At 62.4% G+C, this 227,880-nt stretch carries 224 protein-coding genes, 1 tRNA gene and 1 riboswitch (2 of these 226 cut by a window edge); of the genes, 120 read left to right on the plus strand and 105 right to left on the minus strand.

Annotated elements, in window-relative coordinates; genetic code table 11:
- The 8 genes from tatC to dgt form a co-directional block, all read right to left on the minus strand.
- Positions 1-671: the 5' portion of a twin-arginine translocase subunit TatC gene (gene tatC / locus ABZ728_RS12175; protein ID WP_366656415.1), read on the minus strand. The gene continues 133 nt to the left of window position 1, outside the view; the window shows 671 of its 804 coding nt (coding positions 1-671); it begins with the start codon at positions 669-671; its stop codon lies beyond the left edge, outside the window.
- Between the two features lie 19 nt (positions 672-690).
- On the minus strand, positions 691-1,341 hold the full coding sequence (gene tatB, locus ABZ728_RS12180) for a Sec-independent protein translocase protein TatB (RefSeq protein WP_366656416.1): 651 nt from the start codon (positions 1,339-1,341) through the stop codon (positions 691-693).
- 238 nt (positions 1,342-1,579) lie between these two features.
- A complete protein-coding gene (tatA, locus tag ABZ728_RS12185; protein ID WP_366656417.1) occupies positions 1,580-1,837 on the minus strand; it encodes a twin-arginine translocase TatA/TatE family subunit in 258 nt (85 codons plus the stop codon).
- Between the two features lie 160 nt (positions 1,838-1,997).
- Complete coding sequence (gene scpB, locus ABZ728_RS12190) at positions 1,998-2,699, minus strand: SMC-Scp complex subunit ScpB (RefSeq protein ID WP_366656418.1); 702 nt, start codon at positions 2,697-2,699, stop codon at positions 1,998-2,000.
- A complete protein-coding gene (locus ABZ728_RS12195) occupies positions 2,692-3,546 on the minus strand; it encodes a ScpA family protein (RefSeq protein WP_366656419.1) in 855 nt (284 codons plus the stop codon). The genes scpB and ABZ728_RS12195 overlap by 8 nt, the downstream gene beginning before the upstream one ends.
- Positions 3,543-4,607: a beta-N-acetylhexosaminidase gene (gene nagZ, locus ABZ728_RS12200; protein ID WP_366656420.1), complete on the minus strand. Its 1,065-nt coding sequence runs from the start codon at positions 4,605-4,607 to the stop codon at positions 3,543-3,545. The genes ABZ728_RS12195 and nagZ overlap by 4 nt, the downstream gene beginning before the upstream one ends.
- A gap of 41 nt (positions 4,608-4,648) precedes the next feature.
- Positions 4,649-5,902, minus strand: coding sequence for an SPOR domain-containing protein (locus ABZ728_RS12205; protein ID WP_366656421.1), 1,254 nt, complete (start codon positions 5,900-5,902; stop codon positions 4,649-4,651).
- Between the two features lie 34 nt (positions 5,903-5,936).
- The gene (gene dgt / locus ABZ728_RS12210; RefSeq protein ID WP_366656422.1) at positions 5,937-7,259 is read right to left on the minus strand and encodes a dGTP triphosphohydrolase; all 1,323 of its coding nucleotides are present in this window, start codon (positions 7,257-7,259) and stop codon (positions 5,937-5,939) included.
- Positions 7,260-7,409: 150 nt separating this feature from the next.
- Here dgt and erpA point away from each other — a divergent pair, with 150 nt between their 5' ends.
- The 5 genes from erpA to ABZ728_RS12235 all read left to right on the plus strand — a co-directional run bounded on the left by erpA (position 7,410) and on the right by ABZ728_RS12235 (position 12,808).
- A complete protein-coding gene (gene erpA, locus ABZ728_RS12215; RefSeq protein ID WP_366656423.1) occupies positions 7,410-7,811 on the plus strand; it encodes an iron-sulfur cluster insertion protein ErpA in 402 nt (133 codons plus the stop codon).
- A 98-nt stretch (positions 7,812-7,909) separates the two neighbouring features.
- The gene (gene xth, locus ABZ728_RS12220) at positions 7,910-8,794 is read left to right on the plus strand and encodes an exodeoxyribonuclease III (RefSeq protein ID WP_366656424.1); all 885 of its coding nucleotides are present in this window, start codon (positions 7,910-7,912) and stop codon (positions 8,792-8,794) included.
- Between the two features lie 106 nt (positions 8,795-8,900).
- Positions 8,901-9,923, plus strand: coding sequence for a TAXI family TRAP transporter solute-binding subunit (locus tag ABZ728_RS12225; RefSeq protein WP_366656425.1), 1,023 nt, complete (start codon positions 8,901-8,903; stop codon positions 9,921-9,923).
- A 14-nt stretch (positions 9,924-9,937) separates the two neighbouring features.
- Entirely contained in the window at positions 9,938-11,449 is a 1,512-nt protein-coding gene (locus ABZ728_RS12230) for a HAMP domain-containing sensor histidine kinase (RefSeq protein ID WP_366656426.1), read from the plus strand.
- A 309-nt stretch (positions 11,450-11,758) separates the two neighbouring features.
- Positions 11,759-12,808 carry a rod shape-determining protein gene (locus tag ABZ728_RS12235; RefSeq protein ID WP_366656427.1) on the plus strand — a complete coding sequence of 350 codons (1,050 nt, stop codon included), beginning with the start codon at positions 11,759-11,761 and terminating at the stop codon, positions 12,806-12,808.
- Between the two features lie 215 nt (positions 12,809-13,023).
- Here ABZ728_RS12235 and ABZ728_RS12240 read toward each other — a convergent pair whose 3' ends face one another.
- The 4 genes from ABZ728_RS12240 to ABZ728_RS12255 form a co-directional block, all read right to left on the minus strand.
- Positions 13,024-14,439 (minus strand): aminotransferase, encoded by a 1,416-nt coding sequence (locus ABZ728_RS12240; RefSeq protein ID WP_366656428.1) that lies wholly within the window; start codon positions 14,437-14,439, stop codon positions 13,024-13,026.
- A 30-nt stretch (positions 14,440-14,469) separates the two neighbouring features.
- Positions 14,470-15,978 (minus strand): NAD-dependent succinate-semialdehyde dehydrogenase, encoded by a 1,509-nt coding sequence (locus ABZ728_RS12245; RefSeq protein WP_366656429.1) that lies wholly within the window; start codon positions 15,976-15,978, stop codon positions 14,470-14,472.
- A 187-nt stretch (positions 15,979-16,165) separates the two neighbouring features.
- A complete protein-coding gene (locus ABZ728_RS12250) occupies positions 16,166-16,672 on the minus strand; it encodes an Lrp/AsnC family transcriptional regulator (RefSeq protein ID WP_366656430.1) in 507 nt (168 codons plus the stop codon).
- 71 nt (positions 16,673-16,743) lie between these two features.
- Positions 16,744-17,835: a succinylglutamate desuccinylase/aspartoacylase family protein gene (locus tag ABZ728_RS12255; RefSeq protein WP_366656431.1), complete on the minus strand. Its 1,092-nt coding sequence runs from the start codon at positions 17,833-17,835 to the stop codon at positions 16,744-16,746.
- Positions 17,836-17,967: 132 nt separating this feature from the next.
- Here ABZ728_RS12255 and ABZ728_RS12260 point away from each other — a divergent pair, with 132 nt between their 5' ends.
- The 8 genes from ABZ728_RS12260 (at position 17,968) to ABZ728_RS12295 (ending at position 28,642) form a co-directional block, all read left to right on the plus strand.
- Positions 17,968-19,365: a PLP-dependent aminotransferase family protein gene (locus ABZ728_RS12260; RefSeq protein WP_366656432.1), complete on the plus strand. Its 1,398-nt coding sequence runs from the start codon at positions 17,968-17,970 to the stop codon at positions 19,363-19,365.
- A 156-nt stretch (positions 19,366-19,521) separates the two neighbouring features.
- Positions 19,522-20,601: a hydroxyectoine utilization dehydratase EutB gene (gene eutB, locus ABZ728_RS12265; protein ID WP_366656433.1), complete on the plus strand. Its 1,080-nt coding sequence runs from the start codon at positions 19,522-19,524 to the stop codon at positions 20,599-20,601.
- On the plus strand, positions 20,583-21,596 hold the full coding sequence (locus tag ABZ728_RS12270; RefSeq protein ID WP_366656434.1) for a cyclodeaminase: 1,014 nt from the start codon (positions 20,583-20,585) through the stop codon (positions 21,594-21,596). Before eutB ends, ABZ728_RS12270 begins: the two co-directional genes overlap by 19 nt.
- A 37-nt stretch (positions 21,597-21,633) precedes the next feature.
- Positions 21,634-22,803 (plus strand): M24 family metallopeptidase, encoded by a 1,170-nt coding sequence (locus ABZ728_RS12275; protein ID WP_366656435.1) that lies wholly within the window; start codon positions 21,634-21,636, stop codon positions 22,801-22,803.
- Positions 22,804-22,929: 126 nt separating this feature from the next.
- Positions 22,930-23,247 (plus strand): hypothetical protein, encoded by a 318-nt coding sequence (locus ABZ728_RS12280; RefSeq protein ID WP_366656436.1) that lies wholly within the window; start codon positions 22,930-22,932, stop codon positions 23,245-23,247.
- Between the two features lie 255 nt (positions 23,248-23,502).
- A complete protein-coding gene (locus ABZ728_RS12285; RefSeq protein WP_366656437.1) occupies positions 23,503-24,138 on the plus strand; it encodes a PadR family transcriptional regulator in 636 nt (211 codons plus the stop codon).
- Positions 24,135-25,259 (plus strand): efflux RND transporter periplasmic adaptor subunit, encoded by a 1,125-nt coding sequence (locus tag ABZ728_RS12290; protein WP_366656438.1) that lies wholly within the window; start codon positions 24,135-24,137, stop codon positions 25,257-25,259. The genes ABZ728_RS12285 and ABZ728_RS12290 overlap by 4 nt, the downstream gene beginning before the upstream one ends.
- Entirely contained in the window at positions 25,256-28,642 is a 3,387-nt protein-coding gene (locus tag ABZ728_RS12295) for an efflux RND transporter permease subunit (protein WP_366656439.1), read from the plus strand. The genes ABZ728_RS12290 and ABZ728_RS12295 overlap by 4 nt, the downstream gene beginning before the upstream one ends.
- On the opposite strand, the gene ABZ728_RS12300 is transcribed toward ABZ728_RS12295, so the two are convergent.
- Positions 28,596-29,216 (minus strand): CDP-alcohol phosphatidyltransferase family protein, encoded by a 621-nt coding sequence (locus tag ABZ728_RS12300; protein WP_366656440.1) that lies wholly within the window; start codon positions 29,214-29,216, stop codon positions 28,596-28,598. The two genes, ABZ728_RS12295 and ABZ728_RS12300, sit on opposite strands and share 47 nt — an antisense overlap.
- Positions 29,217-29,396: 180 nt before the next feature.
- Between ABZ728_RS12300 and ABZ728_RS12305 the strand changes: the two genes are divergently transcribed.
- On the plus strand, positions 29,397-29,870 hold the full coding sequence (locus ABZ728_RS12305) for a hypothetical protein (RefSeq protein ID WP_366656441.1): 474 nt from the start codon (positions 29,397-29,399) through the stop codon (positions 29,868-29,870).
- A gap of 49 nt (positions 29,871-29,919) precedes the next feature.
- Here ABZ728_RS12305 and ABZ728_RS12310 read toward each other — a convergent pair whose 3' ends face one another.
- A complete protein-coding gene (locus ABZ728_RS12310; RefSeq protein ID WP_366656442.1) occupies positions 29,920-32,763 on the minus strand; it encodes a LysM peptidoglycan-binding domain-containing protein in 2,844 nt (947 codons plus the stop codon).
- 235 nt (positions 32,764-32,998) lie between these two features.
- On the opposite strand from ABZ728_RS12310, the gene ABZ728_RS12315 reads away from it, so the two are divergent.
- The 3 genes from ABZ728_RS12315 to ABZ728_RS12325 all read left to right on the plus strand — a co-directional run bounded on the left by ABZ728_RS12315 (position 32,999) and on the right by ABZ728_RS12325 (position 35,797).
- Complete coding sequence (locus ABZ728_RS12315) at positions 32,999-33,583, plus strand: TIGR00730 family Rossman fold protein (RefSeq protein ID WP_366656443.1); 585 nt, start codon at positions 32,999-33,001, stop codon at positions 33,581-33,583.
- Complete coding sequence (locus ABZ728_RS12320; RefSeq protein ID WP_366656444.1) at positions 33,574-34,371, plus strand: pyridoxine 5'-phosphate synthase; 798 nt, start codon at positions 33,574-33,576, stop codon at positions 34,369-34,371. The genes ABZ728_RS12315 and ABZ728_RS12320 overlap by 10 nt, the downstream gene beginning before the upstream one ends.
- Positions 34,372-34,576: 205 nt before the next feature.
- Positions 34,577-35,797, plus strand: coding sequence for an NADP-dependent isocitrate dehydrogenase (locus tag ABZ728_RS12325; RefSeq protein WP_366656445.1), 1,221 nt, complete (start codon positions 34,577-34,579; stop codon positions 35,795-35,797).
- A 214-nt stretch (positions 35,798-36,011) separates the two neighbouring features.
- Here ABZ728_RS12325 and ABZ728_RS12330 read toward each other — a convergent pair whose 3' ends face one another.
- The 10 genes from ABZ728_RS12330 to flgB form a co-directional block, all read right to left on the minus strand.
- Positions 36,012-36,449, minus strand: coding sequence for a GcrA family cell cycle regulator (locus ABZ728_RS12330; RefSeq protein WP_366656446.1), 438 nt, complete (start codon positions 36,447-36,449; stop codon positions 36,012-36,014).
- A 170-nt stretch (positions 36,450-36,619) separates the two neighbouring features.
- A complete protein-coding gene (gene alaS, locus ABZ728_RS12335; protein WP_366656447.1) occupies positions 36,620-39,277 on the minus strand; it encodes an alanine--tRNA ligase in 2,658 nt (885 codons plus the stop codon).
- Between the two features lie 230 nt (positions 39,278-39,507).
- The gene (gene recA / locus ABZ728_RS12340) at positions 39,508-40,584 is read right to left on the minus strand and encodes a recombinase RecA (protein WP_366656449.1); all 1,077 of its coding nucleotides are present in this window, start codon (positions 40,582-40,584) and stop codon (positions 39,508-39,510) included.
- Positions 40,585-40,749: 165 nt separating this feature from the next.
- Positions 40,750-43,425 carry an ATP-binding protein gene (locus tag ABZ728_RS12345; RefSeq protein WP_366656450.1) on the minus strand — a complete coding sequence of 892 codons (2,676 nt, stop codon included), beginning with the start codon at positions 43,423-43,425 and terminating at the stop codon, positions 40,750-40,752.
- Positions 43,422-44,516 carry a flagellar biosynthesis protein FlhB gene (flhB, locus tag ABZ728_RS12350; RefSeq protein WP_366656451.1) on the minus strand — a complete coding sequence of 365 codons (1,095 nt, stop codon included), beginning with the start codon at positions 44,514-44,516 and terminating at the stop codon, positions 43,422-43,424. The genes ABZ728_RS12345 and flhB overlap by 4 nt, the downstream gene beginning before the upstream one ends.
- 19 nt (positions 44,517-44,535) lie before the next feature.
- Positions 44,536-45,306 (minus strand): flagellar biosynthetic protein FliR, encoded by a 771-nt coding sequence (fliR, locus tag ABZ728_RS12355; RefSeq protein WP_366656452.1) that lies wholly within the window; start codon positions 45,304-45,306, stop codon positions 44,536-44,538.
- A gap of 67 nt (positions 45,307-45,373) precedes the next feature.
- A complete protein-coding gene (gene fliQ / locus ABZ728_RS12360; RefSeq protein WP_366656453.1) occupies positions 45,374-45,643 on the minus strand; it encodes a flagellar biosynthesis protein FliQ in 270 nt (89 codons plus the stop codon).
- Between the two features lie 198 nt (positions 45,644-45,841).
- The gene (gene fliE / locus ABZ728_RS12365; protein WP_366656455.1) at positions 45,842-46,159 is read right to left on the minus strand and encodes a flagellar hook-basal body complex protein FliE; all 318 of its coding nucleotides are present in this window, start codon (positions 46,157-46,159) and stop codon (positions 45,842-45,844) included.
- 61 nt (positions 46,160-46,220) lie between these two features.
- Entirely contained in the window at positions 46,221-46,637 is a 417-nt protein-coding gene (gene flgC, locus ABZ728_RS12370; protein ID WP_366656457.1) for a flagellar basal body rod protein FlgC, read from the minus strand.
- 101 nt (positions 46,638-46,738) lie between these two features.
- The gene (flgB, locus tag ABZ728_RS12375; protein ID WP_366656458.1) at positions 46,739-47,176 is read right to left on the minus strand and encodes a flagellar basal body rod protein FlgB; all 438 of its coding nucleotides are present in this window, start codon (positions 47,174-47,176) and stop codon (positions 46,739-46,741) included.
- Positions 47,177-47,438: 262 nt separating this feature from the next.
- Between flgB and ABZ728_RS12380 the strand changes: the two genes are divergently transcribed.
- From ABZ728_RS12380 to fliP, 4 genes are read left to right on the plus strand one after another with little or no spacing between them, the layout of a single operon-like run.
- Positions 47,439-47,804, plus strand: coding sequence for an EscU/YscU/HrcU family type III secretion system export apparatus switch protein (locus ABZ728_RS12380; RefSeq protein WP_366656459.1), 366 nt, complete (start codon positions 47,439-47,441; stop codon positions 47,802-47,804).
- Positions 47,794-48,210: a hypothetical protein gene (locus tag ABZ728_RS12385; protein ID WP_366656460.1), complete on the plus strand. Its 417-nt coding sequence runs from the start codon at positions 47,794-47,796 to the stop codon at positions 48,208-48,210. Before ABZ728_RS12380 ends, ABZ728_RS12385 begins: the two co-directional genes overlap by 11 nt.
- Before the next feature lie 3 nt (positions 48,211-48,213).
- Positions 48,214-48,606, plus strand: coding sequence for a flagellar biosynthetic protein FliO (locus tag ABZ728_RS12390; protein WP_366656461.1), 393 nt, complete (start codon positions 48,214-48,216; stop codon positions 48,604-48,606).
- Entirely contained in the window at positions 48,603-49,400 is a 798-nt protein-coding gene (fliP, locus tag ABZ728_RS12395) for a flagellar type III secretion system pore protein FliP (protein ID WP_366656462.1), read from the plus strand. Before ABZ728_RS12390 ends, fliP begins: the two co-directional genes overlap by 4 nt.
- Before the next feature lie 234 nt (positions 49,401-49,634).
- Here the strand turns inward: fliP and ABZ728_RS12400 are convergent, their stop codons facing one another.
- The 7 genes from ABZ728_RS12400 to ABZ728_RS12430 all read right to left on the minus strand — a co-directional run bounded on the left by ABZ728_RS12400 (position 49,635) and on the right by ABZ728_RS12430 (position 58,685).
- Positions 49,635-53,684, minus strand: coding sequence for a hypothetical protein (locus ABZ728_RS12400; protein ID WP_366656463.1), 4,050 nt, complete (start codon positions 53,682-53,684; stop codon positions 49,635-49,637).
- A 247-nt stretch (positions 53,685-53,931) separates the two neighbouring features.
- Positions 53,932-54,603 (minus strand): protein phosphatase CheZ, encoded by a 672-nt coding sequence (locus ABZ728_RS12405; RefSeq protein WP_366656464.1) that lies wholly within the window; start codon positions 54,601-54,603, stop codon positions 53,932-53,934.
- Positions 54,604-54,669: 66 nt separating this feature from the next.
- Positions 54,670-55,056, minus strand: coding sequence for a response regulator (locus tag ABZ728_RS12410; RefSeq protein ID WP_366656465.1), 387 nt, complete (start codon positions 55,054-55,056; stop codon positions 54,670-54,672).
- Positions 55,057-55,225: 169 nt separating this feature from the next.
- Complete coding sequence (locus ABZ728_RS12415) at positions 55,226-56,332, minus strand: hypothetical protein (RefSeq protein ID WP_366656466.1); 1,107 nt, start codon at positions 56,330-56,332, stop codon at positions 55,226-55,228.
- Between the two features lie 5 nt (positions 56,333-56,337).
- Entirely contained in the window at positions 56,338-56,976 is a 639-nt protein-coding gene (locus ABZ728_RS12420; RefSeq protein ID WP_366656467.1) for a DUF6468 domain-containing protein, read from the minus strand.
- A gap of 2 nt (positions 56,977-56,978) precedes the next feature.
- Positions 56,979-58,076 carry a flagellar motor switch protein FliM gene (fliM, locus tag ABZ728_RS12425; RefSeq protein ID WP_366656468.1) on the minus strand — a complete coding sequence of 366 codons (1,098 nt, stop codon included), beginning with the start codon at positions 58,074-58,076 and terminating at the stop codon, positions 56,979-56,981.
- A 78-nt stretch (positions 58,077-58,154) separates the two neighbouring features.
- On the minus strand, positions 58,155-58,685 hold the full coding sequence (locus ABZ728_RS12430) for a flagellar basal body-associated FliL family protein (RefSeq protein ID WP_366656469.1): 531 nt from the start codon (positions 58,683-58,685) through the stop codon (positions 58,155-58,157).
- Positions 58,686-59,179: 494 nt separating this feature from the next.
- Here ABZ728_RS12430 and ABZ728_RS12435 point away from each other — a divergent pair, with 494 nt between their 5' ends.
- The 4 genes from ABZ728_RS12435 (at position 59,180) to flgH (ending at position 62,635) form a co-directional block, all read left to right on the plus strand.
- A complete protein-coding gene (locus ABZ728_RS12435) occupies positions 59,180-59,920 on the plus strand; it encodes a flagellar hook basal-body protein (protein ID WP_366656470.1) in 741 nt (246 codons plus the stop codon).
- A 57-nt stretch (positions 59,921-59,977) separates the two neighbouring features.
- Positions 59,978-60,763, plus strand: coding sequence for a flagellar basal-body rod protein FlgG (gene flgG, locus ABZ728_RS12440; protein WP_366656471.1), 786 nt, complete (start codon positions 59,978-59,980; stop codon positions 60,761-60,763).
- Positions 60,764-60,848: 85 nt separating this feature from the next.
- Positions 60,849-61,829, plus strand: a complete 981-nt coding sequence (flgA, locus tag ABZ728_RS12445; protein WP_366656472.1) for a flagellar basal body P-ring formation chaperone FlgA — start codon at positions 60,849-60,851, stop codon at positions 61,827-61,829.
- A gap of 50 nt (positions 61,830-61,879) precedes the next feature.
- Entirely contained in the window at positions 61,880-62,635 is a 756-nt protein-coding gene (flgH, locus tag ABZ728_RS12450; protein WP_366656473.1) for a flagellar basal body L-ring protein FlgH, read from the plus strand.
- A gap of 387 nt (positions 62,636-63,022) precedes the next feature.
- Here the strand turns inward: flgH and dksA are convergent, their stop codons facing one another.
- Positions 63,023-63,442 (minus strand): RNA polymerase-binding protein DksA, encoded by a 420-nt coding sequence (dksA, locus tag ABZ728_RS12455; protein ID WP_366656474.1) that lies wholly within the window; start codon positions 63,440-63,442, stop codon positions 63,023-63,025.
- 258 nt (positions 63,443-63,700) lie between these two features.
- Entirely contained in the window at positions 63,701-64,141 is a 441-nt protein-coding gene (locus ABZ728_RS12460) for a flagellar assembly protein FliX (protein WP_366656475.1), read from the minus strand.
- 246 nt (positions 64,142-64,387) lie between these two features.
- Here ABZ728_RS12460 and flgI point away from each other — a divergent pair, with 246 nt between their 5' ends.
- The 3 genes from flgI (at position 64,388) to ABZ728_RS12475 (ending at position 66,602) form a co-directional block, all read left to right on the plus strand.
- Positions 64,388-65,530 (plus strand): flagellar basal body P-ring protein FlgI, encoded by a 1,143-nt coding sequence (flgI, locus tag ABZ728_RS12465; RefSeq protein WP_366656476.1) that lies wholly within the window; start codon positions 64,388-64,390, stop codon positions 65,528-65,530.
- 161 nt (positions 65,531-65,691) lie between these two features.
- Positions 65,692-66,039, plus strand: coding sequence for a rod-binding protein (locus tag ABZ728_RS12470; RefSeq protein WP_366656477.1), 348 nt, complete (start codon positions 65,692-65,694; stop codon positions 66,037-66,039).
- Positions 66,036-66,602 carry a hypothetical protein gene (locus ABZ728_RS12475; protein WP_366656479.1) on the plus strand — a complete coding sequence of 189 codons (567 nt, stop codon included), beginning with the start codon at positions 66,036-66,038 and terminating at the stop codon, positions 66,600-66,602. The genes ABZ728_RS12470 and ABZ728_RS12475 overlap by 4 nt, the downstream gene beginning before the upstream one ends.
- Before the next feature lie 36 nt (positions 66,603-66,638).
- Here ABZ728_RS12475 and ABZ728_RS12480 read toward each other — a convergent pair whose 3' ends face one another.
- From ABZ728_RS12480 to mobA, 4 genes are all read right to left on the minus strand, one after another.
- Positions 66,639-67,805, minus strand: a complete 1,167-nt coding sequence (locus tag ABZ728_RS12480; RefSeq protein WP_366656480.1) for an isovaleryl-CoA dehydrogenase — start codon at positions 67,803-67,805, stop codon at positions 66,639-66,641.
- 132 nt (positions 67,806-67,937) lie between these two features.
- Positions 67,938-68,417 carry a PaaI family thioesterase gene (locus ABZ728_RS12485; protein ID WP_366656481.1) on the minus strand — a complete coding sequence of 160 codons (480 nt, stop codon included), beginning with the start codon at positions 68,415-68,417 and terminating at the stop codon, positions 67,938-67,940.
- Positions 68,418-68,419: 2 nt separating this feature from the next.
- On the minus strand, positions 68,420-70,759 hold the full coding sequence (locus ABZ728_RS12490; protein WP_366656483.1) for an NADP-dependent malic enzyme: 2,340 nt from the start codon (positions 70,757-70,759) through the stop codon (positions 68,420-68,422).
- A 104-nt stretch (positions 70,760-70,863) separates the two neighbouring features.
- On the minus strand, positions 70,864-71,583 hold the full coding sequence (gene mobA, locus ABZ728_RS12495) for a molybdenum cofactor guanylyltransferase MobA (protein WP_366656484.1): 720 nt from the start codon (positions 71,581-71,583) through the stop codon (positions 70,864-70,866).
- Positions 71,584-71,689: 106 nt separating this feature from the next.
- Here mobA and ABZ728_RS12500 point away from each other — a divergent pair, with 106 nt between their 5' ends.
- The 6 genes from ABZ728_RS12500 (at position 71,690) to ABZ728_RS12525 (ending at position 78,470) form a co-directional block, all read left to right on the plus strand.
- Positions 71,690-72,493: an NAD kinase gene (locus tag ABZ728_RS12500; RefSeq protein WP_366656485.1), complete on the plus strand. Its 804-nt coding sequence runs from the start codon at positions 71,690-71,692 to the stop codon at positions 72,491-72,493.
- Between the two features lie 67 nt (positions 72,494-72,560).
- Positions 72,561-73,952, plus strand: a complete 1,392-nt coding sequence (locus ABZ728_RS12505) for a deoxyribodipyrimidine photo-lyase (RefSeq protein ID WP_366656486.1) — start codon at positions 72,561-72,563, stop codon at positions 73,950-73,952.
- A 127-nt stretch (positions 73,953-74,079) separates the two neighbouring features.
- The gene (gene apbC / locus ABZ728_RS12510) at positions 74,080-75,246 is read left to right on the plus strand and encodes an iron-sulfur cluster carrier protein ApbC (RefSeq protein ID WP_366656487.1); all 1,167 of its coding nucleotides are present in this window, start codon (positions 74,080-74,082) and stop codon (positions 75,244-75,246) included.
- Positions 75,247-75,373: 127 nt separating this feature from the next.
- Positions 75,374-77,158, plus strand: a complete 1,785-nt coding sequence (locus ABZ728_RS12515; protein ID WP_366656489.1) for an acyl-CoA dehydrogenase — start codon at positions 75,374-75,376, stop codon at positions 77,156-77,158.
- A 300-nt stretch (positions 77,159-77,458) separates the two neighbouring features.
- Entirely contained in the window at positions 77,459-77,734 is a 276-nt protein-coding gene (locus tag ABZ728_RS12520) for a hypothetical protein (protein ID WP_366656490.1), read from the plus strand.
- Between the two features lie 103 nt (positions 77,735-77,837).
- Positions 77,838-78,470: a glutathione S-transferase family protein gene (locus ABZ728_RS12525; protein ID WP_366656491.1), complete on the plus strand. Its 633-nt coding sequence runs from the start codon at positions 77,838-77,840 to the stop codon at positions 78,468-78,470.
- Positions 78,471-78,596: 126 nt separating this feature from the next.
- On the opposite strand, the gene ABZ728_RS12530 is transcribed toward ABZ728_RS12525, so the two are convergent.
- Both ABZ728_RS12530 and ABZ728_RS12535 read right to left on the minus strand, forming a co-directional pair.
- A complete protein-coding gene (locus ABZ728_RS12530; RefSeq protein WP_366656493.1) occupies positions 78,597-79,055 on the minus strand; it encodes a DUF882 domain-containing protein in 459 nt (152 codons plus the stop codon).
- Between the two features lie 262 nt (positions 79,056-79,317).
- Positions 79,318-81,360, minus strand: a complete 2,043-nt coding sequence (locus tag ABZ728_RS12535; protein ID WP_366656494.1) for a L,D-transpeptidase family protein — start codon at positions 81,358-81,360, stop codon at positions 79,318-79,320.
- Positions 81,361-81,614: 254 nt separating this feature from the next.
- On the opposite strand from ABZ728_RS12535, the gene ABZ728_RS12540 reads away from it, so the two are divergent.
- Both ABZ728_RS12540 and ABZ728_RS12545 read left to right on the plus strand, forming a co-directional pair.
- Positions 81,615-82,907, plus strand: a complete 1,293-nt coding sequence (locus tag ABZ728_RS12540; protein WP_366656495.1) for a pentapeptide repeat-containing protein — start codon at positions 81,615-81,617, stop codon at positions 82,905-82,907.
- A gap of 171 nt (positions 82,908-83,078) precedes the next feature.
- Entirely contained in the window at positions 83,079-88,709 is a 5,631-nt protein-coding gene (locus ABZ728_RS12545) for a YDG domain-containing protein (RefSeq protein ID WP_366656496.1), read from the plus strand.
- On the opposite strand, the gene ABZ728_RS12550 is transcribed toward ABZ728_RS12545, so the two are convergent.
- The 5 genes from ABZ728_RS12550 to ABZ728_RS12570 form a co-directional block, all read right to left on the minus strand.
- Complete coding sequence (locus ABZ728_RS12550) at positions 88,706-89,929, minus strand: CobW family GTP-binding protein (protein ID WP_366656497.1); 1,224 nt, start codon at positions 89,927-89,929, stop codon at positions 88,706-88,708. The genes ABZ728_RS12545 and ABZ728_RS12550 overlap by 4 nt on opposite strands.
- A gap of 36 nt (positions 89,930-89,965) precedes the next feature.
- Complete coding sequence (locus ABZ728_RS12555) at positions 89,966-90,550, minus strand: thermonuclease family protein (RefSeq protein WP_366656498.1); 585 nt, start codon at positions 90,548-90,550, stop codon at positions 89,966-89,968.
- Positions 90,551-90,613: 63 nt separating this feature from the next.
- Complete coding sequence (locus tag ABZ728_RS12560; RefSeq protein ID WP_366656499.1) at positions 90,614-91,408, minus strand: SOS response-associated peptidase; 795 nt, start codon at positions 91,406-91,408, stop codon at positions 90,614-90,616.
- A 41-nt stretch (positions 91,409-91,449) separates the two neighbouring features.
- Complete coding sequence (locus tag ABZ728_RS12565; protein ID WP_366656500.1) at positions 91,450-91,929, minus strand: DUF192 domain-containing protein; 480 nt, start codon at positions 91,927-91,929, stop codon at positions 91,450-91,452.
- A gap of 44 nt (positions 91,930-91,973) precedes the next feature.
- Positions 91,974-93,113, minus strand: coding sequence for an acetoin utilization protein AcuC (locus tag ABZ728_RS12570; protein WP_366656501.1), 1,140 nt, complete (start codon positions 93,111-93,113; stop codon positions 91,974-91,976).
- Positions 93,114-93,251: 138 nt separating this feature from the next.
- Positions 93,252-93,352: riboswitch (TPP riboswitch) on the plus strand.
- A 120-nt stretch (positions 93,353-93,472) separates the two neighbouring features.
- On the opposite strand from ABZ728_RS12570, the gene thiB reads away from it, so the two are divergent.
- From thiB to ABZ728_RS12640, 14 genes are all read left to right on the plus strand, one after another.
- Positions 93,473-94,525 (plus strand): thiamine ABC transporter substrate binding subunit, encoded by a 1,053-nt coding sequence (thiB, locus tag ABZ728_RS12575; RefSeq protein ID WP_366656502.1) that lies wholly within the window; start codon positions 93,473-93,475, stop codon positions 94,523-94,525.
- Positions 94,501-96,135, plus strand: a complete 1,635-nt coding sequence (thiP, locus tag ABZ728_RS12580; protein ID WP_366656503.1) for a thiamine/thiamine pyrophosphate ABC transporter permease — start codon at positions 94,501-94,503, stop codon at positions 96,133-96,135. The genes thiB and thiP overlap by 25 nt, the downstream gene beginning before the upstream one ends.
- Positions 96,122-96,844, plus strand: a complete 723-nt coding sequence (gene thiQ, locus ABZ728_RS12585; protein WP_366656504.1) for a thiamine ABC transporter ATP-binding protein — start codon at positions 96,122-96,124, stop codon at positions 96,842-96,844. Before thiP ends, thiQ begins: the two co-directional genes overlap by 14 nt.
- A gap of 104 nt (positions 96,845-96,948) precedes the next feature.
- Positions 96,949-97,749 (plus strand): carbon monoxide dehydrogenase subunit G, encoded by an 801-nt coding sequence (locus ABZ728_RS12590; RefSeq protein WP_366656505.1) that lies wholly within the window; start codon positions 96,949-96,951, stop codon positions 97,747-97,749.
- Positions 97,750-97,976: 227 nt separating this feature from the next.
- On the plus strand, positions 97,977-98,468 hold the full coding sequence (locus tag ABZ728_RS12595) for a (2Fe-2S)-binding protein (protein WP_366656506.1): 492 nt from the start codon (positions 97,977-97,979) through the stop codon (positions 98,466-98,468).
- Positions 98,469-98,485: 17 nt separating this feature from the next.
- Complete coding sequence (locus ABZ728_RS12600) at positions 98,486-100,855, plus strand: xanthine dehydrogenase family protein molybdopterin-binding subunit (protein ID WP_366656507.1); 2,370 nt, start codon at positions 98,486-98,488, stop codon at positions 100,853-100,855.
- A gap of 18 nt (positions 100,856-100,873) precedes the next feature.
- Positions 100,874-101,671 (plus strand): xanthine dehydrogenase family protein subunit M, encoded by a 798-nt coding sequence (locus ABZ728_RS12605; RefSeq protein ID WP_366656508.1) that lies wholly within the window; start codon positions 100,874-100,876, stop codon positions 101,669-101,671.
- 373 nt (positions 101,672-102,044) lie between these two features.
- Positions 102,045-102,245 (plus strand): hypothetical protein, encoded by a 201-nt coding sequence (locus tag ABZ728_RS12610; RefSeq protein ID WP_366656509.1) that lies wholly within the window; start codon positions 102,045-102,047, stop codon positions 102,243-102,245.
- Positions 102,246-102,396: 151 nt separating this feature from the next.
- Positions 102,397-103,368, plus strand: coding sequence for a MoxR family ATPase (locus tag ABZ728_RS12615; RefSeq protein ID WP_366656510.1), 972 nt, complete (start codon positions 102,397-102,399; stop codon positions 103,366-103,368).
- Positions 103,365-104,633: a VWA domain-containing protein gene (locus ABZ728_RS12620; RefSeq protein WP_366656511.1), complete on the plus strand. Its 1,269-nt coding sequence runs from the start codon at positions 103,365-103,367 to the stop codon at positions 104,631-104,633. The genes ABZ728_RS12615 and ABZ728_RS12620 overlap by 4 nt, the downstream gene beginning before the upstream one ends.
- 40 nt (positions 104,634-104,673) lie before the next feature.
- Positions 104,674-104,994 (plus strand): XdhC family protein, encoded by a 321-nt coding sequence (locus ABZ728_RS12625; RefSeq protein ID WP_366656512.1) that lies wholly within the window; start codon positions 104,674-104,676, stop codon positions 104,992-104,994.
- Entirely contained in the window at positions 104,991-105,734 is a 744-nt protein-coding gene (locus ABZ728_RS12630; RefSeq protein ID WP_366656513.1) for an XdhC family protein, read from the plus strand. The genes ABZ728_RS12625 and ABZ728_RS12630 overlap by 4 nt, the downstream gene beginning before the upstream one ends.
- Positions 105,731-107,476, plus strand: a complete 1,746-nt coding sequence (locus tag ABZ728_RS12635) for a molybdopterin-binding/glycosyltransferase family 2 protein (protein ID WP_366656514.1) — start codon at positions 105,731-105,733, stop codon at positions 107,474-107,476. Before ABZ728_RS12630 ends, ABZ728_RS12635 begins: the two co-directional genes overlap by 4 nt.
- Positions 107,473-107,940 carry an iron-sulfur cluster assembly scaffold protein gene (locus ABZ728_RS12640; protein ID WP_366656515.1) on the plus strand — a complete coding sequence of 156 codons (468 nt, stop codon included), beginning with the start codon at positions 107,473-107,475 and terminating at the stop codon, positions 107,938-107,940. Before ABZ728_RS12635 ends, ABZ728_RS12640 begins: the two co-directional genes overlap by 4 nt.
- Before the next feature lie 261 nt (positions 107,941-108,201).
- On the opposite strand, the gene ABZ728_RS12645 is transcribed toward ABZ728_RS12640, so the two are convergent.
- Positions 108,202-108,966 (minus strand): type 1 glutamine amidotransferase, encoded by a 765-nt coding sequence (locus ABZ728_RS12645; protein WP_366656516.1) that lies wholly within the window; start codon positions 108,964-108,966, stop codon positions 108,202-108,204.
- Positions 108,967-109,026: 60 nt separating this feature from the next.
- On the opposite strand from ABZ728_RS12645, the gene ABZ728_RS12650 reads away from it, so the two are divergent.
- On the plus strand, positions 109,027-110,433 hold the full coding sequence (locus ABZ728_RS12650; protein ID WP_366656517.1) for an MATE family efflux transporter: 1,407 nt from the start codon (positions 109,027-109,029) through the stop codon (positions 110,431-110,433).
- Positions 110,430-111,389: a patatin-like phospholipase family protein gene (locus ABZ728_RS12655; RefSeq protein WP_366656518.1), complete on the plus strand. Its 960-nt coding sequence runs from the start codon at positions 110,430-110,432 to the stop codon at positions 111,387-111,389. Before ABZ728_RS12650 ends, ABZ728_RS12655 begins: the two co-directional genes overlap by 4 nt.
- Positions 111,390-111,407: 18 nt before the next feature.
- On the opposite strand, the gene dusA is transcribed toward ABZ728_RS12655, so the two are convergent.
- Complete coding sequence (dusA, locus tag ABZ728_RS12660; RefSeq protein WP_366656519.1) at positions 111,408-112,406, minus strand: tRNA dihydrouridine(20/20a) synthase DusA; 999 nt, start codon at positions 112,404-112,406, stop codon at positions 111,408-111,410.
- Positions 112,407-112,641: 235 nt separating this feature from the next.
- Between dusA and ABZ728_RS12665 the strand changes: the two genes are divergently transcribed.
- The 3 genes from ABZ728_RS12665 to ABZ728_RS12675 are packed head-to-tail and all read left to right on the plus strand — an operon-like array spanning position 112,642 to position 116,064.
- Positions 112,642-113,496 (plus strand): CPBP family intramembrane glutamic endopeptidase, encoded by an 855-nt coding sequence (locus ABZ728_RS12665; RefSeq protein ID WP_366656520.1) that lies wholly within the window; start codon positions 112,642-112,644, stop codon positions 113,494-113,496.
- Between the two features lie 4 nt (positions 113,497-113,500).
- Positions 113,501-114,670 carry a serine hydrolase domain-containing protein gene (locus ABZ728_RS12670; protein ID WP_366656521.1) on the plus strand — a complete coding sequence of 390 codons (1,170 nt, stop codon included), beginning with the start codon at positions 113,501-113,503 and terminating at the stop codon, positions 114,668-114,670.
- Positions 114,667-116,064 carry a serine hydrolase domain-containing protein gene (locus ABZ728_RS12675; RefSeq protein ID WP_366656522.1) on the plus strand — a complete coding sequence of 466 codons (1,398 nt, stop codon included), beginning with the start codon at positions 114,667-114,669 and terminating at the stop codon, positions 116,062-116,064. The genes ABZ728_RS12670 and ABZ728_RS12675 overlap by 4 nt, the downstream gene beginning before the upstream one ends.
- A gap of 18 nt (positions 116,065-116,082) precedes the next feature.
- On the opposite strand, the gene ABZ728_RS12680 is transcribed toward ABZ728_RS12675, so the two are convergent.
- From ABZ728_RS12680 to ABZ728_RS12700, 5 genes are all read right to left on the minus strand, one after another.
- Complete coding sequence (locus ABZ728_RS12680; protein WP_366656523.1) at positions 116,083-117,045, minus strand: M23 family metallopeptidase; 963 nt, start codon at positions 117,043-117,045, stop codon at positions 116,083-116,085.
- Positions 117,042-117,881: a DUF6544 family protein gene (locus ABZ728_RS12685; protein ID WP_366656524.1), complete on the minus strand. Its 840-nt coding sequence runs from the start codon at positions 117,879-117,881 to the stop codon at positions 117,042-117,044. Before ABZ728_RS12685 ends, ABZ728_RS12680 begins: the two co-directional genes overlap by 4 nt.
- Positions 117,882-118,091: 210 nt before the next feature.
- Entirely contained in the window at positions 118,092-119,408 is a 1,317-nt protein-coding gene (locus ABZ728_RS12690) for an outer membrane protein transport protein (RefSeq protein WP_366656525.1), read from the minus strand.
- 148 nt (positions 119,409-119,556) lie between these two features.
- Positions 119,557-120,495, minus strand: coding sequence for a J domain-containing protein (locus tag ABZ728_RS12695; RefSeq protein WP_366656526.1), 939 nt, complete (start codon positions 120,493-120,495; stop codon positions 119,557-119,559).
- Positions 120,492-120,683 (minus strand): hypothetical protein, encoded by a 192-nt coding sequence (locus ABZ728_RS12700; protein WP_366656528.1) that lies wholly within the window; start codon positions 120,681-120,683, stop codon positions 120,492-120,494. The genes ABZ728_RS12695 and ABZ728_RS12700 overlap by 4 nt, the downstream gene beginning before the upstream one ends.
- Here ABZ728_RS12700 and hemN point away from each other — a divergent pair.
- The gene (gene hemN, locus ABZ728_RS12705; protein ID WP_366656529.1) at positions 120,682-122,160 is read left to right on the plus strand and encodes an oxygen-independent coproporphyrinogen III oxidase; all 1,479 of its coding nucleotides are present in this window, start codon (positions 120,682-120,684) and stop codon (positions 122,158-122,160) included. The genes ABZ728_RS12700 and hemN overlap by 2 nt on opposite strands.
- A 4-nt stretch (positions 122,161-122,164) precedes the next feature.
- Here hemN and ABZ728_RS12710 read toward each other — a convergent pair whose 3' ends face one another.
- The 4 genes from ABZ728_RS12710 to fliI all read right to left on the minus strand — a co-directional run bounded on the left by ABZ728_RS12710 (position 122,165) and on the right by fliI (position 125,318).
- Positions 122,165-122,674, minus strand: a complete 510-nt coding sequence (locus tag ABZ728_RS12710; protein ID WP_366656530.1) for an iron-sulfur cluster assembly scaffold protein — start codon at positions 122,672-122,674, stop codon at positions 122,165-122,167.
- 171 nt (positions 122,675-122,845) lie between these two features.
- On the minus strand, positions 122,846-123,076 hold the full coding sequence (locus ABZ728_RS12715; protein WP_366656531.1) for a hypothetical protein: 231 nt from the start codon (positions 123,074-123,076) through the stop codon (positions 122,846-122,848).
- 323 nt (positions 123,077-123,399) lie between these two features.
- Positions 123,400-123,846 carry a flagellar export protein FliJ gene (locus tag ABZ728_RS12720; RefSeq protein WP_366656532.1) on the minus strand — a complete coding sequence of 149 codons (447 nt, stop codon included), beginning with the start codon at positions 123,844-123,846 and terminating at the stop codon, positions 123,400-123,402.
- The gene (gene fliI, locus ABZ728_RS12725; RefSeq protein WP_366656534.1) at positions 123,843-125,318 is read right to left on the minus strand and encodes a flagellar protein export ATPase FliI; all 1,476 of its coding nucleotides are present in this window, start codon (positions 125,316-125,318) and stop codon (positions 123,843-123,845) included. Before fliI ends, ABZ728_RS12720 begins: the two co-directional genes overlap by 4 nt.
- A gap of 331 nt (positions 125,319-125,649) precedes the next feature.
- On the opposite strand from fliI, the gene ctrA reads away from it, so the two are divergent.
- Positions 125,650-126,381 carry a response regulator transcription factor CtrA gene (ctrA, locus tag ABZ728_RS12730; RefSeq protein ID WP_366656535.1) on the plus strand — a complete coding sequence of 244 codons (732 nt, stop codon included), beginning with the start codon at positions 125,650-125,652 and terminating at the stop codon, positions 126,379-126,381.
- A gap of 210 nt (positions 126,382-126,591) precedes the next feature.
- On the opposite strand, the gene ABZ728_RS12735 is transcribed toward ctrA, so the two are convergent.
- From ABZ728_RS12735 to ABZ728_RS12755, 5 genes are all read right to left on the minus strand, one after another.
- A complete protein-coding gene (locus tag ABZ728_RS12735) occupies positions 126,592-127,458 on the minus strand; it encodes a protein-glutamate O-methyltransferase (RefSeq protein WP_366656536.1) in 867 nt (288 codons plus the stop codon).
- Between the two features lie 28 nt (positions 127,459-127,486).
- Positions 127,487-128,668, minus strand: a complete 1,182-nt coding sequence (locus tag ABZ728_RS12740) for a chemotaxis response regulator protein-glutamate methylesterase (protein WP_366656537.1) — start codon at positions 128,666-128,668, stop codon at positions 127,487-127,489.
- Between the two features lie 12 nt (positions 128,669-128,680).
- Complete coding sequence (locus tag ABZ728_RS12745; RefSeq protein WP_366656538.1) at positions 128,681-129,046, minus strand: response regulator; 366 nt, start codon at positions 129,044-129,046, stop codon at positions 128,681-128,683.
- Positions 129,047-129,220: 174 nt separating this feature from the next.
- The gene (locus ABZ728_RS12750; RefSeq protein ID WP_366656539.1) at positions 129,221-132,238 is read right to left on the minus strand and encodes a chemotaxis protein CheW; all 3,018 of its coding nucleotides are present in this window, start codon (positions 132,236-132,238) and stop codon (positions 129,221-129,223) included.
- A 175-nt stretch (positions 132,239-132,413) separates the two neighbouring features.
- Positions 132,414-133,097 (minus strand): histidine phosphotransferase family protein, encoded by a 684-nt coding sequence (locus ABZ728_RS12755; protein ID WP_366656540.1) that lies wholly within the window; start codon positions 133,095-133,097, stop codon positions 132,414-132,416.
- Positions 133,098-133,326: 229 nt separating this feature from the next.
- Between ABZ728_RS12755 and ABZ728_RS12760 the strand changes: the two genes are divergently transcribed.
- Positions 133,327-133,503, plus strand: a complete 177-nt coding sequence (locus ABZ728_RS12760; RefSeq protein ID WP_366656541.1) for a DUF3553 domain-containing protein — start codon at positions 133,327-133,329, stop codon at positions 133,501-133,503.
- Positions 133,504-133,556: 53 nt separating this feature from the next.
- On the opposite strand, the gene ABZ728_RS12765 is transcribed toward ABZ728_RS12760, so the two are convergent.
- From ABZ728_RS12765 to ABZ728_RS12790, 6 genes are all read right to left on the minus strand, one after another.
- A complete protein-coding gene (locus ABZ728_RS12765; RefSeq protein ID WP_366656764.1) occupies positions 133,557-134,069 on the minus strand; it encodes a YcgN family cysteine cluster protein in 513 nt (170 codons plus the stop codon).
- A 7-nt stretch (positions 134,070-134,076) separates the two neighbouring features.
- Entirely contained in the window at positions 134,077-135,018 is a 942-nt protein-coding gene (locus ABZ728_RS12770; protein WP_366656542.1) for a DMT family transporter, read from the minus strand.
- Between the two features lie 73 nt (positions 135,019-135,091).
- Entirely contained in the window at positions 135,092-136,054 is a 963-nt protein-coding gene (locus ABZ728_RS12775) for an ornithine cyclodeaminase family protein (RefSeq protein WP_366656543.1), read from the minus strand.
- Between the two features lie 117 nt (positions 136,055-136,171).
- Positions 136,172-137,362 (minus strand): hypothetical protein, encoded by a 1,191-nt coding sequence (locus ABZ728_RS12780; protein WP_366656544.1) that lies wholly within the window; start codon positions 137,360-137,362, stop codon positions 136,172-136,174.
- Positions 137,363-137,477: 115 nt separating this feature from the next.
- On the minus strand, positions 137,478-138,209 hold the full coding sequence (locus tag ABZ728_RS12785; protein ID WP_366656545.1) for a type II CAAX endopeptidase family protein: 732 nt from the start codon (positions 138,207-138,209) through the stop codon (positions 137,478-137,480).
- The gene (locus tag ABZ728_RS12790; RefSeq protein ID WP_366656546.1) at positions 138,181-139,200 is read right to left on the minus strand and encodes an MBL fold metallo-hydrolase; all 1,020 of its coding nucleotides are present in this window, start codon (positions 139,198-139,200) and stop codon (positions 138,181-138,183) included. Before ABZ728_RS12790 ends, ABZ728_RS12785 begins: the two co-directional genes overlap by 29 nt.
- Positions 139,201-139,340: 140 nt before the next feature.
- On the opposite strand from ABZ728_RS12790, the gene ABZ728_RS12795 reads away from it, so the two are divergent.
- Together ABZ728_RS12795 and ABZ728_RS12800 are read left to right on the plus strand one after the other, a co-directional pair.
- Entirely contained in the window at positions 139,341-139,538 is a 198-nt protein-coding gene (locus ABZ728_RS12795; protein WP_366656547.1) for a hypothetical protein, read from the plus strand.
- Between the two features lie 48 nt (positions 139,539-139,586).
- Positions 139,587-140,111, plus strand: a complete 525-nt coding sequence (locus tag ABZ728_RS12800) for a hypothetical protein (protein ID WP_366656548.1) — start codon at positions 139,587-139,589, stop codon at positions 140,109-140,111.
- A 170-nt stretch (positions 140,112-140,281) separates the two neighbouring features.
- Here ABZ728_RS12800 and ABZ728_RS12805 read toward each other — a convergent pair whose 3' ends face one another.
- The 3 genes from ABZ728_RS12805 to ABZ728_RS12815 are packed head-to-tail and all read right to left on the minus strand — an operon-like array spanning position 140,282 to position 142,245.
- Complete coding sequence (locus ABZ728_RS12805) at positions 140,282-140,521, minus strand: DUF4170 domain-containing protein (RefSeq protein ID WP_366656549.1); 240 nt, start codon at positions 140,519-140,521, stop codon at positions 140,282-140,284.
- 42 nt (positions 140,522-140,563) lie between these two features.
- Positions 140,564-141,601: a hypothetical protein gene (locus ABZ728_RS12810; protein WP_366656550.1), complete on the minus strand. Its 1,038-nt coding sequence runs from the start codon at positions 141,599-141,601 to the stop codon at positions 140,564-140,566.
- Positions 141,601-142,245 (minus strand): DUF1007 family protein, encoded by a 645-nt coding sequence (locus tag ABZ728_RS12815; protein WP_366656551.1) that lies wholly within the window; start codon positions 142,243-142,245, stop codon positions 141,601-141,603. Before ABZ728_RS12815 ends, ABZ728_RS12810 begins: the two co-directional genes overlap by 1 nt.
- A 207-nt stretch (positions 142,246-142,452) precedes the next feature.
- Here ABZ728_RS12815 and ABZ728_RS12820 point away from each other — a divergent pair, with 207 nt between their 5' ends.
- Positions 142,453-142,872 (plus strand): SufE family protein, encoded by a 420-nt coding sequence (locus ABZ728_RS12820; RefSeq protein ID WP_366656552.1) that lies wholly within the window; start codon positions 142,453-142,455, stop codon positions 142,870-142,872.
- A gap of 27 nt (positions 142,873-142,899) precedes the next feature.
- Here ABZ728_RS12820 and moaA read toward each other — a convergent pair whose 3' ends face one another.
- Positions 142,900-143,895, minus strand: coding sequence for a GTP 3',8-cyclase MoaA (moaA, locus tag ABZ728_RS12825; protein WP_366656765.1), 996 nt, complete (start codon positions 143,893-143,895; stop codon positions 142,900-142,902).
- Between the two features lie 437 nt (positions 143,896-144,332).
- Between moaA and ABZ728_RS12830 the strand changes: the two genes are divergently transcribed.
- Together ABZ728_RS12830 and ABZ728_RS12835 are read left to right on the plus strand one after the other, a co-directional pair.
- On the plus strand, positions 144,333-145,475 hold the full coding sequence (locus tag ABZ728_RS12830) for an AbrB family transcriptional regulator (RefSeq protein WP_366656553.1): 1,143 nt from the start codon (positions 144,333-144,335) through the stop codon (positions 145,473-145,475).
- A 170-nt stretch (positions 145,476-145,645) separates the two neighbouring features.
- Complete coding sequence (locus tag ABZ728_RS12835) at positions 145,646-146,287, plus strand: HD family hydrolase (protein ID WP_366656555.1); 642 nt, start codon at positions 145,646-145,648, stop codon at positions 146,285-146,287.
- On the opposite strand, the gene ABZ728_RS12840 is transcribed toward ABZ728_RS12835, so the two are convergent.
- Positions 146,263-146,751 (minus strand): hypothetical protein, encoded by a 489-nt coding sequence (locus tag ABZ728_RS12840; protein WP_366656556.1) that lies wholly within the window; start codon positions 146,749-146,751, stop codon positions 146,263-146,265. The two genes, ABZ728_RS12835 and ABZ728_RS12840, sit on opposite strands and share 25 nt — an antisense overlap.
- Before the next feature lie 94 nt (positions 146,752-146,845).
- Between ABZ728_RS12840 and ABZ728_RS12845 the strand changes: the two genes are divergently transcribed.
- On the plus strand, positions 146,846-147,580 hold the full coding sequence (locus ABZ728_RS12845; protein ID WP_366656558.1) for a DsbA family oxidoreductase: 735 nt from the start codon (positions 146,846-146,848) through the stop codon (positions 147,578-147,580).
- A 262-nt stretch (positions 147,581-147,842) separates the two neighbouring features.
- Here ABZ728_RS12845 and mfd read toward each other — a convergent pair whose 3' ends face one another.
- Both mfd and ABZ728_RS12855 read right to left on the minus strand, forming a co-directional pair.
- A complete protein-coding gene (mfd, locus tag ABZ728_RS12850) occupies positions 147,843-151,148 on the minus strand; it encodes a transcription-repair coupling factor (protein WP_366656767.1) in 3,306 nt (1,101 codons plus the stop codon).
- Between the two features lie 255 nt (positions 151,149-151,403).
- Positions 151,404-151,742 (minus strand): succinate dehydrogenase assembly factor 2, encoded by a 339-nt coding sequence (locus ABZ728_RS12855; protein WP_366656559.1) that lies wholly within the window; start codon positions 151,740-151,742, stop codon positions 151,404-151,406.
- 78 nt (positions 151,743-151,820) lie between these two features.
- Here ABZ728_RS12855 and recG point away from each other — a divergent pair, with 78 nt between their 5' ends.
- From recG to ABZ728_RS12875, 4 genes are all read left to right on the plus strand, one after another.
- On the plus strand, positions 151,821-153,905 hold the full coding sequence (recG, locus tag ABZ728_RS12860) for an ATP-dependent DNA helicase RecG (protein WP_366656561.1): 2,085 nt from the start codon (positions 151,821-151,823) through the stop codon (positions 153,903-153,905).
- A gap of 428 nt (positions 153,906-154,333) precedes the next feature.
- A complete protein-coding gene (locus tag ABZ728_RS12865; RefSeq protein ID WP_366656562.1) occupies positions 154,334-156,721 on the plus strand; it encodes a mechanosensitive ion channel domain-containing protein in 2,388 nt (795 codons plus the stop codon).
- Positions 156,722-156,760: 39 nt separating this feature from the next.
- Positions 156,761-157,330, plus strand: a complete 570-nt coding sequence (locus ABZ728_RS12870; protein ID WP_366656563.1) for a GNAT family N-acetyltransferase — start codon at positions 156,761-156,763, stop codon at positions 157,328-157,330.
- Complete coding sequence (locus ABZ728_RS12875) at positions 157,327-157,755, plus strand: GNAT family N-acetyltransferase (RefSeq protein ID WP_366656564.1); 429 nt, start codon at positions 157,327-157,329, stop codon at positions 157,753-157,755. Before ABZ728_RS12870 ends, ABZ728_RS12875 begins: the two co-directional genes overlap by 4 nt.
- Positions 157,756-157,778: 23 nt before the next feature.
- On the opposite strand, the gene ABZ728_RS12880 is transcribed toward ABZ728_RS12875, so the two are convergent.
- A complete protein-coding gene (locus ABZ728_RS12880; RefSeq protein WP_366656565.1) occupies positions 157,779-158,267 on the minus strand; it encodes a MucR family transcriptional regulator in 489 nt (162 codons plus the stop codon).
- Positions 158,268-158,894: 627 nt separating this feature from the next.
- Here ABZ728_RS12880 and ABZ728_RS12885 point away from each other — a divergent pair.
- Together ABZ728_RS12885 and ABZ728_RS12890 are read left to right on the plus strand one after the other, a co-directional pair.
- Entirely contained in the window at positions 158,895-159,500 is a 606-nt protein-coding gene (locus tag ABZ728_RS12885; protein WP_366656566.1) for a UPF0149 family protein, read from the plus strand.
- A gap of 49 nt (positions 159,501-159,549) precedes the next feature.
- Positions 159,550-160,170: an HAD family phosphatase gene (locus ABZ728_RS12890; RefSeq protein ID WP_366656567.1), complete on the plus strand. Its 621-nt coding sequence runs from the start codon at positions 159,550-159,552 to the stop codon at positions 160,168-160,170.
- 35 nt (positions 160,171-160,205) lie between these two features.
- Here the strand turns inward: ABZ728_RS12890 and ABZ728_RS12895 are convergent, their stop codons facing one another.
- Together ABZ728_RS12895 and ada are read right to left on the minus strand one after the other, a co-directional pair.
- On the minus strand, positions 160,206-161,654 hold the full coding sequence (locus tag ABZ728_RS12895; protein ID WP_366656568.1) for an FAD-dependent oxidoreductase: 1,449 nt from the start codon (positions 161,652-161,654) through the stop codon (positions 160,206-160,208).
- Positions 161,655-161,761: 107 nt separating this feature from the next.
- Positions 161,762-162,874 carry a bifunctional DNA-binding transcriptional regulator/O6-methylguanine-DNA methyltransferase Ada gene (gene ada, locus ABZ728_RS12900; RefSeq protein WP_366656569.1) on the minus strand — a complete coding sequence of 371 codons (1,113 nt, stop codon included), beginning with the start codon at positions 162,872-162,874 and terminating at the stop codon, positions 161,762-161,764.
- 189 nt (positions 162,875-163,063) lie between these two features.
- Here ada and ABZ728_RS12905 point away from each other — a divergent pair, with 189 nt between their 5' ends.
- On the plus strand, positions 163,064-163,351 hold the full coding sequence (locus ABZ728_RS12905) for a hypothetical protein (RefSeq protein ID WP_366656570.1): 288 nt from the start codon (positions 163,064-163,066) through the stop codon (positions 163,349-163,351).
- A gap of 94 nt (positions 163,352-163,445) precedes the next feature.
- On the opposite strand, the gene ABZ728_RS12910 is transcribed toward ABZ728_RS12905, so the two are convergent.
- Positions 163,446-163,916: a hypothetical protein gene (locus tag ABZ728_RS12910; RefSeq protein WP_366656571.1), complete on the minus strand. Its 471-nt coding sequence runs from the start codon at positions 163,914-163,916 to the stop codon at positions 163,446-163,448.
- Positions 163,917-164,084: 168 nt separating this feature from the next.
- The gene (locus tag ABZ728_RS12915; RefSeq protein WP_366656572.1) at positions 164,085-164,432 is read right to left on the minus strand and encodes a hypothetical protein; all 348 of its coding nucleotides are present in this window, start codon (positions 164,430-164,432) and stop codon (positions 164,085-164,087) included.
- On the opposite strand from ABZ728_RS12915, the gene ABZ728_RS12920 reads away from it, so the two are divergent.
- Positions 164,422-164,757: a hypothetical protein gene (locus ABZ728_RS12920; protein ID WP_366656573.1), complete on the plus strand. Its 336-nt coding sequence runs from the start codon at positions 164,422-164,424 to the stop codon at positions 164,755-164,757. The genes ABZ728_RS12915 and ABZ728_RS12920 overlap by 11 nt on opposite strands.
- Before the next feature lie 126 nt (positions 164,758-164,883).
- Here the strand turns inward: ABZ728_RS12920 and ABZ728_RS12925 are convergent, their stop codons facing one another.
- The 3 genes from ABZ728_RS12925 to ABZ728_RS12935 form a co-directional block, all read right to left on the minus strand.
- Positions 164,884-165,270: a DUF302 domain-containing protein gene (locus ABZ728_RS12925; RefSeq protein ID WP_366656574.1), complete on the minus strand. Its 387-nt coding sequence runs from the start codon at positions 165,268-165,270 to the stop codon at positions 164,884-164,886.
- 72 nt (positions 165,271-165,342) lie between these two features.
- A complete protein-coding gene (rsgA, locus tag ABZ728_RS12930) occupies positions 165,343-166,425 on the minus strand; it encodes a ribosome small subunit-dependent GTPase A (protein WP_366656768.1) in 1,083 nt (360 codons plus the stop codon).
- A 333-nt stretch (positions 166,426-166,758) separates the two neighbouring features.
- The gene (locus ABZ728_RS12935) at positions 166,759-167,064 is read right to left on the minus strand and encodes a HigA family addiction module antitoxin (RefSeq protein WP_366656575.1); all 306 of its coding nucleotides are present in this window, start codon (positions 167,062-167,064) and stop codon (positions 166,759-166,761) included.
- Positions 167,065-167,105: 41 nt separating this feature from the next.
- Between ABZ728_RS12935 and ABZ728_RS12940 the strand changes: the two genes are divergently transcribed.
- A complete protein-coding gene (locus ABZ728_RS12940) occupies positions 167,106-167,240 on the plus strand; it encodes a phage tail assembly chaperone (RefSeq protein ID WP_366656769.1) in 135 nt (44 codons plus the stop codon).
- Here the strand turns inward: ABZ728_RS12940 and ABZ728_RS12945 are convergent.
- Together ABZ728_RS12945 and ABZ728_RS12950 are read right to left on the minus strand one after the other, a co-directional pair.
- The gene (locus tag ABZ728_RS12945) at positions 167,237-167,596 is read right to left on the minus strand and encodes a helix-turn-helix transcriptional regulator (protein WP_366656576.1); all 360 of its coding nucleotides are present in this window, start codon (positions 167,594-167,596) and stop codon (positions 167,237-167,239) included. The genes ABZ728_RS12940 and ABZ728_RS12945 overlap by 4 nt on opposite strands.
- A 10-nt stretch (positions 167,597-167,606) precedes the next feature.
- On the minus strand, positions 167,607-167,921 hold the full coding sequence (locus tag ABZ728_RS12950; RefSeq protein ID WP_366656577.1) for a type II toxin-antitoxin system RelE/ParE family toxin: 315 nt from the start codon (positions 167,919-167,921) through the stop codon (positions 167,607-167,609).
- A gap of 167 nt (positions 167,922-168,088) precedes the next feature.
- Between ABZ728_RS12950 and ABZ728_RS12955 the strand changes: the two genes are divergently transcribed.
- The gene (locus ABZ728_RS12955) at positions 168,089-168,523 is read left to right on the plus strand and encodes a hypothetical protein (protein ID WP_366656578.1); all 435 of its coding nucleotides are present in this window, start codon (positions 168,089-168,091) and stop codon (positions 168,521-168,523) included.
- Between the two features lie 280 nt (positions 168,524-168,803).
- Here the strand turns inward: ABZ728_RS12955 and ABZ728_RS12960 are convergent, their stop codons facing one another.
- From ABZ728_RS12960 to ABZ728_RS12990, 7 genes are all read right to left on the minus strand, one after another.
- Positions 168,804-169,043, minus strand: coding sequence for an AlpA family phage regulatory protein (locus tag ABZ728_RS12960; RefSeq protein ID WP_366656579.1), 240 nt, complete (start codon positions 169,041-169,043; stop codon positions 168,804-168,806).
- Complete coding sequence (locus tag ABZ728_RS12965; RefSeq protein ID WP_366656580.1) at positions 169,043-169,501, minus strand: helix-turn-helix transcriptional regulator; 459 nt, start codon at positions 169,499-169,501, stop codon at positions 169,043-169,045. The genes ABZ728_RS12960 and ABZ728_RS12965 overlap by 1 nt, the downstream gene beginning before the upstream one ends.
- Positions 169,502-170,743 (minus strand): dATP/dGTP pyrophosphohydrolase domain-containing protein, encoded by a 1,242-nt coding sequence (locus ABZ728_RS12970; RefSeq protein WP_366656581.1) that lies wholly within the window; start codon positions 170,741-170,743, stop codon positions 169,502-169,504.
- 23 nt (positions 170,744-170,766) lie between these two features.
- Entirely contained in the window at positions 170,767-171,186 is a 420-nt protein-coding gene (locus tag ABZ728_RS12975; protein WP_366656582.1) for a hypothetical protein, read from the minus strand.
- Complete coding sequence (locus ABZ728_RS12980) at positions 171,186-171,887, minus strand: hypothetical protein (RefSeq protein ID WP_366656583.1); 702 nt, start codon at positions 171,885-171,887, stop codon at positions 171,186-171,188. Before ABZ728_RS12980 ends, ABZ728_RS12975 begins: the two co-directional genes overlap by 1 nt.
- Before the next feature lie 137 nt (positions 171,888-172,024).
- Positions 172,025-172,327 carry a hypothetical protein gene (locus ABZ728_RS12985; protein ID WP_366656584.1) on the minus strand — a complete coding sequence of 101 codons (303 nt, stop codon included), beginning with the start codon at positions 172,325-172,327 and terminating at the stop codon, positions 172,025-172,027.
- Between the two features lie 189 nt (positions 172,328-172,516).
- On the minus strand, positions 172,517-173,260 hold the full coding sequence (locus tag ABZ728_RS12990; protein ID WP_366656585.1) for an XRE family transcriptional regulator: 744 nt from the start codon (positions 173,258-173,260) through the stop codon (positions 172,517-172,519).
- 124 nt (positions 173,261-173,384) lie between these two features.
- Here ABZ728_RS12990 and ABZ728_RS12995 point away from each other — a divergent pair, with 124 nt between their 5' ends.
- Both ABZ728_RS12995 and ABZ728_RS13000 read left to right on the plus strand, forming a co-directional pair.
- On the plus strand, positions 173,385-173,627 hold the full coding sequence (locus tag ABZ728_RS12995) for a carph-isopro domain-containing protein (protein WP_366656586.1): 243 nt from the start codon (positions 173,385-173,387) through the stop codon (positions 173,625-173,627).
- A 91-nt stretch (positions 173,628-173,718) separates the two neighbouring features.
- Complete coding sequence (locus tag ABZ728_RS13000; protein WP_366656587.1) at positions 173,719-174,303, plus strand: hypothetical protein; 585 nt, start codon at positions 173,719-173,721, stop codon at positions 174,301-174,303.
- Between the two features lie 84 nt (positions 174,304-174,387).
- Here ABZ728_RS13000 and ABZ728_RS13005 read toward each other — a convergent pair whose 3' ends face one another.
- Positions 174,388-174,690 carry a hypothetical protein gene (locus tag ABZ728_RS13005; RefSeq protein ID WP_366656588.1) on the minus strand — a complete coding sequence of 101 codons (303 nt, stop codon included), beginning with the start codon at positions 174,688-174,690 and terminating at the stop codon, positions 174,388-174,390.
- A 121-nt stretch (positions 174,691-174,811) separates the two neighbouring features.
- Here ABZ728_RS13005 and ABZ728_RS13010 point away from each other — a divergent pair, with 121 nt between their 5' ends.
- From ABZ728_RS13010 to ABZ728_RS13025, 4 genes are read left to right on the plus strand one after another with little or no spacing between them, the layout of a single operon-like run.
- The gene (locus ABZ728_RS13010) at positions 174,812-175,354 is read left to right on the plus strand and encodes a GapR family DNA-binding domain-containing protein (protein WP_366656589.1); all 543 of its coding nucleotides are present in this window, start codon (positions 174,812-174,814) and stop codon (positions 175,352-175,354) included.
- Entirely contained in the window at positions 175,351-175,668 is a 318-nt protein-coding gene (locus ABZ728_RS13015) for a DUF2312 domain-containing protein (RefSeq protein WP_366656590.1), read from the plus strand. The genes ABZ728_RS13010 and ABZ728_RS13015 overlap by 4 nt, the downstream gene beginning before the upstream one ends.
- Entirely contained in the window at positions 175,665-176,051 is a 387-nt protein-coding gene (locus tag ABZ728_RS13020; RefSeq protein WP_366655311.1) for a hypothetical protein, read from the plus strand. Before ABZ728_RS13015 ends, ABZ728_RS13020 begins: the two co-directional genes overlap by 4 nt.
- Entirely contained in the window at positions 176,051-176,488 is a 438-nt protein-coding gene (locus ABZ728_RS13025; RefSeq protein WP_366656591.1) for a VRR-NUC domain-containing protein, read from the plus strand. Before ABZ728_RS13020 ends, ABZ728_RS13025 begins: the two co-directional genes overlap by 1 nt.
- 17 nt (positions 176,489-176,505) lie before the next feature.
- Here ABZ728_RS13025 and ABZ728_RS13030 read toward each other — a convergent pair whose 3' ends face one another.
- Positions 176,506-176,946, minus strand: a complete 441-nt coding sequence (locus ABZ728_RS13030; protein WP_366656592.1) for a type II toxin-antitoxin system HicB family antitoxin — start codon at positions 176,944-176,946, stop codon at positions 176,506-176,508.
- A gap of 378 nt (positions 176,947-177,324) precedes the next feature.
- On the opposite strand from ABZ728_RS13030, the gene ABZ728_RS13035 reads away from it, so the two are divergent.
- From ABZ728_RS13035 to ABZ728_RS13060, 6 genes are all read left to right on the plus strand, one after another.
- Positions 177,325-177,972, plus strand: a complete 648-nt coding sequence (locus tag ABZ728_RS13035; protein WP_366656593.1) for a hypothetical protein — start codon at positions 177,325-177,327, stop codon at positions 177,970-177,972.
- A complete protein-coding gene (gene dcm, locus ABZ728_RS13040; RefSeq protein ID WP_366656594.1) occupies positions 177,969-179,192 on the plus strand; it encodes a DNA (cytosine-5-)-methyltransferase in 1,224 nt (407 codons plus the stop codon). The genes ABZ728_RS13035 and dcm overlap by 4 nt, the downstream gene beginning before the upstream one ends.
- Positions 179,189-179,851 carry an MT-A70 family methyltransferase gene (locus ABZ728_RS13045; protein WP_366656595.1) on the plus strand — a complete coding sequence of 221 codons (663 nt, stop codon included), beginning with the start codon at positions 179,189-179,191 and terminating at the stop codon, positions 179,849-179,851. The genes dcm and ABZ728_RS13045 overlap by 4 nt, the downstream gene beginning before the upstream one ends.
- A gap of 99 nt (positions 179,852-179,950) precedes the next feature.
- Positions 179,951-181,258, plus strand: coding sequence for a DnaA N-terminal domain-containing protein (locus ABZ728_RS13050; protein WP_366656596.1), 1,308 nt, complete (start codon positions 179,951-179,953; stop codon positions 181,256-181,258).
- 22 nt (positions 181,259-181,280) lie between these two features.
- On the plus strand, positions 181,281-181,553 hold the full coding sequence (locus tag ABZ728_RS13055) for a LapA family protein (RefSeq protein WP_366656597.1): 273 nt from the start codon (positions 181,281-181,283) through the stop codon (positions 181,551-181,553).
- A gap of 82 nt (positions 181,554-181,635) precedes the next feature.
- Positions 181,636-182,271: a hypothetical protein gene (locus tag ABZ728_RS13060; protein ID WP_366656598.1), complete on the plus strand. Its 636-nt coding sequence runs from the start codon at positions 181,636-181,638 to the stop codon at positions 182,269-182,271.
- 77 nt (positions 182,272-182,348) lie between these two features.
- Here ABZ728_RS13060 and ABZ728_RS13065 read toward each other — a convergent pair whose 3' ends face one another.
- Entirely contained in the window at positions 182,349-182,741 is a 393-nt protein-coding gene (locus ABZ728_RS13065; protein ID WP_366656599.1) for a hypothetical protein, read from the minus strand.
- A 194-nt stretch (positions 182,742-182,935) separates the two neighbouring features.
- Here ABZ728_RS13065 and ABZ728_RS13070 point away from each other — a divergent pair, with 194 nt between their 5' ends.
- Positions 182,936-183,514 carry a hypothetical protein gene (locus ABZ728_RS13070; protein WP_366656600.1) on the plus strand — a complete coding sequence of 193 codons (579 nt, stop codon included), beginning with the start codon at positions 182,936-182,938 and terminating at the stop codon, positions 183,512-183,514.
- A gap of 26 nt (positions 183,515-183,540) precedes the next feature.
- Here the strand turns inward: ABZ728_RS13070 and brxL are convergent, their stop codons facing one another.
- The 7 genes from brxL to ABZ728_RS13105 are packed head-to-tail and all read right to left on the minus strand — an operon-like array spanning position 183,541 to position 196,278.
- Positions 183,541-185,589 (minus strand): protease Lon-related BREX system protein BrxL, encoded by a 2,049-nt coding sequence (brxL, locus tag ABZ728_RS13075; protein WP_366656601.1) that lies wholly within the window; start codon positions 185,587-185,589, stop codon positions 183,541-183,543.
- 1 nt (position 185,590) lies between these two features.
- The gene (gene pglZ / locus ABZ728_RS13080; protein ID WP_366656603.1) at positions 185,591-187,864 is read right to left on the minus strand and encodes a BREX-1 system phosphatase PglZ type B; all 2,274 of its coding nucleotides are present in this window, start codon (positions 187,862-187,864) and stop codon (positions 185,591-185,593) included.
- On the minus strand, positions 187,861-191,199 hold the full coding sequence (locus ABZ728_RS13085; protein ID WP_366656605.1) for an SAM-dependent methyltransferase: 3,339 nt from the start codon (positions 191,197-191,199) through the stop codon (positions 187,861-187,863). Before ABZ728_RS13085 ends, pglZ begins: the two co-directional genes overlap by 4 nt.
- Positions 191,200-191,202: 3 nt before the next feature.
- Positions 191,203-194,625, minus strand: coding sequence for a BREX system P-loop protein BrxC (brxC, locus tag ABZ728_RS13090; RefSeq protein ID WP_366656606.1), 3,423 nt, complete (start codon positions 194,623-194,625; stop codon positions 191,203-191,205).
- Positions 194,626-194,635: 10 nt separating this feature from the next.
- Complete coding sequence (locus tag ABZ728_RS13095) at positions 194,636-195,181, minus strand: DUF1788 domain-containing protein (RefSeq protein ID WP_366656607.1); 546 nt, start codon at positions 195,179-195,181, stop codon at positions 194,636-194,638.
- A complete protein-coding gene (locus ABZ728_RS13100; RefSeq protein ID WP_366656774.1) occupies positions 195,168-196,052 on the minus strand; it encodes a hypothetical protein in 885 nt (294 codons plus the stop codon). Before ABZ728_RS13100 ends, ABZ728_RS13095 begins: the two co-directional genes overlap by 14 nt.
- A complete protein-coding gene (locus tag ABZ728_RS13105) occupies positions 196,012-196,278 on the minus strand; it encodes a ribbon-helix-helix domain-containing protein (protein WP_366656608.1) in 267 nt (88 codons plus the stop codon). Before ABZ728_RS13105 ends, ABZ728_RS13100 begins: the two co-directional genes overlap by 41 nt.
- A gap of 213 nt (positions 196,279-196,491) precedes the next feature.
- Here ABZ728_RS13105 and ABZ728_RS13110 point away from each other — a divergent pair, with 213 nt between their 5' ends.
- From ABZ728_RS13110 to ABZ728_RS13160, 11 genes are all read left to right on the plus strand, one after another.
- Positions 196,492-197,058, plus strand: a complete 567-nt coding sequence (locus ABZ728_RS13110) for a hypothetical protein (RefSeq protein ID WP_366656609.1) — start codon at positions 196,492-196,494, stop codon at positions 197,056-197,058.
- A gap of 460 nt (positions 197,059-197,518) precedes the next feature.
- Positions 197,519-198,070 (plus strand): Terminase small subunit (DNA packaging protein Nu1), encoded by a 552-nt coding sequence (locus ABZ728_RS13115; protein WP_366656610.1) that lies wholly within the window; start codon positions 197,519-197,521, stop codon positions 198,068-198,070.
- Positions 198,036-200,090, plus strand: a complete 2,055-nt coding sequence (locus tag ABZ728_RS13120; RefSeq protein ID WP_366656611.1) for a terminase gpA endonuclease subunit — start codon at positions 198,036-198,038, stop codon at positions 200,088-200,090. Before ABZ728_RS13115 ends, ABZ728_RS13120 begins: the two co-directional genes overlap by 35 nt.
- 9 nt (positions 200,091-200,099) lie before the next feature.
- On the plus strand, positions 200,100-200,303 hold the full coding sequence (locus tag ABZ728_RS13125) for a phage head-tail joining protein (protein WP_366656612.1): 204 nt from the start codon (positions 200,100-200,102) through the stop codon (positions 200,301-200,303).
- Positions 200,303-201,805: a phage portal protein gene (locus tag ABZ728_RS13130; RefSeq protein WP_366656614.1), complete on the plus strand. Its 1,503-nt coding sequence runs from the start codon at positions 200,303-200,305 to the stop codon at positions 201,803-201,805. The genes ABZ728_RS13125 and ABZ728_RS13130 overlap by 1 nt, the downstream gene beginning before the upstream one ends.
- On the plus strand, positions 201,789-202,886 hold the full coding sequence (locus ABZ728_RS13135) for a head maturation protease, ClpP-related (RefSeq protein WP_366656616.1): 1,098 nt from the start codon (positions 201,789-201,791) through the stop codon (positions 202,884-202,886). Before ABZ728_RS13130 ends, ABZ728_RS13135 begins: the two co-directional genes overlap by 17 nt.
- On the plus strand, positions 202,883-203,248 hold the full coding sequence (locus tag ABZ728_RS13140) for a head decoration protein (RefSeq protein ID WP_366656618.1): 366 nt from the start codon (positions 202,883-202,885) through the stop codon (positions 203,246-203,248). The genes ABZ728_RS13135 and ABZ728_RS13140 overlap by 4 nt, the downstream gene beginning before the upstream one ends.
- A 23-nt stretch (positions 203,249-203,271) precedes the next feature.
- A complete protein-coding gene (locus ABZ728_RS13145) occupies positions 203,272-204,324 on the plus strand; it encodes a major capsid protein (protein ID WP_366656619.1) in 1,053 nt (350 codons plus the stop codon).
- A gap of 29 nt (positions 204,325-204,353) precedes the next feature.
- Positions 204,354-204,653, plus strand: coding sequence for a head-tail joining protein (locus ABZ728_RS13150; protein ID WP_366656621.1), 300 nt, complete (start codon positions 204,354-204,356; stop codon positions 204,651-204,653).
- Complete coding sequence (locus ABZ728_RS13155; RefSeq protein WP_366656623.1) at positions 204,650-205,498, plus strand: hypothetical protein; 849 nt, start codon at positions 204,650-204,652, stop codon at positions 205,496-205,498. The genes ABZ728_RS13150 and ABZ728_RS13155 overlap by 4 nt, the downstream gene beginning before the upstream one ends.
- 4 nt (positions 205,499-205,502) lie before the next feature.
- Positions 205,503-206,000, plus strand: a complete 498-nt coding sequence (locus ABZ728_RS13160) for a phage baseplate assembly protein V (protein ID WP_366656625.1) — start codon at positions 205,503-205,505, stop codon at positions 205,998-206,000.
- Here the strand turns inward: ABZ728_RS13160 and ABZ728_RS13165 are convergent.
- Complete coding sequence (locus ABZ728_RS13165; RefSeq protein WP_366656626.1) at positions 205,993-206,760, minus strand: hypothetical protein; 768 nt, start codon at positions 206,758-206,760, stop codon at positions 205,993-205,995. The two genes, ABZ728_RS13160 and ABZ728_RS13165, sit on opposite strands and share 8 nt — an antisense overlap.
- A gap of 69 nt (positions 206,761-206,829) precedes the next feature.
- Here ABZ728_RS13165 and ABZ728_RS13170 point away from each other — a divergent pair, with 69 nt between their 5' ends.
- The 21 genes from ABZ728_RS13170 to ABZ728_RS13270 all read left to right on the plus strand — a co-directional run bounded on the left by ABZ728_RS13170 (position 206,830) and on the right by ABZ728_RS13270 (position 223,764).
- Complete coding sequence (locus ABZ728_RS13170) at positions 206,830-207,126, plus strand: PAAR domain-containing protein (RefSeq protein ID WP_366656627.1); 297 nt, start codon at positions 206,830-206,832, stop codon at positions 207,124-207,126.
- A 13-nt stretch (positions 207,127-207,139) separates the two neighbouring features.
- Positions 207,140-207,481 (plus strand): GPW/gp25 family protein, encoded by a 342-nt coding sequence (locus ABZ728_RS13175; protein WP_366656628.1) that lies wholly within the window; start codon positions 207,140-207,142, stop codon positions 207,479-207,481.
- Complete coding sequence (locus ABZ728_RS13180) at positions 207,478-208,392, plus strand: baseplate J/gp47 family protein (RefSeq protein WP_366656629.1); 915 nt, start codon at positions 207,478-207,480, stop codon at positions 208,390-208,392. Before ABZ728_RS13175 ends, ABZ728_RS13180 begins: the two co-directional genes overlap by 4 nt.
- A 4-nt stretch (positions 208,393-208,396) precedes the next feature.
- Positions 208,397-208,798, plus strand: a complete 402-nt coding sequence (locus tag ABZ728_RS13185) for a hypothetical protein (RefSeq protein ID WP_366656630.1) — start codon at positions 208,397-208,399, stop codon at positions 208,796-208,798.
- Entirely contained in the window at positions 208,795-209,253 is a 459-nt protein-coding gene (locus ABZ728_RS13190; protein WP_366656631.1) for a hypothetical protein, read from the plus strand. The genes ABZ728_RS13185 and ABZ728_RS13190 overlap by 4 nt, the downstream gene beginning before the upstream one ends.
- Before the next feature lie 31 nt (positions 209,254-209,284).
- Positions 209,285-211,519 carry a phage tail protein I gene (locus ABZ728_RS13195; protein ID WP_366656632.1) on the plus strand — a complete coding sequence of 745 codons (2,235 nt, stop codon included), beginning with the start codon at positions 209,285-209,287 and terminating at the stop codon, positions 211,517-211,519.
- Complete coding sequence (locus ABZ728_RS13200) at positions 211,512-212,816, plus strand: phage tail protein (protein ID WP_366656634.1); 1,305 nt, start codon at positions 211,512-211,514, stop codon at positions 212,814-212,816. The genes ABZ728_RS13195 and ABZ728_RS13200 overlap by 8 nt, the downstream gene beginning before the upstream one ends.
- Positions 212,813-213,160: a tail fiber assembly protein gene (locus ABZ728_RS13205; protein ID WP_366656635.1), complete on the plus strand. Its 348-nt coding sequence runs from the start codon at positions 212,813-212,815 to the stop codon at positions 213,158-213,160. Before ABZ728_RS13200 ends, ABZ728_RS13205 begins: the two co-directional genes overlap by 4 nt.
- An 89-nt stretch (positions 213,161-213,249) precedes the next feature.
- Positions 213,250-214,443, plus strand: coding sequence for a phage tail sheath subtilisin-like domain-containing protein (locus ABZ728_RS13210; protein WP_366656636.1), 1,194 nt, complete (start codon positions 213,250-213,252; stop codon positions 214,441-214,443).
- Positions 214,440-214,937, plus strand: coding sequence for a phage major tail tube protein (locus tag ABZ728_RS13215; RefSeq protein ID WP_366656637.1), 498 nt, complete (start codon positions 214,440-214,442; stop codon positions 214,935-214,937). Before ABZ728_RS13210 ends, ABZ728_RS13215 begins: the two co-directional genes overlap by 4 nt.
- 47 nt (positions 214,938-214,984) lie before the next feature.
- Positions 214,985-215,245, plus strand: a complete 261-nt coding sequence (locus tag ABZ728_RS13220) for a phage tail assembly protein (RefSeq protein WP_366656638.1) — start codon at positions 214,985-214,987, stop codon at positions 215,243-215,245.
- A 29-nt stretch (positions 215,246-215,274) separates the two neighbouring features.
- Positions 215,275-215,415 (plus strand): GpE family phage tail protein, encoded by a 141-nt coding sequence (locus ABZ728_RS13225; protein ID WP_366656639.1) that lies wholly within the window; start codon positions 215,275-215,277, stop codon positions 215,413-215,415.
- Positions 215,408-217,936, plus strand: a complete 2,529-nt coding sequence (locus tag ABZ728_RS13230; protein WP_366656640.1) for a phage tail tape measure protein — start codon at positions 215,408-215,410, stop codon at positions 217,934-217,936. Before ABZ728_RS13225 ends, ABZ728_RS13230 begins: the two co-directional genes overlap by 8 nt.
- Before the next feature lie 94 nt (positions 217,937-218,030).
- Positions 218,031-219,671, plus strand: coding sequence for a pentapeptide repeat-containing protein (locus tag ABZ728_RS13235; protein WP_366656641.1), 1,641 nt, complete (start codon positions 218,031-218,033; stop codon positions 219,669-219,671).
- Between the two features lie 48 nt (positions 219,672-219,719).
- A complete protein-coding gene (locus tag ABZ728_RS13240) occupies positions 219,720-220,109 on the plus strand; it encodes a phage tail protein (RefSeq protein ID WP_366656642.1) in 390 nt (129 codons plus the stop codon).
- The gene (locus ABZ728_RS13245; protein WP_366656643.1) at positions 220,106-220,318 is read left to right on the plus strand and encodes a tail protein X; all 213 of its coding nucleotides are present in this window, start codon (positions 220,106-220,108) and stop codon (positions 220,316-220,318) included. The genes ABZ728_RS13240 and ABZ728_RS13245 overlap by 4 nt, the downstream gene beginning before the upstream one ends.
- 3 nt (positions 220,319-220,321) lie before the next feature.
- Positions 220,322-221,392 carry a contractile injection system protein, VgrG/Pvc8 family gene (locus tag ABZ728_RS13250; protein WP_366656644.1) on the plus strand — a complete coding sequence of 357 codons (1,071 nt, stop codon included), beginning with the start codon at positions 220,322-220,324 and terminating at the stop codon, positions 221,390-221,392.
- Between the two features lie 49 nt (positions 221,393-221,441).
- Entirely contained in the window at positions 221,442-221,822 is a 381-nt protein-coding gene (locus ABZ728_RS13255; protein WP_366656645.1) for a hypothetical protein, read from the plus strand.
- Positions 221,823-221,864: 42 nt separating this feature from the next.
- The gene (locus ABZ728_RS13260; protein WP_366656646.1) at positions 221,865-222,395 is read left to right on the plus strand and encodes a glycosyl hydrolase 108 family protein; all 531 of its coding nucleotides are present in this window, start codon (positions 221,865-221,867) and stop codon (positions 222,393-222,395) included.
- Positions 222,396-222,470: 75 nt separating this feature from the next.
- On the plus strand, positions 222,471-223,304 hold the full coding sequence (locus ABZ728_RS13265; RefSeq protein ID WP_366656647.1) for a DNA adenine methylase: 834 nt from the start codon (positions 222,471-222,473) through the stop codon (positions 223,302-223,304).
- 112 nt (positions 223,305-223,416) lie between these two features.
- A complete protein-coding gene (locus tag ABZ728_RS13270) occupies positions 223,417-223,764 on the plus strand; it encodes a hypothetical protein (RefSeq protein ID WP_366656648.1) in 348 nt (115 codons plus the stop codon).
- Between the two features lies 1 nt (position 223,765).
- On the opposite strand, the gene ABZ728_RS13275 is transcribed toward ABZ728_RS13270, so the two are convergent.
- Positions 223,766-224,434, minus strand: a complete 669-nt coding sequence (locus ABZ728_RS13275; RefSeq protein WP_366656649.1) for a hypothetical protein — start codon at positions 224,432-224,434, stop codon at positions 223,766-223,768.
- Positions 224,435-225,042: 608 nt separating this feature from the next.
- On the opposite strand from ABZ728_RS13275, the gene ABZ728_RS13280 reads away from it, so the two are divergent.
- The gene (locus tag ABZ728_RS13280; protein WP_366656650.1) at positions 225,043-225,540 is read left to right on the plus strand and encodes a DNA-directed RNA polymerase subunit alpha C-terminal domain-containing protein; all 498 of its coding nucleotides are present in this window, start codon (positions 225,043-225,045) and stop codon (positions 225,538-225,540) included.
- A gap of 15 nt (positions 225,541-225,555) precedes the next feature.
- Here the strand turns inward: ABZ728_RS13280 and ABZ728_RS13285 are convergent, their stop codons facing one another.
- The 3 genes from ABZ728_RS13285 to ABZ728_RS13295 form a co-directional block, all read right to left on the minus strand.
- Positions 225,556-226,788, minus strand: a complete 1,233-nt coding sequence (locus ABZ728_RS13285; protein WP_366656651.1) for an integrase arm-type DNA-binding domain-containing protein — start codon at positions 226,786-226,788, stop codon at positions 225,556-225,558.
- A gap of 168 nt (positions 226,789-226,956) precedes the next feature.
- A tRNA-Ser gene (locus ABZ728_RS13290) sits at positions 226,957-227,047 on the minus strand.
- 153 nt (positions 227,048-227,200) lie between these two features.
- Positions 227,201-227,880, minus strand: partial view of a PLP-dependent aspartate aminotransferase family protein gene (locus ABZ728_RS13295; RefSeq protein ID WP_366656652.1) — the 3' portion only. 532 nt of this gene lie beyond the right edge of the window; the window shows 680 of its 1,212 coding nt (coding positions 533-1,212); its start codon lies beyond the right edge, outside the window — the gene reads right to left on this strand; it ends in the stop codon at positions 227,201-227,203.

A 227,880-nucleotide genomic window follows, 5' to 3' on the forward strand; every position in this document is an offset into this window, starting at 1 on the left:
GGCGGCGTCAGAATGGCAGCGACCACGAACACGATGACGATGGCGTATTTTCGTTTTGCAGCCAACGTATCGGACGAGACAATACCGGCGCGAGCCAGCAGGGTGAGCGCAACCGGCAGCTGGAAGGCTATGCCGAACGCGAAAATCAACTTCATTATGAGGCTCAGATACTCCGCAACGCGGGCTTCCAACTGAATAGGCAGCATGCCGTCGCCGCCTGGTGCCTCAAACCCCAGAAAAAACCGCCACGCCAGGGGAATGACCAGATAGTAAACCATCGCAGCGCCGGTGAAGAACAATATCGGCGTTGCAACAAGAAATGGCAAAAACGCATGCCGTTCGTTTTTGTATAAACCCGGAGCAATAAAAAGATAAAACTGCGAAGCAACGACGGGAAACGAGAAGAACGCCGCCGCAAAAAATGCTACTTTAATATAAGTGAAGAAAACTTCAGTCAGCCCGGTATAGATCATCCTCCGATTTTCGCCCTCCAATGCCGACGCCAAAGGCCGGACAAGAAACGCGTAAATATCGTCAGAGAAATAATAGCAGACAAGGAAAGCCGCGAAGAGTGCAGCCGTCGCATACATCAAACGATTGCGCAGCTCGATGAGGTGCTCGATAAGCGGCATCGGCTTATCGTCAATCGTGTTTTCTGTCTTTTCAGCCACGTCAGCGGATCCGTTCGAATCAGGCCTTGTCAGTCGTTACGGATTGATCCGGTTCGACCGACGGTTTTTGCGGGGATGGTCGCGGCGACGTCGCAGGCTGCGACGACGTGCTTGCCGACCGATCAGAAAGACCGGGCGAACGCGACGTTGCGTCGGTCAAGACCTGCGCGGTCGTCGTATGTGTGATGCCGTTGCCGGTCGGCTTCTGCGGTGCGCTGACGCCGCCAGCGAATGCCCCAGTGGACGTGCCGGTGGACGCTGAGCTATTCGTGACAGCAGCCGATCGCGCCCGCGAATCCGGTATCCTGGCGGAACCGGTCGTGTCAGTGCCCGTGTCGGCACTCTCGTCGGCGCGCCAGGATCGGCCCGACCCGGACACTTTTTTCGACCCATTGAATGCCTGAGTGAGTGATCCGTCGGGATCGATCTGCTTTTCAAGCTCACGTTTGATATTGACCGATCGTGCCTTGTCGATGCCCCGCTTCACGTCTTCGAGTTCCGTCTCGCGCACAATGTCGTCCACATGTTTGTGGAACTCGGAACTCATTCGTCTCGCGGCGCCGACCCACTTCCCGAGTTGCCGAAGAGCCTTGGGCAGATCTTTCGGGCCGATGACAATGAGAGCGACGATCATAACGATCATCAACTCCGGCCAACCGATATCGAACATGTCTTCCGTCTTTCCGAACGCCAGTCACCGCGCCCTTCGCCGCCTCGCCCTGCCTCAATCCAGTCCATTGGATTGCGCAGGTACGTTCCGGCACATTAATGTATGAGGCAAACTGGCTTGCCGCGCGCCAGGCTCCTGCCAGGATCACCAAAATCCATCCGGTCGGAATGCAAAGCCCCAAGGCAGGGTCCCGGCCTTCGACCGATACGCCAGGAGCAGCTGGCAACGCGCTGGCCGGTCAGGGTTTCGACACACCGTCTCGCTGCGTGTCGCTGTCCTGGACGGTCGATGAACTGGTCGTCGTCGGCCGCCCGTCTTCATCGAGCTGACGGTTCGGATTCGTTCCGTCATCCGCCTCGTCTTCTTCCTTCAGACCGCTTCTGAAATTTTTCACCCCTTTGGCGACATCGCCCATTACCCGTGGGAGCTTACCGGCTCCGAAGATAATCAGGACGATCACCAGAATCAGAACGACCTGCCAAACACCCAAACCCATAATGATGCTACTCCGGAAGCTGCAGACGGTCGATTTCGACCGTCGTCTTTGTCGGTCGGAATGATGGCAGAAACACTATGTCATAGCAATGGCGGTCACCGGGGGCGGTCACCGGGGCCGTTCACCGGATCGGGGGATGCAGAACCCGGCAGGGTTCGGGTTAAATCTGTCCCTCGCCGTCCCGGTCGTCATGGGGCCGATCCGGCCCCCCTTCGTGGCCATCGTCCGGCCGATCCGATACATTGTCACGATCCAGCATGCCGGCCGCCTTCAGTTCCTCCAGCGCCGGAAGGTCGTCCAGCGATCCGAGGTCGAATTGCGCCAGAAAGCCGTCGGTCGTAGCCCAGGTGAGCGGTCGTCCGGGGCTTCTGCGGCGGCCACCGGGCTTGATCCAGCCGGCATGAATCAGCGCATCCAGAGTCCCCTTGTTGGTCGCAACGCCGCGAAGGTCCTCGATTTCAGCGCGTGTAACGGGTTGGTGATAGGCGATGATCGCCAACGTCTCGATGGCCGCACGCCCCGGCTTCTTAAAGACTTGCCGGGTTGTCCTCAGATGTGGCGTCAGGTCGGGGGCTGTCCGGAAGGCGTATCCGCCGGCCGCTTCAGTCAGAATGACGCCGCGTCCGGCATATCGCTCGGCCAGATCCGACATGATGAGATCCAGATCGGCAGATTCCGGCAGCAAGGCACGCAGATCCCGGGGTGGGACCGGCGACGGCGCCGAGAACAGGACAGCTTCGACCAAGCGTACATGATCCACCGGTCCATTCAAAACACCGGTCATCGAACCTGATAGTGGATCTTCTTCGGCATTTCCGCCGTCCCCCGCGGGGTGGTCGGGATGCTCGGGACTGCTATTCATTCTCGGTGGTCCCGGCGCTCGTCTGCCGAACCCGATCCGGTGACGCCCGGACATATATCGGCGCAAAGGGTTGGTTCTGGCGAAGTTCGACTTTTCCGGATTTGGCCAATTCCAGTGCCGCCACGAAATGGGACGCCAGAGCCGAACGTGAATGAAGCTTGTCGACCAGCGACTTGGGCAGGAAACCTTCCAGTCGATTCCAACCGGGAAACACGCCGAGCAGATGGCTGAATCGCCGGACCGCTTCGTCAACCGACACGAGGTTGAGCCGGGTACGATAGGTTTCGCCAATCACCTCCGACGGCCGCCGGTGTTCAGCGTATGCCTTAAGAAGATCGTAGAGGGATACATCGTAAGCTGTTGTCTTGACGGACTGAAGTTCGGGCGTCCGGCCGCTTGCATACCAATCGCGTCCAACGATCCGGCGCGCCATCAGGGCCTCGCCGGCACGCCGCATGGCGTCAAGCCGCTGCAGGCGCCGGGTGAAGGCAGCTGCCAGTTCCTCGCCGCTCGGCTCATCGTCCTCGGTCTCATCAGCAGGCAACAGCAGCCGGGACTTCAGATAGGCCAGCCACGCGGCCATAACGAGATAGTCAGCGGCCAGTTCGATCCGAAGATTTTCCGCTTGCTCGATGAAATCCAGGTACTGGTTGGCAAGTGCCAGAACCGAAATCTTCGACATGTCGACCTTTTGCGCCCGAGCCTGATCGAGCAGCAGATCGATCGGCCCTTCATAGCTTTCGAGCGCCACGAACAGTTCCCCGGCAGCATCTTTCGCATGATCGCCACCAGCCGGCTTCGCGTCCTCTTGAAACGTTTCGGTCTGCCCAGCTACTGGTCCCGTCATCGATCGGCCACCGGTGTGTCGGCCCGGGTCGATGCCGCGTTGTCCGGGGCCGACGCGGCAGGCGGCGCAAACTCGGCGTACTCGTGCGCCCATTGGCCGGGTCGCGCCTGGCTTGCGGCCATTTGCCAACGCTTCAGGCGGGCCAAACCATCCCGGCTCAAGGGACGGGCGGCTTCCAGCGCGGAGGCCAGACGACGTGGTGACGGATCGCAGTACAGGGCGATATCGCATCCGGCGTCGAGGCACCGCGCCACACGCTCATTCGGGGAACCTGTCAGCGCACCCATAGCCAGATCGTCGGTTGTCAGTAAACCGTCGAAGCCGATCTTGCCGCGGATGATGTCTTGTATGACGGTCGGGGATAGCGTTGCCGGCAGGTCCGGATCGACATCAGCATACACGACGTGAGCCGTCATCCCCCAGGAAAGGTCCGCGAGCGCTGCGAACGGGACGAAATCTGACGCTTCAAGCAGGTCCAGCGGGGCATCGACCCGAGGGAGGCCGTGATGGCTGTCTAGTTTTGCCCGGCCATGCCCCGGCAGGTGTTTCATGACCGGCGCAACACCGGCACTTGAAAGACCGTCGGCCATGGCGCGCCCCAGAACGGCTACCCGGTGCGGGTCCGATCCAAAAGCGCGGTCGCCCACGACGCTGCTGGCACCGTCGAACAGAAGATCGAGAACGGGCGCGGCATCGACCGTGATGCCCAACTCGGCCAGCATGAGACCGATGATCCGCCCGTGGGCGCCGATCTTTGCGGCAGCCAACTGCGGATCGCACCGGTCCAATTCGGCGTAACGTCCCGGCGCCGGTAGATCAGGCCATTCCGGCGGCCGCAACCGCTGCACCCGGCCGCCTTCCTGATCGATCATCACGGGCGCGTCGCACCGACCGACAAGATCACGGAACTCGGCGGTAAGCGCCCGGATCGAGTTTGCATCCGCGCAGTTGCGCCGAAACAGGATCAAGCCCAGGGGATTGGCACGTGCGATCAGCCGTCGCTCTTCGGCGGTAAATGTGGCCCCACTACATCCGATCAGGATTGCCGCTGGATCCGCCATCGCTGGTATCCCTTGTCCTCGAAAGGCTGGCAACCGACGCGCTATCGGCTCACCACGATACAACCGGCGTTCCGGCTCTCCAACTCGCGGCAGACCTGCTCGGCCGCCTCCCGCGTTAATGGGCCGGCCTGAAGCCTGTACCAGCTTCGTCCGGAGATGTCAGCTTCCTGCACCGTCATCGAGAGGCCGCCGAGCAGATCGGAATGGCGCCCCGACAGTCGCGACCATTCGCCGCGCGCAGCATCCGCACTGTCGACCGAACCCAACTGAACACGGAACCCGCCATCGGGTGTCGCTGCGATCGGTTGGCCATTTGCAGAGTCCTGTTCCGGTCCATCATCGGGTCGATCGCCATCGGTATCCGGCGAGACAGGCACCTGACCGGCTTCCGGTTCGGTTTGATCGGCGGGGCCTTCCTGGACCGGCCTCGGGTCCATCCCGGAGGGGGCGTCGTCAAGAATGCCCATCTGTTCGATCAAGGCCGCTATCTGGTCTTCCCGTCCGTCAAAACCCACCGCCGGCTCGCTGGCGGGCTCTTCGGCAGGATCGGCACCGTCTTCAGGCGAGCTCTCAGCCGGCGTCGGTATCGAATTGAAACCAAACGGTTCTACGTCCTGCGTTTCCGGGATAACGGGAGGGTCCGACAGGCCGTCGCGTCCGGCAATGGCAAAGCCTTCGCCCTCAGGCTGTTCGACAGCATCCGGCAATGGGACCGGCTCCTCGGGTCCGGGCAACAGGCTCTCCACCCGATCCGGTGCGTGACGTCCGCCCAAAGTCTGCAGGATCTGACGGTTCTGATGCGGAACTTCGAGCCCGCCGGCATCCACCGGCCGTTCCTTGTATGGACCGTCGATGGCGGCGATAAGCGGCGCATCCTCCGGCAAGCCTCCGATCGACGGATCATCCGAGAACAACCAGAACGCACCGCCACCAACGATCAGGATAACCGCAGCCACACCGGCCAGCAGGCGAAACCGATAACCTGCCGGCCCGTCATCCGGGGGCTCGATCCACGGCCCATTTTCCGAACCGTCATAGTCGTCGTCATCGTCAATGTCGTCGATGAATTCCCCGTGACCGTAAGCTTGTCCATAAGCTTGTCCGGGGCCCCCGCCAGCGTCCTGATCCCGGTGCCGGTTGCCATCATGGTCGAACCCGTCTCCAGCCCCGGATCCGGCATGAGCCTCCGGTTCGTACCAGGAATTCGTACGGGGCGCAGGCTGACGATCGGGAACGCCGTCGGACCCATCGTGCCTTCCATCCATTGTCGGGGATCTTCGCCGATAGTCGGTCATGAAACGTTCCGATTAATTGGTCATAAGCGCACGGTCACGACAGGATCGCCGCCTGCTCAGTCGCTGCCCGGTCGGTCAGTGCGATGATCCGGTCCATCATCGCCCGGATCCAGGCCTCGCGGCGCAACGGGATACGCTCAACATTCGCGATCGTATTGAGCACCGCCTGATTTCGGATCGACACTGCACTTGTGTCCACCATAACTTCACGGTCGTAAAGGGCTGCGGCGAAATTTTCCAGCACCGTGCGCACGACCCGCTCAGCCTTCAGATCGGCGACGACCCGGCTCTGGAAGTCGTAAAGCTTGGGCTTGCTGATCTGGCGGATCCCACCAAGAACGTCGGCCGCCGGGATACACGTCAGCAGCGAATCGTCGAACCGGCCGTCCATAATCGTGTCGTAGTTGTCGAAAAAGGCGTCGACGGACTGGTTGACCAGCGTTTTCACAGCCTTCGCCCGAAGGAATACGATACGCTTTTCATCACTCTCCAGGTCGGCATAGTCCGACCGAGGTGTCCCTGCGAGCGGCTGGAGAAGATCCTCGACCTCTCGATACGACAGCGCACCGACAGCGTAACCATCCTCCAGATCCGTCACGAGATAGCAGTCATCGGCGCATTCCAGGGCGGTCGCCAGCGGATGGCGCATCCAGTGCCCTGGCGCCAGTTCCGGAAGGCCGCAGGCCTCGAACGCCTCCCTGAACAGCGGTAGTTCGCCCTCGAAGCATCCGAATTTCCGCAGCGACGGCCGGGCCTCGCCGGGTATCTCTGGTGCAGTCCACGGATACTTGGTATAGGTGCAAAGCGCCGCGGCGGTAAGCTGCAGGCCGCCGGTCTGCCGCCACCCTTCGATCCGGGTCAGAATTCGAAACCCCTGGGCATTGCCTTCCCAGTGGGTGAGTTCGTGTGACATCCGGGCGCTGAGACCCTGTCTGAGTTCCCGGCCCAGTGGGCTGGATTGCCACCATTCCGACGCGATATCCTCCGAAAGGTGGCCGAAAGGTCCGTGGCCGATATCGTGCCCGGCCGCGGCCGCGGCGAGCAGATGGCCGAATGTCGGCGGATCGACCTCCAGTTCCGGGTGTCTCCGGCAAATACGCTCGCCCACCAGAAATCCGATCGTGCGCGCGACGCGAACGATTTCGGCGGTATGGGTCAGGCGGGACCGCACATAGTCGCTGCCGACGATGCTGCCATGGACCTGGCGCTTGTCCTGCAGCGATCGGAACGCCGCCGACCATGTGATGCGATCCTGATCGATCTCGAACGCCGTCCGGTACCGGTGGTCGGACGGTTGGACCGCCTCCCCGCCAACCCGGTGCTTCGACATCAACTGCGTCCACTCCAGACCACTCATCTCGAACTATTCATCCTCCTCGGACCGGTTCCGCTGGAAAAAGCAGCCCCCTCGTAGCGAGCCGGCATTGCGCAGCGCCAATTGGCTTATACATAATGGATGTGGCAAAATGCGACTGTCACGCAAAGCACCGAATTCAGGATCTGTTCCATGAGCGACGCGATACAATCGGCAACCGCTGAACGAACCGATGTCAGAACCGATGACGGGCCGACAACCGGCGGGCGGGTCATAACGATATCGGACAGCGCCGTTCGGCGTGTGCGGCAAATGATCGAACGGCGCGCCGATGACACGCTCATTCTGCGGGTCTCGGTCAGCGGTGGAGGATGCTCCGGTTTTCAATACGGAATCGGCTTCGACAACGCCGTCCACGAGGACGATCTGGTGTTCGAGCGCGATGGGGTCCGTTTGGCCGTCGACGACGTTTCGCTGGACCTTCTCGACGGGTCAGAGGTCGATTTCGTCGAGGAACTGATTGGGGCCTCGTTCCAGGTCCGCAATCCCAATGCAGCGTCATCGTGCGGATGCGGTACGTCTTTCTCGATCTGATCATAACCCGGTGTATTTGGTGACGCCGTCGCAAACGTCCCTGGTAGAGCGGACGGCAACCGTTTGCGCCCGCAGCCCCAGAATAAGAAGAAAACGCGATGTCCGACACCCGATCCGACAAAACCGCCGAGACCGGAAACTCGACAGGGAACGAGGACTCAACCGCCGGTGAGGCCGTCCTCTCGATCGCTACCTGGAACGTCAATTCGATCAAGGCGCGGCTCGATGGCGTCTGCCGATGGCTGGTGGACGAACGTCCGGATATTGCCTGCTTGCAGGAACTCAAATGCGAAACCGGAAAATTCCCCTACGACGCGTTGGCAGAACTCGGTTACGCGGCTGAGGTGCACGGACAGAAGAGCTACAACGGCGTCGCAATTCTTCACCGTCATACTGCAACGAATGTCGCACGCGGACTGCCCGGCGACGCCAGCGATTCCCACGCTCGGTACATCGAAGCCGATATCGCTGGTGTTCGCGTGGTCTGCCTCTATCTGCCCAACGGCAATCCGGCCATGACAGGCGAAAGCTACAGCGAAAAATATCGATACAAGCTGGCATGGCTGGACCGGTTGCATGATCGCCTCGCGGCGCTGCTTGCCGAAGAAATACCCGTGGTGGCCTGCGGCGACTACAACGTCATTCCCGATGCGATCGACTGTTACGATCCACGGGCCTGGGAGACCGACGCCCTGTTCCTGCCCGACACGCGCCGGGCATTCCGCCGAATCGCAAATATGGGCTATTACGACGCCTTTCGCGCGCTTCATCCGGATGACGCCGGGGCCTACACGTTCTGGGACTATCAGGCAGGCGCGTGGCAGCACAACCACGGCATCCGTATCGACCACGCGCTATTGTCGCCGCAGGCGGTGGATCGTCTTGACGCCGCCCGCATCGACAGCGCGCCGCGCGGCCGCGACAAGGCTTCCGATCACACTCCCCTGGTCATCACGCTGCGTCGGCAACTCGCGGACCAGTAGTCGATTTCTCCGCTTTCCTCTCGCCTACAGATTTTTTTAAACAATTTGCGCGAAGCTGATTTCGCGTAATGGTTGTCGGGATCCCCTTTTTGGCGGGAGGACGTTCATGGCTGGACGGTTTGGCCGTTTTGTCGCGGCAATTGCCGTCATTTGTGCGCCTCTGGCCGGCGCGCTCACTGTTGCCGATTCAGCCGCGAACGATCTGGTCTCTTTCCGGATCGGGACCGGCGGCAGTGGCGGCACCTATTTTCCCATTGGCCGCAGCATGGCCGAGGGAATATCGAGCCTGTCGATGAGCAGCGCCTGCGACGGCCGGGACTGCCCGCCGTCGATCCTCGCAGTTGCACAGACCTCGAACGGTTCTGTTGCCAACATTGAATCCCTGGCCGAAGGCGGGCTGGAAGGAGGATTCGCCCAGGCGAATATCGTCCATTGGGCTCATACCGGAACGGGAATGTTCGATGGCGAACAGCCGCATGGCGATCTGCGGGCGATAGCCAATCTTTATCCCGAAGCCATGCACCTCGTAACAGCGGCTGAAGCGGGGATAACCGGACTCGCCGGTATCGAAGACCACAGAATATCGCTGGATGAACCTGGATCGGGAACGCTGGTCGATGCCCAGTACCTCCTCGCGGCATTCGAGATTACCGACGACATGTTCAATGCCGAATACATGAAAGCCGACCTTGCGCTGGAAAGAATGGCCGCAGATTTGCTGGACGGGTTTTTCGCCGTCGCCGGTCCGCCTTTGCGCAGCCTCATCGCCAGCGATACGCTTCGGCCCGGCGACTACCGCATCGTCCCGATCGATGGTGCGCCGGCACGCCGGCTCCTGGCCGATCACCCCTTCTATACCGCGCTAACCATACCTGGCGGCACATACCCCGATCACCCATCGGTTGAGACCGTAGGGATCGGCGCGCAATTCATCACCCATGCCCGTCTGCCCGACGACATCGTCTACGAGGTCACGCGGCTTTTATGGGCGGAAGAGACGCAAAGGCGCCTGTCAGCCGGGCACCGAATGGGTGGCAACATCAATCTGTCGTCGGCGCTGGAGGGGCTTTCGATACCGCTTCATCCGGGGGCTGCCCGCTTCTATCGCGAACACGGTCTCATCGACTGAGTCTGGGAGTCCTGATGGCACAGATCGAAGCAGAACCCTGCTCGTTCGACGCATCCGATGTCGCGCCCCCGTCAAACGGGGACAGACGAGGCAATACGATCCTGGCCAAACTGTCATGGGGGCATGGGCGCCGGATTCTGCCGCTCCTGTTCGGTGCAATGGTCCTCGTCGTCAATATCGGCATCGGCCTCTATGTCCATTCGATGCTTTCGACCGTCAGCGACAGCCTGCCTGTCGACATGATCAGTCAAGAGCGGGACATGGTCCAGATCGGACAGAATTTTTCCGATCTCATGATCAGAACCGAAGTCGCGCGCAACAACGCTACCGACAGAAACGTCGGATCGATCCTGCAATCGCTCTACGACATTCAGGTATCGACCGAGGAACTCCGCCGATCGCAGTCTTTCGACCGGATTACCGGCGCCGCGGCTCTGCATGCGGCAATCAGCCCCGCAATCAGCGATATGGATAGCTGGCTCACGCACGGGCTTTACGGCCATCCGCCGAAATCGCCTGTCATCCTGGAACTGGTCTACAATCGCGCGCGCGAGACCGGCGAGAAAGTCCGCGACCTGTTGTTGGACAACCACGTAAGCGCCATGGGGCTGCTGTCGATACAACAGGAGCGGCTGAGCACATTTCGCAACAGTCTGATCGCCCTTCTCGTTCTGGTCGGCCTGTTATGCGTTGGCGGTTCGATCGGCTTCATCCGCTACCTGGAGCAACGTCGGCAAACCGAAAGCGCCTTGCGCCACGCCATGGAAGAGGCCGAATTCGCCAATCGGGCAAAGTCTCAGTTCCTCGCCAATATGAGCCACGAACTCCGCACGCCGCTCAACGCAATCATCGGGTTTGCCGAAATCCTGAAGGACCCGATGATCAGTCGGGGCGAAGACGCCAAGGGTGCGGAATATGCCGAGGACATTCACAAGAGCGGCATCCATCTTTTGTCCCTCATCAACGACCTCCTCGATCTTTCGAAGATCGAAGCGGGCCGGGCAACGCTCAGCGACGATACGATTCAGTTGCCCTATACCGTGGCCGCGACACTTCGGTTGGTGGAGACGCGCGCCGAAAAGCACGGCATCACGTTGGTGAAATCGGTAGCGAGTGGCGCGGAGTTAATTCGGGCGGACGAGCGCAAACTGAAACAGATTCTCCTCAACCTACTCAGCAATGCCGTGAAATTCACGCCGGAAGGCGGTCGAATCGAGGTCAGTACGGCCCTCGCGGGCTCCGGTGCGCTCCTCATCAGCGTTTCCGACAACGGCATCGGCATCGCCGAGGCCGATATACCCAAGGTCATGAGTCCGTTCGGACAGGTCGAAAGCTCCCTCAATCGGCGATTTGAAGGCAGTGGTCTTGGATTGCCACTGGTAAAGGCACTCGCCGAATTGCACGGCGGGGATATGGATCTGGACAGCGAGCCGAATGTCGGCACCACCGTCACGGTTATATTGCCGGCAGATCGAATACTCCAACACGAACCGCAATCCCGCCAGCCGGAAGCTGCGGCCCAATAGCCGGAACCAGCAGAGGGGACCAGGTGCCGGGACTCTCACAATTCGGCACTGGCCGGTGACGGCCCTTCGCCCGTCAAGGGAACGCATCCACGTGACGTGCCGTAGAATCGACCTTCGGAAGGTCGATTCTCATTGCCGATTGCGATAGGAAGGGGGCGCTCGGCCGGGGGAAGTGCTACACAGTCGGTTGGGGACGAGCCCCCTGGCGCGTGTGCGCCTCTCCCCGGGACCCAGTATTCGGGGCCATGGATTGGCCGAAGAATGATGCGCGATCGTCGCTCGTCGACCATCAGCGAAGAAAGACATGTCATGCTGTCGCAAATTACCGGCTTCCTGTCGAAGGACATGGCTATCGACCTCGGTACGGCAAATACACTCGTCTACGTGAAGGGACGGGGGATCGTGCTGAACGAGCCATCGGTGGTCGCCATTGGTCCCGATAACCGGTCGGGAGGCAGGACCGAGGTTCTCGCCGTCGGTGACGATGCCAAGATGATGGTCGGCCGCACGCCGGGAAATATCCGGGCCATCAGGCCTCTCAGAGACGGTGTGATCGCGGACTTCGAAGTCGCTCAGGCGATGATCCGCCATTTCATCCGCAAGGTTCATCACAACCGGCGGCTGGCTGCCCCCAAGGTGGTGATCTGCGTGCCGGCCGGATCAACGGCGGTTGAACGGCGCGCCATTCGCGAAGCCGCTGAAAGCGCGGGTGCTCGTCGCGTCTACCTGATCGAAGAACCGATCGGAGCCGCCATCGGCGCCGGGCTGCCGGTGACAGAACCCACCGGTTCGATGGTCGTCGATATCGGCGGCGGCACAACCGATTCGGCAGTGATCTCTCTGGGCGGTATCGTCTATTGCGAATCGATAAAGATTGGCGGCGACAGCCTCGATGATGCAATAATCAATCACATGCGGCGTGTGCATAACTTTCTTATCGGCACCCGTACCGCCGAAGCCATCAAGATCGCCGTCGGAAGCGCGCTCCTCCCGACTGACGGGTATGGACGCACGATGTCCGTGCGTGGACGGGATCTGGTAAGCGGCGTCCCGACCGAAGTCGTCGTCACAGAGGCCGAGATGGTCGAAGCGATCGCGGAGCCGCTGTCGTCCATCGTCGATGCCGTTTCGGCAACGCTGGAAAAGGTCGCCCCGGAGCTTTCCGCCGACATCGTCGAGCGCGGGATCGTACTGACAGGCGGCGGCGCGCTTCTTCAGAATATGGATTCACTGTTGCGGCAACGCACGGGCTTGCCATGTTCACTGGCCGAAGAACCGCTGACATGCGTCGCTGTCGGCTGTGGCAAAGCCCTCTATGCGATCAATCGGCTGGAATCGCTGCTTCAGGACGTGGCCTAGCACTCGCCCCTCCTATCCCCATCCCCGGAGACACGAAGCGTCATCCGGGACCCACACGCAGCGCGAGAGCGCTGGCAGTGTGGGCCTCCGGTTCTGCAAAGCGGCATTTAATGCTGCATTGCGTCCGGGGCAGCGGTTTTCTGCGGCGCCGCCCCGCTGCCCCCTCCCCGAAAATGAAAAGATTCCGATGAACCTGAGCTGAACGAACCCCGGCTCTAAACCTTGATCGCGCCTTCGCTGACCAGCTCATCGGTCACCTTGGCGACCCCACGGCCAACTTTCTCGACAATTTCATCGACCTCCTCGCGCGTCATCACCAGGGGCGGTGCAAAACCCAGAATATCGCCATGGGGCATGGCGCGGGCGATAACCCCCTCGGCCAGCACGGCGGCCGACAAGCGAGCACCAACCTTCATCGACGGATCGAAGCGCGTCTTTCGCGCCGGATCTGCGACGAATTCAACGGCTGCCAGCATACCGACGCCTCGGACTTCCCCGACGATCGGGTGATCGCCGAAGGTTTCCGCCAGACGCTGATTGAGATAGCCACCAACGCGTTCAGCGTTGCCGGTCAGGTCGTCGCGCTCGATAACGTCCAGGTTGGCCAATGCGGCGGCCGCTCCGACCGGATGGGCGGAATAGGTATAGCCGTGGCTGAACGGGCCGATACTGTCCGAGGCCTGTTCCAGCACCTTCCACACTTTCTCGCCGACGATTGCCCCGGACAGCGGCTGATACGCACTGGTCAGACCCTTGGCGACGGTGATCAGATCCGGTTTGATCCCATAACGGTCGCATCCGAACGGCGTCCCGATACGGCCAAACCCGCAGACCACTTCGTCCGCGATCAGCAGAATGTCGTATTTCTGAAGGACGGCCTGAATTTCGTCCCAGTATCCTTCAGGCGGCGGAATGATGCCGCCCGTGCCGAGCACCGGTTCGCCGATGAATGCCGCCACGGTATCCGGCCCCTCGGCCAGAATCATTTCCTCCAGTTCCGCCGCACACCGCTTTGAAAACGCACGTTCATCCTCGCCCTCGGTCGCGTGCCAGTAATGGTGGGGTGTACTTGTATGCAGGACCCCCTTCACCGGCAGGTCGAAGGCCGTATGATAGACGGGCAGACCGGTCAGGCTGCCTGACATCACGGATCCGCCGTGATAGCCGCGATGACGGGAGATGATCTTCTTCTTCTCCGGCCGTCCAAGGACGTTGTTGTAGAACCACACCAGCTTGACCTGGGTCTCGTTGGCGTCCGATCCCGACAAACCGAAATAGACACGCGCCATTCCGCCCGGCGCCATGTTGACGAGCCGGTGAGACAGACGAATGGCCGGTTCGTTCGAGTTCATGGCATAGGCGTGGTAGTAGGCCAGCTTGTGGGCCTGTTCCGCGATCGCCTCGGCAACCTCGGTCCGGCCGTAGCCGATATTGACGCAGTAGAGGCCGGCAAACGCGTCGATCAACTGATTGCCATGCTGATCCTGGATGCGGATTCCGCTGCCGCCGGTGACGATGCGCGGCCCGCCCAGTTTGCCGGACGAGTAGTCCTTGAGATTGGTAAAGGGATGAATAAGCGAATGCTGATCCATCTCCTCAAGACTCATATTCTGACGAGATTCGAGTGTCATAGCGAATTTCCTTAATATGGCGGATGAACGTTAGGCATCGACGCCGATGCAGAGGTATTTCAACTCGGTATAGTCGTCCAAACCGTATTTCGAGCCCTCACGCCCCAGACCCGACTGTTTGTGGCCGCCGAACGGTATCGATGGTCCGGTCATCGAGACGGCATTGATTCCGACCATGCCATATTCCAGCGCTTCACCGAGGCGGAACATGCGGCTCATATCGCGCGTGAAGACATAGGCGGCCAAACCGAACGCCGTGGCATTCGCCCGTTCGATGACATCGTCTTCGGTTCGAAACTTCATGATCGGCGCCACAGGGCCGAATGTTTCTTCCCGTGTAATGGCCATATCGTCGGTGACATCGCCCAATACGGTCGGTGCATAGAAACGCTTGCCCAGCTCCGTCAGACGACGTCCACCCGCCAGCAGCGTCGCGCCTTTTCCAAGGGCATCGGCAACGTGCTGCTCACATTTTTCGACTGCTTGCTCGTCCATCAGCGGTCCCAGCCGCACACCGTCGTCAAATCCATTGCCGACGGACAGGTTGTCGGCAGCGGCGGCAAATTTCGCAGCAAACCGATCATACAGCGATTCCTGAATGTAGAGTCTGTTGGCGGCGAGGCAGTCCTGGCCGGTAGTCTGGAATTTGGCGCCGATCGCGCCGGCAACCGCGCGTTCCAGTTCCACGTCGTCGAAGGCGATGAACGGTGCATGACCGCCAAGTTCCATGGACACCTTCTTGACGGTCTCTGCCGATTGACGCAGCAAAATCCGCCCGACTTCCGTCGACCCCGTAAAGCTGATCTTGCGAACGACGTCCGACTCGCAAAGCGCCCCGGCGATGGTTCGACCATCCCCCGTCACGACCTGAAACACGCCGGCTGGAACACCCGCTTCAACCGCCAGCACGGCCAGTGCTGTCGCGGAAAATGGCGTCTCGCTGGCCGGACGCACGATCATCGGACATCCGGCTGCCAAGGCGGCGCCGGCCTTGCGAGTTATCATGGCCGAGGGAAAATTCCACGGCGTTATCGCTGCTGTGACGCCCACCGGCTCCCGGAAAACCAGAAGCCGCTGGCCGTCGCGAAATGGCTGCAGCGTGTCGCCGTCGGCACGCACCGCTTCTTCGGCGAACCAATGAAAAAATCCCGCCGCATAGTCGATCTCACCGCGGCTTTCGGCCAGCGGCTTGCCCTGCTCGAAGGTCATGATGGTGGCCAGATCTTCCTTGTTGGCCAGCATCAGATCGCCCCATCGGCGCAGAATAGCCGAACGCTCCTTCGCCAACAGGCGGCGCCAGCCGGGATAGGCGCGTTTGGCCGCGTCGATCGCCCGCTTCGTATCGGCAGCCCCCAGGTTCGGCACCTGGCCCAGGACGGTTTCATCGGCGGGGTTCCTGACCGTCATCCCGGCCGATCCATCCTGCTGACAGAATTCACCATCGATCAACACGCGCGTCTCGAAGAGATCGGGTCTGGACAGCCGCGCGAACACGCCGTTCTGCGGTGTCTGGACGGATTTCAGTGCTGTTTCCGTCATTGGTCTTCTCCCTCGATCGATTGCGCGGTCCGGCGCGATGCATGCGCGATGACGAGAGACTATGGCCTTTCGGGCAAATGTGGTGCCGAACACCAGCCGTGGCGAAGAATGTTGTTCGTTGCAGGGCTGTCGGCACCGAAGGATCGCCGGTAATGGATTCTGTCGGGCCTTTCACACTGGCCGGTGCCTATTGCTCCAGATGGGGGTCGCCGGCCAGCAAACTGTCGAGCGGCAGGCCGGTGTAGCGCTTGACCGGCTTGGTGACGACATAGGTAAAATACCTTCCTATGCCAATTTCGGCCTCCAGCAAACTGTCGATAAGTTGCTGATAGTGCTGAATGTCACGGCAGATGAGCTTGAGAATATAGTCGATGCCGCCGCCGGTGGCGTGACATTCGACAATCTCGGGAATGGACTGAATCCGGGTTTCGAAGAACTGAAAATCCGCCGCGCCGTGGCGGGACAGGGTAATTTCCGTGAACACGGTGGCGCTGCGTGCGATCCGCGACGGGTTCAGTTCGGCCATATAGCCCCGGACAAGGCCGGCGTCTTCCAGCCGCTTCATCCGTTCGAGGCAAGCGCTGGGCGATAGGCCGACATCCTGCGAAAGGGCGAGTTTGGTGATCCGCCCTTCCCGCTGCAAGGCCGCCAGAATTTTGACGTCGAGTCGATCCAGCGCGTGTTTCATGCTCATGATCTTCAAGCCATTGGCGATCTTCTAGGAGCAGAACTATTGCCTTGCACCGTCGGTGTCACCCGTTTCCGCTATCGGCTCGGAAAATCGGTTGCGATGACGGCCAGGCAGTCGCCTCTTTGTATGAGACCCGGGCAATGCCGAGACAGCACCAACCCGTCATGGCCGGCAAGATAGGTGACGGCCGGCGCCGACGCATCCTCGTGGAAATGGACGCGGCCGACAGGGTCGCCCTTGCGGACGGTTGCTCCCAGGTCGGCCACCATTTCGAACATGCCGGCATGCTCTGACGCGATGAAGCAGTCTGCGTCCGGCGTGTGCATCAGCCGCGTCTCGGCAACAGCGGCCGGCCCGATGCCAAGGGGGTCGGCCGACGCTTCGAGAACGCCGAAGTGACGGAGCAGATTCGTCACGCCGCGATCGGTTATGGCCATGGTTTCGGCGGTCACTCTGCCCGCACCGCCCAGTTCGGTGGAAATGAATGGCTTTCCGAGCGATTCCACGGCGGTGTCGAGCATGCCTTCGTCATCCAGTTCCCGCAGCACAAGTCCGACCGGTGCGCCGAATGCTTTCAGCGCTTCCAGCGTCTGCTGAAACAGCCCCTCATCGTCCAGCTGGTGCATGACGGCGCAGGGTACGAAATCCAGAGTTTTGCCGCCGGAATGAAAGTCGACAACGATGTCGGCGGCGATGACCAACTCGCGATAGACATAGTCCGCGATCATGGCGCTGATGCTGCCGCTGCGCCCACCCGGATAGGCACGGTTCAGATTGACGCCGTCGATCGGCGACAGGCGTGTCGCCGATTTCACAGCCGGAAGGTTAAGCGCCGGCACGATGATCAGACGCCCCGTGATGCTGTCCGGATCGATCGCCCGGCTCAGCTTCATCAGGGAAATCGGCCCTTCGTACTCGTCGCCATGAGCGGCACCCGTAAGCAGAATGGTCGGCCCCCGCCCTTTGCCGACAACGGTGATCGGGATTTGCACGAACCCCCAGGCGCTGTCGTTGCGCGAATGCGGAACACGCAGATAACCGTGCTGCTTGCCATCCTTCCCGAGATCGACTGTGGCGGCTATGCGGGAGGGTGCCTCCCCCAGGGGCGCACCAGGGGATGCAGGATTCGTCGCCAGCACAGGTGTCTCATTCGGGGGCGTCGTCATGTTTTGATCCGGTCCATTTTTCTGGGCGTACTGTCGTGTTGGCCGTGTCGGCGCCCGTATGCAACCCGGCCCTTGTTTCCGCCAACGAGCGTAGGTTAGGGTTTCGCGCCGGTTCAATAGAAGAATTTGACCATGCCAATCTGGACTCCGGACTTCACAGGCCTCGATGACCTACCCCGATACCTCGCGCTGGCGACCTCCATCGGATTGGCGATCGACCGGGGCGAACTGCATGCCGGCGATCGGCTTCCGGCGCGGCGCGATCTTGCCTTCAGGCTGGGGCTTTCAATCCATACGGTCAGTTCGGCATACAGCGAAGCCGAACGCCGCGGCCATGTCGTCGGCGAAGTCGGACGGGGTACTTTCGTCCTCGGCCGCCCCGCCGAGAGCCGGGAAAGCCGATACATCATGCAGCGCAATCATCAGGACATCATCGACCTGTCGATTTGCCGGCCGGTGCAGGGAGACTTTACGGCAAGATGTCTGAGATCCGTGCTGAAGTCCCTGGGCGGCGATCCGGATCTGAGCGCCATGACAGCCTGCCGGCCAGTCGTCGGACTGGACGCCCATCGCGAATCCGGGGCGCAATGGTTGGCGACTCTCGGATTGAAGTGCGATCCAAACGGCATCGTCGTTACCAATGGCGCCGCTCATGCGGTTCAGGTCGCACTGTCCGCGTTGACAGAACCGGGCGACGGCGTCGCGACCGAAAGCCTGACCGATCATGGCATCATCTCGCTCGCCAGCATTCTGCATTTTCGCCTGCGGGGAATCGCCACCGACGAGCACGGGATGATGCCCGACGCGCTCGAAGCCGCCTGCAAGGCCGGCGACGTCAAGGTCGTGACGATCACGCCAACGCTGACCAACCCGACCACCACCCTTATGCCCGAGGATCGTCGGCGGGCGATCGTGGCCATTGCCGAGCGCTACGATATCTGGATCGTCGAGGACGACGTTTTTGCCCCTCTGGTCGAATCGGGTCCGCCAGCCCTGCATTCTCTCGCACCGCACAGAACGCTTTACGTGACGGGATTCACCAAATGGAGCGTGTCGGGCCTTCGCACCGGCCTGCTGTTGGCGCCGGAGGCTCTGGTGCCGAAACTCGTTGCCCGGGTGCGGGCCACCACCTGGATGGCGACGCCGCTGGTGGCCGAAATCGCAAGCCGATGGATAACGGACGGCACAATGCGGGAATTGGCGCATTGGCAGCGGGAACGGCTGTCCGAACGCAATCGCCTCGTCGAAGAGAAGCTCCCCGCCGGCGCCTATCGATCCCATCCCACCGGACCGAATGTCTGGGTGCGCCTGCCCGAGCCATGGCGCGCCAGGACATTCACCGCCCAGGCATGGCATGAAGGCGTTGCCATCACGCCAGCCGAACCGTTCGTCGTCGGACGGGCCGATCAACCGCACGCCGTGCGACTGAGTATAGGCGCCGCAGAGAACCCGGATGATCTGGCGCACGGACTCGACGTGATCTCCACGTTGCTCAGCCAGGAGCCCGACCCGATGGTGCTGACGGTTTGACGCCCGGCATCCGGATATTGATCCGGGCCATTGTTCTGATTGACAGAACAGAGGACCGGGAACGACCCTGACCGGGCTTCGGCATCCGGGGAATCCGCGGGTCAATCGGATGTGAGCCTCCATCAAAGTCGACAACCTGACGTAACGGAGCCGGCTATGTCGGTATCGCTGCAGGATGTGTTTGCCGCCGACCAGGCGATCCGTCCCCATATTCGCCAGACGCCCCTGGTGCCGTCGGCGTCTCTTTCGGCGCTGACCGGCGCCGAAATACGCATCAAGCTCGATTTTCTCCAGGACACCGGGGCGTTCAAGCTGCGCGGTGCGACGAACCGGTTGCTGGCGTTGTCGCGCGAAGAACGGGAGCGCGGCGTGATCGCGGTGTCGACCGGCAATCACGGACGCGCGGTTGCCGCAGCGGCGGCGCGGCTCGGCATTCGCGCCGCGGTCGTGATGTCGTCCCTGGTCCCGGAAGTGAAAGTCGACGGCGTCCGCCAATTCGGCGCCGAAGTCAGGATCGCCGGCAATAGCCAGGACGAGGCTGACGCCGAAGCGGCGCGCCTGATCGCGGCTGAAGGGCTCGTGGCTGTCCCGCCCTTCGACGATCCCCATGTCATCGCCGGACAAGGCACGATCGGGTTGGAACTGCTGCGGGACTGGCCCTCAATGCAGGCGGTGCTGATTCCGCTGTCCGGCGGCGGTTTGCTGGCAGGTGTCGCAAGGGTGCTCAAGGCGGCCAACCCCGCGATCCGCATCATCGGCATCAGCCTTGGCAAGGGCGGCGCAATGGCGGAAAGCCTCAAGGCTGGTCGGCCCATTGACGTGACCGAACCCGAAACGCTGGCCGATAGTCTTGGCGGCGGAATCGGACTGCAGAACCGGCACAGCTTCGAAATGGTACGGGCGCTGGCCGACGACATCGTGACCGTCGATGACGACGAAATCGCCCGCGCCATGGGATATCTGTTCTGGAACGACCGGCTCGTGGTCGAAGGCGCAGGAGCCGTCGCCGCCGCGGCATTGATCGAGGGAAAAGTTCCGGGCATCGGCAGGGGACTTGACCGGATCGCCTGTCTCAGCTGCGGCAACATGGTCGATATGTCCCGCTTTTTCGAGATCGTGGGCGCCCATCACCCGGGTGCCAGTGCCAATATCAGTACCGGATCCGCTCCCGCTCCGGCGGCAAACTCATCCGATTCCTCGAATCAAGAGGCCAGTGAATGCCCAGTTGCCGGTTGATTACGCGCAAAACCCTGACCGGAATTGTTTCGCTATGCCCAACGGCGATCGATGTCATCGAATCGGCGTTCTCTGCCCTTGCGACGCGCGCAGTTGCCATGCCGCCCATTCTTCGGCTCGACATCATGGCTGATGGCGGCGACGCCGCCGTTCCGTGGGGAGAGGTCGACGTCAAGACAGCCCACATACCGGGTCTGGACAGCTTTGCCCTGAAGGTAAGCCCCGGTTTCTTCAACAATCCCGCGATCGGTCTGCCGTCACTCAACGGTCTGATGATCGTCCTGTCAGCACAAACGGGGCTACTGGAAGCGATCTTGCTGGATAACGGGTATCTCACCGACATTCGAACGGCCGCCGCCGGCGGCGTCGCGGCCCGCCATCTGGCGCGATCGGACGCCCGTCGCCTTGCAATTGTCGGAACGGGATGTCAGGCGCGGCTTCAGGCGCAGGCAGTGTCGATGGTCCGCACTCTGGAGCACATTACCGTATGGGGTCGAAATTCCGACGCGGCAGCCGTCTGCGCCTCTGACATCGCCGCCGCTACGGGCATCCCGACAACCGTCTCCGGCAGCGTCGCCGCAACAGTAGCGCGGGCCGACATCGTCGTCACGACGACACCGGCACGCGAGCCGGTCGTCACCGCCGGAATGATCGGACCCGGAACGCATGTGACCGCGATGGGATCGGATGCCGAGGAAAAGAACGAGATCGCCCCTGATCTGTTGGCCGCGGCCGAGACGCTGGTCTGCGATCGGCGCGAGCAATGCGCCCGTCTGGGCGAACTGCATCATGCTCTCGCGGCCGATGTGCTGGCTGCGGATCATCCGGTCGCGGAACTGGGCGACATTGTCGCCGGCAAGGCTCCGGGACGCCGCGCGCCTGGCGATGTGACGATTTGCGACCTGACCGGAACGGGTATACAGGACACTGCGATCGCTCGCTATGCGCTGGAACGCGCCATAGAATCCGGTCTCGGTATGGTCATCGATATATGACGGTGTCATCCGTCGCGCCAATGATGGAGTCATCGGCATGAAAGTGTTCGAGAGAAGCGAATTCGAGGGACGGCTCGCGGAGGTGCGGCATAGAATGGCGGACCTGGACCTCGATGCCCTGGTTTGCACCAACCCGGCCAACATGAACTATCTGACCGGTTACGATGGCTGGTCGTTCTATGTGCACCAATGCGTCGTCATTTCGCACGATCGACCACCGCTCTGGATTGGCCGGCGACAGGATGCCGCCGGTGCGCGGGCCACGGTCTATATGAGCCATGACGACATAATCGGCTATCCGGACGACTATGTGCAGAACCGGGAAAAACACCCCTATTCGTTCGTTGCCGGCCAATTGACAACAATGGGTCTCGATCACGGCACGATCGGTGTCGAATCCGATACCTATTACTATTCCGCGGCGGCGGATGCCGCATTACGGGCCGGCTTGCCGAATGCCGCGATCATCGACAGCGGAACGCTGGTGAATTGGGTCCGGGCGATCAAATCGGACGCCGAGATCGCCCTGATGCGTCAGGCGGCGCAAATTGCCGAAGCGTCGATGCGGGCCGCCATCGACGCGATTTCGCCGGGCACCCGACAGTGCGATGCAGTTGCCGAAATCATGCGAACTCAGATCGGCGGCACTGCCGAATTCGGCGGCGATTACACCTCTATCGTGCCTTTGCTGCCGACGGGCAAATCCGTTGGCGCGCCGCACCTGACATGGTCCGACACTCCATTTCAGGAAGGGGAAGGCACGATCATCGAACTCGCCGGCTGCCGGCACCGCTATCACTGCCCCCTGGCACGCACGATTTTCCTCGGCACACCGCCGATGGCTTGGTCAGAAACCGCCCAGGTCGTTGTCGAGGGGGTCAATGCCGCGCTGGACGTCGCCCGGCCAGGCGCGACCTGCGAAGAGGTCGAGGCCGCCTGGCGCGCCGTCATCAATAGCCACGGCATCGACAAGGACAGCAGGCTTGGCTACTCGATCGGTCTGAACTATCCGCCCGACTGGGGGGAGCACACCATGAGTCTTCGAGCGGGCGATCGTACGGTGCTGAAACCGAACATGACGTTTCACCTCATACCGGGAATTTGGCAGGATCTGTTGGGCATTGAAATCAGCGAGGCGTTTCACGTCACCGAAAGCGGTGCGGAACGGTTCACGGCGCTGGAACAGACACTTTTCGTAAAATCCTGACCGCCATTTTGCCGGACCCGTCCTGCCCGACCGGAGGCCGCATTTACGGTTTGATAGGGTTTTGCGCAGAGGATGACCCGGCAGGCTAGCACTTCACAGCAATGTATTCAGGACGCTCACCCCCTCATGGCCGGACAACGGGACATCATCTACAGCGTTCTCGCAATGGACGCGACGGGCTGGAATACTCACGGGACTGTGCATGACATGCACAACGCCATGGCGTCGGCCGAAAAATTGTTCGAAAGCGGTAAATTTAACGAGGTAAAAGTTGAAAAAGCTTTCTTCGATCCGGCGAACAAAAGACAAGTTACGACAACAATACTTGAGCGAAAGAAGGACAACAAAAATTCTTACCTCACATTCTACCTGCTCTTATTTGCGGTATTAATTGGAATAATGAGCTTTGTCCTTACCTATATTCTAGCTGGATCCTATACATGATATCACCGTTTGCTTGAGGTGCATATCGGGATGATATTTCCCCGCCAAGGCGGCCCTCGATGTGATCGAACCTGAATGGCAGCGTGCAATGCTGGCATGCGGCTGTAACGGATCTGGGCTGGACGATCCTGCTTGGCGGTAGTATATCGATTCGATATATTCCGGATCGATAGGATAGTGTGGCACGGCCGTTCAGACCGGCAACCCATCGGTCGCCCAATCATCCTCTACCCACAGCTTGCGGGATTCCAGCTTTTGGATACGAGAACATTGTGCCTGGGCGCTCTGAAGCAGGGTCCGTGCTCGGGCTACGAGATACGCAAACGGTTCGAAGAAGGGCCATTCGGCCATTTTCAGGATATCAGCTTCGGCTCAATCTACCCGGCGCTGCGTCGATTAACAGACGATGGACTGGTAACCGTAACCGACCAGGAGCAGGACAGACGTCCAGACAAGAAGGTTTACGAGATGACCCCGCAGGGGCATCTGGCTCTGGCGCGGATGGTCTCGACCGACCCCGCCAGCGACAAATTTCGCTCCGACCTGTTGTTCTCAATATTCTTTGCCGACCTGTTGCCGGCCGACCGGCTCGCTGAACTGGTCGAGAACCGCATCTTGCAGCATGAAGCCATCGTTCGGGAACTCTCCAAATGCGAAGATGACGACGGACATGGTCCTCATTGCCCGACACGCCCCGGTCCGGAATTCGTGCGCGGTCTGGGTCTGACGATTCATCGTGCGTGTCTTGCTTATTATCGCAACAATCGTAATTTTCTGATCGAAGGCCACCTAACCGACAATGACGAACCGACCGGCGGGAAATCGGATTCCCACGCATCCGACTCCGATCGCCTGCGCCAACCCGCTACGACGTCCGGACGCACGACATGAAGAAATTGATACTGATCGCCGCCATCGCGGGCATTGGCGTCGGCGCCTGGCTGGGCTACGACACCATATTTGCGACCGGCGAAAATGACGATCCACCACAGGGTGTGTCTGAGTCGGGAACCGGTTCGACGCCGGCGGAAAACAGGCCCGAACAGCGGAACCTCCAACAGGTTCGCGTTCGAACAATCGCTGCCGAACCGATGCAGGAGGAGATCATCCTTCAAGGCCGGACCATGGCCCAGCGCACCGTGACCATCACGGCGCAGGTCTCCGGGACCGTCGTCGCGGTGGAAGCCGACAGGGGCGAAACCGTCGACGGGGATCAAATCATTATAAGGCTGTCGTCCGACGACCGGGAAGCACGCGCGGAGGAAGCAAGGGCTCTGGTTCGCCAGCGCCAGGCAGAATTTGATGCGGCGCAGACGCTCAATCAGCGCGGTGTCCGCTCCAGCACCGATGTGACGCAAGCCGAGGCGGCGCTGCAAGGTGCGCGGGCGGCGGTTTCGGCGGCCGAACTTGCGCTGGACCGAATGATTGTTCGCGCGCCATTTGGTGGCATTCTCGACAGTCGACGTGCCGAACTCGGCGCTTTCATCGACGCAGGCGAGGAAGTCGCCGTCATCATCGACCTCGACCCGCTCAGAATTCGGGGACAGGTATCCGAGCGAAATCTCGGCGATATCAGGACCGGGGATACCGGGCAGGTTCGGCTGGTGGGCGGAGATCAGGTCGAGGGTCAGGTGACCTATATTGGCGCCACGGCCGACGAACGTACCCGCACCTTCCCTGTCGAGCTCGAGGTTCCCAATCCTGACAATGAAATCATTGAAAACCTCACCGCGGAAATCCGCCTCCCTCTTGCAGAGACCTCCGCGCACAGGATAGAGGCATCGCTGCTGTCGCTGTCTGACGATGGTGTGATTGGCGTCAAGAGCGTCGACAACGACGGAACAGTGGTTTTCAACCCGATTGAGATTCTCGGTGACAGCGACGGTGCTGTGTGGGTGTCGGGTCTGCCCGAAACGGCGACGATCATCACGGTGGGCCAGGAATTCGTCGTTGCCGATGAACGCGTCATCCCGGTCGATGAGGCCGATATCGCCGCGAGGACGACACAATGACCGGCCTTGTCGACGCTGCGATCAGCAGATCCAGGACGGTCATTTCACTGCTTCTGATGCTGATCGTGGCCGGCGTCTTTTCCTATTCGGCGATTCCCAAGGAATCTGAACCCGACGTTTCCATCGGCATTATCTATGTCTCGCTGAATCTGAGCGGAATCTCACCCGAAGACGCCGAGCGACTGATGGTTCGGCCGGTGGAGGAAGAGCTGCGCTCGATCGAGGGCGTCGACGAGATGCAGTCGACCGCCTATGAAGGCGGCGGCAACGTGGTCCTCGAATTCACGGCCGGCTACGACATGAGCCAGGCGCTTACCGATGTCCGGGAAGCCGTCGACAGGGCGCAGGCCGACTTGCCCGCCGACGCCGACGAGCCGACCGTCCAGGAGGTGGATACAAGTCTGTTTCCGGTCATGGTCGTGACGCTTTCAGGCAACGTGCCGGAACGCACCCTGATCGCACTGGCCCGCAACGCCGAGCGGACGATCGAGGGGCTGCGCCCGGTACTCAGCGTCGATATCGGCGGCGACCGTGATGAAGTCGTCGAGGTCGTGGTCGATCCGCTCACCATCGAAAGCTACGGCCTCAACGGCAACGACATCGTGTCGCTCGTCAACCGGTCGAACCGTCTGGTTGCCGCAGGCAGTCTAGACCGCCAGGACGGGGCATTCTCGGTCAAGGTGCCCGGGTTGTTCCAGACGCTCGACGACATCCTGAACACACCGATCATGGCGACCGGCGATGCGGTCGTGCGATTCCGGGACGTTGCTGAAATCAGGCGGACCTTCAAGGAGCCGACGAGCATCGCCCGTGTGGACGGTCTGCCAGCCGTCGCGCTGGAGGTTCGCAAGCGGGCCGGCGAGAACATCATCGACACCGTTTCCGCGATCCGGACGGCCATGGAACGGGAGAGCGCCGCCTGGCCTGACGCCGTACAGGTCACGTTTACCCAGGACCGGTCCGACGACATCGTCATCGCTCTGACGGATCTTCAGAACAACGTGATCATGGCGATCCTGCTTGTGATGGTGGTGCTTGTCGGCGCGCTCGGGTTCCGGTCGGCGGCTTTCGTCGGCGTGGCCATTCCCGGATCATTTCTGACGGCCATTCTGCTGCTGCACGTCCAGGGCTATACGATCAACATTGTCGTCCTGTTCGGACTTATCCTTGCCGTCGGCATGCTTGTCGACGGCGCTATCGTGGTAACGGAATTCGCCGACCGGAAAATGCGTGAAGGTCTGGACCGCAAGGAGTCGTATGGACTCGCGGCCAAGCGGATGTTTTGGCCCATCACGGCGTCAACGGCCACCACGCTGGCCGCGTTCTCTCCTTTGCTGTTCTGGCCGGGCGTCGTCGGCGAATTCATGAAGTATCTGCCGATTACGCTGATCATGACGCTGTCCGCCTCATTGGCCATGGCCCTGATATTCGTGCCGACTCTCGGCGCGAATTTCGGTAGCGCGAGCAGCAGCGGCAGCGACGAGACGATGAAGGCGCTCGCTCAGGACGGCGAGGCCGATCTCGACTCGGTAAAGGGGATTACCGGCGGATATGTGCGTCTGCTGCGGCGGGTCCTCAGGATTCCCGGAACAATCCTTGCCGGTACGGTTGTGTTGCTCGTCGCGGTTTGGGGCACATACGGAATGCTCGGCAACGGGGTCGAATTTTTTCCCGACGTCGAGCCGGAACAGGCGATCGTTCTCGTTCATGCACGCGGCAACATGTCAATCCACGAGCGCGATGCCCTGATGGCAGAAGCCGAAGCCGCAGTGCTTGAGATGCAGGACGAATTTACCAGCGTCTATACCCGAACCGGTGGCGCGGGCGGCGTTGGCCAGGAAGTGGCCGAGGACGTCATCGGTCAGATCACGATCGAATTCATCGAGTGGGATCAGCGTCGTACCGCCGCCGAGATATTCGAGGAAATTCGCCAGCGCACCAACCACCTGGCAGGCGTTGACGTCGAAATCCGTGAGCCGGAGGCGGGTCCTCCCGTCGGCAAACCGGTGAGTATCGAACTGTCGTCAGCAGTCCCGGCATTATTGCCGGACACGGTGGCCCGTATTCGCGAATTCATGGAAACGGAAATGGACGGGCTGACCGACATCGAGGACAGCCGTCCGCTGCCGGGCATTGACTGGGAGCTCATCGTTGATCGTGCGCAGGCGGCAAAATTCGGCATCGACGTAACGGCGGTCGGCGATTCGATACAGCTCGTCACAAGCGGACTGTCGCTCGGGTCCTATCGTCCGGACGATTCCAGCGACGAGGTCGATATCGTCATCCGTTATCCAAGCGAATACCGAACCTTCGATCAGCTCGATTCCGTAAGGATCGAGACCGATCAGGGGTCGATCCCGATCAGCAATTTTGTCGAACGCAGCGCCATTCAACAGACAGGCACCATTGATCGCGTAAGCGGCCAGCGGGTCATGACCATCATGGCGAATGTCCAGTCCGGTGTTCTGGCCGCCGACAAGGTCGCGGAATTACGGAATTGGATTTCCAGCGCCGATCTGGATCCGCGCATCGACATCACGTGGCGCGGCGAGGACGAAGAGCAGCAGGCGGCGTCGGAGTTTCTGGGAACCGCCTTCCTGATGGCGTTGTTCCTGATGGCGATCATTCTGCTCACGCAGTTCAACAGCTTCTATTCCGCCTTCCTGATTCTGAGCGCCGTCATCATGTCCACCATCGGCGTTCTGATCGGGCTTCTTGTCGTTGGCCAACCGTTCGGCATCGTCATGACGGGGGTCGGCATCATTGCGCTGGCGGGAATCGTTGTTAACAACAATATCGTCCTGATCGACACCTATGACCGCCTGAAGGAAACAGCTCCCACAGCGCTGGATGCGCTGTTGCGGACCGGCGCACAGCGTTTCCGCCCGGTTATGCTGACGACGATCACAACGGTCCTGGGACTGCTGCCGATGGCGCTCGGAATCAATGTGAACTTTGTCAATTTCGAGATCACTGTCGGTGCACCGGCCATGCAGTGGTGGATCGGCATGGCGACCGCGATCGTCTTCGGCCTGACGTTCTCCACCGTACTGACGCTCGTCGTGACCCCAAGCGCGCTGTTGCTCCGGGTCAATATTGCAGAGGCCCGGGCTCGACGCCGTCATCGACGCGCTGAGGCGCGAGAGGCGCGCTCTGCCGGGGCCGACACACGGCTGCCGGCCAACACCCCCGATGGGGCAGTGTCCGGCGCCGGCTCGACTGAGAAAACACCGACCGCGCCGCCACCGATGGTGGCGACCCCGTCGTCGGCCAGCACCGATGCCGGCAAAGAAAGCGGGCTGAACCCGGATCTTGATACCACTGACCCCAATACTGTCAACCGGCCGGCGCCCGTTGGCCGAAAGTCGATCGGGCGATCATGATTCTGCTTGTTGTCGTCAACCAGCAGGCAGCCCCGAATACGATGGCGATCCAGACGAAGGCGTCCGGGAACAGGCAGATCGCGATGAACATCATCACTGTCTCGGTCCCTTCCGTCAGACCACCCAAATAATAGAATGCCTTGGAACCGCGTTTTTCCGTCGCTACACCGTGTTTCTGCGCCAAAATCGCGTAGGCGAGAAAGCTGGTTCCAGTACCGACGAAGCTGAAGATCAGGAAGGCGGCTGCAAGCGCTGTTTCCGGCCGACCAAGGGCAAACGCGAATACAAGTCCGGAATAGACGATGAAGTCGAAGACAATATCATAATATCCACCAAGATCTGTGGCACCGTCGATGCGAGCGACGGCGCCGTCCAGACCGTCGAACAGGCGGTTGATCAGGATCAGCACCAGCGCGACAATCGGGGCATCCAGCGCCAGCGCACCCATGGCCAGGACGCCGATGCCGAAGCCGGCTATGGTGACCCCCGTTGCCGTTGCGCCCAATTTGACCGCTTTCACGGCAACAGCAGAAAGGCTCCGGTCGATGGCAGGGCGCAGCAGTGGATCCAGCATCTTTGACGTTTCTCTTCCATGGGGGCATTGGCGGCTCTCAATGGAATTGCAAATCGATTGCCCGGTCCATACGTCTTTGCCGCGAAGGCGAAATGATTTACCGCCTGTTAATTGACTTTACGGCAGGATACCGGCCGAAATCGAACACTACCGGCTGGAGCCACTCGCGTGGATATACCCTTGGCAGAATCAGCCAGAGACCCTCTTCAAATGCTCGCTGCGGCATCCGAAAAAAATGGCCGCTTCGAAGTACGGTCGGTCAGTGTGGGCGCCGACGGGCGGCTGGCAGTGGAAACACCGGCTCCGCCGTCGCGATTCCATTTCTCGTTCCAGGGCACGGTCTTCCATGTCCGCCTCATGCCGCTGAGTGCCGGGTTTCGGCTTCAGATCAGCGCGGTTCTGGGCCACATACCCTTTACAGCCGAAAGCCTTGCCCTTCGCAACTCGGCCCTGGAGATAATACGCGCAACGGAGCCACTGGATAAGATCCGCTTCGTTGTCGCTCATGGCCAGCAAGTCGCCGCGATCGCCAACAGGGATGTCGACGATCAGTCGCTTCCCGAGGCCGTTCTCCACGAGACATCCATGGTGCTTCATCAGGCGCGGCCCTATCTGGCATTGCTGCGCACTGTCCTGCGGCCGGCGCTGGAGTGACTTCGACGGCGACGACAGCTCTCGCCGCAACTCGCCAGCCGAACCCATCCTATCCAGCGCTGCCGATCCGATCGTCACCGGTCGGGACAGTGAAGACCTGGCCGGGATAAATCAGGTCGGGGTCGCGTATCTGTTCGGTGTTGGCCTGGTAGATGACGGTGTATTGCACGCCTGCGCCGTAGAAGCGGCGGGCGATGCGCCACAGGCTGTTGCCCGGCTGAACGATCACGCGTCGGTCCAGGCGCTCTAGACCTGTTACATCGGTCATCTGAAACGGCGTCACGGCGCGGGCGACGACACGTTCGCCATCTTCGGCCAGAGCATCGGCGCGCAACTCATACAGTCCGGGATCGACGGCCGTATCGGGGCTGAGACTGAAAACACCCTCCATATCAGCCCGGCCCTGGGCGATCAGCGCGTTGTCCAGGTAGACAAGCACGTCCCGGCCCGGCCGGGCCCTGCCCGATATGATGACTTCTCCGGCTTCGTCATAGTCAACGACATCGATCGAGATGTCCGATGGGCCCAACCTCTGATCGGTCGGTCCCCTTTGAAGTCTCGGCGGCTCGACCCGTTCAGCGGCCACGATGTCCGGAGCGTCGAGGTTCGCGACCGGCCGGACGGGCGCCGCCGGCGCCGACAGTATCCGTGACGGGCCCATCTCGTCCCGGGGTACGATCATTGCAAGGGCTTCATCCAATCCGGCGCCAGGGTCAGAAGCATCCTGCCCGGCTACACCAGGTCTGTCAGGAACGATCAGCACCACGACTTCATCCGACTCGATCGCCTCACCGCTGAGTTCGGTGTCTGGCCCATCACCCGGATCAGGCACTTCAAGGCCCAGCATATGTTCGCCCGACTCCAGACCATCCAGTATGGTCGCAACCCAATCGCCGTTTTCGTCGGCTTGAACCGTCGCCAATTCGCGATCGCCGTCGAGAACCCGCACCCTCACATTCGGTGCGGCCGTCCCGGCAACGATCGTCGTACCCGTCCGACCCACGCGAACGGCATCGAAACGCGGCAGTTGCGGACCATCGGCTGTCGGCGCTTCCACGACAGGTGCTTGACTGATCGGGCCGACGGGCTCCGGTTCCGACAACGCCGTGAGCGCCTGGAACCGCTGGGCGGCATCGCGGTCGATGACCGGCGGTTCCGGCCGGGCTTCCGAGTCTGCAGCCGAGGTGGGAGGTGCGGATATCGGAGTCGCTGCAGGCCGCCTGACCACCGGCGCGATAGCACGGCGACCGGCCAACCCGCCTACATCTGCGTAAATGTCCGAAGAGGGTTCACTCAGTGTCGACTGTGTCGGCGCTTGCTCCGGGACAGGTTCTGTCGATTCAATAGATGCTTCGCGGCCCGGCGCCGAAATGCCGACCTGCGGCGTCACCAGGGGACGCTCGCTGACCGGGGGAACTGCGACCTCCGGGGCCGGCGCGGTGGCTTGGGGAGCGAGTGCCAGATCCGGTATCGCGATCGGTGCCCGGGGCGGCTGGGGCCGCGACTCGACAATTCCGGACTCGTCGGGACCGCCGGCGCTGCGTGGGACAGCGGCAACTGATGCTCGGCCTTGATCGGCCCCAAAATCGGTACGTTCGGGCACGGCCGGCGCCGGATCCAGAATTCGCCCCCCGGGTTCCGGCGCCGCCGCAAGAGGAGCCGACGATTCGAGAGTTGGTGACTCCGGAACTGGCGGTACCGGATCTGGCGACTCGGGTGTCCAGGTTTCGGGCGACAACGCCTCCGGTGTGGGCAAATCCCGGATTACCTCGGCGCCCGGGCCGGAACCGGCCACGGAGCTCTCAGGCGGTGCCTGTCGGTCGGTCGCCAGACCCACCACGGGCGTCTCAATGACTGGACCATCCGGCGCCACCGCGTGCGTATCCACTTCGTCCTGCAGGTCTGCCCGCGGGCTTTGCGGCTCATGGGCCGGGGGCTCCGACTCAACGGCGGCCGTCTGCGGCACCGGCGCCTGCTCCAGGTCAGCGCTCGGCGCTGAGGGAGTTCGTAGCGGCGATGTATCCGGTGACAAGGCGACTGGCGGCGCAAAGCCGGCCGTCTGCTGCTCAGGCAAGTCGGGGGGCTCGTCGCCAACGTCGGTCGTCGCCATTGGACCGGACGCCTCGAATTCCAGCGGGTCGGATTCGGGGATCTCAAATTCGGGGATCTCAAATTCGGGGCCATCGAAATCAGGCGCATGGACTTCGGGGAACGGGGCCTCTGCCGCCGCGCGATCGGATGGATCCGGCGTGGCCGGAGCAGCGAGGGCGTCTTCAGTTTCACTGTCGCCAGGTCCACTGCCTTCAGGGGCTGCAGCTATCAGCGCACCGGGGATTTCCAGTTCCGGAGCGGGCTCCCGATCGGCCTCGCGCGATGCATCCGCCTGCGCTTCGTCAATGGGTGAACTGTCATCAGGCTGCGCTGGCACGGGCGTCGCTTGCTCGGGAACAACCGTCCCGGTCCCGGCATCGGCCAGTGGCGGCAGCACCAGCTCTGTTTCAACAGGATCCATTCCTTCCCGGTCGGTCTCCGCGGTCTCCAGTTCAGGGGCCGGTGACTCTGCTTCTGACTCGACTTCAGGGGTCGGAAGCGGCTCACGGTCGGAGACCATTTCGTTGGCCGACGGATCGCCGGAAGATCCGGTATCGGACGATCCGGACGGAGAATCAGGGGGCTCGGACGAAAGCCGTTGCCTTTGTTCGACCTCGACGTCGGACTGCGGCCCTGGTGCCGGAGCGGAGGTCCTGTCTCCGGCCGCCGGTTCCTCATCGGATGGCGGCGACACGCCCAGCCAGTCTCTGTCGGTATATGTGGTGTAGCCAAACCAGCCCACCGCCAGCGCTGCCACGCTAACGCCGACAATCAGTACCGTACGGCCCCGTGTCGTTTCCAATGCTTGTCCTGTACCCGGAATATCGTTCCAATCGGTCTCAGTTTGTTACACATTTCATTGCAGTGCGCAAATACAGCCGTTCCTTGTGCACCGGAAGATTCGGGACACAACCTGACGTGCGGTCGGCAGCGGTATTGCCCGCGTCGCGAGGCCGTGCTAGAGGCGGAATCGCGCCCGAACGCGAAACAGATGTGCCATACTGCGTGGTGGCATGGCGACAGTGGATGAAGAATTTATGCGCGACCTAAGGTCTGTTTGTGTTTACTGCGGTTCGTCCGGCCGGGTGTCGGATCGGTTCAAGGATGCGGCGCGCGCTCTCGGCGGAGAGCTCGCTGCCAATGGAATCGCGCTCGTTTACGGTGGCGGGCGCGTGGGGCTGATGGGGCTCACGGCGGACGCCAGCCTGGACGGTGGCGGCCAGGTCGTCGGAATCATCCCGAGCCATATCCGCGATATGGAAGTCGATCATCCGGGACTCACCGAGCTGCATGTGGTCGACAGCATGCATACGCGCAAAATGATGATGTTCGACCGCTCCGACGCGTTCGTCATTTTGCCCGGCGGCCTCGGCACGCTGGACGAAATGTTCGAAATCATCACCTGGCGCCAATTGGGCATTCATGACAAACCCGTGGTTCTCGTGAACATCGACGGCTATTGGGACCGCCTGCTGGCCATGATCGACGGCATGATCGAGGCGGGCTTTGCCCAGCCGGCACATAAAGACCTGTTCAAAGTGGTCGCTGGCATCGATGACGTCGTGGACGCCCTCAGACATGAGCCGACGCCGGTGATCGAACCACAGACGAAATGGCTGTAAACATGGGGCAGGATGGAATGGTCGGCGGCGATCGGCATGGCGGTTCGTACAGGACGACCCGTCTGAGCATCAATCTCAACAAGATCGCACTGCTGCGCAATCAGCGCGACGTCGGATATCCGTCGGTCGTTGCCGCCGGGCGCACGGTGCTCGAAGCCGGCGCCGATGGCCTGACCGTTCACCCGCGACCGGACGGCCGACACATCCGCCACCAGGATGTGTACGACCTGCACCGGCTGGTCGCCATGTGGGGCAGCGGAGTCGAGCTGAATATCGAGGGCAATCCCTTCGATACCATGCTGCCACTGACATTGGACGTACTGCCCGATCAGGCGACGCTGGTTCCCGATGCACCGGATGCTAACACCTCCGATGCCGGTTGGGATATCGATACCGATGGCGCGAAACTGGAGCCGGCAATCAAACAGCTAAAGGATCACGGCATAAGAGTGAGCCTGTTCATGGAAGCCGACCCGGCCACTGTCGCGAAAGCCGCCAGCGTCGGCGCGGATCGGGTCGAACTTTATACCGGACCCTATGCCGGCGCGTTCGCGACCGACCGCCACGCGGCGGTATTGTCCCGCTATGCCGACGCCGCTGCTGCCGCCGACCAGGCGGGACTCGGCGTCAATGCCGGCCACGACCTGACGCTGGAAAACACGCCCGCTCTGAAGGCCGCGATCCCCTTCATCGACGAGGTCTCGATCGGTCACGCATTCACGGCCGACGCACTCTGGATCGGTTTGCCGGCGGCTGTCGCGGCCTATCGGGCGTCGCTCAGGAAATAGCCGCGGGCGGAACCGGATTGGCCCTCGATCATTGACCGTGATGTCCCGCGACAGGGCTTTGACGCCGTTGGCGCAGGTGCTATAAGGCACGCATTCATATTTCGGCTCGGGCGGTCTCAGGCTGGAGCGGTGTCGGCCTGGTTCCAGCCGCCTCCATTACTGGCCGCCGGATACCGGCAATCCACGGCAGGAGAGAGTAACACCCATGGCGAAGATCGCGGTCAAGAACCCGGTCGTCGAAGTCGACGGCGACGAGATGACCCGGATCATCTGGGATTTCATCAAAACCAAGTTGATTCTGCCCTATCTGGACATCGACCTCAAATACTACGATCTCAGCGTACAGAAACGCGACGAGACCGATGACCAGATCACCGTCGATGCCGCAAACGCGATCAAGAAGTACGGCGTGGGCGTCAAATGCGCCACGATCACGCCGGATGAAGGCCGCGTCGAGGAATTCGGCCTGAAGAAGATGTGGCGGTCGCCAAACGGCACCATCCGCAACATTCTGGGCGGAACCGTATTTCGCGAGCCCATCATCTGCTCGAATGTTCCGCGCTATGTACCGACCTGGACGCAGCCAATCATCATTGGGCGTCATGCTTTCGGCGACCAATACCGTGCGACCGATTTCAAGGTGCCGGGGCCCGGAAAGCTGACAATGACCTATACGCCGTCCGACGGCGGCGATCCGGTTACCTATGATGTCTTCGATTTCCCCGAGAGCGGCATCGCCATGGGGATGTATAATCTTGACGACAGCATTCGCGGATTTGCCCGTTCCTGCTTCAATTACGGTCTGCAACGCAAATACCCGGTCTATCTCTCGACCAAGAATACGATTCTCAAAGCCTACGACGGCCGGTTCAAGGACCTGTTCCAGGAAGTGTTCGATGCGGAATTCAAGGCCGAATTCGATAAGCACGGCCTGACTTACGAGCATCGCCTGATCGATGACATGGTTGCAGCCGCCCTGAAATGGGAGGGCGGATATGTCTGGGCCTGCAAGAACTACGACGGCGACGTTCAGTCGGACACCGTCGCTCAGGGCTTTGGGTCGCTGGGGCTGATGACCAGCGTGCTGATGACTCCCGATGGCGATTGCGTCGAAGCCGAAGCGGCTCACGGCACGGTGACGCGCCACTATCGCCAGCACCAGCAGGGCAAGGAAACGTCGACAAATCCGATCGCGTCGATCTTTGCCTGGACGCGCGGCCTGCAGTATCGGGCCAAGTTCGATGACAATCCCGATCTGGCCCGTTTTGCCGAAGCGCTGGAGCGTGTCTGCGTCAAGACGGTCGAAGATGGTAAGATGACCAAGGATTTGGCCATCCTGATCGGACCGGAACAGCCATGGCTAACGACGACCAAGTTCCTTGATGAACTGGATCGCGGACTTCAAAAGGAAATGGGCAGCTTCTGATAGCGCGTCTATTCCATAGTCCCGGATACGTTGCCCCGGACGGTTGAAACCGTCCGGGGCATTTTTCTGATAGTCTCCGGCTTGCATATCGACGCCAACGCAAAAAGCCGCAACGCTCGGCAGAAGAGCGTTGCGGCTTGATAGCGCTATCGACGAATCTACGGAAAAATGCCGATCCTACCGTCGCAACCTTCCGGGGGTCAAACCGACTGGATCAGGCCGTGACCTTGTGGCCATGTGACGGTCGCGACGAGGATGAATTCGATGATGACGAATCGCGTTGTCTGTATGGCTGCTGATACGCTGCCTGCGCATGTTCCGCACAATATGGCAGACTACCGGATGTTGTCTTGCCGCAGAATTTGAAGCCGGGAAGCTTGGGATCGCCGATGGGCCAGCGGCACATATGCTCGGTAAGGCTAAGGATCGTCGCCCCTTGTGCTTCTTCCTTTGGCTTCTTGCGCGGTGTCTTGACTTCCATATCTCCCTTCCCCTTAATCGGCGATGGACGACCGGAAAGCTGAAGCCGATGAGCCTTGCCGATGACAGCATTGCGCGAGACGCCGCCAAGAATCTCCGCAATTTCACTAGCGCTCTTACCGTTTCCCCATAACTCTCTCAATAGGGTGATACGCTCGTCAGTCCACGACATTGGTTATCCGATCCTTGCTGGCTCGCGACCCCGATGGTGTTGGGTCGTGATCTCAGAGCAACATATTGTGTGCGCAAAGCTACAATACTACAAAATCCCGGATAGCGGAAGGGTCGTCCCTCGCCCCGGGACGCGGTTCCCGCCAGGTAACGGAAGCCGCGCCTGTCTCGTCAACGCGCCAGGGCATCCCTGACCGCATCCAGGGCTGCCATTGCGGCAGCGCCATCCGGCCCGCCGGCCTGTGCCATGTCGGGCCTGCCGCCGCCGCCCTTGCCACCGAGAGCGGCCGAAGCCAGCCGAACCAGGGCAACCGCATCGAACCGATCGGTCAGATCCGGAGTGACCCCGACGACGGCCGATGCTTTGCCGTCCGCAACCCCGACCAAGGCGACAACGCCGGTTCCCAGGCGCTTCTTGACGTCATCGGCCATCGGCTTCAGGTCCTTGGCCGGTATATCCGGCAGAACGCGCCCGACGAACGCGACATCTCCCACCGTTTCGGTGCCACTGTCGTCGCCGCCGGCGGTCCCGGCACTGGCGACCTGGCGCCGCAGGTCGGCGACCTCGCGCTCCAGCCGTCGCCGCTCATCGATCAGAGTGCTGACGCGCTCCGGCAACTCCGACGGCGTGGAGCGCACCGCACCGGCTGCGGCATGAAGCTGGGCATCCACCGCCTGAGAATGCGCGACAGCCTTTGCGCCGGTCAGCGCCTCGATCCGCCGGATACCAGCGGCAACACCGCTATCGGAAAGAAGCCGGAACGAACCAATGTCACCGGTACGACGGGCATGGGTTCCACCGCAAAGTTCGAGCGAATAAGGTCTGTTGCTGCGATCTGTTTCAGGATTGCCCATACTGACGACCCGGACGACATCACCGTATTTTTCGCCGAACAATGCCATAGCGCCATGATCGATCGCCTCGTCCGGCGACATCAACCGTGTCTCGACCTCTGTATTCTCGCGGATACGGGCATTCACATCCAACTCTACGGCGTTCAGATCCTCGCGCGAGATCGGGTGCGGTTGACTGATGTCGAAGCGCAGCCGTTCCGGCGCGACCAGCGACCCCTTCTGGGTAACGTGCTCGCCCAATCGACGGCGCAGGGCCTCGTGAAGCAGATGAGTGGCGGAGTGATTGGCGCGAATTGCCGTCCGCCGATCACTGTCGACCCGCAACTCAAGCGCCTGACCGGCTTTCAATATGCCGGAGACGACCTTGACCTTGTGAACCCATAGATCCCCAACCTGCTTCTGGGTATCCAGAACTTCCGCCTCGGTCCCGTCAGCTGCGAACGCCACGCCGCTATCGCCAACCTGTCCACCGCTCTCGGCATAGAACGGCGTTTGATTGACGACCAGCCACGCCTCGGTGTTCTTTTCAACCGCCTCGACTTCGCTGCCGTTGGATACCAAGGCACCGATAACGGCTTCCGCGGATTCCGTCTCATAGCCGAGAAACTCTGTAGCGCCGACCCGGTCCCGGATGGCGTACCAGATCTCCGACGTTGCCGCTTCACCCGAACCGACCCAGGATCTCCGGGCATCGGCGCGCTGACGTTCCATCGCCGTCTCGAACCCGTCGGTATCCACCGATCGCCCCTCGGCCCGAAGAACATCCTGCGTCAGGTCGAGTGGAAAACCGAAAGTGTCATACAGTTTGAATGCGACGTCGCCCGGCAGCGGCTGACGTTCGCCCAAGCGCGCGGTTTCATCGGACAACAGCCGCAGACCGCGGTCCAGCGTTGCCTGGAAGCGCGTTTCCTCAAGCTTCATCGTCTCCCGGATCAGGGCGCCGGCGCGTACCAGTTCCGGAAAGGCCTGTCCCATGAGCGACGTCAGCGTCGGCACAAGGCGCCAAAGCACGGGGTCCCGCGCGCCGGTTCGGTGGATGTGGCGCATTGCGCGACGCATTATCCGGCGCAGAACATAGCCCCGCCCCTCATTCGACGGCATGACGCCATCGGCGATCAGAAAGGCCGCGGAACGCAGGTGGTCGGCAATAACGCGGTGCGATACGGCATGCGGTCCATCCGGGGATGCCCCCGTCGCCTCGGCCGACGCCTCGATGATCTGACGCATCAGATCAATATCGTAATTGTCGTGTTTACCCTGAAGAACGGCCGTAATCCGCTCCAGGCCCATACCGGTATCGATCGACGGACGGGGCAGCGGGTTTCGCTCGCCGGGGCGAACCTGATCGAACTGCATGAAGACGAGATTCCAGATCTCGATGAAGCGATCGCCGTCTTCGTCGGGACTGCCCGGCGGCCCGCCGGGCACGTCGGGGCCGTGATCGAAAAAAATCTCCGAACATGGTCCACAGGGTCCGGTATCGCCCATCTGCCAGAAATTGTCGGACGTGGCGATGCGAATGATGCGATCGTCGCTCAATCCCGCAATTCGCCGCCAGAGATCGGCGGCTTCTTCGTCCTCGGCATAGACGGTCACCAGCAACCGGTCGGCGGGAAGGCCGTATTCCTTTGTGATCAGGTTCCAGGCCAGTTCAATGGCCGTGTCCTTGAAATAGTCGCCGAACGAAAAATTGCCCAGCATCTCGAAGAATGTGTGGTGCCGAGCCGTATAGCCGACATTCTCGAGATCGTTATGCTTGCCGCCGGCACGCACGCACTTCTGAGACGTCACCGCACGGTTGTACGGGCGCGTTTCGGCGCCGGTGAACACGTTCTTGAACTGAACCATCCCCGCGTTGGTAAACAACAGCGTGGGATCGTTTCTCGGCACAAGCGGGCTCGACGAAACCACTTCGTGGCCATTGCGGCCGAAAAAATCGATAAAAGTAGATCTAATATCGTTGGCTGTCTGCATTATCGGCAACCTTGAAATAACGAGGTACGCCCGTCACTCGGCACCGCCCTGTCGTCGCGATCGTGTCGGTGGTCAACGGGGCTGATGATTAACGGCCGCTGCCTTGTAGCCCGACAGCCGCGGTCGTGTCCAGCGATGCGCTTGCGGCGGCGTCGATCGGCCATCAACGGCGGTCGACCCGGACGGCAGCGCCCGGGCCTGTCTACCGATTGGCGGGGACTGGTCAGCGATCACTCGCTCTCTTCGGCGCTTTCTTCCTGCTGAGCCCCAACCATCATCTGCTCGGAGACGAGACCGGCATTCTCACGGATCTTTTTCTCGATCTCGGCAGCGATGTCGATGTTCTCCTTGAGGAAGCGTTTGGCATTCTCACGCCCCTGCCCGACGCGTTGCCCTGAATAAGAGAACCAGGCACCGGATTTCTCCACCACGCCAGCCTGCACGCCAAGATCCAGCAATTCTCCGGTCTTGGAGACGCCCTCACCGTACATGATGTCGAATTCCACCGTCCTGAACGGTGGCGCCATCTTGTTCTTGACGACTTTGACACGGGTCTGGTTGCCGACCACATTCTCACGGTCCTTGATCGAACCGATGCGGCGGATATCGATACGAACCGACGAGTAGAATTTCAGCGCATTTCCGCCGGTCGTGGTCTCCGGGCTGCCGAACATGACCCCGATTTTCAGACGGATCTGGTTGATGAAGATGACCAGCGTGTTCGAGCGCGAGATCGACGATGTCAGTTTGCGGAGCGCCTGGCTCATAAGCCGCGCCTGCAGGCCGACATGGCTGTCGCCCATTTCGCCTTCGAGTTCGGCCTTGGGCACCAGGGCCGCCACGCTGTCGACGACCAGAACGTCGATTGCGCCGGAGCGCACGAGCGTGTCTGCAATCTCAAGCGCCTGCTCTCCGGCATCAGGCTGCGAAACGAGCAGGTCGTCGACATTGACACCAAGTTTGCGGGCATAGGTCGGGTCCATCGCATGCTCGGCATCGATGAAGGCGCAGGTCCCGCCGGCTTTCTGCCCCTCGGCAACGGCATGAAGCGCCAGGGTCGTCTTGCCGGAACTTTCCGGTCCATAGATCTCGACAACGCGGCCGCGGGGGAAACCGCCAATTCCAAGCCCAATGTCCAGGCCCAGCGAACCCGTCGATACGATCTCGACATCGACCTTTTGCCGCGCGCCGAGCCGCATGATCGAACCCTTGCCAAAGGATCGTTCGATCTGCCCCAGAGCGGCATCGAGGGCCTTCTGCTTGTCCATGGAACTCCTTTCGAGAAGCTGAAGATAGTCGCTCGGCATTGTTCGGCTCCCAGTAATTCCACAGCTGCGCCCATGGCGCAATCACTGCAGAAGGTACGCGTTTTGTTCTTTCAATTACAAGAACAAAAAGTGCACGCGAAGTCCGGGGACCAAACGCGGGATCTGCGAAGGTGCAGGGCGCAGGCGGAGGGCCCGCATCGGGCATCAGTTGGCGCGCAGCGCGTCTTTCACCTTTCCGGCCAGTTGCTTCAGACTGAATGGTTTGGCCATGAAGTCGACACCCTCGATTCCCGCAAGGTCGGCCCGGAATCGATCTTCCGTATAGCCGGAAATACAGATGACCTTAAGGTCGGCGTCACGCTCGCGCACTTTGCGAATCAGGGCCGGGCCGTCCATTTGAGGCATCACGACATCGGTGATCAACAGATCGAATGCCTCCTCTCGGTCCAGGGCCGTCAGTGCCTCGGGTCCGGTCCGGGCTTCGACCACCGCATAGCCCTTGTTTCGGAGGGCTCTGGCGGCAAAAACGCGTACAGGGTCTTCGTCCTCCACCAGCAGGATTCGCCCGGCCCCGGTCAGATCCCGCGGTGCGGCATCGGCGTCGGATTCGGGATCGGCCGCCCTGGCGGTTGCCGCTTCGGGAACGTGGCGGGGCAGATAGACGGCAAAGCGTGTGCCCACGTCGACGGTGCTGTCGACCTGCACATATCCGCCCGTCTGCCGCACGATACCGTACACGGTCGAAAGTCCCAGCCCTGTACCCGAGCCGACTTCCTTGGTCGAGAAAAAGGGATCGAAGATGCGAACCAGGTTTTCCCTGGGGATACCCACGCCGGTGTCTTCGACCTCCAGAACGACATAATCGCCTGCGGGGATTTCGTCGGACCCGATGCGCCGGGAGGCGGCCAGACGCTCCGTTCCGGTGCGGATCTCCAGCCGCCCGCCACCTGACATTGCATCGCGTGCATTGACTGCAAGATTGATGATGACCTGTTCCAACTGTCCCTGATCCACCCGGACAAGCCCGAGATCGCGGCCGTGCGTCATTCGCAGATCGATGTTCTCGCCGATCAGACGACGCAGCAGATTGGATAACTCGGCCAGTACGTCGGTGATATCGAGAACGCGCGGCTGCAGAGTCTGTTGGCGCGAGAAGGCAAGCAACTGGCGAACCAGATTTGCCGCCCTGTTCGCGTTCTGCTTGATCTGCATGATGTCGCCAAAACTCGGATCGCCGGGCTTGTGACGCAGCAACAGCAGGTCGCAAAAACCGATCATCGCCGTCAGCAAATTGTTGAAGTCGTGAGCGATGCCCCCGGCCAGTTGTCCGACCGCCTGCATCTTCTGGCTTTGCGCGAACTGCGCCTCCAGGGCCTTTTGTTCCGTCTGGTCGATGAATTGCACCAGCAGGGTATCATCGTCGCCGGAACCGGCATCCATCCGCCGCGCATGGGCAGAGGCGATCATTTCGGACCGTCCCTTGATGTGCAGTTCGACCGGTGGCACGGCCCGTCCCGTTTCCAGTGCCTCGTTCAGCAACGCCGACAGATCCAGACCGCCGCTGCGCATATCGAAGAAATCGGCCAACCCCCTGCCCTGGAGTTCCTGCAACCCGGTCGATCGGACCAGATCGGCAAAGCTCTTGTTCCACTCGAAGATTTTCAGCGATCGGTCGAGAAGCACGATGCCGATCGGCGCTTCCTTGAAAAATCGCTGGAACCGCATTTCCGACAGGCGCAGCGCCTCGCTCATCTGGCGATGGACCGTCAGATCGCGGACGACCGAACGGGTCCAGACGGATGCGCCATCATCGCCATGCACCACAGTTTGCGCGATCGAGGCGTGAAACTGACGCATATCCGCGCCACGCATCACGATCTCGACATGTTCGGCATCCGGTTTGGACGGGTCGAGCGCGTAGGACGGACCGGTGGCGGGCGGCTCGACCAGAAAATCGTGAAGACTGTAGTCGCCGCGAACCAGGTCGCGCGCCTCGACGCCCAGCCATTCGGCGAGGGTCGCGTTGGCGAACAGGAATTTCCCCCCGAAATCGACGGAGTAGAAACCGACCGGCGCGTGATCCATGAAGTCGACGAGTTTGACCTGCTCTTCCCGCAGGATCGCTTCCATCTCGCGTCTGCTCGTGATGTCCTCGATCCGCCAGTGGATATAGCCCGGCCAGGAGGCGATCGGCCGCGCCGACACCAGCCACCAGTCGGTGCCGGTCTCGCGCACGCGTGGCAATTCCACGGTGAAGGGCGATCCGCCCCGCACGGCTCGCCGCAGCCGCTGAAACCGGGCTGCCGCTGTACGATCAGCGGCCAGCGCCTGCTCGAACCGGTCGACGCTGTCGACGGACGGGCTGGAGACAAGCCGGCAAGCCACCGTATTGGCATGCACCACGCTGTCGTCAGGGGCGCTGAGAATGTGGCCGGCGGCGGTCTCGTCGTAACCGTGCTCAAGCAGGCTGCGCATCCAGCCATCTTTCGCGCGGCGCTGTTGCTCGAACCAGAATCCGGCCACGGCGGCGGTACCGCTGACAGCCGCCAGCAGAGCACCGGCCGCCAGCCAGACGCTTGCCACACCGTTGGTCGCAGCGGCGAGCGCGGTCGCCAGGGAAGCCGCGATCCCGACCAAAGCAAGCAGGAACGATCCATGCGGCGGCGGCGCGCCGCCACCACCGCCCTTGATCGAGGATCGTTCCAGCAGCCCGGCCGATGCCCACGGGCCATTCGGCTTAGGTCGATCACCGGACGCGGCGCCCTCGTCGGTACCCTGATCCCGCCCGCCGGTCCTTTCGGTCGAGGCAGATGATAGCGGCCACCCGGATGAGAGTCGTTCGGGGTCAAGCCGCTTCGGGCCGGTCGGCGTCTGGTTCATGAAGAGGCGGTTCCACTTGGCGGGACATTGCGATTCCGCAGTTTGAAGACATAGGATATCACTTCCGCGACCGCCTTGTATTGATCGGGCGGTATCTCCTGGTCGATCTCGACCGAAGCATAGAGGGCACGCGCCAAGGGCGGGTTTTCAACGATTTCGATATCGTGCTCGCGGGCGACTTCGCGAATTTTCTGGGCGACATGGTCGGCACCCTTGGCAACGACCCGCGGCGCGCCCATTGCGTCGGCCTCGTAGCGCATGGCCACGGCATAGTGGGTCGGGTTCGTGACCACAACGTCGGCCGTCGGCACCGACGCCATCATTCGGTGGCGCGACCGCTCCGAACGGATCTGACGCAGCCGCTGCTTGACATGCGGATCACCGTCCGTCTGTTTCTGTTCGTCCTTGACCTCCTGCTTCGTCATCCGTTGCTGCTTGTTGTATTGCTGGACCTGGAAGGCCCAGTCGAGGCCGGCAATGATTGCGACGACTGAAACTACAGTGATCATGAGGGTGACGGACAGGTTCCACAGCCGATCCATGAAGGTCGGGACCGGAAGACCTGCAAACAGTTCCAGGGACTGCAGATCGGGCCACAGGACAAGGAATCCGATCAGGCTGACGATACCCAGCTTCAGGATACCCTTGCCGAACTCGAACAGCGCCTTGGAGGAAAACAGACGTTTCGCGCCCTGGAGCGGGCTGATCTTGGACGCCTTCGGCTTTATCGATTCCGGGGCGAACATGAGGCCGTTCTGCACCAGCCCACCCAGCAGGGCGCACACCATGATGATGATGGTCGGCACCATCAGTATCAGGAGCACGTCGCCCATTATGGCGCGGAACAGATTGCCCAGCGCAGACGGGTCGAGGGGAATATGATGGACGTTCTCGATATGAGTACCGAAACGGGAGGTTAGTTGCCCCGCTACCGATGGCCCGAAGATCAGAATGAAAAGCAGTCCTCCGAAGAGGACAAAGAAGTGCTTCACCTCCTGGGATTGCGCGACCTGCCCTTTTTTCTTTGCATCTTCGAGCTTTTTCGGAGTCGGCTCTTCCGTTTTCGACGCTTCGTCCTGTTCTTCGGCCATTACCGCACCCCCTGCCCGATCAAACCGGCGCCAGCAAACCGGTGAACCGGTCCTGGAACGCTTCGAGCCAGAACAGCATCGCGCTTGAAAGAACCATGGCCATTACAATCAGGCCCAGCAATATGTTCATCGGTAGCGCGACAAAGAAGATTTGAACCTGCGGCATCAACCGCGCCAGAAGCCCAAGACCAAGATAGAACACGAGACTGAGCGTTACGAACGGCGCGGCCATACGAAGTCCGAGACTGAACGAATCCGCCAGCAGCCTGCTGAGCATATCGGCCATATCGCCGATCGGCGGCGGCGTTCCGGCCTCGAACAGGGAATAGCTGTCGACGATCGCGATCAGCATCAGATGATGAAAATCGCCCAGATAGATGATGACGATCGCGATGAGGCCAAGGAAGTTGCTGACGAGAGACCCCTGGGCCTCCATTGCCGGATTGAAGACGAAGGCATTCGCAAAACTCATCGCGAACGAAATGATCATGCCGGCGATGTCGACGGCCGCGATGATGAATCGCGCCACCAGTCCGATGAAGAGGCCGTAAAGTGTCTCCCAGATGATCAGAATGCCGAGCGCGCCGCCCGTCTGGGGCGCTGGCGGCAGGGCGCCCTCGACGACCGGCGCCACAACCAGCGTAAGCCCCAGCGCGATGATCAGCCTGATCCGCGGGTTGACGAACCCATCCCCAATACCCGGCAGCACCATGAGCGCCGCACCAACGCGAAGGAAAACCGCGGCAAAGGGAAACAGCGTCGAATAAAGGGCCGATTCGGTCAATTCCATAGGTGGATCGCCGCGAACTGCCGACGGGCGGCGGCCATGCCGGCACCGCTATCGATCACCGACCCGCTCACGGCCCCCCCGCGATGATTCGATCTGCCAGGACATGGGTGAAGGTGGTCAGAACCGACAGCATGAACGGCATGAGGAAGATGAGAGATGCGAAAATGGCCAGGATCTTGGGCACGAAAGTCAGCGTCATTTCCTGGATCTGCGTCAGCGCCTGAACCAGCGCGATCGCCACACCGACGAAAAGAGCGACAAGCAGGACGGGAGTCGCCATCTGCAGCATGACGACGACCGCATCCCGGCCTATGTCGATGGCTTCTGCTGGCGTCATGATCCGCCCCTTCGCTGGCATTTTCCGGCGCCGCGAAGGATGCGCCAACCCCGGATTCTGCGGGTCGGCGCGAACATCCGCGCACTCCCCGAGTATCGGCCTGCTAGCGTTTATTTATGGTTAACGACGCTCCGGTGAAGAAGTGCGCCGACTGCCTGCGCCCCCGGCTTCGCAACAGTCTCCGCCCCCTTGTCGCCCTTAGATCGGCATACGAATAATTTCCTGATAGGCCTGGATCACGCGATCGCGCACACCCACAACCATCTGAAGCGACATCTCGGCACTGTTGACCGCCATGACGACGTCGGACAGATCCGCTTGGCCTGCAATGCCGCGCGCGGTCATTTCCTCACCCTGGTGCCCCGCCTCGATCGACTCGTCGATCATGTCGCGCACCATCGACCCGAAATCCGATCCCGGGGCCTGGTCGATCTCCGGCGTCGGCGCTGGCTGGCCCGTTCCCTGCGATGCGGCGTTGCGGTAGGCGGCGAGTGCGTTGTTGATCATCATTGGCATCGGATTGACTTTCCCGGAATTATCGACCTGACACCGGCCGAACTCTCAACTGGAACAACGATTACGAGCGCAGCAGGTCGATCGTGCTCATCATCATGCTTTTGGATTGCTGAATAACATTCATATTCGCCTCATAGGATCGCTGCGCCTCGCGCATATCCATCACTTCGACCAGGGTGCTGACGTTTGGATAAAGTACGTAACCCTCGTCGTCGGCACTGGGATGCGCCGGGTCGTATCGGCGCTGGAATTCCGAATCATCGAGCGTGACCCGGTCAACGCTGACGCGATTCACCCCCAGTTCGCGGTCCAGTTCGTTGCGAAACGTCACCACTTGCCGTCGATAGGGAAGCCCATCCGGTGTCTCGGCGGTCGAATTGGCATTGGCCAAATTCTCCGAAACAATTCTCAGACGCTTTCCCTGCGCCTGCATCCCCGAGGCGGAAATGGCCATCGTGCTGAACAGTTCATCCGACATTACGCGCTATCTCCTCATCCGCCAGATCGTCTGGCCGAACCACCATATTTGCCGAAGTCAGGGCCTGTTCCCGGTTCGACCCGGGAGCGGCGCTATGCTGGTCAGCCGCCGCCTCTCGCGCCAATCGCCGTACGTATCATCCCCATCTGTTTTCGGTAGAGATTGAGCGCCATCTCGTGATTGGCGGCGTTTTCGGCCACATTCATCAGTTCCTGCTCCAGCGATACGCTGTTGCCGTTGGGATCGACCTCTGCCGGGTCCCGAACACGTTCCTGACGAACGGCGCTGCCACCGTCATGGGCGGTTGCACGGCTGCCGGATGCAGGGTGACCGATATGGGCTGAATGGGTGGCCACCTGCACGACATTGCGCGCACCGGGGCTGCGCCTGAGATGCGACTCGAACGGCACCAGATCTTCCGACTGATAGCCGGGCGTACTGGCATTGGCGATGTTCTGGGCCGTAACGTCCTGACGTTGCCCGACCCAGTTCAATCGCTGACCGATCAGTTGGAAGATCGACAGGCCGCTCATATCCATAGCGCGCATCTCTCCTGGACATTCGGTCCAAAGGTCTTTCCAGCGCCGCGCAGCCGGTTATCTCTTGGGTCAACATCGACGCGGCGACATTTGAATGATGCGAGTGTCGCAGGGCGTCGTTAACAAAGCCTGAAAGCCCGCACGATGCTCCCCGACCTACATTACCCAGGCCTCTGGTGAGAAATATGCGACGTTAACCAAGTTCATCCTTCCTTAACGTTGATGGCGGACATTCGGCCGAGCACGATGTTCGGGATAGGCAATGACACGATTCTCCAGCGGCAGATCACCTGCCGACCCGAAAACCGGTCCCTTTGAACCGGAACGCCGGCTCGCGGTCGCATTGAGCTATCGGGAGGCCAAATCCAACGCGCCCCGTGTCATTGCGTCCGGCAAAGGTCATCTGGCCGATGCAATACTGGACCGTGCCTTTGCCAACGATGTCAAAGTCCGTACGGACCCGGATCTGGCCGAAATCCTGGCGAGCGTCGATGTCGGCAGCGAAATCCCGGAGGAAGCCTTCGTCGCAGTTGCCGAGATCCTTTCCTATCTGTATCGCGTTTCTCCTGAGCTCGCGCCCGGTACCGCCGATGGAGGGACAGGCGTGGAGATGAGCAATGACCGCTAAGACGCCCGATTTGGCACCGGAGTCGCTGTCAGACCCGCAACCGGGTACATCCGGACCGTTGCTATCCGAACTTCTGGCGTCGGTGGAACGCGATCTGGCGCATGCGCAAAGCGCGGTCGCAGCGGGCTGCATCATTGACCTTACGCCGCTGCTGGGGCCGATCGGCGATCTCTGCAGCCGCATCGGAACGCTCGACCGTGATGCCGGCCGAACCTGGCTTTCAACGGCGGAATCATTGCTGGCATCGATCAACCAGCTTGAAGCGGCCATGACTTCGTACGCCTCAGCCCTACCGGATTCGCCCAATCACGCCGACGCGGAGACACAGCCGCCCGAGACCCGCTCGCGATCTCATCGGGCTTACGCCTCTGCGGCGATGGTTCAGACCGGCAAACAGGGGCGCTGAACCTTGGAATGGACAGACTATGCCCAGTATGTCGGCGCCCTCGTTTTCGTACTCGCCCTGATCGGCGGTCTTGCCGTCTTGCTACGACGGCTTGGACTTGCCGGTGCGGTCGCCGTAACGCGGCCCAAAAGAACCCAGCGGCGACTGTCCGTCATCGAAACACTGCCGCTTGACGGCAGACGCCGTCTGGTACTGCTTTCGTGCGACGATCAGGAGCATCTCATTCTACTCGGGCAGAACGGGGATCTGGTTCTCGGCGCACCGTTACCGTCTTCTCGGACAACATCGGTCGGCCACGGCTTCCCCTTGGATGCCGCCCCGGATTCGCGGGCACCGCAGACGGCCGGTTCGCGCGCCGACGACCACTCTCAGCCTCCCACCGGTGGACCGCGATGAAACGCCATACTTCGCTCGGAATTTCCGCAGCAGGTCTCCTGCGGTTGGCGCGGCCATATTGTTCCGGCGCGGCGGCTGCCGGAGTCATCATCGGATCCGCTGGATTGCTGGGGTCGGGCGCGGTTTTCGCGCAAGGCCTGGGGGACCTTGATCTTGGCGGCGGATCGTCAACCGCATTGATCGTTCAGATCGTTGCGTTGGTCACGATCCTGTCGCTGGCGCCGTCGATCCTGGTGATGGTGACCTCGTTCACACGGATCGTTGTCGTCCTGTCATTCCTGCGTTCCGCCCTCGGCGTGCAACAGACACCGCCGAATGCGGTTCTGATCAGCCTCGCGCTGTTCCTGACCTTCTTCATAATGGCGCCGGTGATGGAGGAGGCCTTTGAAGTCGGCATCGAGCCGCTGCTCAATGAAGAGATCGACGAGATGGAGGCGTTTTCCCGGACGGCCGAGCCGTTCCGCGCGTTCATGTTGTCTCACGTGCGCGACCAGGATCTGCGGCTCTTCCTGGATATGGCCGAGATCGAAACCGTTGAAGATCCGGGCGACGTTCCTCTTCAGACACTGATACCGGCATTCATGATTTCGGAGCTGAGGCGGGCCTTCGAAATCGGCTTTCTGATCTTTCTGCCCTTCCTGATCATCGACATGGTGGTGGCCTCGATCCTGATGTCGATGGGCATGATGATGCTGCCTCCGGTTATGATCTCCCTGCCCTTCAAGATCATCTTCTTCGTGCTCGTTGATGGCTGGTACCTCGTTGCCGGCTCGCTGGTGCGAAGTTTCGGCTGACCGAACGGTGGATGGCACCGGGCAATGCTCAGGCAGTGGTTCTCGCCGGTAGCCCGTTGCAAACCTCGCCGCCCCGGGCAGTGCCCCTGACGTCTGCATCCCATCAAGCCCGGCGAGGCGGGCCTTCGGTCCCACAAAATGACATAACGCCAAAGGCGTGGTGGCAGAACGGCAATGTTCGTGACAGGCATTCGATGATCGGACGAGCAGACCCGACGAGTAGACCGGCGCTGCTCAATTCATCGGCGTGGCCGCATCCGCAGTGCCGGCAGTGCCGGACTGCCTGAACCCGTCCAGGAAAGACTCGAAGAGTGCGACTTCGGCCACTTCGTCGCGGATTGACTGGAGGTCCAGCGTGTCCATCGAGCCGCCCGACCGGGTCAGGACGCGAAAGGCCTCTCCTTCCGGCCCGTCGGCCAACTGGTCGCCGAACCGCTCGGAAACCTCGTCCAGACCCGCCTGGTCGTCAGAAAGAGCGAGTACCAGCGTCAGGTTCATGATCCTGTTGCGCCATTCCGTGTTCAGGGCGTCGCCATCAATTTCAGCGCGGTCGATCAGCGACCAGAGAGCTTCGGCTGCACGCGGCCAGTTCCGGGCCCGCCACGCGATATCAAGACGCGCCGCATCCGCAAGATCGCCGTCGTCCTGAGCGATGGCTGCAAACGCCTCGTTCGGCCGGTCAATCTCCGACAGCGCCCGTGCCCGCAATGCCCGCGCGCGGGCAGCCGTTTCCGGTGCAGGATCGGTGTCGAGCGCAAGATCGGTGGCATCCAGTGCGTCCTCGACCCTGTTGTCGAGCAATCGCAGCCCCGCCAGACGAGTCGCCACGTCGGGGATTTCGTCGGCCGGAAGACCGTCGGCCAACATATCTTCAAGCATGGCGGCTGATCGGGCGAGCAAGTCGATCTGCGCCAGACCCTCCGCCAGTGCCAGACGAATGTCGCGACCAAGTTCTCCGGGTGGCATGAGATGACTGAAATCTTCGTATATGGAGTACCGGGCAATCGGATCGAGCGCCGATGCCGGCCCCTCCTCACCGATGAAAACCTGAACGAAGCGGCTTCGCAAATGGTCCGTCAGATCCGATGCGGCCGGCAAATCGGCGAACTGGTTTCTTGCGTCATCCCAGGTCGCAAGCGCCTGACGGACGGCTCCGTCGCGCCAGTAAGCGGTACCGAGGTCTTCCAGCAGATCCAGTTCCAGGTGGTCGCCGCGCCACGCAAATCGAAGCTGTTCCAGTCGATCGGCCGCATCTTGCGGATCGATCTCCTCGCGCTCGGATTGAAGAGCGACGAGTTCCCGCTCTGCCAGCACTGAGTGTTTGCGATCGTTGCTATCCACCGCCTCACCGAACCAGGCAACGGCACGATCGCCATCGCCCCGCTCTTTTGCTATCAGGCCCGTCAGGTACTGGAACGCGCCGGTATCCGAAACAAGCTCACCATAATCATCGAGCAGATCATTTGCGAGCCTGTGGCCGCCGTCGATGTCGCCGCTTTTGAGTGTTGCCAGGGCTGCGCTCATTCTGAGCTCGATCTGCAGGTCGTCCGGGTAGTCCGCCCAAACATCGCCCGCTCTGGAATAAGCCCGCGCCGCCCCGTCGTAATTGCCACGGCGTTCCTCTACCAGCCCCCGCCAGGCATAGCCCTCGGCGGCATTGACGAACGCATCGTGGTCGAGATCCGACGCTGCTCCATCCAATTCCCCCGCCAGTGCGCGTGCCGCCCCCCGGAGTGCCAGAAAGTCGGGCTCATCGCCGAGATCCGGATCCAGGTCCGCTGCGATTTCCAGCATTCCCAGGGCTTCGTGCGGCAATGCGTGTGTGAGGCTGAGCCGCGCCAGTTCCATTCGAACCGACGCCTTCTCGTCGTCCTGGCTTTCCACAACCCGGCGTTCGAGTTCCCGGCGCTGGGTGTTGTAGGCCCGTTCCGGCGTCGTCCAGTTCGCGAAATCGTAAAAGCGCGGCACGCCGTCGCCGGGACGGGACGCTGCGGCAAGCCGGGTATCGACGTCGGGTGACAGAACCAGCCCGGTATCGGCAGTCAATTCCACTCCGTCCGGGGTCAGGCTCATGAGAATATCGTCAGCCTTTGGCCGCACCGCAATTCCCATCTCCGCCTTCAGAAACTCCAGTTGCGCAAATTCGCGCGTTGTCGGCATGCCGATACCGGCTTGGGAAACCGGAGCAACCAGAAGAACGTCACCGATCTCCGGATCCCGCAATCGAACCACGCCACGCGCGCCGGGCGCCATTGCCAGCACCCGGCTCCCGGCGGGATGATTGGGCTGTCGCAACAGGGTGATCGGGACTTCAGCCGATCGGTGTTGATCGAGCAGAGTAACAGTCCACGCCGTCGCGTCACGGCGAACATACAGCCCCCGCGCATTGGCATCGGCGAAACGCAGCGCTACGCCGCCGGTCGCTTCCACCGTCTGAGGTGCGCCGAGAACAGGTTCGCTGTCTCGCGCCAGATCGCTCACATTCAGTCTGTTCCGCGAAGCGAATACGGCCCAGAGAGCGTCATTCCTGAGGAAAAACGCCGCATAGGACGGAACGCCCGGATCGAATTCGACTGTCCTGCCGTCTGGCGCATCGATTGTCCGAACCTCCAACGCCTCCCGGGGAACCGTGCCGTATCCGGATCGTGCGCTATCGGTTGGAAGGATACTGGCGCCATCGTCACTGCGGTTTGACCTGCTGCGCGCTTGGCGACCGGCATCAAGCCGCGCCAGCGTATCTTCCACGGAACTGGAAACATCCTCCAGGCTTGGCAAATCATCTTCGTCGATCTCCGACGCGGCGCGAACAGTTCCGGGCGATGGCGTCTCACTGTCGCTGCGCCCGGTTAGCGGCGCTGACGGGCGTTCAGGGATGGTCCCCTGGTCTTCAGCGACCTGCGAGGTTTCGTCAGGCGCGCGCGCGGCCGATGCACCGGGATCGGCACTCGTGGCACTGTCTTCGGCCGCATCGCTGCCAGGGTCGCTTGAAAAGTCATCACCGGACAAATTACGACCGAGATCCACGTCGCCATCACCGGATTCGGCTACAACGCGGGGGGGGCGTGGCGGCGACGGCCGGGGGCGGAACGGATTTCCCTCGACCGTCGCAGGACCATCATCCACCTCGGATCCATTCGGATTGGCCCCGTCCGGCGGTGCATTGTCCGGCCGACCATTGTCCGAACGCGTTTCGATCGGCTGACCTTCGGAAGGCGGCTGCTGCCGATCGGAAGTCGATGCGGCGGCGAGAGTGCGACCATCACCGCTATCCAGTGCCGGGAGATCGTCCTGGCGGGGCTCGCCGTCGCGGAGGTCAATCACTGCACGATTGTCGATGGAGAAAGAATCTACTCGTGTCCCGGGGCTCAGGCCCAGGTCGACGACCAATCCGCCGCCGGCACCCGATCCTACGGCAGCAGCCGACTCCAGCCGGCTGAGAGCGTTCTCGGAAAATCCCGACCGATTCAAGCTTCCGGGTCTTTCGAACGAAATCCGTGCCCTTTGTCCATCCTGATGAACGGAAAATGCCGTCGGCTGTTGCCAATCAAAGACGAGCCGATCGAACGCCTCGTGCACGCCGCCGCGGAGTCCCACCGTCTGACCGAGTTCCGGGCTGGGTTCCGGGCTGGGTTCCGGGCTCAAAATCCGGGGAGGATCTTCCTGGGAAGTCGGCACTTGTGACGATGAAGCGGCAGATTGGCGAGATCCTGATGCGCTAGTCTGGTCACCCGCTGACCTGGATGACGGAATGGCGCTGGCATCGCCGGATGCGTCACCCGGCTCGCGGGCCGGCAGTCCAATTCCGCCCGCGTTCGAAGAAATCGCGCTGCCAGGATTTACCGCCGCGGGTGCCATGAATGCCAGACCCGCACCAGACGAAGCAGAGTCAGATGACTGGCCGTCGCCGTCGCTCGGCCGGATATCCAGGATTACGGCCGTTCCGGTCCCGAATGCCGTCGCATCGGCATCACCGGTGAGTGTAAACCTCACGGTCTCCAGGCCAATTTGCGAAATCGAGGCCACATAGTTGGACAACGACTGGGGAACGCTGTCGAATTCGGCCGACACAGGTTCGGAGAAGGTAATGTCGACGGTTCGGCCCGATTGATCGAGCCGATGGTCGACGGGTTGCCCCCATTCGAAGACGGCCCGGCCGTAATCTCCATGGTCCCATGACCTGAGATCCTGCGCGCCCGCTGCCAGCGGCGACAGAACGGCGCCCACCGCACCGACAATGCAACACAGCGCCAAAAGGACGATTCTCGGCACGCTGTGTTCCCGCATAAAGCGAAGCTCCAACAAATGCGATCCCCTGGTTGGTCCGCAAGCCCATTCCTACCGACTGAGCCGCGTCGCTGCTCGGAGGGGGCCGACTTCACCGCCGGCTTTACAATCGCTGACGCCGTAGAACAAACAACACGTGCCGGCCAAACCGAATCCGGCAGCAAGATGGATTCAGGATCCGGGAATAGTCAACATCGTGACGAACGCCGCCTCGCCAAAGACGACGAGCGTTGCTCCGGTTCGGCACTCAATCGAACTCAGCCAGAAGCCGGTCGATTTCGTCCTGGTCGATCGCCTTATCCGGCAATTGCGGTCCATTTAGCAGAGACATGTCAACGTCCGCAGCGTCAGCCGATTGCGCGGCGCCCGAAGACCGCGCCTTGGCCACTTCCTCACCCAGGACGTTGACGAGCGTATCGATCTTGTTTTCGATATGCTTGAGTGTATTCACGACCTTGGTGATCCGCTGACCGGTAATATCCTGGAAATTGCACGCTTCGAAGATATTGATGGTGTGGGTCATCAACTGATCAGAAACGTCGCCTTCCAGCGTCGCGGCGATGTTCTGAATCTGCTCAGCCGTATCCAGTATCGTTCCGGTTGCTTCTTCCGTGGCGCCGACAACTGCATCGAGTTCGTCGGTGGCCGAGGGAATGAAGTCTGCGCTGATCTCATCTGGTCGGATCTGCGCGATTTCGGATCGCGCTGCCTGAATGTATTTCGCGAGCGAATCCAGTTCACGGTAGATCTTGAAGTCCAGGGAGGTCAGGTCGCCCTCCATGGTGCCAATGACCTCTGCAATGATTTCCGCGACGTCGCTGCGCGTCAAAGGCGCTTCGGCATTTGCCCGCGCCTCATCAAGGCTTTCCGCCAATCCGGGTATCGTCTCGGCCGACGCACCGTTCGCTCTCGTGGTCATTGCCGCCCCCTCCTCTGCCAAACTACCATACAGCCGATCCAGTCAGTGGTCCGCCGGTGCCCTGCGTCAGAACTGACCGACCACGGAAACCAGCTTTCCTTTCAGTGTCTCGGCATTGAACGGCTTCACGATATAGTTGCTGACGCCGGCTTCACGTGCCGCCACGACGTTTTCCTTCTTGGATTCAGCAGTAATCATGATGAACGGCGTATCTTTGAGCTTCTGGTCTGCCCGCACTTCCCGCAGGAGCTGAAGACCCGTCATGGGCTCCATGTTCCAATCCGAAATAACGAGCCCATAGGTTTTCTCGCGCATTTTCTGCAGTGCACTGGAACCGTCCGTCGCCTCATCCACATTCTCAAAATCGAGCTGCTTCAATAGGTTGCGGATGATCCGAAGCATAGTCTTGTAGTCGTCCACAATCAGAATGGACATGGACTTGTCGACGGTCATCTTTAGCTCCGTTCTTCATTCGCCAATTGTAAGGCGATCTTGATCTGACACACAGGTCCCAGCCGATTCGGTAGGACCGGAACAAAGGAGGGTGACATCGCTACGGTACCCGGTCGCGGTTAACAGCCGGTAAAATCGCAGCGGGGGAAACGCGATCCATGCGGAACCGTCAATCCTGTAGCGGCTGCAAATCGGGCAATTGCCCCCTGTCGGCAAGTTCACGGGTAACTTCCCGAGCGCGCTCGGGCTGCATGTTGGCGATTATCGGTGCTGATCGGCGCTGAGCCATTCGATCGAGAACATCGATCAGAACGTCCATATCAAGACCGTCGAATATTCGCGCTGCGTCGCCCGGTCTCATGTTTTCGTAAATGGCAACAAGTCCGGCCAATTGCTCTTCCCGTTCTCCATCCACCTGACCCAGTAGCGACCGAATTTGCTCACGCAGAGCTTCCAGTTCCGCCATTTTTTCTTCAATGCGGCGTTCGGCGATTTCCTGAAGGGCCTCGCGTTCAGTGAGTGCACGCTCCCGCTCGTCAAGCGCGTCGCGCCGGGCCGCGAGATCGTCCAGTAATTCTCTTTCCGTCGCGCTACGACTGCCGTCCCGGAGTGATTCCAGCAAACCCGGACGGGAAGCACTGGCGCTCGCGCCGGCGTCGTTTCCGGTCTCGGCGTTAGTCGCGGATTGCGCATCCGCCCCAGCGTTCTCGGCACTCGTGGCGCCCTGATCGGCATCCGGGTCTTGCCCGGTACCGGCTTCTTCCGCACGCGACGGGACGCCGGGCCCGAAGAACCCGCCCTGCTGCACGCCGGTCCAGACGTCGCCAACGCGAAACCCCAGCATGACCACCGCGACGAAGATGACGCTCGGCAACAATCGCAAACGCGGTCGCTGAATTGCCGACGATACCGCCGCAGGGACACCGGCGATACGGTTGGCCCAGCCCCGTATCGCAGCACCGGCGCCGGACGCCAGTTGAAGCAGTGTCGGCGCCGGGTTGGTCGGCGCCGACGCGTCGCCCGTATCGGCGCCCTTATAGGGCCGAGGTTCGTGCGCGCTATCCGGCTGCGTCGACTCCCTGTTCGGCTCGTCGTGGTTGGATAGGGCCGCCTTCGCTGCGTGGGTCTCGGCACTACGCCTGCTCGATCGCCTGGCGTCGATATCGTCGCCGGCTTCGCCAGTCCGCTGACGCCGCATTTCCCGGCGTGAGGCAATACTGTCCTCGCCGCTCTGCCGGTGACGGCGCCTTTTCGCAAAGTCCTGATCATCGCTCATCAGCGTCACCGCATGTTCTCAATGGCCTTGAGGAGGTCGACATCGCCGCGGCCGCGCGTCTTTGGCGCCTCGTCGTCGGAAGGGGCCCCAGGCGACGGCGAGGCGCGCGCGCGCAGCGGCGTCACCTGCCCACCCGAGCCTGGCCGCCCCGCGTTCGACCCACCCCCGTTGGCCCCATTCGTAGGCCCTGAAGACGAGCCACGCCCCTGAGCGCCAGATCGGCTACCAGACTGATCTCTCGATTGATTGGTGGTCTCAGTAGCGCCGGTCCTTGCGCCGGCACTCGAACCGGGGCGTTTGCCGCGCCCATCGTTTCGTCCTTCAACGGCCGTCGAGGCGGCGACTTCGAGGCGATCCGCCAATCCCTCACCCGCTTCGACCAGGAATTTCAACTCGTCACGCAGCGACTGGGCGCGATGGATCTGCTCCCGCAGTTCGGCGCCCGCGCCATCGGAAGCCGAGCGCAACGATCGAATGGATTCGTCGGCCCGATATGCCGCTTCGGCAAACGCACGCGCCGCCTGCTCGAGTTCCGCTCGGTTGTTGCGCAGGGATTGAAGGCGCTTGTTCAGGATGATCGCGTAAACGATCGTTGCTCCCAACAGCACGACAATCATGCTGTCAAGCACGAGCCCGTAGTTCATGATCATCCTTCCACCTCGTCCGGCTGCTCAATCAATTCCTGCTCGACCCGGACGGCAATGTTGCCTTTGCGCCGGCCCATTCGGCCACGAAACATGGGACTGTCTCCGCATCTGAGTTCGACCATGCCGCCCGGTCCGGTGGTCAGCGGCAGATGGGATCCGACTTTCCAGTTGAGCACGTCGGCAAGGGAACACGTCACCTCGTCCAGGACCGCGCTGAGCTGCACGTCGGTTTGCCAGAGTTCGTTCGCGAGATGGTTCTCCCAGATCGAATCCCGACCGAACTTTTCGCCCATGAACATCTGCAGCAGCAGCTCGCGGACCGGCTCCAGGGTCGCATAAGGGATAAGCAGTTCCAGCCTGCCGCCGCGGTCTTCCATATCGATGCGCAGCTTCGCCAGCATGGCCGCATTGCCGTGCCGAACGATGGTGGCGAAGCGCGGATTCGTTTCGAGCCGCTCGAACCGGAAGGTTACAGGTGACAGTGGATCGAACGCGGCCGATAGATCGGACAGGACAACGTGAACCATGCGTTCAACCAGATTGCGCTCGATCGTCGTATAAGGCCGCCCTTCGATTCGCATCGCTGCAGTGCCCCGGCGCCCGCCGAGCAGAACGTCGACGATCGAGTAGATCATCGCCGAGTCAACGACCATCAGCCCGAAATTGTCCCATTCTTCGGCCTTGAAGACCGAAAGCATGGCCGGCAGGGGAATGGAGTTGAGGTAGTCGCCGAATCGGATGGAGGTGATCTGGTCCAGGGACACTTCGACATTGTCGGATGTGAAGTTCCGCAGGCTGGTCGACATCATTCGCACGAGCCGATCAAACACGACTTCGAGCATGGGCAGCCGCTCGTAGCTGACCATGGCCGAGTTGACGAGCGCCATGACACCGGTCGTATCGTGGGCGCCGTCGTCATCACCATCGAAGCCGAGGAGGCTGTCGATCTCGGTCTGATCAAGCACACGGTTGGAACCGGGTTCGACTCCCATGGCGGCCGACATGTCGAGATCGTCGTCCTCGTCGTCGCCCTCCATCATGGCCGCCCATTCGTCGGCCATGGCGTCCTGATCTTCGTTTGCGGTGGGGTCGCTCATCAATTCGTCCTGATTGCTGGACCGGCCCGTAATCGGCCGTCAGAGTCGGCCGGCGGATGCCGCAGTAAGGCGCTGCCGTTACTGAACAAGCATCTCGCGGAAAAGTACGTCGCGCACTTCTGCAGGTTCTGCCTGGTTGGAGACCCGGCGCAACAGTTCCTCGCGCAGTCGATAGAGCCCGGCCGACCCCTGCAGGTCGGTTACGTCGAGTTCCCGAAGATAGACCTGGAACTGGTCGATGATGCGCGGAAGCACGCGCTCCACATGCTCTACATCCGATTCCCGCGCCAGTTCGAGACTGATCTGCAACCTGAGGAAGTGTTGACGCCGATCGCCAGTGTTCAGATTAACCAGCATGTCGGGAAGTTCGTAGTAATAGCCCGGCTCGGACGGATCGACCGGCTGCTCTTCCTCTACCGCCGCCTCGGCTGAGGAAAAGCTGCTGACGATCGCGCTCAGGGCGCCCGTGACGTAGAGTCCGGCGGCCATCCCGAGAACGACGAGAAGCGGTAAGATAATGAAAAGAACAAGCTTTTTCCCGCTCATCTTTTTGCGGGGAAGCTTCGCGACCGCGTCGTCGAATGCTTGATCCATTGTGTCGGAGGTCATGCTGGCCGTGCCCTCGGTTCCTGCCGTTCGAATGCCAGCGACGGTAAGGTCTGATTAGTTAATAACTCGTTTCATGGCCGATCCCGTTCCTCCCGCATCCGCGCCCGTATGCTCGCATGCATGCCAACGCGACCAGCCTGCAGTCGGCAAAAAATACCCGGCACCATCTGCCGATAGGAACAGCCCGAAACCGAAAGGGGCAGCAGTCCGGCTGACTCCGTCCGGCATTTCAAGCCACGAGGTTCCTGCCACGGAAACCTGATATGCTGGATTAGAAGTTCCATGCACAGCCCTGTAACTCAATGATTTTTCAGCTCGATCGCTCGCCGCCTCCCAAGGATCGGACTGGATGAGCATCGGCATTTGACCCTCGGGCAGCACCGACCGCGCCGAGTTGGCACGATCCCTGCTTTGGCTCTCCCCCGGACAATCCTGCCGGACGCGCCGTCCCAGAAAGACGACGCCGACGGCCTCCCGGGGACGAGGGCCAATCGATGGACGCAACATCCTATATAGCGATTTCCGGACAAGGTGCGCTGCGCCGGCAGATGGATGTCGTGGCGAACAATCTCGCCAATATGGGCACGACCGGCTACAAGGCTCAGGGAATGCTCTTCTCGGATTATCTGAACCTGCCTGACCGTCCGGGGCCAAAGGCGGGCCTGGGTATTCGGCAGGTCACGGATCTGGCGGTGACAAGCGATCACAGCCAGGGCGAGATGGAGCACACCGGAAACATGATGGACAACGCCCTCAACGGTCCGGGCTTCTTCGTCGTCGAAACCTCCGGTGGCCCCCGCTATACGCGCTCGGGAACATTTGCCATTGATGCCGAGCGGCGCCTGATCGATGCCAACTCGCTGCCCGTTCTGGACGACAACGATGCGCCGATCGTCATTCCCGAAGACGCCGGGCAGCTTTCCATCAGCACGAGCGGCGAAATCGAGTCGGATGCCGGGCCGCTCGGCCGCCTGAAGGTCGTCGAGTTCGAGGACCCGGGCACTCTGGAGCCGCTCGGCGGAGGATTGTTCGTTGGCAATGCCGTCCCCGCCGAAGCCGAGGCCACCGAAGTGGTCCAGGGCATGCGCGAGGCGTCGAATGTCATACCGATCGCCGAAATGACGCGCATGATCGACATCTCGCGCGCGTATCAGAAAACACAGAATATTCTGGAATCCGAACACGAACGCCAGCGCACGGCCATTCGTGAACTGCCGCGCCCACGGGCGGGCTGACGCGCCGGACCCTTTTCCGGCCGTCGATCCCCGTCCCGCCCATGAGGAGAAGAAGACATGAGAAGCTTGAGCATCGGCGCCACCGGCATGCTGGCCCAACAGTTGAACGTCGACGTGATCTCGAACAACATCGCAAACATGTCGACAAGCGGCTACAAGCGCCAGCGTGCGGAGTTCCAGGATCTGCTCTATCAAAGCATCCGCCGCGTTGGATCGGCGTCGTCGGATGCGGGGACGATCGTCCCGGCGGGCGTCCAGATCGGGGCCGGCGTCCAGACCGCCGCCGTATATCGGATACACGAACAGGGCAATATGCAGCAGACCTCCAACCCGTTCGACCTGGCTATGGACGGCGACGGGTTCTTCCAGGTTGAATTGCCGAACGGCGACACCGCCTATACAAGGGCAGGATCGTTTCAGTTGAATGCCGAGGGTGAGATCGTAACACCGGACGGCTACCGCGTGATTGGTCCGGGTGCCGTTCCGGAAGATGCGGTCGAAGTAGCGATCAACGCCAGCGGCGAAGTGATGGCCGCCCTCGACGGCCAGGTGGAGCCGGTCAATGTCGGACAGTTCCAGATCTCCAATTTCGCCAACGACGCGGGACTCGAGGCGATCGGCGACAACTATTATCTGCAGACTCCGGCATCGGGCGACCCGATCGACGGTGTCGCCAATGCCAATGGCTTCGGGCGCGTCCGCCAGGGGATGCTGGAGACGTCGAACGTCAATATCGTATCCGAAATCACCGACCTCATCAGTGCCCAGCGTGCCTACGAGATGAACTCGAAGGTCATCACGACAACCGACGAGATGATGCGGTCGACCTCCAACTTGCGATAAGGAGACGATGCCGCGGCGACGGCGGGGCCAGTCCTTCGTCCTGTCGTTAGCGATGCATTAACCTTACCGTTCCATGTTGTCGGTTATGAAGAACATCGCCCCTATCGCCTTCGCTGCGGCGTTGGCTTTGCCCCTTTTGCCGGCACCTGCGGTCATAGGCATTGGCGTCGCCGATGCGGCATCGCCGCGTGAAGACATCGCGATCAATGGCGACCGCGTTTATCTCGGCGATCTTTTCGACGGGCTTGACGCTGGCCAGGCCGAAACGCCGATCGCCCGGTCGCCGGCACCGGGGCGCGAAGTCGTGCTCGACCGGCGCTGGGTCGCCCAGTTGATGCAGGCGCATGGCATAACGCTGGACGACGGGGCCGGTGGCTTGCCACAAATGACCGTTCGCCGCGAGAGCATCACGATCACGGGTGACGCGATACTGGAAGCCCTGCGCCTGGAACTTTCTTCGCAGGATTCCATTCCCTTCGGCGATCGTCTGGAGGTCACACTGGACCGTACCCCGGAGAATATCCACCTTTCCGACGATGCCGATGCGAATATCGAGATCCGCGACCTGTCGCTCGACCGTTCATCGGGACGGTTCTCCGGGAACGCCGTGCTCGCAGGCAACGACCGCGATCACGCGACAATTCCGGTCAGCGGGCGGGCCCGGTCGATGATCACGATACCGGTGCTTTCCACCCGGGTCGGGCGGAGAACTGTCATCACCGCGAACGATCTGGACTGGGTCGAAGTTGACGCCATGCGGCTCGACTCCGCCGTGATCCACGACGCATCGTCAATCGTCGGCATGACGCCGCGCCGGGGTATCGTGCCGAATACGCCAATCCGCGATCATGACCTTGCGGCCCCGATCATCGTGTCGCGCGGCGATCGGATCACGATGATCGTTCGTCACGGCTCGCTTGCCCTGTCCGCTCAAGGGCGGGCGCTGGAAGACGGCGCGCGCGGTCAGACGATCCGCGTGATGAATATCGACAGCAATCAGACCGTCGAGGGCGTAGTCGATGCCAGCGGACAGGTGAGAGTCCTGGCCGGATCGGGCGCATCGTGATCTCGTTTCTCGTCACCCCATCCGCGCTTCACCGGGAGCCAGCCAGGACCATGCCCAATCACTCAACCCGCCGCTCGCATAGCGCAACAGGCCTGATGAGTACCGCGCTGCTCGCCCTCCTCGTCACCGCCTGCGATGCTCCCGAGCGGTTGTCACGCATTGGACAGGCGCCGGACATGTCGCCGATCGAAGACCCCACGGCCCGGCCGGACTATACGCCGGTCAGAATGCCGATGCCGGCTCCACGACAACCTCAGGCGCAGTCGAATTCATTGTGGCAGCCCGGCGCGACAGCGTTTTTCGACGATCAGCGCGCTTCGCGGGTGGGCGACATTCTGACCGTCAGCATCAATATCGACGACGCCGCAGCGATCAGCAACCAGACCGCACGTCAGCGGGCGGGTAATGAATCGGCTGGCGCCCCGAATCTGCTCGGGATCGAGGACCAGCTAGAGGAAATCGACCTGTCGCAGTTGATTCAGCTTTCCAGCGAAGGCGGCAGTTCCGGCAGCGGGTCGGTGACCCGGAACGAAGAAATCAACATGGACATCGCGGCCATCGTCACCGAGGTCTTGCCCAACGGCAATCTGGTGATCTTCGGGCGGCAAGAGGTTCGTGTGAATTTCGAAGTTCGCGAACTGGCCATAGCCGGCATCATCAGGCCCATGGACATCACCTCAGCCAATTCCGTCAGCTACGAGAAGATTGCCGAAGCCCGGATCAGCTATGGCGGCCGCGGACAGATTACCGACGTTCAGCAGCCCCGCTATGGCCAGCAGCTCTACGACATCATCTTCCCGTTCTAGGACAGCATGAGCGTCGGCCCTGGTCCGGACCCTACGGTATTCAAACAACGAGATCGATCTCGGAAATGGTGAGTCCTATAACCCTGATCGTCCCGGGCGCTGCGCGGCCACGAAGTAGCGCGCTTCCAACCCGGGACCTCGGCAGCAGTGACTCTCGATCGTGACACGCGAACCGGGCGCATCCGGCTCGGGGTCCCCGATCGGTGTCGGGAATGATCAGAAGGGGATGATCATGAGGGGATAGCTTTGCCGCTGGCGATCTGTGAATCGCGTAGGGTCCGGACCTGGGGGCGGCCCGTGCCGTGCCGTGAGGTCTCCCCGCAACTCGCGGCACGACCACCCGGCCGAACTTGTTCAGGGGCACGAAGCCCCCGAATGCCGGGCCTGCTATTCGTCGCGCTGCGTCCGCTCCAGTCTTTCGTGACGTTCCTGCGCCTCCAGGCTCAGGGTCGCATTCGGTCGAGCTTCGAGCCGGCGCAGGCTGATCGGCTCGCCAGTCTCTTCGCAATATCCGTAAGACCCGTCCTCGATCCGCCGCAGCGCCGCATCGATTTTCGACAGCAGCTTGCGCTCGCGGTCACGGGTTCGCAGTTCGAGGGATTTGTCGGTTTCCAGCGATGCGCGATCCGCCAGATCCGGCTTTGCCAGTCCCCCTTCCTGGAGGTTCTGCAATGTTTCCGTCGAATCGCTCAGAAGTTCGTCCCGCCAGCGGCGCAGCTTCTGGCGAAAATATTCCCTCATTATCGGGTTCATAAATTCTTCGTCGTCTGACGGACGATAGTCCGGCGGAACAAGCGTGGATGACATCCATCAACCCCCACACGCATCTAAAAAAAACTTCCCGGAACCAGTTGGGTACTCAATTCCGGAGTATCGGATCTATTCCGATCTCGTGGCGCCAGGTACCACAGAACGGGTGGTACCGGTACAGCCGCGTCTATATGCGTTAGATCACTGCCCGCAACAACCCCCTTTTTGGGACAAGGGACGTCATTGCAAGTCGTTGGACGGATTGCGCTATCGCGACTACGATCGCCGTTGCCCCGCCCGGGGGGCTTGCGCGTCCTACGGCGCGAATGGGTCGATACCCAGTTTGGCGAGCTCAACCCGTGCACGCAGATCGACCTCGTCCAGAATCGCGGCCAGGTTCGGATCGGTCACGCCTTCCCTCTGTGCCTGCAACCCGTGAACAATATCGCGAAGGGTTGAGGCTGGAACGCCGCCGGTGACGAGTTGTACCTTGAGCGCCTCAAGGCGATCCAGAATCGTTTCCGCACGCCGGACGCTACGGCGCCGGCGCAGCGATTCGTCGTCCTCGTCCACACCCTGCAAAGCCAGCAACGCATCCATCGAGTTGACTGCTGCCGTGGCTTGCGCGGCGCCGCCCCCCGATGCCGATCCGGACGACAAGCTTCCGAGCGTATCAGAGAAGGCGCCAGCCGACCCGCCGCCCCGCGAACGACGCGCCGCCGCCGGACGGGCCGCACCCGGTCCGTCTATTTTCATTCCAGACCCTTTCCGTCATCGACCGTCATCGGCATACGCTACGATCCCTGATGAAGCTGATGGTTTATCGTTAATGCCACGTTAATGGGGGTCGGCGGAAAGGGATTCCGGTCATGAAAGCAATTTGTTAACCCAATTCGATCAGGATAGCGTCGATGATCGGCGGAGCCGAGCCGCATCCAGAGTTCATCGCCCTTTCGTCCGCGATCGCCAGTGCAAGGACCGGTGGCCAGCCGGAGACACCACATGACAAGCTTCCGGAATATGCAGACGACCGCATTAACGGCCCTGCTCGCCCCGCTCGCGATCGCAGTCGCCTTGACCGTTCTGGCGTCGACGGCTTTCGCACAAGTCCGAATCAAGGACATCGTCGATGTCGAAGGCGTCCGGGACAACCAGCTCATAGGATATGGCGTCGCGGTGGGTCTGAACGGAACGGGGGACAGCATCAACGGCTCCCCGTTCACCGAACAAAGCCTGGTCGGGATGCTGGAGCGGCTTGGCGTGAACATCCGCAACGAGACGCTTCGCACACAGAATGTTGCGGCTGTCATGGTGACTGCCACGTTGCCGGCCTTTGCCCGCCAGGGCACCCGGATCGATGCTGTCGTCTCGTCGCTCGGCGATGCGGACAGCCTGCTTGGGGGACAATTGCTTGTTACCCCGCTTCTGGGTGCCGACGGCGAAGTCTACGCCGTCGCGCAGGGAGCAGTTTCGATCGGCGGATTCGAATTCGAGGGTGAAGCCCAGCAGATCGTACAGGGCGTGCCGACCAGCGGACGAATAGCCAGCGGCGCGATCGTCGAGCGCGAGATCCCCTACGATATGGCGGAACGCGGCAGCATTCGCCTGGCGCTGCGGAACCCCGACTTCACGACGGCGCGCCGCGTCTCAACCGCCATCAACAATTTTATCGGCAGCCGCGTGGCCGTCCCGTCAGATCCGGCCACGATCAATGTGTCGATACCCCCGGGACACCGGGACGGCACGATCGGACTCGTGACCGACATCGAGCAGTTGACGGTCGAGCCGGACACCATCGCACGGGTCGTGGTCGACGAACGTACTGGCGTCATCGTTATTGGCGAGAATGTCAGGGTCAGTACCGTTGCCGTCGCCCAAGGGAATCTGACGGTCCGCATCACCGAGACGCCGCAAGTGTCCCAGCCCGGCCCGTTGGCAGAGGGCGAGACCGAGGTCGTGCCCCGGACCGAAATCGAGGTCGACGATGGCGGTGACCGGCAACTCGGCATTTTGTCGGAGGGCGTATCGCTTCAGGATCTGGTTCAGGGACTGAATTCGCTGGGCGTTGGCCCCCGCGACATGATCTCGATACTGCAGTCGATCAAAGCCTCTGGCGCGCTCCAGGCAGAGCTTGAGATCATGTAGACACCTCTGCCGCCCGGCAGCAGCTGCCGGGCGGGAAAAACTTGCCGAGCGCGCGACCGGCGCCATTGAGAGATCGACACGGTCACACGCTGGCACGAGCATTGCATATATCAACTTGCCGCTGGTTCGGCGGCACTCACGACCGGAGACCTGATCGCGCCATGGATGCAATCACAGCCACACAGCAGAACGCCCTGTCGGCCTATGGTGGCCAGCGCATCGACGCCACGGCATCGGCGGTTTCACGATCGTCCGGGAGCAATGCAACCGACGCGGCAACGCTGGAATCGGCAAAGGAGTTCGAGGCCGTCTTTCTGTCCCAGATGTTGACCCATATGTGGACCGACGTTTCGTCGGATGGCCTGTTCGGTGGCGGGCACGGCGAAGAGATGACCAGATCCCTGTTGGTCGACGAATACGCACAAGCCATGGTCGATGCCGGCGGTATCGGAATCGCCGATCAGGTTCGTGCCGAGATGCTCCGGCTTCAGGAAGGATCGTCCCGATGACCGCTGAATTGAGGGGCGACGGCAACGCCGATACCGACACGCTGAGCGCCGAAACCCAAAGCGAGGAAGTCGACACGGGCGTGGCTGCCGACACATTTCCGGGTGAAGATCCCGATGGCGCGCTGACGGAGAAAGCTCTGGCGCTGGTCGATTTTGTCATAGACACGATCGATGAATTGATCGAATTGCTCGACACAGAGTCAGCCCAGCTTCACAGCATGAATACCGAGGCGCTTACCCGTTTCCATGCCCGCAAGCACAATCTGATCGGTCAGTACGAAGAAGCGCTGGGCGATCTGCGTAACGATCACATGCCGGCGTTGTCCGCCGAAGCGCGCGAAGACCTGCGCGTCGCAATGGAAGACCTCCGTCGGGCCGTCGAGAAACACGATCGCGCGCTGCAGGCCATGACGCGTGCCAATCAGAGCGTTCTGTCCCAGATCGCCGACGCCGTTTCCAGGGTCGGTTCGGCGGCTCGGCCGACAACCTATAACCGATCGGGACGGGCCACCGATACCGTCAAGCCCAAACCGGTCGCCGGATACCTGAACGATAACTTCTGACCGGCGCAGCGCCGGTGGATCACCGGTTGCAGCGGACTATCGAGACTCCTTGAACAACTCCCGGCCAATCAGCATACGCCGGATTTCGCTGGTCCCCGCGCCGATCTCGTACAGCTTGGCGTCACGCAGCAGGCGCCCAGCGGGGTAATCATTGATATAGCCATTGCCGCCCAGGCACTGAATGGCATCCAGTGCCATCGCGGTCGCCTTTTCGGCGGCATAGAGAATTGCACCGGCGGCGTCCTTGCGGGTAACGTCACCACGATCGCAGGCCCGTCCAACGGCGTAAACATAGGCGCGGCACGCATTCAACGTCACATACATGTCGGCAAGTTTGCCCTGCATAAGCTGAAATTCGCCAATGGCTTGCCCGAATTGCCGACGCTCGTGGACGTACGGCAGCACGGTATCAAGGCAGGCTTGCATGATTCCCAGAGGTCCGGCCGCCAACACCGCCCGTTCGTAATCGAGACCGGACATCAACACAGCTACGCCGTCGTTTTCGCGTCCCAAGACATTTTCCGCCGGAACCATGCAGTCCTGGAACACCAGCTCGCAGGTGTTCGACCCGCGCATCCCCAACTTGTCCAGTTTCTGCGCCGTTGAAAAGCCGGGGAACCCGCGCTCGATCAGGAACGCCGTGATACCTCTGGCTCCGGCCTCCGGCGCGGTTTTGGCGTAGACGACCAGCGTATCGGCATCGGGACCATTCGTAATCCACATCTTCGTGCCGTTGAGGACGTAGTGATCGCCGCGCTTCTCCGCCCGGGTCTTCATCGACACGACGTCGGACCCTGCGCCGGGCTCGCTCATCGCTAGCGCACCGACATGCTCGCCCGAAATCAGCTTCGGCAGATAGCGACGGCGTTGTTCGTCGGTTCCGTTCAGCCGTATCTGATTGACGCACAGGTTGGAATGGGCACCATATGACAGGCCCACCGACGCACTCGCCCGGCTGATTTCCTCCATGGCGACGATGTGTTCGAGATAGCCCATCCCTGCGCCGCCATAGGCCTCGTCGACCGTGATGCCAAGCAGGCCCAGATCGCCGAACTTGCGCCAAAGATCAGTCGGAAAGGCATTGTCGCGGTCGATGCTCGCCGCCCGGGGGGCGATTTCCTCTGCCGCGAAATCGGCGACCGTCCGTCGCAACATGTCGGCCGTATCGCCGAGGTCGAAGTTGAATGGGTTGATCGCCGCCATCGTCGCCTGCCCCCGTTTCAAATACCCGCCGCCGACCAATACTTCGAGCCGCCGCCGCAAGGCGTATTCATCGGCAAATACCGGACGCGTCGCAAATCATTCTATCGCCGGTTGCCGCATGATGCGACACTCTCAACGGCGATCGATGGCGATGCAAGTCTGTTGCATGCGTGCGCAATGACGGCGGCCTTCACCATCCCTGCCCTGGTCACCGCCGGTCTCGGCGTAAACATCAATCTCACAGATGGTCAGCGTTCGTCCCGGCTTCAGCACCCGAGCGACTGCGTGAAAACGATCCCCAATGGCCGGCGACATCAGATTGATCTTGAACTCGACCGCGAGCACCGTCTTTTCCGGCGGCATCATCGTTCTCGCCGCCAGACCACCAGCTGTATCGGCGATCATCGATACGACACCGGCGTGCAGAAATCCCTGCTGCTGCGTCAGGTCGCGGCGGTATGGAACCGCCACTTCGCATCTGCCAACCCCGATCGAGGCCAGCTCCGCCCCGACCAGGTCCAGTGCCGGCATCTCGTCGAATGTCTGGCGAACCCGTTCGGCGATTGCGGGATCGAGCTCGCCGTCCGATCGATCGTCAACGGCTCTGGTCATCTCTACACCGACCATTCCTCGGACGGGATATACCCGTCCATGTGGCCGGGCCGACCTTCGTCACCACGCATGGCCGCTTGCTGGGCATCAACGGTGGCGATGGCCGCCATATTGACGATGCCGCGAACGGTGATCGACGGCGTGACGATATGAACCGGACGCGCCATCCCCAACAGGATCGGCCCGATAGAGATCCCGCGCCCCATGACTTTGGTGATGTTGAAGGCGATATTGGCGGCGTCGAGATTCGGCATTATCAGCAGATTGGCCTGTCCGGAAAGCGTGCTGCCGGGCAGGATCCTGCGCCTGATCTCTTCCGACAGCGCAGAATCGGCATGCATTTCGCCGTCGACTTCCAGATCGGGCATACGCGACCGAATCGTGGCCAGCGCCTGGCGCATCTTCACGGCCGGCGGATCGCTCATCGTTCCGAAGTTGGAATGCGACAGCAGCGCGACCTTGGGCGAGATGCCGAAACTGCGGACACCGGCTGCGGCAAGCTGGGTAATATCCGCGATTTGCGCCGCCGTTGGGTCCGGAACGACATAGGTGTCGCCCATGAAGAACACGCCGCCATCGAGGATCAGCCCGTTCATCGCCGCAGGCGTCTGCACGCCCTCCCGCAACCCGATCACATGCAGCAGGTTTCGCAGGTGCTCGCGATAGACGCCAACCGTCCCGCAGATCAGGCTGTCGGCCTCACCCTTCTGGACCATCAGGCCGCCGATGACGGTCGTGTTTGTTCGGACGATGGTCCGCGCCCGGTCCGGGCTGACGCCCCATCGGGCGACCAGATTGTGATAGGTCGTCCAGTAGTCGTTATAGCGGGGATCGTCCTGCGGATCGACCAACTCGTAGTCGGCGCCGTCACGCAACCGCAGGCCGAGTTTCTCGATCCGGCGGGTGACGACATCGCGTCTGCCGATCAGGATCGGGCGCGCCAGGCCGTCATCGACCACCACCTGAACGGCGCGCAGAACACTTTCTTCCTCGGCCTCGGCGAAGGCGACCCGCTTGGGATCAGCCTTGGCCCCCGTGAACAGCGGCCGCATGACCAGCCCTGACCTGAACACGAACTGCTCAAGGCGCTGGTGATAGGCGGTGAAATCGGTGATGGGGCGGGTCGCGACGCCGGAGTCCATGGCAGCTTTCGCCACCGCTGGCGCCAGTTGGACGATAAGCCGGGGATCGAACGGCTTTGGAATGAGGTATTCCGGGCCGAAGGTCAGGTCCTGATTGTCATAGGCCGAGGCGACGATATCGGAAGTTTCCTGCAGCGCCAGATCGGCCAGCGCCCTGACACAGGCAAGCTTCATCTCCTCGTTGATGGCCGTCGCGCCGACATCGAGCGCGCCCCGGAAGATGAACGGAAAGCACAGGACGTTGTTGACCTGATTGGGAAAATCGGACCGGCCGGTCGCGATCACGGCATCGGGACGCACGGCCTTGGCCTCGTCGGGCATGATTTCCGGAGTCGGATTGGCCAGCGCCATGATGATCGGCTTGTCGGCCATGCGGGCGACCATCGCCGGCTTCAGGACACCGGGTGCCGACAATCCGAGGAAAATATCAGCGCCATCGATCACGTCGTCCAGGGTGCGGGCCGAAGTATCCTGCGCATAGCGGGCCTTGCGCGGGTCCATCAGCACCGTGCGGCCCTTGTAGACCACGCCTTCGATATCCGAGACCGTGATGTGCTCGGTCGGCACACCCATATCGACGAGCAGATCAAGGCACGCGATCGCCGCCGCCCCCGCGCCGGAGCAGACCAGACGCACATTGCTCAGGGTCTTCCCAACGACGCGGATGCCGTTCAGAATCGCTGCTGCAACGATGATGGCGGTGCCGTGCTGGTCATCATGGAAGACGGGAATGTTCATCCGCTTGCGGAGTTCGCTCTCGATCTCGAAACATTCCGGCGCCTTTATATCCTCCAGATTGATACCGCCGAAGGTCGGCTCCAGGCTGGTGACGATGTCGATAAGCTTTGCCGGATCGTCCTGATTGAGTTCGATATCGAAAACATCGATGCCGGCGAACTTCTTGAACAGAACGCCCTTGCCCTCCATCACCGGTTTCGATGCCAGAGCCCCGATATTGCCCAGTCCCAGAACCGCGCTGCCATTGGTCACGACGCCGACCAGATTGCTCTTGGCGGTATAGCGGCTTGCCGCAAGCGGATTCTTGACGATTTCCTCGCAAGCCGCGGCTACGCCGGGAGAATAGGCAAGCGAAAGGTCGCGATGGGTCGTCAGGGGCTTGGTCGGCGTGACCGAAACCTTACCCGGCGTCGGCCGTTCGTGATATTCCAAGGCGGAGTCGCGGAAGTTCTTATCCGACATTATGGTCCTTTCCCTAAGCACGCGCCGACCGTCCGGTTATAGGACGGCGTCGAGCGGCATCAAAGCATTCCTTGCAGCGCCCGTCACGAGGTGAGATCCGACCCTCATGTCGTCCGACCGGCCCGGATGTCGCCCATCAACCGACGCGCCCTATCAAGATCCTCTCGTGTGTTGACGTTGAAAAAGGGATCGGCGGGTGGGCAGCCATAGTCGGCAACGACGCCTGGAAAGCGCTGGATGAAGCTGCCGAGACGCCTTTCGCCTGCCTGGATCGCGTCGCCGATCCGGTCCCTGACGGTCAGCGGCCACAGGGCGGCCACGGGATGAATGCGGCCGCAGGATTGCGCGCATGCGATTGTGTCATCCGGCATCGATACCAGCAGTGCCGACAGGCGGCATACCAGATCGACGGGCAGGAACGGTGTATCGCAGGCCACCGTGGCAACGTAAATTCTATTGGCATCCGCGCCCCTGCCCGATGCGGCGGACCGGCTGGCGGCCCATTCCATGGCCGTCAAAACGCCGGCCAGAGGTCCCTGATTGCCGGAAACGGTGTCCGGAACGACACGGAATCCGAATCGTGCAAATCGTGCTGGATCCCCGTTGGCATTGATTGCCAATCGCTCCGAAGCCGAAGCCGACACGGCGCCGACAACGGGCCATCCCAATTGGGGAAGCAAGCGGTCGATCACCCGTTCCAGAACGGTCTTGCCGCACAGGTCGGCCAGGGCCTTGTCGCCTCCGCCCATCCGGCGCGACAACCCGCCCGCCAGGATGACGGCGCCGACAACGTCGATGGCGGGACTGCGACCGGGATCGATCATCCCTGAGCGACCTTTCGAATCGGCATCATGCCAGGCGGACCGCAAGACTGACGTGCGTAACGGCGCCGGCTCGGCTAATGTTGCCACTATGATGGATCACGCCCCCATGCCACAATCGCCGCCCGCCGTATCGGGCCCTCGGCCGTCGTCCCCACGGCTGGCCTTCGCCGCTGCCGATACACCGGAAGCGAAGGCGGCGCACCAGATCCTCATCGAGAAGTACGGCAACTGTCCGATTGCCCAGGCAGATGTCATCGTGGCTCTGGGCGGCGACGGCCTGATGCTGGAAACGCTTCATCGTTCTATCACTTCGGGCAAACCGATTTTCGGCATGAATCGCGGCTCGGTCGGTTTTCTGCTGAATGATTTCGAAGTGGATGGCCTGCGCGAGCGAATCGCCCGGACGCAATCGGTGATCCTGCACCCGCTGAGGATGATCGCCAAGGGCGCCGACGGCCTGATCAGCCAGGGATTGGCCATCAACGAGGTATCGCTGCTGCGCGAGACACGACAGGCCGCCAAGTTGCGGATCGCCGTCGACGGCATTGAGCGGCTGCCGGAACTGATTTGCGACGGCGCGCTCGTCTGCACGCCGGCCGGATCGACCGCCTACAATCTCTCGGCTCATGGATCGATAATCCCACTGGAAGCCGGCGTTCTGGGGCTGACGCCGATCAGCGCCTTTCGGCCGCGCCGGTGGCGGGGTGCGCTGCTTCCGCACACGGCACGCATCCGGTTCGACATCCTTGAGCAGGCCAAACGTCCGGTCAGCGCCGTTGCCGACTATACCGAAGTGCGGGATGTTGCAGTGGTCGAAGTGCTGGAAGATCGCTCGATCGCATTGAAATTGCTCTTCGACCCCGAACACTCACTGGACGAACGCATCCTCAAGGAACAGTTTCTCCCCTGAGCGGGAGCCGGGTGTCTGTGTAGCATGGTTCCCGGATGCCCGGATTCCGCCACTCACGGACCCCTTGATGATCCACGACACACGTATCCGATCCCTGAACGCCCGGAACGAGACCGCCGGGCGGTATGTCCTGTACTGGATGCAGGCGGCCCAGCGCAGCCGCGGAAATCATGCCCTGGAACTGGCGATCCGCCGCGGCAATGCCCTCGGCCTGCCGATCGTCGTGGGGTTCGGCCTGACCGAGAGCTACCCCGAGGCCAATGCCCGCCACTATCGCTTTATGCTCGACGGGCTGAGAGAAGTCGCCGACGATCTCGCCGCCCGAGGCATTGCATTCGTCATTCGATTTGGCCAACCGGCGGCGGTCGCCATCGAACTGGCGGCGCATGCGGCGTTCATGGTCGTCGACCGCAACGACCTGCGGATGCCCCGGCGCTGGCGCCGCGAGGTCGCCGAGGCCGTCCAATGTCCGCTGGTCGAGGTCGAAACGGATGTAGTCGTGCCGGTGGATGTTGCCTCGGGGAAGTACGAGACGCAGGCCCGCACGCTGCGCCCCCGTCTCCATCGCCATCTGGCCGACTATCTGGAACCGCTGGCTGACTCCTATCCAACCGTACCGGCCCCCGATCTTGCGGATCTGCCGCCGAGCACCGTCGATCTGTCCGATCCCGCGGCACTGGTCGCGGCTCTGCCGATCGATCAGGATGTCGGACCCGTGCGCCGCCTGACCGGCGGCCGCACAGCCGGGATCGACCGCCTGTCGACGTTCATCAAACGCCAGTTAAAGGGATATGGCAGCAGCAGGAATGAACCGGCAGCCTTCAAGGTGAGTTTTCTAAGCCCCTATCTGCATTTCGGACAGATTTCGGCATTGGAAATCGCCCTGACGGTCCAGTCGGACCGCAACGCGGGCGAGGAAGACCGCAAAGCGTTCCTGGAAGAACTGATCGTCCGGCGGGAACTGGCCTTCAACTTCGTCCGGCATCACCCCGACAGCTACGACAGTTTGGACTGCTTGCCGGACTGGGCGCGAAAGTCGCTGGATGCGCACCGGCACGATCGGCGCGATCCGCTGTACGATCGCGCAACACTGGAGGCCGCCGACACCCATGACCGCTACTGGAATGCCGCGATGCGCGAGATGCTGCACACTGGCTTCATGCACAATTACATGCGGATGTACTGGGGCAAGAAGATCCTGGAATGGATGCGCTCACCGGAGGAAGCGTTCGAGACAACGATTTATCTCAACAACAAGTATTTTCTCGACGGGCGGGATCCGAACTCATTCGCCAACGTACTCTGGATCTACGGTCTGCACGATCGGGCATGGACCGAGCGTCCGATATTCGGCAAGACGCGATACATGGCCGCATCGGGTCTGGAGCGGAAATTCAATATCAAGGCCTATGTCAGCATGGTCGATTACCTGGTCGAGAAGGAATCGGCCTGGACCTGAGAATATCAGCCGGCGCGGTGTTTCGCGCCGGGCCATTGCTCCCCATATCCACAAAGGCTAAACCCGAACCCGACTGGCGCAGTATGATAGCGCCGCCACTTTCACCCGGACTGGAGATACGGACCCGATGGCGACGACCGACAGCGATATCCGCACCGTCCTGGCCACGATCGAGGATCCCGACCACGGCGGCAACATCGTCGATCGGGGCATGGTATCGGCTATTCTGCCAAACGACGACGGGGCCCAGATCATCCTGGAGGTGGAGGCCGGACGGGCAGACAGGCTGTCCTCGCTCCAGACCCGGGTCGAGGATGCGGTCAAGACCGCGCTGCCGCATCTGGCAAAGGTAACTGTAATCATGACGGCCGAACGAAGTGCCGGCGCCGAGGACGCGAACCGTCCACAGCGTCAGGCGGCGCCCTCGGGACCGGCGCCGCGGCCCGGTGCGTCGGGCAATGGTCCGCAGGCAGGGGCCGAGCGCCGGACCATGGCCCCTGATGTTCGGCATATCATCGCGGTGGCATCGGGCAAGGGCGGTGTCGGCAAATCCACGGTCGCCGCGAATCTGGCCCTTGGCCTTCAACGACTGGGCCTCTCGGTCGGGGTCCTCGACGCCGATATCTACGGCCCATCGATGCCCCGGATGCTGGGCGTGACCGGCAAGCCCGCCAGCCCCGACGGCAAGACACTCGACCCCATGGAGAATCATGGCCTGAAGATCATGTCGATCGGGTTCATGATCGAGGAAGAAACCCCGATGATCTGGCGTGGCCCGATGGTTCAATCGGCGCTGCAGCAGATGCTCCGCGACGTCAATTGGGGGCCGCTCGACGTTCTCGTCATCGACATGCCGCCGGGCACGGGCGATGCCCAGCTGACGCTTGCCCAACAGGTGCCGCTTTCGGGCGCCGTCATCGTTTCGACACCTCAGGACATCGCCCTGCTCGACGCCCGCAAGGGATTGAACATGTTCCGCAAGGTCGACGTCCCCGTGTTCGGCATCGTGGAAAACATGTCCTATTTCGTTTGCAGCAACTGCGGCGCGCAGCATGACGTTTTCGGCCATGGTGGCGCGAGACGCGAGGCGGAGCGCCTGGGAATCCCGTTCCTGGGCGAGATACCGTTGCATCTGGCGATCCGCGAAACCTCCGACGGCGGAACGCCTGTTGTCGTTTCCAATCCGGAGGGCGAGCACGCCTATGCGTTCGTTTCGATTGCCGAACTCGTCCGCGACACGCTGGAAGGCAACACGACGGGCGCGAAGCCGGCTCCGAAAATCGTCTACGTCTGAACCAGACCGGAAATCCGGAGCCGTCGAAACCAGCGCTAGGCGGAAGCGAGCATGGACGCAACCGGCGCCTTTTCATGGCAGCATGGTTACGGCATAGTGGGTCGACAACCATAGCGGGAGGATCCCAATGGCAGCCTATTCGGCGCCAATCGCCGAGATGCGATTCATTCTTTCGTCGATCGTCGGCCTCGACACGTTGAATACCCTGCCCGGCTATGAAGACGCGACGGCCGATCTTGTCGATGCCATCCTTGAGGAGGCCGCGAAGCTCGCCGATCAGGTCATTGCGCCGCTGAATGCGATCGGCGACAGGCACGGCGCCACCTTGAACGGCAATACAGTGTCCATGCCGCCCGGTTTCGCCGAAGCCTATGCGCAGTACCGGGACGGAGGATGGAATGCCATCCCGTTCAACCCGGAGTTTGGCGGCCAGGGCCTGCCATGGGCGGTCGCAACCGCCGTCCAGGAGATGTGGCATTCCGCCAATATGGCGTTCGGTCTGTGTCCTACGCTTAATCAAGGCGCGGTCGAGGCGCTCGACACCCACGGCACTGCCGAACAAAAAACCCTCTACCTGCCAAAGCTGATCGCCGGCACCTGGACCGGCACGATGAACCTGACGGAACCGCAAGCCGGCACTGATCTCGGGGCCGTGCGATGCCGTGCAGAGCGTCTCGGCAATGGCAGCTTTGGCATAACCGGACAGAAGATCTTCATCACCTATGGCGACCACGACCTCGCCGAAAACATTATCCACCTGGTCTTGGCGCGAGTTCCCGGCGCACCCGCAGGTGTGAAGGGCATCAGCCTTTTCCTGGTGCCAAAGTTCCTTCCCGACGACCGGGGTGAGCCCGGACTGCGCAATGACGCCCACTGCGTCGGCATCGAGCACAAGCTGGGGATTCATGCATCGCCCACCTGTGTAATGTCCTATGGCGACAACGGTGATGGAGGCGCAGTCGGTTTTCTGATCGGCGAAGAGAATCGCGGACTGGAATACATGTTCACGATGATGAACAACGCCCGGCTTGCCGTCGGTCTTCAGGGAGTTGCCATCGCTGAACGCGCCCGGCAGCAGGCACTGGCGCATGCACGCGATCGGGTGCAGGGCCGGCCGATCGGGGGGGATCAGGGACATGGAAGCGGCGCGCCCGCGATTGTCGAGCATCCGGATGTGCGTCGAATGTTGCTCGATATGCGGTCCAGAACCGACATGGCCCGTACCCTCGCCTATTACGTTGCGGCCCGGCTGGATGTGGCGAAAAAACACCCTGACGCCGGCCAGCGGGACAGCGCCCAGAAGCGGGTCGATCTGCTGATTCCGGTCGTGAAAGCCTATGCGACGGATCTGGGCGTCGACGTTGCGTCCATGGGTATCCAGGTCCACGGCGGCATGGGCTATATCGAGGAAACGGGCGCCGCACAGCATCTGCGCGACGCCCGCATTGCGCCGATCTACGAGGGCACGAACGGTATCCAGGCCAATGACCTGGTTTTCAGGAAAACCGCCCGCGACGGCGGCGGCGCCATGACGGCGTATATCGCCGACATCCGGGACGTTGCAGCCAATGCAGCCCGGATCGGTGGCCCGGTCTGCGGCGCCGTCGCCGAACACCTGAACGCCGGCATCGATACGCTGGAACTGGCGACGAAATGGATCGTCGAGACGGCGTCTTCCGATCCGGCGCGCGCCGCCGCTGCGTCCTCGCGATTTCTGGAATGCGTCGGTCTGGTCGCTTGCGGTCACATGGCAGCGATGAGCGTGATCGCCGCGACCGATAATCCCGAGACTGCACCGCCCGACAAACAGGACCTCTGCCGGTATTTTGCCGAACAGTGGCTGTCACGGGCACCCGGCCTGTCGACTGCCATCATGGCCATGGCCGATCTCCACGATTACGCGATCAACTGATTACCTGACCGGGTACTGCGTCCGGGACTCCGGGGTTGCGCCGTCGCCCGCTTCATAAGCCGACACAAGCGGGGCTGTGGGTTCCGGACCTGCAGCGCATCTCTTCGCACCAACGGCTCGTACCGGCGGCACAGGGAAGGAAGCTGTTGCCGCCAAAAACGCGTAAAATTTTGCTCTTTTCAGCTGGAAGTAAAATCGGTAAGGTAGCAGGAGGAAACAGGTCGCCTGACGAATGGTAGATGGCACGGCAACAGCCGCATGACCGATTGGCAGGAATTGGCAATAGCGCGGAGACGTCCGATGAAGCACGGTCCGACAGCCTATATGGTGTCATACGACGAGCTGGCGCGGCGTCTCGAATCCGTTGGCGAAACGCTGCTATCCGACTACAGTGACGGCGCTGCCGCCGCGGCCGGCATGGCAGCCAACCAGTCCGAAACGCGCGATCGGCACATCTTTGCCAGGCCGATGGATCCTGTTGAGCGTGAAAGGCTGGGCCGCAGACTACTTGATCGTGCTCGAAGAATGCGGGCCGACGCGACCCGCCCCGGGCCTGACCGGGCGCAATCTATCTAGATCATTTCCCTTGACGACAACAAGGCCGGCACAGAGTGTCGCGTTCTGGCGGCGACGGCTACCGTCTCGCCGTTTGCTGATCGTCACGACAGGGAAATGAAATATGAAGCTTATCGGCCGCAATATGTCGCCGTTCGTCCGGCGCGTCGCGATTTCACTTCGCGAACTTGGGCAGGAGTTCGAGCAGGAATGGCTTTCGACAGCCGATCATAAAGACGAAATCCGCAACTACAATCCGCTCGGCCGCGTGCCGGCGCTCGTACTGGATAACGGAACGCGCCTGATCGATAGCGGTGCAATCCTCAGCGCGATCGACATGACCGTCCCGGAGGAGCGCCGCCTGGTTCCGGCCGACATTGCAGGTCATATCGCCGTGAATCAGCTATGTGCAATAGCTATTGGTGCCGTGGAGAAAGCTGTCCTGTCCTTCTATGAAAGGACTAGACGCCCTGAAGAACTGCGCTGGGCCCAGGCGATCGAGGACTATGACCGCCAGACTGCCGACGGACTGACGGTTCTGAATTCCATTGCGCAAGATACTGCCGACACGACCGGCCACTTTCATGGCGAACGTCTCACCCAGGCCGATATCACAGTCGCCGTCGTTTTCGCGTTCGTTGGACGCGTCAATCCGGAACTTCTGGAGCGGCACAAATTTTCATCGCTCCAGGCGCACAGCGACCGCTGCGGCCAGATCGAAAGCTTTTTGCAGTCCGGAATCGACCAGGCCCATTGAAATCGTGGTTTAGTAGGACGATTTAAAATTATAGACGAAACATCTCGTTAGGGGGCGCAGGGGCAGCTCGCTGTCCCAGCGTGTTTCAGGAGACGGGTTCAAGGCTGAAGCACATCTGGTGAGACATTACCAGTTGCGGACGGGACCTGTATCCACGTGAAGGAAGTTCGATCGGCCATAGTATCCGACGCCGCCGACACCGAGTTCCAATGCGCGATCGCGAAGGTGGCGTGTGCTCACTCCGGGAAAGCGGAAGTCCACAGCCATGGCACGAGTGTGATAACTATTGGAAGCAACGGCGGGATTGGAACTTCTCAGGCGTGAGTTTGTTCGTGGAGTACGATAGCCGGAAATGACCTGTAGCGGTTCTTGGGGGTTGCCCTCGCGGTGAAGCGTATGAAGGATGTCGAAAACTCCGACGTCGAAATCTTCGACAGCGTCTTCACGCCAGTCGCGCAAGAAATGGTTCAGCCTTGCGATAGCATCTGGATGGTACCAGCCATCGATAAAGTATTCAGCATTTAGGATTTCGTCCGTATTCTTGTTATGCAATTTGAGAACACGGCGGCTTGGTGCTGATGCCAAGGCAGAACCCATCATCGACGTACAGCTAATTGTTGCTGCAGCCGCAAGAAAAAATCGCCTGCGGTTTAACAAAACTATTGACCCCCTCTGGTAGCAGTTTTGCGCGTGCATATCGGCCCCGTGAAAAAACATCAGTGGGGACGGTTTTGCAAGCGTCGGAACGTCTAGCCGACAATTTTTTGGGTCGGCTCCCCCGTCCGAACAAATTTAACTATGAATATCAACGCGATAGAGAAACGCGCTCGTGCCATACATTAATAAGTCACGGCATTATCAGAGCATATCTACCCCCTTCCCCATCCAGTTCAAGAAGTGATTCGCCAATAGCGCGATCGATCCCGTAGATATCTTCTCTAACTTGAATCGAATTATCTTCATCGCGCCACGCCGTATGATAGGCAAGATGGACCGGTACATGGTTTTCAAGGTTCACGCGGCGTGTCTGCCAGTCGGACTGCATCCGTGACCGCAGCCCGCTCCACCCGTCCTGATCGCCCATCACATAGTCGGCCAGCCACATCGGGTCCTCGACACGGACACATCCCGAGCTATAGGCACGATGCGTACGGTCGAAAAGGTATCGTGACGGCGTATCGTGCAGGTAGACCGAGAAGTTGTTGGCCATCATGAACTTCACTTTGCCAAGAGAGTTCTGAGGCCCTGGTGCCTGTACGAGCCGGAACTGGCGTATGTCGTTGCCGATCTGCTCCCAGTCCAGATATTCCTCGTTCAGAACCGGCGAATCCTGATGCCAGCCGCCATAAACCGTGATGCCCATCCTGCTGAAATAGCCGGGATCGTTGAGGACATTCGGCAGCATATCCCGAACGGCAATCGAAGTGGGCACGGTCCAGGTCGGATTGAATTCAAGCCACGTCATCCGGCTCGAAAATAGCGGAGTCTGACGGCTTGGCCGACCGACCACCGTGTCCATGCTGCGGATCAGCTCGCCGTCTTCGACGACATCCATGGAAAATGCCGCCAGATTGACCATGATGTAGCGACCATACCCCTGGCCCAGATCCCGCGGCAACCACCGCCAGCGTTCCATTCCGGCAATCACCTGCTCGATACGGTCTTCGATCGGAACGTTCAGCGCCTCCAGCGTCCTGGGACCGACGATACCGTCGACGGTCAGGCCATGGCGCCTCTGGAATCGTTCCAACGCGATGGCCAACCGGTCGTCGTAGAATAACGGATCCCCCTCTCCGGCGCTTTGAACGGCCGCATAGGCGTTGGCCATTGCCAGAGCCGGATCGACCCGGCCCCAGGCTGCGGTGTCGTGTTCCGGCCGCTCGACATCGGCCGAGGCGCCGATCGATTGCCGCAATCGGTTGCTGCCGGCGTCGTTGCCGTTTCGCCTGTCACGCAGTTGATCGAAATCGCGCCCATTGAACGAGAGCGCCCCCTTAGCCGGATTGGACGAAGTTCGCTGCGGGACATAATCACCCGAAACGGCAAGCCGCTCACGCATTGCCGGAACACGGGCGTCACGGCTGCCTGGACGGATCGCGCCACCGTCGCTGGTTCCGTTCTCGCTTTCGATCCTTGGCCATCCTCCGTCGCGTGCCAGGGAACGGAACTCCGCCAGAATGCCGACGAGATCGGCATACCCGTCGCTCGGCGGAGCATAGGATTGCATGACGGCCCCCGGCTCCGCCGCGGCGGCCACCTCTGCCACTGCGTCACCCAGGTCGATCGTCCGGCGGTCGTAGTCGAACTCCCGATCGATCGTTCGCGGCGCGACCCGACCCACATGGATATGCCTGAGATAGCGGCCGACAGCCGCCGTCATCAGCAGTTCCGCATCGAGGCGGGCGACCGAGGCGAGAGGTTCCGGCAGGTTGGCGTCGAGACCGGATGCCGCATTACTGGCAGAGTCCGGCGACGACAACAGGGCCGCCAATTCTTCGACATGGTATGCGCGCGGCGAAAGCCCGTGCGCGTGGGCGTTCTGCAGCGTGCGAAAAACCTCCCGGCTCCGTTCGGCATTCTCCACCCAGATCGGTTGATTGCCATTGGCCTCGTAAATCTCGCGGAGCATATCGACGTCCAGGTCGCGTCCACGAACGCTGACGGCCTCGACATCGTCCCATCCGTCCGTTGACCGACCGCCCGAGGCAGCATCCGCTTCGAACGCATCCGCCACTGCTGGGGCCCGGCCCGAATCCTGGGCCACCGCGCCCGGAATACTCGCCGCGGCCAGGGCGAGCATTGATATTGCCCCGACAATCGCTCCCGCTATCCGTGCCGGTCGAGCGCCCCGAACGCCTTCACCGGGAACGCCGTCAACTGTCGCAGTCATTCGTCCGTGCCCCTGTATCGCGGTCATCATCGTCTTCAATCCTACGGTCGATCCTGTTACCGGAAGACTAAGACATCCGGCCTGAAAGACCCACAAAATCACTCGTGACAAATGTTCGGCAGGTTTCAGCCTTTCGTAACCATTAGCAAGCAATATTTGCACCTGTTTATGGGTCGGAGATGATGTGGATTGGGCACGCATGCTGCCGATCCGCCCGGCTCCGATCCTCCGCACTCCAGGGATGGCACGATCAGATGGACTGGATCGCCGAACGGATCGACCAGCACAGAATCTGGCTGAAAACGCCCAACCGCGGCCGCCGCGCCGACTTCGTGCTCGCCGATCTGAGCTACAGGGATCTTGCCGGTGTGGATCTTCGCGGCGCGCGGATGACCGGCGCCAAACTGTGCGGGGCAAGCCTGTCCGGCGCAACGATGATCGGCGCTGACCTTTTTGCAGCCGATCTCACCGGTGCCAACCTTACTTCGGCGGACCTCAGCGAAACGGATATGCGCGGCGCCAGGCTGGAGAAGGCCGACTTCACCGGCTGCGTTCTCCGGCGCGCCGACCTGCGCGACGGAACGCTCTTCAGTCCCGGCAACGGCGGATATGTCAACGCCCACGAGATCAAGGCCGGTACGCTCGTCATCAATCGGGCGATCCTCGCCAAAGCCGATCTGTCCCATACCCGCCTGACCCGTTCCGTCATCGTGCAAACCGATCTGTCCGGCGCCAATCTCACCGGCGCCGATCTGACGGGATCAGACCTGACCGGCAGCGTCCTTCAGAACACGAACCTGACCCGCGCAATCCTCACTGGTGCGATTCTGGTCAATGCCCGGCTGTCCGGTGCCAGAATGTTCGAAGCGAAACTGGACGGCGCAATTCTCCGGGGGGCCGACCTGATCGGCGCCGATCTTCAGGGATGCGCCATAGACCGCGCCGACCTGACCGGCGCGCAGTTTCACCGCGCCTGCGATACGCTTGCTTCAGAGGTCCACCGAGCAATTCTTGCGCATGAGAGGTGGATCGACTCATCAGGCAGCCGTGGCGAACGCGCGATCCTCGATGCCGCTGACCTGCGCCAGGTCGATCTGCGCGGCACCAACCTGTCCGCCGCGATCCTCCGCGGCAGCCGGCTTGACCGAGCCGTCCTGGGTGGCGGGACGTTCATCATGACGGATTTTCGCGGAGCCTGCCTGGACGGCGCCAATCTGATGGGGGCCAATCTGTCCGGCGCCCGCTTCGATCATGCGAGCCTGGAAGCGGCCGATCTGACCGATGCCGTTCTGGCGCCGGCACCGCTTTCGGATGCCAACGGCCTCGGTGTCGATCGAGCCTGGCCGGCATCGCTGCGATCGGCAAAGCTCCGGCGCGCCCATCTGGCCGGTGCCGATCTTCGGGGCGCCATTCTCTCCGGTGCCGATCTCACGCTTGCCGATCTCACCGGGGCGAACCTTCAGGATACGGCACTGGACGGCAGCATCCTCGACGGGGCGGCACTTGATCCCGGATACCGACCTACGCCGGTCCCGCACGCGGTTTGACGATCGTTCAAGTACAGCAATCGCATCGACAGATCCGTTCGCCCGCTGCCATCCAAGAACAACCCCTAGATGAGATCGCATAGTTATAGGTTGCGCTTCCCCGGACTCATGGCGATAATCGTTAAGGTAGAAATTTATCTACCTGGCCGGGCGTCAAGGACGAGGGCAGCCGTGAATAATGTTGCGAAATTCCGGGCGGCGGTGTCCTGCCGCAATCCCCGATATGTCCGGCCAGCGGGCGGCATGGTTTCCGTTTCTCGCGCTGGAACAGCGTTGGGGGCAGGCGCTGCGGTCGGCTCTGCGTTCCTTGCCATTGCCGGGGCGGCCCTGCCCGGCCTGACGGTTTCGTCGACATCCGTCGCTTTTGCCTCAGGCTTGCCTGCGGACGGAACTGTCATGAGCGGCGATGGCACGATTGCCATCGACGGTCAGACCATGACCATTCGCCAGTTGTCCGACCGGCTGGGAATCGATTGGCGGGAATTCTCCATAGGCCCGGACAATACTGTTGTCTTCAATCAGCCTTCGGCCTCGGCGGCAGCGTTGAACCGGGTGACAGGCGGCGAACCGTCGGCCATTCTTGGCGCATTGCAAAGCAATGGCCGCGTTTTTCTGGTCAACCCCAACGGCATCGTTTTCGGCGCCGATGCGGCGGTCGATGTGGGGGCGCTGGTAGCGTCGACCCTGGATCTCGGTCACGACGATTTTCAGAACGGAGAGCTTCTGTTCGACGGCGACAGCGGCGCGGCGATCGTCAATCTCGGCCAGATCAGGGCCGCCGACGGCGGCACGGTCGCTCTCGTTGCCGCCCGGATCGAGAATGCCGGGACCATCACGGCCGATCGCGGTGCCGTACTCATGGGCGCCGGCAGCCGGGTACGCCTCGACATGGGCGGACCCGCATCGATCGAGGTCGAAGAGGCCGCGGTCGATGCCCTGATCGAACAGGGTGGCGCCGTCCGCGCCGACGGCGGCCGCGTGATCATGGAAGCCCGTGGCGCCGGCGATCTTGCAGCGTCGGTGATCAATCATACCGGCGTCACCGAGGCGCGGACGCTTGAGACGGGCAACGACGGCAGCATCAGACTGACCGGCGGCATGGACGGCGACCGGATTTCCGTCGGCGGCAGCCTCGATGCCAGCGCCCCGGCCAGCGGACCGGATGGTGGCGACGGCGGCATCATCGAGACGTCGGCCGCACGGGTCGACATTGCCGACGACGTCCACGTCACAACCGATGCACCGGCGGGACAGACAGGTGAATGGGTGATTGACCCGACAGATATCGAAATTGTCGAGGGTCCCGACAATGCCGATATTACCGGCCCGACGACGATCAACAATGCCGCGATCGATGCCGCACTGGCCACGACGGATGTGACGATCGAGACGGCCGAGGCCGGGGCCGACGCGGGCGATATCACCATCAACGCGCCGATAAGCTGGAGTTCCGGAAACAGGCTGACCTTGAGTGCGCATCGCGACATCGTCATCAACGAGGTCATCGATGCCAGCACCGGCTCCGGCGGTCATCTGGCGCTGCATTTCGGGCAGGCAACCGATGACGGCGCCGGGGGCGGCTACCGCGTCAACCATAGTGGCGGAAAGGGGCGCGTCGATCTTCAGGCGGGTTCCAATTTCTCGACCCGACAGGGTGCGACCGGCGCCGTCATCGAGTTCGAGGTCATCACCGATCTGGGCGTCGAAGGCGATGACGACAGTGGCGCCCTGACTTTGCAGGGCCTGAGCCATAGCGACAATCTCGCGGGCAGCTTCGTGCTCGGCGCCGATATCAACGCGGCCGCGACAGCGACCTGGAATGCAGATGCAGGATTCACTCCTGTCGGAGAAAGTACCGACCCTTTTACAGGCCGTTTCGACGGCCTCGGCCACAAGATCGACGGTTTGACGATCGACACCACCAACGACAACTATGTGGGAATGTTCGGGTCTGTGGTAGGCGCCGATGTTCGGCATATCGGTCTGTCAGACGCTTCGGTCGCCGCTCAAAGTGCAGTCGGCGCACTAGTGGGATATGCAGCCCGGTCAACGATTTCGAATGTTTACGCGACCGGTAGCGTCGCTGGACAGAGCTTCATCGGCGGTCTCATCGGCTATTCGATCGATCACTCCGAAATCGCCGGGTCCTATGCCGATACTGCCGTGACCGCCCAGGGAGAACGGATCGGCGGTCTGGTCGGCTACGCATACGAAGGCACCGACATTTCGAATTCGTTTGCCGTTGGCGACGTGGCCGGCAGCGATGCTGTCGGTGGATTGGTGGGAAACCTGGACGAGGCTTCCCTCATCTCCCGGTCCTACGCCAGCGGCGCCGTCGAGGGCGACGACGGTCTCGGCGGCCTGGTTGGCGAGGCGTCCGGCGATTCGGCGATCTCTTATTCCTTCGCCGCCGGCCCGGTGAACGAGGGGCAGACCGACACCAATGACGGCGGTTTGGTGGGCGGCACGACAGCGCCCTCGGTCCAGGACTCCTATTGGGATATTGACGCCACTGGCCAGGGTGCCAGCCAGGGCGGTGTCGGTCTGGCATCGAACGCGATGCGCGAGGCCGCGTCGTTCGACAGTTGGGACATTGCTGCAAGCCAGGGCGGGGGGTCCGTCTGGCGCATTTACGAGGGGCAATCCACGCCGCTGTTGCGCGACTTCATGACCCAGGCCACCGGTACGGTAGCGAACCGGGCCTATGACGGCTCGACCGCCATAGATCTCGCCGATCTGACATTCGATCACGGCACCGTCGCGGCCGATCTGCCGATAACCGGCGGGGATTTCGCATTCGCAGACGTCGGCACCGACATGCCGGTTTCCCTGGCTTTCGATCCGGCCGCCGATGACCTTTCGGCGCGGCTGCAGCAATACGACCTGGCAGTTACCGGCGCAGTCGATCGGCGCATTATCACGATTGCCGATTTCGAGGTTCAGGACCGCCCATACGACGCCACTGACGCCGCGACGATTTCTCCCGGCAGCGTGATCTTCAACAACCTGGTGGCAACAGAGACACTGAATGCCGACAGCCCGCAGGTGACATTCGCCCAGATCGATGCCGGCACGGATATCGAAGCCACGCTGACCACCGCAACGCTTGCCGACGGCACCAATGGCGGCAAGGCCTCCAACTATCAACTCGATCTCGATCCGGCGCCGACATCGAGTGGCGACATCACACCACTGACGCTCACGGTTTCCAGCTTTGCGATTGACGACCGGATCTACGACGGCACCAATGACGCGTCCGTTGTGCCCGGTACGCTGGCTCTGGATGGACTGCTCGGTGCAGAAACGCTGGGCATCGGCGGCACCGATGCCAGTTTCGCCCAAGCCGACGCCGATACCGGCATTGCCGTTGCATTGAACGCAGCGACGCTGGCCGATGGCAGCAATGGCGGCAAAGCCTCCAACTACGTGTTGGACCTCGACCCCGCGCCGACCGCGCTTGCCGACATCCTGCGCCGGACCGTCACCATCGACGATTTCGCGGCCGAGTCCCGCCAATACGATGGCACCGACGCGGCAACCGTCACAGCCGGGAGCACGGTCTTCGCCAACCTCGTCGGTGCAGAAACCCTGACCCTCGACGACCCGACAGCGAGTTTCGCCCAGATCGACGCCGGTTCCGACCTTACCGTGTCTTTGACCGGTGCAACGCTCGTAGATGGCGGCAACGGCGGCAAGGCGTCGAACTACACACTGGACCTGGATCCCGCGCCGACAGCCGTCGCCGATATTCTGCTGCGTGACCTTGTCGTGGCCGGCTTCGCCGCCGACGACCGCGTCTATGACAGCACAACAGATGCCACCGTGACCGCCGGAAGCCTGACGTTCAACGGGCTGATCGGCGCGGAAACGCTGGGTATCGGCGGCACCGATGCCAGTTTCGCCCAAGCCGACGCCGATACCGGCATTGCCGTTGCATTGAACGCAGCCACCCTGACCGATGGCAGCAATGGCGGCAAGGCGTCGAACTACGCACTGGATCTCGATCCGGCGCCGACCGCGCTTGCCGATATCCTGCGCCGGACCGTCACCATCGACGATTTCGCCGCCGAGACCCGCCAATACGATGGAACCGACGACGCGACGCTGACGGCAGACAGCGCGGTGTTCGGCAACCTCGTCGGCGCGGAAACCCTGACCATCGACGCCCCGCAAGCGACGTTCGCCCAGATCGATGCCGGTTCCGACCTGACCGTGTCCCTGGACGGCGCAACGCTGGCCGACGGCGGCAACGGCGGCAAGGCGTCGAACTACACACTGGACCTGGCCGCCGCGCCGACAGCCGTCGCCGATATTCTGCGGCGTGACCTTGTCGTGGCCGGCTTCGCCGCCGACGACCGCGTCTATGACAGCACAACAGATGCCACCGTGACCGCCGGAAGCCTGACGTTCAACGGGCTGATCGGCGCGGAAACGCTGGATATCGGCGGCACCGATGCCAGTTTCGCCCAAGCCGACGCCGATACCGGCATTGCCGTTGCATTGAACGCAGCGGCCCTGACCGATGGCAGCAATGGCGGCAAAGCCTCCAACTACGAGTTGGACCTCGATCCTGCACCGACCGCGCTTGCCGATATCCTGCGCCGGACCGTCACCATCGACGATTTCGCCGCCGAGACCCGCCAATACGATGGAACCGACGACGCAACGCTGACGGCAGGCAGCGCCGTGTTCGGCAACCTCGTCGGTGCGGAAACCCTGACCATCGACGCCCCGCAAGCGACGTTCGCCCAGATCGATGCCGGTTCCGACCTGACCGTGTCCCTGGACGGCGCAACGCTGGCCGACGGCGGCAACGGCGGCAAGGCGTCGAACTACACACTGGACCTGGCCGCCGCGCCGACAGCCGTCGCCGATATTCTGCGGCGTGACCTTGTCGTGGCCGGCTTCGCCGCCGACGACCGCGTCTATGACAGCACAACAGATGCCACCGTGACCGCCGGAAGCCTAACGTTCAACGGGCTGGTCGGCGCGGAAACGCTGGGCATCGGCGGCACCGATGCCAGTTTCGCCCAAGCCGACGCCGATACCGGCATTGCCGTTGCATTGAACGCAGCGGCCCTGACCGATGGCAGCAATGGCGGCAAAGCCTCCAACTACGTGTTGGACCTCGATCCCGCCCCGACGACTGCTGCCGACATCGCCAGACGGCCGGTAACCGTCGCCGCCGACGATCAGCAGCGGCCGATCGACGAACCCGACCCGGATTTCACTTTCGCCATCACCGATGGCAGCCTGGCGGGGGATGATACTCTGCCCGGCTCGCTGACGCGTGAACCCGGCAGTGCGCAGGGGGCTTATGCCATTCAGCAGGGCACGCTGGACGACCCCAACTACGACATCACATTTGTAGACGGCCTGCTCACCATCGCGGCCGACATCGAGCCTCCTCCGCCCCCGCAGCCGCCGCCCCAGCAACCGGCTCCCCCTGCTCCGCCGCAACAACCGGCCACGCCCGCAGAACCGTCGACCGATCCGCCGGATCCTGAAACCCGGCCTGCCGACGACGAGATTGCCGACCCTGAACCGGATCCAGCTCTATTGGTTACTGCTCAGGAGATCATCAGGTACAATCTTGAACAGGCCGATACTCAGAGACGCGGCTTTGCCGAGGAAGAAGAATGGACTGACGACCGGGAACCGGAACTCGGACTATCAGATCCTGACGTCGGCGCCGGAACGGCCGACAACGGGATGGGTAGTGTCACGGTCATCGATACTGGCGTCAATTTTCCGGAGTCGGTGTTCGAAGACGAGGATGCCGCCGACGCGCTGACCAACTAGCCGGAGTCTGCGCCCGAGGCCGGATCGGACGGCACCGGGGCCGATGCCGCCCCGGCGGGCGAGGTCAGGCAGGATTTGAGGCAGGCTTCAATGGCATCGAATGCCGCGTCCCTGCCGCCATCGGCAAAGACACAGGCCGGAAAGATAGCCTCGATTCGGCTTTGGCCGCGAAACGCAATGGGTGCGGCCGTCGATTGCCTCCCTGCCCGCTCGATACGATCGGCGCCCTTCGGCGTTCGAACGGCGGCTTTGATCCGTTCGGCCTGCCCGAGTTGCGAACACCCGGCCCCCGCCGGATCACGCAGCAGAGCGGCGATAGCGTCGCCGTCAAACCGATCACTGTCGTGAAACAACCAGCCGCAGACAACGGCTTCATCGTTGGCGGCGCTCAGCCGGACCGGCTGTCCCGGCGCCGGTTCGGTGGCGACCAGATCGTCCGGTGAATCTTCGTGCTGGTGGCTGTGATGATGATGCTCACCATGCCCGTGACCATGACGGGGCTCTGACCCGGACTGGCTGTGCCCGCTATGAGCCTCGGGGAACAGAGCCAGACGGCCGGAAGAAGCCGGCGCATCCACGACCCATGCCGGCAATCGACCATGGGCTATGCGCAATATCGCCGATTTTGGCGGAAAAAACTCGGCAGCAAACGTGTCGAACGCGACCAGCGCCGAGGCGTCGCAAAGATCCGTCTTGGTCGCGACCAGAATATCGGCAAGATTCGTCTGATCGATGAAAACCTGCGACTGGCGGACGCGTGCTTCTTCCAGCCGCGCCGGATCGACCAGGCAGACAACTGCGCGGCGCTCGATGGCTCCGGCTGTCTCGAAGCCGTGCAGGCAGTCCAGAATGCCGACCGGATGGCCCAGCCCCGTCGGCTCGATGATCAGCCGATCGGGCCGGATCCGCGACAGTATTTCCTTGATCGCCACGGACAAGGTCAGATTGGCACTGCAGCAGATGCATCCACCAGGAATCATCCTGACGGCGATGCCGGAGTCGCGCGCTTTCTCACCGGCTTTTGGATCGCTGGCGGCACTGAGATAGACATCGTCCAGGCCGATGGGGCCGAACTCGTTGACGAGGACCGCCCATACTTCTCCCGCGGGTTTTTCCGCCAGCAGATGCCGTATGGCCGTGGTCTTGCCAACACCCAGGAATCCCGTGATCAACGTCGTCGGAACCGGCGATCGGCCTGGTTTCCGCTGTTCCTTGTTCATAATGCCGTCCTTTGGCGCTGACGGCCGCGCCGTCCGTCAACGCAAGCCGCGTTCCGCTTGCTCCTGGCGCCACGCCCACGGGCGTTGAGCCCTGCCTGACCAGACGCCGGCCCGGCGGGACTGTGCGGATGCCTCATGGCGTTCATACCTGTTGGAATGGCCGCGTTCCGAAAAGGCAAAACCCCGATACACCATTGCGGCCCCTACATCCAGCCCGACGCTGATGCCACCGATCCAGCAGGACGCCGACCGTGTTCCGGTATGCAAGTCCGAGTAGACAGCGCATTCGACCTCACGCCCGTCGATGATCATATCGAGCATGTTGCGCGCTGCCATACCGCAATCATAGGGCCGATTGCCGCGAGCAAAGCAAATCTGGCCCATCTCCGGCGCGTCGATGCCGTACAGGCGGACGGGGGTGCCGTTCACGATCAGCCGATCGCCTTCGATGACCTGCGTCGGACCGGTGATATCGGGATAGGGATCGAACTGGCTTTGCGCCCGAGCCGGCTCAACCGGGCCAATATGAAGGCCGGTGATCAGAATAGCGACCGGGCAGAGAACCCTGAATGCGCCTGAGAGGGCGCCGAAGATGGAAGTGGAGAAGCGATGTGCGGTCATGCCCGATCATCCGTCAGGCATGGTTACCAAAGAGTTATCCGTTACGGCGTATACGCGGCGCGCTCAAAAAAGTTCACCCTGGCACGGCTTCTTCGGTTCCGGGCCTTGAACTTCCGCAACAGGAGTTTCCGCAACATGAGTTTCCGGGATCAGAATCGACGGGTCGTCGTTGCGCACCGCGTTGACGCGCAGAGAGACCGGCCGGATCGACAGAGCGATCGAAGATGGCCTTATGAGATCGGCTGCCAGTTCCACCGGCCCATGCAACCACGCTTCGAAATCGTCCGGTTCCAGGATCAGGGGCATGCGGTCGTGGAGCGATGCGACGTCGCCGACCGCCTGTGTGGTGACGATCGCGAGGCTCAGCCGCGATCCGCCAGCGGACACAGGGCGTGATTCCGGGCCCGATTCGGCATCCGGTTCGGCACGCTCGCCGACCAGCCCGCCGACGGCCATCATCCTGCCGTCGGCTCTGCCGATCAGGTAAGGACGCTTGGGGCCCGACAATCGGGACCATTCGTAGAATCCGTCCATCGGCACCAGACAACGGCTCCGACGGAAGGCATCGCGGAACATCGGCTTGTCCGCAACGCTCTCACCGCGGGCATTGATCGGCCTGGGCATTTTGGATTCCGGTTTGGCCCAGCGCGGCGCGAAACCCCATTGGGCTTCGCGCAGGCTTCGGCCGCCGGCCCCGCCATCCTGCGGATCCTCCGGCCCGACCATCGACACCACGATTGGCACCGTTTGCCCTGGCGCGACATTGTAGCGTGGGCTGATCCCGGTAATGACACCATCGAGATCGAAGGCCTCGCGCAGCGCCCGCTCAGGGCTCGTGATCACATATCGGCCGCACATCGTCGATCAAGCTCTTTTCATCTCGCTATGCCGCCCGGAGCCTATTCAAAGGCTCCGTGAACGACACGGTCGCCGGCAGCGATCCCGATCATGTTGGCAAGGCCACCGTTGATTTCCAGCACTGCCGCAGCCGGTCCATCGGATGTATACTGCCCTGACCGCTCGTCGCCTGGCACCGCTCGCGCCGCGATGTTGATGATCTCACCTTCAGGATCGATGAACAGCATATCGAGCGAAATGCGCGTGTTGCGCATCCAGAAACTGCGCGGCGCGACATCGTCGAACAGGAACAGCATGCCGTGGTCGGCCGGCATATCCTCCACGAACATCAGGCCGTAAGACCGTTCTCGCGGCGTCGTCGCCAGTTCGACCGTGAAATCGAAGGTCCGGCCGGAGGCGGTTTCGATCTGCAATGTGTCACGTTCGAAGTCGGGACGGTCGTTCGGCGACTGCGCGGCCGCCGGGTGCGCGCCCAGGGGCAGGACCAGAAAGGCCAGCAGAACGAATAACTTCTTAGGCATCAACAGGGCTCCGGCAGTGGGTCGGGACTAATAGTGTCATGGGATCACGGCTTCATGACGATGCCAAGGCGGTCGCGGATGGTTTCGCGGATCGGCCCGGGCCGGGGACGGTCGGCGATCGTGGAAAGCCATGCACGTTCCGGATCCCGGCCGCGCGACCGCGACCACGAAAGGCCGGACAGCACGGCCGCCGCTGCGGCCGGCGTCTCCTGCGGGCCGGGTACGGGAATGTCGTTGAGAATCGCCCATATGCCGGCCCAGCAACGGCCGACCGTCCAGGGGTTATAGCCGCCACCGCCGAGCACCATGAACCGCGGTGCAAGCGGCCGCAGCGCGCGAACGACATTCCACAAGGCATTGTTGGACAACGAGAGGCGGCTGAGCGGATCGTCTTCCAGTGCGTCCGCACCACATTGAAGGACCACGACTTGCGGGTCGAAGCCGCTGACCAGCGGCACCAGCATGACGTCCAGAACCAGCGCCATCTCGTCGTCATTGAAACCGCGCGGCAGGGGAAGATTGCGCGCCAAGCCGCCAGCGCGGTCATCGACCGTCCCGGTAAACGGCCAGCGTTTTTCCTCGTGAACCGACAGTGTCAGTACGCGGTCGTCGTTGCTGAATGCGTCCTGAACGCCGTCGCCGTGATGGGCATCGACATCGACATAGGCGATCCGCTCGATCCCGCGATCCAGAAACCGCAGGATCGCCAGCACGGGGTCGTTCACATAGCAAAAACCGCTCGCCCTGTCCGGCCGGCCGTGATGGGTGCCACCGGCGGGACTGAAGACAACCCCCGGCGTCGCCACGAGCCGGTCGGCCGCAAGCAGGCTGGCGCCGGCAGCGGTGGCGGGGCGGGAAAAGATCTCGGCGAAAATGGGGTTCTCGACGCCGCCGATATTGTGGCGGGCCCGGCGCTCGGCATCAATCTGCTGATCGCGTTCTGCATGTTGCAGCGCCTCGATATAGGCAGCGTCATGATAGCGCGCCAGATCATCGGCGGAGGCCACCGGGCTGTCGGCGTATTGGTCCTGCGGCAGCCATCCCATCGCCCGGCAGAGATCGATCGCCGTCGAGACCCGGGGGATCGCCAGCGGATGCTTGGGACCATAGGATGAATGGCGGTAGATTTCACTGCCGAGGAATAGCGGAGAAACGCACATCGGGCCCGACATTGTGGCTGACATGGAAGCCGACGTAGCGTCCGGGAAGGCCGCCGTCAATCGTGACGGCGGCGCATCGTTTGCCGGTCCACACTGCATTCTGGCCCGATGAGCTTCTTCTTCCGAGGCTTGACGCCATTGGGGTGATTGCTTAGGTCTGCTCAGGTCTCAAGGGGGTGCCGTCGGCTGAGAGAGGCTAACACCTTAACCCCACGAACCTGATCCGGGTCATGCCGGCGAAGGGAAATGGGACGGAATCCCCCGCTAAGTGGGGCGCACGGTCCGCTGATGTTGGCCGTCCGGTTTTCCGTATTCCCGCCCATCGCTGACACGGGCCCGAACAAGGGCCGGATAGCGGCCGGAATACCAAAAGGACCATCGGGATGAACGCCTTGACCGTCCGCTGCCGTGTGCCGGCAGCCGCTGCCCTGAGGTTGGCCCCGGGAATCGCCTTCGGGATGGCCCTGCTGATGACCGCCAGCGCCAACGCTTTGGCAGACGATCGGCCGACCCTGACCGTCTACACCTATTCCTCTTTCGATACCGAATGGGGGCCGGGTCCGCAGATCAAGAGCGGGTTCGAAGAAATTTGCGGCTGCACTGTCTCATACGTCGCCGTTGATGATGGCGTCGCCCTGCTGAGCCGAATGCGGCTCGAAGGGCCGTCGACGAATGCCGATGTCGTCCTTGGACTGGACATGAACCTGATTGCGGAAGCGCGCGAACTGGATCTGTTGATCCCCCACGGCCAGCAGCTCGATGATCTGGATCTGCCGATCGATTGGAGCGACGATGTCTTCGTGCCGTTCGACTGGGGCTATTTTGCCTTCGTCTATGACAGTCAGTCGGTGGAAACACCGCCCGCATCGCTGCGCGCCCTGGTCGAGGAAAGCGATCTCGAACTGCTGATCCAGGATCCGCGCACCAGCACGCCGGGGCTGGGCCTGCTGCTATGGGTCAAGGCGGTTTATGGCGACGACGCCGGGGACGCCTGGGCGGTCATGCGCGATCGCATTGTTACGGTCACCAGCGGCTGGAGCGAAGCATACGGCCTGTTCCAGGAAGGCGAAGCGCCGCTGGTGCTCAGTTACAGCACGTCGCCCGCCTATCACATCGTGGCCGAGGAAACCGACCGCTATCGGGCGGCGGCATTCGACGAAGGCCACTACATGCAGATCGAGGTCGCCGCGGCGACGAACACGAGCGATCATCCCGAACTCGCCCGCTCGTTTCTGGAATATCTGACTTCCGAAGACGCACAGTCCATCCTTCCGGTAACGAACTGGATGTATCCGGTCCGAAATGACGATGTCGCATTGCCCGCGGCCTTCGACAATCTCATCCACCCCTCCGAGGCGCTGCTGTTCGATCCCGAGACGGTGCGCGACAACCGATCCGACTGGGTCGACGAATGGCTCGACGGCATGAGCCGTTGAACCGGACCGCTCGGGCCGCCGCGCTCTGGTGGCCCGCGGCGCTCGCTCTCTCGATCGTCGCCACGATTGTCGGCGGCGCCATTGCCGGCATGCTGATGGCGGGCGGCGATCCCCGCGGGCATTTCCCCTTCACCGATGGCTATATCCGGTCGATCGTCGTCTTCACCGTCGTTCAGGCGTTCCTGTCCGCAGTTCTCAGCGTCGGACTGGCAATCCCGGTCGCGCGGGCCATCCATCGGCGCCGTTTTCCCGGCCGCAAGCCGTTCATCCGCATTCTGGGTCTGCCAATGGTGATCCCGACCATCGTCGGCGTGCTGGGGATCGTGGCCATCTACGGCCGATCGGGATGGCTGAACGCCGGGCTTGAGCAGCTGGGCCTGCAGGGCAGGTTCGACGTCTACGGACTGCAGGGCATATTGATCGCCCATATCTTCTTCAACATGCCGTTCGCCGCCCGCATTCTTTTACAGGCCTGGGAGTCGGTTCCGGCGGAATCCTGGCGGCTCGCCGGGCAACTGGGCGCGTCGGAGATCCAGACTTTCTGCCTGGTGGAATGGCCGGTCGTGCGTCAGGCCGCGCCGGGGCTATTCGCGCTTGTGTTTCTGCTGTGCTTCACCAGCTTCTCCGTGGTGCTGGTGCTGGGCGGCGGACCCCCGAATGCGACCATCGAAGTCGCGATCTATCAGGCCCTGCGATTCGATTTCGATCTGCCTCGGGTTTCCGCGCTGGCCATCATCCAGGTCGCATTTTGCGGCGCCCTGGCAATCGGCGCCGCACGTCTTTTCACCGCATTGCCGGATACGCCGCCAGCGGGCCGGCCCGCCGTCCGCTTCGATGGCCGGGCGATGCCGTCACGGCTGGTCGACGGTGCCGCGATCATGGTGGGCGCCGTGGTTCTGCTAGCGCCGCTGGCCGCCGTGGTTCTGTCCGCCGGACGCGGACCGATTGCAGCGACGTTGAGCGACCCCGCATTGTGGGCGGCCACGGGCCGGAGCATTGCCGTCGGTCTGACCGCCGGAACGCTGTCGCTGGCACTGGGACTGGGAATGGTCGCCACCCTGCGGCGGTTGCGGTACCGCGAGGGCAACGAACGGACCGCGGCTCTGCTGGAGGCGGTAGGCTCGCTGGTCCTGATCATCCCACCCTTCGTGATCGGGGCCGGTCTGTTCGTGCTGGCGCGCAGCCATGTCAACGTATTCGATAATGGCCTTCCGCTGGTGGTCTCGATCAACGCCCTCATGGGGCTGCCCTTCGTGATCCGCGTTCTCGGTCCGCCGGCGACCCAGACGTTGCAGCGGCACGGGCGGCTTACCGCCGCACTGGGCATGCGCCTCGGCCATCGCGTCCGGCTCGTCGACTGGCCGTTGCTGCGCCGACCGATCGCTCTTTCCCTGGCGCTGACCACGGCTCTTGCCATGGGCGATTTCGGCGTCATCGCCCTGTTCGGTACACCGGAAACCCGAACCCTGCCGCTTTACCTTTATCAGCAGATGGGAAGTTACCAGCTCGGCCGCGCCGCCGTCTCGGCAGCGGTTCTGGTGGCAACGACCCTGATCATGTTCCTTTTGATCGAACGGATCGTTGGAGGCCGCGCCGATGATAAGGCTTGAGAATGTCCGGTTCTACTATGGCGATCTGGCCATGTGCTTCGATCTCGAAGTGCCCAGAGGTGAAATGGCGGTCGTCTTCGGCCCGAGCGGCGCTGGCAAGAGCACGCTGCTCAACCTCATCGCCGGGTTCGAGGAACCGGCCGGTGGGCGCATCGCGCTCGATGGCCGGGACGTTGGAAACCTGCCGCCGGCCCGCCGGCCCGTCACATCGCTGTTTCAGGACCACAATCTGTTCGCCCATCTGTCGGCGGCCCGCAATGTGGGGCTCGGCATTCATCCGGGTCTGAAGCTGGCAGCGAGCGATCACAAGCGGATCGAACAGGCACTCGCCAGCGTCGGGCTGGCCGGATACAGCGATCGCTTTCCCGGGACACTGTCCGGTGGCGAGCGCCAGCGTATTGCATTGGCGCGAAGCCTTGTCTCGGCCCGCCCGATCCTGCTTCTGGATGAGCCGTTTGCAGCGCTCGGGCCGGCACAGCGCCGCGAACTGGCGGATCTGGTCCACCGGCTGCACGAAGAACGCGAATTGACCGTCCTGATGGTCAGCCACATGCCCGATGAAGCCGGCCATCTGCCGGTGCGGGGACTGTTCCTTGCCGACGGGCGGATACACGCAGATGGTCCGATCACCACCCTGCTGGCCCCTGACGCACCGCCGGTCGTCAGGGCTTATCTGGGAACCGGAGCTGGTCCCGGACCGGAACCGTAAGTAGGGGCCGGGCTTGTCCCGGCGCCGGTAGCGGCATAGCCTGACATTGAATTCAGTCGCCGCGCGGGATCGGGCGGTCGACTTCATGATTTCGGGAGACGAAAATGGAATTGAACGGCGAATACGAAATAGCAGCACCGCGGGAACGCGTCTGGGCGGCACTGAACGATCCCGACGTCCTGAAAGCGTGCATACCGGGCTGCGAGAGTCTGGAAAAGACCGCGGACAACGCCTTCGAAGCAAAAGTGACCGCCAAGGTGGGCCCGGTGAAGGCGAAATTCGCCGGCGGCGTCACCCTTGAGAATATCAACGCGCCGGAATCCTATACGATTTCCGGTGAAGGCAAGGGCGGCGCGGCCGGGTTCGCCAAGGGCAGTGCCGACGTTCATCTGGCCGAAACGGCGCCCGAACTGACACAGCTCAGTTATGTCGTTCACGCCAATGTCGGCGGCAAGCTGGCACAGCTCGGCACCCGCCTGATCCAGGGCACCTCCAAGCGCATGGCCGACGATTTCTTTGCCCGATTCCGCGAGCGAGTCGAGAGCGATGGCGCCAGGGCAGCGGCGGCAGCGGCCGAACCCGTCCCCGATTCGACGCCGGCACCCGAGGCTGTGCCGGAACCCGCCACCAGGCCGGAAACCGTGACCGCACCGGAGCCGGCACCGGAGCCGGCACCCGAACCGGCTGCCGGGCCCACTCCGGAACCGGCCCCCCGCCCCGAGCCCCATCCTGAACCTGAACCTGAACCTGCGACGGCCGGCCCGGCGCCCGGCACCCACGAGCGGGCCAAAGAGCGGGATCGCGAACGCGTCCAGCCCCCGCCGCCACCGAAAACACTGAGCCCGGCGGTCTGGATCGGTGGATTGGTCGTGATCATCATCCTTTTGCTCTGGTTGATCACCTGAACCGCGTCAGGTTCTTGCTCGCCACTCGAATCGTGATCGAAGCCACGCGGTATGCTTGCCAGTCGAGGCTTCGTGAGCGACCATATGATCGATTTTGGTCAAGCACGCCATTTGCCCGTCCGCCATCGGCCAGACGCCATCCCGGAACAACTGCCGGAATGCGTTTGTACGGGCAACGGTCCCAGGAAGGTGTGCGCCAGGGATGACACGCAATAGGGAGGACCTTGATGCCCAGCACCGTTTCGATGACGGTGAACGGCAAGTCGGTATCGAAGGAAGTCGATGACCGGACGCTGCTCGTTCAATTTCTTCGCGAAGATCTGCACCTTACCGGCACACATGTCGGCTGCGATACCAGCCAGTGCGGCTCGTGCGTCGTCCACGTCAACGGCAGGTCGGTAAAAGCCTGCACCATGCTGGCGGCCCAGGCCGATGGCGCGTCCGTCACCTCGATCGAGGGCTTGGCCGCCGAGGACGGAACACTGCATCCGATGCAGGAAGCGTTCCGCGAGCATCATGGCCTGCAATGCGGCTTTTGCACGCCCGGCATGATCATGAGCGCCGTGGATCTGCTGCAGAACAATCCCTCCCCGTCCGAACACGAGGTTCGGGACTGGCTGGAAGGCAATATCTGCCGCTGCACGGGCTATCACAACATCGTAAAGGCGGTACTCAGCGCTGCCGATGAAATGCGCGGCGCTGCAAAAGCGGCCGAATAAATGGGGGACGGGAAGCAATGGCACCTGATGGGATCGGCACCGCCCTGCGGCGCAAGGAAGACAAACGCTTTATCACCGGCAACGGGCACTATACCGACGACCTGAATCGGCAGGGACAGGCGCACGCATACTTCCTGCGATCTCCCCTGGCTCACGCAAGAATCCGCTCCATCAAAACGGCGGATGCCGAAAAAGCCGACGGCGTCGTGGCGGTTTTTACCGGCAAGGATGTCCAGGCGGCTGGCCTTGGCGGCCTGATCTGCGGCTGGATGGTCAAGTCCAAAGACGGGTCGGATATGAAGGCCGGCGCCCATCCGGCGCTTGCCGTGGACCGGGTCCGCTATGTCGGCGACCATGTGGCCGTCGTCATCGCCGAAACGCTGGACCAGGCGAAGGACGCCGCAGACCTGATCGACGTCGACTATGAAGAACTGGCGCCGATTGTCGCCACGGCCGACGCGGATGCCCCCGATGCGCCGCGCGTTCATGACGAAGCACCCGACAATGTGTGTTTCGACTGGGAAATCGGCGACAAGGCGGCGACGGACGGTGCCTTCGAAAAGGCCAGCCACGTTACCCGGATGTCGCTGATCAACAACCGGCTGATCCCCAACGCGATCGAACCCCGCGCGGCGGTTGGTGAATTCGACCCCGGCACGGACAGCTATACGCTTTATACGACATCGCAGAATCCGCACGTCGCCCGGCTCGTCCTGTCGGCTTTCGTGGGCATCGCGCCCGAGCACAAGCTAAGGGTCGTGGCGCCGGATGTCGGCGGCGGCTTCGGTTCCAAGATATTCATCTATGCCGAGGAAACGATCTGCGTCTGGGCGGCGGCCAAGGTGAAACGTCCCGTCAAATGGACGGCGGAGCGCGGCGAAAGCTTCCTGTCCGACGCCCATGGCCGCGATCATGTGACCGAGGCGGAAATGGCGCTCGACGCCGACGGCAGGATCCTGGGGCTGCGCGTTCACACCAAGGCCAATCTCGGCGCCTATCTGTCGACCTTCGCTTCAGCGGTACCCACCTATCTCTATGGCACCCTGCTGTCGGGGCAATATGCCATCCCGGCAATCCACTGCGAGGTCAGGGGGCTTTACACCAATACTGCCCCTGTCGACGCCTATCGCGGCGCCGGACGGCCGGAGGCAACATATGTTGTTGAACGCATGTGCGAACGGGCGGCCCGCGACCTGAAGATGGACCCGGCCGAGTTCCGCCGGAAGAACTTCATTCAGCCCGATGCCTATCCGTACCAGACCCCCGTGATCATGACCTATGACTGCGGCGACTATCCTCGCGGACTGCAAAAGGCTCTGGAAAACGCCGATTACGCCAATTTTGCAAAGCGCCGGAGCGAAAGCGAAGCGCGCGGCAAGCTTCGCGGTGTCGGTTTCTCAAGCTATATCGAAGCCTGCGGCATCGCGCCGTCGGCGGCCGTCGGCTCGCTGGGCGCGGGCGTCGGGCTCTGGGAAAGCGCAAAGATCCGTTTCAACCCCACCGGCAACGTGACCGTCTACACCGGCGCGCACAGTCATGGCCAGGGCCACGAGACGAGCTTCGCGCAGTTGATTTCGAGCTATCTCGGGGTCGATCCCGCCAATGTCGAAGTCTCGCATGGCGACACGGCACAGACACCGTTCGGCATGGGCACATACGGCTCGCGCTCCCTGGCGGTCGGCGGCTCCGCGATCTTCAAGGCGGCGGAAAAGGTGATCGAAAAAGGCAAGAAGATCGCCGCTCACCTGATGGAAGCCTCCGAGGGCGATATCGAGTTCAAGGACGGCAAGTTCACGGTCGCCGGTACCGACAACTCGAAGACCATCCAGGAAATCGCTTTCTCGGCTTATGTTCCGCATAACTATCCGGCGGACCTTGAACCGGGGCTGGAAGAAAGCGCCTTCTACGACCCGATCAACTTTACCTTCCCGGCCGGAACGCAGATCTGCGAAGTCGAGATCGATCCCGATACCGGAGTGACCGAGATCGTCAACTTCGTCGCGGTGGACGATTTCGGCGTCATCATCAATCCGATGATCGTCGAAGGTCAGGTGCATGGCGGAATTGCCCAGGGCGTCGGTCAGGCCCTTCTTGAAAACTGCGTCTACGACACCGCCACCGGACAGCTTCTGACCGGATCCTATATGGATTACTGCATGCCGCGCGCCGACAACCTGCCGAGTTTCAACATCGGCATGATCGAAACGCGCAATCCCAGCAATCCGCTGGGCGTCAAGGGCTGCGGCGAAGCCGGCGCGATCGCGGCGCCGGCCGCTGTGATGAACGCCGTGACGGACGCTATCGGCATGGAGATACAGATGCCGGCATCGCCCGAAAGGGTGTGGCGCGCGATTCAGCAGAACCGTCAGGCCGTGGCGGCCGAATAAGGCAAGGGGAATAATTCCATGTATGCGTTCAGCTATCACCGGCCCACGTCGCTCGATGACGCCGCCAAGGCGCTTGCGGGCAAACCCGAGGCCAAGTTTCTCGCCGGCGGCATGACGATCCTGCCGACCATGAAGCAGCGGCTGGCTTCACCGTCCGACCTGATCGATCTTGGCGCCATCAACGAGTTGGTGGGCATCTGCGAAGACAATGGCAGCGTCGTGATCGGCGCCATGACGACCCACGCTGCCGTCGCAGCCGATCAGACCGTTGCCCGCTTGATCCCCGCCATCACCACGGTTGCGTCGGGGATCGGCGATGCCCAGGTCCGCAACCGCGGCACCATCGGCGGTTCACTGGCGAACAACGACCCAACGGCCGACTACCCGGCTGCTTTGCTGGGCCTCAAAGGATCGGTCAAAACGAACAAAAGGACGATCCAGGCGGACGATTTCTTCAACGCCATATTCGAGACGGCGCTGGAGGAAGACGAAATCATCGTCTCGGTGACCTTCCCCAAACCGGATGCGGCGGCCTATGTGAAATTCGCCAACCCGGCCAGCCGCTATGCCATCGTCGGTGTCATGGTCGCCCGCACCGGCGGCGAAACCAGGGTCGCGGTAACCGGCGCCGGTCAGAACGGCGTTTTCAGGGCAACGCCGCTGGAACAGGCGCTGTCCGGCTCGTTCGACCCGGCCGCCGTCGAAGGAGTCCCGATCGCGACCGAAGAACTGAACAGCGACATTCATGCGTCGGCCGAGTATCGCGCCAGTTTGATCAAAACTTTGACCAAACGCGCGGTAAAAGCTTGCCTTTAGGGGAGCAATAATCACCTCTGCCACTAAGGGCAAAACGACGCAGGCGGCATTTGTCGCCAGTGATGAAAGGGGGCTTCGGCCCCCTTTTCCTTTGGTTTAGGGCTTGGCGCGGACTCTTGTGCCGACAAATTCCCAACCGCAGATAAATAGAGCGCTGACATGGATCAATGCCCCGGTGTCAGCTGTTATTATAGTGAACGAGTTGGGAACAAGATCGCGCACGATCGACGGCCGGACGACAAACGGCCGGGATCGACGGTTCGTCTCGGGCGGCCCGTGGCTCAACCGCGAGTCAGGTCCGAATCGGCGACGGCCGGAACGCTCATCCTTGCTCTCCGATGGAACGTTGTTTTCAAACTGGGAGGAATGCAAGATGCCTGTGGATCACGAACCGGTTATCATCGAGGGCCGCAAGCTGGGCGATCTGATTTCGATCGACCGCAAGGTGATCTTCTTCACCACACGCCCGGAATGCCAACGCTTTGACGGACGGATTTTCGCGGACGCCAAGGCCGCGCACGACGCGCTCAAGAATCTGGCGGCCCAGGAGACCGAGATTTCCGCCACCGGGTAACAGCCCGTGCGACTGGCCCGATGTCGTTCGTTCATGATCGTCCCTCTCGGAAGCTGGACAATCCCCCCCGGCAAGCGCGTATCGTGGCCGGAAGGAAGACTACCGAAACCAGCAACGACGGCGGACGGCAGAAATGACGGCGGATGGGCGTATGACCACGGACGGGTTGATCGGCGAAAAAAGCGCGGGAGCCGGCACGGGGCGGCCGGTAATTCCCGACAGCGTAGATGAAACCATCGCGCTTCTGGCAGGGGCCGATTATATGGCCGACCGATCGCTGGCCACGGCCCTCTTCCTGTCACTCAAACTCAATCGCCCGCTCTTTCTCGAAGGCGAAGCCGGTGTCGGCAAGACGGAAATCGCCAAAGTCCTGTCGAAATCGCTGAATCGCCGGCTGGTCCGGTTGCAATGCTACGAGGGTCTGGACGTTTCCGCGGCCGTCTACGAGTGGAACTACCAGCGCCAGATGCTGGAGATCCGCCTCGCCGAAGCCGCCGGCAATGCCGACAAGGAAGCCCTTGCCGACGATCTCTTTTCCGAAAAATTCCTGATCCGCCGCCCCCTGCTCCAGGCTCTGGAATGCGGCGAAGATGAAGACGCCCCCGTTCTTCTGATCGATGAACTGGACCGCACAGACGAACCGTTCGAAGCCTATCTCCTGGAAATCCTGTCGGATTTTCAGGTCTCCATTCCCGAGATCGGGACGATCAGGGCGACCAAGCCGCCGATCGTGATCGTGACCTCCAACCGGACCCGCGAAATCCACGACGCCCTCAAGCGGCGTTGCTTCTATCACTGGGTCGATTATCCCGACGCCGACCGCGAGCGGCGCATCCTGACCGCGAAGGCGACGGGAACGCCGGCCGTGCTTTCGGCCCAGATCGTCGGCTTCGTCCAGAAGCTGCGCCAGGGCGACCTGTTCAAATCGCCCGGTGTTGCCGAAACACTCGATTGGGCACAGGCGCTCAGTCAGCTCGACGTGATCGAACTCGACCCCGAAATCATCAACGACACCCTCGGCACCCTGCTGAAATATCAGGACGATATCGACAGCATTCGCGGCACCGAAGCCGGCAAGATCCTCGCCGAAGTCCGCCACGATCTGAATACCACCCTGACATGACCACTGCCTTCGACAGTCCGGCATCCGACGCAACAGAAGCGGACCCGGATGACAAGCCGGGAACGCTGGCCGCAAACGTGATGCAGTTTTGCCGCGTTCTGCGCCGGGCGGGGATTCCGGTCGGTCCCGGACGAATGCTCGCCGCCGTCGAAGCCGTCGAAACCGTCGGGGTCGACAGCCGTCAGGACTTCTACTGGGCACTGCATGCGACCCTTGTTACCCGAAACGACCAGCACGAGACTTTCGACGAGGCGTTCAAACTGTTCTGGCGCGACCCGGATCTGCTGAAGCGCCTTATGGGTCTGATGCTGCCGGAGATCGACACCGGCCGCAAAGACAGGCGGGAGGCCAGCCGACGCGTCAGCGAGGCGTTCGGCCCACCGCCCGGCGAACGTCAATCAAGGGGCGACCAGGACGAACAGCCTGAGGTCGAGATCGACGCCCGACTGACAGTGTCCGAACGCGAGGTCCTGCAGACGCGGGATTTCGACAAGATGTCGGCAGCGGAACTGGATCGGGCGAAGGACGACATCGCCCGCATGCGGCTGCCGCTGGACGAGCGGCCGACGCGCCGATTCCGCCCCGACCGCAATGGCCGGCGCATCGATCCGCGCGCAACCATGCGCTCAATGATGCGCGGCGGTGGCACGGCGATCGACCTCAGCTATCGGCGCCGGGCGACCAAGCCGCCGCCTCTGGTGATCCTGTGCGACATTTCGGGATCCATGAGCCGCTATGCCCGGGTGATGCTGCATTTCATCCATGCGGTCACACAGGCCCGGCATCGCGTACACAGTTTCGTTTTCGGGACCCGGCTGTCGAACATTACCCGCATGATCCGGGCACGCGATGTTGACGACGCGCTGGCAAGGGTTGGCGAACAGGTGGTCGACTGGTCCGGCGGCACGCGGATCGGCACCAGTCTCGACAGCTTCAACCGCCAATGGGCGCGGCGGGTCCTCGGTCAATCGGCAGTCGTACTGCTGATCACCGACGGGCTGGACCGGGGCGACGATCAATCGCTCGCCCCGGCGATGGATCGGCTGCATCGCAGTTGCGGCCGACTCGTCTGGTTGAACCCGCTATTGCGCTTCGATGGCTATGCTCCAAAATCACAAGGAGCCAGGGCCATGATCGACCATGTCGACGACCTGAGGCCGGTGCATTCGCTGGACAGTCTGCGCGATCTGATCGACGCGCTGGCCGCCGACGACACCGCCAGGCCGGCAGCCATGCGGCGCTGGCGGTCCATGGCGCGCTCGTGAATTGACCGCGAGTATGCCGGGAATACGGGAGGGAAATGCGATGGCGGACGAAGACGACATATTGAGCATCGGCGCTGCCTGGCGCGCGGAAGGTCGGGATATTGCGCTGGCGACCGTCATCGACACCTGGGGGTCATCACCGCGACCGGCGGGTAGCCGGCTGGTCGTCGATCGCAACGGCGCGATGCAGGGTTCGGTGTCCGGTGGCTGCATCGAAGGCGCCGTGGTACAGGAGGCGCTGGAAGTGATCGAAGACGGCAAGCCGCGCCAACTCGAATTCGGTGTCAGCAACGAGCAGGCGTGGGATGTCGGCCTCGCCTGCGGCGGCACGGTGCGCGTCTTCGTCGAGAGGGTCGAATGAAAAAAGCCACTCTGGACGCCCTTTTGCGCATGAAAGCCGACGACAGAGCGGCGGTACTGATCACCCGTTTAAGCGACGGCGCGCAGGCCCTGATATCGGATCGTCCTGACCAGGAAGCGGCCAGCGGCGAGCTTACCCTCACCGAAGCATTGGCGGACAGGGCGGCCGCGGCCATGCGGGCCGATCGCTGTTCGACGGCCGAGATCGACGGCGAGCGCTATTTCCTCCACGTTCACAGCCCTGCCCTGACGCTTGCGCTCGTCGGCGCCGTTCATATCGCACAGGCCCTGGTGCCGATCGCGCGAATAGCCGGTTATGGCGTGACGGTGATCGACCCCCGCCGATCCTTCGCCAGTGCTGAGCGGTTTCCCGACGTCGCCCTCAGCAACGATTGGCCGGACGAAGCTCTTGACGGCATGCGGCTGACGCGGCGGACCGCGATCGTGACGCTGACCCACGACCCGAAGCTGGACGACCCGGCCCTGGACCGGGCGCTGCGTTCCGAGGCCTTCTACATCGCGGCTTTGGGCAGCCGGCGGACCCATGCCCTGCGGCGCGAACGGCTGCAGGCGCTGGGCCATGATGATAGCGCTATCGACCGCATACACGGTCCTGCCGGCCTTCCCATCGGCGCCGTCTCGCCTGCGGAAATCGCCATTTCCGTCATGGCGGAAATGACCGATGTCCTGCGCGGGGGCACAGCAAGGCCGTCGGCGACTGCGGCCGGGGCCGCAGGATGATTTTCGGCGACCTTCCATTGGACGAAGCCCAGGGTGCTTATCTGGTGCATTCGGTCCGGCAGCCACCCGTGGTCCTGGCGAAGGGGCATCGTCTGACCGAAATGAACGTCGAGTCGTTGCGTGGGCTTGGCATAAACGCGGTAACAGCGGTCCGGCTGGGGGCTGGCGACGTGCACGAGGACGAGGCGGCCCGCCGCGTTGCCCGCGCGATCGCCGATGATGCCCTGACGCTGGGCGAGGCCGCGACCGGTCGCGTCAACATCTTTGCGCGGGTCGCCGGATTGTTTGCTGTCGACCGCGAACGGATCGACCGCATGAACCGGCTCGACGAAAGCATCACTATCGCCACATTGCCGGCCTTCGAGGCGGTGGCCGCGGGCCAGATGGTTGCGACCGTCAAGATCATCCCGTTTGCCGCGCCGGCCGGGGCTGTCGGACTTGGCGAAGCCGTAGCCGCGCGAGGCGATCAGGGTTCGGCCATCCGGGTCGCGCCCTACCACGAGAAGAGGGCCGCTCTCCTTCAGACCCGCCTGCCCGGCACGGCGGACAAGATGCTCGACAAGACGGTGTCGATCACGCGACAGCGGCTGTCGGACGCCGGATCCGTTCTGGTCGGCGAAAGGCGCTGCGCTCATACGGCCAAGACACTGGCCGGCGAGATCCGCACCCAGCTGGACAACGGCCTCGACCTGATCCTGATCGCCGGTGCATCGGCGATCACCGACCGCCGCGACGTTCTGCCGACGGCCGTGGAAATCGCCGGCGGTGTAGTCGATCATTTCGGCATGCCCGTAGACCCCGGCAATCTTCTCCTTATCGGCCATATTGGCCGAACGACCGTTGTCGGGCTTCCCGGCTGCGCACGCTCGCCCAAACTCAACGGGTTCGACTGGATTCTCAAGCGGCTTTGCGCCGATATCGCGATCGATCGCGACGCCATAATGGGTATGGGCGTCGGCGGGCTGCTGACGGAAATACCGACCAGGCCGCAACCGCGCGCAGCAACCAAACCCATCGACCGGGGTACGGTCGGCCCTGTTGCACACACGGAAAACGCCGCGCCGACGGGCCCGGACTACGCACCACCGGTGATCGATGCCGTAATCCTGGCCGCCGGACAGTCGCGCCGCATGGGCGCGGCGAACAAGCTGCTTTGCGACATCGACGGTGTGCCGATGATCCGGCGGGTCGTCGACACGCTTACATCCAGCGGACGTATCGGCGCCATCCATATCGTAACCGGTCATCGAAATGCCGATCTCGCCGCCGCTCTGGCGGGCACGCCCGTGTCGTTCATCGCAAATCCCGATTTTGCGGACGGGTTGTCGACCTCGGTCAAGGCAGCGGCCCGCACTCTGGCGGCTGGTTCGCCATCCGGCGATCGTCCCGATGGTGTCTTCTTCGTCCTCGGCGACATGCCGGATATCGATGTGGCGACGATCGGCGCGCTGGCCGATGCCTTCGATCCGGCGCGCGGGCCGTCGATCATCGTACCGACCTTTCAGGGAAAGCGTGGGCATCCGGTGTTGTGGGATAGCCGGTTCCTGCCGGATTTCGCCGCCCTGACCGGCGATATCGGCGCCAAATCGGTAATCGCCAGCAATGAAGACGCGGTCGTCGAAATCGCCGTCGGGTCCGACGGAATTCTGACCGATATCGACACGCCGGAAGCCCTGTCGGCCCGCAACGCGGCCATAGGGCCGCCGCGTGCGCAGGATGACGCCAGCCAGGAAAATAAATGATGGCGGACGAAATCTATCAGGAAACGCTGATCGCCCGGGCGAAATCAGGGCGCGAGCGGAACAGGCTCCCGGAACCGGATGCGACCGTCACGCTGGACAACCCGCTTTGCGGCGATCGTGTCACCATCGACGTCTCGGTCGACGAAGGTGTCGTCACGGCCGTCGGCCACGAAGTCCGGGGCTGCATGCTTTGCGAGGCGACAGCCGCCATGATCGCCGCCTATGCCGTGGGCGGCAATGTCGATTCGATTCACGCTCACGCAGACGCGGTGCGGAAAATGATCAAGGAGGGCACCCCGGCGCCCGGCTCGTGGCCGGATACCGCAGCGCTTGGACCGGTACATGGCACGAAGAGCCGCCACAACTGTGTTCTGCTGCCCTTCGACGCGCTGACCGATGCCATTGCTCAGGCCACCCGAACACCGGCAAGCCCGCCTTCGACCGAGAACGCGTCACCATTCTAGCCCGCATTTCTCACCGGCGAGGGGCCGCGGCATTGCTAACGCCGTGGCGAATGATCGGGCGTTTCCAGTGCCATCCTGACAATACCACAGAGAGCCAGGAACACGACGATGCCGAGCGCAAAGATGATCGTTCCGGTCATTGGTCGATAAAGGCCATCTCAGCCTCCTCCGTCCATGTCACGTTATCCGAATGAATAACGGGTTACCCCTATCGGACAATCCAATAGTATTCCTAACGAAATACCAATGCGGGGTTTCGTCTCAAATTCCAGCGATCTGACCTTCGATCTCCCTGTCGGCCGCATCCGATCCGGGGCCAGCCAAAACCATGGCGCTCCAGCGTCTGGCGATCATTCGGCCAACATCCATCGAGGCCGCCAAACGCCCGTCCAGATCGTTGCGGAGTCGCCGCGCATGGGCCCTGTTGTCGTCACCGCCAATGCCGTCCAGATGTTCGATCCAGCCGCCAACGATCGTCGGCGTGACTTCCGGGTGGAACTGCAGTCCCCAGACGGCGGACCCGATCCGGAATGCCTGATGAGGACAGTCAGGCGACGAGACCAGTTCCACCGAACCCGGAGGGACATCGAATCGATCGAAATGCATTTCCATTGCGGCCAATGGCTCGATCCCCGAAAGCAGTGGGTCATCCTCACAATCCGGCGTCGGTTCAAGGCGAGTGACGCCGACCTCCGTGCAGGCATCGCGATGAACAACACCGCCGAATGCTCGCGCCAATATCTGTCCACCGAGACAAATACCCAGAATCGGCACGTTTTTCCAGTGCCCACATCTGAGAAGTGCGATAATTCCTGAAATTCCCGGATAGGCGGTGTCGTCGAGGGCGGACATCGCGCCGCCGAGGACGACGATCCCGGCAAAACCCGAGACGTTTTCGGGTACCGAGTCGGCATCCTCCATCGGATAGCGGATATCAAGGCCGATACCCTGCTCTCGAAACACCGGCTCCAGAACCCCGAGAGGAGAAAGCGGATCGTTCTGCAGCACAAGAATGGTATGGGTCATGGGCGACACGAATAGCGCCGATGCCGACGCGCCCGCAAGTCCCACATCAATGACGGCACAATGACACCTCAATCACTGCCGCGCCCCCCGACCGGAACCGACGGATACTGGCATCGGCGGGTCTGGGCGCTGGCATTCCCGATCATCATCTCCAATGTCTCGACCCCCCTGCTGGGCATGGTCGATACGGCCGTTGTCGGCCATTTGCCCAGCGCCCACTATCTCGGCGCCGTCGCGATCGGTGCAGTGATCTTCTCATCGATCTTCTGGCTGTTCGGCTTCCTGCGCATGGGCACCAGCGGCCTGTCCGCGCAGGCCTATGGGGCGGGAGATACAACGGAATCGGCCGCCATCCTCGGACGGGCATTGATGACCGCCGTGGTGTTGGGAACCCTGCTCGTCATTCTCAATGCGCCGATCGCAGCAGCCGCGTTCTCATTCTTCGAGACGACGCCCGCTGTGGAATCAGCGGCGATCGTCTACTACGACATCCGGCTCTGGGCCGCGCCCGCAACGCTGGTCAATTACGCCCTGCTCGGCTGGTTTCTCGGCATGCAAAGGGCCGGACTCGGCCTCGTATTGCAACTTATCCTTAATGTGACGAATATTATACTGGACCTGTTTTTCGTCATCGGACTCGGCTGGACCGTGGACGGCGTGGCACTGGCCTCCGTCCTGGCCGAGGGCGTCGCTGCGGTGGTCGGGCTTGCCATCGCCTTTGCAATGATCCGTCGAGGTCGAACGCAATGGACATCGATATGGCAGCGGACGAGGGATTCAGCGGCATTCATCCGGCTCGCCGTGGTCAATCGGGACATATTCCTGCGCACCCTGTGCCTGATCGCCGCGACATTGTGGTTTACGCGGCAAAGCGCCCGATTCGGCGAGACGACGCTCGCGGCGACCGCAATCCTTCAGCAACTGCATCTCTTCATGGCTCACGCGCTCGACGGATTCGCCCACGCTGCACAGGCATTGATCGGCCGCACCGTCGGGGCCCGGCGCCGCCGCGACTTTATTGCAGCCATGCGGGCCTCGACGATCTGGGCGGGGGTCGCGGCCGCAATTTTCGTCGTGGTTTACGCGGTTGCCGGAAAATCCATCGTCGCCCTTTTGACGAGCCTGCCAGAGGTCCGCGAGACAGCGGCGATCTATTTGCCTTGGGCGATCATGATGCCGCTTGCGGCGGTGTGGTCGTTCCAGCTCGACGGGATTTTCATCGGGGCAACCTGGACCCGTGCGATGCGCAATTCGATGGCCGTGTCTCTGGTCGTATTTCTGCTCGCCACCTGGGCCGCGATCCCGGTGCTCGGTGTCCACGGACTCTGGCTGGCGATGGTTCTCTTCGTGCTCGCGCGGGCAGCCACTCTGGGATCCTTCCTGCCGGCATTGATCCGCTCGATTCCCGACGGCCCCGCCTTACAGCACCCCGATCCATATCCAAACCCGAATAGGAGCCAGGCATGACAGCACCAGTTATCGGATTGGCACTTGGCGGCGGCGTCGCGCGGGGTTGGGCGCATATCGGTGTTCTAAGGGCGCTGGAAGAAGCGGGAATTCGCCCGGACATCGTCGCAGGGACCTCGATCGGCGCCGTGGTTGGTGGCTGTTACACCGCCGGCAAGCTCGATCCGCTGGAAGAGTGGGCACGCCGACTCAATCGCTTGCGCATGATCGGCTATATGGACTTCAAGGTTCGTCAGCCTGGCCTGATCGGCGGCAAGCGGCTTGCACGCGAACTGCGGGCCAATCTCGGCGACCTCACGATCGGCTCTCTGGACCGGCCGTTCATTTCCGTGGCAACCGATATCAACACCGGCCACGAAGTATGGCTGCGCGAGGGGCGGCTGGTCGAGGCGGTAAGAGCATCCTATGCCCTGCCCGGCATTTTTCCGCCGCTGATGGTCAATGGCCGATCGCTGGTCGACGGCGCGTTGGTGAACCCGGTCCCGGTTTCCGTATGTCTTGCCATGGGAGCGACCATGGTCATCGCGGTCAACCTGAACGCCGACCTCGTCGGCCGCGCCCGCGTCCCCGGCACATCGTTTCAGCGGGCGACCGGCTTCGATGTGATGGACTATCTCAAGAACCGCAACGGCAATGGCGCGGCAAACGGCGACGCGCATTCCAACGGCAACGGCAACAGCCGCTTCGGGTTTCAGACAGTGCTGAGCAAGATTTTCGGCCGCACTACCGACATGCCCAGCGTGTTCGGTGTCATGACCTCGTCTCTGGGGATCATCCTCGACCGGCTTACACGGTCACGTCTTGCCGGCGATCCGCCGGACATCCATATTGCCCCACGGCTGGGCCATATCGGGCTGATGGAATTCGACCGGGCCGAAGAGATGATCGACCTCGGCTATCAGGCGACGAAGCAGTCGATCCCGGACATCTTCGATGCCCGCCAGCTTCTCGAATAGACCAACTTCCGAACCGAATTAAGCCGCCCTGTCCATCACGATGCCTTCCTGCGCCTGGGCAAACAGATCCGCCGGATCACCGGTATGGACGCGCGCACCTTCCGACAGCACACGGCGCCAATGCCGGGCACCGGGCTGGCCCTGGAACAGCCCCAGCATGTGCCGCGTGACGGCGTGCAACGGCACGCCGGCCGCCACCTGCGCCCGGCAGTAGTCGACCATGGAGTCGACGATCTCCGTCCGTGGCGCGACCGGTTTGGCCAGACCGAAGATCTCTTTATCCACGGCGGCCAGAAGATACGGCGACTGATAGGCCGCCCGGCCCAGCATGACGCCGTCGACCCGCTCAAGCGCCGCCTGACTGTCGGCGATCGTGGTCAGCCCGCCATTCAGAACCACCGTCAGCTCCGGATAGTCGGACTTGAGCTGGAAGACCCGTTCGTAATCGAGCGGCGGGACCTCGCGGTTCTCCTTGGGGCTGAGACCATTCAGCCACGCTTTCCGGGCATGGACGATAAAGGTATCGCAGCCGGCGCCGGCAACGATATCGACGAACCGCCTGAGATCGGCATAGCTGTCCTGGTCGTCGATGCCAATGCGCGTCTTGACCGTAACCGGGATGTCGACCGCCGCGCGCATGGCCGCAACACATGCCGCAACGGTCTCCGGTTCGGCCATCAGGCAGGCACCGAACCGGCCGTTCTGCACGCGGTCACTGGGGCATCCGACATTGATGTTGATCTCGTCATAGCCATAGGCGCCACCAATCTCGGCCGCCGCCGCCATTTCAACGGCGTCCGATCCACCAAGCTGCAATGCGATTGGATTTTGTGCCGCATCGAACCCGAGCAGACGATCCCGATCCCCGTGAATGACCGCGGCGCTGGTCACCATCTCGGTGTAAAGCAGCGCGCAGCCGGTCAGCGACCGATGGAACCGACGGCAATGCCGTGTCGTCCAGTCCATCATGGGTGCAATGGAAAACCTCGCGGCCCTGGTGGCAGCGTTCGCCTGCATTTACCGTACCCTTCCAACCAGCCATTGATCGTCTTTGATCGCCAGCGACAATATAGGCACTTCACCGCCGCCGTGCCACCCACCCTCGCACACGCAACAGGCCTCGATGGTGCTCACGTATCGTCGTGGACGGCCTGGCCGTGGACATCCGGCTGGGGTTGATCCATGTCAGGGCCGACTCTGTTCACGCGATATATCATTACCGAACGACTTGCCGTCATTTCGGAGAATGCCGATGAAAGCCGGTCCGGTTCTGATATCTCGTCACGACTTGCCATCCTCGTCGCTTCTGCCGTTCATCGGCCTTACCTTCCTCATCACATGGGGGCTGGTTGGTATCTATATTCTCTGGCCCGAAGCAGCCACGGCCCGGTTCGGCGCAATCAGCGGGTCGCATCCCTTTTTCTTCCTCGCAACCTGGTCGCCCGCAATTGCTGCCTTTGTGGTGGTATTCTTCCATTCCGGCACGGCAGGCGTCCGGGCCTTCCTGTCCCGACTTTTCCTGTGGAAATGCTCGGCAGGCTGGGTCGCCTTCATCCTGATCTGCATTCCACTCGTTTTCGTCGCAGGCTCGCTGATAAAGGGCGGTCCGGTTCTGGCGCCGCTGCCGCCCGAAGGCGTGACCCCGGTTGTGGCGGTGCTGTTCATGATGCTGTTTCTGGGCCCGATCGAGGAGTTCGGCTGGCGCGGCGTCGCCCAACCCCTGCTTCAGCGGCACATGGCGCCGATCTGGGCGGGGCTGCTGATCGGTGCGACCTGGGGCCTCTGGCACCTGCCGGCATTCGCCCTTGCGGGAACGGTCTTTGCCGACTGGAACTTCCTGCCGTTTTTCGTCGGCAACGTCGTGCTGGCGGTGCTGGTCACGCCGATCTTCAACCGGGCGCGGGGCAGCCTGCTCTGGCCGATGCTTTTCCATTGGCAACTCATCAACCCGTTCTGGCCCGACGCCCAGCCGTGGGACACGATCATCCTCGTCGGCGTGGCCGCCATCGTTGTGTGGTGGAACCGTGACACGATGTTCACGCGCAAAGGGGCGGTGACCGAGGCTGTGCCCGCAGAGCGCGCGCTCGCACCCAAAGCTGCGGAGTAGACGGATGCGCGGATGTCTCATCGCGGCCGGTATCGTGGCATCCCTCAGTGCGTTCGCGCCCGCAATGGCGCAGAACGTCGCCGATGTCTCCCTGCGGTTGGAAGCGGCGCTTGAAGACTACCGCGCCCGGCACGGCTTTCCCGGCGCGACCGCGGCTGTCGCACTGCCCGACGGCAGGATCGCAGCAGCTGCAACCGGCCTTGCCGACGTCGAATCAGGGCGGCCGATGATGCCCGACACCCCCATGCTGGCTGCGAGCATCGGCAAGAGTTTCGTCGCGGCAACGGTGCTGGCGCTGGAGAGCGAGGGCCGCCTGTCCCGAGCGGACCTGCTGGCCGATCATCTGGGCGACCGGCCGTGGTTCGGCGATCTGCCCAACGCGGAAACCATGACCATCGGCCACTTGCTGCACCACAGTGCGGGCCTGCCGGACCACGTCTATCTGCCCGCGTTCCAGGCCGCCTGGGCGCAGACGGCGGCCGGTGATGGCGCGATCAGCCCCGATGATCTCGTCGGTTTCGTAACGGGGATGGCGCCGCTGTTCGAGGCCGGCACCGCCTGGGCCTATACAGACACGGGGTACGTCCTTCTGGGACTGGTGATCGAGGAGGTGACGGGTCAGCCCTGGCATGAGGTCGTGAACGCGCGTTTCCTCAGCCCTCTCGCGTTGGCCGGCACCTTCCCTTCGGACCGCCGCGACCTGGCGGGTCTCGCGGTGGGCTACATTGCGCCCGACAATCCCTTCGGCCTGCCGGAGCGGACGGCAGACGCCGAAGGCCGGCTGCTCTGGAATCCGGCCGTGGAGGGGGCCGGCGGCGGACTGGCCTCGACCTCGCGCGACCTTGCACGCTGGGGGCACGCCCTGTTCGGCGGCACGGCGATGGCGGCGCCCTACCTCGACCGGTTGCTCGACGGGGTGCCGGTGGCCCCCGACACCCCCGGCGTCCTCTATGGCGCGGGCGTCGCCATCTACGCCGAAACGCCGCGTGGGCCCGTTTACGGCCATGGCGGCTGGATCCCCGCCTATGTGTCGAGCCTGCGCCACTATGCCGACCATGGCGTGACTGTCGCATTCCAGATCAATACCGACGTGGGCTTCCTTGACGATTCCAGCGATCTGGTTCCCGCTCTGGAGGCGGTGCTCGCGGATCTGGCGCTTGAAGCTGCACAATGATCGCATCGACCGTCGGGCGGCTGATGTTGGCGGCGCTGCTCACGCTCGCGCCCGGACTGTCCCCCTTGCGGGCAGATACCCTGCCGCTGGAAGACCGTCTGGCAGAGACAATCCCGGCGCGCATGGCGCTGGACGACGTACCAGGCGTGGTGGTCGTGCTGATCGAGCGCGGCGCGGCGGTCTGGACGGCGGCCTTCGGCTTCTCCGATCCGGAAACCGACCGGCCCATGACCGAAGACGCGCTGTTCCGGGTCGAGTCGATATCGAAACCCGTGACCGCCTGGGGCGCCATGCGGCTGGCCGAGACCGGACGGTTCGACCTCGACGCCCCCGTCTCGGACTGCCTGACCCGCTGGCAACCGCCCGCAGGAACGCCGCTCATTACCGGGCGGCAACTTCTCAGCCACAGCGCAGGTGTTGGTCTTGGCGACTATGCCGCACGCTATGCGCCCGATGCGCCACGACCGCGGTTACCGACGCATCTGGCGGAAGATTTCGCCATGATCGGCGCGCCGGGGGCGCAATTCGCCTATTCCGATACCGGCTATAACCTGCTGGAACTGGCGATCGAGGACTGCACCGAAGAAGATTTTTCCGCCTTGATGGGGCGTGAGATCCTCGTCCCGCTCGGGATGGCGCGTGCGAGTTTCGACTGGTCCGGTGCCGAAATGCCGGTCGGACACGACCTGCACGGCCAGCCAGTGGCGCCATACCTCTATCCGGGACGCGGATCGGGCGGGCTGTTTGCCACCGCCGCCGACATTGCACGCTTCGCCGTCGCAGCTATGGCGGGCGCCGATCAGGACGTGCTGTCGCCGGAAGGCATCGCCGCGCTGCATCGCCCCGGCGTGCCGGTCGGCGGGTTGTTCAGCGTCGCCGCCGAGGGCTACGGGCTTGGGCATTTCACCGAAGTCCTCTCGGATGGGCGAGCGGCGGTCTGGCATGGCGGACAGGGCTATGGCTGGATGAGCCACCTTCACATGGTCCCGGAAACCGGCGATGGCATCGTGATTCTGTCGAACAGCCAGCGGGCCTGGCCGCTTTTCGCCGCGATTCTCCGGGACTGGTCGGAAAGCCTCGGCGTCGAACAGGTGGGCATGGCGCGTGTGCTTTGGGCGGAAACGGCGGCACGGGCAACCATCGCGTTGCTGATTGCAGGTGCGGTGCTTGCGCTTTGGCTGGCGTTCCGGGGCCGGCCGCGCCGCCACGTCACCAGGATCGGCGTCGGCGGGATCGCGGCCGCTCTCATGCTCTGGCCACTCTGGGCAGCCGCACAGGACTACCTGTTCCTGTTCTCGATCCTGCCCGGCCTCTGGCCCTGGCTCGGGGTGGCGTCGGCGCTGTGTGGCATCGGACTCACCGCCATCGCGATCGGACCGGAGCGGCGCACATGACCCGGACCGCCGCCTGCCTCACCCATCGGACCCGACGAGGTGGTCGCCGCGCACGAGGAATCGCCCATCGATGCGCAAGCCAAGCGGCTCGCCCGAGATCGGCGGAGCGCCCGCTTCGGCGGGGCGCTGGGCATGGATGTGCAGATGCGGCTCGGTGCTGGCGCCGGAATTGCCGACCTCGCCAATCCGGTCGCCCACGGCCAGCTGGTCGCCTGGCACGACCGTGACGCTGCCGTGGCGCATATGGGCGAAAACGATCTCGGCCGCGCCGCAGCGCATGATGACATGGTTGCCAAGCCGGTTCACCGCATCCTCGTTCGGCACCTCGAAATCCGGCATCCGGCCCTCGGCCGCCGCCACAGTGCCGTCGCAGGGCGCACGAAGCTCCGCGCCGAAGATCGCGTAGGCCCCGGGATCGGCGGGCCGCCAGCCACGGGCGCGCAGGCCCCAGGGTCCAAGGCCGAAGAAATCGACCGCGTAGGACTGCCCGCGCCACGGCAGAAAACGGTCGACGCCGGCATCCAGTGTCCGCATGTGCCCGTTGACCAACGTGTTGGACCCGCCATGGCCGACGAGATAGTGGCCCGGGCCAAAGGGGTTGGCGATATCGACGACCTCCACCGGTGGCAGACTTTGGCCCGCCATCGCCCGCACGCCATACCACCCGCCAACGCCAATCAGCACGAGCGACAGGGCGAGACCCGACCACCCCCACAGCCCTGAAGGCAGCAGAGGCAGGCCGGTCACTCCCTTGCGCAATGGCCAGACCAGCACCGCCACCAGCCAAAGCCCGCCAAAGACCCACGGCAACCACCAGACCGGCACCGCCCATTGCGCCACGCGCGCCAATGCGAACAGGAAGACCCCCGTGCCCACCGCCTGCAGGGCGAAACCGCTCAGGCTTCCGGCTGGCAGCAGCGCAAGCCAGAGAAGCAGTGCCAAAGGCAGCAAGACCTGAATGGCAAGGACGGTGGCGGTCACGGCGTCGCCCCCGGAAACCGGATCTCCGTCACGTCGGCGAGGAAGAATGGAAAATAGTCGTCGGTCCCGAACATGTTGCCGGCCTCCACGCGGAACGGCAGGTGATAGCCATCCACCTCGCGAAAATCTGACATGAGGGCACCGAAGGGCTGCAACCGGTGCACCTTGTCGGGGTTGGCGTTGCTCCAGCGCTGGAACGAGGCAATGACCGGCCTTCCCTCGCTATCGACGGTCACATCGACCGCCTGGCTCAATTCGCCCTGCCGGACGGTTACGCGCGCGGTGTCATCGCCCACCGCCGACCATATTACACCCGGTCCCGGCAGCAGGGCCGCCGGCGTCCAGATCGCGGCCTCGGCAACGTAGCGACCGAAGGCCGATCGCGAATGATCCGGATCACCGCCGAGCCGGGCGACCGGGATCAGGCCGAAGATGCGGAACCGTGTCCATGATCCGGAGTCAGACCCCGAGACCGGCATCCCGCCGCGCGTGCGCATGGCCCAGACGAAACCCTCGGGCGCGGCGAGAATCTGGCGCGCTTCCATCGGCTGATAGGCGGGGTTGTCTTTGGTGCCAAGGCTGAACTGGCCGCTCATGTCGATCTCGGCTACCGGCAGAAGCGGCGTTCCGGGCTCGATCATGAAGCTGAAATACCGGCGCGCAGGCTCAGGCAGGTCCGCGACCAGATCATGCGAGAAGCGTGGCGGAGCCTCCGGCTGAAGGGCTGCCAGACGCTGCCATTCCGCCCGGTCGGCACGCTGGTCCCACACGCGAAGGGCAACCAGCGCCAGGATGGCGAACAGAAACAGGAGAGCAAGGGCGATGATGAACTTCATGATCCCGACAAAGGAGGCTGTGGGCGATCAATTGAAACCCTTTTCGCTGCCCGACGCGATGACCTGAATCAAAAGTTGGCAGTGGATTGAAATCGTCGCGTGCGCGACCGTCGCACCCGTAAGGTCGGCCATGGTGCTCACCAGGAGCGGTGTGTCACCCGGTGGCGCCATGGTCGAACGGGAGCGTCAGCAGCCCGGTTCGGACGCTCCTCAGAACCGATAGCGCAAGCCGGCGGCGACGATATGGACATCGGAGTCGATGCTTGCCTGAATGTTACTGGCGGCTGCACCGTCCAAAAGTGAACGCTGGAGATCGACATCCTCATCGGAAATATCGATATAGGTATAGGCCAGATCGGTGGTCAGATCCTCGGTGACGTCAAAGGAAAGCCCGGCCGACAGCCAGGTTCGGTCGCCATCGGGGGTGCGCGAACTGCGGAAGCCGTCGCGAGTAGGCGTGGTGTCGTATTGGGCGCCACCGCGAACCGTCAACCGCTCGGTCGCGTCGTACTGGGCGCCGATAGAGATAGAATACGAGTCGCGATAATTCTGCGGCGTCACCCGACTCAGCGCAGCCCTATCCGCTTCGACGCGGATTTCATCGAACCGCGACCATCCGTAGTAGTTGTACTCTGCCATCAGGGTGAGACGGTCGGTCGCTTCATGGGCAATGCCGACGGCGACGATATCGGGAAGATCCAGCCCGGCGCTGCCATCAGAATCCTGAGTAACGGCTGCTGAATCGACGGTGACGGTACCGTCCAGATCGTGCGACATGGCAGACCGATAATGGACACCGATTCTCGTTCCGGCAATTGGCTCGACGATCGCCCCGACATTGAACCCGATCGATGTCGTTTCGCCCTCCACCGTCACCAGGGCGTCCGGGCCGGGCACCGGACCGGGCAACGCGGTCGCCGCCGCCTGCGTCAGCTTGGCCTCGGCGTGCTGCACGTCCAGCCCCGCGCCGATGGCGAAATAGTCATTCACCCGCCACGCTACGGTCGGCGCGACATTGATGGTCTTCAGCGATGTCTCGATGCTGTCGTACCGGCCGAACCAATCTTCATCGTATTCGTTGGAGAGGCCGAACGGCGCACTCAATCCGATCCCGACCCAGATATCGCCGCTCTCTGTCACGGGAATGGCGCCGTACAGATTAGGCACCAGACTGGGCTCATAGGGATTGCCGCCGTCACCGCCGACCGGCCACCCGGGCGGCTGGGCCGTTCCGGTGTCGGTCATCGATGTTTGCGGAACCAGCAGATGACCGTTGGCCTGCACTTCCGCGCGATCGAGATAGGTCATGCCGGCGGGATTGAAGAAGATCGTGCTGGCATCCTCGGCCATCGCGGATTCGCCGGCGAAAGCGCGGCCGAGCCCCGTCACGCCTTGTTCCTTGATATAAAATCCGGCCCCGACGGCTGGCGTCGGCGCCGTCTGAACGACCGCCGTCGCTGCGGCGCCGACGGCCGACATGAGAAGCATGTGCCGGTGGCTTCGGCGAAAACCGTGTCTCGGATTCATGGCGTAACCGGACTCCCATCCTGAAGGGCGCTGTTGCGTTGCGCCTTATGCGTGCGAAATGCAGCTTCAGGACGTAGATATCACGGCTTCCGGCTCCCGGCAATTGCGATCGGCAATTGCGACCGGGTTGTGTTTCGGACGATGACGATCAGGCCTGATCGGACGTGGCCTGCTGCCAGTTCTTCACGAATGCCGTCAGTTCAGGATCCTTTTCCGCCGGCAGCGCGATCATTACGCGCGCATAGTGATCGCCGCCGTCGATGCCCTTGCCCTTCAGGCGCATACGGGTCCCACTGCTCGTATTGGGCTTGACCGACACCGATACCGGACCGTGAACGGTCTGAGCTGTCACTCGCCCTCCCAGCACGGCCTCACGCAGACCGACCTTGAGATCGGCATGAATATCCTTGCCGTGGCGTTCGAACCGGGAATCAGGCTGGACATGGATCTCGACCAGCGCATCGCCGGCCGGGCCACCGGCACGTCCCTGTTCTCCCTGCCCGCGCAAACGCAGCGTCTGCCCGTCGTCCACCCCTTCGGGAATGGTGACGGTAATTGTGCGGCCGTCGATCAACTTGATCGGTCGTTTGCCGCCAACGGCTGCCTGCACGAATGGGACGGTCAGGGTATAGGCGACATCTCGACCCCGCGCCCGTCGGGTCTGGCCACCGAAACCGGAGCCGCCAAAACCCTGGCCGGTCTGTCGGCCGTCGCCGCCCATGCTGCGAAAGAGGTCGGAGAAGATGTCGTCCGCATCGGCGTGACCCTGGCCGGTGCTGCGCCATTCCCAACGGGTACCGCCACCGGGTCCGCCAGCCCCTGCACCAGCACCTGCACCTGGCCAACCCTGCCGCATCACAGGCTCACCATCGGCACCAATCATCCCCGCGTCGTACTGCTCGCGCTTCTCGGCGTCACTCAAGATCGCATAGGCAGCGCCGACCTTCTTGAACATCTCCTCGGCTTTGGCGTCGTTCGGATTGACGTCCGGATGATAGCGCTTGGCGAGCTTGCGATAAGCCTTGCGGATATCGTCATCCGTCGCCGACCGGGTCAGACCCAAAACATTGTAAAGTTCGTCTTTCATCGCTTGGCACAAATCCTGATAAGCAAATCCTGATCAGCGGCGCTCCGCCAATCCCGTAAGCCGTTTCCAGCCAGGGCGGCGGCCGGCGCCAATATCAATACATATAGATCGTCAATCGATTGATCGGGATCAATGCCGCGCGGCGCTTGCGGCCCAAAAATCGGCCGGACCACAAAAATGAGCGCCATGATGAAACATCAACGGATCGACAATCCCGGATCGTTCCGGCCGGAACCTTGCCGGCCACCGGCCGCCCAGTCCGAAACCGTCAGGACCGGGGCGGGCACGACTGCCGACGCTATCATATCCAGAATGGCCGAGGAACGTCTTCCACGATATACAAGCTATCCCACCGCCCCGGCCTTCGGTTCGGGGAACGGTCCGGAAGCCTGGGCAGCCGACCACGCAGATTGGCTGGCGGCCTTGCCGATTGACCGGCCGGTATCGCTCTATCTGCATGTCCCCTATTGCCGTTCCATGTGCCGGTATTGCGGTTGTACGACCAAGATAACACGCCGGGACGATCCGATTGATGCCTACGCCGCCGTCCTGCAGCGCGAGATCGACCTGGTGGCGGATCGCATGCCGGACGCCATGAAAGCCGGGCACATTCATTGGGGCGGCGGCACACCCGGCATTCTCGGGACAGAGCGGATGAAGGCCATCAGGCGGCGATTGGCCGACCGCTTCACACTCGATCCGGCCGCCGAATGCGCCATCGAACTCGACCCCCGACACATGGCATCGGTGCCGCCGCGCGATCTCGCCGCGATGGGCGTCAACCGCGTCAGCTTTGGCATCCAGACCCTTGACGCGCGCGTCCAGGCAGCGATCGGCCGCATCCAGCCATTTGAACAGGTGGCAGCGGCTGTGGCGAGCGTGCGCGATGTCGGCATCCGGCGCATCAGCTTCGATCTCATCTATGGTCTGCCTTATCAGACAGTGGAGTCCGCCGCGCAGACGGTATGGACGCTCCTCGCCTTGTCGCCCGACCGGATCAGCATTTTCGGGTACGCCCACATTCCCTGGGCCAAGCCGCATCAACGGCTGATACCGGACGAAACGCTGCCCGATGCGCATGATCGCGCCGCGCAATTCACTGCCATGGCGGATGTTCTGGCTGATGCTGGCTATGTTGCCATCGGCATCGATCACTTCGCCCGGCCTGACGACAGTATGGCCATCGCCCATCGCGACGGTACGCTGCGGCGGAACTTCCAGGGCTACACAACGGATCCGTGCGATACGATCCTCGGATTCGGCGCGTCCGCCATCAGCACACTGCGCCAGGGATACACCGGCAACGATACGTCAATTGCAGCCTATTCCCGCTCCATACACGACGGACGTCTCGCCACCAATCGTGGCTATGAACTGACGCGGGAAGACCGCCTCAGGGGAGATGCGATAAACGCCCTCATGTGCACGTCATCGGTTTCGATCGACGACGTTGCCCGGCGGCATCCCGGTTTGCGGGACCAGATTCAGCGGATCTTCGACGATGCCGCAAGCTCGCTCGAACATCTGGGAAATGCCGGATTGGTCGAATGGGACGGCAATCGTCTGTCCATAGCCCGTGAGGCTCGGCTGCTGGTCCGATCCGTTGCGGCGGCCTTTGACGAATATCTGGCGAAGACAGGCGAAAAATATTCAAAGGCGATCTAGGGGGTCATCCGGATTGGTCGGGCTGATCCGGTCTGCCTTCGATCGCCTTGTCCGATCTTTCGATCGCCTCAACCACGGCATCGAACGGCAGCATGACCGAACCGTGCCGGGAGCGAAGGTCGCGCGCCGGCAGCAGCAATTCGAGATCCTGCCAGATCCCGCCGGGAAGGCTCGCCTCTGGCGAGGTCAGCATTGACTGAACGGCATCGCGGATCTGGATGGCCTCGCTGACGGAACGTCCCGGAAGCACCGAGGCAAGGATCGAAGTACCGGCCTGCCCCAGCGCGCAGGCCCGGACGGCAAAGCCGATTTCAGTAATGATGTCGCCGTCACGATTGAGATCGAGGGTGATCGTGCTGCCGCATACCGGACTACGGCGTTTCACCGTTACCTGAGGATCGCTCAAGCGGGCGTCGTTCCTGACCGATCGACCATGGGCCGAGAGCCGTTCGGTGTAGATCTCAAGCCATTCGGCATCGCCGGATTCCAACTGCCCCATTATGCGTTGATCCATATTCCGCTGCCAAAGCGAACCGCTACCGGCAGCAATTATCCTGCGAAACGCAAAAAAGCTCTGCCCACCCACCTTGCGATAGCTGACGCAGAGCCAGCGGGCGGCCGGACCAGCGCGCGAAACGCGCGTTGATCCGGCCGCTCCGAAGGTCACGAACCTGAAAGGGTCCGCTTATTTACGCATGTCGGAAGCCGACATCCGTTCCATCCGCTCTGCGGCGGCGGCAGCTTGCTGTGCAGCAGCGCGCGCTTCCTGGGCAGCCTGAGCTGCCTGTTCGGCCGAGGCCTGAGCATTCGCGGCAGCAGCCATGTCAGCGTCGCTCTGCTGAGCGCACGCAGCAGCACCAAAGGTCACAGCAACGAGCGCAGCCGGGATGGTGAGCTTTTTCAGATTGAATGCCATTTGACTTCTCCCCTTCTTCTTGGTGGGCAAATATCCGGTTCCCCGCGAACCGAACGTATTAATCCCGGTAGACCGGGATATGCAGATGATGCGGGATGTTCCACCGCTGGTCCACACCAGCCGATATCCGTCTCACAATAACCATCGCTAAGCCGCAATCTCGGCCGAAACGGTTGGAATTACAAGTATAATTGTCGAAATACCGGCCTGTTACCCGCTTTTATCACAAGCTGAAAAATCGCAAAACGGTCCATGGTCGCGATCGCAAAGCCTGTCGATGCCACTACCTGCTATTTTTCATCAATGTCACCTAAATGCCTCATTTACACTTCATTGAAGGAGTCTTTACCCCTCTTCTTTCGCTCGTGCGCAGACACTGCGATCTCATCAAGCGCGGCACCCTCGATCCGGCGGTTGCGGAGTGTCGCTGTCGAAGCGCGGTCATCCCGCACGACCTCGAACCTCTTAACAGTTTGAAACGCCTCGTTTATTTCATCCTGCGCAGCCGACAACTTCTGCTTTGCGTGCTTCATCGATGCCTTGAGCGTCTCCCGGCGCAGGTCCGTCGCCTTCAGATAGGCGCCGAACGTCATGGTCGCAGCCGGATTGTCCCTGATTTCTGCCGCACCCCGTTCGGCGACGATCTCTTCGTCGAGACGGTCGATCTGATCCTGCAGCGATTGGACAAGTGTTTCCAGCTCGGCTACAGAACGCCGCTTTTCATCGAGCTGCCAACGATGCAGGCGAATCAACGTATCCAGTGAACTCATGCCTTACCCTGCCGTTTACCCCCGGATCGACGCCGATCCGATTCGCTGATCCTGATGCCTTCGCCCCGCCCGGTTCGCCTGGCCGCCTCATCGCCGTCAGAAGAGGGATCAGACGCCGTCTTCTTCCAGGGGACACCGAGAATTCTGGCCAAACGCGCGAACCCTTCGTCCAGGCCTGTATGCTCATCCTTTGTCTGGGTAAGGAATGCCTCCAGCGCCGGGTTGAGCCGGATCGCTTCATCGACGCCAGCATCGGTGCCCTGCCTGTACGCACCGAGCCGGATCATTTCTGCCATATCCTCATAGGTACTCATCACCAGGCGTGCACGCCGGATCAGTTCCGTCTCTTCGGCCGTATTGCACGCGGGCATCGATCTGGAAACCGAACGCAGGATGTTGATCGCCGGATAACGGCCGCGCTCGGCAATCTTGCGTTCGAGCACGATATGGCCGTCAACGATGCCCCGCACCGCGTCGGCGATCGGCTCGTTGTGATCGTCGCCTTCCACGAGGACCGTGAATAGCGCCGTGATGGCCCCTGCGCCAATCCCCGGTCCCGCGCGCTCCAGTAATCGGGGCAGTTCGCCGAAGGTGGTCGGAGGATACCCCTTGCTCGTGGGAGGCTCACCCGCCGACAGGCCGATTTCGCGCTGCGCCATGGCGAACCGGGTAATGCTGTCCATCATGCACAGCACATGCTTTCCACGGTCACGGAAACTTTCCGCCACCGAAAGCGTCGTATAGGCTGCCTGACGGCGCATCAGCGGCGACTCGTCCGACGTGGCCACAACGACGACAGACCGTGCGAGCCCTTCCGGCCCCAGGTCGTCTTCGATGAATTCCTGGACTTCGCGGCCCCGCTCTCCGATCAGGCCGATAACGGCGACATCCGACTGGGTATAGCGGGCCAGCATCGACATGAGTACGGATTTGCCGACACCGGAGCCGGCGAAGATGCCCATTCTCTGACCGCGGCAACAGGTGATAAAGGAATTCAGCGCGCGAACGCCCACATCGACCTTCCCTCCCAGACGCGACCGCAGCCCGGCGGGTGGCGGATCGTTCCGCAGCGGAGCCGCCGTCGGCCCGGCCTGTATGGGACCCTTGCCGTCGATCGGTTCGCCCAGAGCGTTGACGACCCGTCCCAGCCATGCGTTGGAGGGATAGACGGCCGGCGTACGCTCAACCAGTTCGGCGCGGCATCCCAGGCCCACGTCCTGCAGACTTCCCAGCGGCATGAGAAGGGCGCGTGTCTCCCGGAATCCGACGACCTCGCACGGTATCCGCCGGCCGCTTCTGGAAATAACATCGCACCGCCCGCCGATGGAAAGCCGCCGCTCGATCCCGGCGACCTCGACAAGCAAACCCTGAACGCCCACAACCCGTCCAAAAATCCGCCACGGACGCACTTCATTCAGCGCCTCCGCGATCGCACTCCCGACATCGTCCGACACTCTGCCGTCTGGAATCATTCCACCCGATACTCCGGTAACTTCGTGCCTGCCGACGTCGCGCTCCGGGACGATACCCAGGCCGAGGACAAGGTCGGGATCGCCGCCAAAGCCTCGTTCTGCTACGATAGCGGCATGCTAGGATTCGCCTGGTTAATCAGGCGTAAAGCCCGCAGCGTTTTATCTATTAACCTTTTACGGCTGATTAACCTTTAGAACTTAAGTTTGGTTAAGAAGCCTCAGATCGGTCATTCCTTGAACGGGACGCTAATTCGGGGCGATAATATAGGGTAGATTGTCATTCCCCTTGGCTGAGGCGCAAGACGCCCTCCTTGGTTGAAAGGTTTGAGATATGCGGGTTCTTCTGGTTGAAGACGATAGCGCAACGGCCAAGAGCATAGAATTGATGCTGCAGACCGAAGGATTCGTTATCGATCTGACCGATATGGGCGAAGATGGCCTCGAGATCGGCAAGCTCTATGACTATGACATCATCATTCTCGACATCATGCTCCCGGACATGGACGGATACGAGGTGCTCCGTCGCCTGCGTTCGGCCCGCGTCGATACGCCGATTCTCATCCTTTCCGGATTGAGTGAAATGGACCACAAGATCAAGGGTCTGGGGGTCGGCGCGGACGATTATCTGACCAAGCCGTTCGACAAGCGGGAACTCATCGCCCGGATTCACGCAATTGTCCGCCGCTCCAAGGGCCACTCGGACAGTGTGATCCAGACCGGGCAGCTGACCGTCAATCTGGATACCCGGACGGTTGAAGTTGCCGGGCAGCCCCTTCATCTGACGGGCAAGGAATATGGGATTCTCGAACTTCTGTCGTTGCGCAAGGGCACAACGCTGACCAAGGAAATGTTCCTGAATCATCTGTATGGCGGGATGGACGAACCCGAACTCAAAATCATCGACGTGTTCGTCTGCAAACTCCGAAAAAAGCTGGCGCAGTCGACCGGCGGCGAGAACTACATCGAGACAGTATGGGGACGCGGCTATGTCCTGCGCGATCCCTCGGCGAGTCGCGAACCTCCCGCCAAGAAAAAGGGCACCAAGCAGCTCGCGAACGCCTGACGCACCTGATGACTGCGGCCGCACACGGGCCGGCATTCGCAACCCCGCATTCGCCCCATCGCAACAGCCTTCCTGCCGGGCATTGGACCCGTTGCTTTCTCGCGATCCGGTCGCCTCACTGATTGTGCTGCATCAACCACTTTTCCCGCGCGGCAGCCCAAAGCCGCCAGCGCGGAAATAGTGTGGTTCGCCAGTCAGGATCCGGCCCTATCACGATTTGGATTGCGCCAGGGCTGGCTGCCCACCCCGAACCGAGCCAGCGGCTTTGGCCGCGGGCTCGTAAAGACCGCGCCGGCCGTCCACGGGACGGAATCGATCGCTCACTCCCAGAACCGTCTCGGCGCCACCCAGGAACAGATGTCCATCCGCGGGCATCACCTTGCTGATACCGTCCAGTACCTTCGTCTTGTTTGCCTGATCGAAATAAATCAATACATTCCGGCAGAAGACGACATCGAACTGGCCGAGCCCGCTCATGTTATCCAGCAGATTGAATGTCCGCCAGGTGACCATTTTTTTCAATTCGTCGGATATGTACCATTTGTCGCCGACCTGCTTGAAGTATTTCACAAGATGAGTAATAGGAAGACCGCGCTGTATTTCGAACTGGGTGTAGACACCGGCGCGGCAGCGGTCGATCATCTCGGTTGACAGATCGGTGCCGACGATTTCAATCTTCCAGCCGCGCAGCCTTGCCGCCTCTTCGTGCAACAGCATGGCAAGCGAATACGGTTCCTGACCGCTGGAACAGGCGGCGGACCAGATGCGAAACGATTTCCTGGCCGACCTCGCCTCCAGCAGATGCGGCAGGACCACGGATTTGAACAGTTCGAACGGCTTGCTGTCGCGAAAGAACGACGATTCGTTTGTCGTCATCGCTTCGGTGATGTCGTTCAGGAGCGACTCCTGCCGACGCGTTCTGGCCAACTGAACAAGATCATCCAACGACTTGACCTGCCACTTTCGCGCCACAGGCATCAGCCGGCTTTCCAGCAAATAGGATTTATCGGGCGTCACGACGAGTCCCGAACGCTGGTGGAGCAGTGTCCGCAGGTAGTTGAAGTCATCGGTCTTCATTGCCAGTCCTCCGGACCATACCTCATACTCAATGCGCCAAAAGCTTGCGAACCGACGGTCCCAGCTTTGCAAGCGGCAAGACTTCCGAACACAGGCCACCAGTCGCAACGGCGCCCGGCATGCCCCAGACCACGCTGGACGCTTCATCCTGAGCTATGACCACGCCACCGGCTTCGACCACCTGTCGGCACCCACTCAGGCCGTCATGCCCCATACCCGTCAGAATGACCGCCAAACTGCGGCCACCGAAAGCCTTGACGACACTGCGCATCATGGGATCGACAGACGGGCGGCAGAAGTTCTCAGGCGGATCCTGGTTGATGCGCAAGACCGGAGACGCGGCGTTGCCGCCAACGACCATGTGGAACTGGCCCGGCGCAATATGAACACGGCCCGGCCGGAGCACCTCTCCATCACTGACCTCAATGGCTTCGATGTCGCATTGACGCGCAATGTGCTCAGCGAGAATCGTCGTGAAGGTCGCGGGCATGTGCTGCGTGACGATTATGGGAACGGACAAGGCCCCGCCCCGCTTTGGCGACAGCGCGCCGATGACCTCGAACAATGCCTGGGGACCGCCCGTGGAACTGCCGATAGCCACGATTGCCGGATTGAATCCTCGGGGTACCGGGCGAAGAATCGGCGCCGCAGATCTTGTATTGGCGGATGGCGCGTCTCCGGGCCTCCGCACTGGTCTTTCCGACGCAGCCGTCGACGCGCCCGTACCCGAGGTCCCGCCGGTCGGAGCAGCCGGACGGACCGCCCGTCCCAACGCCTTGACCTTCTGAACGAGTTCCTGGCGAAACCCGTCGGCTCCGTGAATATCCCGGGTGGCTGTCGGTTTCGGGAGATAGTCGGCCGCCCCTGCCCTCATCGCTTTCATCGTGATGTCGGCGCCGCGCCGGGTCAGGGTCGATGCCATGACGATCCGGGTGCGAGGCGACGCCTTCAGCAGCAGCGGAAGCGCGGTCAGGCCGTCCATTACGGGCATCTCGATGTCGAGCACGATCACATCAATTTCCATGCGGCCGGCGGTGTTGACCGCCATCTGCCCATTGCCGACCGAAGCGACGACCTCGATGTCAGGATCCTGCTCCAGCGCCTTCGACAGCAGTCCACGGATGACCGCACTGTCGTCCACCACCATGACTCTGATAGCGCCCGCACCCGACGATGGCGGTCTGGACTGTGTTCCAGTCGGTAGTGTCATCTCGCACGCGCCTTAAATGAGACCAACCTGGGCAAACTTCGTCTGGATGATCTCGCTATCGAATGGCTTCATGATGTATTCGTTCGCTCCGGCGCTGAGGGCTTCCTGTATGTGAGCCAGGTCGTTTTCCGTCGTGCAGAACACGACTTTGGGGTCAGTTCCACCCGACATCTTGCGCAGCCGTTTAAGGAACTCGATTCCCGTCATTACCGGCATGTTCCAGTCGAGCAGGATCGCATCCGGCATGGACTGACCGCACGCGTCCATAGCCTGCTTGCCGTCTTCCGCCTCGCTGCATTCGAAATCCAGGTCCTCCAGTATCCGTCGGGCTACCTTCCGAACGACGCGACTGTCATCGACAACTAGGCAGGTTTTCATCATCATTTCCCAATACTGGAAGCTTGCCCCTGGGACACTTTGGACATCCTCCGGAACGCACTGTAGATGCGTGCCGAGTCAGAACGGAATTTTGCGCTCTACTGCTTTCGACCTGGCGTCGCCGCTTCGTTACGCCGACTCCCGGCCCATGCCCGGCTCATGTCCATGCCCATCTCAGGCCGCCCGTCCGGAGAATTCCTTGACCTGTGCCAACGTATCTCGAATGGCAGACAGGATGGCGTCGCGGTCGAATTTGGCGACGTAGTCGGTGAACCCGGCGCGACGACCGCGGTCGAGGTCCTTGGGTGTGGCGTGCGAGGAAAGCGCAATCATCGGCAGGTTGGACCAGCGGTCGAGAGTCCGGATCTTCTCGGCCAGCTCGAAGCCATTCATGCCCGGCATTTCGATATCGCTGACGATGACCTCGAATTCGGCACCACTTTCGTGCTGGGCCAACGCTTCTTCAGCGCCTGCGACGGCCGTCACTTCATAGCCGGCCACCGTCAACAGGGGGGAAAGCATGTTGCGGAAGAACGGGCTGTCATCGATCAGCAGAACCTTGGGCGGATCCTCGGCATCTTCCAGCGCCTCGCTCTTCGATTCGAACCAGTCATCATAGGCCTGGGTCAGGAAGTAACCGGCATCGATCACGTCGGTTGCACGCCCGGCGATGATCGCGCTTCCCAGAAGGCCGGTACGCTCGCCACCCAGTTCCACTTTCAGCGGCTGTTCGACGATGTCGACGATCTCGTCGACGATCAGGCCCATCGAGCGGTCGCCATCGGCGAAAACCAGTACCGGCCTGCGCGTCCTGGATTCGTCGGCGCGCGCCATTTCCAGACTGAAGCCGGGGTCGAAGGGGATCAGCGGCATCAGGCGGTCGCGGTACTGAACGACCATGTGGTTGTTGGAATATTCGATCGACTTTGCATCGATGTCTTCCAACCGGGCGACGAGGGCCAGCGGCACCGCCTTTGGCGCATCGGCGTTCGTTCCCATGCCGGCCCGGAAGACGAGAAGGGATACCGCATCGTCCCGCCGCGATCTCTTGACCTTGGTCTCGGTATTCTCCAGCGCCTCGGCCATGGAAACTTCTCCGGTCGCCGATGCGATGCCGTTGGGATCGAGGATCATGATCACACTGCCATCGCCGAGGATGGTGTTCCCGGAGAACATTTCGATGTGGCGCAGAATCGGGGCCACCGGCTTGACAACGATTTCCTCGGTATCGAACACACGGTCGACAATGATGCCGAAGCTATACGTCCCCACCTGAGCGACGACGATGAAAGCGTCCTCGGCCGAGGGTGCGCCTTCGTCTTCTGCGCCGGGGGAGTCCTCCAGATGGAGCAGTTCGCGCAGCGAAACGAGCGGAAGCAGCCTGTCGCGCAACCGAAGCACGGGTGTGTTGTTGATGCGTTCAACCGAATGCTCGCTGTTCCCACCGGCCCGCACCAGTTCGACCACACTGATCTGCGGAATGGCGAACCGTTCGCCGCCACACTCGACAACAAGTGCGGAAACGATGGCCAGGGTCAGCGGAATCTTGATGATGAAGGTCGATCCGCGCCCTTCCCGGGATTTCAACTCGATGGTGCCACCGATCTTCTCGATGTTCGTGCGCACCACATCCATACCCACGCCCCGACCGGACACGCTGGTTACCTGAGCGGCGGTCGAAAAGCCTGCCTTGAAGATGAACTGCTGAATCTGCATCTCGGTCAGGTTGGCGATCTCGGCCTCGGTCGCGAGGCCGTTGGCAATGGCTTTCGCCTTGATCTTGTCGACCGCGAGACCACGACCGTCGTCCGTGATCTCGATGATGATATGACCGCCTTCGTGATAGGCGTTCAAACGCACCGTTCCGACTTCCGACTTTCCTGCGGCCACCCGCTCGGGCACGGGTTCGATCCCGTGGTCAGCGGAATTCCGGACCATATGAGTTAGCGGATCCTTGATCAGATCGAGCACCTGTCGATCCAGCTCCGTATCCGCCCCCAGCATCTGAAGATCGATTCTCTTGTTCAGATCCTGGCTGAGATCCCGGATGATTCGCGGCAACTTGGCCCAGGCGTTGCCGATCGGCTGCATCCGGGTTTTCATCACCCCTTCCTGAAGCTCCGACGTCACATGGTTGAGCCGTTGCAAGGGAGCCGCGAACTCGGAATCCTTCTGATGCCGGAGAATCTGAAGCAACTGATTCCGCGTCAGGACCAGCTCGGAGACCATCGTCATCAGGTTTTCGAGCAGGTTGACATTGACCCGGATCGACTGGCTGGCAACGCTTTCCCGCGCCTCGGGAACCGGTTCCTGAGCCGCCGCGGCCGGTTTGTCCGACGCGCCCTTTTCAGTAGTCGCCGGCGCCTGGGCCAGTCCCTGGGCCAGTCCCTGGGCCAGTCCCTGGGCCGGTGCCTGCGCCGGGGCTGGTGCCTCGGGCTGTTGCGCAGCCACGGGCGACGAAGCGGCTGCTGCTGCGGGTTCCGGCTGTTCGCTTGCCTGTTCATCGACCGATGCCGGCTGTTGCCCGGCGCTGTCATCGGCTGATGCCGAGTCAGCAGGCAACTGACTCGCTGCCATGGGAGCCGTTTCAGCGGGAGCCGGATCCGTTGACCCACTGCCGGGCGGCGTTTTGTCCGCCGGTTCGTCGTCCATCATGGCGGCAATTGCAGCGTCCATCTCGGCGGCGGCAGCCGCCGGAACAGCCCTGGAGCTGGAATCGCTTGCCGCACCGGCACCAGCGTCCGGGGCAGTTGCATCCGGCGCGCCGCCAGAACCGCCGGTCGATGGCGCAGCCAGATCGCTGACATCGGGTTCTTCACCATCCGCCAGCCGATTCAGTTTCTCGATCAGCTTGCTGTCGTCGCCTTCGGGTTCCTTCTCGGTGGCTTCGAGTTCGCCCACGATCTGCTTGATCGTATCAAGAGACGTCAGAATCAGCGTCACGGCCGTCGGGGTGACTTCGAGCTCGCCGTCACGGAATTTGCCGAGAACGTTTTCAGCGGCGTGCGCGACCGCCTCAAGCCGCGGCAGTCCAAGAAAGCCGCATGTGCCCTTGATCGTGTGAACCAGACGAAAAATATTGCTCAGAAGATCGGGATCATTGGGATTACGTTCGAGCTTTACGATTTCGACGTCCAGAACCGCAAGGTTCTCTGAAGTTTCAGTCAAAAATTCACTGAGCAAATCATCCATGGCTGCATCCTATGGGCTTGCGGTCCTGTCCGACCGGCGTGCATTCGCGCCGAACTACTTAGTTTTCGCCGGAAAACGCTGCATTAACTGTCGCAGCCAATGTCTCAGGAACACATTAAGGACCGGTAAAGGACACCAGCATGGCATCAGGCGTCGAAAGCGTGGCCGCTGGACATCATACGTCTTCGAGGCGGGCGGTAATCGACAGCCGCTCACCCTGGGTGCCATCGCCGAGAGCAGCCGGTTCGCTGCCATGACTGACGATCGCGCCGGCAAGACCAGCGTAATGACCCACCATATAGGCGTGGATAGAGCGGGCCGTAAGCGCGTCGACCCCGGACCGGTCGGCGAGAGCAACTTGCGACTCGTCAGAGAGCCGTGCGGTTCGGCCGGTTGCGGCAATCGTGAAGCCGGTGTCGTGGACCGCGACGACAATTGCGCCGCCGGCGGGCATCGCTTCCTCGGTCATGACAATCGCATTGAGCACCAGCTTGGCGGCATAGCGCAGGAAGTCCGTCGATGCGTCTTCCGATGGAATGCTGTCGGCGGGCCAATCCAGCGTCGCCTTGCCGACTTCGATATAAGCCTGAGCCGCCGCGCGCGTATCGCGCCAGTTGACCCGCGAGCCGGAACCGGCCATGCCAAAGGCCAGCCTGAACATTCCAAGGCGCGCGGACGCGATCCGCGCCGATTGACCGATCAGTTCCATCGCATCGTCGAGAACGTCCTGACCCAGTTCGTCGACCAGTTCAACGCCGTTGTTGACGGCTCCGACCGGACTGACGAGATCGTGGCACAGACGTGACACGATCAGTTCCATCACCCGAAAGTCCAGGGCGTCGCTGTTCGTCTTTTGCATGATTGCCGGCCACTATTTCGATTGAACAAAGAAAGCGTCTCATTGGCGGGCGCCCGCGATTGCGCAGCATCGGCGGTGCGCGATTGGGTTATTCGATCATACCGGCGCACAACATCGAAAGCTACCGGACTTCAATTGTTACAGCCGGCACTCTTGACCGATCATTAACGCTGGGGTCGACTCATGGGGCGAGCGGTAAGGGCCGCCAGCCCTTTTTAACGGAGGTTTCATGATTCATACTTTGGTACCCGGCGTCATCGTCGTCCATCCCGACCGTCCCGATTGGGGCACCGGGCAAGTTCAGTCCGTTGCCGGCAACCGCATCACCGTCAATTTCGAGCACTGTGGCAAAGTCACCATCAATAGCGATGTCATATCGCTTTCGATCAGTGAGGACCGAGACTGACCGCAGCTTGCCGCGTTTGCCCTGCAACCTGGACGAAAGCGACAATGAGGTGGCTATGGCTGCCACGCGTCGTCTTCTTCTATCAGGTAGTCTTCGACATCCGCCTCATCGACTGAGGTTTCGCTGACCACATGCCCCGCTGCGGAGATGCCGGCAGTCCTGACTGTCTCCGGGTCGCCGGAGACCAGCGGATGCCACCAATCGAGCGGCTCGCCCAGGGCGAGTTTGCGATAGGCACATGAGTCCGGAATCCACGGCAGGTCCAGAATATTTTCCGGCGTCAATACGACGCAGTCGGGCACATGGCGCTGACGGTCGACATAATTGCTGCAGCGGCAGGTGCCGGTATCCAGGAGCCGGCAAGCGACCCGGCTCTGATAGATTGCACCGGTGTCCATATCCTCAAGTTTGACCAGACAACATTTGCCGCAGCCGTCGCAGAGCGATTCCCACTCCGCCGGTGTCATCTCGGCCAGGGTTTTGCGGATCCAGAACGGCGACTCGCCGTCGGCGGCACCGCCCTCGTCGCCGGAAAAATCGCCGGTCATCATTCCGATAATGGACATCACTGCCTTACTTTTCCTGTCGCCGGACGCCCTGTCCGGGTGTCGCCTTTCCCGGTTGCGAAGCCCCGCCTATCACAAGCGCTACGCCGCAGACAGAAACCAGCATACCGATCAAAGATGTCGGGCCGAGGGCTTCGTCGAACATAATGAATGCGATCAGAGCCGTCATCGGAGGTACGAGATAAAACAGGCTGGCAGTCCTTGAAGCTGCGCCCATTCTGATCAGCAGCATCAATAGCGTCGTTGCACCGAAGGACAGAACGACGACCAGCCAGGCCAGCGCAAACAGGAAATCACCGGACCACGCAATTTCCAGCGGCTCGAAAGCCAGAGCCAAAGCCGCCGTAACCCCGGTAGCGGCAAGATACTGGGCGACCGCGCCGGCCCGGATATCGATCCCGCCGCAATATCGTTTCTGGTACAGGGTCCCGGTCGTTATTGATATCAGGGCGACGATTGACGCGCCGATTGCCCAGACCGGGGCGCCGACGCCCGGCGCCGACGCCGCACCGCCAGCGGACATCTGGTCGCCGAACAATACCAGCGCTACGCCGACAACTCCCAGCACGAAGCCGGCACCCTGCCGCCAGGTCAACCGTTCGCCCAGCAGCGGTCCGACGACGACCGCCGTCAGCAATGGTTGAAGCGAAACGATCATGGCGGATATCCCGGCAGGAACGCCGCCATCGATCGACGTGAAGACTCCGCCGAGATAGCCGGCGTGGACGAGCACGCCCACGACCATGGCATGGCCGAACCCGGCGGCGCTTGGCCACCTGGTTGCCGTCAATGCCGCAAAGGCCGCGAATCCGGCGAGAACAAGGGCAAGGCGCAGGGTCAGGAACGTAAACGGCTCGGCATAGGGCAAACCGTATTTCGCGCCGATGAAGCCGGTGCTCCAGAGAAAGACGAAAACGGCCGGCATCAGTGCCAGCCACACCGACTTCATCTGCAGACCCGGTCGCCGTCGCGAGGCAGCGGACCATCGCTGCCTGCCGGAATCGAGGCTTTGGTGTGCATCCTCACGATGATCTTACCGATTGCCAGACCAGCCCGGCGGCGGCCAGATCCTCAAGCGACGCACCGACGGATTTGAACAGCGTGATTTCCCCGTTGTCGGATCGTCCGGCGGCGCGGCCACCGGCCAGGTCGAAGAGGTCGGCCACGATATCGCCCGATGTCAGAGCGCCGGCCTGGATTGCCTGAACGATGTCACCGGCCTCCTTTGTCGCACCAGCCAGCGTGTCGACGTAGACCCGGGCACGCCGCATGCACTCATCGTCGGATTCGCGCATCGTCGGCTTGAAGGCGCCAACAAGGTCGAGATGCGTTCCCGGCCTTAGCCAGCGCCCGTTGATCAGCGGTTCACTGGAAAGAGTCGCAACCGAAATCACGTCGGCAACCGCGCACCCCTCCTCGATTGTATCGACCGGCCCGATCTCAAGGCCGGCGACCCCCTCGGCATCCGACCCGCGAAGTTCGGATACGATTTCGGCGACCTTCTCGGGCCGCCGCCCCCATACCAGAATGCGGTCGTATTGCCGGACAGAGCAGTGGGCGGCGGCCAGACATGGGGCAAGGCGCCCCGTGCCAACCACCAGCAATGTCCGGGCGTCACGACGGGCCAGATAGTCAGCCGCCAGGGCCGATGCCGCTGCGGTTCGACGCACGGTCAGCTCGCCGCCATCGAGCACCGCCAGCGGACGACCGGTCCGGGCGTCGTTCAGCAGATAGCTCGCCGATACGGCGGGCAACCCACGGTCGCCGTTGCCGGGGCACACCTGAGCAACTTTCACACCCAGGAGTTCCCCTTCCCGCCATGCCGGCATGAGCAGCAGCGTGGCGTCCGGTTCGCCGGGCACACCGACCTCATGGTGGTGGCGAACGGGACTGGTGCAGCCCGTTGCGAACATGGCGCGCAGTGACTCGACCAAAGGTCGCCATGGCAATGCGCTTTTTACGGTCTCGGCATCGACGACGATCATTGGCCAGCCTCACGTGATGATGTTTCGTGCGACCCGCCTACCGGATGCCGCCGAAAGGATCAACCCCATCGGCGCCACCGGCCTGCCCCGGACAACCTCGGATTCGCGCCAGAACACCTATGACGGCTGAATATCGATCACGACCCGATTGTCCAGTCTGAACGTGTTGACGCCCATTGTGCCCGCGGGTTCGATCGAAAGAACGACACCGCGATCGGTCTGAGTGATTTCAAAGCCCCTGACCCTGGAGAGACTTCGGCGGCGTGCGCCGTCGGCGTCGATCCGCGCTTCGACTGGAAAAATGATCCGTATTGCCTCTGAGTCCTGCTCGACCGAGTATTCCACCAGCTCGGGCCAGTCGAATACCAGCCGGCTGAATCTGTCATGCTCCCCGGCTCTCAACAGAACCTCGCCCAGATCCTTCAGGCTAATTTCGGGGCCGCTATCAGTGCTGGTATCCGCTTCTTCGTCGGTCTGGGCGTCTTCGGCCCCCGGCGCCCCGTTCTCGGATGGTCGATCGCCCTCGGGGCCGGAAGCGGGCAGCGATGCGAGCTGCGCCGCATCCCTACCGACCCGGCGGCTCACCGCGAAGCGGCTACCGGACGATTCGACGTAGCCTGCGGCGTCTCCCACGTCGTCACCCCGGACCTCCGACCCGGCGGCATCGGGCATGATCGTACGTTGTGGCGCCTGTCCCGGTGTGGCGGTGAAGGTGGGGGTGGAGGAAGCAGTAGCGGTAGTGGCAGAGTTTGTCCGGGCCTGAGCGATTTCAGCCTCCCGGCCGCCACGGTCATCCACCGGCGGCCGCTCTGCCCGCTGAGGCTCTGAATGAGCGCTGGATTGCCAGGCAAGATCCGGCGAGGTCGCCACCACGTCTCTGGCCGGAGCGTCGTCAAAAACCGGCAGATCCCGGCGATGGGCCCGCACCGCGGGGACAATCTCCGGCATGCTGAAAAATCCGCCGGGTTCGTCTGCCGCTGCGGCACTGTTGGTTGCGAAGTTCCTGTTGATCGACGAACCGGCGACCGATGAAAGGATTGCCATTCCGCCGTCGGAGGAAAGCGCAATTCGAACACCGCGGCCATCGGCCGTGGATGTCACCGTGCGGTCGCCGGGCCGCGGCGTCAGGCGCGACACCGGGCGCGGATCAAAACACGATTCAGCGTACATGCCGAACCCGGGCTGTTGAAAGTCGGATTGGGCGTGGCAGGATGGGCTACGATCAGCCGGGTCAGTCAAAATCAGGACGGCAACAGTGGCCGTAAGCGCGCCCAGGGCAAGCCCCAGAACTTTGCCGGAAGTGAACATCGGACTGCCCCGCAGTCATGAAGAACTGGCGACACCGCATCGCCAATCTTCATATATATTGTATTCAATTCAAGTTCAAGTGACCATACCTTGTGCATCGGCACGAGAGGCCGGTCTATGGTCCTGCGGCCAGGACTCCATAGAGCAACAACATCATTATGGCATTGAAGATTCCGTGAATAACGATCGGCGCCCATAGCGATCCAGTGCGCTCGTACGTCCAGGCGAGAACGGCGCCAAGCACCGCGAGAGCCGGTATGAGGTGGGTAATGCCGTGGACCGAACCGAAAAGAAGGGCGGAAAGAGCGATCGCAACCCCCATGGACGAGAATCTTCTGAGCCAACGGTAAAGAACGCCGCGAAAGATCACTTCCTCGATTGCCGGGACAACGACGGCCGTCAACGCCATGGTGGTTGCCATCATCATCGGCGTGTCGCCTGTTGGCTGAATGGCGGTGACTTGCGGATTGGCTTGCGGCGCGCCCAGTAGCGACTGCACCAGCAGATTGATTGGTGCCACCACAAGGATCATGCCCACGCCGATCAGCGGCGCGCGAATTCCCCACCCCGGGGGCATCGGTCTGAAACCGATTTCAGTCCACGAGAGACCGCGCCCATAGACAAGGACGGCCCAGATCATGGCCACTTGAATTGCAGCCTGCAGAGCGATGCTGCCGATGACGCCGTGTCCGCCGACGACCTGGAGACCGACGAAGCCCAGAACCAGGAACAGCACGAGGTGACCGCTGGCCAGCAGCGCCACCTCGGTCAAGCCGATTCTGGATGCCCAAACTGTCGGATCACCCTGGGGATCGCTGCTATTCGGATTGGAAGAAGATCGTGCCATCTTTGCGCTTCAGCCGCCTGAGCCGGCCGAGTTGAACCAGTCTGTTCGCATGGGCCAGTGCTTCTCCTACGGCAAATGAGATTTCGTGGCTGTCCAGATCGGCCCTGAACAGCGTTGTGACGAGATCCGATACGCCGGCGCCGTCCCTGCAGACTTCGAGCGTGCGGTCCAGGCGGCCGACGTGATGGGCGGCGATTTCTTTGGCCCGACCGGCGAGCCCGGTAAACGGCACCCCATGACCGGGCAGCGCAATGATGTCGTTTCCAAAGGTTGCCAGTGTGTCGAGCGACTCCAGAAAGGCGCCCAGCGGATCGGATTCGAGATCCGATGGCCACACGCTGACATTCGGTGTGATTTCGGGCAGAACCTGATCGGCAACGATGATAATGTTGTCCGCTGGCGCTGCAAGGCAAAGTTGTTCGGGCGCATGGCCTTCGAAGGTCATGCACGACCATTCGCGCCCACCGATGGTCAGCGACATTCCGGCGCGAAGTCGAATGTAGTGCCCCGGCGGACGGCTTACCGAGCCGCGATACCGGTCGGATCGTTCGGCAAGGGATGCCGCGGTCGGTTCGGGCAAACCCAGTGACCGGTAGGAATCGAGATAGGATTGGTGGATATCGTCACGGTCACCGATGGAAAGAAGCCGCGAGACGAGCCAGTCCGCTTGGGTCATCAGCAGCGGCGCGCCGTGCCGGCGGCAGAGCCATCCGGCAAGCCCCGCATGATCCGGATGCATATGCGTGGCGATGACGCCTTTCAGCGGGCGCCCGGCCAATGGCCCGTCGAGCAGTCCGGCCCATATATCGCGCGCCTCTACCAGGTCGAATCCGGTATCGACGATCCAGAATCCCGACACCCCGTCCCGATCAGGATCGTCGTCCAGAACCCAGAGATTCACGTGATTGAGGCGGAACGGCAGACGCAAACGAACCCAATGGACGCCGGGCGCGACCTGCACCATGTCGCCGCCGCGCGGCACTGTGGTCATGATCGGTTCGAAGTGTCGGCGGCGTGGCGACATGGGGGAGCTCTCGACGGTTGGCGGGACACGAAGGTAGCGTTCGGCTCCCGGCACGGGTAACACATCCATGACCGGATTTTGCGAACAATCGAGATTGGCGATAGCGAATGGCGTCGGGACATCCTTGGCTGATACCACTGCCGCGCCGCGTTGCGGTGACCGTTTTCTGCGTCGGGTGGGTCGGGTTCGAAATCTGGCAGCAAAGCACCATCTGGTTGGTGGTGGCGGCCGCAGTCCTGGTCTATGCCATCTGGGACTTCTTCCTGAGCGGCAATTATGCGGAGTCCGAAACCGACAAGCGATAACCGGTCGCGACCGCCGACGCCAATAAACGACCAAAGGAACAGCCGACAATGACCTGGTATCAGACCGCAGACAAGGAAGAGCGGGCCAAGCTGGTCGAAGAACTATCGACGCTGTTCGACGTTGCGCTAGAGGAAACCGATGACCCGACGGGTGAGCGGCTCGCGGTTCGGTTCATTCGCGTCCAACACGACTTGCCGGACGGCTCGACCCTGGAACGCGGCCATGGCGAAGAAACGGACATAGACCCGCTGCATCCACATTTTCAGCATTCGTTCGATCTGCTCTTCGCCACGTTTCAGGTCGTCTCCGCGACCTATGACGAACCGGCCAAACTGACCGAACGGCCCGAATATCTGAGTGAGCTCCGCGAACTCGTCATGACGGCCTTCGACGAGAGCGGCGAGGATCCCGATCTTGCCGACTGGTTCGTCGGCTTGTTCCTCGCCATCACCTTCGAACGGAACAACCCCGCCGTTATCGCGTTCATGCCGCTGGCAACCGGGGAACTGGTTGCCGCCCGGTCGCCCGTTCTCGCCCGCAAATTCGAGGCGTTTCTCGGCGCGATCGAATAGAGCGGCGGCGAAGGCTCCTTGCGGCGTCGCCCCTGTCACTCCCTGCCGCGCCGCGTCCGGGACAGGGGAATGTTTGCTGCGAACGCCCCGACATTGCCCCGGCAGCGCGAAGCACTATCCGGAGTTCACACGCCCGCGAGAACGCTGCAAGTGCGGGTCCCGGCGGTTCATCAGTCGGTTGCGCGCGTGGTATCGTCTGCCGGGTCGAACAGTCGATGAAGATGAACGACGAAGTAGCGCATATGGGCGTCGTCGACCGTGCGTCCCGCAGCCGCCCTCCAGGCCTCGTATGCCGTTTTGTAATTGGGATATATGCCGACGATATCCAGCGAGGCTGTATCCTCGAATTCCATCGTGTCGGGCTGTTTCAATCGTCCGCCAAATACCAGGTGCAGCAACTGTTTGGACACGGTGGCAACTCCTCCGTCCGGGTGTTTTCCGATAGGCACGCTCTACCGCAAAAGTCCGCCCGTTGCCACCGTACCGATCATCATCATCGTTCCGATGGCCAATACAAGTCCGGCGCCGACGAACTCCACGATGCGAACGACCCTCGCCGTGGCGACGCTGCTGCCGCCGAGCCCCGTGCCGCGGACCAGTCCTGACCGGGCCCAGCCGGCCAGAATCGCCGCCGCCGACACGGTCAGACCGACACCGATCGCCATGGCGATCACAGCCAGTATTCCAACCCAGAAAACGCCGCCGGCCAGGGTGAACAACAACAAAAGGATCGCACCCGTGCATGGCCTGAGCCCGACTCCGACCGCGAGAACGCGAAGATCGTATGGCAAGAGCGCAAGGACGCGCCCGATCGGCGACAGATGACCATGGTCATGCCTGTGTCCATGCGCCTGATCGTGCCCGTGAAGATGTTCGTGTCCATGCGGGTCCGCGGCATGGGCCGCGCAATGCGCGCAGGCAGGGCGACCGCGCACAGCACGCCACATCATGACAGCGCCGATACCGGCCACGATGGCATAGCTCAGCGGCTCAAGCACGGCGACCTGACCGGCTACCCGGCCAAGCGACGTGCCGACGATCAGGGCAAAGACGACCACCAGCGCAATCGCAACCAGGGCCTGGACCAGCGCCATGAAGAAGCTGAATGCGATGCCTGTTGCCATTCTCGCCGGCGTCCCGAGAAAATATCCTGCAACGACGACCTTTCCGTGGCCGGGCCCGGCGGCGTGGACGACACCGTAGACGAAGCCGGCGCCGATAACCGGGCCTGCCGACGCAAGACCGCCGGCCCTGACATCGCGCAGATAACCCATCAGCATCGCGTTCATCGCTGTCTGCAACTGAGACAGCCAGGCCACGAGACCCGCCAGCGGCCAGTTCCCGGAACCGCCCCCGGATTCGTCCCCGGACGAAGAAGGCGCGGCGCCGGATCGGCCGAAATAATCGGCGCCCGCTTCGGACCCGACCCCGATCGCGGCAAGACAAACCGTGGCTATGGCCAACGCGGCGAAGCACCTGAAGGACGCCATCACGAACACCCGAGATCAACCATGGGAGGATCGACATAGCCGAAATATATCGGATTCTCCGTGTCATTGAAAAACCGGAGTTCACAGGCCGGAATACCGGTGCCTGCAAATTCGATCCGATCTTCGGGTACCGTCACCTCGACAAAGAACGTCTCATCGTAGAACCCGACCAATACCGGAACTTCACGCGGGTCGACCGGTGCCGACATCGGAATCCGGAACGAATAGACGACATGGCCGTCATCGATATCCGCGTCGAATCGCTCGATGTCGGGGATGCCATAGGCTTCCCCGTCGATTCGGAGGTTAACGAAGTAATTGAATTCGGCAAGACCGGAGAAACTTCCATCCCACAGGGCCGCGACTTGTTCGGCGCTGAAAGTCCCGGTTCGATCGACATCGAAATCTTCGATCAGCAAAAGGCTGATCATTTCGTCGACCTCCCACACGATATCGATGGCCTCAAGTGAACCCTCGACGAATACAAAGGTTGCATCGCCATCTATCCACACATGCGGGTGCGCCTTGGCGGGCGTCGTGCCCCAGCAGGCAAAAGCCATGGCCAGGACGGCAGCGAGCGGTCCCGAGAACGACCGAACAACTGTGGTTGGCCGATCCGGATGCGGATAGAGGGATGGTTGCATGTCGCTTCCTGTTCGCCGAAAAATCGTGCCCAGCTTGGCGACCGGGCATAGTAGCACCATATCGACGGGTATAGCCGAGGGCCATGGCATCAATCTACTGATGAACATGGACGGTTTCGGGGCAAGTTGGCACAGGGGGAAACCTTGGCATCTCCCCCGAGGCGTGGTAATCGGCCCACTTACAGCCAACGGATGGACGAAAACGGCATGACGACCACAATCGAAGAGTTGATCGACGGCTTCGAGATGCTCGACGACTGGGAAGAGCGGTATGCCTATATCATCGATCTGGGCCGCCGATATACCGGCTTGCCGCCCGAGGCGATGGTCGAAGACAACAAGGTCGCCGGCTGCATGAGCCAGGTATGGCTGGTTGCATCTGTCGAGGACGGCTCGCCTCCCCGGCTCCACTTCAAGGGCGACAGCGACGCGGCAATCGTGCGCGGCCTGATCGCGATCCTGATGACGATCTATTCCGACCGGACTCCCGACGAAATCATTGAAACCGACATCGACGACATCTTCACCCGGCTTGGTCTCGACGAACACCTTTCGTCGGGCCGCCGAAACGGCTTCCAGGCCATGGTGGGACGTATCCGGTCGATCGCCCAGGCTGCCGCCGCCTGATCCCGAGCGCGGCTGGCGGCTGCGGATCTATCCGCCTGTTACGCTCATGTGGCGCTTGACCGCCGGCCCGGTGTGATCGCGGTCGATCAGAAAATCATGACCCTTGGGTTTGCGCCCGATCGCCTCTTCGACCGCTGTAACGACCGGTGCGTCGTCGTCCGGATTGGCGCGCAGCACGTCGCGAAGATCGGCTGAATCGTCCTGACCCAGACACATATACAGCATGCCCGTACAGGTCAGCCGGACGCGGTTGCAGCTCTCGCAGAAATTATGGGTCATCGGCGTGATGAACCCCAAGCGGGTGCCGGTTTCGCGGATGGTGGCATAGCGGGCCGGACCGCCGGTGCGATAACTCGTCTCATCCAGGGTCCACCGTTCCTCGATCCGACGCCGCAGATCCGACAGCGGCAGATACTGATCAAGCCGTTCCTCGCCGCCGATATCGCCCATCGGCATCGTCTCGATCAATGTCAGATCGAATCCACGGCGCCCGCACCACCGGATCATGTCGTCGATCTCGTGTTCCGTCTGGTCCTTAAGCGCGACGGCATTGATCTTGACCTGAAGCCCGGCTTCGCGCGCCGCCTCGATCCCGGCCATGACCTGATCGAACCGGCCCCAGCGGGTGATGGCGGCGAATTTGTCCGGATCCAGGGTGTCGACGCTGACATTCACACGACGTACGCCCGCCGAAACCAGCTCCCCGGAAAATTTCTCAAGCTGGCTGCCGTTGGTCGTCAACGTCAATTCGTCCAGAGCCCCACTGCGCAGATGCCGGCCGAGACCATTGATCAACGCCATGATATTGCGGCGCACCAGTGGCTCGCCGCCGGTCAGGCGCAGCTTTTTCACTCCCAGTCCGATGAAGACGGTGCAAAGCCGATCCAGCTCCTCAAGCGTCAGAAGCTCCTTCTTCGGCAGGAACGTCATTTGCTCGGCCATGCAATAGACGCAGCGAAAATCGCACCGGTCCGTCACCGACACCCGAAGATAATTTATCCCCCGGCCGAACGGGTCGACCAGCGGGGCCCGCCGATCATGACGAACGCTCTCCTCGCCGGCCGGCCACCCGATTTGTCCGGTGCGTCCGTCATCCATCAATGCGTCCCCCTATTGCCATCGATCGGCCGGGTGCAATCCACGACTTGCGCCTGAATGCTCCGACGATCGGTCACTTACTATCGCACGGAGCCGACCGATCGTGCAAATGCCTGTACGCCGGGGACAGCCTCCGGAAATCTGGTGGTATCTGGGTTGCACAACGGCGAATTCCAACCGCCGGTGTTCAAGCGTATACTGTCCGACGACTCAGCTCTTGCCGCCACCGTGTCGCAAGTCGGTCGATCTCCAGCCGGCGGCCCTTCGCCGCGCATCGCGTCCAGCACTTGTCTCGCCGAACGGGTTTCGCCCGGATATTCATGCGGCCAAGCACCAGGAAAACGTTTTTCAGAGGCCTTTGTATGCCGAGTTACTTTGCCGCAGCGATGTTTCAACGTCTTTCGTCCGTCGACTACGTATCGTTCGGCAAGGCAATCGCAATCGGGACGGTGGGCGGCGCCATACTGGCCTGGTTCAGTTTTCCGCTCGCCTGGATGATCGGCGCCATGCTGACGACGGCCGCCGCGTCGCTTGCCCATGTCCAACAGTCGGTTCCCAGGCAGCTACGGTCGGCGATGGTCATGATTCTCGGGATCATGCTGGGCAGTTCATTCCACCCTGACATCATCAACGATCTGTCCCGATGGGCTGTCACCGTCGTGACGCTGGTGCCCTATATCATATTGTGTGTTCTGGTCGGCGTGGTCTTTTTGCGCCGTTTCGGCCAGATGGATCCGGTCACCGCCTATTTTACCGCCACCCCGGGCGGCCTGAACGAGATGGTCATTATCGGCGGGCAGCTCGGCGGCGACGACCGGACGATTGCTCTCAGCCATTCGTCGCGAATCATGATCGTGGTCGTGACAATTCCGTTCTGGTTCCAGTTGTTCGGCGGAATCGACGCCGGCTCGCGCGGCGCACTCGGACCCGACGTTTTCGATATCCCGATCCGGGATTACCTTCTTCTCGCGCTTTGCGTCCTCGGCGCTCCGATAGCGTTATACTTCAGACTGCCGGCTGCCGTTCTGGTCGGTCCAATGGTACTCTCGGCACTGATCCATCTGGGAGGCTGGACCAATAGCAGCCCGCCTGCCCTTCTCATCGCGACCGCCCAGGTCGTGGTGGGTGCAGCGATCGGCGCCCGGTTCGTCGGGATGAGCGCCCGGCAGATCGGCAAGGTCTTCCTGATCGCACTCGGGCTGACGGCACTCATGTTATCCATCACGGTTGCGTTCGCACTGGTCTTGCATCAGGTCACTGGCATCGACACCGCAGCCATCGTTCTGGCTTATGCGCCCGGCGGTCTGGCGGAAATGAGCCTGATCGCCCTGGCGCTCGACGTCGACGCGGCGTTCGTCGCCACCCACCATATCGTGCGTATCATTGTAATCGTGCTGTTTGCGCCGGCGGCTTTCAAGCTCGTCGCCCGGTTCATGGGTACCTCCAATGGTCCTGACCTGCCTCTACCGAACCCCACCGATGACCAGGCGAACCGAAGAGATTGATCAAAGCGGTATTGGCTGACCCGACGGGGCGATCCATGCGAGGATGCGGCGCCACCCGTCAGCCGCGCCGTCCCGGGGCCGGTACCGAAACGTCAACAGTCGAAACCCTTCATGTTTTCAGCACTATCGCCAATGCTTTCCGCGCGCTTCAACTCGACATGGGGCGCAGTATGACGGCGGGCAGCACGACGCAGCGCGCATGGCAGCGGATGCTCAGCGGCCGGCGGCTGAACCTGCTCGACCCGTCGCCGCTGGATGTCGAGATCGAAGACATCGCCCATGGTCTGGCCAGGGTCGCGCGCTGGAACGGTCAGACGATCGGCGACTTCGCGTTTTCCGTTGCCCAGCACAGCTTAATCGTTGAGGAAATTTTTCGCGCCGCCAAATCCGATGCTCCGGCTGCGGATTGTCTGGCCGCTCTTTTGCACGACGCGCCGGAATATGTGATCGGCGACATCATTTCACCGTTCAAGGGCGCTATAGGGGCCGACTATAAAGCAGTGGAATCGGGGCTGCAGGCGGCGATCCACATACGTTTCGGCCTGCCGCCCGTGGCCCCGAAAGCACTGAAAGAGCGAATCAAGGTCGCTGATCGCATCGCGGCCTATTCGGAAGCTGTCGAGCTTGCGGGATTCACGACCGCCGAAGCCAGACGCGTCCTGGGATATCGACGGCGGGAAAAAGTCGGGCCCCTGACGGCCCTTTCGCCAAACGACGCCAAAAAGGCCTTCCTGGAAAGATTCGCGATCCTGACCGGTTCCGGCGGGACGGGCAGCAGCAATCCGGCTCAACTGCCCGGATCGAAACGCTGATCATAACGCTTGCGGGCGAACGCCCTTGCCAGCGTCTGAAGGCTTTGGCGGTGTTTGTCTCCGGCCTTTGTGGGCTTGGGTCCGCTGAGAATCGCCGCGCCACGGCTTTGTCCCGGCGCGGCACCGATGCGTTCCGTCAGAGTGCCGATCACGGCGTCCAGACCCTCGTTCGACAGGGACTTCGGCCTGCTCGGAGCCTTGCTTCTGGCTTTTGCCTTCGCCCGGCCGCTGGTATCGGCATCCTTGTCGCTGGCCGCACTTTTGCCTGCGCCCTCGCCGGCATTTTCCATGGCGTGAGCTATGATCCCTTTGAGAAAAGGACCCGTCAGGCCGCCCAGGAGCCGGGCATCACGAGCGCAAGCCTGAAGCACCATGCGCCGGGCTGTACCGCGGTCGCCATCGGATTTGGCGATAGCATCCCGAACCTGACGCATGGCATAAGCGCGGGCTGACTCTTCGGCCATTGACGTTTCCTTGCTACATTGCGTCCGGTATTGCATCCGGCAGCAGCGCCGGAATCGTTTCGACTGCCAAAACGATAGCGACGGGATGTTAACAATGAGTTCACCATCCAGGCCCGCAGCGGAATCCCCAACCCTCGCCGAAACTGCGCCAAGCGCACCCATTGTTTTGGACGTCTATTTCGATTTCGCTTGCCCGTGGTGCTATATCGGCCGCCATCGGATGCAACGTGCCCTTGAGTCACGCCCGCATGCCGCCGTCCGGCTTCGTTGGCAGCCCTATCAACTCAATCCGGGCATGCCGCGCGGCGGGATCGACCGGCGCAGCTATCTCATTGCCAAATTTGGCGCGCTGGAACGGGTTGCCCATATTCTGCGCCTGATACGCCTGTCGGCCGATAACGAAAGCATCCCCATCGATCTGGACCGAATTCCAAGGACGCCCAATACTCTGGATGCGCACCGCCTGACCCATTTTCTGACCGGTCGCGGACAGCCAGCCGAAATTCTGATCGACAGAATTTTCGCAGCCTTCATGGTCGAGGGACGCGACATTGGCGATATTTGTGTTTTGACGGAACTCGCCGAAGAACTGGGCCACCGCCCGGACATGGTGCGCGAATATCTGGTCAGCGGTGCCGATAGCGGCCTGATCGAAAACCGTGATCACGCTGCCCGCCGCATGGGGGTTCAGGCCGTGCCGTGTTTCGTCTTCAACGGCCGCTATGCCTTGTCTGGCGCCCAAGGGGCGGCTGCGTTCCTGCCTTTTATCGACCATCCCGAAATCTACGACGGTGAAATAATCACGGCAGAGGAAATCAGCGGCTCGTGATTGAGCACCCTAGCCTCTCCGTGGCCGGTGCAATTGAATTCAAACATCGAGATCGATAGCGGAAATAGTGATTTCCACACCTGATCGTCCCGGGCGCAGGGCGGCCAAGAAGTGACGCGCTGCGCCCGGGACCTCGTGCAGCAACTCTCGATCGTGACACACGAATCGGGTGCATCCGGCTCGGGGTCCCCGATCGGTGTCGGGGACGATCAGGGTGGGGCCGAGAATGCGCGAAAGCCCCGTGAATCGAACAGATGGCCGGTCAGGCGTCGGCAGTCAGCGATACCAGTTCGCGCATGATCCGCTGCGCCCCTCGAACCCGATCGTCCACGGAGTCCATCGCCCGCGTGTAGACCAGCTTGTGATCGGGACGCAGTTTGACGGATTCGGAATTCTTTCCGATGAAAGCCACCAGCCGGTCGGGACGCACGAAGCTGTTTTCGCGGAATGCGATGACCGCGCCTTTCGGTCCGGCGTCGAGTTTCTCGACGCCCGCCTGACGGCACTGGCGCTTCAGTTGAATCAGGTTCAGCAGGTTTTCGACTTCTTCAGGCAGAGTGCCGAACCTGTCGATCAACTCCGCGGCAAAAGCTTCGATCTCTGCTGCGTCCACCAACCTTGCGATACGGCGATACAGGTCGAGACGCACATCGAGATCGGCCACATAGCGTTCGGGGATCAAAACCGGCATGCCCAGATTGATCTGCGGGGTCCACTCGCTGTCATCGGTGCCCTGACCGCGCGCCTCGGCAACGGCCTCCTCCAGCATCTGCTGGAACAATTCAACCCCAACTTCGCGGATATGCCCGCTCTGCTCCTCGCCCAACAGGTTCCCGGCGCCCCGGATATCCATGTCGTGGCTGGCCAGCGTGAACCCGGCACCCAGTGTGTCGAGCGTCTCCAATACATGAAGTCGTTGCTGCGCCGCCTTGGTAAAGGATTTGCCAGGCTGATAGGTCACATACGCGTATCCGCGCAGCTTCGACCGACCGACCCGGCCTCGCAACTGATACATCTGCGCCAGACCCAGCATGTCGGCGCGATGCAGTATCATCGTATTTGCCGACGGCACGTCCAGGCCCGATTCCACGATGGTCGTGCACAGCAGAACATCGAACTGGCCGTCGTAAAAGGCCGTCATGATGTCTTCGAGCTGGCTGGCCGGCATGCGGCCATGCGCAACGACGATGCGGACTTCGGGCACCAGTTCGCGAATGCGCGGTTCGATCTCTTCCAGATCCTGTACCCGGGGGCATACATAATAGGTCTGACCGCCGCGGAAATGCTCCCGCAGGATGGCTTCGCGGATCACGACCGGATCGAACGGCAGCGTGAAGGTTCGCACCGCAAGTCGGTCGACCGGCGGCGTCGCGATCAGCGACAGGTCGCGCACCCCCGACATCGACAGCTGCAGTGTCCGGGGAATTGGCGTTGCCGTCAGGGTCAGCACATGAACATCCGTGCGCAGCGCCTTGAGCTTTTCCTTTTGCTTGACCCCGAAATGCTGTTCCTCGTCGACGATCACCATGCCGAGATTGTCGAAACTGACCCCCTTGGCAAGCAGGGCGTGGGTGCCGATCACGATGTTGACGTCGCCCGATGCCAGCCCTTCCTTGACGGCCCGTGTTTCCTTCGGCCCCGCCATCCGCGACATCTGGCCGATCTTCAGCGGGATGCCCCGGAACCGTTCCTGAAACGTGTTGAAGTGCTGACGGGCCAGAAGGGTCGTCGGCACCACGACCGCCACCTGAAAACCTGCCATGGCGACCACGAAGGCCGCGCGCAGGGCGACCTCGGTCTTGCCGAAGCCGACATCGCCGCAGATCAGGCGGTCCATCGGCTTGCCCGACGCCAGATCGGACAGCACCTCATCGATTGCCCGCAACTGGTCTTCGGTCTCCGGAAACGGGAACTTGGCGGCAAATTCCTCGTACAAGCCGGGGGCTGGTACGATCGGCTCGGCGCTTTTCAGTTCCCGGCCCGCAGCGATCCGCAGCAATTCGTCGGCCATGTCCTTGAGCCGGCGCTTGACCTTTGACTTGCGCGCCTGCCACCCGGCGCCGCCAAGTTTGTCGAGTTGCCCCGAAGCGCCCTCGCCACCAAAACGGGAGAGCACCTCGATGTTTTCGACCGGCACGAACAGCTTGTCGTTGTTCGCATAGAACAGCCGCAGGCAATCGTGCGGCGCGCCCGAGACCGTTACGGTTTCGATGCCGTCGTATTTTCCCACACCATGTTCGGTATGGACCACCAGATCGCCTTCGGACAGGGTCGACGCCTCGGAAAGGAATGCATCCGCGCGGCGCCGTCGGCGGGCCGGCCGGGCGAGTCGGTCGCCGAAGATATCCTGTTCCGCGACAACCGCCAGATCCGCGGTCACGAAGCCGCTTTCGACCGGAAGCACGGCAGCCGACACCTTGGCGGCGCCGCGCCCCTTGGTCCCGCTGATATCGTCGATCGCCGGAACATCGCCGACGCCATGATCGCGCATCAGCCCGCGAAGGCGTTCGCGCGATCCGGTCGTGTATCCGGCGACGATCACCTTCCGGCCGTCACTGGTCAGCGTGACGATGTGGCGGCGCAGCTCGTCGAACAGGTTGGCATCCGGATTCGCGCGGACATCGGAGAATTCGCGCCCCCGGCGGCCGCTGGCGTCGACCGACCGCGAGACTCCGTCCGGCACCGCAAACGGCGAGAACGCGGCAACGGGGCGATCGTCGAGCGCCGCGTCCCATTCTGCCGCCGTCAAATAGAGCCGATCGGGCCGCAGCGGTTTGTAAACCGCGCTGTCGGACCGTCGCTCGGCATTCTGCATCGTGGTGCGGGCTTCATGGAAGTCGGCGATCTGGGCAAAACGGCCCTCGATCGCGGTTTCGATCTGATAATCCAGAGTCAACGCGGCATCGGGAACGTAATCAAAGAGCGTTTCCGTCTCTTCGAAGAACAGCGGCAGCCAATGCTCCATGCCCGCATACCGGCGCCCGGCGCTGACGGCTTCATAGAGCGGATCGTTATCGGTGACGGCGCCGAACGCCTCCCGGTATCCGGACCGGAAGCGGGCAATTGCGTCGGGGTCCAGGGGAACTTCGCTCATCGGCTGCAGAACGACCGTTTCGGCCGTGCCGGTCGTCCGCTGACTGATAGGGTCGAAATGGCGGATCTTCTCGATCTCTTCACCGAACAGATCGATGCGGACCGGTTCCACGTCGACGGTTGGATAGATGTCGACGATGTCGCCGCGCACGGCGTACTCGCCCGGCTCGCGCACCGTCTGAGAGCGTGTGTAGCCGGTTCGGGCGAGGAACGACTGCGCGGCTTCGAGATCGAGGCGGCCACCGACCGTCAGTGTCATCGCCGCATCCTTGAACAGCGATCGCGGGCTCAACCGCTGCAGGATGGCATTGACGGTCGTCAGAACGACGGCAGGACGCCGGCCGCCGGCAAGCTGACTGAGCGTGTTGATCCGCTGCGACACGATGTCCGGATTCGGCGACACCCGGTCATAGGGAAGACAGTCCCAGGCCGGCAGCGTCACGATATCGAGACCCGGCGCGAAAAACGCCACCATATCCGCCAGACGCGCCATGCGGGCGTCGTCGCTGCAGGCGTGGATGACCGTTACCGCTCCGCCTCTCGCGATGGCGGCGAGTATGCGGGCATCCTGGCCGTCCGGTGCGCCCCCGATCAGGGTCTTGCCCGGCGTTGAGGTATCGAGAAAGGCGGACTTGCTCAACAGTGAATTCCGTATCGGACGCGCGGGGTCCGGCCGCAGATGCGTGGCCGGCGGGGCGACACAGGAAATGGACCAGCCAACCCCGTTCGGTCAAGCGCCGCGGAGATTGACAGTTACCGCACCGGGCGTCGATGGCGGGCCGGCGGATTTCAGACGGTCGAGCACGCCGCAGCGCATCTCCGGCGGTGGCTCTTCGCGATCGGTGATCCAGTTGTAGACATCAGGATCCGACGCGTTCAACAGCCGGTCCAGTTCGTCCAGTTCCTCGGGGCCCAACAAGGCGATATGGGAGTCGGCAAAGCTGCCCAGAATCAGATCCATTTCGCGGGTCCCGCGATGCCAGCACCGAAAGCGAAGCCGTCGGCGCTGCTCCTGCACGGTATCGCGCTGTTCTGGATCTGAAGCCGGTGTATCTATTGCGCTTGTCATCGGTCGGTGCCATTCGTGCTAGCGTCTGGGATCGATTGCTGTCCGTCATTCAATATAGACCGATATAGAACGCCGACCGTGCGACCGCCAATCCTGTTTCCCCTTTTCGCCGAGACGACCGCCCTTCCCGGTGTCGGCGCGCGCGTCGCCGACCTGATCGAAAAGGTCGCGGGGCGGCGCGTGGTCGATCTGGTCTTCCTGCCTCCCAGCGGGCTGATCGACCGCCGTACCATCCGCCGGATCGCTGACCTTGCCGACGGAGAAACCGCCACGGTCGTGGTGCACATCGACGAGCACCTGCCCCCTTCCAGCAGTCGTGCCCCCCGGCGCATCAAGGCATCCGACGACTCCGGCACGATGATCATCGGATTTTTCCACGCCCGGGCGGAGACGCTGCAAAAGAAATTCCCGCCAGGAGAAAAGCGGGTCGTCAGCGGGCGAATCGATCGCTATCACGGCACGCCGCAGATGATGCATCCCGACCGCGACGGTCCGGAAAGCAGCCTCGACAGCATTGCCATCGTCGAGCCGGTCTATCCGCTGACTGCAGGCCTGCTGCCCCGCGTCCTGGTCAAGGCCGCCGCAGCGGCGGTTGCGCGGGTGCCCGACCTTCCCGAATGGCAGGATGCCTCGTGGCTCAAGGCACGCGGCTGGCCTGCCTTTCGCGAGGCGACGGCCCGCCTGCATTCACCCGCCACGCCGGCGGACATCGAGCCACCGGCGCCGGCGCGGGCCCGCCTCGCCTTCGACGAGTTGCTGGCCAATCAGCTTGCCCTTTGCCTCGTCAGGCGAAGCCTGCGCCGGCTCAAGGGACGGCCGACCCGCGGCGACGGCCGCCTTGCCGGCCCGCTGGAGGCGGCGTTGCCGTTCACGCTGACCGGATCGCAGCGTCAGGTGCTGTCGGAGATCGCCGGCGATATGGCCGCGGAACACCGCATGCTGCGCCTGCTGCAGGGAGACGTCGGCTCCGGCAAGACGGTCGTCGCCCTGATGGCGATGCTGGCGGCGGTCGAAGCCGGAGGTCAGGCGGCATTGCTGGCACCGACGGAAATTCTCGCCCGCCAGCACCTTCAGACAGTCGGGCCGATGGCGGCGAAGGTCGGCATCGACACGGTCATTCTGACCGGCCGGGAAAAGGGCAAGGCGCGTACCCGTGTCCTGGAACGACTGGCCGATGGACGCGCCGCCATCGTCGTCGGCACCCATGCGCTGCTGGAGGAGGACGTCGCCTTTCGCGATTTGCGCCTTGCCGTGATCGATGAGCAGCACCGGTTCGGTGTGCATCAGCGCCTGCAACTGACGTCCAAGGGCCAGGGCGTGGACGTGCTGGTCATGACCGCCACGCCGATACCGCGAACGCTGCAGCTGACAGCCTACGGCGATATGGAAGTATCGCGAATCGTCGGCAAGCCGCCCGGCCGCCAGCCGGTCACGACGGTTGCCCTGCCAACGGACCGCATCGACCAGGTGATCGAGGGCCTTCGCCGCCAGATTTCCGGTGGCGGCCAGGCCTATTGGGTCTGCCCACTGGTGGAGGATTCCGAAGGCGTCGCCGATCTGACCCCTGCCACCACACGCTACGAATCCCTGTGCAAACTGCTTGGCGAGGGGGTTGGTCTGGTTCACGGGCGCATGAAGGGCGCGGAGAAAGACGCCGTCATGACCGATTTCGCGGAGGGCAGGCTATCTGTATTGGTGGCCACCACCGTCATCGAAGTCGGTGTCGATGTTCCCAACGCCACCGTCATGGTGATCGAACACGCCGAGCGGTTCGGCCTGGCCCAGCTCCATCAGCTTCGCGGCCGTGTCGGCCGCGGATCGGGCCGGTCGAGCTGCGTACTGGTCTATGCCGCCCCTCTCGGCGCCGTCGCAAAGCAGCGGCTGAACACCCTGCGCGAGACGGACGATGGATTCGTCATCGCCGAACAGGATCTGAAATTGCGCGGCGCGGGCGAATTGCTGGGAACGCGGCAAAGCGGCCTCCCCGCCTTTCGTCTGGCCGATCCCGATGCCCATCAGGACCTGATGGAAGCAGCGACCGATCAGGCCCGCCTCATTCTTCATCGCGATCCCGATCTTGAAGGCGACATCGGCAAGGCGGCGCGGATTCTGCTGTATCTGTTCGAGCGCGATGCGGCCATCCGCTATCTCCGGTCCGGGTGACTTGGCGTCCGGGCGGAAACCATCCACGCTCTCGCGGGGCGTGTGGACGCCGGACAACGCTTCGCACCTCCGGCGATGGGCCCAGGGGGTGACGCCGCACATCTTTCGTATCGTCGCACCCCCCTGATCGTCCCCGAGACCGATCGGGGACCCCGAACCGGATGCACCCGGTTCGCGTGACACGATCGAGAGTTGCTGCACGAGGTCCCGGGTCTCTGCAGCGCGTCACTTCGTGGCCGCGCTGCGCCCGGGACGATCAGGGTGTGGAAATCACCATTTCCGCGAGCCGGGATTCCAGTGACACTTGCCGAAACCTTGTCCTGAATACCTTGCCATGGCATCAAACGGTACCACCATCGTCGTATCGAAACCGATTTCAGTCAGTTGCCGACGCTTTCCTGCCGTCGGAACGCCTCCAGGAGCCATTGATGCGATTTGCCGGGACCATCCCCGCCCCGAGGAACATGTTCGCGCCATTGATCCGCGTGATCATGGTTCTTGCCGTTCTGTTTCTGACCGTCTTCGCATCGGCTGTCTTATGGACCCACGGCGCCGGCGCCGAGCAAGCCGATGAACGCTACGCCGCCATTGCCGACATCCTTGAGGACGACGAGGCCCGCGCCCGTCTGATCGAGGATCTTCGCGCCCTTGGTACCGGTGGATCAGATACGGGCGACGCTCTGCCCATCGACATTCCGCCCGAGCACCAGGCCGTCGCCGGGGCGCCGAGCGGTCAGGCGCCTCAGGACGTGTCTCTTGCACGGCAGATCGCCGAATACACGCAATCCCTGGCCGAAGGCGCCGTGACGGAGGTCGTCAATCTCTACCAGGGCATCCTGTCGCTGGATGGCGGAGAAATCGGGGGGCGAACGGCGGGGCTCATTCCGGCGATCATCGATCTTGCGGTCGTCGTCTTCACCGCCGTCGTCGCGTTCTGGATCGTCCGAATGGCGGCATCGCCAATATTCGCGCGTGCTTCGGCCTGGGTTCTGTCCGACCAGGGCGTCTACCAACTGCCCAGACGGATCCTGGCGATCGTCGGCAGTGCACTGCTCGACGGAATTGCCATTCTGATCGCCTGGGTCGCGGGGTACGCGGTAGCACTGTTCGCTTTCGGCGACGCCGGGGCCATGGACACCCGGCAATCGCTTTTCCTGAACGCTTTCCTGCTGGTCGAAGCCTTCAAGCTCGTTCTGCGCGTCTTCTTTTCGTCCCGCTACGACGGTCTCCGGCTGCTGCCGGTCAGTGCCGACGACGCCGCCTTCTGGAACCGGTGGCTGGCGCGGGTCAGCGGCCTGATCGGCTATGGCCTGCTGGTTGCGGTTCCGATCATCAATTTCAACATTTCCCCGATCGCCGGACGCCTGGTTTCGATCGTGGTCATGCTGACGGCCTTTCTTTATGCCCTTCGCATCATCATGGCCAATCGCTCACCCATCCGGCACCGCATTCTCGCCCGCGCCGGCGAAGCGTCGATGCAGGTGACCCAGACGCTCCTCACGCTGCTCGGCAATCTCTGGCACTGGATCGCGATCGTCTATTTCGCCGCGCTGACCATCGTGACGCTGTTCCGGCCGGTGGACGCGCTGCCATTCATGGTATCGGCCACCGGACAGACCGTGGTGGCCATCGGCGGCGGCGTGCTGATTTCCATGCTGCTGACGCGCGTCATCGTCAGCGGCGTCCGCATCCCTGAAAGGACGCGCCTGCGCCTGCCGATGCTGGAAAGCCGGTTGAATGCATTCGTGCCGCTGGCGCTGAAGATCATCCGTCTGCTGATACTGATCGTGGTCCTCGCACTGGTCGCCAATGCCTGGGCGCTATTCGACGCCGCTGGCTGGCTCGCCTCCGAACTCGGTATCCGGACGATTGCCGGCCTGTCATCCATCGGCGGCATCCTGGTCGCTGCGGCATTGATCTGGATCGTCACCGCCTCCTGGATCGAACACCGGCTCAGCCCGGAAACCGGCAAGGGAGAGCCCGGCGCCCGCGAACGAACGCTGCTGACCATCTTCCGCAACGCCTTCGCGGTGGTTCTGATCACCATGACTGCCATGATTGCCCTGTCAGAGGTCGGTCTCGACATCGGCCCGCTGATCGCCGGTGCGGGTGTCCTTGGTCTGGCAATCGGTTTCGGCGCGCAATCGCTCGTCCAGGACATTATTACCGGCGTCTTCATCCAGCTTGAGAACGCAATGAACACCGGTGACGTCGTGACGGTCGGCGGCACCACCGGAACGGTGGAAAGACTGACGATCCGGTCCTGCGGCATCCGCGATCTGTCGGGCACCTATCACGTCATCCCATTCTCGTCGGTTTCGACGCTTTCGAACTATATGCGCGATTTCGCCTATCATGTCGGCGACTATGGCATCGGGTATCGCGAGGATACGGACGACGCCATCGTTCACCTGCGCAATGCGTTCGACGAATTGCGCGCCGATCCCGATCACGCCTCGAACATTCTGGGTGATCTGGAAGTCCACGGCGTCACGTCGCTGGGAGACAGCGCCGTCAATCTTCGTGTTCGCATCAAGGCCAAACCGGGGACCCAGTGGGGTCTGGGCCGCGCGTATAACAGGCTCGTCAAACGTCACTTCGATGCCGCCGGTATCGAAATACCGTTCCCGCACATGACGCTCTATTTCGGTGAAGGCAAGGACGGGACGGCACCGGCGGCGCCGCTGCGCATTCTCGACCGCGCCGGACCGCAACCGTCGGCCGACGGCGATCAGGACGGCTCCTCGGGCCCCCGGCCCGATGCCTCACGGTCCAATCCGGCATTCAAGGGAGACTTCGAGGAAGCGGATCGCTAGGCTATCGTGCCGACAGCAGCGATAGCATGAGCCTGCGGAATGACCCATTTGCTTACGAAAAGACTTATCCTGCGCCGGTGGCGCGAGAACGATCGCGTGCCGTTCGCCCGCATGAATGCCGACGCGGAAGTCATGGCGTGGTTTCCGGCTCCGCTGAGCCGAACCGACAGCGATGCCCTCGCCGACCGGATCGAAGCCCACTTCGACCATAAGGGATTCGGACTTTGGGCAGTGGAGATTCCTTCCGTCGCATCGTGCGCCGGTTTCATCGGGCTGTCGGTTCCGTCTTTCGACGCACCGTTCACGCCTTGCGTAGAGATCGGCTGGCGCCTGGCCCGGCCCTGTTGGGGAAGAGGCTATGCCACGGAAGGGGCACGGCGCGTTCTCGATCATGCCTTCGGGACACTGGATATGGACGAGATCGTTTCGTTCACCGCAACGGGCAATATTCGCTCGCGGACGGTGATGGAGCGCCTGGGGATGAGCCGGGACCCGTCGGACGATTTCGGACACCCGGCCCTGCCCCCTGACCACGAACTGGCTGACCATGTGCTCTATCGGCTGGCCCGAAGCAGGTATTCCGCCAATACTGCTGCATTATCACCATGATGGACATCATCGAGCAGGATCATCTGACCGAAGCCGACGAGGCAAGCCTGCTGGCCCCGCTGGACGCTCACGCCGCCGACCGCGGCGTCGATTTCAAGCCACACGGGCTGTTCCTGACGCTGCGGGAAAGCGATAGCGACAGCCGCGTGGTCGGCGGGCTGGTCGGCGCGACAAACCTCGGATGGCTTCACATCAGGATACTGTCCGTGCCGGCCAACCGGCGAAAGCGGGGCCTTGGGCGCGAATTAATGCTTCGCGCCGAAGCCATCGCCAGACAGCGCGGGTGTCGGGCGGCGTGGGTGGACACCTTTTCGTTCCAGGCACCGGGATTCTACGAGATACTCGGCTATCGCCGCTTTGGCGATCTGCCGGACTATCCGCCCGGCTTCGATCGCCTGTTCTACTGGAAGCGGCTCATTCCGTAGGAATCAACGGCCCCGGCGTCAGATCAACCTTCGGCCGCGGCCTTGCTCTTGCGTCGGCTGGCCGTCGGTTTGGCCTTGGGCGGCTCCTCCGATTTGCGACCGAGTCCGATCTGCTTCGCCAGTCGCGAGCGTTCAGCGGCATAATTTGGCGCCGTCATCGGATAGTCACTGGGCAGCCCCCAGCGCTGGCGGTATTCCTCAGGCGTCAGGTTGTACGAACGCTTGATGTAGCGCTTCAACATTTTCAGTTTTTTGCCGTCTTCAAGACAGACGATATGGTCCGGTTGCACCGATTTGCGGATCGGAACCGCAGGCGTCGGTTTTTCTTCTTTTTGGGTCGACTGCCCGGTCGCCAGTTTCTCAAGGGTTTGGTAAACCGACTGGATAAGGTCCGGAAGATCCGATTGCGCGACATTGTTGTTTGAAATATGCGCCGACACGATCTCTACGGCCTGACGTCGTAGCCCTTCGGTATCGGGCTTCTCCGCGGAATTAGGGGTATCTTGATTCATTGTCGTATACTCCGATATCTTTCGGTGCACTGTTCGTTGCGGATAGATGCTGAATTCAGCTTATATAATCAATCAAGTATCCTGTGAAAGACTTATTTTATCGGAACTCGCACGTTTCGTCCCCGACTAGAAGGGGTAATTGCAGGTAGAAGATGGCAATATGCGCGTCGCTCGCAGAAAATCCCGGCCCGGCAACAAAATCGGTCCCGCTGTTACCTCGGATTTCAAGGGGCTTTTCGGGAAAATGTCGGCACTTGCACCTCGACGCCGATGAACAGGATTATCCCGCGCTATAGCCGTTCAGACACAGTTGGTTGACCTGAATATCTATCCTGCCATCCAGAATCTCAGCGAAGCATTGCCAGGATGCCCGCACAGCCATCATTTTGTTCGAGCGCGTTTTTCTCGCGTTGAGCACTCACCCGGACCCATTCCCGGTATGGTGAGGGACAAAATTTTTTCGCTTCGTCAATGATGTCCGAAGCGTTTTTTCTCGCACTTGGCAGAAGTTTGCCCGCCGGCATCGATCAGGCCTTGACCCAGACACCGGTTCGCGGTCACGACCCCCTTCACGCCGCGCCCGATGGGTGCCATCCTTTACGCTCAAGCTGCAATCAGGAGGCCACGATGAGCAGTTCATCGTCAGACGACCCCGCCGGACCGAACGCCGGCCAGGCCAGCGAAACGGAACTCGAAGATCTGGCCGATTTCTTGATGTCGGACCGGGCACCCCCCGATTGCATGGGGCTGTCCGACCTGGATGGATTTCTGACCGCACTTGTCATCGGGCCCAGCCCGGTGGAACCGCAAGCGTGGCTGCCGATCGTCTGGGGCGACGAAGAACCATCCTTTGCCGATCGGGCCGAGGCTGAGAAAATGATCCGTGTCATCATGCAGCGGTTCGAAGAAATCGCCACGATGCTGCGGGAGAGTCCCGAGGATCACAGCCCGATCCTGATCGAGGATTCCGACGGCGAGATCCTTTACGAGCATTGGGCCGGCGGCTTCCTCGCTGCTGTATCATTGCAGCCGGACGCATGGGCGCCCTTGTTCGAAGACGAAGAAGCCATCTCGCTCATGCTGCCGCTGATCGTTGCCGGCGGTGAAGAAGGCGCTGAAAGTATCGGCCTTGCGCCGGAAGCCGAAGAAACCCTGAAACGCGAAATGCCGGAATATCTTCCGTTGGCGATCCTCGGCATCCAGGGCTTCTGGGACAAGATCAGACATCACTGACAACAGTGACAATATCGCGTCCTGTTTCCAGGCAATCGGGAAGAATGTCGTGAACGAAACCAAACCGCCTCGTGTCATCGTCTTCGATGTCGGCCGTGTTCTCGTCGAATGGGATCCGGATCGTCTGTACGGACAGCTTATTCCCGACGCGGCCGAACGTCAGGCGTTTTTCGATCGCGTCGGCCTTGAGAAAATGAATGTCGATGCCGACCGCTACGGCAGTCTGGAACGGCATGTCGCAACCCTGGCCGAAAATTATCCGGCCGATGCGCATCTGATATTGCCCTGGTGGCATCAGTGGCACGAGATGTGCTGGGCCGAAAAACCAGAGACAGCGCGGCTTCTTGAAGCCGTTCGCGCGGCCGGGTTTCCCGTCTGGGCATTGTCGAATTTCGCCATGGATACCTTCGCCATCGCCCAGACGCGCTTCCCGATCCTGACGACATTCGACGGCATGGTCATCAGCGGTAATGAAAAGACGGTCAAGCCTGAAGCCGAAATCTACGCGATTCTGGAGAAGAGAACGGGCCTGACCGGAAGCGACCTGTTCTTCATAGACGACAAGGCCGAAAATATCGCGGCCGCCGAGGCACGGGGCTGGCAAGGCCACCTGTTCGACGACCCTGCGGAACTCGCGGCCGATCTCAGGCGTCTCGGCATTATCGCGTGAGAGTCCGCGAGTCGCGGGATCGTTTCGGGGCGCCGCTAAAAGGGGAGTCGGCGCAGCCACCGCACCAGGCGCCGGGTCCGGTCGCTGAACAATGTCGGAGTGTACCAGACGCCGGCCGCGCGCTTGCCGGCTTCGGACAGTGTCGGGTACGGCAGGATCATTCCCGCGACGGCACCGATCTTTAGCCGGCGGCTGATCGCCAACGCCCACAGGCCGATCAGCTCCCCCGCATGGGCGCCAAGGATCGAAGCGCCGACGATCCGGCCATTTTTCAGCGCGACAATGCGCACGCGGCCTACAGTCGCCTTTTCCGCGATGGCACGGTCGTTTTCGGCGAACGGCCACTCAACGACGCGTATCCGGTCACCGTGCGTCTTGCGGGCCGCCGCCTCGGTCAGGCCGGTTTGCGCCAGCTCCGGGTCGGTGTACGTCACCCAGGGCATGTGAGAATAGTCGACCTTTGCCGGCAGCCGAAAGCAGATATTGCGAATGACGATGCCGGCCTGATAGCCCGCGATATGCGTAAACTGGGGGCCGCCGGCAATATCGCCTACCGCGAAAACCCTCTTGTTGGACGATCGAAGTCTGGCATCAGTCTTTATGCCACTGCGGTCGTGCGCGACGCCCGCTGCGTCCAGACCAAGACCGTCGACGCTCGCCTTTCGTCCGGCAGCGACCAGCAGATGCGATCCGTTTAACTCCGACTGCGTGCCGTCGGCCGCCTTGATCGTAAGCGACACGCTCTGCGGGTTCCCGTCCCTGCCATGCTCGACCCGTGTGATGCCGACATGCTCGCGAATATCGATCCCCTCAGCGGACAGTATAGCCCGCAATTCATCGACGCAGACGGCGTCGTCGCGCGGCAGAATGGGACCCATATCGACGACGGTCACCCGGCATCCCAGCCGCCGATGCGCCTGTGCCATCTCAATGCCGATCGGCCCGCCGCCGATGATCAGCAGATGGTCGGGACGGTCACGAAGATCGAAAACGGATTCGTTGGTCAGAACCTTGTCCGGGTCGAGGCCGGAAATCGGCGGAATGGAAGCCCTGGACCCGGCTGCGACCACGAAATGCCGCGCCCGCACAACGGTGTCTCCGGCCTCGACCCGATCGGGGCCGACGAACCGTGCCGATGCCCGGATAACCTTGACGCCGAACCCCTCGAACCGTTCCTGACTGTCCATCGGGGCAATCGCCGCAATGGTCGCGGCGACATGACCCTTTACGGCACCGAAATCAATGTCGGGCTCATGCCCTTTGATCCCGGGAATATCTGTCATTCTGTGGGCGGTTGCTCGTTTACCGGCCGCGAGAAGGGCCTTCGACGGCACGCAGCCGGTGTTCAGGCAGTCGCCGCCCATCTCGCCGCGTTCGATCAGCACGGTAGAAAGCCCGAGTTGAGCGGCCCCGGCCGCCACGGACAAACCCGCCGAACCTGCGCCGATGATGCAGAGATCCACGTCGATCAGCGTTTCCGCCATATTGCTTCGTTCCCGTTTCGCTATGATGGGCTGACGGTAGGCCGTCGATCCGGGATGGTGCAATCAGTGGAAACCGGTAACGCCGAGATGCGTGAATCCGGCCGCTGTCACGATCGCCTGGCGGCGCGCTTTTCGCGGTCGAGCAGCGAGAGCTTGCGCTCTACTCCCCAACGATACCCGGCAGGATCGCCGGTTCCGCGAATAACCCGATGGCACGGTATGACAACGGCCAGGCCGTTGGCGGCACAAGCGCCAGCCACGGCGCGCGCGGCGCCGGGGCGACCGACAGCTTCCGCCAGTTCGGCATAGCTGACTGTCCGGCCGGGGGCGACGGCCCGAAGCACCGACCATACCTTTTGCTGAAAGGCAGTACCGCGAATGTCGAGCGGCAAATCGGCGGCACGGGTGGCCGTTCGCGAACAGGGGTTATCGATCAGATCCACAACCGCCGCTACGAGCGCATGGTCCTGGGGTTCTGCCGCCGACACCGCAGCCTGGGGAAAGCGGCGGCGAACGGCGCCGGCAGCAGCGCTCGCATCGACGAATTCGATCAGACACGCACCACGATCGGTCAGTGCGACGACGATCGAACCCAGGCTGGTTTCCGCGGACGTCCACCGGATTGCCTCACCGGCGCCGCCACGACGGTAGTTTGACGCGGCCATTCCGAGCGACGCATTACCGTGACGGTTGCCCGCGCTTAACGACCCGAAGCCGGCATCGAACACGGCGTCAGTGACGCTCGATTGCGACTCCAGCGATCGTCGAAAACGGCAACGCCGGGTGGCGATGGCATAGCGTTTCGGGCTCAGGCCGGTAATGGCGGCAAACACGCGCTGGAAATGCGATGGGCTCATTTCGGCCTCTGCGGCGAGTTCGGTCAGTGTCGGTTCGGATTCGGCCGTCTCGATCCGGCGACAGGCCCGCTCGACAACAGCAGCGCGCTGCTCGGAGGGGCTGGACCCAGCCGCATCGCATCGGCGACACGACCTGAAGCCAGCAGCCATGGCGGCGGCGGCGTTATCGAAGAACGTGACATTCTCGCGCCTCGGTCGTCGTGCCGGGCAGCCCGGCCGACAGAAGATGCCCGTCGTCCGCACGGCAAAAACGAAAGTACCGTCGGCTGAATGGTCGCGGGCGACAACCTGCGCCCATCGCCGATTGTCCTGCATATCCCTGGTATTGCTGTCGATCCCGTCAATCATGACTTCTCTGACCATGGCAAACGATCTCCATACGGCGGCAATGCGCAGAAGCACGCAAGAATGCGAGGATAAGCGACGCCATCAGAGTGCCGCTACGCCATTCTTGCGTTCAAATTCGGGAATCCTCGCATTGGCAGGCGCATTACGCGGTTGAACCGGTGCAGCGTCCGTGTTGGGGTGCAGGTCTTGCAAGGAGGAACAGTCATGACGGATCAGGACAACGGCCCACCGGCGGGGGCATCTGGAACGGGCGGCGACGCGGAGGCTTCGGATCAGGAGCAGCGCCGGCTTGCACTTCAATGCCTGGTCAAGGGTTGGGAGGATGCGTTGAACAAGGGCGTGGACCCCCAGACGGTCGCGATCACCGCTCTGTCGACCGGCCTGACGGGACTGGTCGATACGCTCGGTCAGGAAGGCGCGCGCATGGTCGCCGAGAAACTGCCCGAACAGATCGCGGCCGGCTACTTTTCGCCAAAAGAATCCCAGCATTGACGCCCGCACGACAAAATCGGGCATGAAACGGGCACAAAAAATGGGCCGGGACCCGAAAGTCCCGACCCATAAACCCGGCGGTGGGCGTGGGGCGCTAGTGGAAAATCCCCGCCGGGGTCTCGTTGCGTGAAGTACGCAATTCCGCGGTCAGATCATCAAGATCGACCATCATCCGGGCGTCGCGGTGAACCGCATCGATCCCGAACCTGATTTTATCGAAGCCCGTATCAGCAAGTGCGGCATGCAAAGTCGTGCGGACGCGCGATTCCAGAACATGATCGCCGCCACCCGTCCTCACGAACAATATCCATACCGAAGACTGCCCGTGACCCGCCCTCACCGTTTCGACCTGGGCTTCACTGTCGAACTGAGCACGAACCAACGAGGCAACACGTTCTACTGGAAATCCTTCGACACGAACATCGAATAAGCTGCATCGATGACTTGTACCCCGAATCAGCGAAACGGTATGCCGGAAGGCCTGCTCCTGCTGCAAGGACGCCGGCATGGAAGAGTTCCACAAGTCCGAACTGTCAGCCTCGACACCTTTGACCGTAACGCCCATGATCCGAAGCTCCCTTGCGTAGGATGCGGCCAGTGCCGTTTTGCGACACCGAGAACCGACCTGGATACGCTTGGAAAGATAGGGAACTCAGGGGGTCAAGTGGTGTGTCAAAGGTGTGACATGGACTTGTGACCGAACCTATTGATTGTGGTCATACTGAAAGCGCGATCACGACATGGGGGCGCCGCCGTTTTCCGGCTCCTGCTCTTCGACCTCTGCCTCGCGGCGCAAATGGACGAGGATCGAATCCGGATATTCATTGATCGCGCCCGACGCCGCATCAACACCAAGACCGATGATACCGCCGAAGACAGCGTTGCCGATTGTCATTGTCTGAAATTCGCTCGGAAGCGTGCCAGCGCCGTCTTCGAAGCCATCGCGTGAGCAGAACACGTTGATGTTCTGTCGACCCTTGCTGACAGTCACGCTCCCCGGCGTCGGATTGACCACGCCGAGGGTCTCGCCATCCCGATCCAGCCGGCATTCCGCGCCCGTCGGGTCGGTATTGACGGCCACGGACTGCTCTGTCCCTTCCACGATCGTCGAACAGGCAGTGCTCACCGCTGCAACGGCGCACAAAGAGCTGATCTGCAAGTGCTTCATTCTCATCAATCGTTCCTGCTGTTTACTGGTGCCACTGCCGGGTGCAGCCGATCCGGCGGTTTTTATAGCGCCCGCGAACAGCCAGTTTATTCATGATCGCAAAATGGCGCTCAACGGCATTCCATATGGAGCGCGCGACAATGCACAATTACACCCGATCTGGCCATCAATAAACAAATCGCAGAAATTTTTCAACATTACTCCTCATAAAACCGATTATTACTATTGTATGCTATAGTAAATGTTTTGAAACCTAATAGCTTCCCCGAAATTGTTGAGTAGCTGGTGCCATCGTGACTCCAGACGCGCTGTCGAAGCCTGTTCGGAGATCTCCGATGCAGACGCCAGCTACCCGACGGGAACGTCAGATCGCATCCATGGCCTTTGCCAGCAGATCCCGAACCTTTGCAGCGATCGACTTAAGCTCGGCGCTATCGATCGCCTGCATCGATGCGACCGGATCAACGGCGCTGACCTCCACGCCGCCCTCGACCTCACGCAGAATGACGTTGCAGGGTAGCATTGCGCCCACCCGCGGCTCGATGCCGATGGCCTCATACGCCATCCCGGGGTTGCAAGCGCCGAGAATGCGGTACGCCGGCATCTCGATATCCAGCTTCTTTTTCATCGTCGCCTTGACGTCAATTTCGGTCAGCACGCCGAAACCCTGAGCAGCAAGCGCGTCGCGCGTGCGACTCTCGACTGCGTCGATACCAGCGTCCGGAATTATTCGAGTAATTGTATATGTCATTGCCGCCTTCTCCCTTCATTTCCGTCAAACGGAATGTTTCCAGTATTTAGCCCTTCAATTCCGCTAATCCCGCTAATCCCGATTTGCGGCATCCTTCATCACCCGGCGGACCATCTTGCCGAACGCGCGGTTCTTCGTTCTGCGCTCAGCGAGGCTGGCGGAATTGAAGGCGTCTTCGGCCTGGAGCTTGCGCCAGCGCAGCTGCCGTGTGGGGTCGAGACTGCCTTCCTCGATCGCGGCCCGGATCGCGCAGCCTGGCTCGGTTTCGTGCGCGCAATCCCTGAACTGGCATTGGCCCGCAAGCACCTCGATGTCCTCGAAGACATTGGCAATGCCCGATGTGGCGTCGGTCAGCTGCAATTCGCGCATGCCCGGCGTGTCCAACACGAGGCATCCCCCGGGGAGCAGGTGAAGCTCGCGGCGGGTTGTCGTATGGCGGCCCTTGGCGTCGTCCTCGCGGATGGCCTGCGTCGCAATCGCCCGGTTTCCGGCGAGGGCATTGGTCAGAGTCGATTTGCCCACGCCGGAAGAGCCGAGGAAGGCGACCGTACGGCCCGGCTGGCACCAGTCCGCTAGCATATTTTCCGGCGCATCACCGCGCGCGTCGAGGGCGATGACGGCAACCCGATCCGAAACAGTGCGGGCGGCGTCGATATAAGGCTGAGGGTCTGCCACCGTATCGGTCTTGGTCAGGACGATCACCGGCTCGATCTGCGCCTCGAAGGCCAGGGCAACGTATCGCTCCAGTCGGGCGATATTGAAATCCTTATTGCAGGAGGTGACGATGAAGACCGTATCGATATTCGCGGCGATCAGTTGCACCTGCCGGTTCCTACCCGGCGCGCGCCGTTTAACGAGGCTTCGCCGAGACAGGATGCGGCTGGACCGGGGCTGGGCCCGATCCAGCAGTAGCCAGTCCCCCACGGTCGCGTCGGCGCGCTGCGGAATGGTCTCATCGATTCCATCGCCAGCGACATCCAGAACACTGCGATGGACCGCGACAACCCGGACGGGAGGTGTTTCGGCCAAGGCCTCGACGCCGATCTGTTGCGCGAAGAAAGCCCCCCAGCCGAGCGTTTCAAGCGTCGTCAGGGCGCGCCTGGCCGGGCGGGTGGTCCCGCTGCCCGGAAGGAAGCTGGTGTAGTCTCGGACCATGGTCACACCGATATTCGAGAAAGCGGTATCATGCAGCGCTGCCCCGAGCGGACTGCCGCGGCCCGTCTTCGGAATGGGTCAGCTTGAACGACGCCGGTGCGAACGTCTTTGTGACCGGCGCGAAGCCGACGTCGTTCTATACATTGACACTTGTTTGCAGTAAATCACGATGGGTCGATGTAGACAAACGCCATCGCTAACGCCTTGATTTCTCACACTCGGCCGACTGGTTGAGGATCTGCACCTTGACGAAGCCGACGGCGATATCATGCTACGCTCGAAAGGGGCGATCGACGTCGGGGCCGATCACGATCAACGGTGCAACGGTGGATATCAACCGACGGGGCGTGGTTCGACCTCTTGCTCAATGGTCAGACCGGCTTCTGCTTCGGTCTTTGATAACGAGTAGCCCGACCGGGCATTCAACCAGGACCGTGCCGTCCTCCCGAAATATCGTCCGAACCGCAACTCCTCGGTATCGGCGGAAACCTCTCGCCGCCCCCGGATGATATCGTTGATCCGATTGGCCGGAATGTTCAGCCGCCGCGCCAGTTCGGTGCCGCTCAAGCCCAACTGCTCCATGAATTCCTCTTTCAGGATTTCTCCAGGCGGTGTGGTGCCGAGGTCGGCTGGCGCCATAACGGCCAGGACTTCCGCCCGCCGGAATAGGTGGCCGTGAACTGGGCCGAGATCCGAGCGACGCGGAACGACAGGCCTGGCGCGTCTATCGCAAGGCCCTGCGCGATATCACCGACGCCTTCGAGGAGCCCCAAGGCGTCGCCTGGCCGGATCCGCCATCGGCGACTGACGGCTAAACGATATCGTCGAGATCGACGTTCAGGGCCCCGGCGATGGCTTTCAGTACCGAAAGGCTGCCGTCCTTTCGGCCGGTCTCGATCTCCGAGAGATAGGCCGTGCCGATGCCGGCGGCATCGGCCAACGCCCTGGCCGTCATGCCGCGATGCTCCCGCCAGACCCGCACCGGGTTCTCACCCTCGATCAGCCGATCGGCGATCGCGGACGGGACCAGCTCGTCGCGCCCGGCGTCGATGTCGCGCCGGATCTGATCGGCGGCGGCGACGTCGGCCGCATCTGACAGCCTTTCATATTCATCGAGGGACAGAACAACCATGGTTTCACCGCTTGGTGTCGTTATCCGCTGTACCGACATGGCGTCGCTCCTATTCATAAACCCCACCGCGCGCGCCGATCTTCAAGACATCGAGAACAGCTCCCTGATCGTCCATGATGATCCGCCAATCCCCAACGCGCAGTCGGACATAGGGTGATCCCTTCAAAGCGGTCACGTTGCGGGCCTGACTTTCAGGATCAGCCGCATACTGGCCGATCTTGCCACGAACGCGGCGCGCTTCGTCCGCCGGCATCTTTCGCAGCGTCTTGATCGCCGCCTTGCTGTAGGTGACCGCTTTCATTGGCTTATAATAGCTGATGGCGACCATAGAGCCAATCAATATTTCGCTGACAGCGAATTTCACCGCTCGCCAGCGTGTGGGTTTTTTATGCCCAAAGGAGGCTCAATGCCCGACAGCTTTCTTCATGGCGTCGAGGTCGTCGAGATCGACCACGGCCCGCGCCCGGTCCGCACGGTGCGATCCAGCGTCATCGGCGTTGTGCCCCCGGTGCCGATGCCGAGACGTTCCCGATGGATACGCCCGTCCTGGTCGCCGGCAGTCGCCGCGGGGCGGCCCGGCTGGGCGAGACCGGCGCGCTGCCCGACGCGCTTGTTTCCATCTTCGACCAGGTCGGCGCCATGGTGGTCGTCATTCGCGTTGCCGACGGAAGCGACAACAGCGACACCCGCGCCAACGTCATCGGCGGGGTCGGCGCCGACACCGACGCCTATACCGTGCCGTACCCGGCCGAACACATCACGTTCAGGTCGATGATGACCGACGGATATATGGAGGAACTGACAACGAGGAACAGATTGCCGCCGTCGGCAAAGCGGCCGGGGGCCTTGGCGGTGGCCACCTTGCGTGCAGACAACCTACCCGACGATGGCATCGCGCCCTCGCCGGCTGAAATTCGCTACCCCCACCGTTACCCCCTTTGTTACCCCCCACGTACCGACTTCTGATTGCATCGCGTCGGACGGCATTGGAAAACAGGGCCGATTAAGTTGTTGATTTTCGGGGATTTCTGGAAGCTATCGGATGGCATTACACCCGGGGGTGGCGGAGAGTGAGTCCTACCTATGATTGCTATATGTCATTGATTTTTCGCCATTTTCTCCTGCGTCTCGACGCGCCATTGTACACGGTATTGTACACAGTGCGCGGAGATCACCGTGAATCACCATAGACGAATCGCGAGCGCCACCGTATGTCCGCCAACCTGCGGCAGCGCTCGCTACCCGATCACGATACAGCCTGTCCGCCCTGCCTTTCAAGCCAGCCCACTATGTCGTCCAGACGCCAACCGACCGCCCGGCAGCCGAGCGGCTGTTGCCTCGGGAACGTCCCCAGCTTCACGTGCTTGTAGATCGTCGGCCGCTTGAGGCCGGTCATTTCTTCGACCTCGGATATGCGCAGCATCCGCGTCACGGGTCGGCGGGGCTTTTCCGCAAGCCCTTCCCTTTGCAATTCTTCCAGTACCATTATGCCACCTCCTGACAGCCCGTTGCGCTCGCTTCACTGCCCCCTCGCCTGCCGGCCGGATAACACGACTGGCCGAGCTGCTCGGCCAACTGGATCACAGCCCGCAGATGCACGGGGTCGGTGATGGTACTCACAGCCCGCGCCGCCTCCAGATTCGGCAGGGGATTCGGGAAGTCCTCAGCTCCGGGCGATCCCGGTAGCAACGCTGCGGGACGCACGCCCAGAACTTCCGCCAGCCGGACCAGCCGACCTGCAGAGATCCGGTTGGACGCCCGCTCGTATTTCTGGATCTGCTGAAACGTCACACCAACGAGCTCTCCCAACCGTTGTTGCGACACCCCAGCAATGACCCGGTAAACCCGCAACCGCCGCCCGACTTCGACGTCGATCTCGGCGGGTGTGAGGTGTTTATCCGGTGGGCGCCGGTGGGTCGGCGCTTCGATCGTCTGCAACTCCATTCAACTGGCTCCTTGCTCGAGCTCGCGGATATGTTCGATGGGATGATCAAGATCGGCGGTACGCCAGTCCGGCCAGGATCGCATTTCGTTGCGATTCTGTTTGGCAGCCAGCGCCTCGACGATCCGCACCGGATCAGCGCCGGCGCGGCGCGCGCCATCGAAAGCCAACAGGATGACGTCGACCCATTCCTCGACCTGATCGGGTGCGGCCTCGATGTCCGTCAGCTCCTTGCGTATGTGGGCAACAACGCCTTTCGTGCGGGGGCCGGGACCGAAGGTCTTCTCGCTGAAGTCCCGTTGGCGATGCAGGAAGGCGAGCAGGTTGAAGCTCACGGCATCGCTCTCGCCCATGCACGCCATGACCGCATTGAAAAGCGCGTGCGCCTGCGGCCCGTAGGTGGTGACGTTGCCGGGAGGATCGCGCAGAACAACGGCGCTGTCCCCTTCGTAAAGGCCGATCGTCTCAATGACCGGATCGTCGCGCTGGGCCGCGTTCGCCCGTAACCGGTCCAGCTCGGGATTGTCCGGATCAATTGCGGCCGTCAGGAAAGCGCGAACCATGGCGGACGTTCCGGCGCCTTGATCCATTGCCTGATCATAGGCAGCGGCTCCGAAACACGCTGCGACCACGAGGCGAAAGGCAGGATCCTTGTTCCGATCGTCGAACCTGATGCCGGCGTTCCAAACATCCAGCATCGTCTGTGCCGCTTGCTGAACAGAAGGCTTCACATCAGTGGCCAATGCCACGGGGGCGATATCGCTGGACGATTCCTGACTCTGGTTCTCCGCCTCAGTCCTTGCCTCCATCATCGAAAGGACGCGGTGCTCGTGTTCGGCTTGCGCAGCTTCGCGGGCCTGTGCCTGCGTCTCGAAAGGCCCATCAATATAGAGCTCGCCGCCTTTCGCATACGCCAGTTCCCACCATCCCGGCTTGCCGGAAACCTGGAAGAACCGACCGACACCAAAGGCATCGGCGCCGATACTGCCTCCGGTACCGATCGTCCAAACGAGCGGCGATACTGACAGCCGATTGTTCCGATCGTTCAGGATCGCGCGTGCGGCGGCCTGGATAGAGCCGGCACCGTCGCGCAGGCCCTGACGCATCTCTCGGACAATGTGTTGCGAGCACTCCGGCAGACATTCCTGCTGTTCGTAAAAATCAGCAGCGGCGGTACGAGCAGCGCGAATGACATCCTCGGCGCATTGTATGTTTCCGTCGTCGGTCAGTTGGATGCTTCCCATATGTGATGATTCCTTCGGATTGGTCATGATTGCCCCCACCTGTTGCCAAGCTTCCCCCTGACCAGCCGGCCAGTTCCCCGGCCGGATCGCCTCCGGCCGCCGCCCGGGGCTCGTGGCCGGTGGCTGTTGCGCATTGTTTCCGGCGTTGCCGGATAGGGATCGGGATACCCCAGCGGGATCAGGGCCTCGGCGATCTCGCTGTGGCGGACCTGGAACGGTCCGTGCGGGATCCAGGCCGCCGGCTCGAGGCCGTTGGTCCAGACGCGGTTGAGGATCCGGAGAGCCGCATCGGCCGCACCCAGCCGGCCGGCGACCTCGCGCAACAGATCGGCCGATTTGTTGCAATCCGCCCCCCGCATCCGGCGTTCCAGGTCGGCCAGATCCGCAACAAGGGCATCGGTCGGCCGCTGTTCCGGCCCCGGTGGTGTCGGTACCGGCTGCATCAGAAGTCACCGATCGCGGTGACGACGGAATCCTCATCGACGATCAGCTTGCCGCCCCGGCAATAGAGCGCGAAGAGCGTCCGATGATGATCCTTCCAGCCACCCATACGGGCTGATTTTTCCATGTCGACGCCGTCGAGAAAGAGGGCGCGGACTTTGCCGTCATCCGTGACCAGCGCGCGCACCCCGCAGAGGTGCCTTTTGACGTCTTCGCCTTCATCAAGACGCACCCAACGGGACCCGTACTCTGTCTCACTGACGTCGCAGGTGACCGAGCTGCCGAACCGATCGCTCTCGCCCTCCAGCCTTGTCACCATTTCCTCGACGATCTTGCTCAGCTTCACCTCGCTGGCGCCGATGCCCAGGATCTCGTCCAGTTCGACCTTCAGCCGTTCCGTGATCATGGTGTCCATATGCTCGTCCACTTTCGCGCGGACGACGGTCGTGACCATGTGGCTATAGGACGGAATGGTCAGGTCGCCGACCTCGAGCGCGGCCTGAACCTGTTTTTCGATCTGCTTGCCAACATCGCCATAGCTGCGCAGCGCACTCTCGACCGTCCGGTTGATCAGCTTCTCGACATTCGTGGCCACGAGGCCGCGCACGGCATCGTCGCTGGTCTGGCGCTGCACCTCGTCGATGACGATATTGGCGAGTGGCATGTTGGTCTGGACAGCCGGGGCCGATTGCGTCTCATCCATGGGACACATCCTTCTTCTCGGAATTTCGGAGGGGTTTGGATTCCGTCAGCGCCAGTCGGCGTAGCGGATTTCATATCGTCGCCGGGCAATGCGGCGGCGCCGGGTGGCGCGGTTGATCAGGCTGGTAATAAGCAACGTCAGCATGCCCGCACCTCCCGGCCGGTGGGCGCGGGGTTACCGGCGGAAACGGTGCGGCCGTCGACGGCGACCAGTCGGGGGCCGCTCGGCAAGGGGGTAACCTGCCCTGCCCCCGCGATCACGGTCCGGTCTTCTCCGAACACATCGATGACGGCGACGACATTGCCGCTGCTGACCGCCCGGCCGGCGATGCGGCCGACCTGATTGGTTCCAGCTATGCTGACGACGGTTCCGGTGGGCGGCAACGGACGCACGCTCTGCGACCGCGCCACACCGCCGCGCGTGATACCTTCCAATGGCATAGACGGACTCTCCCTCGTTCATGGGTTGCAGAATCGGACAAAGCCATCGGCATTGCCCGCTTCCGTTGCTATACGTAACGCATAGGAAATGGGCCTGCAACACAAAAACGATTGTCGCTATGCGATAAATCGCCTTTCGGTTGTCGTTGTTCTTTTTGTGGAACGAGAATCAGGATGACGGGCGGGGAGTCAGTCCTCCCCGCGTGGCACCGCGTTGACGACGTTCAGCACGATGCCGATCACGCGCACGTCGCTGGCTCCGTCCGAATTCATTGGCAGCGGGGCCTGGTGGTCCCGGTGGCTGGACTGGGGCCATAGCCACTCCTGTCCGGCTGGATCCCGTTTGTAGATCGCCACCCGACGCTCGACCAGCGGGTCATCGTGCCGCTCGGCAACAACAGTATCGCCGCTTCGCAAGGGGCCAGCCGGCCCGTCGGCCGCCGTACAGATCACGACTGTTCCCTCAGGAAATCGCCGGTCCATCGAAGGACCCACCAGCGTAACAGCAAAATCCGGCCGCGAATTCCCTTGCGAATCCGCCGCATACACATAACTCATCTCATCCTCGGCAATCACTTCCTGCCACACCCCTGGGGCGGCATCTCCAATAAGCGGAACTTGTGATATGCCTCCGTAGTCATTTACTTTTGGTTGATAAACTTCCGTTTCAGAGTGGTTTTCGCGTGTGCTCACGCCACCTTCAGGTGATCCCTCACCCGTCATCAGCCAGGCCGCGCTGACCCTGAACGCCTTGGCGTACTGAACCGCCCGCTTGAATGGCAGCCCACGGCTTCCGTTCTCGTGCGCCAGATAGGTCGGCAGCTTCCAGCCGAATGCACGACCCGCCTGCGAGGCTTCGTCGTAACCGGCCCGCCTGCGCGCCCACTTCAAACGATCCGCCGGCTCGGCATACCGATCAAACGCGTCTGTCATCCGATAACATCCAAGGGTTGTTGGCTACCTTACGTTGCGCACACAAGATGCATAAGCATCTTATCATTTTGGTGTTGCCTTTGACTATGCGTGACGTATAGTGCCGTTTATGAGAACTTCTCAGATGATCATCAACCTGTGGCCGAGCGCAGCGGATTTGGCACGTGACATTGGCGTGCCATACCAGACCGTTGCGGCATGGCGCAGGCGAAACTCGATCCCGCCGCGGCATTGGCAGTCGATCATCTCGGCGGGCAGCCGGCGCGGCGTTTCGTTGACAGTCGAATGTCTGGCCGGAGCCGCCCTCCGCCGCGATGGCAAGGCACTATCCGACACTGCCCGAGAAAAGGAAGGCCGTGCACGATGAAATCCCTATTGTCTGCAACACCCCGCATGAATGGCCCGCTCCTGATGACCGCCGCTCCGACCTTTCTGGCCGATTTGAACGGGTCCAATCCATGACGACGATGACCATGAAAGCGCCGCCGGACGAACTGGTGGCAGAGCGGCTACGGGGCTGGCTGCGCGCCTACTCGGCCAAGGATGTCGCCCGGCAACTGGATATCCGGCTGCGCACGGTCGAGGCCTGGCGCGTGGGCCAGACGTCGCCGAACCTGCGGTATCTGACGGCCATGATCGCCTTGTGGGGCGAGCCTTTCGTTCGCGACATCTTCGCGCCCGTACTCGAAGACGACGGCGCCGACCTGCCCAAACGCCTGGAACGGCTTGAACACGAACTGCGCTCGATCCGGAGTGACTATAATGAACTGGCTAAGAATTCTGCGCGCCCGCGTGATGATGACGATCGCGGAGTGGACCGGCAGACAAGCGCGACGGGATCTGGACGCAGCGGATCTGCGGCCAAGGCGGCCCGGTCCATGGGGCGGTCCATGGGGGTGATGGCGCTGGCCGCGCTGTCCGGCTGGTCGACGATCGACAGCGAAGCCATGCGCACAACCACCCGATCAGGTTCGCGCCCGCCCATCACCCGGTCCGTCCGCGTGGCGCGCATGACGGCCGCCGATGGCGTTGCGCAAGCATGATGTCCGGGACCGTCGCGACGTAGCTTTCCCTTTGTCCGACGCTCCGATCAAATCAGTGAGGACGGAACAATGCTCACATCAAATTCAACTACTGTTGCCAGCGTATTTTTGGGCAACAGTGAAACCGGCGAATTCCTGGCGTGCATCGGCGTTGATGCGCAATCCTCTCGCTCGGCACCATTCGGGAAAGGTATCAGGGTCAATGTAGACTTTCTCTACTCTCATACCTTGACCTTCGATACGGCGATAGAATTGCTCTGCCGCTGCCAGCCAATCATCGTAAGCTTCATGAAGCTTATGGGAATCAACGAAGATCGCTTTAACCTTCGACCAGTCGTCCCTGCGAAACCAAGCAACTCCAACGACCTGGATTTGGTGAGAACTCATAGATGTCATCCCTTTGGTTGTGTGACAGCACCAAAGGTACCACCGGCCGGTCGGATTTAGCGAGTCCGACCGGCTGGATAATCAATCTATTGGATTAGTAAAGTTCGGAGTTCGCATGCCCATGACCACAACCTTTGACAGTAAATCATCCACCGCCGTCGCTCTTCCGGTGGAGGATCAAGGCGAACCGGTGGGCATTGAGGCCGATATTCGCCGCCTCGCCCAGCGGCTGCACCGGATGGAAGGCGAGAAAGAGCAACTGCTGGGTGACATCCGCGACAGCTACCTTGAGGCCAAACAACTTGGCATCGACGTCAAGGCGCTGAAGCGGGTTGTGAAGCTGCGCCGCCAGCCCGCTGACCAGCGGCAGGCCGAGGAAGACACGCTGGAATCTTACAAGCGCATCATGGGTTTGGTGCCGGATTTCGAGAAGACGCCGATCGGCGCGCATATCGCCCAGGCACAAATGCGCGAAGCCATGGACCGGCTGCAAGGAGACCCGGCGTTGGCGGCGACAGCGGCGCGGCTGGTGGATGCGTTCGGCTCGGTCGAGGCCGCACGCGGCGCGATCGAGGCCGTCACCGCCATGTCAGATCAGGAAACAATCGCCGGTGGGGGCGCGACAGTCACCCCGATCGGCCGGACCGGTGGGGGGCGGAATTGACCGAGGCAGCGACGACGAAAGTGGGCGGCATCGCCGGCGACCAGCTTGCCTCCTACATCGAGCGGATCGAGCGTCTGGAAGAAGAAAAGGCGACTCTTCAGCATGACATGAAAGAGGTCTTCGCCGAGGCCAAGGGCAATGGCTTCGACGTCAAGATCATGCGTCAGATCCTGAAACTGCGGAAGATGCAGGCAGCCGACCGCAGCGAGCAGGAGGAATTGCTCGAGCTCTACAAACGCGCGCTGGGCATGGATGCCGGCCCCGATTCCGACCCCGACGACGGTGGCGGCGATGGTGACGGAGACGCCCAATGACCGCCGATCATTCCACCGACATCAACCACGTCGAGCTGCGCGGCCGATTGATGAGCCCGCCCCGGATGCTGGAGACCAAGCGCGGCCCGCTGTGCCGTCTGTCGATCGCCACGGCCGACGAATGGCTCGGTCCGGAAGACACACGGCGGTGCAAAATCACCCATCACGAGGTGGTTGTCTGGGTCCCGGCGCTGATCGAGCGGATCCGCGAGCGCGGTGTTACCAATGCCCGCGTTCATCTGACCGGGCAGATGATCACCCGCCCGGACTTCAGCCATCCGACCCGTCGGATCCGCGAGATCGAGATCAATAGCCGCTGCGGCGACATCGACCTGGTGCAGCCGGTGGTCGATACGGCCCCGGCCTGGACGGGCGTCGCGTGATGGCGGCAGCGGTGCAAACGGCGATTGCGCCCTGGCTTGTCCGGCTGATGACGGTGGCCGCCTATACCGGCCACCGGGCGGGACCGGAGGATCGCGAGGCGATCGCGCTGGCCAACCGCCTGCGCGCGTGGACACTCGGGGGGCGCCTGCAGGCCGTATGGTGGCATACCGCGTCCGAAGTCGGCGGCGGCGGCAAGAACGCCGGTCTGCGCTATGCGCTGGCCAAGGCCATGGGGCTGATCCCCGGTTCGCCGGACTATGTATTCCTGACCGACGCCGGGGCCTACGCGCTCGAGCTCAAGGCCACCAAGGGCCGCCAGTCCGACAGCCAGCGCGACTTCCAGGCATGGTGCGCGGCGCGCGGCATCCCCTATGCCGTCTGCAAGGGCGCCGACGCGGCCGAGGCCCAGCTGCGTGCGTGGGGGTTGGTGGCATGACGGCCGTGTCGATGACCTCAAGCCACTTCCCGGGCGTGCAGTTCGAGCGCGGGACCGCCGGCAGCCTGGACGGCTTTCGCCAGTCGATCGATCTTGCTGGCGTAGTCGGGATCAAGCAGCCGCTGCGCTTCCTTGGGGTCGCACTTCATTCGGCGCGCCAGTTCACCCGGCCCGATTCCATTGGCGCGCGCCGAGCGGATCAAGGCGATCTTCGCCGCCATTCGCAACGGCAGCGGAACGACAACCTCCCCCGGCAGCGGATCGGACGGCGGCGGCGCATCACCGTCGCGGAGCAGGAACTCCAACGCCGCTTCGGCGCAATCCGGCGCTTCAGCCAGCGCCTCGGCACGGGTGTCGCCACAGGTGATCGCCCCCGTGAGATCGCGGAAGGTGACCATCACCCCAACGCCGTCTGGTTCGAGCGACGCCGGATAAGCGAATGCCCATCGGATTGCCATGCCAACTCTCCTGCTTCGCCGGTCCCCAGTTCGTTGGTTCTCGCCAACGGTCAGGCGGCCACGGGTCGGAAGACGTATTCGCCACGCCTGCTGTCTGGTGGTGACCCGCCACCCTCATTGGTTTCTACCATAGCAAACTTGCAATCTAAAAACGACGTGGGTACCGTCAGGGCTTGGAGCTTAACAACTCCGAGCACAAGCGGAACCCGCCCCGATAGCGGCTATCTTTTTCCCATGTTCCGGGGGCAGCGCGCGCATGTCCAAGGCGAAAGCCTAAAGGCGCGTTGGGCCGACTTGTGCCGGTTTGTTAACCCCCGGAGCGCCAGTACCTTAACAAGTGGTGTCGCTCCGGTCATCCAAGGCACAAGGAGCGCCACCATGTCCGGCAGCAACGCACCCAGTGCGTCCGCACTTTCCGCGTCCGACATCACAACCTTAGATGGCGAACCACGCATCGTCGATCTCCGAATTGCTGAGCGTTTGGGTTTCGCACGACAGCGCGCCATTCGAGATCTGATCGACCGGAACCGCGATGAGCTGCTGTCCTACGGGCCACTCGCCGCACGGCGCGGCAAGTCGCGTGGGCAGAGCTACTCCGAATTCCACCTGAACGAAGGCCAGACGCTGCTGGTCTGTATGCTGGCCCGCACGCCACAGGCGGCTGCGGTCCGCAAGGAAGTCATCGACGCCTATATTGCTTTCCGCCGGCCGGTCGATCCGCTGGAAGGATTCGGCAGTGTCCGGATCGGCGGTGAACTCGTCCATTTCGACGGGCGGCTTGATGCGATCAATCAAAAGGACGGCGTGGTCGCGATGCTGCCGCGCCCCGACACGCCGACGCTGCAACTGACCGTCGTCACCGGCCCACTGCAGTGGGTGCCGGACAAGAGGAAGACCTTCGGGGACAGATCCGTCTATCGCCTGTCTCAGATGCCCGGCACGCGCATCACCCAGCACCAGGAATGCATCGCCATCGGCCGTGTCATTTCCCGTACGCCGATCGAGCCGGACGGAGGCGCGGCATGAGCGCGCCCGCGATCCGATACCTTTCCGTTTGTTCGGGCATCGAGGCGGCGACCGTGGCTTGGCACCCGCTGGGCTGGCTGCCGGTGGCCTTTGCCGAGGTCGATCGTTTCGCCTCGGCCCTACTGGCGTCTCGGTACCCGGCTGTCCCGAACCATGGCGACATGACGCGCTACAAGGACTGGCCCGACCATGCAATTGACCTTCTTGTCGGCGGAACCCCCTGCCAGTCCTTCTCGATCGCGGGACAGCGGGCCGGACTGGTCGACCCGCGTGGCAACCTGGCGCTCGTCTATCTTGCCCTTGCTGCACGCTATCGGCCCCGCTGGCTGGTTTGGGAGAACGTCCCCGGTGTCCTGTCATCCAAAGGCGGACGGGACTTTGGCGCCTTCATCGGGCAACTGGCGGAATGCGGGTATCATGCGGCCTGGCGAGTGCTTGACGCTCAGTACATCCGAGTGGACGGGTTTCGCCGGGCCGTGCCCCAGCGGCGGCGGCGTGTCATCCTTGTCGGACATCTTGGAGACTGGCGCCGTGCCGCAGCGGTATTATTTGACCGCGAAAGCCTGCACGGGAATTCTCCGCCGCGCCGAAAAGCGTGGCAAGAAGGTCCTTCCGCAGTTGGAGGCGGCCCTGAGGGCGGTAGCGTCTCGGGAACCGTGAGCAGCAAGTGGGCGAAGGGGAGTGGCGGTCCGGCGGGCGACGAGATGTATAACATGGTCGCCCAGCCGCTCGCGCCGACACTCTCTTCCCGGCCATCCGGCGGGGGCGGTTTCGGGACTGACCTTGATGTTGATGGTGGATCGATCGCCTTCAACAGCCGGGAAGAGTTGGTTTCCTCCGATCAGGTGTCGGGCGCACTCGGTGCCGGCAGCCCGCAGGCGCAGGCGGTGGCCTTTCAGGAAAGGGGGCGCGCTGACGGTCGATCCCTCGAATGTCAGCTGGATATTGCCTACGCGCTGACGGCGCCGAGCGGCGGTGGCCGAGCGCAAGAGCGCAACATAGCCACGCAGCTGGCCGTCCGGCGCCTGACGCCGACGGAATGCGAGCGGCTGCAGGGCTTCCCCGATGGCTACACGGACGCGCCGTACCGGCGGCGGAACTGGACGCCTGACGGCCCACGTTACAAGGCGCTCGGCAATTCGATGGCCGTCAACGTGATGCGCTGGATCGGCCGTCGCATCGAGATGGTCGAGCGGATCGCCAGTGGGGTGGCGCTATGACCGGCTCACTGTTCGCATCGACGTCGCCCATCGCGCCCGTCGCCGGCGAGGGTCCGTTCGGGGCGATCCTGGCGGACCCGCCCTGGTCCTATGCCAACTTCTCGGCCAAGGGCGAGGCCAGGAACCCGAAGGCTCACTATAGCTGCATGTCGCTCGCCGATATTGCCGCGCTGCCAGTGGCCGATATCGCCGCCCGGGATTGCGCCCTGATCATGTGGGCGACCGCGCCGATGATGCCGCAGGCCTTTACCGTCATGGACCGGTGGGGGTTTCGCTTCTCCACGATGGGGGCGTGGGCAAAGCAGAGCAAGACGGGCGCAAAGTGGGCGTTCGGCACCGGCTATGTGCTGCGCTCGGCGGCCGAGTTCTGGCTGATCGGCGTGCGCGGGAAGCCGCGCGTCAAGGTCCGCAATACCCGCAACCTGATCGTCGCCCCGGTGCGCGAGCATTCCCGCAAGCCCGACGAGATGCGGGCCATAGTCGAGCGGTTGTTCAACGGCCCATACCTCGAGCTCTTCGCCCGTGAGCGGGCGCCCGGCTGGGACGCCTGGGGCAACGAGATCGACAAGTTCACCGAGCCGAACCCGTCACCAACCGTTACGGTCGTGACGCCGCAAGCGTCACACATACCGTCACACCTAACGATTTCAGAGGGTTAGCCATGTCACGCAGCGTCACACCCCGTCACGCCGAGGCGTTACGCGTGACGTTTGGCTGCCTCTATTCCATCCGCTGATCCATCCCGAAAGGGGGCGATAATGACGGCATCAGTTCCTGCCGACGATTTCCCTGACCCACTGTTGCCGCCGGAAATCGACTTGACGCGGCTGCCCAGCATGATGGTGAACATCCGAGAGATCAAACGCTCTCCGATGATGCTCAAGGTCCCGGATCGCGCGTTGCGGGCGGCGATGGCGCTGCTCTGGAGCGCTTGGGAGCAGATTCCCGCCGGCACACTGCCAACCGACGACGCCGAACTGGCGAATCTGGCCGATCTCGGCGCGGGACCGCGAGCCACCACGCGATGGCTAAGGATCAAGAACGAAGCCCTGAGGGGATGGACCCTGTGTTCGGACGGGCGCTATCACAACGCCATGATTGCCCGATGGGCGCTGGACGCATGGGCCCGCATCGGTGGCGAGGTTCCGGGCCAGCCGGGCAAGCAGCGTACGCGCGCCCCCGCAGCAACCAAGGAGGCCGAACGCCAGCGCCGCTATCGCGCCCGCAAGATAGCCGAGAAGGCGGCCGAAGAATCGACGGCAAAGGCGCCGGCCGATGTCGGGTGTGACGCCGGTGACGCCCGTAACGGTGGCGTCACATCCGTAACGGTGGGAAGCGTCACGCGTAACGTCACATCCCCCCTTAAAGGGAAAGAGAACAGAAAAACCTCCCCCCAAAGCCCCCCGGCGGGGGGTGGTGGGGAGATGATCGATTCCGGTGGGGGTCGGGCCGGTGGCGCCGACGGTTCGCCGGATGCCGAGGCCCCACCGCCTCGCAAGGTCATGCTGCCGGCGGACTGGACGCCCTCCCCGGCCGACTGGGAACTGGCAAGGGAACGCGGCATGTCCGACAAAGCGATCCGGGCACAAGCCGACCAGTTCCGGGACTACTGGCGATCGCGGGGCGACCGGCGGGTGGACTGGTCGGGAACCTGGCGCAACCGGATCCGCGATCTGACCCGCAAGCTGGACGAGACCGCCGACGAGACGGCCGAGGCGAAACCGGTCACCGACGACCGGCCGCCCGGCCCGGGTGCGGAGGATCCGCAGTGGCAGGCGATCGCCGAGGCATTCCGACGGCTGGACCGGCGCGGCGAAGGCGACTTCCGGTCATGGCTGCGGCCGCTGGGCTTTCAGGGGATCGACGGCGGTACGCTGCGCCTGACCACCGACAGCCGGTTCGCGGCGACCAAGGTCCGCCAGACCATGGCCGACCGGCTGCGCGATGCCGCGCTGGCCGCCGGCATCCCGATCGACGATGTCGAAGTGGCAGTCGCCCAGCCACCGCCGAACGCTGCAACTGCGGCAACGGCGTCACAAGCCCCATCGGCCCGTGCGGCCGCCTGAACGATCGGAAGGAACCATCGCGGTGACAGTCTTCAGTATTGCCCTCGCCATCGTGCTCGCCGTCCTGATGCTGATCGGATTCGGCCTGATAGGATTTGTGGCTGGTTTCGTGATGTTCGCTCACGTGAAACGCCACGAGATCAGGCGAACCATCGATGCCATCAAGGCCTCGGAATCCAAGACGTCAGAATCACCGGGATTGGCTCGGTGGGATAACTGGCCCGGCGCCCGGATCAGGCCGGAGGATCTGCTGCGTCCGGATGGCCCTGAGGCTTCGCCCAGAGGCCAGACGTGATGACCGAGGCAAACCTTCACGACATGACCATCGCCCGGCTGGGCCGGCGGCACTATCGATCCTGTAACGCAGATGGCGGCAAATGAGCAAAGCACGGCGCAAAGGCAAAGGCCCGACATCCCGCACCCGGCGGCGCGCCCTGGCGCGGACCATGACGCCCACCCAGGACCGGCGATCGGCCGGACGTCACCGCGCGCCCGGCTACGATACGCATGTCACCGTCCGGCCGATGCTGGACGCCGACGGCACGCCGCTGCCGACGACGCCCGACGAATGGCAACAGCGCCACAGCCCGACCCGGACGGTGACGATCCCCGCCGGCGAACCTCACGAACGCCAAAAGACGGCGAAGGTCCGACGCCGGATCGCCGACGACAAGCTTTGGGGCCAGTTCACGCCGGAACAGATGCAGGCAGCCGAGCAGATCCTGTGGTGCTACAACTACCTGACGCGCGGCGTCCGCACACCATCCCGCGCCATCGAGCCCCACGCCGTCACAACCCCCGGCCATAACGGCGCTGCCGCGCCCATGGCCGACTGGCCGCTCACGCCCTGGGAGCTGCGGTGGCTGGACCGGTACAAGGCCTGGCGCCGGGAATGTCGGTGGGCGGGGCATACGGTGCAGATTCTGGCCGGTGACGCGCCGGCGGCAATGGGATTGATCACGCAGACGTTTAAGGAATGGTCCTCAATTGTATATACGCTGAACCGCGGTTAATGCTCTGCCGGAAACAAATAAGCGGAATTATTTATATTTTGGATTTGCTTTCTGTTTATTATTATGTGCGCCGTATATTACACCGTAGCGTCATGATCGACAAGGTAATAAAATAAAATTCCAGTGCCCATAAAACTGAATGCTACTGAACAATTTATTAGTACAAATGTTAGAATATATCTTTTTTCGCCTTTGTGAATTATAGAAAAGTATTTTTTTATTTTGGATTTAACTTTTCCTTCGTTTACTGTAGAGGTTATTTCTGTACAATTTTCATTGAATCCTGTGCTCAATGTTGCAAGTAAAGCAGAGTACATACCCAAAAAGAAAGCAGCTAACGAGCATGCAAAAACCTTGATCAGACCTTGCTCTAAAAACACTTCTATTGACGGGAATAAAGTTAATATTGCAATTCCATTAAACATCATTATCGATAATGAAATATTTCGATAATTATCAAATTTCGGCATTATTCAGGTCTCTATGTTGGAAAAAATCGTTAGGCAGGGAGTGGTGACAGAAGCTTGTCTTTAATGCTAGAAAAATGCGCATTGCTGGCTGCTGCCAACGACAGCACGTGTCCCAAGGAATCGCTATGCGTAGTCCAGGATCAGTCTCGGCATTAGAAGCCCTTGGCCGTGTGAGGCTTTCCGAGAATTTTTTCATGAGGGACATGCTCTATTCCGAGATCGCCAACTTTTATGGCATCCCGAACATCCCTGACGACCCAAGCCTTGCCATAGCTGCCGGCACCCGTCTGTGCGAGGAACTCCTTGAACCAATTTGGCTGAGGTTTGGCCGCATCTCGATCCGATCGGCGTTTCGTTCGTGCGCTGTCAACGAAGTCGGAGTTGGTAAACACAACTGTGCGAGCAACGAAGCGAACTATGCCGCTCATATCTGGGACCGGCGCGACGCAAACGGATACATGGGGGCAACGGCGTGTGTCGTCGTGCAGAGCTTCCTGCCACACTATGAGCGAACGGGCCATTGGCAGGCCCTCGCATGGTGGCTTCATGATCACTTGCCGAATAACGCAGGCCTGACCTTCTTTCCAAAGCTCGCCGCGTTCAACATCTCATGGCACGAAAATCCCACCCGCAGCCTATACAGTTACATCCCGCCTGAGAGAGGCTGGCTGACCAAGCCCGGGATGGAGAATTTTGACGGATCGCATGCCAAAGAGTACGAAGAATGGCTCGAGGAAGCAGAAGCAAAGAAACACTCAAAAATTAACAAATAAATCCGTTCGTATTTTAAGTTAAAAAATCATTCATGAATTGCTTTCCGAAGGGCATCTCGCGCATCAGCGTAGAAGAGAACCTGGATTTTCGTCGCCACGTCGTCTGAAAGGTCAATCAATGATCTGCGACTAGAAACAGGCAAGAGCACGGCGCTCGCTCCCTTTTCCATGGCAAGCTCGACAACGTCGATTGGGTTGTGAACGGGTTCGATGGAGCCACCCAAAGTGATTCCCCCGGCGACAACCAGGCCACCCTTCAAAGGCTTGCCGAGCAAGGCAGAGCAAAGTCCAACAAGAATTCCAACGCCGAGTTGCTCGCCGCTCTTTGCCGCATCGAACGATCGGATCTGGATAGCGAATTCATGTTCGCGCGGCTGGCGTTCACCGACAAGCTCCTTTGATCGCGCATATAGATTTTGCTCTGCAATGCGAACGCTTTCGCGAAATGGGCCGGGAGGATTCTGGTTTAGAATACGAATGCCCCCGCCGGGGCTTTCAGTTACTTCAATGCGAAACAACCCAGTGCTTTCATCCTGACCACCTGGACTGATGGCCCATATCTGGCCGGCTGGCAGTGGGTCGGAAGCAATGCCATCAGCGCTCTGCAACTCGGGTGTGGAGACAAATTTCTCTACCCCGTCCAGTCCAATCGTGTAGCTGAACTGAGTATTACGAAACTCGGCCGAGCCGATGCGCTTCTGCTGCTCCTTGACACGACGACGTACTTCCAAGGCAAGGCGAACCGCCCATTCGAGATCGTCATCCGGCACCGCGACAGATGGATCGGGGTAGAGGAGCTTCAACAGGCCTGAGACTGTCTTGTTAACGGCATTTTGGTCGCGACCGGAAAGGGCACCCCCAAAGTGCACTCGTCCCTGCAGGACATTCGCGCGACTTTGCGAGCGAAGCCGCGAGAAGCTTTCCGCGAGAACGTCGCTTACAAGCCCGAAACGGTCGGTGAACAATTCCTTGCTTATCTTAGGAACGTCCCATCCTGGCAGATAGCAGTGGATGCGGTCCATAAAGGCGGTGTCGTTGCGCATCTCAGGCGGCATCGGTCCAAAAAGATGTCCGACCCGCTGCTGGTGCTGCACGTCCACATCGAAGTTGCCGACCATTACAATACTGCCATCGGCGCGAATACTCTCTCGCCCGCGCGAGAATTCCCCCGACTCCATGTAGCCTTTCATGATGTTGACGCCGTCTTTCTGGTCGAAGGAAACGCCCGAGACCTCGTCGAAGCAGACGACATCGTATTGGCAAACAAGCCCGCGCTGCCCATTCTGCATATTAACGAACATTCGCGCGACTGTTGCCTTGCCACCAGAGACGAGGTGCGCATAAGGCGAGACTTGCTGGAAAAGGTGGCTCTTGCCCGTCCCGCGCGGGCCGAGCTCGATCATATTGTAGTTCCGCTCCACGAACGGGACCATGCGAAGCAGCGTCGTGTCCTGAGCCCGGGCGCTGAGTGCTGCCGGCTCCAGGCCGACACTCCGTAAGAGGAAATCCTTCCATTCGTGCGTAGAAAGTTGGGCGCGACCGGCAGCAATTTTATCCAGAATATCGCGTGTCGATAGCTGAATTTCGCGGAGGCTTAGGATTTCAAACGGCCGGCCTCCTTTCTCTTGCGCGATGCTAGCGTCATAGCCAAGCTCGACCTCCGCATAGAACCCGCCGGTCAGCATTCGCTCATGGTCGAGGACGATCTTGTCCGAAATCCGTACGTCGTTCACCCGAAGGCTCGGCAAGGTCGCCAGGTAGCTGTCGGTTTTAAAGTCGAGCCGGGCAGTAACGATGTCGATGATACGCACGGACCCGCGGTCGCGCGCCTTGGATTTGAACAGCTCCTCCTCACCCGCCCGGACTGTACGATCCGAGAGCTGCGACTGTACCATCTGAAGGCCTTCTTCAATCTCTTCAGGCACAGTACTGGCGCAATAGCGGCCGAGCATGAACTCGACCACATAGGTCGGCACGGGGAACTGGCCTCGAAAGCGGCGCACCAAATCCTTGCGCACGATGTGACCGGGGAAGGCTTCCGCCGCCTTGCGGTCCAGGTCGTCGAGTTCGATCACCTCAATCCTCCCCGATCACCAGCCTATGGAGGGCCAATACTCGATCGTCATCATCGAGCACAACAAGACAGGCGGCTTCGCGTTCATGTTCATCACTCGCCAAGAACGATGTGCGTCCCTGCTCGTCGAGGACCCGGCCCCCCTTTACGAGGCTCTGTCCACTGGTTTCCGAACCGAGCCGCAAATCGACGCGGAGATCCGCTCCGCCGGCGACCTCGACGCGCAGGCGTAGTCCCTCCCAATTAGTTCGGTCGATCGAAACTGTCCGCTGTGGGCTACCATTCGCCACATCAATGACGGGCAGAATGCATTCTTGTGGGCTAACGCCGCCATGAGCATACTCATAGCTCGCGTAGAATGACCGCGCCCCTGTCGCGGTAGCCACCGAAATTTCAGGGTTCCAAGTCCACGGCACCTGAAGATAAGAAGTTTGCGCCCTTGCTTTCACCAGGGCGCAGCGAGTCCGCTTACCGTTCGGTTCCACTAGCCCCACATCGAGCGCCGCATGGGGCAATCCGCCGGGCATCAACAACCAGCCATGGTCAGTGACGATGCGAAGGCTTCGCCCAGAGCGCAACAATCCGAGAATTCGATCTGCGACGTCGCGTATGGCGGCCGATAGGCGTTCAGCAAGGCGTGCCCCCAGGGCGTGTCCCTCTTCGTCAAAGCGTCCAGTCTCTGTCCAGAGCTTTGTGCCAGAAAGTAAAGCATTGCCGGTTTCCCAGCCTTGCGCTTCCATAAGCTTGAAGAGTACTGGCTTCGTCACCGGCTTCCCCTCGGGGGAGTGAGGCAGAACGTCGGAGGTGGCAGGTGGACCGACCAGCAGGGAGGCTACCGGCGAGACTATCGCCTTGCACGTCGCGGTGACAGTTGGAAATCCCGACCACATCCAGCCCAGGGATACCTTCACGCCTTCGGCTTCAAGGCGGCGAACAAGCTCGCGCGCAATGTCCATCCGCAATCCATCCACAAACAGGACCGTAGTAGCATCTGATTCGGCCTTTGGCGGTGCCGCGAGTCTGACCTTACCGACCCGCATCAACTCTTGTAGCGCGTTTGCCCCTTGCTCAAGCCAAGGCAGGTAGACGGCACGGAGAGCGGCGGCGATTGCCTCATGATCGACCTCGCGCGGCGCTGCCGCCAGCGATTGCATAGCGGCCCAGTCGATATCGGCACTGGCCGAGACATACGCTTCCGCAAACGCATTACCCTCATGGCTCGGCAGCGCCTTGGCCGCCGCCACCTCCGCGATAAATGCCAAGGCCTGAGCCAACGGTGCCTGCCCGCGCCGCGCCCAAATCGTCTCTCGCCGCCATGCGTGCTTGGTTTCCAACTCAGCGACGTTCGCTCTTGCAGCTTCAGGAGAGATATCAGCCAGTCCAAGGAGCTGTTGACGCAGATCGTCTTCACCTTTTGAGTTGATACGTGGGTAGGAATCCTGGTGCTCGAAAAGCGTTCCTGGTTCTTGGAAATTAAGATAGGCCACGACTTGCTCATAGCCGGTGGATGCTCCAAAACGCGCCCAAACCTCCGCCCACCGCCCTTCGCGCTTGGCCAACCGTCGCACGGCATCTTGTGGGGACAGCCTGCGCGGATCGAATTTCAATTGCTTGTCGGCGATGTTGGCAAAGGCCGCGAAACGCGACGGATCGCCCAACTCTGTGAAGGCACCTTCGATCCAATCAAGCATGTCGGCGGCGAGGTCGGGGGCGAGCAGCGCATTGAGATGGTCCGCGTTCCAGCGTTGGCCGCGCAGCTCCTCAACGGGGCGCGAGCAGAAGCGCTGCGCCGCGTGGGAGAGCGCCGTGCGGGTCGCGTTGTCGTCAGCGATGTTTAGTTTCAGCAACCCGCGTTCGGAAGTGAGGAAGCTGCGCAACGTCCAGTCCTTGCCGTTGACATGGCCGAACATGGTGCCTGCCACCGTGAACCAGACCAGCGGCTGAAGGAGCGTTGGACAGTCGTCGACGCCCTTCAGCGTCTCGCGGGCGACGCCGGGCAAATAGAGGATTGGCGTGCTCTCCTCGGGAATATCGACGGCGGGAAGGGCACCGGCCACTGCAGCGCGCAGCCAAACCGCCGGTCCCGTCCGTGTATCTGCATCGAACTCGCCGTAAGTCAGCAGCTCTGGAAGCCGCTCCCGCAGCGCCGGCAAAAGGGGTTCGAACTCCCTATTGGCGTCGCACCACACCACAACTTCCGGCGGCGCCTCGGCCGCGGCGTTGTAGCTCGCGGCGTAGTGCAGGGCGCTGACGAGGGCATCGAGAGGCGTCGTCACTTCGCCGCCTCCACCCGTATTGGAGCGGCCACACGCGCGGCGCGCTTCTCGGCCAGAGTGGTATGGTGATCGTTGCGGCGCTCGCCCTTGAATACCTCGTACCAGGGCGCAGATGGCGCGTCGTTGCCGCGATCCTTGTCCTTCAGAATTTTCGACAGGTCGTGGGTCAGCACACCTGCCTTGATGAAGGGGCGGATGTTCTGGCGCACGCCATCATCCAGGTCGGGGTCCCACCCGAGCGGCTGCTGGGCGAGAGGCTTCCAGCGCACGAAGATGTCGTAGGGTTGCTCGCCTTCCAGGATCTTTTCCAGCTTCTGCTGCAACTCGCGGCCCTTTTCGTAGCGCAGCGTGTTGCCTTCCGCCTTGGCGCGGGCGAGCCAGTCGCCGAGCAGGGTATAGGTGAGCTTGCGCAGGTTGGCCTGGTCAAAGCGGTGGTAGTGGGCCAAGACCGAGAAGCCGTCCTTCAGCCCGTCCGAGATGTGCCACAGGAACGGGCGCTGGCCGAAGAGAGCGCAGTGCTGCCGGAAGGCGCGGTCGCGGAGCCAGGTTTCGAGCGAGCCGTCCCGTGCCACCTTCTTGTCGAGGAGCTCATCGGCGTCGCTAACCAAACGGCGTTCCAAGGCGTCGGACCAGTCGGCGCCAAACGCGGCGGCGAGATAGCGGCGCAGGCGGTCGGCCAGCGACTTTTCTCCTGCGACGGGCGGGACGCCAACTAGACCGTCATTGTCAGCTGGGGGAAGTTCTGAAGCTTCTACAATCCAGGCGCGGGCCTCATCGGAAAGATGCATTCTGTCGTCACTCTCGGCTGGCCAGCGATACCCTGATATCCGTGCGAGCGCGACGTGCAGTGAAACTCCTGATCTGGCGTTCCTCGGATGCCCGTGAAAGAGCCATTGGGTTGGATCAGGCGAGGTAGGAAGAGGGAGGCCGCATTTATACTTTTTATCAAATACATCTTGCCATTTTTTCAAGTTAAATGGCACTTTCGTTAGAGTTGCATTTGTGATGTTCTTCTTCTTATCAATGTTCCGCAGCTCCACCTTGTATTCCTTTGAGGAGCAGTACTCAAAAATCGGCCCAACATGCTCCGAGTTCAGCGGAACGATTGCAGAAACATTTCCATCGAAGCGTTCCCCAAGATAGAGGGAAGCTGGCAGATGTCTCATTTGACTAACCGCAACGCCAAGCTTTCCGAAGCAACCCTCGCCACGCAAAGCTGCAAAATGTCTTCCGCCATCACCCCAAAAGACTATATTCTGGCAGCCACTAAAGTGAGTGTCTTCGGAAACAGTGCTTCGAAAATATGTCCAATCTGAGTTTGGAAGCGCATTCTCCCAAAATAGAAGCTTGTAACGATCAACATCGCCCGTGCTTATGCCCTGATATGCGTGCGCATATCGAGACAACAAAGGTAGGTTATCCATTTTTGCTGCGGTGATCCGGCTATCTGGGTTCGATAGCTGATCGGTTTGTTTCAATAGCTCGAGATCTCCAGATTGAATGTGCGCAAACTTCTCATGAATTGACTCCACGTGAGTGGCATCACTTGCAAAGTGAAAATTGCTTTCCTCTACCTTTTTTCGTGTCCAAGAAGTAAGCGTGGCAAGCGGACCGCGCTTTTTGAATGCAACCCAAGCCTCTTCACCAAGAAATACTGCAAAATCCAGGTGATATTTTTGTAGTAGTGAAATGCGGAAGTCTCTATAGCTCACCAGGAAGCACCACTCTTGTTTTGTGACGCTCGCTGTTGCCCCTCCAGGATTCAACATGCTCAAAGTTCTTTGAACCATTGAAGTCGATAAGCACTGTTTCGCCGTCGGAAAATGTGAGTCACAGTACTCAAGCATTTGAGATGACTGTTCTCCGCGACCTAAGAAAGGAACATTTGTTGCAACAAGAGTATATTTTCCGGTGAGCATATTAATAGCATCTGCCATCCCCCTGGCCGCAAATGCACCTTCGATAACGTCGGGCTCAAGCTGTTTTGCTCTTGAAATCAACCGAGACAGCAGCCGAGTGAATTCCCGCATCTTTTCGGACTCGAAGAGGTCTCCACCAGCTGGTTCCAATAAACTACCAAGTATGGGCGCTTGGCTGAAAAGTTCGTGCATTGCATCAAGAGCATAAGCCAATTCAGCATCACCCTGCGCAAGGCTCACGAATTCTCGTTTCGGCAAAGGTGGGGGTGCGCCTACCCATGCAATATGGGGCGACGGTAGGATCTGCCATCCGCCAATGCGCCAAGCACTCAGCGCCACGGCAAACGCCGCGATCTGCACACAGCGCCCATCGATCTCCAATCCATGGAGATTGTCGCGCAGCACTGCCGCGACCGCATCGGCGGACAACAAATTCTCATCTGCCTCGCGAAACGCCGTCAGGATGGCCAATGCCTCTGTCAGGAAGTGCCCAGACCCGCAACATGGGTCGAGGACCGTGACTGCCCTGGCCTCTTTCGGCCAACCGGGAAATGTACCCGCTGCCGGGCGCCAGGGGCCGTCTTCTCCTTCGCGCACGAACCGCAGCATGTCGAAGGTGTAACCGGGCAGCGAACAGGCTGCACGCAAGGCAGCCTCGTCCGCAGCCGATTGCGCAAGCGCCGGATCGGCTGCCAGAACCTTGCCAGCCCACCAGGCCCCGAGCGTGTTGTGCAGCAGGAAGCGTACCATATAGGGCTCGGTGAACAGCTGCGTGACAGCCGGCAGTTCATCGGCCCCGGTCTTCACCCCCGACGCGTTGACCGCATCCTTCTCGGCCGCACGCCAGAACTGATAGGTCCAGCCCAGACTGTCCTCGGCTTGGAAGACCTCTGCGTCGAGCCCCGTCACCAGGCGGTGCAGCTTCTGGGTATGAACCGGGTCGAGTTCGAGTGCGAGCACCGGATCGTCGATGCGGAAAACTGCGGGCAACATCGATGCGGCATACCGCTCGGCGATCACCCATGGGTCGGTCAGGCCCTCGGCTTCGGCGAGCTCCCGGCAGTCCTCCAGCGAGACCGGCACGTCATACTCCGGATTCCGCAGCAGACCGCGCTCGGCCAGGAACCGTGCGAAGAGCATGCGGTGCCAGTGCGCATAGGCCGCCGCTTCGAGCAGCCTTTTCGTTTCCTGCGACTCGTCCGACCTATTGAATGCGTCGCCCAGCGCACGGGCATGGGCACGCAAGCGGCGGCGCAATCCCTTCTCGGCATCGTTCAGGTAGGAAGGTGCCTTGCCGTCCGCCACGCCGAGGCGCTGAATTGCATCGCCCGCGCCTTCTTCGGCAACTATACGCGCGTCCTTGACCGTCTTTTCGAGTATCCGGCGCAGAGCTGTGGGGAGGTAGCGGTTCGTCATGCATCACACCTTTGGAATCACGGGACCGTCGCCCAGCGTATTGGCAATTCGCTCGCGGACTTTGGCAAGCCAGTCGTCCAGCTCCGCCTCGTTCTTCAGCAGTGCGCCCGGCAGGTTCACGGCGCGTGCCTTGGGCTCCAGCAAGGCGGCGGCGGCGGCAAGTGCATCCTCGATGCGCGCCGGCAGCGCCTTCACCATGTTGTTCCACTCGGAAAGGCCGCGCTGAGACAGCGTCTCGGCGATGGCCTGAGGCGTATCCACAGCGGGCTTTTCCACCTTCAACAGCCCGCATTCCTGACGGATGCTGTGCTTCTCTTCAGGGGACAGCTTGGCCCAGGTCGGATCGTCGGCGAGCCGCTGCTCTCCCTTCTGCCATGCCGCCTTCCAGGCCGCATGAGTGGCGTTCAGCTTCGCCCGCAACGTCTCCGCCGCCGCCGAGATCAAGGGCGGCACCGGATCTGGATCAGTGAGCAATCGCTGTCCGTCACGTAGGTCGTCGAGATCGCCCTGTTGTTCCGTGGCGCCCAGGGTGACTAAACGTTCCGCCAACCGCCAGTTGGGTAGCCGGTCGCCGATCTTCTGCGCGGCCACCTTCCATGCCTCCAGCTTGTCGCGCAATGTGGCCGCGTCAGCCGCCAACGCGGCAAGGAGGTCATTGCCCGAAAGGCTCTTGTAGGAGGCCATATTGGGCACCGTTTCCGGCTCCGGCGCCGGCGGCTGGCCACCGGACTGTCGCGCTGCCGTTTCGAGGCGTTCGAGAAGCGCCGTCAGCACCAGGTGTTCCTGGTTGTTCTCGAAGGCGATGCCCGCGTCGGTCAGCAGGCCACGCACAGGCATGCGCTGTGCGATGGTGATGATCGTTGTTTCGCCGTGGAACGTGCAGGTACCAAGCTTCTGGCGTGGCAGATCGGGAAGCGAAGCAGATTTCAAATCCTCGCCGGTGACGCGGACCAGCCCCGCATTGGCGAGGACGATGAGCGCGCCATCGACGGTATCTTGTGACCAGCCATAGGGCGGACTGGTGAACTTCGAGCGCAGGTCCGAACCCTTCCGGCCGGGGCCGAGCTCGGCCAGCAGCGCCTTGCACACCACATGGCTCTCCGGTGCCCCGGCATGGTCCACCGCCTCCATGGCGTCCGGGTTCTTGCGCATCGCTCGGTCGCGCACCTTGTCCCAACCCGGGTGGTCGCCATCGGCAAACTGCGGGTAGAGGCGGGCAAGAGCGTTGGTCGCTCCTTCCCTCACTGCTTCGTCTGGCGCGCCCGGGATCAGCTTGCCGCCAGCCTGATAGACATAGGCCTGCGCCACTGCCTCCCGGACAATCTCCTTAGCCACGGCCTCCGCCTTGTTCGCGCGGGATTGCATGGCGGACTGCGCCTCGCGTCCCGCGTCGGTCTGCGGTACCCCACGAGCCTGCAGTACATTCTCAGCGCCGCGCCAGGTCACCAGCGCATTCGTCAGTTCTTTGTCACGGGTTGGATGGCGCGGGATGAGCAGATAGACGGAAGGATCCGATGTTGATGCCGCTGCAATATCCTTCTCCACCACCACCAGGTCGTCGTTCCACCCATTTTTGAGGCGCAATTGGATGCCATCCGCCGGAGACTTGTCACCAGGGCCCAGTCGGTGAATGCGGCGTTGCTGACGACTGGAGCCGTGTCTCACGTTGGTGGCGCCCGCCAAGGCGGTTCCGATCGCCTCGTCCAGCAGTTCACGTCGCGACCTGGTGAGTCCGGATTGATCTGCCAGTATCGCCTTCTCCTCTCTGCGATACGCGGCTTCCCATTCAGCGCTCTCTTTCGTCTGCAAGCGCCATTCACCGCCGACCTCGATCACCGCTCCATCGGACTGAAGGTCCTGCAACAACTTGGGCACCGTGCGGCGTAGCTCGTCCTCGCCTGCAAGATTGACGATCAGGAGATCGGCGATGGTCTCCGCCTTTGCGTGGACGCCGTGATGGTCCGCCTCCCGCGCGATGCGACCCAGCATATAGACCAGCATGAGGATGCGCGCCTTCAGCCGATCCTTTTCGGTGCCGCTGTGCAGCGCTTCAATACGGTTGCGCGTCTCTCCCGGCAGAAGCCCGGCGTTGTAGGCCTCAGTGGAGAACCGCCCATATAGGAAGTCGACCGGCACCGCGTGTCCCAGCGGTTTATCGCCATAGGTGCGAGCCGCATCCAGTGTGGTGCGCAGTTGTCCACGCAAAGTGCCACCAAGTCCTGTCCGATCAAGCTCACGCAGGATGTTTTCCCAGACTCGGCGACGGGATGGAAGGAGCGGCCAGTCGAGTACTGCCTCAGCGTCATCCTGTACAGTGTGTGCCAGTCGGCTGCCGCGCAGGTGCCTGCTAATCTCGCCTGAATTGGTGCTCAGCATATTGCGAATAGATTCTTCAGCTCCCGCTTTCTTCCGAAGAACGGTTTTGCGGACGACAGCATCGACATCCGCTTCTCCGAGCGCGATCTGCACAGGGAATCGGTCGAGAAGCTTTTGAAGATCTTGTACATCGCTTAGCGCCTGCTGACCGGTAGCGACCAACATGACGCGACCGTCGAACCGTCCCGCAAGTCGTTCGGCTATGGTCTGTATCTTCAGCGTCAGACTAGGGTCTTGCCGGATGAACTGCTGCACTTCATCGAGAACGATCAGGGTCAATGGCAACTCGGCTCGACCCAGCATGAGGGCTTTTCGAATCATCGATTCCAGGAGATCGACGGTAACGGCGGGCGGCTCAGCAAATTGTGAGCGGAGAAGGCTACTTAGGTCTTTGGGCGAATCAGCAAGGTCTGGCTTGGCCTTCAAGACCGCCGAACCAAAACGGGGTGAGAGAATGAAATTACGAATATCGGTCTCGAAGGAGTTGCCCAGGTTCGTACGAACGCTATCCAAGATCTCGAGATCGTCGAGCCAGAATGCTACTTGAGCAGCGCGGAGATCAGTGGGCAAACCAACTGCCCGTAGCACAACCCCAATCGTGGCCTCGGCCGGATCGGACGGACCTGTTCCAAGCGTATCGCCGGCCGCCAGGACGCCATCCGCGCGTTTCGCCGCAGTCCGCAATTCTTTCAGCGGCGCGGCAACCTCCGTCGGCAAGTGTGGGATTAATCCTTCAGCCGTGGCGCCGTCCACAAACTCAAAATTCGTCCACAAAGCCGCCAGCATGCTCGCAAGGTGGGACTTGCCAGAACCATAGAACCCTGAAACCCAAACCGACGGAGCAGTACCACCGTGGCCTACAGAACCAAGAAATGCTTCCAGTATTCGGGCGAGCCCATTAGCATAGGCTCCATCACACACGAAAGTCTCGAGCTCACCACGTAGCGTTTCCAATGCTTCCGCCGTTGGCGGGAAAGAAGTCTTTGCAACCCCTTGATTGGCTATCCTATATTCCGCCGGGTCGGTATAAAAAGTGTCTCGATTGAGCATGCGTCGCCCCTCAAAATTCGGTTTCAGCCGGAATCGGAATGGCGTGGTAATTCCATCCGTCCCGTGCATCGAGCAGACGGTATACGCCAGCAGAGTGCGTTCCAGGAAAGCCAACGAGAAGCCGACCAGGGATAGAGTCTGCGATTCGGCTGATCAGGGCCGAAACTCGCACGATTCCGAACAGCGCTCCGCAACCGTCAACGGCGAGGACGTCATTAGAAGTGCAAGCGCGCAACCCATGCGTGATTTCGTTTACAAGGCTGTTCTCAATCTCAGGCAAGAGACCTCTTAGCTCGGCCGGTTGTTCGACCAGGGCATCGAAAAATTCGTGTTGTGCGATCCAAGCGCCGAACCAACCCGAAAGGGAAATTTGATGCCAGCCATGCCCAGCCCGGAACGTCGCGTGTTCGAATTCTGCGAGACGCCCTGTAAATCGACGTTGAAGCGACTTGTCATACCAAAGTATCCAGACGCGGGCCGCAGGGGGCACATCCGTTGCCCAGGGCAGTTGCACTTGCCTGTTGTACGCGGCGAGGATGTCATCAAACGTCTTCAAGTCCTGGCACCCCTAGTGCGACCGCCATTGGATGGCGGATGGAAATTTCGGTTACATCGCCCGCAGCCCGAACACGTACCAGGCCGATTGATTCGGCGCGTCGCAAGGCGTCGAGAGCTTGTTCGGGAGCAAGGTCCAGAACTTTCATCCAACCGGAGTTCAAGATAGCCGGCCCCCCGAAGCCGGACGCTGTCGCAATTAGCGCCGCAAACGCAACCGTCGGAGGAGTAGGCGAAACGCGCTGCCTAATTTTCTTGATTGCACCCTTCAGATGCCCACTCTGTGTCCAAGACGATGCGCAGTTCTGTGCGAGCGACCGAAGCATTTTCTCGCTGAAGCGTCCAGGAAATGCCGTGACTAGAGCATCTTCAAATAGCGGGCGCTGCAAGCTTTGCCCCACCGACCCCGTCATAGCAACGTCCGCCGTCTCTCGCAGAAGCGGATCACGAGCCAGGGCAACGAGCAAAGCTTGCAAGCGACGACCTTGGATATCGCTTTTCCACAATTTCACGAACGCCTTCGTCAGTTCTGGCTGATCAACGAGTCCATAGAGATTGGCCAAATGCCGAAATGTCAGACGCCTCGTGTTGCCGGTCGCCTTGCCAATTGCGTTCTCATCAATGGCGGCCGAGCGGAACTCATCCGGCCTCAATGCACCAGTCGCCATCAGGGCTTCAAGCTCGCTGAACATCATCGTCTTGGATTGATGTGTTCCGCCGCCTGAACGTTTGATACCGAACGAGGAGAGCCTAGCATCTTCAGCACGCGCGCCGCGCCAATGCGCCGCTTCTGGTGCATTTCGGACGCGGATTCCGCCATTGCTCGCCATTTCAGTCTTTGTTCGAAGCGCGAGCATGTAGAGTATCTTCACCTTTCTTATCAACCGAATGAGATCGCTTGATGAACTGTCTTATGGCTTGCCGAATCAACCATGAGAGCGACACGTCGCTGGCGTCAGCGAGCTTCGCCAGCGCATCATGGTCTTGCTCTTCGATACTGACCGTCAGGCGTGTCGTTTTCCGAGGTCGGCTAGCCATCCTTTCCTCCGGTCCGGAAGCGCGCTCCAGTCTGTACGAGACTGCATCATTCCGATGCATTTTTCACCAGCAATCCGTCAGTGCAGGAATTTCGTCAGAGAAGGCTGGAATACTCACCGAGGGATTGAATGTTGCACTTGACACGCGACCGAGGCTTCCGATAAAAGCACATCCATAAGGTCGCGATGTTGTGGGTTTTTCACCCCTAACGCGATATCATTCAGGGCGCACCCAGCCGGGCGGCGCCCTTTTTCGTTTCAGGGCTGATTCGCCATGCTGGTCATCACCGACAATGTCACCCAGGCGATCAACCGGCTGCGGCGGCACCAGCGCCGGCATGTGCCGTTCGCCATGGCGCGGGCGATGACGCTGTTGGCGCGCGAGGGGCGGGACGCGGTGCGCGAGTCGCTGCCCGAGCGGTTCAACCTTCGGCGGCGCTGGGCCGTCCACGGCATCCGGTTTCAGTTCGCCACCAAGCAGTCGCTGACCTCGACCGTCTATTCCCGCGACCGTTTCATGGTCGAGCAGGAAGTCGGCGGCACCAAGACCGAGAATGTGCGGCCCATCCCGGCCGGGCGGCTGGCGACGCTGCACCGGCGCCGGGCAATTCCCCGGTCGCTGACGGCGCCGCGGATGAAGCGGCGCGACGACGTGTTCGAGCGTGACGGCATCCTGTGGCAGGCCAAGCCCGACCGGATTGAACCACTGTATGTCTTGGCGCAGCGACTGCGTATGACGCCGCGCCTGGGCATGCGCGAACAGGTCGAGGATCTGGCCGGCCGGCGCAGCGAGCCGGTGTTCGCCCGTGTCCTGCGCGAGGCCACGGCGCAGGATCGATAGCCCGCCGATTCCGAGACCCTTCGCTGTCATTTGATAATGCCTCGCCCTCTTATGAAAGACCAGATTAGGGCCTGCAGGCGGCATTACCGAATTCCGCTGAACGCGCTGTCGTGGCCCGTGACGGGCGTCTTTTCGTCGGCCGCTCGATGGGTAAACCGGCGGCCTCGCGCGCCCTACGACCCGAGACGGCGCCCTGCCCGCACCCGGGCGGGGACCCTGGGCCCTGAGCCCAGTGAGGTGCCGCTTGAGCGCAGGGCTCCGGTGTTTTGGAAAATTTTGATCCCGAGGCAGCGTCAGCATCCCACCCGAATATGCTATTGTGATCAATGACTTACCGGAATTCCGATGCACAATCGGGCCGATTTGGCCTGTCACCCCTCCCCCGGATTTCTCAACAATCTCAATTCGTTAGGCGAAAAGGGATGCACAATTGGCCGGCAGGACCAAGAGAACCGAAAGCTTGGTCAACGCCGCCGCGATCCTGGGCCTGCACCGCAACACGCTGGCCCAGTGGATCAAGCAGGGCTGCCCGGTGGTCACCGAGGCCGACCGCTCCCAGGGCATCGAATGGGCGATCTGCGTTGCCGACGTCGTCGAATGGCGCGTGCGGACCGCGGTCGAGGACGCGCTGTCCGGCTATGACGACGGCGCCGACCGGATCAGCCGGGACGAGGCCGACCGCCGCCGCGCGGTCGCCCAGGCGATCACGGCCGAGGTCGAGGCCGATCAGGCCCTTGACCAGGTCGTCGACCGGAGCGACGCCGAGGCCGACATCGCGACCTTCTGCGCCGGCCTGCGCGCCGGGCTCTCCAACGCCGCGGCCAAGATTGCCTCGCGCACCGTCACCATGGAAAGCGCCCCGGAGATCCAGGACCTGGTACTGGGCGAGCTGAACCGCGCCTTCGACACAGCCGAGGCCGAACTGGCGGAACAATGGGCCCTCGCCGCACCGGAGGACGGCGACCCGGAGACGACCGATGATGCAGACGGAACCGGCGGGAACGGCGGCTGAACGGATCGGACGCCACCGCCGGGGTGATTATCAGCGCGGCCGCCACAGCCTGCGCCGGCATATCCGCCAGCTGTTCGACACCGCGCTCCGGTATCGCGAACGGCTCAGCGGGTCGGAATGGGCCGACCGTTACGGCGTCATCCCCAAGGGCACCGGCGCGGAACACGGGCCGGTCACGCTCTACGGCTATCAGCGCGGCCTGGTCGATGCCATGTGCGACCCGTCGATCCCGCTGGTCACGGTGCTGAAGGCGGCCCGGGTCGGCTATACCCGCTGCGCCACGCTGGCGATCGGCTACCACCTGCACCAGGAAGTCGCGCTCTGCGCCGTCGCGCAGCCGACCATTCCCGACGCGGAGGATTTCGGCGGCTCGGAGATCGCGCCGATGCTGCGCGAGACACCGGTTCTGTCCCGGCTGCAACGGCCGGGGCGCAAAGGGGAGAAGCCGGACAAGGCAACCTTTCACCAGCTGGCCAACGGCGCCTCGGTCCGGGTGGTCGGGGCGGCATCCGACGATGCCTTCCGGCGCTATTCGGCGCGCTTTCAGTTCGCCGACGAGGTTGACGGCGACGGCTGGACACCCGGCGCCAAGACCCAGGGCGAGAAGCTCAAGCTGTTCTGGACACGCGGCGAGACGTTCTGGAACCGCAAGCAGGTGCGCGGCTCGACGCCGCTGATCGAGGAGACCTCGCGCATCTGGAAGCTCTGGCATCAGAGCGACCAGCGCCGCTATTTCGTGCCCTGCCCGCAATGCGGCGAGATGCAATATCTCGACTGGGGCGGCCCCGATCAGGTGCACGGTCTCAAATGGCAGCTGACCGAGGACGGCAAGCTCGACGACGTCTGGTATGTCGGCACCTGCGGCTGCATCATCGAGGAACGCCACAAGGTCTGGATGGACGGCCAGGGCGAGTGGCGGCCGACCGCGACGCCGCGCACGCCGGGTCATGTCGGGTTCCATCTGTGGACCGGCATGTCGCTCAACCCGAACGCGGCCTGGCGGGTGATCGTCGAGGAATGGCTCGAGGCGCTGGAGAACCCGGCGGACCTGGTCCAGCCCTTCGTCAATCTGCGCCTCGGCAAGCCGTATAAGGCGGTCAACGGCAAGGAACTCAAAGCCCACAGCCTGTTGGAGCGGCTGGAAGACTATGGCGCCATCGTGCCGGCGGGCGTCCGGTTGCTGACGGCCGCCGCCGATATCCAGTCCGGCACCGTCGACCCCCGGATCGAGGTCGCCGTCTGGGGCTGGGGCGCGGGGCTGGAATGCTGGCTTATCGGGCATTGGGTGCTGAGCGGCGATCCCGGCCAGACAGCCGTGTGGTCCGAACTGGACGCGCTGCTGAAGCGCAGCTTTCCGCGCGCCGACGGCCGGGCCCTGCGCATCGAAGCGACCGTGATCGACAGCGGCGGCCACCACACCGCCGAGACCTATCAGTTCGCCAACGAACGGCGGCTCGACCGGGTTTGGGCGATCAAGGGCCGGTCGGAGAAGAACGGCGAGCGCGGCCGGGTCTGGCCGACCAAGCCCAGCAACAAGCTGGGGCGCGTCTGGTACATGATCGGCGGCAATGCGGCGCGCGACTGGGCTTATGGCTCGCTGGCCGTGGAAGACCCCGGCCCGCGCTTTGTCCATTTCCCGGCCGCGCCGCCGGTCGGTTCGCGCCCGATCGACAACGAGTATTTCGAGCAGCTGACCCGCGAGCGGCTCAGCATCAACCGCAAGGGCTTTACCGAATGGATCAAGCCCCGGGGCGCGCATGAGGCGGGCGTTTGTTTCGTCTACGCCTATGCCGCGCTCTGTGGCCTGCAGACGATCAGCCCGCGTTTCGTGACCGCCGTCAAAAGCGAGGCAGCGCCCACGGCCGCCCCGCAGGCCACTGCCGATTCGCCGCCAACGCCCGCGCCAGCCGACGACCAGCCGGCCCCGGAGCCCATAAGCAGGCCGCCACCCAAGCCGCCACCCCGGCCGCGCGCGCCGCGCAAGCGCCGCGTGATCCGCAGTTCCTTCATGCAGCGATAGGACAGTTCCATGGCCTGGACCCAAGCCCACCGGGACGACCTCAAGCGCGCCATCGCGCTGGGCGTCACCGAAGTGCGCCACGGCGACAACGTGACCCGGTACCGGTCCCTGGACGAGATGCGTCAGACCCTGGCGCTGATCGAAGCGGAACTCGGAGGCGGCCAGACGCGGCGGGTCAGGTCCTTCGTCCTGCACGGCCGGCGGGGCTGGTGATGCGCGCCGCCCGCACCCGCACCCGGATCAAGGGCACCCGGCTCTATGTCGACGACCCGGCTTATCCCCAACAGGGGCGCCGGGCCGTGGCCGCCTATCAGACCACCGGCGACGGCCCGCGCGCCCGGCGCTGGCAGCCCGGCACGATCGGCCCGAACGCCGCCGCCGATCAGGGGCTGGCCCAGCTGCGCGATCAGTCGCGCGAGCTGGTCCGCCGCAACGCCATCGCCGGTACCGCCATTGACCGGCTGACCGACAATGTCGTCGGCACCGGGATCAAGCCGCAGCTGCGCGGAGACCTGCACGACCTGTGGCTGCGCTGGACAGATGCGGCCGACGCCGCCGGGCAGTTCGATTTCTATGGCTTGCAGGCCCAGGCCTATCGCGCCGTGGCCGAGGCCGGAGAATGCTTCGTCCTGTTGCGATCCGACCCGGGCGGGCCGGTGCCGCTGTCACTCCAGGTTATCGAGGCCGAACACTGTCCGTTGCATCTGACCCGGTCCGACGGCGGCGCGATGATCCGGCAGGGGATCGAACTGGACCCGCAAAATCCGGCGCGACGGCTGGCCTATTGGCTCTACCCGCGCCATCCGGGCGACGGCATGGCCCTGACCGCCACCGGCATGGAGCCGGTGCGCGTCCCGGCCGACCGGGTATTGCACCTCTATTGGCCGACCAGGCCGGGCCAGCTGCGCGGCGAGCCGGTGCTGTCGCGGGTGCTGGATCTGATCGCCGACGTGGCGGACTACAACCGGTCCGAACTGATCCGCAAACGCACCGCCGCGATGCTGGTCGGTTTTGTCCGCCGCAACCTGCCCGAGGGCATTACGCCCGACGACCTCAAGGAAAGCTGGGGCGACGCAACGGTCGACGACACCGGCCACCACCACGTCGATATGGAGCCGGGCACGATGCAGGTTATGGGCCCGGGCGAGGACGTCACCTTCAACGAGCCCAAGGACGTGGGCGGTCAGTACGATGTCTTCATGCGCCAGCTGCTGCGCCTGATCGCCGGCGGCGCCGGTATTCTCTACGAACAGCTGTCGGGGGATTTCAGCCAGATCAACGACCGCACCTGGCGCGCCGCGGTCAACGAGTTCCGCCGTCACTGCGAAATGCTGCAGCACCACCTGATGGTCTTTCAGCTCTGCCGGCCGGTCTGGCGGCGCTTTGCCCTGCTCGGCCAGGCGCTCGGCCGGCTCCCGGCCACCGTTGATCCCACGGCGCCGGTCAAATGGACCCCGCAGGCCTGGCCCTACATCCACCCGGTTCAGGACGTCGAGGCCAAGCGTGAAGAGGTGCGCGCCGGTTTTGCCTCGCGCGCCGGGGTGGTCAGCGAACGCGGCGATGACGCCCAGGCGATCGATCGCGAGATCGCCGACGACAACGCCCGGGCCGACGATCTCGGCCTGGTGCACGACAGCGACGGCCGCTATCCGCGCGGCGGTGGCCGATCCGAGACAACCCCAGCCAATGGAGAGACGAATGCCGCATCTGATTGACGGCACGGAACTGGCCCTGCTGGGCCCAGTGGCGATGGAAGGCGGCTTCGACAGCGCCGACGTGATCGCGGCCCTGGCCGAGATCGGCCGCGACAAGGCTATCACCGTCCGGCTCAATTCCGGCGGCGGCCTGGCGACCGAGGGGGCCGCGATCCACGCGGCACTCTCGGCCCATAAGGGCGGCGTGACCGTCATCGTCGAGGGCGTCGCGGCGTCGGCGGCCTCGCTGATCGCCGCCGCCGGCGGCCACTGCGCCATGGCGCCGGGCGCGGTGATGATGATCCACGATCCATCGGCGGTCACGGTCGGGACGGCGGCGGATCACACGAGGTCGGTGGCCGGGCTGGAACGGCTGTCGGCGGCCTATGCCGGGCTTTATGCCGAACGCACTGGCCAATCGGCCGAGGCGATGCGCGACCTCATGAAAACGGAAACCTGGATGACGGCCGAGGAAGCGGTTGCGGCCGGGTTCGCCGATCGCGTTCTGGGCCGGGACGCGGCCAACCCAGCCCCGACCGCTTTCGCCTATGGCCTCTATGCGCACGCCCCCGCCCCGATAATGGCCGCGGCGATCCATCCGGCCAAGCCGGCCCCCTCTCCGACTGCCTCTGCGCCCCCTGGGGAACCACCCGGCCCCGCCCCTTCGCCGCCGCCGGCTGACACTCAGGCCGAGTCTCCGGGCGATGCCGGCGCCATCGCGCAACTGTGCGCCGAGGCGGGCGAACCCTCGACCCTGGTCGCCGCCTTGCTGAGCGAAGGCGCGACCCTGGCCACCGCCCGCGCCCGTCTGGCCGACGCCACCGCCATCCGGACGCGGGTCGCCGCCGCCCGGCGGGTGACGGCGGCGATCGAGGATGGCTTCGCCGATGATGCGATCGCCAAGGGGCTGTCGCCGGATGCCGTCAGCGCGGCGCTGCTGGCCCGCCTCACCGCCGCGCCGGGCCCGGCGATCGATTCTTCCCGGCCCGGGACACCCGACCAATCCGCCGCATCAGCGGCCGGACCGGGGGCCGGACCCTCGAGCCTCAACCCCCGCGCCATCTATGACCGCATGAACGGAATCGGAGCCGCATCAAAATGACCACACTGAGCGAAGGCCGCCGGACCGGCGAATTCCTGGTGTCCGAGGCGGGCGGCTACCGCAGCCGCGACCAGGTCCGGGTGCTGACCGACCAGCCGCTGCCCGCCGGCACCGTCCTGGGCCGTGTGACGGCAAGCGGGGTTTACGCTCCGCTCGATCCGGCGGCCGAGGATGGCAGCGAAACGGCCACCGGGATCCTCTACGCCAATCTCGCGCCCGCCCCGGATCCGCAGGCCGCGACTGTCATCGCCCGGGACGCCGAAGTGAACGGCCACTGCCTGGAATGGCCCGGCGCCGCCACCCCCGAACATCGCGCCGCCGCAGTTGACGATCTGGCGGCGCGCGGCCTGATCATCCGATAAGGCACCCTCATAAGGACCGCCACATGTATGAATTGCCCGACATCTTTACCGGCGACGCGTTCTCCGCCGTCACCCTGACCGCCTCGATCAACGATGTGCCCTATACCCCGCAGCTGCTGGGCTCGATGGGGCTGTTCTCGGTCGACGGCGTCCGCACCACCGATATCGCCATCCACGCCCTGGACGGCGCGTTGTCGATCGTCCAGACCAGCGAGCGCGGCGCGCCGCCCGACCAGATCCCCAATCAGAAAGGCAAGTTGCGCAAGGCGAGCGTGCGCCGGCTGGCCCTGGAGGCCTCGGCCTATGCCGACGAGGTCCAGAACGCGATCAGCTATGCCAAGGCCGCCGGGCAACCGGTCACGCCGACCGCGCAGGATTTGCTGACCGAACGCTTCTCCGGCCCGTTCGGCCTGCGCGCCCGGCTCGAACTGACCCAGGAATATCACCGCCTCGGCGCAATCCAGGGCGTGGTTCTCGACGCCGACGGCAGCGTGCTCGACAACTGGTTCGAATTCTTCGGCATCGCGCCGATGGGTGATGCCGAGATCGACTTTGCGAGCTTCACGGCCAATGACCGCAAGTTCGAGGTCCGGTGCACCGGCCTGGTGCGCGACATGGCGCGCGAGATCGAGGGTTTCCCGATGGTCTCGCTGCAGCCGGTGGCGCTGTGCGGCGACAATTTCTATGACCAGGTCTATTCCAATAAGGAAGTCGCCGCCGCCCGGGCGAACCGCGACACCGGCCGCGAGTCCGACGTCTTCGGGGTGACCAAGGCGTTCAGCCGGTTCGAATACGGCGGCATCCTGTGGGCGAACTATCGCGGCACCAGGGACGGCGAGGTCGGCATCGGCGCCAACGAGGCGCGGCTGTTCCCGTCCGGCATTCCGGGCCTGTTCCAGATGCTGTTCGGCCCGCCGGATATCATGGGGCTGACCAACACCAAGGGGCTGCCGAGCTATGCCTTCATGCCGCCGGAACGTCAGACCAGCCGTGCGGTGGTGATCGAGGCGCAATCCAACCCGCTGACCCTGTGCATGCGGCCACGCGCCCTGCGCCGGCTGACCCTGAAGCCGTGAGCCGGTGGCGGGACCGGGTCGGGGTGGCGATGACCCCGATCCTGGCGGTGTTCGGCGAACGGGTCACATACCGCCCGGCCGGGGGCGACACCGCGCCCCGGATCATCGTCGGCGTGCTGGATGAACCCCATCAATCGGTCGAGCCCGGCACGCGAGCGCCGGTGTCGACCACCGCGCCCACGTTGACGGTGCGCATCGCCGATCTGCCGCAGCCGCCGGTCGCCGGCGATGCCCTGACCGCCGACGGCCGGGATTGGCTGGTAAACGATGTCCAACCCGACGGCGGCGGCAACGCAAAACTCAAACTGCATCGGGATCATGGCCGATGACCACGCGCACGCAAGTATTGGCGGCGATCCGGGCCGCCCTGACCACACCGACGCCGCAAACCGATGCCGGAACCGAGGTCCGGATCGGCCAGATCGTGCCGCTGTTCGCATCGCACATGCCCCTGGTCGTCATCCACTCGCCCCAGCGCAAGGTTCTGAACAATCTTTCCGATCCGGGCGGTGCCAGGCATTGGGAATTGACGGTGGCGATCGAGGCCTATGCCGCGGGGCGCGACGCCGAGACTGCCGCCGAAAAACTGGCGGTCCAGATCGGGGCTTGCCTGGAACGGGATCCGACCCTCGGCCGGCTGGTTGAGGATATGCGGTTGATCGAGGCCGCGACCGAGACGGCCGTCGACGGCGACCAGATCTTCGCGGGCGTCGTACTGGCCTACGAATGCGCCTGTTGGCAACGCGCCGGAGAGCAGGACGATACCGCATCGCCGGCGCTTGCGACGTCCGGGGGTGGCGCGGTCGTCTTCGATCCGGAGGCCGACGACTACGGCGACGGCTACGCCCCGCTGGCCCGCGACGCGCTCGACAACGGCGCGGCGCCGGATCATATCCGCCGGGTGGCGATCGACGCCAAGCTGATCGACGCCCACACCTACACCCCCGGCACCGCGTTCGAGAATCACGCGCCCCTGTCCGCGACGGAGGCCGCCACGGCCGACGCGCCGGTCCTGCTGGTCCGGGAAACCCGGATCCTGACGCTGCCGGCGATCCACCGGGACAGCGCCACCCGCCCCGGCCGGACCGGCGTCTTCGTCGGCCAAGCGCCGGAGGTCGGACCGGACCACGAGGACGCCTACACGGCTGTCGATGCCTGGGTGAACGGGGAGTGAGGCCATGCCAGAACGCCGCCACCTGACCCGCGACCTGTCCGACGTCGAACGCCAGGTCAACGGCGTGATCCGCTATGCCCAGGTGACCGAGGTCAATCACACCGCCGCGCGTGTCCGGATCGCCGACGGGCCGATCGTCAGCAACTGGATCCGCTGGGCCGAAGCCCGCGCCGGCGCCGACCGCACCTGGGATCCGCCAACCATCGGCGAGCGCGTCATCGTTGTCTGTCCGGGCGGCGATCTGAACAACGGCACCGTCATCGCCCGGCTCAACTGCACCGACAACCCGCCACCCGATGACCGGCCGGCGGTGGACAAACGCGCCTATGCCGACGGCACGGTGGTCGAACATGACGGCCAGGCCGGCACCACCCGGCTCACGACGCCCGGGCGCGTGACCGTTGAAGCGGAAGGCGGTATCGCGCTACGCTCGAAAGGGGCAATCGACATCCGGGCCGAGGGGCCGATCACGATCAACGGAGCGACGGTGGATATTAACTGATAAAATATGTATTATGCGCTGGGTTATCAAGACTAAGATCGATAATATTCATGGTAGTTGGAATTTTTCTTTCGATTTTTTGGATAATCATCTCGTCGACTTCTATATCGAGCCAATTATCTGGTTTGATTTTCATGTATTCTCTCTCAATATCACCCTTAGAAACCTTTATGTTCTGTATTTCATTAGACTGGTTTCTTGCATATTTGTATATATTATTAGACATTTTGCTGAGGATAATAGCATTATAAGATAAAGCGATTTTATCCGAAGTAACTCTATTTTCATAATGCTCTTTCATCCTTGCTTCGTGAATTTGATATGTATTCATCATGTGAAACATGTATCTTGCAGAATTAATATCTAAATATTCTATAGAATTCGTAATTGATGTAAGTAATTTTACTGGAGGTCGGATGCGAGTTTCGGGGTTTAGTAAGTGCTTATTAAGACATTTCCTCGCATAATCTTCCATTTCATGGAGTTCGATACATACTTCATTTCTGTACCTGAATGATCGAACCAAATTTATATCGCGTTTTTCATCATCGTACTTTTTTATTTGGGATTTCTGTATTTTAATTTGTCTTGTCAAAAAATAAACTGTAATAATTGCGCCAATTAACGCCAAGATTCCAGATGCCAAAGTTTGCCATTCATATAGATTATTTATAAAGACATTAAACATACTGTCCGTCGGATGATAATGTTTCTCACTCAATTCACTTAGCGCTGCTTTTACTATGATTGCATGAAGCATTATGATATACAGCCGTTCACAAGAATTATCCGATGTTTTCTAGTATACCAAATAAGCACGATAAACGAAATGCCCCCAGCCACCCGCCTCGGCGATCTCTGCACCGGCCATGACTGCTGGCCGTCCCGGCCGTCGGTTGCCGGCAACGGCGATGTCCGGATCGAGGGCGCGGCCGCGCATCGCGTCGGCGACGCCTGGGACGTGCATTGCTGCGTCGATCGACCCACCGACTGCCATGCCGGGGTTTTGGCGGCCGGGTCGGGCACCGTGCGGATCAACGGCCGCCCGGCCGGGCGGATCGGCGACCCGGTGAGTTGCGGCTCGGTGGTCGCCACCGGCGCCGCCACGGTGCGCATCGGCGGATAATCGAGGTTTTCCCATGCAAGGAATGAACGCCATCACCGGCCAGTCTCTGGCCGGAACGGATCATCTCGCCCAGTCGATCCGCGATATCCTGACCACCCGGGTCGGCACGCGGGTCATGCGCCGGGAGTACGGCTCGGACCTGCCGCGTCTGGTCGACGCCCCGCTGACGCCGGCGACCGTGGTCGATTTCTATGCCGCCACCGCAAAGGCCCTGCGCCGGTGGGAGCCGCGCCTGCGGCTGACCCGCGTTCAGGCAGTGTCCGGATCGCGCCCCGGCCAGGTGGTCTTGAGCTTGACCGGCCGGGTCGTCGCCGACAATCAATCCGTTTCCCTGACCGTGGAGCTGTCGCCATGACCGACCTCGATATTCCGCCGGTGCGCGCCTATGCCGGGGTGGATCTGGCCAGTTTCGAGCCGCCGCCGATCGTCGACGAGGGCGACTTCGAGGCAATCCATGCCGAGATGCGCGCCGAGTTCGTCCGGCGCTATCCCGATTACTCGGCCATGGTCGAGTCCGATCCGGTTTCGGCGCTGCTGCAGGCCAATGCCTGGCGCGAGCTGCTGTTGCGCCAGCGCATCAACGAGGCCTCGCGCGCCACGCTGCTGGCCAGCGCCCGGGGTGAGGATCTCGACCGCAAGGCGTGGGACCTGTCGCAAACCCGCCGCCTGCTGATCAAGCCCGGCGACCCGGACGCCCTGCCGCCGGTACCGCCGGTCTGGGAGGACGACGACGCCCTGCGCGAACGCGCGCAGCTGGCGCTGTACCGGCTGAGCGTGGCCGGGCCGGACAATGCCTATATCTCCGCCGCCCGCGATGCGCATCCGGCGATCAAGTCGGCGTCCGTCGCCAGTCCGGAACCGGGCCGGGTCATCGTCACGGTGCTGACCCGCGAGGGCAAGGGCGTTCCGGGACCGGAAGTGCTGGAGGCGGTCGATACCGCGCTGTCTGCCCGCGATGTCCGGCCGCTGACCGACCGGGTCGAGATCCGCGCCGCCGCGATCCTCACGTACCGGGTCGAGGCCAGGCTTCGGGTCTATGACGGCCCCGATGCCGAGGTGGTGCGCGCCGAGGCCGACAAGCGTCTGCGGACCTACGTTGCCGCCCGTCACCGGCTGGGCGATCCGGTCACCCGCTCCGGCCTTTTTGCCGCCCTGTCGCCGCCGGGCGTTCAGCTCGTCACCCTCGACAGCCCGGCCGATCACATCCTGCCCACGGCGCATGAGGCGGCGTGGTGCGAAGCCATCACCATTACCCTGGAGGAATAGCCCCATGGCCCTGACACCCCTTGGCACCGACACCGCGGTGGCCGCGCTGGCGGCGGCCGCGACGTCCCTGTCGCTGCACGGCGACGATCCCGGCGCCGACGGCGCCCAGGAGATCGACGGCGGCGCCTATGCCCGCCGCCCCGTGACCTGGAGCGAACCGGAGAACGGCGCGGTTGCCGCCACCGGCACGATCGGCTTCGAGGTGCCGGCCGGCGCCGTCGTCTCTCATATCGGCCTGTGGTCGGAGGCCGGCGGCTTTCTGGCGAAGATCAGCGTGCCGGAAGAGATGTTCGGCTCGGCCGGCGAATATCGCGTGACCGAACTGACGCTGACCGTCGGCGACTGCCCGGCGCCGACTGACGGCCAATCGGGTGACGGGGGCAGTGAAACCGGGGGCGGGGCATGACCGCGCTGGTCTTTCCCGGTGAGGCCGACGCCGAGGGCTGGGCGCCGGTGGTCGCAGCCCATCACCGCCCGGACGACCTGGCGCCCGACCGCCGGGCCCAGGGCATCGCGGTCGATGCCTGGGACCCGCCCGCCGATACCGCGTTCCGGACCCATGCCGCCTTCGTCCGGCTCGAGACCGGCGCGCTCGATCATCGCCCGATTGCCCGGCCGGTCGATCCTCGCCGGGTTCGCGCGCTGTTCACCCATGCCGAACGCCGGGCGATCAAGCTGGGCGACAGCCTGGACGCGGCCCAAGCTGCCGACCTTGCCATCCTCTGGGAAGACGTCTTCGACCGCGAGACCGTCACCCTCGACGATCCGGCACTGACCGAACTGCTCGACTGGCTGGTCGCCCGCGATCTGCTGACCGTCGAGCGCCGGGACGCCATCGCATCAGGCCACGCGCCTGCCTGACCTGCGGCCCCGCTCCATTCCATAGGCCCCCATGACCGAACCCGCGCCTTATCTCGTCGGCAGCGATCAGCTGACCGACGGGACCGGTCTGCGCGGAATCGGGGCCGACGGTACCGTCCGTTGGAGCCGAGAGACACGAGCGACGGCGCTGGCCCACCATCGCGACGGCTGGCTGGTCGCCGGTGGTGCCAGCCGTGTCCGGCGTCTCGATCGCGACGGGGTGGAGATCTGGTCGGCGGAGGCCGGCGGGACCCTGCGCGCCGTCGCCGTCAACCTGGCCGGAACCGTGGTCGCGGCGACCGCCAGCGGCGTGGCCGCCTTCGACGCCGACGGCGCGCCGCTGTGGACGGTACCCAGCGGCTCGGACGTCTGGGGCGTCGCCATCGGCCGCGACGGCGGCATCGCGCTGGCCCGGGTCGATGGCCGGGTCGAGCGCCGCGACGCCGACGGTGCCCTGATCTGGGCGGTCGAGCGGGGCGCCGCCGCGATCGCGGTCGCGCTGACCTCCGCCGGCGGCGTCATTGCCGCCGGCAGCGCCGACGGCGATGGCCGGCATCTGAACGTCCATGATGCCGATGGCGCGCCACGCTGGTCGGCATCGTTCGGCACGGCGCCTTATCTCTGGGCGGTGGCGGTCGATGATCGCGGCCATGTCACGGTCGGCGGCGCTCCCGACGCCGGCATCGTCGCCCGCCAGTACACCGGCGACGGTGACGTCGTCTGGTCGAGCACCGCCGGCAACCCGGGCCAGATCCGCGCCCTGTCGGTGACGCCGGACGGGACGGTGCTGACCGCCGGCGCCTGGGGCAGTGGTCCGAAGGCGGCGCTGCTCGATGCCGGGTCCGGCACCGTGATCTGGACCGATACCAGCTTCGACCGCGCTGCCTCGACGGCGGCCGCACCGGGCGTGCGCGGCGGCGGACACTGGCGCCACGAGGCCGAACGGGCGGCGCACTCCCGGGCCACGGCGACGCTTGCGGCCACCGGCGGTAAGCGAACCGGCGGTGGCGGCGAGATCGCCGCGGCGGCCAGGGTCAATCCGATGGTCGTTCGCCGATCGGGCGAAGCGGCGGCCCTGACGGTGGGGGTGATCGGGGCCGCCGCGGCCGCGAGAACAGCCCGCGTCGTCGGCAACGCGCGGGCCGCCGTAGATCTTCCAGCGGCTGCCTTCAGACTGACCCGGACACCGGCAACGATCAAGACGGCCGTAACCCTTGGGACGGTTGGTGTTGCCCTCACGACCGCGCCGACCGAACCGCCGATCGTCGGCGCCGACGTCACGGTCACGGCAGGGGCCAGTCTCGACGTGTCAGCAGGCCGGGTTATCGTCGGAACGGCAGCAGTCCTGGCCGTCGGGATGATGACCGGAACCGGCCGCAAGCGGGCCGACCGCAGCGGGTCGATCACTTTCACGTTCGGGATCGCGGGGCATGGTCGGCCGCACCGGCGGGATATCCTCGATCTCGTCGTCGGCGGTACCGGACGGGCGGCCACAACCGGGCTTCGGGCAAATGCCGCCTCACTGTGGGCCAGGAGCACCAGCGACGCCACCACGACCGCCATCCATCACGGCCGGGCGGGTGTCCGCATCGGGTCCCACGGCCGGGCGGCGTTCGCGACCGCCAAACCGACGCCGACGCTGCTGCCGTCCAGCGCCACCAACGAGATGCGCGCGCTCGAGGCCGTGACCGTTCGCGCCACCGATCTGCCGACCCTGCACCGGCACAACGCCGATCCGGAGCGGGTCCGCTCGCAGCTGCTGCCCTGGCAGGCCTGGGAGCGGGCCGTCGACATCTGGGACACGACCTGGCCCGACGCCACCAAGCGCGCGGTTTCCGGCCGCGCCATCGCCACCCACCGCATCCGGGGCACACCGGCGGCGGTGGAATCGGCACTCGCCAGCCTCGGCGTCGACGATGCCGTACTGACCGAATGGTTCGAGGATACGCCCGAAGGCCCGCCCTACACCTTCCGCGCCACTGTCACCCGCGCCGGCGGCATCGAGCGCGGCCTGACCCGCAATCTCGGCCGCGCCGTCGCCGCCTCCAAGAACACCCGCAGCCACATGACCCGGCTGACCCTGGTCGTGCCCATGGTCGCGACCACGCTCCATGCCGCCCCGGCCGCCTTGGCCGGCCAAGCGGTCACCGTCGCCCCGGTCTGGGATCCGCCGGGACCGATCGCCGGAACCGCCGCCGGGGCGGGCGCGATCCATACCGTCACGGCCGTCACCGTGCCCGCTCACCATGAGGATACCGATGCCTGACCAGGACTATTACACCATCCTGACCGATACCGGCCGGGGCGAGCTGGCCGCCGCCATGGCCGATGACAGTCCGCTGGGCATCGCCGAGGCGGCGCTGGGCGATGGCGGCGGCCAAAGCTACGACCCGACGCCGGACCAGACGGCACTGGTCGGCGAATGGCATCGCCGGCCGGTCAACCGGATCACCGTCGATCCCGCCAACCCGCATTGGGTGGTGGTCGAGGTAGTAGTGCCGATGTCGGTCGGCGGGCATTACGTGCGCGAGGTCGGGCTGGTCGACAGTGACGGCGCCCTGATCGCGATCGCGAAATTCCCGCCGACCTACAAGCCGACCCTGATCGCCGGTACCGGCTCCGACCTGATCATCCGGGTGATCCTGGAGGTGGCCAACGCGGATTCGGTCGAACTGCTGATCGACCCGACAGTGGTCACGGCCAGTCGCGCCTATGTCGACCAGACGGTCGGGGCGATGGCCGGTGATCTGACGCAGGCGATCGGGACGTTGGCCGATGATCTCGATGACGCCGCCTGGCGGCCGGTCATCGACGCGATCGACAAAGCGGACCCGTCCACCGCCGGCCTGCCCACGGCCGCCGCCGTGATCGCCGCCGTCAACGACGCGCTTGCCGCCGGCCTGCGGCCGCGCCGGGTGACCATCCTCGATAATCCGGGCGATCACAGCTACCGCAAGCCCGGCTGGCTGCGGGAAGTCTGGGCGATCGGCACGGCCGCCGGCGGCGGGGGCGGCGGCACTGAAGCCGGGGCGGGCGGCGAAGCGGTCGGATCGGGTGGCGGCGCCGGCGGCACCTTTCTCCGGCGCCGGCCGGCAACGGCCCTGAACACGACCGAGAATATCCGCGTCGGCTGGGGCGGACCCGGCGGATACGGCCACGATCAGGGCGGTCATGGCGGGGCGACGTCGTTTGGCGCCCACGCCACGGCGACCGGCGGGCGCGGCGGTGGCGGGTCCGTCAACCGTGATAGCGGGACGGGGCGCGGCAGTGGCGGGCTCGGTGGCAGCGCCCATGGCGGCGACCTCAATCTCGGCGGTCAGGCAGGCGGATCGGCACCGGTGATCCGGGGGCGCGGCGTTCCCAGCGGCTTCGGCGGCGCCAGCTTCTGGGGTGGTGGCGGTATCAGCCGGATGAACAGCTATGTCGTGATCGACGGCACTGACGGCACCGCGCCCGGGAGCGGTGGCGGCGGGGCAAGCACGAACTACAAGAACGCCCATGGCCGGGGCGGTCGCGGCGCCCACGGGCTGATGATGCTGATCGAACTGGAGGCTTTGGCATGAAAGCACTGATCCATCAGGGGCGGATCGAACAGATCGAAGGCGAAGCGTTCCCGGTGGCGGCACCGCTCTATTGGGTCGACGCGCCCGACGACGCCGAGGTCGGCTGGCACTACGACGGCACGGTCTTCGCTCCGCCCCCAACTGATACCGGAACGGTCACCTGGCCCGCGATCCGCCGCGAGCGCGACGACCGCCTGATCGCCAGCGACTGGACCCAGTTGCCCGACGCGGATCTGGGCGACGCGGAACGACAGGCCTGGCGCAGCTATCGCAAGGCCCTGCGCGACATCACCGACGCCTTCGATGACCCGGCGGCGGTTGTCTGGCCGGATCCGCCGAAGTGACCCTGCAGCCACCCGCCGCCTGACCCCATCAACACCACCCGCCAACGAGCGGGTTTTTTCATGCCCAATTCATGCCCAAAGGAGGCTCAATGCCCGACAGCTTTCTCCATGGCGTCGAGGTCGTCGAGATCGACCACGGCCCGCGCCCGATCCGCACGGTGCGCTCGAGCGTCATCGGCGTTGTCGGCACCGCGCCTGAAGCCGATGCCGAGGCGTTTCCGCTCGATACACCCATACTTGTCGCCGGCAGTCGCCGCGAGGCGGCCAAACTGGGCGAGGCCGGCACGCTGCCCGACGCGCTTGCCTCCATCTTCGACCAGGTCGGCGCGATGGTCGTGGTCATCCGCGTCGCCGAGGGCAGCGACGACAGCGACACCCGCGCCAATGTCATCGGCGGGGTCGATGCCGAGACCGACGCCTATACCGGCGTGCATGCGCTGAAGGCCGCCCAGTCCCGGCTGGGGCTGACGCCGCGCCTGCTGGTCGCGCCGGGCTTCACCCATCAGCGTCCGCCCGACCCCGACGATCCCGACCGGCTGCTGGCCAACCCGGTGGTCGCCGCCCTGCAGGCGATCGCGAAGCAGCTGCGCGCCACCATCATCGCCGACGGCCCCGACACCACCGATGAAGCGGCGATCGCCTGTCGCGGCGACTGGGGCAGCGCGCGCGTGTTCCTGGTCGATCCCCATGTCAGGGTCGACCGCGGCGGGATCCGCACCGTCCCGGTCAGCGCCGCCGTGGCCGGACTGATCGCGCGCATCGATGCCGAGCGCGGCTTCTGGTGGTCGCCGTCGAACCAGGAACTGTTCGGCATCATCGGTACCGCCCGGCCGGTGGATTTCCGGCTCGGCGACCGCAACGCGCGGGCCAACTATCTGAACGAGAACGACGTCGCCACCGTCATCCGCGAGAACGGCTACCGGCTGTGGGGCAACCGCACCTGCTCGTCGGATCCGCGCTGGGCGTTCCTCAGCGTCCGGCGCACCGCCGACATGGTCAACGAGTCGGTCCAGCGCGCGCATCTCTGGGCCGTCGATCGCGCCATCTCCCGGACGTACATCGAGGACGTGACCGAAGGCGTGAACGGCTATCTGCGCAGCCTCAAGGCGCGGGGCGCGATCCTGGGCGGCGAATGCTGGCCCGATCCCGACCTCAACACGCCCGCCAACATCTCCCAGGGCAAGGTCTACTTCAACTTCGACTTCACCGCGCCGTACCCGGCCGAACACATCACGTTCCGGTCGATGATGACCGACGGCTATCTGGAGGAACTGATCGCATGAAACACCCGCGCGTCATCCGCAACTTCAACCTGTTCGTCGACGGCCAGGGCTTCGCCGGCCGGGTCGAGGAAGCCGAACTGCCCAGTCTCACTCTCAACACCGACGAGTTCCGCGGCGGCGGCATGGATGCCCCCGTCGATGTCGAACTCGGCATGGAGAAGATGGAGTTTACCGCCACCTTCGCCGATTGGGACCCGGATCTGCTGGGCCTGCTCGGTACCAGCAACCAGCCCGTGACCCTGCGCGCCGCCGCCCAGGCGCAGGGCGGGCCGGTGGAACCGATCCGGATCCAGCTTCGCGGCCTGTGGCGCGGTCTGGAACCCGGCGGCGTCAAGGCCGGCGACCGCGCCACGCTCAAGGTCAGCGCCACCCTCGCCTATTACCGCTTCACCCAGGCCGGCACCGACGTGATCGAGATCGACCTGGAGAACATGATCCGGCGCATCCGTGGCGTCGATCAGCTCGCCGACCAGCGGGCTGCCCTGGGTCTCTGACCCGCTGCCCAACCCGCTTCCCTGTTCAAATTGAAAGGATCATCCCCATGGCCCAACGCGCCGCCACCACGCTCACCCTCAACCACCCGGTCACACGCACCGACGACACGGTACTGCGGGAACTGGAGTTCCGCCGTCCCACCGGTCGCGACCTGCGCCAGATGGGGAAGCTGAAGGGATCGCAGATCGACCAGAGCCTGTGGCTGATCGCCAAACTGACCGGCATCGGCCCCGACGAAACAGACTTGCTCGACGGCGAGGACATCAACCGCGCCAGCGAGATCGTCGACGGTTTTTTGTCTCACTGACCCTCGGCCCGGCAGGCGTCGGCGAGGCCATGGCCGATATCGCCGCCGTCTTCCACTGGCCGCTCGCCGACCTGGAGCGCCTCGAAGTGTCGGAACTCGCCTTCTGGCACGACAAGGCGGTCAAGCGCTACCAGGCCATGAGCCAGACGAAAGAACCCCGCCATGTCTGACGCCCAATCGCGGGTCCAGGTCGTCATCTCGGCCATCGATCGGCTGACCGCGCCGCTGCAGCGCATCACCCGCTCGATCGGCCGGCTGTCGACGCCGTTGCGCCGGATCCAGTCCCTGGCCAGCCGCATCGGCCGGGCGACGGGGCTGCAGCGGATCGGACGCGCGGCCGACGCGGCCGCCCGGCGGGTGCGGGTCCTGTCCGATCGCCTGAGCGAAGCCGGCCGCCGGAACCGGGAAGCGCTGTCCGAACGCCACGGCCAGGCCATGGAAGCGGTCGGCATCGGCATGGCGCTTTATGGCGCCATGCGGCCGGCGGTGGCGTTCGAGGATTCCATCGCCCGGGTCGGCGCCGTTGCCAATGCCAGCAGTTCGGACATGGAACGGCTGTCGGCGTCGGCGCGCGAGATCGGCCGGGTGGCACCGGTCGGCGCCTCGGACGCGGCCGACGCCATGGGCTATCTCGGCATGGCCGGCATGGACACCAACGAGATCCTTGCAGCCACGCCCGACCTGGTCAACCTGTCGATCGCCGGCGGGACCGATCTGGCCCGAACGGCGGACATCGCCTCGAACATTCTCAGCGGCTTCAACATGTCCGCCGGCGAAATGGGCACGGTCGCCGACACCATGGCCGCCACCGTAAACTCGGCCAACGTTGACGTCGCGATGCTAGGCGACACCATGGCCTATGTCGCCCCGGCCGCCTCGAGTGCGGGCGCCTCGCTGCAGGAAGTCGCCGCCATGGCCGGCATGCTGGGCGATGTCGGCATCCAGGGCAGCCGGGCGGGCACGGCGCTCAACGCCGTCTATTCGCGGCTGTCCTCGCCGGTGGGCGAAGCGGCCAACGCGCTCGCTGATCTGGGCGTCGAGGCGTCAGACGCCGACGGCAATCTGCGCGCCGTGCCGGATGTTCTGGCGGATCTGTCCCGCCAGGTCGAAGGCATGGGCAGTGCCGAACTGTCCGCGACGATCACGCGGATCTTCGGCCGCGAACCGGCCGCCGCCGTTCAGCAATTGCTGAACCAATCGATCGATGGCTCGCTTTCGGCCTATATCAACGAACTGTCCGACGCCGAAGGCGCGGCCCAGGGCCTTGCCGCGCGCATGGACGATACCACCGGCGGCGCCCTGCGGCGGTTGAGCAGCGCGGCCGAGAGCGTCGCGATCACCGTCGGCAACCTGTTCCTGCCGGCGCTGGCCGATCTGGCGGAGAAGCTGGCGGCCGTCGCCAACTGGGTGACCGATCTGGCCGAACGCTATCCGACCCTGACCCGGTGGATAGGCTATGCCGCCGGCGGGCTGCTGGCGATGCGGGTGGCGATGACCGCCGTCAGCATCGCCTCACTGGTCATGAAGGGCGGGTTGATCGGGGCGGCGCTGGGCGTCACCAAGATGGCGGCCGGCCTGGCGCTGATGCTGTCGCCGGTGGGGCTGGCGATCGGCGCCGTCGCCGCGCTCGCCGCCGGGGCCTATCTGATCTACAGCAACTGGGACAGCGTCGCCGCATGGTTCGGCGGCCTCTGGAACTGGTTCGCCGACACTGCCCAGAGCGCCTTGTCCGCGATCACCGGCTTCCTGTGGGACTGGCATCCCAGCGCTCTGGTGGCACGGGCGGTCAACGGCATTGTCGAAAGCCTGTTCGGCATCGATATGTTCGCGCTGGGGCGGGAATGGATCGGCGCCCTGGCCGACGGCGTCTCCGGCGCCTGGAACAGCTTTACCGACTGGCTGACCGGCGCCATCACGTCGCTGCTCGACTGGATGCCCGATCTGGTCAAAGACAAGCTGGGCATCGAGGTGACGGCAACGCCGCTGTCAGACAGCGAGATCGAGCAACAGGCGGCCGAGACCGCCCGCCGGGAAAGCGCCGGCAATGGCCCGGGACCGGGCAACAGCGGCGAATACCAGGCCGCCTTCGAGCGCGAACGCGACCGGCTGCGGGCGGAGAACGCGCGGATCCGGCGCGAAGCCGCCAACCAGCTCACGCTGCCCGACATGCCAGACATCGCGAACGATACGGCACAACGGCCGGGCGTCGACCTCGATCGCTTCCGCGTCGCCACCCCGACGACGGCAGCCCCAAGGGTTGCCACCTACACTCCCGGATCGACCGCGGCCGCGATGCCGGCGGTCCCGATGCCGACGGCGCCGGCGGTGGACACGGTTTCGATGCCGACCGTGGAATCTGCCATCGACGCCGGCGCCGCCGGGCCCGCGATGCGGGAGCTCGAGGGGCTGGGACAGTCGCTGACGGCGATGGAAGATGACAATGCCGGCATCCAGGCGCAGCTGCAGAACCTCGACGATCCGGAGACGTCGCTGTCCGGCCCGACCATCACACAGCTGGCCGAGGCGGTCGAACAGCCGCAGCCCGACGTGACCGTCAACATCAGCGAGGGCGCGATCGTCATCCAGGTCCAGAACGGCAATACGGAGTCCATCCGCCAGGCCGTCGATCAGGGGCTGCGCCGCTCGGCCACCGACGCGGCCCGCACCGCGCGGGCATCGTTTCATGATTGATTCCTGCCTGCGCGCTGTTCAGAGTCTGAGAAGGACATGAAACAGAAAGACCCCGCGATTGTCCTATGCCAGTCTACCTATAGGAAAATTGACAATGGCCGACGACCACGGCGCCACAGCATCAAACATTAGTGACCTCAGTCCGGCTTCCGAGAATCCTTGGTATGTTCTGGCCACCGTCTATGGTGAACAACATTCAGACAAAATCGACCATGATCTCCACAAGAAGAACATGCGCATATGGAATGCATGGTCATGCCGTGGAATGGATCAAGATATAAAGAAAACTCTACTTAATAGTACACAAAAAGACAGATATGTCGAACGGTTTACGAAAAATGATAAAGAAGACATTGAGAATGCTTTTCGCAATAGGCTGTTGTCTACAGACATAATACCAATTAATACAGAAGTTATACATTTTTCTGATAGTATATTTCATAAAAATCTTAATATGAGCGGGTTTATAATAACCCAAGATATTATTTTCGACCGGTCAAGATTTTGCAAAGAATTTAACCTAAATAACTCATTTATATATAGTCCTATCTCTTTGGATCATTGTGTTTTTGACGGAGATTCTCGTTTTGACGGCGTCTATGTTGGCGATAATGCAGAAATTAGAGGTGCGACTTACAAAGCACAATGCCGATTTGTAGGGACAATATTTAATTTCGGACTTGATGTTTCTGATTCTAAATTCTACGGTAGCCTGCGGCTTGACCATGCGGAAATAAGAAAAGAATCAGAATTCGTCGATGCCATTTTAGGTGCGAATTCAAGTTTTTTTCGCACAAGGTTTAAAGATACAGCTAATTTTATGAATTCAACGTTTAGTGGTGCCGTTCAATTTTGTGAAACGATATTCGATAAAGACACATTTTTTTTGGAGTCCACTCATCACGGAAGCACGAATTTTGTAGATGTAATTTTCCATGGAGTTACAAGCTTCGATGGATCAGTGTTCTATAAACGTTTAGCGATTTCTTATTCAAAATTTGAGAACGACTTAAGTTTTGTTGGGAGCAGGTTCGACGGAATCTTCAAGTTTACTTCAGTAAGATTGTCCGGAATATCGAATTTCAAGCAGTGTAGTTTTGGAAATTTTGCTTTAATTACGAGTTGTATATTTCACAACCAAGCTAATTTTTCCGATGCCACATTCCATAACTATTTTCCTGATTTCGATGGAACGTCAATCCACTCTTCAACTACATTTTCAGCATCAGATATATGCTGGCCGTCCATAAAAACAAAGCCATCTCTTAGCTCAATAGAATCGGTCGGAAAAATTCGGCACGCGATAGCCAATCAGGGTTTACCAGAGGAAGAACACTATTTCTTCCGAAAAGAAATGAGCTTCAGGGCTAGAAGAGGAAAGTTCTGGGATCGCTTACCCTACAGGGCATTTGAATTATTATCGAATTTTGGTCATTCTATCCAACTTCCATTATACTGGCTTCTCACGCTATGGTGCCTGTTCTCTATTGCGTACAAGGCCATCCTCCTGCCGAATGGCATGAGGGAGACGGCAGATCTCGATTTACTGGTCCCGCTCGGCCTTTCGCTCGCCAACACATTCTTTTTGTTCGGATCTTATCGCTTCATCCCGGACGGCCTGTTCGAGCAAGCCTCTGCATGGCTGACGACATTGTCCGCTCTGCAGATCGGCATCAGTTTCATCCTCCTGTTCTGTCTCGGTCTCGCGTTACGGAACCGGTTCCGCCTCCGGTAGCACCTGACCGAGTCTATCCACATACAACTCCAACGACGGAGTCGGTCCATGCCCCTGATGGCACTCGGCGACTATCGCTTCGAGCTCGGCACCGCCGCCTATCAGAGCCTCGAGCGCGGCGAGCGGTACCGGTGGCAGGCCCAGGACCGGTTGGGCCGCCGACCCGCCCAGCAGTTCACCGGCCCCGATGCGCTGGAAATCAAGCTCGACGGCGTGATCTATCCCTATCACCGGGGCGGGCTCGGCCAGGTCGACGCCATGCGGGCAATGGCTAGCCGGGGCGAGCCGCTGGATCTGGTCGACGGCACCGGCCGCGTCTGGGGGCTGTGGTGCATCACGGAAGTGACCGAGACCCAGACCCATTTCCAGCCCGACGGCAGCCCGCGCAAGATCGAGTTCAGCATGAAACTGGTCTGTTTCGGCGAGGACACGACATGACCGCCGCCATCCACCGCACGACCGACGGCGACATGCTCGATGCCATCGTCTGGCGGCACTACGGCCGGACCGACGGCATGGTCGAACGCGTCATCGCCGCCAACCGGCATCTGGAAGGCTATGGCCCGATCCTGCCGGCCGGCATCGAAATCACGCTGCCCCCGCTGCCGACCACTCCGGAACGCCGCGTCACCCGCATCTGGGGATGATCCATGCCCACCCACTGGACACCCGAATTCCGGATCGAGGCCGATTCGGTCGATGTCACCGCACGTCTGCGCGACCGGCTGATCAGCCTTGAGATCACCGACGAGGCCGAGGACAAGTCCGACCGCCTGGCGCTGGTGCTCGACGACCGCCCCTATCCCGACGGCACGGTGGCCGAACTGCCGGCGATCGCCACCCGGCTGACCGTCTGGATCGGCTATCGCGAGACCGGTCTGGTCCGCATGGGGACTTACGAGGTCGACGACCGCGAACTGTCCGCGCCACCGGCTGTGCTCGACATCGGGGCGACGGCCGCCGCCCTGGCCGGCCCGATCCGCGCCCGCCGGACCCGGTCCTGGCACCGGCAGACGCTGGGCGACATCGCCCGCACGGTCGCGGCCGGCCACGAGCTCGAGGCCCGGGTCGATGCCGATCTCGACGCGCTGCCGATCGCCCATGCCGATCAGCAGGCAGAATCCGATCTGGCGTTTCTGAACCGGCTGGCCCGCGATCACGATGCCGTTGCCCGGCCGCTGGGCGATTATCTGGTGCTGGCCCGACGCGGCAACGCCTCGGCCGTCACCGGCGAGCCGCTGGCGGTGATCGCGCTGTCGCCCGGCGACGTCGACACCTGGTCGTATAGCCATGCCGCCCGGCGCGAGAAGGGGTCGGGTGAAGGATCCGGCGGCGGCGTCCGCGCCTGGTGGTGGGACGACGAAGCCGGCGAACGCCGGTCGGTCGATCGCGGCCGGGAACCGTTCGAGGACATCGCCACCCTGCACGAGTCCGAAGCCGCTGCCCGCGCAGCTGTGGCCAGCCAGAGCAACAGCGCCGCCCGCTCGAAATCCGAACTGTCGCTGTCGATGGCCGGGCGGCCGGAGATCCAGGCCGAGGCGCGTCTGACCCTGACCGGCTGGCGCCCGGGCGTGCCGGTGCGCTGGCGGATCACCCGCGTCAACCACCGGATCGGCAGCGACGGCTATACCACCGATGTCGCCGCCGAAGAGCAGCCCGAGCAGGGCAACGTGGCCGCCCTGGTGCGATCGGCCCCCACCGGTCCGGCCGACGCGCTCTGAACAACGCCCACCCCACCCGATAGCCATCCACCCGATAAAGGAGGCCGCCATGCCGGCGAGCGATTCCGCAACGGCCGAGATCCGGCCGAACGTCACCCCTGTGCCCGCAGCCCATCTGAGCGAGGACTATCTGCACCGCATCGTCCAGGAAGCCGCCGAAGCGGCGGCCCGGCGGGCCGTCGCCGACGTTCTGGAGCGGCTCGGCTTCGATGCCCAGGACCCGCGCTCGGTCCGCCAGGATGCCGACTGGCTGCGCGAGGCCCGCCTGCGCTCATCGGATCCGGAATACCAGAAGGACCGGCAGTTCCTGCGCCGGCAGCGCGAGACCCACGAGGCGGTCGGGCGCCATACCCGCCGCGCGATCCTCACCACCCTGATCGGCGGCACGATCACCGCCATGATTCTCGGCCTGCAGGAAATGCTGCGCTGAGGCTCGGACCCATTTCCCCACCACAACAGGAGATCATCAACCATGACCCCCTTCGAGTCCGCGCTGGCCTTCGTCCTGGAGCACGAGGGCGGCTTCGTCGACCACCCCGAAGATCCGGGCGGCGCGACCAACCAGGGCATCAAGCTGGCGACCTTCCGCCGGTGGGCGCGCCGGCATGGTCACCATACGCCGACAGTCGACGAGCTGAAGGCGATCCCGGCCGCCACCGTCCGGGCGATCTATCGCGACGATTACTGGCAGGCGGTGCTGGGCGACGAGCTGACGCCCGCGGTGGCGCTGATCACCTTCGACATGGGCGTCAACGCCGGACCGGACCGTGCGGTGCGGATCCTGCAGCAGACGGTGGGCGCCATCGTCGACGGCAAAATCGGACCGCAGACGGTCAGTTACGCCCGCCGCGAGGGCGACGACCCGGCAACGCTGGACGAGATCACCGCCAGGCGGCTGCACTATTACGGCCAGCTCGGCCACTTCGGGACCTTCGGGCTCGGCTGGGCGCGCCGCACCGTCGCCGCCCGCCGCGCGGCCGAAGCCATCGCCGTCGCCGGCTGATCCCCAGTCCTCACGAACGACCCATCCGCCCGCCCTTCGGCGGGTTTTTTTGTGCCTGAACCCCGAGAGTAGATCATGAATTCCGAAGCCACCGGCGATACCGCCTTCGACGACATGCGGCCGGTCACCCCGACCCTGCCGGTCGCGCCCTATCGGGGCGGCAAGCGCAACCTCGCCCGGCGCCTGACCGATCGCATCGAGGCGATCCCCCACACCACCTATGCCGAGGCCTTCGTCGGCATGGCCGGGGTGTTCCTGCGCCGCCGCTCGGCGCCCAGGGCCGAAGTGATCAACGATTACAGCCGCGACGTGGCGACCTTCTTCCGGGTGATCCAGCGTCACTATCCGGCGTTCCGCGACATGATCCGGTTCCAGATCACGACCCGGGCCGAGTTCGACCGGCTGACCGCCACCGATCCGGAGACACTGACCGACCTGGAGCGATCGGCCCGCTTCCTCTACCTGCAGGCCACCGCCTTCGGCGGCAAGGTCGCCGGCCGGACCTTCGGCGTGGAGCCCGACCGCCGCAGCCGGTTCGACCTGACCCGGCTGGGGCCGATGCTGGAGGACGTCCACGCCCGGCTCGCCGGGGTGACGGTGGAATGCCTGCCGTATGACCGGTTCATCCCGCGCTACGACCGGCCGGGGACGCTGTTCTATCTCGACCCGCCCTATTGGGGCTGCGAGACGGATTACGGCAAGGGGATGTTCGGCCGCGACGACTTCGCCCGGCTGGCCGAAATCCTGGCCACGATCAAGGGCCGGTTCCTTCTGTCCCTCAATGACAGGCCGGCGCTGCGCGAGATCTTCGCCGGCTTCGATCAGGAGACCGTCGCCACCCGCTACAGCGTCACGCCGACCGGCAGCACCGCGCCGGCGCGCGAACTGATCATCTCGAACTGCCGATAATCATCCCGACACTGGCCACTGCGAAAAACCGACAGCCACGCGGCACCCGATCTTGGGTGGCCGCGCGGCAACGGACTCCCTTGCCCAAAGTGATAACTCGAAAGGAGGAACCATGACCGAAGTCGACCTGACTCCCGTCATCGATCTGGCGATCGCGCTCGGCGTCGCCGGCGTCAGTACTGCGGCCGGATGGCTGATCAAACGCGCCGGCGAACTGGTCGGCGTGCGGGTCGAGGACACTCTCGCCCGCCGCGTCCAGGAAGCCGCCGCCTGGGGCGCCCGCCGCGCGATCGCCAATGCCCGCGGCAACGGTGAGGACATCGCCCGGATCGACGTCCGCAACCGCGCAACGGCCGAGGCCGTCAACTACGTCCTCGACCACGTTCCCGATTCCGCCCGGCGGCTCGGATTGTCCGAGGCCGGGGTGCGGGAACTCGTCGAGGCGCGGCTGTCGACATAAATCAAGGGACGGTGTCCACCTGAACGATTCGTCCCAGTGCAATACAATCGTCGCACAACACACCGCCGCTTTGACCGGAGCCTCTATTCTGAACCACAGTCCGCTCGCCGAATGCGCCCATACTGGGGATTTTCAAATCCGCATGCACGATTCCCAAGCGGTACTTTCGGCGTGATTGGTCCGGGATGAGAGCAACAACGGGATCTTCGTGGTCCAGCCGGTCAAAGCGGTCATCGAAGTAAACGGTTTTGCCGTCAACACGAATCGCGCCGATTCCCTCATATGGGTCCAACGGATAGGGGAACGGCAATGGCGAGGACGGAGAACCAACACCCTGCCGGAACGCCATGTAGACGTCGATAACCTCTTTGCGAACAGCGGCCGCACGCGCAGTGCGGGACAGCATGCAGACCAACAGGGTTTGACCCTCGTTCAGCCAATAGGCTTTTCCCGGCCGCCCGCCATTTTCCGAGGTTTGCCGTGCCGTACGGCAAACCTCGCCGTAGCTTTGCAGTTCGGGCATATTGCGCTCAATCAACTCGGACACGACACGCGGACGATCGTATCCAAGCCGCTCGGCCAACCGCCAAGCTTCAATCCGAGGTTCATTTTCAATGTTGGAGAGATCAGACAAAGTCAGCGCGTCGGCGCCATGCGGCATGGTGGCCATGTGGAAGCCTTTCCTCAGAGGCGTTGATACGCCCCGCTAGCGACGACTTGTTAGGCCGTCCCTGGCGGGGGGAGCTAACAACCTGCTGAGGACAGGCGAGCTTATTCGTGCCCTTCACGGGCCTTATTTCGCCGCACTCCCCCCATAAGAGGGCATCCGCTGGATGCACGTATCGGTATAGCCCCGATATCATCCACGCACAACAATAGCCGCCTATCCGGCGACCCACTGCCTCAGAGGAGTTGTTAGCTCCACCACCAATGGTAGATTAGTCGCTTCTCGATTGCAACAACCGGCCTGCTATTCCTTCAGAAGGCTGGTTGAGTTCCGGATCTTGCCATTCCAAGATAGCAGCGCAAGGAACCGCGATTTCGGACATCAGTGTACTTTCAATCGTCGGGTCAACGGTCCCGGTGGTCACGAAAGTGGCCAGTACGGAGGGACTGCGAGGAACATCTCTCGGTTGTCGATTTGCGAATCAGAGGTATACCGATTAGTTATCAATACATATTCCTTGAATTTTTATCGGCCTTAACATTCAATGCTTCTAGGTGAAGCAGGCTTGCAGCTTTTATTTTCTACCTCCGCCGTCGAAAGGTTGAGACCATATGACTATAGCAAAATATGAGGAATGGCCTACCGTTAGAGCTCAATCTGGTGGTCGCGAGAACTGGTTCTATGACCCCGAACGATGTGATTTTGAGTATATTGACATATCCAATGGTTGCCTAAATATAAAAACTAGTACCGGAGGAACGGAGAGAGGTTTAGCAACACTCGTTACTATTCCATTAGATTATATAATCAGCAAACTGCCAGAATTGTACGAAAGTGAAAATGAGAAATTAAGACAAATAAATAATATCAGGTCCGAATATATTGATAATAAAATATATCAACAATCAAGGCTCTGGCTTGATTTTAAGATAGAGCATTTGAGTATTTCTGATGAAATTAAAAATTCGCTATTTTTAGCGAATATTAATACCATAAAAGACCTGTGCAAAAAATCTGTCAACGAAATATTAGAGATTGACGGTATTGAAGATCAGTTTTTAATTTATATAAAAGGATGGCTAGAACGTAGGGGATTATCGTTAAAGTAATAATATTTTCTATTATTATAGCGCATCTATTTTATTCTGGTGATACGAAAACCCGACAGAAAAATTAATCCAATCCGCCATCAACGCCCGCCGTTTCTCGAAAACATCACCCCGCCGATAGGCCCGCTCCACAGCTGAACCGACGATATGGGCGAGCGCCTGTTCGGCGATTTCGGAGGGGTAGCTGGTCGTCTCGGCGACCCAGTCACGAAACGTCGATCGGAAACCGTGCGCCGTCAGGTCGCCCCGACCCATCCGGCGGAGAAGCATCAGGAAGGCCATGTTGCTGAGCGGCTTGCCCTTGCGCTGACCGGGGAAGACGTAGCCCGTCCGGCCGAACATGGTGCCCATGTCCTGAACGATCCTGGCGGCGGCCGGCGGCAGCGGGACACGGTGTTCCTTCCCCGCCTTCATCCGGTCGGCCGGAATGGTCCAGACGGCGCCGCCATCGCGATCGAGATCGATCTCATCCCATGTTGCGCCGAGGACCTCCGACGTCCGGGCGACGGTCAGGATCGCGAACTCCAGCGCCCGCGCGCTGGTCCCTACCTGTTCGCGCAGCGTCGCCATGAAAGCCGGCAGTTCGGCATAGGGCAATGCCGCGTGGTGCTCGACTTTCCGCACCTTTGCCTTCGCCGGCAGCCGGTTCTGCAGATGGCCACGCCACCGGGCCGGATTCAGCCCTTCCCGAAGCCCATCGACGGCCGCCCAATCCAGAACCGATTCTATGCGGCCGCGCAGTCGGCTCGCCGTTTCCGGTTTCGTCGACCAGATCGGCTCAATCGCCTGCAGGACGAGACCCGTATCAACATCGGCCACCGGCTTGTCGCCGAACACGGGATAGGCATAGGTCTTCAGCGTCGATCGCCATTGTCCCTTGTGCTTCTCATTGCGCCAGGCAGCCTCGTGCGCCTCGATATAGGATTCCGCGGCTGTCTCGAATGTAATCGCCCGGGCCGATTCTTTCTCGGCCGCCGCCTTCTCGTCGCGCCTGTGCTCCTGCGGATCAATTCCGTCGGCCAGTTGGCGACGGTATGACAGAGCCTTCTCCCGCGCGTCGGCCAGCGAGACCAGATCGACCGGCCCGAGCCCCATCTGCCGTTCGCGATAGTTGACCTTGTAGCGGAACACCCACGACTTCGCCCCGCCGGGTTTGACGAGGAGGAACAGATTGCCGCCGTCGGCATAGCGACCGGGAACCTTGGCGGTGGCCACTTTGCGCGCAGACAACCTACCCGACGATGGCATCGCGCCCTCGCCCGCTGAAATTCGCTACCCCCACCGTTACCCCCTTTGTTACCCCCCACGTACCGACTTCTGATTGCATCACGTCGGACAGCGTTGGACAACAGGGTTGGCTAAGTCGTTGATTTCTGGGGATTTCTGGAAGCTATCGGACGACACTACACCCGGGGGTGGCGGAGAGTGAGGGATTCGAACCCTCGATACCCTTTAGAGGTATACCTCCTTAGCAGGGAGGCGCCTTCAGCCACTCGGCCAACTCTCCGTCGCGGTCATCGTGGGGGGGGTGAGTGCGGCCGGTTAGCGGCCGGCCCCCCGATGGAACCGCAGCGGTTCTACAAACCGCGATGGGCGGTTGTCAATCGCCCTGACTACTTTTTGGCAGATACCGTGAATTTCGTGCCGCCGATTGGTCGCGTCAATTGGGAAAGCGAGCGTGCGCGACGGCGAGGGCCTGGTCCAGGTCAGCGATCAGATCGTCGATATCCTCGATCCCCACCGACACGCGCAACAGGTCGTCCGGCACCCCGGTCGTCCCGCCCTCGACGGTCCACCGATGCTCGATCAGGCTCTCCACGCCGCCGAGCGATGTCGCCCGCACGAACACCTGTGTGGCGCCGATGGTCGCCAGTGCCGTCTTCAGTGCAGACCGGCCGGGCGCGGGTGCGACCCGCAGCGACAGCATGCCGCCGCTGCCCTGCGAGAACTGGCGCTGTGCGATGTCTCGCTGCACGCCTTCAGCCAGCGTCGGGTAGAGCACCTGCGCGACCCGTGGGTCGCCGTCGAAGCGCCGGGCGATTGCTTCCGCCGCGCGGGTCTGTTCACGCACCCTGAGCGACAGCGTGCGCATGCCACGCAGCAGCAGCCAGGCCTCGAACGGTCCCAGCACCGCGCCGGAAAGGCGGCGTGCGGCTTCAATCCTCTGCCAGAGTGGGTTCCGTGCGCCCGTCGTCACCACGCCGGCCACCACGTCCGAATGGCCGTTGAGGTATTTGGTTGCCGAATGGATCACCAGATCGGCGCCCGACTCCAGCGGCCGGAACAGAATCGGTGTCAGCACGGTGTTGTCCACCGCCAGCGCCGCCCCGATCTCGTGCG

The organism is Fodinicurvata sp. EGI_FJ10296 (assembly GCF_040712075.1).
Lineage (GTDB): Bacteria > Pseudomonadota > Alphaproteobacteria > DSM-16000 > Inquilinaceae > JBFCVL01.

Excerpts from the sequence above, each read along its gene's own strand:
- ABZ728_RS12960 (WP_366656579.1), bottom strand. The coding sequence starts at position 169,043 with ATGGTACTGGAAGAATTGCAAAGGGAAGGGCTTGCGGAAAAGCCCCGC.
- ABZ728_RS12615 (WP_366656510.1), top strand. The coding sequence starts at position 102,397 with ATGACCACGGACGGGTTGATCGGCGAAAAAAGCGCGGGAGCCGGCACG.
- ABZ728_RS12980 (WP_366656583.1), bottom strand. The coding sequence starts at position 171,887 with ATGGATGAGACGCAATCGGCCCCGGCTGTCCAGACCAACATGCCACTC.
- ABZ728_RS12600 (WP_366656507.1), top strand. The coding sequence starts at position 98,486 with ATGGCACCTGATGGGATCGGCACCGCCCTGCGGCGCAAGGAAGACAAA.
- ABZ728_RS12710 (WP_366656530.1), bottom strand. The coding sequence starts at position 122,674 with ATGGATCAACGCATAATGGGGCAGTTGGAATCCGGCGATGCCGAATGG.
- ABZ728_RS13125 (WP_366656612.1), top strand. The coding sequence starts at position 200,100 with ATGGCCTGGACCCAAGCCCACCGGGACGACCTCAAGCGCGCCATCGCG.
- tatB (WP_366656416.1), bottom strand. The coding sequence starts at position 1,341 with ATGTTCGATATCGGTTGGCCGGAGTTGATGATCGTTATGATCGTCGCT.
- ABZ728_RS12795 (WP_366656547.1), top strand. The coding sequence starts at position 139,341 with ATGGCGTCGGGACATCCTTGGCTGATACCACTGCCGCGCCGCGTTGCG.
- dgt (WP_366656422.1), bottom strand. The coding sequence starts at position 7,259 with ATGAGTGGTCTGGAGTGGACGCAGTTGATGTCGAAGCACCGGGTTGGC.
- ABZ728_RS12935 (WP_366656575.1), bottom strand. The coding sequence starts at position 167,064 with ATGGCGCCAGCCGACCTCGGCACCACACCGCCTGGAGAAATCCTGAAA.
- ABZ728_RS13110 (WP_366656609.1), top strand. The coding sequence starts at position 196,492 with ATGCTGGTCATCACCGACAATGTCACCCAGGCGATCAACCGGCTGCGG.
- ABZ728_RS13025 (WP_366656591.1), top strand. The coding sequence starts at position 176,051 with ATGGCGGCAGCGGTGCAAACGGCGATTGCGCCCTGGCTTGTCCGGCTG.
- tatA (WP_366656417.1), bottom strand. The coding sequence starts at position 1,837 with ATGGGTTTGGGTGTTTGGCAGGTCGTTCTGATTCTGGTGATCGTCCTG.
- ABZ728_RS12755 (WP_366656540.1), bottom strand. The coding sequence starts at position 133,097 with ATGCAAAAGACGAACAGCGACGCCCTGGACTTTCGGGTGATGGAACTG.
- ABZ728_RS12550 (WP_366656497.1), bottom strand. The coding sequence starts at position 89,929 with ATGAACAAGGAACAGCGGAAACCAGGCCGATCGCCGGTTCCGACGACG.
- ABZ728_RS12735 (WP_366656536.1), bottom strand. The coding sequence starts at position 127,458 with ATGAAGACCGATGACTTCAACTACCTGCGGACACTGCTCCACCAGCGT.
- ABZ728_RS12225 (WP_366656425.1), top strand. The coding sequence starts at position 8,901 with ATGGCTGGACGGTTTGGCCGTTTTGTCGCGGCAATTGCCGTCATTTGT.
- ABZ728_RS12605 (WP_366656508.1), top strand. The coding sequence starts at position 100,874 with ATGTATGCGTTCAGCTATCACCGGCCCACGTCGCTCGATGACGCCGCC.
- ABZ728_RS13200 (WP_366656634.1), top strand. The coding sequence starts at position 211,512 with ATGCCTGACCAGGACTATTACACCATCCTGACCGATACCGGCCGGGGC.
- ABZ728_RS12540 (WP_366656495.1), top strand. The coding sequence starts at position 81,615 with ATGGACTGGATCGCCGAACGGATCGACCAGCACAGAATCTGGCTGAAA.
- ABZ728_RS12740 (WP_366656537.1), bottom strand. The coding sequence starts at position 128,668 with ATGACACTACCGACTGGAACACAGTCCAGACCGCCATCGTCGGGTGCG.
- ABZ728_RS12505 (WP_366656486.1), top strand. The coding sequence starts at position 72,561 with ATGATCCACGACACACGTATCCGATCCCTGAACGCCCGGAACGAGACC.
- ABZ728_RS13185 (WP_366656630.1), top strand. The coding sequence starts at position 208,397 with ATGGCCCTGACACCCCTTGGCACCGACACCGCGGTGGCCGCGCTGGCG.
- ABZ728_RS12415 (WP_366656466.1), bottom strand. The coding sequence starts at position 56,332 with ATGAGCGATGATCAGGACTTTGCGAAAAGGCGCCGTCACCGGCAGAGC.
- ABZ728_RS12905 (WP_366656570.1), top strand. The coding sequence starts at position 163,064 with ATGACGGATCAGGACAACGGCCCACCGGCGGGGGCATCTGGAACGGGC.
- ABZ728_RS12590 (WP_366656505.1), top strand. The coding sequence starts at position 96,949 with ATGGAATTGAACGGCGAATACGAAATAGCAGCACCGCGGGAACGCGTC.
- ABZ728_RS12410 (WP_366656465.1), bottom strand. The coding sequence starts at position 55,056 with ATGACCGTCGACAAGTCCATGTCCATTCTGATTGTGGACGACTACAAG.
- thiB (WP_366656502.1), top strand. The coding sequence starts at position 93,473 with ATGAACGCCTTGACCGTCCGCTGCCGTGTGCCGGCAGCCGCTGCCCTG.
- ABZ728_RS13230 (WP_366656640.1), top strand. The coding sequence starts at position 215,408 with ATGTCTGACGCCCAATCGCGGGTCCAGGTCGTCATCTCGGCCATCGAT.
- ABZ728_RS12770 (WP_366656542.1), bottom strand. The coding sequence starts at position 135,018 with ATGAAGTCGGTGTGGCTGGCACTGATGCCGGCCGTTTTCGTCTTTCTC.
- ABZ728_RS12760 (WP_366656541.1), top strand. The coding sequence starts at position 133,327 with ATGATTCATACTTTGGTACCCGGCGTCATCGTCGTCCATCCCGACCGT.
- ABZ728_RS13005 (WP_366656588.1), bottom strand. The coding sequence starts at position 174,690 with ATGAGTTCTCACCAAATCCAGGTCGTTGGAGTTGCTTGGTTTCGCAGG.
- fliE (WP_366656455.1), bottom strand. The coding sequence starts at position 46,159 with ATGCCAATGATGATCAACAACGCACTCGCCGCCTACCGCAACGCCGCA.
- ABZ728_RS12475 (WP_366656479.1), top strand. The coding sequence starts at position 66,036 with ATGACCGCTGAATTGAGGGGCGACGGCAACGCCGATACCGACACGCTG.
- ABZ728_RS12970 (WP_366656581.1), bottom strand. The coding sequence starts at position 170,743 with ATGGGAAGCATCCAACTGACCGACGACGGAAACATACAATGCGCCGAG.
- ABZ728_RS12645 (WP_366656516.1), bottom strand. The coding sequence starts at position 108,966 with ATGACCCATACCATTCTTGTGCTGCAGAACGATCCGCTTTCTCCTCTC.
- flgC (WP_366656457.1), bottom strand. The coding sequence starts at position 46,637 with ATGTCGGATGAACTGTTCAGCACGATGGCCATTTCCGCCTCGGGGATG.
- ABZ728_RS13035 (WP_366656593.1), top strand. The coding sequence starts at position 177,325 with ATGTCCGGCAGCAACGCACCCAGTGCGTCCGCACTTTCCGCGTCCGAC.
- ABZ728_RS13220 (WP_366656638.1), top strand. The coding sequence starts at position 214,985 with ATGGCCCAACGCGCCGCCACCACGCTCACCCTCAACCACCCGGTCACA.
- ABZ728_RS13260 (WP_366656646.1), top strand. The coding sequence starts at position 221,865 with ATGACCCCCTTCGAGTCCGCGCTGGCCTTCGTCCTGGAGCACGAGGGC.
- ABZ728_RS13150 (WP_366656621.1), top strand. The coding sequence starts at position 204,354 with ATGACCCCGATCCTGGCGGTGTTCGGCGAACGGGTCACATACCGCCCG.
- ABZ728_RS13140 (WP_366656618.1), top strand. The coding sequence starts at position 202,883 with ATGACCACACTGAGCGAAGGCCGCCGGACCGGCGAATTCCTGGTGTCC.
- ABZ728_RS12595 (WP_366656506.1), top strand. The coding sequence starts at position 97,977 with ATGCCCAGCACCGTTTCGATGACGGTGAACGGCAAGTCGGTATCGAAG.
- ABZ728_RS12315 (WP_366656443.1), top strand. The coding sequence starts at position 32,999 with ATGCGCGACCTAAGGTCTGTTTGTGTTTACTGCGGTTCGTCCGGCCGG.
- ABZ728_RS12460 (WP_366656475.1), bottom strand. The coding sequence starts at position 64,141 with ATGAAAATAGACGGACCGGGTGCGGCCCGTCCGGCGGCGGCGCGTCGT.
- ABZ728_RS13030 (WP_366656592.1), bottom strand. The coding sequence starts at position 176,946 with ATGGCAATCCGATGGGCATTCGCTTATCCGGCGTCGCTCGAACCAGAC.
- ABZ728_RS12810 (WP_366656550.1), bottom strand. The coding sequence starts at position 141,601 with ATGGCGTCCTTCAGGTGCTTCGCCGCGTTGGCCATAGCCACGGTTTGT.
- flgG (WP_366656471.1), top strand. The coding sequence starts at position 59,978 with ATGAGAAGCTTGAGCATCGGCGCCACCGGCATGCTGGCCCAACAGTTG.
- ABZ728_RS12800 (WP_366656548.1), top strand. The coding sequence starts at position 139,587 with ATGACCTGGTATCAGACCGCAGACAAGGAAGAGCGGGCCAAGCTGGTC.
- recA (WP_366656449.1), bottom strand. The coding sequence starts at position 40,584 with ATGCCGAGCGACTATCTTCAGCTTCTCGAAAGGAGTTCCATGGACAAG.
- dcm (WP_366656594.1), top strand. The coding sequence starts at position 177,969 with ATGAGCGCGCCCGCGATCCGATACCTTTCCGTTTGTTCGGGCATCGAG.
- ABZ728_RS12690 (WP_366656525.1), bottom strand. The coding sequence starts at position 119,408 with ATGAATCCGAGACACGGTTTTCGCCGAAGCCACCGGCACATGCTTCTC.
- ABZ728_RS12260 (WP_366656432.1), top strand. The coding sequence starts at position 17,968 with ATGCCAATCTGGACTCCGGACTTCACAGGCCTCGATGACCTACCCCGA.
- ABZ728_RS13235 (WP_366656641.1), top strand. The coding sequence starts at position 218,031 with ATGGCCGACGACCACGGCGCCACAGCATCAAACATTAGTGACCTCAGT.
- ABZ728_RS12895 (WP_366656568.1), bottom strand. The coding sequence starts at position 161,654 with ATGGCGGAAACGCTGATCGACGTGGATCTCTGCATCATCGGCGCAGGT.
- ABZ728_RS12675 (WP_366656522.1), top strand. The coding sequence starts at position 114,667 with ATGATCGCATCGACCGTCGGGCGGCTGATGTTGGCGGCGCTGCTCACG.
- ABZ728_RS12830 (WP_366656553.1), top strand. The coding sequence starts at position 144,333 with ATGCCGAGTTACTTTGCCGCAGCGATGTTTCAACGTCTTTCGTCCGTC.
- ABZ728_RS13275 (WP_366656649.1), bottom strand. The coding sequence starts at position 224,434 with ATGGCCACCATGCCGCATGGCGCCGACGCGCTGACTTTGTCTGATCTC.
- ABZ728_RS12790 (WP_366656546.1), bottom strand. The coding sequence starts at position 139,200 with ATGACCACAGTGCCGCGCGGCGGCGACATGGTGCAGGTCGCGCCCGGC.
- dusA (WP_366656519.1), bottom strand. The coding sequence starts at position 112,406 with ATGCAGGCGAACGCTGCCACCAGGGCCGCGAGGTTTTCCATTGCACCC.
- ABZ728_RS13225 (WP_366656639.1), top strand. The coding sequence starts at position 215,275 with ATGGCCGATATCGCCGCCGTCTTCCACTGGCCGCTCGCCGACCTGGAG.
- ABZ728_RS13085 (WP_366656605.1), bottom strand. The coding sequence starts at position 191,199 with ATGACGAACCGCTACCTCCCCACAGCTCTGCGCCGGATACTCGAAAAG.
- ABZ728_RS12405 (WP_366656464.1), bottom strand. The coding sequence starts at position 54,603 with ATGACCACGAGAGCGAACGGTGCGTCGGCCGAGACGATACCCGGATTG.
- ABZ728_RS12295 (WP_366656439.1), top strand. The coding sequence starts at position 25,256 with ATGACCGGCCTTGTCGACGCTGCGATCAGCAGATCCAGGACGGTCATT.
- flgH (WP_366656473.1), top strand. The coding sequence starts at position 61,880 with ATGCCCAATCACTCAACCCGCCGCTCGCATAGCGCAACAGGCCTGATG.
- ABZ728_RS13245 (WP_366656643.1), top strand. The coding sequence starts at position 220,106 with ATGACCGCCGCCATCCACCGCACGACCGACGGCGACATGCTCGATGCC.
- eutB (WP_366656433.1), top strand. The coding sequence starts at position 19,522 with ATGTCGGTATCGCTGCAGGATGTGTTTGCCGCCGACCAGGCGATCCGT.
- flgI (WP_366656476.1), top strand. The coding sequence starts at position 64,388 with ATGACAAGCTTCCGGAATATGCAGACGACCGCATTAACGGCCCTGCTC.
- ABZ728_RS13135 (WP_366656616.1), top strand. The coding sequence starts at position 201,789 with ATGCCGCATCTGATTGACGGCACGGAACTGGCCCTGCTGGGCCCAGTG.
- ABZ728_RS12435 (WP_366656470.1), top strand. The coding sequence starts at position 59,180 with ATGGACGCAACATCCTATATAGCGATTTCCGGACAAGGTGCGCTGCGC.
- ABZ728_RS12750 (WP_366656539.1), bottom strand. The coding sequence starts at position 132,238 with ATGGATGATTTGCTCAGTGAATTTTTGACTGAAACTTCAGAGAACCTT.
- flgA (WP_366656472.1), top strand. The coding sequence starts at position 60,849 with ATGAAGAACATCGCCCCTATCGCCTTCGCTGCGGCGTTGGCTTTGCCC.
- ABZ728_RS13270 (WP_366656648.1), top strand. The coding sequence starts at position 223,417 with ATGACCGAAGTCGACCTGACTCCCGTCATCGATCTGGCGATCGCGCTC.
- ABZ728_RS12865 (WP_366656562.1), top strand. The coding sequence starts at position 154,334 with ATGCGATTTGCCGGGACCATCCCCGCCCCGAGGAACATGTTCGCGCCA.
- ABZ728_RS12330 (WP_366656446.1), bottom strand. The coding sequence starts at position 36,449 with ATGTCGTGGACTGACGAGCGTATCACCCTATTGAGAGAGTTATGGGGA.
- ABZ728_RS13020 (WP_366655311.1), top strand. The coding sequence starts at position 175,665 with ATGACCGCCGATCATTCCACCGACATCAACCACGTCGAGCTGCGCGGC.
- ABZ728_RS12485 (WP_366656481.1), bottom strand. The coding sequence starts at position 68,417 with ATGACCAGAGCCGTTGACGATCGATCGGACGGCGAGCTCGATCCCGCA.
- ABZ728_RS12195 (WP_366656419.1), bottom strand. The coding sequence starts at position 3,546 with ATGACGGGACCAGTAGCTGGGCAGACCGAAACGTTTCAAGAGGACGCG.
- xth (WP_366656424.1), top strand. The coding sequence starts at position 7,910 with ATGTCCGACACCCGATCCGACAAAACCGCCGAGACCGGAAACTCGACA.
- ada (WP_366656569.1), bottom strand. The coding sequence starts at position 162,874 with ATGGTCAGAGAAGTCATGATTGACGGGATCGACAGCAATACCAGGGAT.
- ABZ728_RS12385 (WP_366656460.1), top strand. The coding sequence starts at position 47,794 with ATGACCGCTAAGACGCCCGATTTGGCACCGGAGTCGCTGTCAGACCCG.
- scpB (WP_366656418.1), bottom strand. The coding sequence starts at position 2,699 with ATGAATAGCAGTCCCGAGCATCCCGACCACCCCGCGGGGGACGGCGGA.
- ABZ728_RS12910 (WP_366656571.1), bottom strand. The coding sequence starts at position 163,916 with ATGGGCGTTACGGTCAAAGGTGTCGAGGCTGACAGTTCGGACTTGTGG.
- ABZ728_RS12430 (WP_366656469.1), bottom strand. The coding sequence starts at position 58,685 with ATGACCTCCGACACAATGGATCAAGCATTCGACGACGCGGTCGCGAAG.
- ABZ728_RS12635 (WP_366656514.1), top strand. The coding sequence starts at position 105,731 with ATGATTTTCGGCGACCTTCCATTGGACGAAGCCCAGGGTGCTTATCTG.
- ABZ728_RS12515 (WP_366656489.1), top strand. The coding sequence starts at position 75,374 with ATGGCAGCCTATTCGGCGCCAATCGCCGAGATGCGATTCATTCTTTCG.
- thiQ (WP_366656504.1), top strand. The coding sequence starts at position 96,122 with ATGATAAGGCTTGAGAATGTCCGGTTCTACTATGGCGATCTGGCCATG.
- ABZ728_RS12880 (WP_366656565.1), bottom strand. The coding sequence starts at position 158,267 with ATGAATCAAGATACCCCTAATTCCGCGGAGAAGCCCGATACCGAAGGG.
- ABZ728_RS12325 (WP_366656445.1), top strand. The coding sequence starts at position 34,577 with ATGGCGAAGATCGCGGTCAAGAACCCGGTCGTCGAAGTCGACGGCGAC.
- alaS (WP_366656447.1), bottom strand. The coding sequence starts at position 39,277 with ATGCAGACAGCCAACGATATTAGATCTACTTTTATCGATTTTTTCGGC.
- ABZ728_RS13165 (WP_366656626.1), bottom strand. The coding sequence starts at position 206,760 with ATGCTTCATGCAATCATAGTAAAAGCAGCGCTAAGTGAATTGAGTGAG.
- ABZ728_RS13285 (WP_366656651.1), bottom strand. The coding sequence starts at position 226,788 with ATGCCATCGTCGGGTAGGTTGTCTGCGCGCAAAGTGGCCACCGCCAAG.
- ABZ728_RS12380 (WP_366656459.1), top strand. The coding sequence starts at position 47,439 with ATGACACGATTCTCCAGCGGCAGATCACCTGCCGACCCGAAAACCGGT.
- ABZ728_RS12845 (WP_366656558.1), top strand. The coding sequence starts at position 146,846 with ATGAGTTCACCATCCAGGCCCGCAGCGGAATCCCCAACCCTCGCCGAA.
- ABZ728_RS12835 (WP_366656555.1), top strand. The coding sequence starts at position 145,646 with ATGACGGCGGGCAGCACGACGCAGCGCGCATGGCAGCGGATGCTCAGC.
- ABZ728_RS12840 (WP_366656556.1), bottom strand. The coding sequence starts at position 146,751 with ATGGCCGAAGAGTCAGCCCGCGCTTATGCCATGCGTCAGGTTCGGGAT.
- ABZ728_RS12535 (WP_366656494.1), bottom strand. The coding sequence starts at position 81,360 with ATGACTGCGACAGTTGACGGCGTTCCCGGTGAAGGCGTTCGGGGCGCT.
- ABZ728_RS12670 (WP_366656521.1), top strand. The coding sequence starts at position 113,501 with ATGCGCGGATGTCTCATCGCGGCCGGTATCGTGGCATCCCTCAGTGCG.
- ABZ728_RS12300 (WP_366656440.1), bottom strand. The coding sequence starts at position 29,216 with ATGCTGGATCCACTGCTGCGCCCTGCCATCGACCGGAGCCTTTCTGCT.
- ABZ728_RS13210 (WP_366656636.1), top strand. The coding sequence starts at position 213,250 with ATGCCCGACAGCTTTCTCCATGGCGTCGAGGTCGTCGAGATCGACCAC.
- ABZ728_RS12780 (WP_366656544.1), bottom strand. The coding sequence starts at position 137,362 with ATGTTCACTTCCGGCAAAGTTCTGGGGCTTGCCCTGGGCGCGCTTACG.
- ABZ728_RS12280 (WP_366656436.1), top strand. The coding sequence starts at position 22,930 with ATGGCCGGACAACGGGACATCATCTACAGCGTTCTCGCAATGGACGCG.
- ABZ728_RS12965 (WP_366656580.1), bottom strand. The coding sequence starts at position 169,501 with ATGGAGTTGCAGACGATCGAAGCGCCGACCCACCGGCGCCCACCGGAT.
- ABZ728_RS12525 (WP_366656491.1), top strand. The coding sequence starts at position 77,838 with ATGAAGCTTATCGGCCGCAATATGTCGCCGTTCGTCCGGCGCGTCGCG.
- ABZ728_RS12565 (WP_366656500.1), bottom strand. The coding sequence starts at position 91,929 with ATGCCTAAGAAGTTATTCGTTCTGCTGGCCTTTCTGGTCCTGCCCCTG.
- ABZ728_RS13130 (WP_366656614.1), top strand. The coding sequence starts at position 200,303 with ATGCGCGCCGCCCGCACCCGCACCCGGATCAAGGGCACCCGGCTCTAT.
- ABZ728_RS12975 (WP_366656582.1), bottom strand. The coding sequence starts at position 171,186 with ATGCAGCCGGTACCGACACCACCGGGGCCGGAACAGCGGCCGACCGAT.
- ABZ728_RS12665 (WP_366656520.1), top strand. The coding sequence starts at position 112,642 with ATGAAAGCCGGTCCGGTTCTGATATCTCGTCACGACTTGCCATCCTCG.
- fliR (WP_366656452.1), bottom strand. The coding sequence starts at position 45,306 with ATGGAATTGACCGAATCGGCCCTTTATTCGACGCTGTTTCCCTTTGCC.
- fliP (WP_366656462.1), top strand. The coding sequence starts at position 48,603 with ATGAAACGCCATACTTCGCTCGGAATTTCCGCAGCAGGTCTCCTGCGG.
- ABZ728_RS13070 (WP_366656600.1), top strand. The coding sequence starts at position 182,936 with ATGAGGGACATGCTCTATTCCGAGATCGCCAACTTTTATGGCATCCCG.
- rsgA (WP_366656768.1), bottom strand. The coding sequence starts at position 166,425 with ATGGTCCGAGACTACACCAGCTTCCTTCCGGGCAGCGGGACCACCCGC.
- ABZ728_RS12655 (WP_366656518.1), top strand. The coding sequence starts at position 110,430 with ATGACAGCACCAGTTATCGGATTGGCACTTGGCGGCGGCGTCGCGCGG.
- ABZ728_RS12875 (WP_366656564.1), top strand. The coding sequence starts at position 157,327 with ATGATGGACATCATCGAGCAGGATCATCTGACCGAAGCCGACGAGGCA.
- ABZ728_RS12955 (WP_366656578.1), top strand. The coding sequence starts at position 168,089 with ATGGATACGCCCGTCCTGGTCGCCGGCAGTCGCCGCGGGGCGGCCCGG.
- ABZ728_RS12820 (WP_366656552.1), top strand. The coding sequence starts at position 142,453 with ATGACGACCACAATCGAAGAGTTGATCGACGGCTTCGAGATGCTCGAC.
- fliM (WP_366656468.1), bottom strand. The coding sequence starts at position 58,076 with ATGAGCGACCCCACCGCAAACGAAGATCAGGACGCCATGGCCGACGAA.
- ABZ728_RS12470 (WP_366656477.1), top strand. The coding sequence starts at position 65,692 with ATGGATGCAATCACAGCCACACAGCAGAACGCCCTGTCGGCCTATGGT.
- ctrA (WP_366656535.1), top strand. The coding sequence starts at position 125,650 with ATGCGGGTTCTTCTGGTTGAAGACGATAGCGCAACGGCCAAGAGCATA.
- ABZ728_RS13280 (WP_366656650.1), top strand. The coding sequence starts at position 225,043 with ATGACTATAGCAAAATATGAGGAATGGCCTACCGTTAGAGCTCAATCT.
- ABZ728_RS13000 (WP_366656587.1), top strand. The coding sequence starts at position 173,719 with ATGACGACGATGACCATGAAAGCGCCGCCGGACGAACTGGTGGCAGAG.
- ABZ728_RS12275 (WP_366656435.1), top strand. The coding sequence starts at position 21,634 with ATGAAAGTGTTCGAGAGAAGCGAATTCGAGGGACGGCTCGCGGAGGTG.
- ABZ728_RS13120 (WP_366656611.1), top strand. The coding sequence starts at position 198,036 with ATGATGCAGACGGAACCGGCGGGAACGGCGGCTGAACGGATCGGACGC.
- nagZ (WP_366656420.1), bottom strand. The coding sequence starts at position 4,607 with ATGGCGGATCCAGCGGCAATCCTGATCGGATGTAGTGGGGCCACATTT.
- ABZ728_RS12490 (WP_366656483.1), bottom strand. The coding sequence starts at position 70,759 with ATGTCGGATAAGAACTTCCGCGACTCCGCCTTGGAATATCACGAACGG.
- brxC (WP_366656606.1), bottom strand. The coding sequence starts at position 194,625 with ATGCTCAATCGAGACACTTTTTATACCGACCCGGCGGAATATAGGATA.
- ABZ728_RS13250 (WP_366656644.1), top strand. The coding sequence starts at position 220,322 with ATGCCCACCCACTGGACACCCGAATTCCGGATCGAGGCCGATTCGGTC.
- ABZ728_RS13065 (WP_366656599.1), bottom strand. The coding sequence starts at position 182,741 with ATGCCGAAATTTGATAATTATCGAAATATTTCATTATCGATAATGATG.
- ABZ728_RS12320 (WP_366656444.1), top strand. The coding sequence starts at position 33,574 with ATGGCTGTAAACATGGGGCAGGATGGAATGGTCGGCGGCGATCGGCAT.
- thiP (WP_366656503.1), top strand. The coding sequence starts at position 94,501 with ATGGCTCGACGGCATGAGCCGTTGAACCGGACCGCTCGGGCCGCCGCG.
- ABZ728_RS12500 (WP_366656485.1), top strand. The coding sequence starts at position 71,690 with ATGCCACAATCGCCGCCCGCCGTATCGGGCCCTCGGCCGTCGTCCCCA.
- ABZ728_RS12480 (WP_366656480.1), bottom strand. The coding sequence starts at position 67,805 with ATGGCGGCGATCAACCCATTCAACTTCGACCTCGGCGATACGGCCGAC.
- ABZ728_RS12720 (WP_366656532.1), bottom strand. The coding sequence starts at position 123,846 with ATGAGTTCACTGGATACGTTGATTCGCCTGCATCGTTGGCAGCTCGAT.
- ABZ728_RS13175 (WP_366656628.1), top strand. The coding sequence starts at position 207,140 with ATGCAAGGAATGAACGCCATCACCGGCCAGTCTCTGGCCGGAACGGAT.
- flgB (WP_366656458.1), bottom strand. The coding sequence starts at position 47,176 with ATGGATATGAGCGGCCTGTCGATCTTCCAACTGATCGGTCAGCGATTG.
- ABZ728_RS12245 (WP_366656429.1), bottom strand. The coding sequence starts at position 15,978 with ATGACGGAAACAGCACTGAAATCCGTCCAGACACCGCAGAACGGCGTG.
- ABZ728_RS13205 (WP_366656635.1), top strand. The coding sequence starts at position 212,813 with ATGAAAGCACTGATCCATCAGGGGCGGATCGAACAGATCGAAGGCGAA.
- ABZ728_RS12815 (WP_366656551.1), bottom strand. The coding sequence starts at position 142,245 with ATGCAACCATCCCTCTATCCGCATCCGGATCGGCCAACCACAGTTGTT.
- ABZ728_RS13195 (WP_366656632.1), top strand. The coding sequence starts at position 209,285 with ATGACCGAACCCGCGCCTTATCTCGTCGGCAGCGATCAGCTGACCGAC.
- ABZ728_RS13255 (WP_366656645.1), top strand. The coding sequence starts at position 221,442 with ATGCCGGCGAGCGATTCCGCAACGGCCGAGATCCGGCCGAACGTCACC.
- ABZ728_RS12345 (WP_366656450.1), bottom strand. The coding sequence starts at position 43,425 with ATGAACCAGACGCCGACCGGCCCGAAGCGGCTTGACCCCGAACGACTC.
- ABZ728_RS12255 (WP_366656431.1), bottom strand. The coding sequence starts at position 17,835 with ATGACGACGCCCCCGAATGAGACACCTGTGCTGGCGACGAATCCTGCA.
- ABZ728_RS12640 (WP_366656515.1), top strand. The coding sequence starts at position 107,473 with ATGATGGCGGACGAAATCTATCAGGAAACGCTGATCGCCCGGGCGAAA.
- ABZ728_RS12985 (WP_366656584.1), bottom strand. The coding sequence starts at position 172,327 with ATGCCATTGGAAGGTATCACGCGCGGCGGTGTGGCGCGGTCGCAGAGC.
- ABZ728_RS12630 (WP_366656513.1), top strand. The coding sequence starts at position 104,991 with ATGAAAAAAGCCACTCTGGACGCCCTTTTGCGCATGAAAGCCGACGAC.
- fliI (WP_366656534.1), bottom strand. The coding sequence starts at position 125,318 with ATGATTCCAGACGGCAGAGTGTCGGACGATGTCGGGAGTGCGATCGCG.
- ABZ728_RS12990 (WP_366656585.1), bottom strand. The coding sequence starts at position 173,260 with ATGACAGACGCGTTTGATCGGTATGCCGAGCCGGCGGATCGTTTGAAG.
- ABZ728_RS12400 (WP_366656463.1), bottom strand. The coding sequence starts at position 53,684 with ATGCGGGAACACAGCGTGCCGAGAATCGTCCTTTTGGCGCTGTGTTGC.
- ABZ728_RS13265 (WP_366656647.1), top strand. The coding sequence starts at position 222,471 with ATGAATTCCGAAGCCACCGGCGATACCGCCTTCGACGACATGCGGCCG.
- ABZ728_RS13060 (WP_366656598.1), top strand. The coding sequence starts at position 181,636 with ATGAGCAAAGCACGGCGCAAAGGCAAAGGCCCGACATCCCGCACCCGG.
- ABZ728_RS13050 (WP_366656596.1), top strand. The coding sequence starts at position 179,951 with ATGACGGCATCAGTTCCTGCCGACGATTTCCCTGACCCACTGTTGCCG.
- ABZ728_RS12715 (WP_366656531.1), bottom strand. The coding sequence starts at position 123,076 with ATGGCATTCAATCTGAAAAAGCTCACCATCCCGGCTGCGCTCGTTGCT.
- ABZ728_RS12885 (WP_366656566.1), top strand. The coding sequence starts at position 158,895 with ATGAGCAGTTCATCGTCAGACGACCCCGCCGGACCGAACGCCGGCCAG.
- ABZ728_RS12205 (WP_366656421.1), bottom strand. The coding sequence starts at position 5,902 with ATGACCGACTATCGGCGAAGATCCCCGACAATGGATGGAAGGCACGAT.
- ABZ728_RS12520 (WP_366656490.1), top strand. The coding sequence starts at position 77,459 with ATGAAGCACGGTCCGACAGCCTATATGGTGTCATACGACGAGCTGGCG.
- ABZ728_RS13170 (WP_366656627.1), top strand. The coding sequence starts at position 206,830 with ATGCCCCCAGCCACCCGCCTCGGCGATCTCTGCACCGGCCATGACTGC.
- ABZ728_RS13045 (WP_366656595.1), top strand. The coding sequence starts at position 179,189 with ATGACCGGCTCACTGTTCGCATCGACGTCGCCCATCGCGCCCGTCGCC.
- ABZ728_RS13160 (WP_366656625.1), top strand. The coding sequence starts at position 205,503 with ATGCCAGAACGCCGCCACCTGACCCGCGACCTGTCCGACGTCGAACGC.
- ABZ728_RS12745 (WP_366656538.1), bottom strand. The coding sequence starts at position 129,046 with ATGAAAACCTGCCTAGTTGTCGATGACAGTCGCGTCGTTCGGAAGGTA.
- ABZ728_RS12240 (WP_366656428.1), bottom strand. The coding sequence starts at position 14,439 with ATGACACTCGAATCTCGTCAGAATATGAGTCTTGAGGAGATGGATCAG.
- flhB (WP_366656451.1), bottom strand. The coding sequence starts at position 44,516 with ATGGCCGAAGAACAGGACGAAGCGTCGAAAACGGAAGAGCCGACTCCG.
- apbC (WP_366656487.1), top strand. The coding sequence starts at position 74,080 with ATGGCGACGACCGACAGCGATATCCGCACCGTCCTGGCCACGATCGAG.
- ABZ728_RS12650 (WP_366656517.1), top strand. The coding sequence starts at position 109,027 with ATGACACCTCAATCACTGCCGCGCCCCCCGACCGGAACCGACGGATAC.
- ABZ728_RS12625 (WP_366656512.1), top strand. The coding sequence starts at position 104,674 with ATGGCGGACGAAGACGACATATTGAGCATCGGCGCTGCCTGGCGCGCG.
- erpA (WP_366656423.1), top strand. The coding sequence starts at position 7,410 with ATGAGCGACGCGATACAATCGGCAACCGCTGAACGAACCGATGTCAGA.
- mfd (WP_366656767.1), bottom strand. The coding sequence starts at position 151,148 with ATGGTGGCGTTTTTCGCGCCGGGTCTCGATATCGTGACGCTGCCGGCC.
- ABZ728_RS13105 (WP_366656608.1), bottom strand. The coding sequence starts at position 196,278 with ATGCATCGGAATGATGCAGTCTCGTACAGACTGGAGCGCGCTTCCGGA.
- ABZ728_RS12695 (WP_366656526.1), bottom strand. The coding sequence starts at position 120,495 with ATGAAAGACGAACTTTACAATGTTTTGGGTCTGACCCGGTCGGCGACG.
- ABZ728_RS12685 (WP_366656524.1), bottom strand. The coding sequence starts at position 117,881 with ATGAAGTTCATCATCGCCCTTGCTCTCCTGTTTCTGTTCGCCATCCTG.
- ABZ728_RS13010 (WP_366656589.1), top strand. The coding sequence starts at position 174,812 with ATGACCACAACCTTTGACAGTAAATCATCCACCGCCGTCGCTCTTCCG.
- ABZ728_RS12700 (WP_366656528.1), bottom strand. The coding sequence starts at position 120,683 with ATGGCGCTCATTTTTGTGGTCCGGCCGATTTTTGGGCCGCAAGCGCCG.
- ABZ728_RS12290 (WP_366656438.1), top strand. The coding sequence starts at position 24,135 with ATGAAGAAATTGATACTGATCGCCGCCATCGCGGGCATTGGCGTCGGC.
- ABZ728_RS12570 (WP_366656501.1), bottom strand. The coding sequence starts at position 93,113 with ATGTCAGCCACAATGTCGGGCCCGATGTGCGTTTCTCCGCTATTCCTC.
- ABZ728_RS12785 (WP_366656545.1), bottom strand. The coding sequence starts at position 138,209 with ATGGCACGATCTTCTTCCAATCCGAATAGCAGCGATCCCCAGGGTGAT.
- ABZ728_RS12420 (WP_366656467.1), bottom strand. The coding sequence starts at position 56,976 with ATGAACTACGGGCTCGTGCTTGACAGCATGATTGTCGTGCTGTTGGGA.
- ABZ728_RS12270 (WP_366656434.1), top strand. The coding sequence starts at position 20,583 with ATGCCCAGTTGCCGGTTGATTACGCGCAAAACCCTGACCGGAATTGTT.
- ABZ728_RS12235 (WP_366656427.1), top strand. The coding sequence starts at position 11,759 with ATGCTGTCGCAAATTACCGGCTTCCTGTCGAAGGACATGGCTATCGAC.
- ABZ728_RS12560 (WP_366656499.1), bottom strand. The coding sequence starts at position 91,408 with ATGTGCGGCCGATATGTGATCACGAGCCCTGAGCGGGCGCTGCGCGAG.
- ABZ728_RS12610 (WP_366656509.1), top strand. The coding sequence starts at position 102,045 with ATGCCTGTGGATCACGAACCGGTTATCATCGAGGGCCGCAAGCTGGGC.
- ABZ728_RS13145 (WP_366656619.1), top strand. The coding sequence starts at position 203,272 with ATGTATGAATTGCCCGACATCTTTACCGGCGACGCGTTCTCCGCCGTC.
- ABZ728_RS12870 (WP_366656563.1), top strand. The coding sequence starts at position 156,761 with ATGACCCATTTGCTTACGAAAAGACTTATCCTGCGCCGGTGGCGCGAG.
- ABZ728_RS12765 (WP_366656764.1), bottom strand. The coding sequence starts at position 134,069 with ATGTCCATTATCGGAATGATGACCGGCGATTTTTCCGGCGACGAGGGC.
- ABZ728_RS13215 (WP_366656637.1), top strand. The coding sequence starts at position 214,440 with ATGAAACACCCGCGCGTCATCCGCAACTTCAACCTGTTCGTCGACGGC.
- ABZ728_RS12945 (WP_366656576.1), bottom strand. The coding sequence starts at position 167,596 with ATGTCGGTACAGCGGATAACGACACCAAGCGGTGAAACCATGGTTGTT.
- ABZ728_RS12995 (WP_366656586.1), top strand. The coding sequence starts at position 173,385 with ATGATCATCAACCTGTGGCCGAGCGCAGCGGATTTGGCACGTGACATT.
- ABZ728_RS13180 (WP_366656629.1), top strand. The coding sequence starts at position 207,478 with ATGACCGACCTCGATATTCCGCCGGTGCGCGCCTATGCCGGGGTGGAT.
- ABZ728_RS12555 (WP_366656498.1), bottom strand. The coding sequence starts at position 90,550 with ATGACCGCACATCGCTTCTCCACTTCCATCTTCGGCGCCCTCTCAGGC.
- ABZ728_RS12250 (WP_366656430.1), bottom strand. The coding sequence starts at position 16,672 with ATGAGCATGAAACACGCGCTGGATCGACTCGACGTCAAAATTCTGGCG.
- ABZ728_RS13240 (WP_366656642.1), top strand. The coding sequence starts at position 219,720 with ATGCCCCTGATGGCACTCGGCGACTATCGCTTCGAGCTCGGCACCGCC.
- ABZ728_RS12620 (WP_366656511.1), top strand. The coding sequence starts at position 103,365 with ATGACCACTGCCTTCGACAGTCCGGCATCCGACGCAACAGAAGCGGAC.
- fliQ (WP_366656453.1), bottom strand. The coding sequence starts at position 45,643 with ATGACGCCAGCAGAAGCCATCGACATAGGCCGGGATGCGGTCGTCGTC.
- ABZ728_RS12925 (WP_366656574.1), bottom strand. The coding sequence starts at position 165,270 with ATGACATATACAATTACTCGAATAATTCCGGACGCTGGTATCGACGCA.
- ABZ728_RS12775 (WP_366656543.1), bottom strand. The coding sequence starts at position 136,054 with ATGATCGTCGTCGATGCCGAGACCGTAAAAAGCGCATTGCCATGGCGA.
- dksA (WP_366656474.1), bottom strand. The coding sequence starts at position 63,442 with ATGTCATCCACGCTTGTTCCGCCGGACTATCGTCCGTCAGACGACGAA.
- mobA (WP_366656484.1), bottom strand. The coding sequence starts at position 71,583 with ATGATCGATCCCGGTCGCAGTCCCGCCATCGACGTTGTCGGCGCCGTC.
- ABZ728_RS13155 (WP_366656623.1), top strand. The coding sequence starts at position 204,650 with ATGACCACGCGCACGCAAGTATTGGCGGCGATCCGGGCCGCCCTGACC.
- ABZ728_RS13190 (WP_366656631.1), top strand. The coding sequence starts at position 208,795 with ATGACCGCGCTGGTCTTTCCCGGTGAGGCCGACGCCGAGGGCTGGGCG.
- hemN (WP_366656529.1), top strand. The coding sequence starts at position 120,682 with ATGATGAAACATCAACGGATCGACAATCCCGGATCGTTCCGGCCGGAA.
- ABZ728_RS12855 (WP_366656559.1), bottom strand. The coding sequence starts at position 151,742 with ATGACAAGCGCAATAGATACACCGGCTTCAGATCCAGAACAGCGCGAT.
- ABZ728_RS12230 (WP_366656426.1), top strand. The coding sequence starts at position 9,938 with ATGGCACAGATCGAAGCAGAACCCTGCTCGTTCGACGCATCCGATGTC.